The organism is Chryseobacterium sp. MP_3.2 (assembly GCF_035984805.1).
Classification (GTDB): domain Bacteria; phylum Bacteroidota; class Bacteroidia; order Flavobacteriales; family Weeksellaceae; genus Kaistella.
In genome coordinates, this window is the sequence record NZ_JAXCHW010000001.1 from 57,672 (window position 1) to 288,357 (window position 230,686).

The following is a 230,686-nucleotide window of genomic DNA, read 5'->3' on the forward strand; positions in this document are numbered from 1 at the left end:
TCACTTTTTCTAGGATTTCTGATTTTTGCTTCGGTGTTTTCTGCTCAAGAAAAATCAAGTAAATTGGGAGTCTTCACTTCTTTTGATCTTAATGTTGGTTTTGATTTAGGAGATATCATCAGAACGAATCAAGCGAAAGATGAATATGAATTAAGCCAATTGCCGCCCGGAAAGTTCAATTACGGAACAAGCTTATTGGTAGGCGTTCAACCCTTAAATTGGTTTTCTCTGAGTGCAGGATTGCGCTACAGCTACATTGATCCAAACTACCATTTAGTCTACTATAAAATTCAACCCAACTTTTATTTGGGAGATTCTAGTGACCAAGATTTTCTCTATCTTTTTGCAAATGTGGGAAGTAAACTAAATGAAACAGCGGCAGAAAAAGCTTCATTTGTAGGAGTGGGAATTGGGAAAATAGAGCCTTTGAGCAAAAGGTTTGGTCATCAATTTCAAGTGAGTTTAGACAATCAGATTATTAATAGAGAGGGTAATATTTTTATAGGAATTACTTACGGCATCATCTTATTCGGCAATAAAAATCTTTAGCATTATGGAACAGACACGGATCAACAAATATTTATCAGAAGTTGGCTATTGCTCAAGAAGAGAAGCCGATCGACTTTTGGAACAAGGTAGAATCACCATCAATGGCGCGATTCCCGAAATGGGCACAAAAGTTTCCGATTCCGATGAAATCTTTGTGGATGGAATTTCCATTAAAAAAACGGAAGAAGATCACGTCTATATTCTTTTGAACAAGCCAGTTGGAATTGTGTGTACAACCGATACCAAAAGGGAGCGAGATAATATTGTAGAATTTGTAAATCATCCGAAAAGAATTTTTCCCATTGGGCGTTTAGATAAACCAAGTGAAGGTTTAATCATGCTTACTTCAGATGGCGACATCGTAAATAAAATTTTACGCGCCAGAAACAATCATGAGAAAGAATATATTGTACGTGTTGACAGACCCATCACCCCAAAATTCCTCATGCAAATGCGTGGCGGAATTCCAATTTTAGATACCACGACCAATAAATGTGAGGTAGAGCAAATTGATAATTTATCGTTCAGAATTGTTTTGACGCAAGGTCTTAACCGTCAAATCCGAAGAATGTGTGAATTCTGTGGATACGAAGTGAAGAAGCTTAAACGCATCCGAATTATGAATCTTAAACTCGATCTTCCGGTGGGGAAGTGGCGCGATATTACAGAAAATGAGATGAGCGAGCTTCAAAAATTACTCAGTGATTCTGATAAAACTGTGGATTAAAAAATGATTAGAAATTTAACTGTTCATCATATTCGTTAGCAAAATTTCTTCTAAAAAGAAAAAACGGTCTCCTTTCACGGAGACCGTTTCTAATGAAAAAAAATGAATGATTATTTTTTCAAGAATTTTTTATTGGTGAACCCTTTGTCGCTTTCGATGGAAATAAAGTATATTCCACTGGTGAGCTTGCTTACATTAATTTTTAAATCGGGATTAATTTGATTAATGCTCAAATCCATCACTCTGGAACCTGCTGCATTGTAAATTTTAATCGACTTAATTTTTTCACCTTTTGCAGTGGCGACATAAAGATCATGTTGTGCAGGATTTGGATAGATTTTAAATTCAGATTTGTTCGCATTGCTTACACTTAATGCAACTGCACTTTCATACGCGCCAGCAAAAGTTAAAGGCGAAAACCGTGCTCTGTCATCAATATCAAATAAAACATTCGGACGAATTGGAACCAGATAATCTGTCAAATTAGTTGCTGTTGCAGAGATGGATAAATCTCCCGTTGCGATATTGGTAAATGCGGGCGAAAAACTTTTACTGTTTTGGTTGGTTGCCGATATGGTTTGGAAGACACTTAAATCATTGGTGAATTGTTCCGTACCACCAAGTTCCCGACCGATCACTCCAAGATAGCCATTGGTTCCATTTGCAAACAAGATATTGTAATCGCTGCGAAGAAAGCCGCGGTTCGTATTGCCATCAACCAAAGCAAAACTTCTATAAGCCGGGAGTTCTGTTGAAATATTATTTACTACAATATTATTGTAAACATCGCCAGGAAACTTACCGGTAGAACCACCGCTTAAATTGATTCCTCCTGAACTGTAACTCACTGGATTATCTGCAGATAAAATGATGGAATTATTGAGGATTTGCGCCAAACCATTATTCCCACTTTGATTAAAAATCCAAATTCCTGTGATGGTCAAACTTGGATCTGTGGTACTTGCAGTAAAATTGCTTCTCTTTAAATTAGAAATTGAATTGTTCGCAATCAGTGTTTCGTCTCCTAGAAAAGTACTGCTTCTAATACCGAACACAGCCCCGATCGTTCCTTGATATTCTAAATTGTCTATCTTATTGCTGCGAACGATTCCGCTGCAGCTGTCCAAACTAATTCCAGAAGTACTCACAGGCAACGCTGGTGAAGAGAGAAGATTAGAAATAGCAACGATAGAATTATTTTCGATAAGCATATTCCGACCACCCAAAGCATTAATTCCAATAGCTCCAGAACTAAAGTCATGTCCTAACGGTAAGATGGACCCAAAAATAGAATTCGTAATGGCATTATTAAAGTCGGCGTGCGTGATGGCCCCGAAAAAGTTGGCAGAACAACTGAATTGGATTCCCCACGAGGCATTATCAATTTTCACATTATTAATAACGTTATTATTGTTCGCTGCGGCAGGACTTGTTGCATTAGATTTAAAATAAATCCCACGAGATGAGCTGGACGGTCTTACGCCATTCGGTCCTAACTTAATATTGCAATTTTTGATCGTATTATTCTGGCAACCAGCAGTAGCAGTCCCAATAAAACGCATCCCAAATTCTACATCCATTCCAGCTGGACTGATGTCTTCTACGTTAATGCCATCTAAAGTCACATAGCTTAAGGCATTAATTAGAAAAACAGCATCCGTAGAAGTACTGGTTCCTATTCCTTGAAATGTTACTGATCCTGGTGCTGCTGCAATTGTAAGCGGAGAGGTAGAACTCAGACCCGCAATTCCTCCTAAAACAATGTTTTCTTGGTAGACTCCCGGCGCAATATTTAAGATGACGCCACCGGCGCCAACTCCATTACTAGATAAATCGGCAATTGCAGAGGTCAGGGTTGGATAAGTAGATGTTCCACCACCAACAGTAAATGTTCCACTTAGTTGGGCAATGAATAGATTGCTTACAAATACGAAAAGAGCAGAAATAAAGTAATTTTTTGTATGCATAATGTAATTTTTATCAAATATAATTAAAAATACAATGGGTTGCATATAAAAATGAGTTCTACTATCTATAAATATGTTTAGGTTTTAAACAATCCTAATATTTATTGATGTAGACTTTAACATCGTAGGTAAGGTTTTATAGTGGTGTATTTTAGTATTTTTCCTTTAGATAAAGGTACGCTGTTAAGTATTTATTCAGTCTTTTCAGATCTCGCTCCGTGAGTGGCTGAATGAATCTTTTTAAATCCATATTATCTACCAAGTCATTCATTTTTACCGAAACGGCGAGCGGGGATTTCTCGGTTTGCTTTACAAATTCTGTATAATCTTGATCAGGCGGATTCTTTGTGAGGCACTCTATAGCGAAAACAATTTCGTTCGGGAATCCTTCTTTGCATAAAAAATCGCAGGTGATGTCTGGACAATCTTCTATAATGTCATGCAACACGCCGACAATTTTTTCGTCGTAAGTTTTTCCCGCATTCATTACTCGTAAGAGATGTCCAATATAAGGCGCGCCAAATTTATCGGTTTGACCTTTATGCGCTTTCTGGGCTATTTTTATTGCTTTATTGAGGAGTTCGTTTTTAGACATGATTATGGGGCGTTTTTATATACTCTAAATTTAAGTTCAATATTTTATACTGTATAATTTTAGAGCGTTTTTTTATCCACAGTTTTTAAAATTGGCTAAATCTAGATATTTTTCTCTCTGTCAGATTGGTCTCTTCTGCTTTAAAAATTCTCTTGATGCTTTTTTCTGGGCTATTATTTAACTGTTTTCGAACATTAAAAATAGATTGACGTACTAAATCGCTCATTTTCGCAGTTTTCATTGAAGAATATGAAGTGAAAAAATTTAGCCTTTTTTCTTTACAAATTTTTTTTAATTTTACGTATCCTATTTAATACTCATGAATTTATCGCCAGAAGGACAAAAATTATTTAACAAATTAATAGCAGAAATGCTAGAAGATGGCTTTGAGCGCGTGAGTGAAAATACATTTTACAAAAAAATTGGCAGCATGACGGTTTCTCTGGGTGACCATGCGTTAAATATTATGCATCAGGGCAAGTGCTACGGAGTTATATCAGAGCGCGAATTTCTAAAGCTTGCGAATGGTTTTGAACCTATGCTTTTTCAACTAAAATATCTGCTCGCTTTTTCTATGAGACAAGATATGAATCGCATTATGCACTTTCTTTCAAATTGTTTTTGGAATTAAAAAAGGTGCAATTATTTCTCAATCGCGACTAAATATTCTGGATCTTTAATAATATTCACATCAATCACAGCTTCTGCATTGTCTAATAATCTGATACAGTCTGAACTTAAATTTTGAAGGTGAATTTTTTTGCCAGCCGCGCTGTATTTTTTGGTTAAAGTATTCAGTGCTTCTATTGCAGACATATCTGAAACGCGGGATTCTTGAAAATTAATAATGACTTCTTCTGGATCTTCTTCTGGTTTAAATTTCTCCGAAAAAGCCATAACAGAGCCAAAAAACAAAGGTCCATAAATGTCATAATGTTTCACGTCTTGGTCATCGATATGGGTTCTGGCTCGAATTCTTTTTGCACTTTCCCACGCAAAAACAAGCGCAGAGATAATGACTCCAATCAAAACAGCCAAAGCCAAATTATGAAGCAACACCGTAATAATTGCAACCAACACTCCCACAAAAATATCATGCTTCGGCATTTTGGTAATGATTTTAAAACTTGCCCATTCAAAAGTTCCCAAAGCCACCATAATCATTACTCCAACCAGCGCTGCCATTGGTAACTGCCCTATAATGGGTGCGCCAAAAAGGATAATGATTAATATGGTAATTGCGGCAATTATTCCAGAAAGTCGCGCTCTGGAGCCCGCCGATAAATTCACTAAGGTTTGCGCAATCATGGGGCAACCACCCATTCCGAAAAAGAAACCATTTGCAATATTAGAACTTCCTTGTGCAATACATTCGCGGTTCCCATTGCCTTTCGTTCCCGTTATTTCATCTACCAGATTTAAAGTTAAAAGTCCCTCCGTAAGACCTACCGCGGCGAAAATTAAAGAATAGGGGAGAATTATTTTTAAAGCTTCCAGGGTTAATGGAATATTGGGAATGTGGAACGGCGGAAATCCTCCTTCAACAGAAGCAATATCCTGTACCGTTTTCGTATTAATTCCAAAGCTGACAACCAAAGCAAAGACAACAACAATAGCGACCAAAGAGGAGGGGATTTTCTTTGTTATTTTTGGAAATAATACGACGATGGCAATGGTTAAAGCAACTAAACCCACCATAATAAATAAGGTTTCACCCTGCAACCAAGCCAGTTGACCATTAGATATAGATTTAAACTGATCAAGCTGAGACATGAATATAATCACTGCTAAACCGTTGACGAATCCATACATTACAGGTTGCGGAACAAGCCGAATAAATTTGCTGAATTTAAAAAGCCCAATTAAGATTTGTATCACTCCCGCCAATGCCACGGCAGCAAAAACATATTCTAACCCGTTAGAATTCATCAATGCGATTAAAACTACTACTGTAGCTCCAGCGCCACCTGAAACCATTCCAGGGCGACCACCAAAGATGGCTGTAATTAGACCCGCAATAAACGCAGCATACAATCCAACTAAGGGTGGAAATCCAGCCAAAATTGCAAACGAAAGGGATTCTGGGATCATCGTCATGGCCACCGTTAATCCAGCTAAAATTTCATTACGGTAATTTACTTTTTGGTTAAAGTCGAAGAGATTAAGAACTATTTTCATAGGAGTATATTCAGTGCGAATAAAAATTAGACCTTGGTATGATTGTCATTTTTTAATGCTGCAAAAATAACAATTTAAAATGCAGTTGAGTTTTTTCTCTGGATCGAATTGAAAAACTACCTCTTAAAACTTGAGGATTTTGCTGGTTTGTAATGATTTATATGTATTTGTTTGCGCTGATAATTTGGAATTTCATATTAAAAAATTTCTTCTTAAACGCTGCACTGTGTTTATCAAATTATTAACTAAAATCAATAAGTGTTTAATTATTCATAAAACTTTGGGGTAATAATTAGGATAAATTTATCAATTAGTGCGTTATTTATTTTTTTTCTATTTATCTAAATTGTAGCTTTGTTCTACACTTTAAAATATTTATTATGAAAACAAATCTATTTTTTGCAATGCTTTTAGGAAGTTTACTAGGAGCGCAAACGTTCAGCAATGTTGCGTTAACCGCGATACCAGATAATTCTACGGTCGGCAGTCAATCAAATATTCCTGTGGCTCTCGTTCAAACAATTTCGGATGCCTCCAAAGTGACTGTTAATGTTGATCTAACCCATACTTGGTGTGGAGACGTTACCGTGGCGCTCGTTGTTCCGGGATCTACAGGGATTGGTGCAAATGCCTTAATTAAAAGATTAGGAAGTACATCTCCGACCGGTGTTGGGTCCAGTACAAATTTTTTAGCGGGCAATGTTCTTTCTTTTAATTCTTTAGCAACCTCATTAATAGTGCCGCCCCCAGGAACTACGCTAAGTGTGCCCGCAGGGACCTATCTTCCAACTGCGAGTGCGACTTTAAATCCAACTGATTACACGGTAGCAGATTTAAATACCCTCTTTACTAATTTAGCAGTAAATGGAACATGGTCTCTAAAATTATTTGATAGTGCAGCTGGAGATACAGGCAGCCTAAACAATTGGCAAATAGTTTTCAATGCTGGTGCATTTTTGGGTGTTGATACACAAAGTGTTAGCAATCCCGGACTTTCCGTAATGCAAAATCCTTTTCAAGAGACATTGAATTTAAAGGTTAATACCAATGTAAAAGACATAAGATTTGACATCTACTCGATGGACGGAAAAAAAGTATATTCCTACAAACAATCAAGTACAAACAATGGTGAGCTAAAAGTTCCGACCGCGAACTGGAGCCCTGGAATCTATATTCTAAAACCAATGGTAAATGGTCAAACTTTATTGAGCATTAAACTTATTAAAAAATAATTTTTTCATTTTATTTTATTAAGAAGCATTGAAATCTATTTTCAATGCTTTTTTGTGATCGAGTCAAGTAAAAAGTGGTTTTAATATATTTTTTGTATTTTAAAACTCAACTAAGGCGTTGATGCTCCTAATGTAAATAAAATATATGATGACCGAAATCACGAAGCTCCGAAAAATACTTCACCAAAATCCTGAACTATCAGGGAAAGAATTTAAAACGGCAAAAACAATTGCTGCTTACTTAAAAATTCAAAATCCTGATGAATTGCTGGAAAATTTAGGAATTGGAACGGGCATTATCGCGGTGTATCATCCTGAGTTAGAAATAAAAAAAACGGTAATGTTCCGCTGCGAGCTTGATGCTTTGCCCATTCAAGAAATTAATGGTTTTGATTATCGCTCTGCGGTGAACGGCATTTCACATAAATGCGGCCATGATGGGCACATGAGCATCCTCTGCGACTTTGCTAAAAAATTATCTCTTCAGAAATTGAAGCATACCAAAATAATTTTGCTCTTTCAACCTTCAGAGGAAAATGGGGAAGGAGCACTTTCGATATTCAATGACCCACGTTTCAAAACCTTTAAGCCGAATTTTGTTTTTGCCCTGCATAATTTACCCGGTTTTCCTCATCATGAAATTGTGGTGAAAAATAATACTTTCAGTTGTGCCGTTCATTCCATCATTATTAAACTTTTTGGCAGAACCGCTCATGCAGGTGAACCTCACAATGGAGAAAATCCCGCGCTGGCTATTTCGCAGATTATTACAGAATTTAATAAGAAGAATCAACCCGATATTCAAAAGGAAAATTTTACTATTCTGACACCAATTTATTTGAACATGGGGACAGAAGACTACGGCATTTCTGCGGGGTATGGAGAAGTTCACTATACCATTCGAAGGGCTGTAAATTCAGAAATGCGAGCATTGGAAAAGGAATTGGAAGAAGTGGCAAAAACCACAGCACATCAATTCAAATTAAAGGCAGAAGTTTCTTGGACCCAGAGATTCAGCGCAAATGAAAATAATCCAGTCGCAGTTAATTTGGTGAGAGAAGCTGCAAAAAGCTGCAGTTTTATGTTGACGGAGCAAAAGGTTCCCTTTTCCTGGGGCGAAGATTTCGGAGTTTTCACGGAAAATTATCCCGGAGCCATGTTTGGTTTGGGTAGCGGACTTCATACGCCAAATCTCCACAATCCAGATTATGATTGGCCCGATGAAATTACAAAAACCGGAGCCGAAATTTTTTATAAAATAAGCCAATTAATAGATGCACAATAATTCATATTTGGAACTCGATTCCACTTCGTATAAAAATAATATCGACTTTTTACGCAAACACCTTAATAAAGACACCCTTTTTTCCTCGGTGGTCAAGGGAAATGCTTACGGACATTCCATTGAAAAATTGGTAGAAATTGCCTTTGACCAAAAGGTGCGGCATTTCTCTGTTTTTGATAGCAATGAAGCATGGCGCGTTCACCAAGTTACTGGTGGAAAAGCCACTGTTTTAATAATGGGATGGCTAGATAATGAAGAGGATTTACCTTGGATCATCGAAAATGAAATTGAATTTTTTGTCTTTGAAAAGCACAGATTAATCGCCGCAGCACTTATTGCGAAAAAAAGAGGAAAAAAAGCAATTGTCCATATTGAGATAGAAACTGGGATGAACCGGACCGGCTTTAATTCCAGCGAATTGAAATGGGTACAAGAATTTCTACATAAAAATGCAGAATATTTGATGTTTAAAGGACTTTGTACGCACTTTGCGGGAGCAGAAAGTATTGCAAATTATTACCGGATTAAAAAGCAAATTGAGCGTTTTGAAGAAATTTATTCACAGTTTTGCACCAAGAATTTAATACCCATGCAAAGACATGCCGCCTGTTCTGCCGCTGCCATGATGTATCCGGAAACGCAGATGGATATGGTAAGGATTGGAATAATGCAATATGGTTTTTGGCCCAGTCCAGAAGTTTTGGTCAATTACTACAACACGAAAAGGAAAAGAGAAGATCCTTTAAAAAGAGTCATCAGCTGGAAAAGTTCTGTAATGAGTGTAAAGAAAGTGAAACGCGGCGAATTTGTGGGATATGGCACCAGTTTTATGGCAGATGAGAACATGAAAATTGCGTGTGTTCCTGTCGGTTATGCACATGGTTATACTCGCAGTCTGAGTAATATTGGGCGCGTTTTAATTAATGGGGAAAGGTGTGTAGTCATTGGTACCATTAATATGAATATGATGGTCGTTGACGTGACGCTTTTAGAAAATATTAAACGTACGGATGAAGTGGTGCTCATCGGAAATCAGGCCGATAAACAGCTTTCCGTTTCCTCTTTTAGTGAATACGCAAACCTTTTGAACTATGAATTGCTCACCAGACTTTCTGCTGATATTCCCAGAACTATCAAATAAGAAAAGACTTAGAGGATGGTTTAATTTTTGAAGCTTTTGTTAAATGAAAAAAATATTAATAACAGGTGCTGGATCCGGTTTAGGAAAAGGCACCGCAATAGGTTTAGCGAAGAAAGGTCATCACGTAATTGCAGGAGTTCAAGTTTGGGAACAAAAATCTGCCTTGCTGGAAATTATTAAAAAAGAAAAATTAGAAGATCATCTGAAAATTATTAAACTAGATCTTTTCGATGAGATCGACTGTCAACATGCGCAATCTTATGACATTGATATTTTAGTAAACAATGCTGGAATGGGTCATTCTGGACCAGTTGGCGAAATGCCGGTTGGATTGTTAAGAGAAGTGATGGAAACCAATGTATTCTCTACTTTAGAATTCACACAGCCCATCATTAAAAAAATGGTGGAAAAAGGAAAAGGAAAAATTATTTTCGTTTCCTCTGTTGCGGGCTTAACAACATCTCCGTATCTAGGCGCTTACAACGCTTCTAAGCACGCTTTAGAATCGGTGGCTCAAAGTCTTCGTGACGAATTGCATGATTTTGGGGTTCAAGTAGCCACAATTAATCCAGGACCTTTTGAAACTGGATTCAATGACAGAATGTACGATACTTACGAGCAATGGTTTGATGAGGTTGAAACATTTACCACGAAAAAAACCATTGAGAAAACTTCGAAAAAATTGTTGGATAGACAACTGGATCCACAAATTATGATTGATGCCATGGTAGAAATTATTCCGCAAGATGTTCATCAATTTAGAAACGTAGTACCCGAAGAAATGGGGGAAATGTGCCTGAAATACGAGCAAGAACAATACAAATTGAAGAGCAATGAGAAATCAAGTTCGAAATAAATAATTCAACTTTAAAAATAGAAAGAGAGTGGTCAGGTTATTACTCTCTTTTTTTATACAAACTTTGCAATCGGTATCTATTCTTTTAAGTAAATGAGCTTAAAGGCCACACAAGATATCAAACCGATTGTACAAAATTTAAAATTGATATAAAAAAAAGATTTACCGAAACCAAGTTCGATAAATCTCTAACAATATAATATAATAAACTAAGAAAAAGATATTCTTAAAAATTATTTATGATGGTTGAACTTTAAATGATTTCAACTTCTTTGGTTGATTTTACCGCTAAAGTGTAAATCACCAATCCAAATCCAATTTTATTAATTGCATCTGCAATGTTATAAACCACATCTACACTGCCTTTTCCTAAAATTGAAGTATACCATCCATCAGTTCCTAACATATAACCTAAAGGATAAATTGCCCAACCTACCAAAACAAACCAACAGAGCAATTTGTGCGCTTTCAAAACGTCTCCGCCTGCAGCTTTTGCTAATTTTGAAGCATTTCCGAGCCAAATTTCATACACAATTGCAAAGTATGCAACTCCGGAGATGAAGCCCCAAATTGCAGCGTCTTCTTTGAAAATTGTTTCTCCCAAATAGCCTGTAACTAACATTACGAGGGAGAGAACGATCATTCTCCAAAGTAAACTAATTTTTGCACCCGCAACTTTTAAGATGATATAGAATTCAACACACATCAAGGGTACCGTTAAAACCCAGTCAACATACCTGAAAAAAGTAGGTGATTCCTGAAACGTTCCCCAATACTCTTTCATGTAAAAATAATGCACTGCTGCAATAAAAGTAATTAAACCAGAAACCAAAACTGAAGTTCGCCATTTCTTATCAAACTGACTCAATGATAAAAAGAAAAATGCAGATGCTGCCATCATTGCCATGGTTCCCACAAAGAAGGTAAATCCAATGTAATCGTCTGGAAGCATTTTGCTCATTCCAACGGAAAGAAATAATAATTTACTCATAATGTATAATTTTTTGTTGATTCAAATGTACATCAAAAATATATATTTAGTAATAGATTGTACCTATTTATAAAATAAAGTATGTTTTTTTACTAATAATTTAAATTGTATATATTTGTTTTTATAAATCATAAAAAGTTGCTGGAATTCAGTCATTTCATTTCCCCAATAAATTTTTAATTTTGATATAATATTCCCCAACTATTAAATGAAAGAAATTTCCAAAATATCTATCATCGTTAGCTTCGTTGCTTTGTGGATCACCTCTAGATTAGAAAATGATGTTCAAACTATTATTGGTTTTGTCTTTATATTTTCCTTCGGAATATTACATGGTGCTAATGATTTGGTTTTACTTAAAAACCTCAAAGCAAAGAAAAACCGATATTTTAGCTTCTTGACTTTGTATGTAACGGTTGTCTTAATTTCGGCACTCCTATTTTTAACTATTCCCGTGATTGTATTGTTTTTATTCATCGCAATAAGCGCGTATCATTTTGGGGAACAGCATTTTCAAGATTTAGAAGAGTATCGCTGGAAATGGTTAAAATCTCTATTTTATTTCGTTTATGGAAGTTTTATTTTACTGCTCCTCTTTTATTTCCACAGTATTGAAGTTCAAAAAATTATTCGAAGCATCACGTCCTACGATCTTCAATTCTTTGATTCTCCTTTTGCTTTGATTATTTCTGGAACAACGCTTCTTTTTTTCTTTGTTTATAATTTTTTTGCATTGCCCAATGCTAAAAAAACAGTCGGAACAGAACTCATTTATTTAGGTGTATTTGCCATCATTTTCAAACTGGGAAGTTTGATTTGGGGATTTGCTATTTACTTTATATTATGGCATAGCATCCCTTCCTTACATGATCAGATTAAATTTCTTTATGGAAAATATTCCTTTTCCAATTTCAAATTATATTTTACATCAGCATTTTTTTATTGGGCAGTTTCCTTGCTAGGAATAGGAATTTTGTACTTTTTCTTAAGAGAAGAAAAACTGTTTGACGCTGTTTTCTTTTCCTTTATTGCTGCGATCACTTTTCCGCATGCTTTTGTTATTTTGAATATGTTCAAAAAGAAATTTTAGGAATAAGGAACATTCAATCAAAAAACCGTGCAAAGGATTAATTTTTTGCACGGTTCATTTTAAATAGAAATCTATTCTGCTTTATAGACTTAATACGGTTGATCTGGTGCCGTTACCCTAATCATCTTAATATTCACGAATTCTAGCAATCCTTCGATCGCCTGTTCTCTACCATAACCAGAGTTTTTGGTTCCACCAAAAGGCAGTTGCGGCGCAACGCTGGTCGCATGGTTAATGTAGAGCATTCCTGAATCGATTTTCCTAGCAACGTCCACGGCTTTTTTGGTGTCTGTCCCGAAAACTGTTCCTGCCAATCCGAATTCAGTAGCATTGGCAATTGCAATCGCTTCTTCTACGGTATTATATTTGTAAAGCATCATAACTGGCCCGAAAACTTCTTCAAAATACATGTCCATTTCTGCCGTGATATCCGTGATTAAAGTGGGTTCCATAAATGCGCCTTTGCGTTCTATTCTTCTACCACCAAGAACTATCGTTGCTCCTTGTTCAGCTGCTTTCTCAACTTGAGCGATAACGTCCTGTGCTGCTTTTTCTGAGCTTAGGGGACCTAAAGTAGTATCGCTATCCATCGGATTTCCGACTTTAATTTGAGCAAAAGCTTCTTTTGTTTTGTTCAAAAATTCCTCATAAATGGATTCCGCAACCAAAATTCTTTTTGGCGAAGTACAAACCTGACCCGCATTTGCCATTCTTCCCCCCACGGCACTTTGCACCGCTAAGTTGATATCAGCATCATCCAAAACGATAAATGGATCACTTCCACCTAATTCTAAGGTTGATTTTTTAACCACTTTAGCGGCAGCTGTTGCAATACTCGCCCCGGCTGGTTCGCTACCCGTTAAGGTAACGCCTTTAATTTTTGGATTTCCAACAATCGGCTCAATATCTTTACCAGACACATATAAGTTGGTGTAAACGCCATTTGGTAAGCCAGCTTCAGTAAATATGTCCTCCATGATTTGTGCACATTGCGGAACATTTGACGCATGTTTCAGAACCATGGTGTTTCCCGCGGTTATATGAGCAGCAGCGGATCTTGTAATTTGATAGAATGGAAAATTCCAAGGTTGAACACTCAAAATAACACCAATGGGTTCATAACTTAAAAAAGCTTCGCCGTGTGGAACTTTCAGGGGTTTATCTGCTAAAAACTCTTCCGCATTATCTGCATAATATTTAAAAATGGCAGCACAAATTTTAACTTCGCCAATGGCTTGAGCTAAAACTTTACCCATTTCCAAAGTTGCCAATTTTCCTAATTCTTCTTTTTTATCTAAAAGTAACGCCGCAATCTTTGCCATGATTGCTGCGCGATCTTTAACGGGCGTATTTCGCCAGGATTTAAATGCCACATCTGCCTTGTCAATGATCGAAGCGATTTGGTCCTTATTCATTGCTTGGAATTCTTTTACAATTTCGTTATTAAACGGATTTACCGTTTTTATGGAAGAGATTTCTTTGGTACTCATACTTTTTTTTTAGATTCAATAATTTTCAATAACCATTCCAACCAAGCCTAAAAATAGGAGCAATAAACGATTGGTGTCATTTAAAAAAAAAATGAGTACTAATATAGAAGGTGCAATATTTTCGGTTCACTTTCAAGATGGAAAAATCTGATTGTAATATTTTGTTTGATCTGGTTTTACATTGCACTGAAGGTTTTTTAAATCAGGTAACGTTTTTGGAATTTCATAGATTTTTAGGAGCCGAAAAAATCTTACAATTTTCCCATCGGATACTTTTAAATTTTTCTCCAGTTCATTACCTTTTTAATTTAATAATTAATAATATTTAGCGAAAGCAATTCTTTTCCCGCGTTTTCCGAAGTTTCTAAAATAGTGTAGTACATTATATTATTATATTAAGAATTTTCGCGACGTATAACGTCAATCAAAGATTTTTCTCTAATTATTTCTCGGTCAACGCCGTTAATCCCGCCTTAACTCTACCATCCAATATTGGCATATTTTTATCCAGATATCTAATGCCTTCCAGAATTGTTCCGTCTGTAATTACCTTTGCGGTAAGGATTGGCGCTGTGGTATTTTGGGCTTGAATCATACTGGTAAGCGTTGTAATGAGTAAAATAAAAATATTTTTTATGAGAAATTTTAATTTTTAAATAGATTTTGCAGAAAATCAACTTTCTATTTTGTAAGGTTTGAACTGAGGATTGTGAAAAGAAGTTTGAAGAAAATTTAATAAAATCCAAGTCTAAAAAAAACTTGAATTTTATTGATGCTACTATAGGAATTAAGTATTGATTGCTAAAACCCTGTTCATAAAATCGACAATGTCTTGTCCCGAATAATCTGCCATACCTTCCGTAACATGGGCAATATTTCCAGCTTTATCTAGGATCACGGTTGTCGGTAAACTTCCCCGGAAAAACTCCGTCGGGATTTCGCTGGCCGGAAAATAGACCGGTAAATTTAATTTTCTGCTTTCCATAAATTTCGTGGCTTTCGCCTTGTTTCCTTCCGCTTCTAAAATGATAAAAACGACATCAGGATTACCTTTAAATTTATCGTGAAGCTTTTGAATAGAAGGCATTTCCGCGATACAAGGACCACACCAGGTTGCCCAGAAATTAATAAAAACCACTTTGCCTTTCAGATCTTCCAAAGAAATTCTATTTCCTTTTTGATCCTGCATATTCATGATGTAATTTGCAGGTTTTGGAGTTTTTGAGTTTGAAGTTTCAGCATCTATTGAGGTTGGAATTACCTTTAAGTCTGGCTGGAATAATCCTAATTTCATTAAACCTTGATGCATCGTTGCCTTCACTTCGGGCACAAAAACTATGGAGAGAAAAAGACCAATTAAGGCCATATTGAATAATTTTGTCATTACTTTTTTTGTTTGAGTATTCATAAAGATTTTCTTAATTCACATTAAAAATTGCACATTCTGCGGTAGAATGCAAAGTCATCTGATCAAAAAATACTAAACTAAAGAAGTGCGTAATTGCTGGTAGAGAATATACAGCGGAACCGATCTGGCTTTTCGAAAACCAGTTTTGTTGTATGATAAAGGCGAAATCTCTTCAGAAATTTGAAGAACTGATTCCCGATGACCTTCATTTATCACTGCAATTTGCTGAGATTTCTGCGTTTGCGTCAATTGAACATATTGGCAAGACGTCGCAGATTTGGTGGTGTTCGAGGAAAGATTTTGAACGTTGAAAATCTTCTGTGCCGATTGTTTTAATCCACACGGCGAAAAAGCCAAGACCAAAATCAGTACCAGGAAAGTAGATGCTTTTAAAAATATAGATTGTGGAAAAAACCTTTTCATTGCTTCAAAAATACTGTGATTTAAATCACTGTGCCAATTTTTAACAAAGTTTATATTTTACAGTCAAGACATTGATCAACTCAATAATCTTTCAAAAATTTTAAGAGCATGAAAAATAATAAGTTGTTCAGAAAGATTGTCAAGAATACGATGATGCTTTTCCTATTTTCTTTTCATTGAATATATCTTATAAATTTCCAACGCGGCCAACGGTAAAATTCCCAGACCTAAAGCCATCAACCAACCATTTAAATCGGGCATATGTAGTTTGAAAGCGTTCCGAAGTATGGGAATAAAAAGTAAAATCAATTGCAAAAATAATCCCAACAGAATTGCGCCATTTAAAAATTTATTACTAAAAATTTTAAATTGATAAAAAGGTTTTTTAAGATTTCTTAAACCTAAAGAATAAAAAAGCTGCGAACATACTAAAACCAGAAAGGCCAAAGTACGCCCATTTTTTATCACTTCTTCTGGCACATCTTTGTCAAAAGGCGAATAGCCAAGTTCATAGAATCCGTACCAAAAGGCAACAATCGTAATAACACCGATGAGAATTCCGCCTAAAACAACATGAATTCCGGCACCGTGAGAAAAGAAACTGTCACCCGCCTTCCGCGGTTTTTCTTTCATCACTTCTGCATCATCGCCATCCATGCCGAGCGCAATTGCGGGCAGAGAATCGGTGAGTAGATTGATCCACAAAAGTTGGGTTGCGATAAGTGGAGCGGGCCAACCTAAAGAAAGCGTCACAAACATCACGAAGACTTCGCCCAGATTACAGGTTAGGAGGAAAATTACCGATTTTTTAATATTATTAAAAATATTTCTTCCTTGTTCTATGGCGACCACGATGGTTGAAAAATTATCGTCTGTGAGAATCATATCTGCTGCATTTTTAGCGACATCGGTTCCCGTAATTCCCATGGCGACTCCAATATCCGCCACAGTGAGCGAAGGACCATCATTTACGCCGTCGCCAGTCATGGATACAATATTTCCTTTGGACTGCAGTGCTTTCACAATTTGCACTTTGTGCTGTGGCGAAACTCTGGCAAATACCCGATAATTCTCCACATTTTCTAGAAATTGCTTTTCACTTAAGTCATCCAGTTCCGGCCCCGTAATAACTTGTTCCATTTTATCTGCAACCTCCAGGTTTTTTGCGATGGCAAAGGCCGTGTTTTTATGATCTCCGGTAATGATAATTGTTTTGATTCCAGCTTTTTTCGCGAGTTGTATGGCAGGTTTAACTTCCTCTCTTGGGGGATCAATCATTCCAACCAATCCAAGTAAAACCAAGCCTTCCTCCATTTGATCTGAAGAAGTATCGGAATCCGTTATTTTGTAGGCTAAAGCCAAGGTTCGCAAAGCGTTATTTGACATTTTTCGCGCCGCCTCACTGAAATGCTGCTGATCTTCTGCGGTAATAGGACGAACTTCGCCTTTATCCAAAATAAAATCGGCAACCGTCCGCAAACTTCCCAAAGCTCCTTTTGTAAAAACCTTGCAATCCGTTTCCGATTTGATTAAAACCGACATCATTTTGCGATCACTGTCAAAAGGTTTCTCGCCAATTCTTTGATTCTTTTGTACTAAATTATTTCGGTCAATTTCTAAGGTGTCACCCATCATAAGAAGTGCAATTTCAGTTGGATCGCCCGTCGCTTCCTCATTTTCCAGGGTTGCATCGGAACAAAGAATCATTCCTTCGGCCAACATTTGAACTGATTTTGAAATTGAATTTATTTTAATATCATCCAAAGATGCAACACCATCTAGCGTGTAAACTTCGGTAACAGTCATTTTATTTAAGGTTAACGTTCCTGTTTTATCGGAGCAAATAATATTGACGGAGCCTAAAGTTTCTACCGCCGGCAGTTTTCTGATGATCGCATTTTTTTTAGACATCGCAGTAACACCGATGGAAAGAACCACTGCGACGATTGCAGCTAAACCTTCAGGAATGGAAGCCACGGCGAGGGAAACAGAAATTAAAAACATTTCTGCGAGATCTCTTCCCTGAATCCAAGAGATTCCAAAAATAACAATGCAAATTGCGACCGCTACTTTTCCCAACGTTTTGCCGAGTTCGGTCAGTTTTTTTTCTAAAGGTGTTTTCTGATCAACGTGTGTATCCAGAAGATCGGCGATTTTTCCCACTTCGGTATTCATTCCCGTTTCTACTACTACGCCTGAACCTCTTCCTGCTGTAACCACGGTGGACATGAAACACATATTGACCATTTCTGCCAAGGGAACTTTGGGATCAATAAAGGATTCTTCTGCATTTTTTTCGACGGGAAGAGATTCGCCTGTGAGCGAAGATTCTTCAATTTGTAAATTTATGGTTTCGATCAGACGCAAATCTGCCGGAATGACTCTGCCCGCCTCTAAAATCACGAGGTCTCCCGGAACCAATTCTGAACTCTCTATTTCTTTGGTTTGTCCATTTCTTTTTACCAACGCTTTCGGAGAAGACATTTTCAAGAGTGCCGCAATGGCTTTTCCGGCTTTTACTTCCTGAAAGGTTCCAATCCCAGCATTGATCAAAATAACGAGCGTTATAATAACCGAGTCAATATATTCGCCCATGAAAAAGGTAATAATCACAGCGGCAAAAAGAACATAAATGAGCCAATCCTGTAGTTGGGAAAGTACAATCTTATAAATCGGCTTTTTCTTTTTGGCTTGCAGGCGATTAGGTCCAAACTCTTTTATTCGATTTTGGGCTTGTTCTTGGGATAAACCACTGGAGGATTCAATCCCAAATTCTTTTAAAATTTCAGCGACCGATTTTGTAAAATACTTTGTTTTGTTGGTCTCCATTTTTATAGAATAAATTATGCGTGTGTATTACTGCAAATTAGGGTTTTTCTAGGTCAAAACAGAAGAAAGAAGGAACAAGTTTTCCTTATAAAAATCATGTTAAAAATAAGGACTACACGATCATTTTAATGAAGGTCTCTAAAAAAGCGGTCACCAATATTTTTCATCAAACTTATTCCCGATTATTTAAAAAAGATCAGATATTTTTAAACTCTTCTTTTAAAAAATAGCTGTAGGAAAACTATTTTCTTTTTGCTTAATTATCTTTCGATTTGTTGTAACGCTTCAATCATCGCAAGAGCAGCACTTTCACCGGAAAGCATAGCCGCATTGAGTGAGCCGTTTATTAAAGTGTCACCAGCAAGGAAGATTTGATTGGAATATTGCGCTTCAGCGGCGCTAAAACTGTATTTTATATTTTTCAAATCGGGTAGCGCTTGTGGGATTTCATATTGCTTGATCAATCTAATAACTTCAATAATAAAATGTTCTTTCAGTTCAGTCTTTACTTTTTCTACGAGTTCACTTCCTTTTAAATTTTGAGTATCTACTACAGTTACGGATAGTAATTCTTTTCCGCCGTTCTGAGTGGTGCCTAAACTGGTATGATAAAAAATATTATTGATAAGGGTATTTTCCTTTGGCAAAAGTCCGATCAAAGGTTTTGTAATGATACGTTTTTCCGTTTCGAAATAAAGGGTGAAACAGGATTTCCATTGTATGGATTCTTTATTTGAATTAGAAAGCAAACTCGTAGAATCTGTCGCGATAATCGTAAAATCGCTTTCTAAAATATCTCCGTTTTCCAGGATAATTTCTCCATCTTTCACCGAATTCACTTTTGAATTGAAGTTAATTTTTGTCGTTTTTAATTTTTCAGCCAATTGATTCGGAATGGCTTGAATTCCGGCTTTTGGTAAAGCGGCATTTCCTGTTCCGAACATTTTATAAACGAACTCAAACATTCGGCTTGAAGTTTCTAATTGCGTTTCCAGGAATATTCCACTAAAAAAAGGTTTGAAAAACTGTGCAATTACTTGGTCTGAAAAGCCAAAGTCTTTTAAATAGTCTAAAGTAGTTTTTTCCTTCTCTTCAAAAATAGCTGAGATGGTTTTACTCTTTAGTTTTAGATTTAATTGAAGAATTTTTATTTTGTCACGCAAGAGAATAAGATTTGAAAAAATGGTTGGAATTAAAAGTGAAAAATCGCGCAATGGATCGCCGATTTGGTACTCTTTTCCCTCTTTAAAAATCGCGGCACCCGGTAAGAAATTTTGTAATTCTAAAGTTTCATAATCCAAAAACTTTTGAGCCGCTGGATAAGAAGTCAGTAATACCTGAAAACCATGATCTAATTGATAGCCATCAAAAATATCAGTTTTTACTCGACCGCCCACAGAATTTGTAGCTTCAATAATCGTTGGTGAAAAACCCTGATTTTCTAAAGTTTGGGCGGCAATTAGACCGCTCACACCAGCTCCGATAATGTATATTTTTGGTTCTTGTTTTTGCATAGTCTTTTGTCTTCAGCACAAAAATACTCATTATAGTGAGACGAAAGCAGATGAGAAAATCGTGACTCGCTTTGAATCTGACTCAAAATAGAAATTTTTTGATGTATTTCTGTCTTTTTTTAATTTACAAATGCTCTAGAAGTATTGTAACGTTAGGTTTAAAATTTTGAAAAATCTCTAATATCAAAAGTTAGAGAAGAATGTAGCACGGCATTATATTAATTAATCATAGATTGAATGAATTATAAATTTTTAATTAATTGTCAATGTCTATATCATAGATTTTGATATTTCATTGATAATATGATCAGTAGTGGTAAATAAATTCTAGATTTGGAGTTCACAAAAACCTAAATCAATGACAAATTCCGGAGAAAACAAATGCCCAGTTAATCATCAATCGGCTCAAACTGATAATGACTTGAACCAAGGTGAAACTATTCACAGTGAAAATGAAAATACGACAACACAGGCGCCAACTTCTGGCAAATGTCCCATTATTCACGGTTCATTAACGGAGAATTCTAAATCCGTAATGGATTGGTGGCCAACGGCCTTAAATTTAGATATTTTAAGTCAACACGATACCAAAACAAATCCTTTGGATGAAGACTTTAGCTATGAAGAAGAATTCAAAAAATTAGATTTAGAGGCTTTGAAAAGTGACATCAAAGTTTTGCTTTCAGACAGCCAAGATTGGTGGCCTGCAGATTATGGCAGTTATATAGGAATGTTCGTGCGAACGGCGTGGCATCTTGCGGGAACGTACAGATCTGCGGACGGTAGAGGAGGAAGCAATACGGGAAATCAACGATTTGCTCCCTTAAACAGCTGGCCAGATAACGTAAATACAGATAAAGGCAGAAGATTACTTTGGCCTTTAAAGAAAAAATATGGCAATAAAATTTCGTGGGCAGATTTAATTATTCTGGCGGGAACCGTTGCTTATGAAACGGCAGGTCTGAAAACTTTTGGTTTTGGTGGTGGTCGTGCAGAAATTTGGCATCCGGAAAAAGATGTGTATTGGGGAAGCGAAAAAGAATGGTTGGCTGAAACCAAAAACCGATATGATAATGACGATAATCGAGACACGTTAGAAAATCCTTTGGCAGCAGTGCAAATGGGATTAGTTTACGTAAATCCAGAAGGAGTTGATGGAAATCCGGATCCTGTAAAAACGGCGCATGACATTAGAATGACTTTTAAAAGAATGGGAATGAACGATGAGGAAACTTGCGCTCTTACCGCAGGAGGACACACCGTTGGAAAATCGCATGGAAATGGTGATGCGAGTATTTTGGGAGGTGATCCTGAAGAAGCAGATGTTGAAGATCAAGGTTTAGGTTGGAAAAATCCGCAAGGAACTGGAAATGGTGCAAATACCGTGGTGAGTGGAATTGAAGGAGCTTGGACGACTAATCCGACAAGATGGGATAATGAATATTTCTATTTATTACTAGAACACGACTGGAAACTCACTAAAAGTCCAGCTGGAGCAAACCAATACGAACCTGTAGCAATCGCGGAAAAAGATATGCCCGTAGATGCTTTTAATCCAAATATTAAAAGAAATCCGATGATGACCGATGCAGATATGGCAATGAAAATGGATCCTGAATACAGAAAAATTTCAGAAAAGTTTTATGCAGATCCTGCTTACTTTTCAGATGTTTTTGCAAGAGCTTGGTTTAAATTAACGCACCGTGACCTCGGTCCAAAAAGCAGATATTTAGGAAATGATGTTCCTCAGGAAGATTTAATTTGGCAAGATCCAATTCCGCAAAGTAATGTTGAATTAACGGAAACTGAAATCGAAGATTTAAAAAGCATTCTATTAAACAGCGGTCTTTCTCCTGCAGAATTAATTACTACCGCTTGGGACAGCGCAAGAACATATAGAGGTTCTGATTTTAGAGGAGGAGCAAATGGAGCAAGAATCAGACTTTCTCCACAAAATAATTGGGAAGGGAATGAACCTGCGAAACTAGAGAAAGTATTGAATGTTTTAACGGACATTAAAAATAATTCTAGTACCAATATTAGTTTAGCAGATTTAATTATTTTGGGTGGAACTGCCGCTGTGGAAAGCGCTGCAAACAAAGGTGGAGTTCCTATTAAAGTTCCGTTCTTGGGAGGTAGAGGTGATGCAACTGCTGAAATGACCGACGCAGAATCGTTCGAAGATCTTGAACCGATTCACGATGGGTACAGAAATTACCTGAAGAAAGATTATGACGTGAATCCAGAAGAATTGCTTCTTGACAGAACACAGTTGATGGGATTGACAGCACCAGAAATGACCGTTTTAATTGGCGGAATGCGTGTTTTAGGAACCAATTATGGCAGCACCAATCACGGTGTTTTAACGAATCAAGTTGGCGTTTTATCTAATGATTTCTTTGTGAACATCACGGATATGAACAATTCCTGGAAATCTGCCGGAAACAATGTCTATGAAATCAACGACAGAAAAACCGGAGCAACAAAATGGACGGCGACCAAAGTAGATTTGGTATTTGGGTCTAATTCAGTTCTTCGTGCTTATTCAGAAGTTTATGCACAAGATGATAACAAGGAGAAATTTGTAAAAGACTTCGTAAAGACTTGGGTGAAAGTTATGAACTCAGATCGCTACTGTGTTAAATAATTAGTACATTTTAAATAGAAAACGGGCTTTTTGCCCGTTTTTTTTTATGAAGTTTTGGGAAGCAATAATTATATAAAATCAATAATTATGATTGAATGCTGAAAAATCTCTTCAACTTGTGACCAGATTATTTTTCATTTACCTTGTCAAAGTTTTAAACTTTGACAAGGTTTTTCTGTAATCCTGTGAAAGAAAAAATTTTAACGGAAGATGAGAATTTTGAGGTCAAAAGTGCGAGGAACTATGCTGATATAGAAATTCCTTTGAATGTTTTTGTGGTTTTTGAAGGGTTATTGAAGTTGATCTAGTATTGTCACGGATTGTAAATCCGCGACATCGGAAAATATTTATTTATAAATAAGTTTCACAAACTGGTCCAATTCCTTTTATTTTTGAAATTTGATTAGTAAGTTCTCTTCCGCAAATACTGCATTTACCTGATTCCATACCATATGTTAAAATTGCGTTCTTAAGTTTTTCTTCATTTTCTGTGACTCGATAAAATAGTTGAATTACGGGTGTTATGTTTCTATTTACCCCTAGGATACCAATGTTTTCTTCGCAGATAACAAAACCATCTCGTGAAACTTCGAAAAGATTAGTATTTGTAGTTTTATTTTTTATTCTAACCTGATTTTTATATTTGGTTCCATTTTCAATTATAAAACAATATTCAATTTCTTCTGTTTTCCCTTTTATATTTTTTAATTTTAATCTAACTATTGGATTTTCGTTATTTATCTGACGATCTAATGAACTAAAAAGAAGTTTAAAATTCTCGCATTTAAATGGTGTTGATGGCAATGAAAGAATAAAATCAATTATAGGTTTACCGTTTTTTTGCAGTGTTCGCATTGCAATATCATGAGCATCGAAATCGTGTTGTTTGTTGTTTGTGTTGTTTGAATATCTATCAAAAAGATGGGATTTATTTTTTATTCCTTTACAAATATGAAATGCTTGAAAGTCAGTGAACTGACTTTCAAGGGATTTTCCATTTACTTCTATGACCCTTTTTATATTTTCATTACCATAATTATTTTGTAAGGTTTCAATAATTTCATTTTGAAAATAATGTACATTATTAAAATTCTTTGTTAAATTTTCGGTTGTTGTTAAGATAAATACAGTATTTGTATTATTTAAAGTCTTATTATTTATTTGAAGTTTTGGTAAATAATAAATAAAATTAAAAATCTGAAATATTGTAAGGTTGTTTGCTCTTACGATTTTGTTAAATTCTGAATAGGTAATATTTTGTAATTTTTTTAAAAAATTGAATCCTTCAAAAAAAATACTTTTGTTGCTATCAAAATTTATTTCGTAAACAGTACCTTCTGTACTATAATCAAAGTTTGTTTGTTGTTTTAAGCTGTATAATTTTATAGGAAAATCTGGTTGTTGGGCATTTTTAATTTCAACTCTGCGTATAGTATTAGTATTGTCAATATTTAAAATTTCATCCTTAATAGCTTCTATACCATAATTGTTTTCTTTCAAAAACTTTTGTATTTCATATTTATTTAAAATGTTTCGATTAATATTAAACTCGGTATTTTGTTTTAAAATAAAATTAATGATTTTATTGTTATAATTTTTCAATAGTTTTTCAATATCAATGTAATGATAAATAAAACCACTTTTGCTGAAAGTACCAGCAATTCCGATTTCATTTGTTGGAAATAGTCTCCAAGAAAACCATGCAAGTGGATGTAATTCGCCTTTTGGTGAAAAATGTGAAAAACATTTTTCAGAATGATTTATAACGATTTTCTGAATAGCATTAAATTTTATATCGTCACAATTATCTTTGTTGATATTTTCATTAGTTCTCTCTGACAAAAAAACTCGAAAAGTAAAACTATCTCTGGTTTCCGCAGTAATTATTTCTAAAATTTCATTAATGATCATATAAAAATTTTTTACATATTGATAATTATTTCCAATCACTATCCAAACCCAATCCGAAATAAGTTTCTAAATCAGTAACTTCAGTCAAGAATTCATAATCTTCTATAATTGAATTTTCCCAATGAAAAGTTTACATTTTTACGAAAATTCTTTCTTCTAAATTTTTCTTAAATTTTTTAATTTTAACCAAATTTGAAACATTCGTAATCAATTTCTAAATCTTTAGAATCAATTATTAAATATTTTAAAATCTCTTTTTCCAATTTATGATATTCTCAATTAGGGTACCTAATATAAATTTTTTGCAAACTGTTGTACTTCCATATTTACGATCCATAGTTAAATTTTTTTTTCTTTTAAAAATTTATTGAGTTTACTGAGTAAATCTTTAGGATTTTTTAATGCTTCATCTCTTTTCAATTTATAATCCCTGATTTTATCTTCTAGGTCTGTAAAAAAATTGAATCGATCTAAGATAGCATCTACGAATTCAGAATCATTCTCAGAATATTGATTGTTTTCCAAAAGCATTAAATAATTTCCCAAAGCAATGTTTTTATCACCTGTTTCTTCAATACATCTTGCAGTCCAGAAGTATATTTCTTTCACTTCAGTGATGTTATTTTCCATAGCATATACAGCTCCTTGTTGAAAAGTTTGATATGCTTTCTCTATTTTATTTTTCAAAAATAGAACACGACCATATTTCAACAGCATTTCAAATTTTAATTCTTTAGTTTCGCCCTCCTTTTTTATTTGGGATAAACAATCCATCAATGAATTTCCTATTTCATTGAGATCAGATTGGTAAGTTATTTTTTTCATCATCATTTAGTTTAAGAATACAATAATATAACACAATCTAACTTTTAACCAATTTATTTATGTTAAAATTTGTTTAATTTAACAGTTGGGTTTAAAAATTATTAATAGTTTATTTTTTGCTTAATCTTCTTAAAAAAAAGAACGCCCCGATTTCTCAGAGCGTTCAAACCACCTATCAAACTATTTCTAGTAAGATCCTTTTTCCACGAAATGGCTGCAACTTTTTCAGCTAGAAAGCAAAATCGTCTTTATAAATCTAATTTTTTACTTCCTCACAATCCAATTGTCAATTTCTACACCTTTTAATCTTTCAAAATCTTTAGTGTTCTCTGTAACTAATATTAATTTGTTTTCTATTGCAGTTACGCCGATCAGTAAATCAAATTCATCATTCTGCGGTTTTCCAATTTTATTTAAGCGAACTTTTTCTTCTGCATATTTTCTTATCGAACCAAAAATTGGAATGATAACAATTCCTTTCAAAAATAAATCTACTGCACGATGCGATTTTGCTTTATCAGAACTTTTTTCTGCACCAAATCTTAATTCTAAAACCGTAATTTCGGAAATATAGCAGTTTTCTAAACCTTTAGATTTAATAACTTGATCAACCTCAAATTTTCCACGAAGAAAATGGACGCAGATATTGGTGTCTAATAAATATTTCATTAGAAATTAATTTCTTTTTCTCTGAATTTTCTACTCAATTTTAAATCCGAAATTATTTCATCTGAAGATTTTTCGTCGGAAAATGCACCAAAAGATTTGTAGAAATCACTCTCTTTAGATTTGGTCTCTACTTTCAAAGATTTTTTTAATCGTTCAATCAATTCTATTTTACTGGTTGAATTTAAACTTTCGAATAATCTGTAGTAGTTTTCTATAATATTTTTTTCTGTGAAAGTCATCATTGCAAATTTTATATAAATGTATGAAATTTTATAATCTTTATTTTCAATTTTTTATTTGTTTATAATTTTTCAAAGCACAAAAAAAAAGAACGCCCCGATTTCTCAGAGCGTTCAAACCACATATCAAACTATTTCTAGTAAGATCCTTTTTCCACGAAATGGGCTGCAACTTTTTCAGTTAATGCAACTACATTTGGCATATTGGTGTATTTTGTAAATCTGCGTAAACCAGAAAGCATCATGCGCTGTTCGTCGCCTTCTGCAAAGGATACAATTCCTTCTTTCGCGGCGGTAGAAATTGCTTCCACGGCTTTGTAAAGATTTAAACGAGCCATTGAAGCTTGAACCGAATCGGTATCAAAATGTTTTTCTGCTCGTAACACTGCAGATTCTGCCATATAGATCTGGTTCAGGATTTCAGATGCGTTTAAGAGAAGATGCTGGTGTTTTTCGATTTCCATCATGTATTTCTGAAGCGCGGCTCCTGCAACCATTAAGAATACTTTTTTCAAGTTGTGAACAATTGCTTTTTCTTCAGACATATATTCTGAATAATCCGGAGTTTCAAAAGAGGGAATTCCCATCAATTCTTTTCCAATTGCCATGGCTGGTTTCAAGAGATCAAGTTCGCCTTTCATTGTTTTCTTGATCAACATTCCTACGGCAAGAAGTCTATTAATTTCATTCGTTCCTTCATAAATTCTACCGATTCTGGAATCTCTCCAGGCTGCTTCCATGGGTGCATCTTCAGAGAATCCCATTCCACCGTAGATCTGAATTCCTTCATCTGCAATATGTTGGGTTAAATCTGAAACATAAACTTTAAGAATAGAACATTCAACGGCATATTCTGCCAAAGCGTTCAATTCTGCTTCTTCGTGTGTCATTCCACCGGCAACGAATTCCTCAATTTTATCTTCTACATCTTTCGCGGCTCTGTACGCTCCAGATTCTGACACGAAAATTCCAGTGGACATTTCTGCCAATTTTTTACGGATCGCACCGAAACTGGAAATGGAAACATCAAACTGTTTTCTTTCATTTGCATAATTAATAGCTAAAGATGTAATTCTTCTTTGTCCATCAATGTTTGCGGCGGCTAGTTTAATTCGACCTGCATTTAAAGCGTTCAAGGCGATCTTAAAACCATTGTTTCTTTCTCCTAACAAATTTTCCACTGGAATTTTCATATCGTTAAAGAAAACCTGACGCGTAGAAGAGGAGCGAATTCCTAATTTGTGTTCTTCTTCGCCCATAGTGAAACTGCCCGGATCTTCGAGTTCAGACTTATTAAACACAAAGGCGGTGATATTTTTATCATCTTCAATTCTCGCAAAAAGCGTAAAAGTTTCTGCAAATCCTGCATTGGAGATCCACATTTTCTGTCCAGTGATGATCCAGTGTTTTCCGTCTTCCGAAAGAACCGCTTTTGTTTTACCGGAATTGGCATCGGAACCCGCATCTGGTTCGGTCAAACAATAAGCTCCAAATTTCTCACCCGTCGCTAAAGCTGGTAAATATTTTTGTTTTTGCTCTTCCGTTCCGTACAATAGGATAGGAAGCGTTCCAATTCCCGTGTGCGCTCCGTAAGCGGTTGCCAAAGAACCATTGGCTCCAGAAACAATATCACACGCCAACATCGTACTCACGAATCCCATTCCGAGACCGCCATATTCTTCCGGCACCGCGATTCCCAAAGTTCCCAGTTCACCCAATTTACGCATGGTTTCCTGAGTCAATGCGTAATCTTTTTGTTCAAAACGTTCTCTGTTTGGAAGGACTTCTCTTTCCATAAATTCATAAAGAGAATCACGAAGCATTTTTTGTTCTTCTGTCAGTTCTTCCAAACTGTACAGTTCTGCTGCAGGAATATCTTTGATGATGAATTCACCGCCTTTTAGGGTTGTTTTTGTTGTATCGCTCATTGTTTATTAATTTTAAATTTTGTTTAAGACGAATAGATGATAGACGGATAGATAATAGATGTTATATCCTTCATATTATTCTTCATCTTTTTGTCTATTATCTTTTTATCTATTATATCTTAGTCTTTTTCAGTCTTTTAAAGTATTTTGGAAAACCATTGTAGCACGTTGAAATTCTTCAATTTTAGTTTCTAATGAAATAGTAATCTCATCTGGAATATATTTTTTATAGTTTGCTAAAATAAGTTAAGTCTGCAATTCGAAAGATGACCCGAGAGAAATATCTAGAAAGTGACTAAAAGATTTATTTGTTCTACTAGAACCTTCCGCGATATTGGAAGGAATGGATACTGAACATCTGTCCATCTGACTTCTTATTCCATAATTTTCATAAGAAGGGAATGTAATTGTAAGATCTGAAATGTTTTTAGCGATTTCTAAACCCATCTGCCAAATTTTCAATTTCTTGAAATTATGTCTTTTAAATTCACTCATTAATTCAACAATTAAAATCTATTACCTATCCGTCAACCGTCTATCCGTCAACCGTCTATCCGTCTATCCGTCTATCATCTATCCGTCTATTATCTACCCGTCTTTTAAAGCAGTTCAAATATCGAAGCCGCTCCCTGTCCCGTTCCCACACACATAGAAACCATTCCGTATTTCATGTTGCCGCGTTTTTTCATTTCGTCCAAAAGTTGAACGGTTAATTTTGTTCCCGTGCAACCCAAAGGATGTCCAAGTGCAATGGCTCCTCCGTTTACGTTTAAAATATCTGGATTGAGATTCAATTCTTTTTTCAACGCAACGGATTGAGAAGCAAATGCTTCATTCAGTTCGATTAAATCGATGTCTTTTAATTCTAAACCTGCCTGTTTCAAAGCTTTTGGAACTGCGTACATTGGACCCATTCCCATAATTCTTGGTTCTAAACCTGCTGCTGCATAAGCAACCAATCTTGCTTCCGGCTCCAATCCTAATTCTTTCACCATTTCCTCCGACATTACAATTACGAAAGCCGCACCGTCACTCATTTGTGATGAGTTTCCAGCTGTTACACTTCCGCCATTTGCAAAGACCGGACGTAATTTTGCCAAACCTTCTAAACTTGTACCTTTTCTTGGACCTTCATCCACAGCAAAGTCATATTTCTTAGTTTGCATTTTCTGGTTTTCATCCAGATAATTGTATTCAACCGGAATTGAAACGATCTGATCTTTAAATCTTCCAGTTTCATTAGCTTTTAAAGCTTTGTTATGAGAATCGAAGGAAAACGCATCTTGTTCTTCACGAGAAATATTGAACTGTTTCGCCACTTCTTCTGCAGTGTAACCCATTCCCCAGTAATAATCAGGATTGGATTTTGCCATATCACTCTCCGGAACTGGTTTGTAACCACCCATCGGAATATAAGACATGGATTCTGTTCCACCTGCGATAATACAATCAGCCATTCCTGCCTGAATTTTTGCAGAAGCAATCGCAATTGCTTCACTTCCTGAGGCGCAATATCTATTCACCGTAACACCTGGAACTTGATCGGTGTGCAATCCCATTAACGAAATTAAACGCGCCACGTTCAAACCTTGTTCTGCTTCCGGCATTGCGTTTCCAACGATCAGATCGTCGATCCTGTTTTTATCTAATTGCGGCACTGCAGCCATTAATTTTTCGATAACGGTTGCTGCCATGACGTCGGGTCTTGTAAATCTTAAACTACCTTTTGGTGCCTTACCAACGGCGGTTCTGAAACCTTTTATAATATATGCTTGTTTTGACATAATTCTTTATTTTGAAATTAGAAATGAGAAGTTAGAAATTAGATTCTAACTGCTCATTAAATTACTTTTGAATTTATAAATCATCTTTTGAATTTCTGTTAAAATATTTAGCAGAGGCTGAATTTCGTCCTCGCTTTTAAAATTTAAATCAACTAATAAAATTAATTGGGTTTCTAATTCATAGCTAGAACCATTTGCAATTCCTAAAAATTGATTAAATTCTTTAGGATTATTTCTTCCAGCACCTTCTGCAATATTAGAAGGAATAGAAACTGCACACCTTCTAATTTGTGAGATCAAACCAAATTTTTCAGTCGAAGGAATGTTTTCAGTCAATAGATAAATATCTTTAACCAAAACCATCGACTTTTGCCAAATAATTAAATCTCTTAATCTGTGTGTTTTCATCTAACTTCTAGTATCTAATTTCTAACTTCTAATTCCTCAACGGTTTACCTTTAGTTAACATGAACTGAATTCTTTCTAAAGTTTTTCTCTCTCCACAAAGTTGAAGGAAGGTTTCTCTTTCTAAATTCAATAAATATTGCTCAGTAACTACAGTTGGTTCTGAAAGATTTCCACCAACTAAAACATTTGCTAATTTATCTGCGATCAGTTTATCGTGCTCAGAAATATATTTCCCGGTTAACATTTGATCGGTTCCAACGAGGAACATTCCCAATGCATCGCGACCTAAAACCTTTACTTTTTGTTCGATCGGTTGCGTGTAACCGTGTTCCGCTAGACTCAAGGCTAACATTTTTGCAGTCTTGATCTGACGGTTTTTATTGACCACCACGATGTCTTTATGATTTTCTAGAATTCCCATATCGTAGGCTTCGTAAGCAGAAGTCGCTACTTTACCCATCGCAATATTCATAAACATATCACGAAGTCTGTTGTTTTTAACATCATCAGCTTGGAATTCTCGGGAAACTCTCAACGCCATTTCCTTTGTTCCACCACCGCCAGGAATTACACCAACTCCGGTTTCTACCAAACCGATATAGGTTTCTGCTGCTGCAACAACTCGGTCAGCATGCATAGTCATTTCGCAACCACCACCCAAAGTCATTCCGTGTGGAGCAACAATTACGGGAATTGAAGAGTAACGAACGCGCATCATGGATTTCTGGAAATAGGCAATCGCCATATTCAAATCATCCCAATCCTGATCGATTGCCATCATTAAAATCATGGCTAAATTGGCTCCGACAGAGAAATTTGCCCCTTGATTTCCAACTACTAGACCATCATAATCTTTTTCTGCTAAGTCAATGGCTCTGTTCAAACCATCTAAAACTTCACCACCCAAAGAATTCATTTTTGAATGAATCTCAAAATTGATAATTCCATCGCCCAAATCCTGAATTGAGGAACCTGAATTGCTCCAAAGCGTTTTATTTTTTCTGATATTATCGAGGATGATAAAAGATTCCTGACCCGGAATATTATTATAGTTTCCAGAGTTTTTATCGAAGTAGATGCTTTGACCTTCGTCATTTACTTTATAGAAACTTTCTATATTTTTCACCCAGTCAGAAACTTCATATCCGGCGTCTTTTGCCAATTCGATTCCTTTTTGAACTCCCACTGAATCCCAAATTTCGAAGGGTCCATTTTCCCAGCCGAAACCTGCACGCATTGCATCATCGATTTTATAAACTTCATCAGAAATTTCCGGGACTTTGTGAGAAACGTACGCGAACAAAGCGCCTAATGATTTTCTATACAATTCTCCAGCTTTGTCTTTTCCACTAATCAAAACCTTGAAACGTTCGATTGGTTTATCAATCGCTTTAGTTAAAGCAAGGGTAGGGAATTCCGTTTTTCCCTGAAGTTCATATTCCATGGTATCCAAATTCAACCCGTGAATTTCAGATTTACCTTCTGTATTTTTAATTTTTTTGTAAAATCCTTGTTCAGATTTAGATCCCAACCATTTGTTGTCGACCATCTTTTGAACATAATCCGGTAATTTGAAAACGTCATTAAAATCGTTCGCTTCCATCTTACTGTTTCGAACGCCATCCGCAACCATCACCAAAGTATCCAGACCAACAACATCTGCAGTTCTAAAGGTGGCAGATTTCGGTCGGCCGATAATTGGACCGGTTAATTTATCAATATCAGAAACATTTAAGCCTAAACCTTTGATCTCATGCAGCAAATTCATCATGGAGAAAACGCCAACTCTGTTTGCAATAAACGCCGGAGTATCTTTAGCTAACACGGTTGTTTTTCCCAAAAACTTCGCGCCATAATCCATATAGAATTGAATGATCTCCGGATCCGTTTCCGGTGTTGGAATAACTTCTAAAAGCGGTAAATATCTTACTGGATTAAAGAAATGCGTTCCTGCAAAATACTTTTTGAAATCATCGCTTCTTCCTTCGATCAAAAAATGAATTGGAATTCCAGAAGTGTTGGAGGAAACCAAAGTACCAGGTTTTCTAAACTGCTCTATCTTTTCGTAAACCGATTTTTTAATGTCGAGTCTTTCAACAACAACTTCAATAATCCAGTCTGTTTTTTTAATCTTTTCTAAATCGTCATCAAAGTTTCCAACGGAAATTCTTTCCGCGAATTTGGGAGAGTATAAAAGCGCCGGACTTGACTTCTGTAATTTCACAAAGTTTTCAGAAGCGATCCTGTTTCTTACCACTTTATCTTCTTTGGTCAGACCTTTTTTCTGTTCAGCTTCAGTTAATTCGAATGGCACAATATCGAGCAAAAGCACTTGTACACCAATGTTGGCGAAATGTGCCGCGATACCGGAGCCCATAATTCCTGAACCTAAAACCGTAACGTGTTTGATTCTTCTGTTCATATTATTTATTTTTTATTATTTAATTCGTTGGCAATTTTCAAAATGTCCGTCATGACTTCCTTGAAAATTTCCATTTTTTCAGCAGGGATTTTCTCAATTACTTTTTTATTGAAATTTACGACTACCTCTTTAGATAGGTTTCTGCTGTTCAGACCTTTGTCGGTCAGTTTAATAATCACTTCTCTTTTGTCGTTCGGTGTTTTCTCTTTGTAGATGTAGCCATTGTCTTCCAGAAGTTTAATTATTCTGGTTAAAGATGTTGGTTCAATGGCCATTTTGGGCCCCAAATTCGTGCTGCGTGTACCTTCCTTCGGATCAATCTTTAAAAGGGTCAAAGCTTGTACAGCTGTTGCATCGTGGTCCTGCGCTAATTCCGAATACATTTTCGAAACAGCAAGCCAAGTAGATTTCAAAATGAGATCTACATTTTCTACTTTTTCATGAGGAGATTTATTCATATCGATAGTAATAATGTGGTTATGTCAAATATAAAAAATATTATGCATGCATAGTACTTTCAAATAGTTAAATTTAAGTTAATGCTTGAGAGTCAAGGGTTTAAAAAGTATGAAATACATAATACTATGCATGCATAGTATTGCCAAATGACCTTTAAAATAAGGAATTAATGAAGGTTTTGCATCAATTTGGAAATATCCTCAAAAGAAGTGCATTTTTGTTGAAAATTATTTGCAGAAATCACCCAAAAGCCCTCCTTGAATTCAAATTTGTAGACGGAGAGGTTTTTACTGAAGTTTTTTTGCAGAAAAGAATAGAGCATTTCTTTGTGTAAATCCGGCGCACTAATTTGCGGGGGAAAAAATTCTTTATTGATTTTGAAAAGTTGAGGATTCAAAAGTTCATCATGTTTTAGCAAAATATCTTCCGTAATTCCTGCATCCAATTTTCCCTCGTTGATGATCCATATTTTATCTGCAAACTCTTTGGAAAGGCGCCAATCATGAGAAGAGAAGAGAATAAGTTTATGGTGGTCTTTCGCTAAATTTCGAAGTAATTTAAGAATTATAATCTTATTTTCCTCATCCAAATGAGTAGTAGGCTCGTCCAGAATAATCAGTGGTGAATTTTGAGCTAATGCTCTTCCGATAAAGGCTTTTTGTAGATTCCCATCGGATAATTGATTCAAAGGAAAATTTCTATACTGCGTTAGTTTTAAACTTTCAATGATTTCTTCTACATGAATTTTATCGGAAGTGGAGAGTTCAAAATAATACGGATAGTGAATATATTTCCCCAAAGAAATTAAATCAGTTAAAGTGTAGTTCGCCGGAATTGGAGATTTTGAAAATACTACTGCGATTTGCTCTGCAATCTCTTTATTTGAAAGGTTTTTTATGTTTTTATCATTAAGAAAAATTTCGCCCTTTAAAGTTGAAATTTGATGAAGAATACTTTTAATTAAAGTCGTTTTACCGACGCCGTTATTTCCTATTAAGAGACAAATGTCACCTAAATCCAAAGAAGTTTCCACCCCTTCAATTAAAGGAGTTAGGTAACCGATTGTTGTGTTTTTAAGTTGTAGAAACATTTTAATTAGGTCAAATAGGTCTTCACTTGGCTTTTTTTACTTTTCACTTGGTTCTTTTATTATTTAACATCATCGTCAAAATTACCGGAATTCCAAACAAAGAAGTAATCACATTCAAAGGAAACTGCGTAGATTCCGAAATAATGGAGAAAAATTCCATAATTAAAATTCCTAAAAGCATATTTAAGATCCATTGCTGCCACAATTTTGCGGGATTATATAACATTCTGCAGAAATGGGGAACTACAATTCCGATAAATAATATCGGTCCCAAGAAAGCAGTTACAGAAGCTGCCAACAATGAAGAAGCGATGATTATCAGGAATTTCAACAGATTTAAATTCACGCCTAAACTCTTTGCATAAGCCGTTCCCAATGAATTCCCAATTAAAGGTTTGATGGTTTTAAAACTTAAAAATAATCCAACGCCCACAATTATTGCTAAAACAATAATCTGATTCGTAGAGACTTGGTTATTTGCGCCAAAACTCCACAAAATATAATTCTTTAAACTCTGATTTTCCGCATAGAATTGCAGAATAGAAACAACTGCTCCAGCTAAAGCAGAGATTAAAAACCCAAAAATAATAAGGAAAGATTTATCCTGAAATCTTCCTGAAAATGCGAGTAGAACCAACATTAAAAGTATACTTCCACCGATTGCAGAAATACTTAAAAAACTGTTCTGCAAAAATTCAGGTAAAATAAAATCCTGAGAAAAAAATATATAGAAGGCAACACTTAAACTTGCTACAGATGTAATTCCTAAAACCGAAGGTCCAGCCAAAGGATTTTGAAAATATTCCTGCAGCAGAAATCCCGAAGTTGGGATAGAAATTCCTGCGAGAAGCATTACTAAAACACGATTTATCCGAAGTTGAGCAATTTGAGCGTTATCTGAAGAAGAGGAAAAAAAATCTCCGATATTCAAATTTAAAAAACCAATATTCAAATTTACCACCGCGGAAATTATAATCCCGATGATCAATAAAAAAGCAATTATTTTAAAATTTTTAGACATCAAAAAAAAAATCTGGGGCTGATAAAAAAAGAAAACATCTTTTGAGAGATGTTTTCTACGTATTAAAGATGTTATTTTATTTAAAAGAATTTAATTTTTCACCCAACATTTCTTCGCTCATAGAACCTAAGGTTTCGTCTGTTTTATCACCTTTTCGGATAAAGGTAAAAGGAATTGCACCACCATCCCATTGCTTGAAATTCGCGGAAAAAAATTCGGGAGTAAGACTCGCGCCATCTAGTAAAACGATGTGTTCAGAAAGTCCTTGCTCTTCTCCAAATGCCTTCACCTTGGTGTCCCAATCATCTTTACTATCTAAACTGATGAAGGTGAATTTTACGGGCTGACCTTTCACCTCTGCCATTTTTCTTTTAAAATAAGGCATCTCTTTAATACATGGACCGCACCAAGTTGCAAAAAAGTTGTTTACATACAAAGTGTCGTTATTTTGTTTGCCTAAAAGTTGGGAAGCTTGTGCTGCATCAATTTCAATTTTTTTGAAGGGAATTACGGCTGCTTCGCCATCCATTGATTCTGGAACGGTTACTGAATCAGCAGTGATCATATCCATATCTTCGGTTGTTTTGGTTTCTTTATTACACGCAACAAAGATGGAGGCGATCAGTATACTAAAAAGTACTTTTTTCATAATATTTTTGTTATTTTTGAATTCTTAACTATGGAAAATCCCTTATCTAAAGCAAGACCAATAGAATTTCACTGGCTAAAATTAGCGAAAAAGCAAGAACTGACCAAAAGCGTCTTTGCGTTGGAATTTGAAATTCCGCCATTTCTCCAATCACAATTTCAATTTGAAGCCGGGCAATATATTACCTTAAAATATGAATCTAAAGGTGAGCTCTTTCAAAATGATTTTTCTCTTACTTCGGCTCCCTTTGAAAATAAAATTACGCTTGGAATTAAAATAAGCAGTGCAGAAAGTTCTACTTATGACCTTTGTAACACTACCAAAATTGGAGATAAGATGCAAGTTTCTGAACCAAGAGGACGATTTACGGTAGTTTCTAAACCGCACGAATTTCGTACAATTTTGGGATTTGCTGGCGGAATAGGAATTACACCTATTTTGAGTCATTTTAAAGATATTCTACACTCTGAACCTAGAACTAGGCTTTTCCTTTTTTACGGCAATAGGAAATCGGAAGAAATACCCTTCGTAGAAGAACTTAATGCACTGGAAAAAAAATATGGAAACCGTCTTCAAATCTTTTTTTTCTATTCTCAAGAAGTTACAGATGATCACTTATTTCATGGTCGGTTAGACGAAAAAAAAGTTCGCTTAATTATCAATCAGATTTTGCATTTAGATGATACAGATGAAGAAAGCACCATTTGGGATGCAGTGGATGAAGTTCTCATTTGCGGAAAAGGGGAGATGATTAAATCTCTTGCAAATGCTTGCTACAATAATGGCATACCGAAAAAAAATATTCACTTTGAGCTTTTCGAAGAATTTAATGAAGACATCTATCCGGTAGAAAAAGAATTTCCGCTCTTAGAGAATATTGAAGTTGATTTTAAATTATATGGAAATAAATACACTACAGAACTTAAAAACAACAAAGTAAAATTGCTGCAGCAACTTTTGATGGAAGAATTTCCGGTTCCATATTCTTGTAAATCTGGGATCTGCGGAAGTTGCGAGTGTATTCTAGAAGAAGGTGAAGTAGAATTGCTGGAAAATGAATATTTAACTGAAACTGAAGAAAATTCAGGTCGAATTTTGGCTTGCATGTCGGTCATCTTGAGTAAGAAAATTAAGGTTAATTTTGATCTAAATTAAATGTATTGAAAAAAATTCTAGATATATTACGTTCCTTTTTTACTACGGTGGAACTCCTTATTTTGCTAATGATATTGGCAAATATTTGGGTTTTTGCCTTAACAAATGGACGAACTTTTACTAGAATTTCTAAAATTCCACCGCGGGAAACTGCTCTTGTTTTAGGTACTTCTCCGAAAATGAAATCTGGCAAGGCAAATCCTTATTTCACCTCTAGAATGGATGCTACAGCCTTATTGTATCACCATGGGAAAATTAAAAAAATCATCGTCAGTGGAGAAAAAAGCCGTGGCTATGATGAACCTTCTGCTATGAAAAATTATTTGGTGTATCAAGAAGGAGTTCCCGAGAATATAATTACAGAAGATCCAAAAGGTTTTAAAACGCAAGCGAGTATAAACAATTGTAAAGAGGTTTATAAGCAAAATGATGTAATCATCGTTTCTCAGGGCTTTCACAATTTACGGGCACTTTTTTATGCCAGAAATAATGATATGAATGCGTTAGGGTTTGATGCGCAAGACGTTCTTTCTAATCAAAGTTATTACCGCAACCAATCAAGGGAATTTCTGGCGCGCGTTTCTGCCGTAGTTTTTTATGTTTTGGGAATAGAAAAGAAAGGATAAATCGTACTTAAGGAGAATTATTCAAGTGATTCTTCTGAAAACACGTTCAAAATATTATCTTTGTCAAAAGAAAAAAATATGCTCGTTATCGGAATTGCAGGTGGTACTGGCTCAGGAAAAACTACAGTGGTAAACAAAATTTTACAGCAACTTAATGTAGAAGGTGTAAATGTATTGTCACAAGATAATTACTATCATGATAATCAGCATCTTACTTTGTCTGAAAGGGAGGTTTTAAATTATGATCACCCAAAATCGATTGATTTTGATTTAATGATCAAACACGTAAAAGCCTTAAAAAATGGAGAACCCATTGAACAGCCGATCTATTCCTTTGTCACCCATTCTAGAACTGGAGATTTGGTTTCTATTGAGCCGAAAAGTGTGCTGATTGTAGAAGGAATTTTGGTTTTAACCAACTCGGAATTGCTGAAGGAATATGATTTAAAGGTTTTTGTCCATGCCGATTCTGATGAAAGATTAATTAGAAGAATTAGACGAGATACCCAAGAAAGAGGTCGGGATTTGCAGGAAGTCTTGCACCGTTACCAAACTACTTTAAAGCCTATGCATCAAGAGTTTATAGAGCCATCTAAGAATGAAGCAGATTTGATTGTGCCAAATATGAAGCAAAATACGGTTGCTATTGATTTTCTTTCTACAGTGATTAATAACACTTTGAAAAAGACCCATTAGTTGTCATTAATTATATTTGATTCTTCCTAAAAAATATTGAAATGAAAGAACTCATTAAAGAAATTAAGCAAAAATCACCCGCTCTGAAATTTTTGCAGAAATATGTGGTCAACAAATATTTTGTGACGGTTTTTCTATTTTTAATCTGGATGGTTTTTTTCGATAATACGTCATTCTTAGTGGTAAACGAATTAAATGGCGAAATTAATAAATACACAGAGCAACTGGATTATTACAAAAAAGAGTACAAAAAGAATGATGATTTCTACCGAAAACTGATGGACAACAAATCCGAAAAAGAAAAATTCGCGCGCGAGAATTATTTTATGAAAAAGCCTAATGAAGAAATTTTTATTTTGGTGGTGGACTCCTCGAATTTAAAACCCAAACCCGACTAAATTAACGTACACAATTGTAATTAAATGTTTGAAAAAAAAACCCTTCAAGACTGGGAAAATTTAGTTCAAAAGCAGCTCAAAAATGAAAATATTTATGAGATTCTATCTAAAGAAAATTTGGAGGGAATTGTTGTAAAGCCTTATTACGATTCAGTTCCTAAAGCTTTGAACAATCTGCCGAAAGTGGAAGAATCTACGCATCTGGTTTCTCTGTATCATGAAAGTGCGGAAGAAAATGTTTTCGCATTTCTTCTCAATAATAATGTTGAAGATTTGCAGGAGAAGATCATTATCGTGAATGATAAAGACCTGGCGGAACATATTTCAATTGATGATAGCAACCGCTACTTTTCTTTAATTGATGTTTTTTCTGAGAATGATAATGGTACATTGAATGAGCAATTAGCAAAAGAACTATTAGCGAAAAACTTTGAAAGAAATCTTTGCATTGATGTTTCCTTACATCAAAATTCCGGTGCAACAATCATTCACCAATTGGCAATTGTATTAGCAAAAACCAAAGAATTAACGGAGGTATTTGGCGCAGAAATTTTAGATAAGATTGCCATTAAAGTAGCCATTGGCGCAAATTACTTTTTTGAAATTGCTAAAGTTCGTGCGCTAAAATTGGGTTTTAACCAACTTTCTAAAGAGTTTGGCTTAGATGAAATTCCCTTTATTTTTGCGGAAACATCTTTAAGAAATAAATCTAAAAATGATGCTGAGAATAATCTGATTCGTTCTTCCTTAGAATTATCTGCTGCTATGATTGGTGGCGCAGATGCAGTTTTCAGCAATGATTATAAAATAGAAAATTCTAATTCTGTTTCCGAAGAAATTTCATTCAAGCAACAAATCGTTTTGGCATATGAAAGCATCATTAACGTTTTTGATGATGCGGGAAATGGATCATATTATGTAGAGGATTTAACCCAACAATTCGCGGAAAAATCCTGGCAACTTTTTTTAGAAATGGAAGAAAAAGGTGGATATTGTGAATTGTTGAAAACAGGTTATATTCAGCAAAAAATTTACGATGAAGCCATTAAAGAGCAAAACTGGGTTGAAGAAGGAAAAATCAAAATCATCGGCGTGAATCTTTATCCAAAATTAGAGAAAACAAAATCTGTATTAGACTTGTATTCAACTTTTGAAATTAAAAAAGTTCGTTTGGCGGAAATGTTTGAGTAAATTTTTAATAAATTCATTATCAATTCTATATTAAATAAAGAAGTTCAAGAATACATCAATGCAAATCTAACTGTGGATTTGCATTCTTTGTTATTAAAAAAATCGCACTTTGTAGAAGTTTCTATGCAAGATATTGTTCAGCAGATCAAGGGAAAGAAAGTCGCAAAAAAGAAGTTTCCTTACTTGCTCAAAGATGGAATTGTATTTCCTCCAAATTTAAATTTAGAGCAAGCATCTTCGCAAGCTACGGCAGAATTTAAGGCGAAAAATCTAACAGGAAATAGTTTTATTGATTTAACAACCGGCTTTGGAATAGATGCTTACTTTTTATCTAAAAATTTTAAGGAAGTTACCTTAGTAGAACAGAATTCTGAATTGTTCGAAATTGTAAAACACAACTGGAAAATTTTAAGTAGAAATGCGATTTTCCTCAATGATAATTTAGAAGATTTCTTACAATGTAATGAGAAGACCTTTGATTTAATTTATCTTGATCCAGCCAGAAGAGATGAACATAAAAATAAGAAATTCTTGCTGGAAGACTTGTCGCCAAACCTTTTGGAGGTTCAAGATGAATTATTGAAAATTTCGGAGCAGATTATCATCAAACTTTCACCGCTTATCGATATTTCTTACCTGATTTCTACTTTAAAAAATATTGCGGAAATTCAAATAATCGCCATAAGAAATGAAGTGAAAGAATTATTAGTCTTCATCACTTCAAAAAAATGCAACGCGAATACAAACATAACTTGTGTCAATCTTGAAAGTGATGATCTTCCATTCTCTTTTATTTACGGAAATGAAAAATCAGCCGCCTCAGAATTTTCAGAAGTACTTCAATACTTATATATACCAAACAATTCAGTTTTGAAATCGGGAGGATTTAATAGTATTTCTGAGCTTTTCAATGTAAAAAAGTTGCACCCGAATTCTCATTTTTACACGTCTGATTACCTCTTAGAACATTTTCCAGGACGAATTTTAAAAGTGGAAATCATTGACGCAAAACGCGTTAAAAAGGACGAAAAATTCAATATCATATCAAAAAATTATCCTTTAACTCCAGAAGAAATTAAGAAAAAGTATAAAATTTCTGATGGTGGTAATGCGTATTTGATTTTTACGCAAACTAAAAAAGCTAAAGTCATTCTAAGAAGTTATTAGAATTACAGAAAAAACCTTTGCTAAAAATCTTAATATTTCATACTTTTGAGCATTCAAAATTAAAAGGTCCGTAATAATTGTAAAGGAGTTATGAAAAAAATTATTTTAGGTGTAGCAGTAGCAGGTTTAGTTGCAAGTTGTCAAAAAGTTCAACCCGGTGGAAATCTTGGTGTTCTACAGATGGAAGAGGGCGCGCAAAAATACACAGATGATGTAATGAGTGATGAGGCTAGCGCGAAAGTAAGTGCGATGCAAGCTAAAAAATCTACGCCTGCAATGGACTCTGGAGCAGTTTCAATAAAGCCAGAAGTAATGGTAAAAGCAGACAGCACTATGAATGCTTCACCAAAACCATCAGTTTCTGCACCAGCTAAATAATAAGAAAGTTTTCTATTTAATATACAAATGTCTTGCTTCTGCAAGACATTTTTTTTATTTTTACAAGATTCGATTTTAAATAATTTTAATTCAAATAAAATGAAAGAGACTTTAGATTACATACAAGAAAACAAACAGCGCTATGTGGATGAACTTTTTGAATTGCTCAAAATTGCCTCCATTTCCGCAGATCCCGCGTATAAGGATGAAGTGCTAAAATGTGCAGATGCTGTTGCGAAATTTTTAAAAAATGGTGGTGCAGATGATGTAGAAATTTGTGAAACAGCGGGATATCCTATTGTTTTTGGTCAAAAAATTATTGATAAAAAATTACCAACTGTTTTAATGTATGGTCATTATGATGTACAACCACCAGATCCACTAGAGTTGTGGACGAAACCACCTTTCGAACCGTATATCGAAAAAACGGAGCTTCATCCAGAAGGTGCAATCTTCGCCCGAGGTTCTGCCGATGATAAAGGACAGTTTTTTATGCACATCAAAGCATTTGAGGCGATGATGCAAACCAATACTTTACCGTGCAACGTTAAATTTATTTTTGAAGGGGAAGAGGAAGTTGGATCAAAGAGTCTAGAAGCTTTTGTCAAAGAAAACACAGATAAACTTTCTTGTGATGTGATTTTAATTTCAGACACACATATTTATTCCAATGAGCAACCCACGGTAACTACAGGTTTAAGAGGACTGAGTTACGTAGAGGTAGAAGTAGAAGGACCAAACCGAGATTTGCACTCTGGTCTTTATGGTGGCGCTGTTCCTAATCCAATCCACGTACTTTCTCGAATGATTTCTAATTTAATTGATGATAAAGGTCAAATTACGATTGAGGGATTTTATGATAATGTAGAAACTGTTTCCGCAGAAGAACGGGCAGAAATGAACAAATTAAAAGACGATCCAGAACACTTTAAAAAATCGATTGGATTAAGTGGAGTAGAAGGTGAAGATGGCTACACCACTTTAGAAAGAACTTCAATTCGTCCAACTTTAGATTGCAATGGAATTTGGGGAGGTTACACCGGTGAAGGTGCTAAAACCGTGATTCCTTCTAAGGCCTTTGCTAAAATTTCCATGCGATTGGTTCCATATCAAACACCAGAAGAAATCACGGAAAAGTTTACCAAATATTTTGAGAAAATTGCACCTTCAAATGTAAAGGTAAAAGTTACCCCACATCACGGCGGAATGCCTTATGTTCTTCCAAGTGATACTAAGGAATTTGCCGCCGCTAAAACGGCTATGGAAACTGCCTTTGGGAAAGAAGTTTTACCCTACAGAAGTGGAGGGAGTATTCCTATTACAGCAATGTTTGAACAAGTCCTGAAAGCGAAATCTGTATTGATGGGATTTGGTTTAGATTCAGATGCTATTCACTCGCCGAATGAACATTATGGATTATTTAATTTTTATAAGGGAATTGAAAGTATCCCTCTTTTCTTTCAAAATTATTCTAAATAGAAAATTTTCTAAGTAAAAAGAGAGAATAAAAAGTTGATTATCATAGTGATAATCAACTTTTTATTAATTCTGAATGTTATAAACAAATATTTTTATGATGAAAGTAACCTTTACTCTTTTAACAATGGCATTTTTTACTGCTCATTTTAACTTTTAAACTATTTCCTAAAATGTAAATCAAACCACGGTAATTGCCGGCGGTTCTGTGACTTGTAGTGGTGGTAATGCCGCAGATAATTTTATGTCCAAAGCTTTTACTTTGGCTGATTATGCGATTACTTATGATTACAAAATTACCAATATTGCGTTTGGTGTTGAGACTGCAACCGCACCAAACAATGTAAACTTTAATGTTTATAGTTTGATAGGAGTGTATCCAGGTGGATGGAATTTCTACGCTATTGAAAAATGTACAAGTTCCGGTAACTCCTGCTGATGCTTTAAAAATTGTTAATACGGAAACTACATTAACACAAATTATTCCAGCTGGGTCCCAAATCGTTTTAGAAGTTGCGTACAATGGTAATTCTACTTTCGGATTTTACCTAGGAACCAATACAAGTGCGGAAACAAAACCATCTTGCATTAAATCTGCAACCTGCGGTCTAACTACGCCCGTAACTACAGCATCCATTGGGTTTGCTAACTCTAAGTGGGTGATGACGATTACTGGTGAAAATAATTTAGGAGTTACATAAATAATTAACTCAAAAAATCTTCAAGTTTATCCTAATCCAGTTAAAGACGTTTTAAACTTTAGAATGGCTAATAATCTAAAAGTGGAGTCTGTGGAGATTTATGATATGGAGGGTAAGAAAGTAAATACCTCAAATGCAGCAAAAGCTAGTTCCGAATTAAATGTAGCGAATCATCCAAAGGGAACTTACATCCTTAAAGTGAAAGCGAACGATGGGAAGGTGTACATTCAGAAAATTTTAAAAGATTAAATAATTAATTGTAATTTCTAAGAACCTTTCAAGGGGTGCTTTTTTTAATGTGATAGATTATCGAAATGGTCTTTTTCATTTTTTACCATCAGTGGAAATCTCATAATTAATTTACTTTTTTTACCTTTATAGAAATAAAAAATATGAAAGATAAAGTAGCATATATTACAGGTGGCTCGAAAGGAATTGGGTTAGGAATTGCTAAAATTTTGGCAGAAAATGGCATCAGAGTAGCGATTAGTGGACGGGGAAAAGAAGATGTAGATCAAGCCGTAAAATCAATCTCCTCAGATGCATCTAAAGTTTTAGGAATTGTTTCAAATGTTAAAAACTTCGAGGAGGAGGAAAAAGCAGTAGCTGACATTAAGAAACACTTTGGACAGTTGGATTATGTAGTCGCAAATGCAGGATTAGGAGTTTTCAAACCGGTAGATGAACTTTCATTAGAGGATTGGTCTTCTATGATTGACACTAATCTTACGGGATTATTCCACACGATGAAAGCGTCTGTTGCAGAACTGAAAAAATCAGAAGGATATTTTATCTCAATTTCTAGTTTAGCAGGAACTAATTTCTTCGAAAATGGTACGGGTTATAATGCTTCTAAATTTGGAGCCGTAGGTTTCACGCAGGCCGCCATGCTGGATTTACGCAAGTATAATATTAAAGTTTCTACCATAATGCCAGGTTCCGTTTCTACGCATTTCGCGGGTAATGAGCCTTCCGGAAAAGATGCCTGGAAAATTCAACCAGAAGATATCGGGAATTTAGTTTTGGATATGTTCAAAATGAATCCTCGCACTTTGCCCAGTAAAATTGAGATTAGACCTTTAAAACCAAAGGGTTAAATTATGTATGAAATATAAAATTCTTAAATGTACTATGCATGCATAATATATTTTTATTTAACTTAGCAAAAATTAAAACAGTAAATATTAGCACATGAAAATATTAGTTTGTATCAGTAGTGTTCCGGATACTACGTCCAAAATTAATTTTACAGCAGATAAATCTGCATTTGAAAAAAACGGAATTCAGTGGGTGATTAATCCTTTAGACGAATTTGCGTTAACCAAAGCTGTAAAATTACAAGAATCGCAGGGAGCTACGGTTACCGTAATTAATGTAGGTGAAACTATTACAGAACCGGTGATTAGAAAAGCATTAGCAATTGGTGCAAATGAAGCCATCCGCATAAATGCAGACCCAAAAGATAGTTTTTCTGTAGCCACAGAAATAGCAAATGTTGCAAAAACTGGAGGTTATGATATGATTCTCTGCGGTAAAGAATCCATTGATTATAATGGTTGTGCAGTTCCTGCAATGGTAGCTCAGCTTTTAGATCAACCCTTCGTAAACGCTTGTGTTGGATTGGAAGTAAACGGTGCAGAAGTAAATGCCGTGAGAGAAATTGAAGGTGGTAAAGAGACAATTTCTGTAAAATTACCAGCGGTAATAGCAGGACAGAAAGGCATGGTGGACGAAAAAGATTTGATTATTCCAAATATGAGAGGAATTATGTCTGCACGATCTAAACCATTACATATTGTGGAGCCAGTAGGTGCTGAAGTAAAAGTGGAAGGTGTCTCTTATGATTCCGTTCCAGCCAGAGCTGCAGTTAAAATGGTTTCTCCAGACAATTTGGATGAATTGGTAAGATTACTTCATGAAGAAGCAAAAGTAATTTAAGGTCTGCTGATCATTTAGAATTCACAATTAAAATTTAAAATTTATCAAAATGGCAATATTCGTATATGCAGAAAATATAAACGGAACGTATAAAAAAGCAGCTTTCGAGGCGGTTTCTTATGCAAAATCTGTTGCAGATCAAGCGGGCGACACTGTGACCGCAATTTCTATTAATCCAACTGACTCTTCAGACTTATTATATAAATACGGTGCAACAAACGTAGTGAATGTAAAAGATGAAGGATTGAAAAACTTCAGTGCAAAAGCCTATGCGCAAGCAGTAAATGAAGTAGCAAAAGGAAACACCATTGTATTTCCACACACTACTGATGCGTCCTCTATCGCACCAATGTTAGCGATTATGAATGGATTTTCTTTAATTACCAATGTCTTAGAAGCACCAGAAAACTTAGCTCCTTTTCAAGTAAAAAGAAAAGCATTTTCTGGAAAAGGTTTTATGCATGCAAAAGCTGATGCAGCTGGTGTAATTGTAACAGTTTCTCAAAATGCTTTCGGCGTAAAAGAAAATTCAGTGGCCGGCTCAGAAGAAGTTAAAGAACTTACCATTGCTAATGAAGACACGAAAGTTCTTTCTCATGAACAAAGTTCAGGCAAATTAGATTTGAAAGAAGCTGATGTTGTGGTTTCTGCAGGTCGTGGGATGAAAGGTCCGGAAAACTGGGGAATGATTGAAGATCTTGCAAACACTTTAGGTGCAGCTACAGCCTGTTCCAAACCCGTTTCTGATATCGGATGGAGACCTCACTCCGAACACGTGGGACAGACTGGGAAAGCAATTGCTCCCAATTTGTATGTTGCAATTGGGATTTCTGGCGCTATTCAACATTTAGCTGGTGTTAATTCTTCTAAAACAATTGTTGTAATTAACAGTGATCCAGAAGCACCCTTTTTTAAATCTGCAGATTATGGAGTAGTAGGAGATGCGTTCCAAATTATTCCAGCTTTAAATGAAAAAATAAAAGCAATCAAAGGATAAATTTTATTCTTAAATATTATAAAACGTCGGTAATTACCGACGTTTTTTTGTTTTAGAGATGTAAAATTTATTATTAGGCAAAAAATTTTGTATTTTTACGAGGCGTGAATTTTTAGCGGGTTTTATATGGAAGTATTTCTATGGAACATGGTCGCCTCTTATCAATTGCTATTTGTTGTAATTAGCAGTGTGATTTTTATTTTCATTCGGGACAAAAGTTTCAAGTATTACGCTTTATACAATCTTACTTTAATTATCTATATTCTGAGCAGAAATGATATAATTTATGATGGTTTCGTAGATTATGTCGCACAATTTTTGGGTCCAGATCGGGCACTAATTTTTACTTCGATTCTTTGCTTCTTCGTTCAGGTTTGCTTTTATAATCTTTACGTTATTTTTGTCATGTATTTTTTAGATCTTCACAGGCACACCAAGAAATACTTTGCTACGATTATTAAGTTAGTAAGATTTCTCACCGTTTTCTTTTTTGTCGCAGCCTTCATTTGCTATTATTATCAAAATTCAGATCTATACATCAAACTATTTTCTTTCATTCTTTTACCAAGTTTAATTGCTCTTTTTATCCCAAGTGTCACTCGTGTACTTGAATTTTCCGGTGCTCATAAATATTATCTTATTATAGGCGTATTTATTTTTATCATTTGCGGACTTACCGCATTTGCAGGCAGTAATATTCCTTCTTTGGAGATGAAAAGTCCTATTTCTTATTTCTATTTTGGATTAATTGTAGAAACCATCTTTTTTAGTTTAGGTTTGGCGTACAAGGTGAAAATCATCAATGATGAAAGAGCGAGGATTAGAATCTCTGTGACGCACCATAAATACAAACAGCACATCAGCAAAATTAATGGCTTAATCGAAGGTGAAGAAAAAGAAAAAAACCGCATTGCAGAAGAACTTCATGATGGAATTACGGGTGATTTATCTGCCATTAGGATTAATCTGGAGCGCTTGAAATATGTGGATGATAATCCACAAAATGTAGAAATTATTAATGATGTCATCAGAATCGTAGACAAATCTTGTTTGCATATTAGAGAAATATCTCATAATCTATCTCCACATTCTATTATAAATTATGGGCTTATTGCTTCTATAGAAAAAGTCTGTGCAAGTTTGGAAACATTATATGCTGTTAAATGTACTTTTACTCATGTCGGTGAACCATTAGATACAGAGGCTTCCACCGAAACTCATCTCTATAGAATCGCACAAGAACTTTTAAATAATTTGGTAAAACATTCGCACTCCAAAACTGCACATGTATCCATTTCCTACTTTAAACCATTATTAGAGTTGAAGATAACGGATCATGGAAAAGGTTTTACCTTCGAGAATCTTTCCCGTGGAATTGGCTTTGATAATATAGAATCCAGAGTTAGAATCTTAAATGGAAAATTTTCGAAAGAAGAAACTGAAATTGGTAGCGCTTTTATGATCCGAATTAATACTGACAAAATTCCTGATTTAAAGATGCAATAGGCTTTATATCTTAAAACATTTCAATAATATCCTTAAAAATAAATACGAAATCTAAAAATTCATTTATATTTGTATTTATGGATTACAAACGATTAATCATACGCGGAATTTCTTACAGTCAAACACAATCTGGTGCCTATGCACTTTTGTTAGAAGATGAAGAAACAAACGTAAAATTACCTGTAGTAATAGGGAATTTTGAGGCGCAATCAATTTCCTTAGGACTTGAAAAAGATATTCAGCCGCCTCGTCCGCTTACGCATGATTTGTTTTCAAAATTCGTGACTTCTACTAATTACACGCTTTCTTCCGTCATCATTTACCAGATTGTAGATGGTGTATTTTTCTCCAACATTAATTTTAAAAATAATGCAAACGGCGAAGAACTAATTTTAGATGCCAGAACTTCGGATGCAGTTGCAATGGCAGTTCGTTTTGAAGCCCCTATTTATACCACGCCTCAAGTTTTAAATGAAGCCGGAATTCTTTTAGAATTAAATGATCCAACCAATACGGATGAAAATATTGATGTAGTTTCCATGGAAGGGGATTTACAATCTTTGCCTTTAGAGGATTTGAAAAAACTTTTAGATGATGCTGTAAAAGATGAAGATTTTGATACGGCTTTAGAACTTCAGCACGAAATCAAAAGACGAAATAAGAAAATTGAATAATATATTTTAACCTAAAATGAATTTAAAATTAAAACTAACCGTTTTGTCTTTCCTCCAGTTTTTTGTTTGGGGAGCTTGGTTGATCACAATTGGAGTCTACTGGTTCGGAACAAAACAGTGGGGTGGAGAAGAATTTGGGAAGGTTTTCGCAACCTTAGGAATTGCTTCTATTATCATGCCTGCTTTGACGGGAATTATTGCAGATCGCTGGATTAATGCGGAAAAACTCTTTGGGGTTTTGCACATATTTTACGGAATAACATTGTTCTTTTTGCCGTCCATTACTACGCCAGATAATTTCTTTTGGGTAATGCTTATCGCCATGATGTTCTATATGCCTACTATTTCACTTTCTAATTCTATCGCCTATTACGTGCTGAAGAACAATAATTACGATGTTATAAAAGTTTTTCCACCCATCAGAGTATGGGGAACCATCGGGTTCATCGCAGCCATGTGGATCACTAATCTTACGGATAACAAGGCATCTGGAAATCAATTTTACATTGCGGCAGTAGTTGCAATTATTTTGGGAATTTATTCATTTACATTACCAAAATGCCCACCACAGAATTTAATACCGAAGAACGCAACTCTTGCAGAAAAGTTAGGATTAAACGCATTTTCTTTATTTAAAGATTACAAAATGGCGCTTTTCTTTTTCTTCTCTATGTTCCTTGGAGCAGCATTGCAATTGACCAATATGTACGGTGATACTTTCCTTTCTGACTTTGGAAAAATACCAGAATATGCAGATAGTTTTGTAGTGAAAAGGTCCACCTTAATTATGTCAATTTCCCAAATTTCAGAGACTTTATTTATCCTTGCTATTCCTTTTTTCCTCAGCAGATATGGAATAAAAAATGTGATGCTTATTTCAATGTTTGCATGGGTATTAAGATTTGGATTGTTTGCATATGGTGTTCCCGTTGGCTTTGGTTTAGGACTCATCGTTTTGTCTTGTATCGTTTACGGAATGGCGTTCGATTTCTTTAATATTTCTGGCTCACTCTTCGTAGAAACAACTACAGATTACAAAATACGTTCTTCGGCTCAAGGTTTATTTATGATGATGACCAATGGTTTTGGAGCAATTGCAGGTAGTTTAGTTAGTGGATGGCTCATCCAGAAATATTTTACATTAGAAAATGGAGATAAAATGTGGCAAGAAATCTGGCTCGTTTTCGCGGGTTATGCCTTAGTAGTTGCGCTCCTGTTTGCCGTAATGTTTAAGCATAAACATGATCCAGAGGTCATTACAGAAGTAACGCATTAAGATAAGTTCTTTAAAAATTGAATAAACACACTTCCTCAGGAAGTGTGTTTTTTTTTGTAATTTGGCGTACTTAAAAAATTCTAAAAAAGTTAAAATGAAAGAAGTATTCATCGTAGCAGCAGCCAGAACTCCCATGGGAAGTTTCTTGGGTAGTTTATCCAGTGTTCCTGCTACCAAATTAGGTTCTGTTGCCATAAAAGGAGCATTAGACCAAATCAATTTAGATCCCTCTTTGGTTCAAGAAGTATATATGGGAAATGTTTTACAAGCTGGTGAAGGTCAGGCTCCAGCGCGTCAAGCAGCTTTGGGTGCTGGTTTATCCAATACCGTTCCTTCAACCACCATCAATAAAGTGTGCGCCTCTGGAATGAAAGCAGTGATGATGGCGGCACAAGCCATCAAAGCCGGTGATCAAGATATTATTGTTGCCGGTGGAATGGAAAACATGTCGTCCGTTCCACATTACTATAAAGCCAGAAACGCCACCAAATTAGGTGATGTGAAAATGCAAGACGGAATGGTTCTCGATGGATTGACAGATGTGTACGGAAAAGTTCACATGGGAGTTTGTGCAGAGAAATGTGCAGCAGAAAATGGATTCACCCGAGAAGATCAAGATAATTTTGCCATAGAATCTTACAAAAGATCTGCAAATGCTTGGAAAGAAGGAAGATTTGACAATGAAATTGTTTCTGTAGAAATTCCGCAGAGAAAAGGTGAACCACTTATTTTTAAAGAAGATGAAGAATTTAAAGCCGTAAATTTCGATAGAATTGGAACTTTAGCCACTGTTTTCCAGAAAGAAAATGGAACGGTAACTGCTGCAAATGCGTCAACCCTAAATGATGGTGCTTCTGCTTTAGTATTGATGTCTAAAGAGAAAATGGAAGAATTAGGTTTGAAACCTTTGGCAAAGATAATTTCTTATGCAGATGCTGCCCATGAGCCAGAATGGTTTACTACCGCACCTTCGAAAGCACTACCAATTGCTTTGAAAAAAGCAAACATGGAAATTTCAGACATTGATTATTTTGAATTCAATGAAGCCTTTGCTGTTGTAGGTTTAGCAAATAATAAAATTTTGGGACTAGATGCGGCCAACGTTAATTTGAACGGTGGTGCGGTTTCTTTAGGTCACCCACTTGGAAGCTCGGGCTCCAGAATTATTGTAACGCTCATCAACGTTCTAAAACAAAATAAAGGAAAGTACGGAGCTGCCGCTATTTGTAATGGTGGTGGTGGTGCAAGTGCCATTGTGATAGAAAATATGTAAGCTTTTTTTACTCTAAAAAAGACCATTAAGAATTATTAATGAATTTTCTCATTGATATCTTGATGGTTTTTTTATTTTTGTTCCATTAATTATTTCCAAAATGACCGAAAACGACAATCTGCAGACACCAAATATAAAAAACAATCCGAAAATCATGAAAGCTTGGGCTTTGTATGACTGGGCGAATTCTGTTTACTCTTTGGTCATTACCTCTACTATTTTTCCCATTTATTATTCCATCATCACTACAGCTTCAGAAAAAAGCGAGTATGTAGAAGCAACGGGGCAGTGGATTAAGGTACCCGTAAGAAATATGATTACCATCTTCGGGAAAGAATATCAACCAGATGCAATTTATGGGTATTCTTTAACCATATCTTTTCTTATCGTGGTTTTACTGTCTCCCATTTTATCATCTCTTGCAGATACCATCGGAAATAAGAAATCATTTTTACAGTTTTTCTGTTATTTAGGCGCAACATCTTGTATGGGATTGGCCATGTTTACAGGCATGCAAAACGTTTTTCTTGGCTTACTATTTAGTATTACTGCAAGTGTCGGCTTTTGGGGGAGTTTGGTTTTCTATAATTCCTTTTTACCAGATATTGCAACACCAGATAAACAAGATGCTTTGTCTGCCAAAGGTTATGTTTATGGATATTTAGGATCTGTAGTTTTAGTCGTAATTTGTTTAGTTCTTATCCAGGTTTTTGCCAAAGATGCGGAAGAAGCCAAATTTTACACTCGAATTTCCTTCCTTCTTACTGGAGCTTGGTGGTTTGGGTTTTCTCAGTACACCTTTAAACATTTGCCACAATTTGGAAATGTGAAAGATCAGTTACCAAAAGATTTGGTATTGCTGAATTACAAAAATATATTTTTAAAGCACGAAGAACAAGGTGGAGTTTGGGAGGTAATGAAAGATAACATCAGCTTCTACAAAGATGTTGTGAAAGAAAGTTTCGCCGAGCTTTTCAAGGTGGGAAAAAAACTTTTTGCAGATCGTAATCTGAAGTTTTTTCTTTCCAGCTTTTTCTTTTATAGCGTTGGAATGCAGACGATTTTTCTCATGGCAACTTTATTTGGAAAAAGTGAAATCAATTTAGCACAAGATAAATTGATTATGACTTTGTTATTAATTCAAATCGAAGCCATTATTGGTGCCTTATTTTTCTCTTGGCTTTCCCGAAAAATTGGGAATAAAAATGTGATATCTATTACAATCGTCCTGTGGATGGTCGCATGTTTATCAGCATATTTCCTCAACAAAGAAAATCCTAACGTTCAGATGCAGTTCTATGTAATCGCGGGTATTATCGGTTTGGTGATGGGTGGTTTACAGGCAATGTCCCGTTCCACGTATTCTAAATTATTACCCGAAGATTCCATGGATAACACTACTTTCTTTAGTTTTTATGATGTGTTAGAAAAATTAGCAATTATTTTAGGAACTTTCATCTTTGCAACCATGATTGAAAAGTATAGTAACATGAGATATGCTGCACTTTCCATGACGTTTTTCTTCTTCATTGGTTTAATTCTTATTCGATTTTTGAAGGTAAAAAGCACGAAAGAAGAAGTACCTACTCACTAATTAAGAATTGTTAAATTTCTGGCTTAAAAATTGTTAAAAGAGAAATGTTAACTTTACTTAAAATTCAGTACATTTGCAACTGATAATCAAAGGATTAAATTGAACTATGACCAACCCTTTATTTTACGCAAAAATTCTTTTGTTCGGCGAATATGGTATTATCGAAGATTCTCAGGGTCTTACGGTGCCATATAGTTTTTATAAAGGGGTCTTAAAGTTTTCCGATTTGCAATCAGATTTTGATAAAGAATCCAATTCATCTTTGCTGAAATACGCTTCTTATGTTCATCACTTAGAACTCCCAGAAAAATTTCAATTAGATATTTCCCATTTTGAAAAGGATATAGAAAATGGATTAATTTTCGATTCTAATATTCCTCAAGGATATGGAGTTGGTAGTTCAGGAGCTTTAGTTGCTGCTATTTTCGAACGGTATTCCAAAATCAAATATGTAGCAGAAAAAATTTCGAAAGCGGAATTGATGGAGCTGAAGCAAGTTTTTGGAACTTTGGAAAGTTATTTCCATGGTAAAAGTTCAGGCATGGATCCTTTAATCTGTTATATGAATTTGCCAATTCTTATAGAAAACCGTGATACCATTGACAAAGTTTCCATTCCAGAAAGCCAAGCTGGTAAAGGAGCGATTTTTTTAATTGATTCCGGGTCAACGGGTGAAACTGCACCAATGGTTCAGATTTTCTTCGAAAAAATGAAAACGGAGGGTTTTAGAAAAACATTGAAAGAAGAATTTATTCGTTATAACGATGCTTGTATTGATGCTTTCTTGAAAAAAGATATGAATCCGCTCTTCCGAAACTTAAAAAGTCTTTCAACTTGGGCATTCAAGCATTTTAAACCAATGATTCCCGAAAGCATTTACAAAGCCTGGAAAAAAGGGATTGACAGCAATGCGTATTATTTGAAATTGTGTGGCAGCGGCGGCGGCGGTTATATTTTAGGATTTACTAAAGATTACGCCAAAGCAGAAAAAATGCTTAAAGGCTTTCATAAAGAAGTCATCTACAGATTCTAAAAATATACAGTCCAAACTTTAATATCTCTTATTTTTGGTCGGCTTGTTTTTATGAATAATATTATATTTTACAGAATTTCTCAATTCATCGGTTTCCTTTTGGGAGCCCGTGTTTTCGTTACCCTTCTCCTAACATTTGCCTTATACGTTTCTACTTTTTTTCTTTTTAACAGAGAAGAGAGTTTGCGCAATTTTGTTTTTGATTTTAAAGTACATGGAATTATTTTCTGTACAATTTTGAGTGTTTCGGCCGGCGGAATTATCAATCAATTTTACGATCGAGAAAAAGATGAAGTGACCAAACCTTTCCGCACCAGATTTCAAAAATTTTTGAAACAGCGCTATTTTCTGTATGCTTACATCACCTTAAATTTAATTTCTTTAGGGATTGCCTTTTTGATTTCTCCACGGGTTTTCTTTTTCTTCCTCGTCTACCAATTTATGATTTGGTTTTACAGTCATAAACTAAGCAAAGTTTTAATAATCAACAACTTGTCATTTGTAATCTTAACGCTATATCCATTTTTCGGAATGCTCGTATACTACCGAACCTTGTCTTGGAGAGTTATTTTTATGGCAGTTTTTCTTTTCCTTATTTTATTAATGATCGATGTAGTCAAAGATATCTTAACCCATAAAGCAGACAAGATTTTTGGCTATTCCACTATTCCCAATGAACTTGGTCTTCCAATTACTAGACGAATTATCGTTGGATTGTCGGTTTTATTAATGATTGTTTCCATGTTGATTATAAGTGATGAAGGCATACACCACATTCTCAATTTATATTTTGCAGCAGGATTATTTGTTACTGTCTTTGTAGTTTATCTCGTTCTCAATACCTTTAAAAAAAACAACTTCTTTGCTTTAAATATATTAAGAGTCTGGATTTTTATTGGGATTCTTGCCATGCTTTTGGATGGCATCATGGAAAGATTCTAGGGTCATCTGATAAATTTTCAGATTACAAAATTCTTAAAAATTAGGGTCGGAAAAGATATTCCTCATATTCAATGAATTAGTTTTATCTTTGCAAAAATTTTTTAGACGATGAGCCGAGAAAGAAACAGCAACGACAAACCGAAAAAGACCAAATTTACTCCAACACGGAGTCCAAGACCTGCTCCTTCTCGTACCCCAAAAACTGAAAGTTCCTCTGAACCGAAAGCAGAGAAAAAATTGCGCGAACCGAAATTAATGTCAGAGTTTGAAGCTAAATCCTACGAAAAAACCTTCAACAAAACTGCAGGTAAAAGGATAGGTAAATCCTTTGACACTGCTAAAAAATTCGGCAAGAGCGAGAAGAAAATCGATTATAAAAAACCTTTCAAAGCTTTTGATAAGAATGATGAAGGGGAACGGACACGATCTTTTGTGCAGAAAAGAAGGTTCGATAAATTAGCGAAAGAGACTCCGAAAGAAACAACCCGTTTAAATAAATATATTGCCAACTCTGGAATTTGTTCTCGGAGAGAAGCAGATGAATTAATCACCCAAGGATTGGTTCAAGTGAATGGAGAAGTGATTACAGAAATGGGTCACCAAGTTCATAAAACCGATAAGGTTATTTTTGATGGACAAGGAATTACTCCCGAGAAGCCCGTTTATGTTTTATTAAACAAACCGAAAGGCTATATTTCTACCACGAAAGATGAGAAAGCAAGAAAAACCGTAATGGATTTGGTTGCGAATGCGTCTCCTTATCGCGTATTTCCCGTGGGTAGATTAGACCGCTCTACAACTGGGGTGATCCTTTTGACCAATGATGGTTTGATGACGAAAAAATTGACGCATCCTTCATTTACCATGAAGAAAATTTATCACGTTACATTAGACCGTAAATTAGATAGAGCAGATCTTAATGCCATTGCAGAAGGCGTTCGTTTAGAAGAAGGAATCGCAGAAGTTGATAGTATTTCTTATATTGAAGGTAAGCCAAAAAATGAAGTTGGAATAGAAATTCACATCGGATGGAATAGAGTAGTGCGTAGAATTTTCCAAAGATTAGGCTACGAAGTTGAATTATTGGATCGTGTGATGTTTGCCGGTTTAACAAAGAAAAATATTAAAAGAGGACATTGGAGAATTTTAACAGACTTGGAAGTTAACAATCTGAAGATGCTTTAAATTTTTTATAATAAAATACAAAACCCTTTTTGCTTGTGCAGAAAGGGTTTTTATTTGTTTGTTGGTGCTGTGCTTGGAAACCTTATTTCAACGCGGAAAGATGCAATTCACGCGTAGCTTTTTTCATATCACCAAAGGAAATGTCATCACCGTTTAGGAAAATTAAATATCGGTTTTCCCCCTACCATTTAAGTTTTTGAGGTTAGATAGCGTCCCTTATTATTTTCTGTAATAATCGCTTTATTACCATTGATTTCGGCCGTTTTTTCATATCCTGTTTCTGTGGTTTTCTCTTTACTCATATTCAAACGTATCATTAGAATAGAAATTTCGGGGCTACCGGTTTCACCCGCATCGTCTATTATTTCTACTTTAATGCTTTTCTTATCATTATCCCTGTATTAGGCTTCGCGCGTTAACACAGCAAGCATGGAGTTATCTCCCACAGAGAATTCTGGTCTTTTTAAACCCAATAGCTCTTCGGTAAAATGTCTTTCAAATCATCGTTTGTAAGCGGGGTAAGTTGCATTATGTTTCTATATTTTTAGAAATCCTTCTGCAGAAAATGTCGTTTTGCTGCAATTTTTTACGCTAGAAACTACTTCAGATTAGCCACCTAATTTTTCTGCGTCTTTGTTTCGGACTTGGAACAGCTGAATAGGCGTAAGTGGGACTGCACCCAAGATTAATTTTTTAATGGCATTTCTTCTTAAATTTAGTCAATAGTCGAGCTTTTTTCAATAGGTGAAAATCAGTAAATAAAAAAACTCTTCAAAAAATTTGAAGAGTTTCTGGATTATCATTGAGAAAAATAAGCTAATTAAAGTGCATTAACAATTACATTTAAAGTTTCAGATGGTCGCATAGCGCTGTCCGTTTTCATAAAATTCGGTTGAAAATAGCCTCCGATAGCTTGAGACTTTCCTTGAGAACCAATGAGTTCTGCATTAATTTTCTCCTCGTTTTCAATCATTGATTGGGCAACTGGCGAAAACTTCTCCGCCATTTCAGCGTTTCTGTTTTGTTTAGCCAAAGCTTCTGCCCAATACATCGCTAAATAGAAGTGCGATCCTCTATTATCAATAGAACCAATTTTTCTTGAAGGTGACTTATCATTCGCCAAGAATTTTTCATTGGCTACATCCAATGCATCCGCCAAGATTTGTGCTTTTTCATTATGCTGAGTTTGCGCCAAATGCTCCAAACTTGCTTGTAAAGCCATAAATTCTCCTAAAGAATCCCAACGCAAATAACCTTCTTCAATAAACTGTTCAATATGCTTGGGTGCAGATCCTCCAGCTCCTGTTTCGAATAATCCACCTCCATTCATCAGTGGCACAATGGATAGCATTTTAGCAGAAGTTCCCAATTCTAAAATGGGAAACAAATCAGTAAGATAATCTCGTAAAACATTACCAGAAACCGAGATGGTATCTAAACCTTGTCTTATTCTATCTAAAGTGAAATGCATGGCGTCTTCAACATTCATTATTTGAATATCTAATCCACTAATATCATAATCTTTTAAATATTTTTCTACTTTTTTAATCATTTCACGGTCATGCGCTCGCTTCTCATCTAACCAGAAAATAGCTGGAGTATCAGATAATCTAGCTCTGTTTACTGCTAATTTTACCCAATCTTGAATCGGTGCGTCTTTCGTTTGACACATTCTAAAAATATCTCCTTGCTCTACATCTTGTTCCATAAAAACCTTTCCGTTAGCATCAGAAACCTTTACTGTTCCTTCTGCACTCATTTGAAAGGTCTTATCATGAGAACCGTATTCTTCAGCTTTTTGCGCCATCAAACCAACATTTGGTACAGAACCCATTGTAGTTGGATCCAGTGCGCCGTGTTTTTTCATATCCTCAATGGTGGCCTGGTAAAAACCTGCATAATTACGATCTGGAATCATCGCCAAAGTATCTTCTTCTTGTCCTGCAGTATTCCACATTTTACCACCACCTCTAATTAAAGCAGCCATAGAAGCATCTACAATAATATCAGAAGGTACGTGGAAATTAGTAATTCCTTTCTCAGAATTAACCATTGCAACGGCTGGTCCGTTCTCTATTGCGTTTTGTATCGCAGCTGTAATTTCTTCTTCCTGAGGATTTCCGGAGATTTTATCAAACAAATCTTGCAATCCACTATTTGGATTTACGTCTAATTCATTAAATATTTCTGCATATTTTTCGAACACTTCTTTAAAATAAACCTGAACCATCGCCCCGAAGATGATAGGATCAGATACTTTCATCATGGTTGCTTTCAAGTGACCTGATAAAAGAATATTTTCGGATTTTGCTTCTGCAATTGCTTTTGCTACAAACGTTTTTAAGGCTGAAAGACTCATGATAGATGAGTCAATGATTTCACCGGCTTTTAAAGGTGCTAAACCTTTCAATTCTTTTACGGAGCCATCTTGCCCGAAGAATTCGATTTTAAATTGCGAGTCGTTTTCTACCGTTACTGATTTCTCCGTTCCGTAAAAATCACCTTCCGTCATATTAATGACGTTGGTCTTAGAATCAGCGCTCCATGTTCCCATTTTGTGTGGGTTAGCTTTTGCGTAATTTTTAACGGCTTTTGGCGCGCGTCTGTCAGAATTACCTTCTCTTAGAACAGGGTTTACCGCACTACCCAAAACTTTTGCATAACGTGATTTTATTACTTTTTCCTCTTCATTTTTTGGTTCAGAGGGATAATTAGGAACCGCAAAACCATTATGTTGAAGTTCGGCAATCGCTTGATCCAGTTGGGGAGCAGATGCAGAAATATTGGGTAATTTAATGATGTTGGTATCAGATTTTGTGGCCATCAATCCTAGTTCAGCCAAGGCATCCTCTACTTTTTGGTCCTCATTTAAAAAATCTGGGAAGTTTGCTAAAATTCTATTGGCCAAAGAAATATCTTTTGGAATGATATCAATGTCAGCAGTTTTCGAGAAGGCTTTAACTATTGGTAGAAATGAATGGGTAGCCAGCATGGGCGCTTCATCTGTTAAAGTGTAAATGATTTTGGAATTTTCTGACATTATCAATTTATTATTTTGTGTAAAATTTTAAGAAGCACAAATTTAAGGAAATTTTAAATTTTTTCGGCTAAACGCCTTAAGATTTTATGATTCACCTTTTCTAGCAGAATAAATGATGTGGTCTAAAATTTATTTTGAGTTTATATCATGCCTTTATTCTATCCAGGTCCTTCAATTATATTTAGAAATTTCAATTCATTATTTAGTTTTTCTATTTGAATATTTTACTTCTAATTATAAAAATTTTATCCATTTTTTAAAGGATAATCAGGATGGAGAGTGATGATTTAAGATTAATTTAACCTTTTGTAACAGCTACTTTTACTTCAAAATCCCTATTTTTGAAAAACTTAAATTATTAAAATTATGTCACATATTACTTTACATGGCGGTGCTGTAAATACCGTAGGATCATTGCCAGAAGTTGGAAGCACCGTGAAAGACTTTAACTTAATCAATGTAGATTTAAAATCAAAAACCACGGAAAATTTTTCCGGCAAGAAAATGATTTTTAATATTTTCCCCAGCATAGATACAGGAATCTGTGCGGCTTCTGCCAGAAGATTTAATGAAGAAGCTTCAAGCTTAGATAATACGGTAGTTCTTAATGTTTCCCGCGACTTGCCTTTTGCTTTAAGCCGTTTTTGTGCTGCGGAAGGGTTAGAAAATGTAGAGACTTTATCAGATTTCCGTGGAAGTTTCGGAGAAGATTATGGAGTAACCATGACTGATTCTGCGATGGAAGGTTTATTAAGCCGTGCTGTAATTGTCACGGATGAAAACGGAAAAGTTTTGTACACAGAACAAGTTTCAGAAATTGCACAAGAACCAGATTATGAAAAAGCGCTGTATGCCCTTAAATAAGTAGTCTCAAAAAATTTAAAAAAATGCCTGGATAGAATATAAAAATCTATCGAGGTTTTTTTTTGTTCAATTCAATTCAAGTAGCAATCTTTTAAGATGTTCCTCCCATCTGGCAACCGTCAGTTTACGCAGCATTAAAATTTAATTCTTATTTTTGAGATAGCCTTTAACACAAAAAAATGATCAAATGGAAAATCAAGAAAATAATCTTGCCGTGTGGTTTGAAAATCTACGTGGAAGACATGGACCGAGTCACCAAATTTTATAAAGAAGTTTTACAAGTAAACCTTCGTGATATGGCAGATCCCCAACGATCCTTCAGTATCGATGAAAGCATTCCCCAGCATAGGTGATAGTTTTGGTGCTTCTGGAGCCTTGGTGAAAATGGACGGCATGAAAAGTGGCGGAAACGGCACGCTTATTTATTTCAGTTGTCTAGATTGCGCAATGGAAGAGGATAGAGTTGTGAAAGCAGGAGGAAGCATATTTCAATACAAAATGTCTCTTGGAGATTATGGTTTTTGTTCAATTATGACCGATACAGAAGGCAATAATATTGGACTTCATTCTCTAAAATAAACATGATAAATTCCCCTAAACTTGGGATTCTCTTATATTATCCTTAGATTTAGACAAAGCAAAAACTATGGAACCCATTAGAATAGAAATTACAATATTAAAACCGAGACAACAAGTTTGGGAATATATGCATAATCCAAAACACATTACCAAATGGAATTTTGCACAAGATAATTGGCACTGCCCAAAAGCAGAAAATGATTTTGTAGTAGGTGGAAAAATGAATGTGCGCATGCAAGCAAAAGACCGCAGTTATGGCTTTGATTTTATTGCAACTTACGAAGAAATCATTCCTTTCGAAAAAATTGTGTACCGAACAGAAAGCAATAGGAAGGTAGAAATTTTGGTAGAAGAGATTGACCCTAATACGACGAAAGTAATAGAAATCATCGAACCTGAAATGAAAACTTCTCGGCAAATGCAGCGTGATGACTGGTATGCGATTTTAAACAACTTTCACAAATACGTGGAGAATAACTAGAAAAACCTTTAGAAAGAATAGCTTAAATTTTTGAAAATGAAAACACTTAATTATGAAATCGAAATTAATGCTCCTATTGAAAAAGTTTGGGAGATGCTGTGGAATCAGGAAAAGTATGCTGAATGGACCCAGTTTTTCGGTTCGGGTTCCGTGATGAAATCGGACTGGGAAATTAATGGCAAAACATATTTTCTGGATAAAAACGGAGATGGAATGGTTTCTACCATTAAAACTTTAAACCCACCATTTGAAGTAGTTTTCAGTCATTTAGGAAAAATAGAAAATGGAGTAGAAGATATCGCAAGTAGTGCCGTAGAAGAATGGAGTGGTGCTGAAGAGAAATATTTTTTACGTTATGTGGATCAAAACCGCACGCATATTCAAGCTATCGTTCACACCATGCACCAATATGAAGACCACATGACCATTGGTTTTAGAAAAGGTTTCGATCTTTTGAAAGAAAATGCGGAACAAATTTAAACCTATAATTACGTCGATATTATTATAAAACGGAACGACTTATTCTTTCCGTTTTTTCTTGCAGAAATTTTAAAATTCTTACTTTTGTTTTTCGCAGTGATCAATGAAGAACTACTATTACTTTCTCGGAATTCTGGAAAATGCTTCCGAAGAAGACATTAAGAAAGCTTACCGAAAACTTTCCCTTAAATACCATCCCGACAAAAATCCAAATGATGATTTTTTCGAAAATCGCTTTCGGGAAATTCAGGAAGCTTATGATATCTTAGGTGACAAAGAAAAGCGACGCATTTATGATGAGAATTTAGGTCATCAGCAAAGAAGCTACCGACCCGCCTCTCCGCCGTCCGTTAAAACATTTTCTGCCAATAAAATCCGGGCGAAAAAGGGTGATGAAGTCATTATTAATTGGCAAACCTTCAATGCGGATGTGGTGAAAATTATGCCTTTCGGCCTGGAAAAAGGCTATGGCGAAAGAACCTTTAAAATCAATGATTTTAAAGATGGTAAATTTCAAATTTTACTCCATGCTACCAATTCTTTACTAAATAAAACCATTGTCCGCGGAATTACAATCACCGAAACATTTGAAAATGAGCGGGAAAAATTTCGGGAAGCAGCCGAGGAAATTTTCAAACCTACGCGAGCAACATCCCTGCATCCAAGCAACCAGTCCCGTAAACTTAAAATCGTTTTGGCAATTTTGTTTATGCTCATCGCTATTTTATTGCTCTACAAGAATTTTTCTTCCTAGAAGATTTCTAACATCGTGATTAAATATCATTTAGAAATATTTAGTAACAATAAATACTCGCATTAAATGTCGAAAATTTTGCCCTTAATCTATTCCATCTATTGTGCTAAAATGCTTTTTACCTGATATTTATCAATTGTCTGTTAGACAAAAATTTGTATTTTTACGAACCTTATTTCGAAATAAAATCTACAGTAAAATATGAATACCACACAATTTGTAAACCGTCACATTTCTATGAACGAAGCCGATAAAGAGGCGATGTTAGAAAGAATTGGCGTTTCAAGTATTGATGAATTGATTAATCAGGCAATTCCAAAGAAAATTCGTCTAGAAAAAGATTTAAACATTTCGGCGCCCCTTTCGGAGCAAGAAATGTTATCTCATTCCAAAGAATTGGGTGCTAAAAATATTGAATTTGATAATTATATCGGATTTGGATATCACAGTACGCTTTTGCCAAGTCCCATCCAAAGAAATATTTTAGAAAATCCCTCTTGGTATACCGCTTATACGCCGTATCAAGCAGAAATTGCACAAGGTAGATTAGAAGCTTTGTTGAATTTTCAAACCGTAGTTTGTGATTTAACAGGTTTTAGATTGGCAAATGCTTCCTTGCTGGATGAATCAACTGCCGCTGCAGAAGCGATGCACATGTTTTTTGAAAGCCGAACTAAAAATCAGAAAAAAGGTGGGTCCATCAAGTTTTTCGTTTCAGATTTGGTTTTGCCGCAGACCATTGCAGTTTTAAAAACAAAAGCTGAAGGTTTAGGAATTGATATTATTATTGGGAACTATAAAAACCATCAATTCAACGATTCTTACTTTGGTATTTTGTTGCAATATCCTGGCAAAAATGGAATCATCATCGATTACACTGCAAATATAGCGTATTATAAAGAGCATGATTTGCAAGTAGTTGTTGCCTGCGATCCTTTGGCATTAGTCAAACTAAAATCTCCTGCAGATATGGGTGCAGATTGCGCCGTGGGAACTACGCAACGATTTGGAATCCCAATGGGTTATGGCGGTCCCCATGCAGCATTTTTCGCGTGTAAAGAAGAATATAAAAGAGATATTCCAGGTAGAATTATCGGGGTTTCTCAAGATGCTTATGGAAAACGCGCTTTGCGAATGGCATTGCAAACCAGAGAGCAACATATTAAAAGAGAAAAAGCGACGTCCAATATTTGCACGGCTCAAGTTCTTTTAGCCGTAATGGCAGGAATGTACGCGGTTTATCACGGTCCACAAGGTTTAAATTATATTGCAGATCAAATTCACTTTAAAGCCAATGCTTTGCATGATGGATTAAAGACTTTGGGTTATGATTTGGTTGAAGAAGCTATTTTTGATACCGTAAAATTCCGCATTCATGAAGATGATAAAAATTCTTTGATGCGCTTAATGCGGGACCGCAGAATTAACCTGAACTATTTCTCTGAGGGAATTGTAAGTATTTCTGTGAATGAAGCTTCTACGATGGATAAACTGCAATGTTTATTTGAAGCGTTCGCACAGTTTAAGGACAAGCAGAGTTTTAAATTAGTGGTAAAAGAGGAAGTTCACATTCCAGCAGAATCGCTAAGAACTGATCTGATTTTGCAAGACGAAGTTTTCAACCGTTATCATACAGAAACGGAATTGATGCGATATATCAAGCGCTTAGAAAGAAAAGATTTGTCTCTAACGCATTCTATGATTTCTTTGGGATCTTGTACTATGAAATTAAATGCTGCCACGCAAATGCTGCCGCTTTCCTGGTCCGAGTGGGGAAATGTTCATCCTTTTGTTCCAACAGAGCAAGCCGGAGGTTACCAAATTTTAATTAAAGAATTAGAAAAAGACTTGGCAGAAATTACAGGATTTGCCGGAACTTCGTTGCAGCCAAATTCTGGTGCGCAAGGCGAATACGCAGGTTTAATGGTTATTCGTCAATATCATAAATCACGTGGCGAAGGTCATCGGAATATTGCTTTGATTCCACAATCTGCGCATGGAACAAATCCGGCGTCTGCCGTAATTGCAGGAATGAAAGTGGTAGTTGTAAAAAATCTTGAAAATGGAGAAATTGATTTTGAAGATTTAAAGGCGAAAGCAGAGCAGCACAGTGAAAACCTATCTGCCGCTATGATAACCTATCCTTCTACGTATGGTTTATTCGATGAAAATATTAAAGAAATTACCCAATTAATTCATGATCACGGCGGACAAGTTTACTTGGATGGCGCGAATATGAATGCGCAAGTTGGCTACACGAGTCCTGGGAATGTAGGTGCAGATGTTTGTCACTTAAACTTGCATAAAACGTTTGCTATTCCTCACGGTGGCGGTGGACCAGGAGTTGGGCCAATCTGCGTTGCAGCACATTTAGTTCCTTTCTTACCCTCAAATCCAAATATTAAAATCGGTGGAAAAGAAGCGATTGACGCTATTTCCGGCGCACCTTATGGCTCCAGTTTGGTGTTAAATATTTCTTACGCCTACATTAAAATGTTAGGAACAAATGGATTGATGAAAGCGACCGCGCATGCTATTTTAAATGCCAATTATTTGAAAGTAGTTTTAGGAGAGCATTTTCCTATTCTCTATGCCAATAAAAATAATAGAGTAGCGCATGAATGTATCGTTGATTTCCGTCAGTTTAAATCCTTAGGAATTGAGGTTGCAGATGTGGCGAAAAGATTGATGGATTATGGATTCCACGCACCAACGGTAAGTTTTCCGGTTGCCGGAACCATGATGATTGAACCTACAGAATCTGAAAGCAAAAGGGAATTAGATCGATTTGCAGAAGCCTTGATTTCCATTAAAACAGAAATTGATGAAATCGCAAATGGAGATGCAGATGAAAAAGATAATGTATTGAAAAATGCACCACATACGGAGCAGATCGTCATTTCTGATTCTTGGGACAGACCGTACAGCCGAGAAAAAGCAGCTTATCCATTAGATTGGGTTCGTGAGCATAAGTTTTTCGCGACTGTTTCCAGAGTTGATGAAGCCTATGGAGATAGAAATTTAATCTGTACGTGTGCTCCGATTGAAAGTTATATGGATTAATAAAAATTCCATAAAAATAAAATTCCTGATCATTATGGTCAGGAATTTTTTTTGAAAGGTTATTACTTTGGTGAAATTATTTTTATGAAAACGAAATTAAGGAAAATAGGAAATTCTTCAGGTGATTTTAAGCAAACGCGTTTTGGAAGAGGTAAATATAGAACCAAAAGACGAATTGGAAATTGTGGTAAAAGAGGGCAAAATTTTAATTCAGAAAGTTACTGAGGTAACAAACAATTGGACAGAGCAATTTTTAAAAGCAGGTTCATTGCAGGATGAAACAATGGAGATGACTTTTTCTAACAAATTTGAGGAAGAAGGATGGACGTGGTAAAAAGATTTGAGATTTATTTTGTAGAATTTGATCCCAAAAAAGGATCAGAAATTAGCAAAAGACCTGGAGTTATTATCTCCCCAGATGAAATGAATAATGCCTTAAATACTGTAATCATCGCACCGCTAACTTCGACTTTGAAAAATTATCCTTCGCCCGTGAACTGTGTGGTAAAAAATACAAAAGGGCAAATTGCTTTAGATCGACTGCGCTGCGTGGATAAATCAAGACTTAAAAATAAGTTAGCGAACCTCTCAGAAATAGAACAGATAGAAGTTGTAAAAGTTTTAGAAAAAATATTTTCAAAATAATTCTCACCTAATTACTCATTACATATTGAAAATTCTCACATCCCAAAAGTCACCGTATATTTTTTATCCAGTTTCCACTTTCCCTCTAGAAATTCTGCGGAAAAAGTACCATCACCCGTTGGATCAGAAAAATCGGTAAAATAAACTTCAGGATAATTTTTGTAGGTGTTCATTTTGCTGTATTTCCCCGGAAAAAATAAATCTAAAACATCCTCTTTAATAGGCGCTTTTTCGGAAGTGTTGTAGAGTAAAACCTTCAAATTTTTCGGATTAATGGATTGAAAGTAGGTACAATCTGTTAAAACTTCTGTAAAAGAATAATGCATATTTTTCGCAGGTTGATCCACTACATTTTCATACATAGAAGTAAATTTTGAACTTTCTGATCTGTATTTCGGATTGTGATCTTTAAAATCAGAAATTCCGTCTCCATCTGTATCAGTTGCGTTTGGATTTAGTCCAAGAAATTCTTCAAATAAATCATTGAAACCATCTTGGTCACGGTCTTTTCTCAGGTCACTTAAATCGATAGAAAATGCCACGTTTTCTTTGATGACTTTATATTTCGGTAACATTGGAATTCGGGAAAGTCGCTGCACATCAACCAAAGTTCCATTCATCGCAAACTTACTATTTTCTAGAAATTTTTGATTTTTCCCATAAAAATTCTCTAAATAAACATTTTGCGTTAAGCCTAAAAAATAAGGTTTGTAATTATTATTAATTTTCTCCACGATCCAAAGTCCATATTTATTTTTTGCTAAAGCAAAATTTCCTTCTTGCGAGAGGTAATTAAATTCTGGCAAGGCAGCAATCCAGTTTTTAAAAGTACTTTGATAATCTGCGGAAGCAAAATATTCTTTTTCCGTTGCTTTTAGAGTTGCAGTTTCCTTTTTATCGTAATTAAATTTTTTAAAATCTTTTATCTCCGTCATTTGAATGTGTCTCGGGAGATTTTTTACTATTTCTTCAGATGTTGGCAACGAATTGATTTCTGGCGTTTCATCGTAATTTACACCGCTGTTTAAAATAAAACATTGTTCTTCTGCGCTCTTTTTTGCAGCATTTTCATCGGTAGATTTTTTATTGCAGGAAAATAGAAGGAAGGGCAGAAATAATAAATACACTTTCATAACCAAAAATTTTTATTCTTTAAATTTAAGGCTTATTTTTGGCTTCCTATTATGATTTTAAACACGCTTTTCACCAATCAGCGAACCGGAAAAAATCCTGCAACTTCCGCCTCAAGAACAGATTTTCAACGGGATTTTGACCGAATTATTTTTTCAGCAGCGTTCCGGCGTTTGCAAAATAAAACACAAGTTTTTCCCCTTCCGGGAAGTGTTTTCGTGCATAACCGATTAACGCATTCCTTGGAAGTTTCTTCTGTAGGACGAAGTTTGGGAAGTGTCATCGGTGAATTTATTTTTAAAAATTTCGAAAATGAGTTGGATGAAAATGCGCAGAATTTTTATCAGCATAATCTGCATAATGTCATTGCTGCAGCGTGTTTGTGTCATGATGTGGGAAATCCTGCGTTCGGACATTCCGGTGAAGATGCCATTGCGAGTTATTTCGAAAAAAATGAAAACGATTTAAAGCCAAAATTCTCCGAAAAAGAATGGGCAGATCTCGTCAATTTTGAGGGAAATGCTAATGCCATTCGGGTTTTAACGCATCAACAAAAAGGAAAAGATGAAGGTGGAACTCAACTGACATATTCTACTTTAGCGAGTATTGCAAAATATCCGTGTGAAGCCGTAGCAAAGAAAAAAGGAGTGATTCACCGGAAAAAATTTGGGTTTTTTCAAAATGAAAAAGAAACTTTTCTGGATATTGCAAAATCCGTCAACATGATTCCGGAAAGTACGGAACCGACCATTTTCAAAAGACATCCTTTTGTTTGGTTAGTAGAGGCTGCAGATGATATTTGCTACAATATCATCGATATGGAAGATGCGCACCGATTGGGAATTGTGTCCACTTCGGATTGCGAGAATCTTTTTTTTGAACTCATTAAATCAGAAAATCAAAATACAAAAAGGGTAGAAGAGAAACTGGCGATTTTGACTAATTCCAACGAAAGAATATCTTACCTGCGCGCGAAAGTCATCAATGCTTTGATCAACAAATCCATCGAAATTTATCAGCAGAATTTTAATTTGATTTTAGAGGGAAATCTGGATCGCGCACTTTTGGATATTTATAAATCGGAGAATAAATCGTTGCAGGAAATTGAAAGTTTTTCCATCGAGAAAATTTATGGTCACAAAGCCGTGGTAGAAATAGAAAACGCAGGTTACAATGTGATGAATGAATTGCTCGATCATTTTATTCCACCTATTTTAAAGGAAAAATCTACGCATAAATCCTATGATAAAATGGCTTTGAAATTATTGCCGAATCAATTTTTGTATGAAGACGGAACGGATTATCAGAAAGTATTAGGCGTAATCGATTTTGTGTCGGGAATGACAGATAATTTCGCGACGGATCTTTACCGAAAAATTAAAGGTATTGATATTGGAATGACGATGTAAATTTCAAATTGAAACAATCTGAGTGGTGTTAATTTGCCATCCTGCTTTAGTTTTTTCGCACTGAAATGTCGCACTTCCTGAGTGATGATACTTGCGGATTTCAAATTCATGACTATTTAATTTTTTAAATAAAGAAAAATCAGAATAATTAAATTGATTTCCCACAGAAAAATTATTTTTTTTCAAATATTTTTCATCTAAGATCAAAGTTTTTTCAGAGATGGGATTGATGCGTTTAAAATAAGGGCAATCATTAAAATAGACCGAAAAAACGAAAGGTTTTGAATTGATTTCGTCTTTATTTTTTATTCTCAATTTTTGTATTTCCTCAGTTGTAATTGTTTTATTATAAAAATCAATTTCTGAACATAGAATTTCATATAAAGAAGTGAAGTCTGATTTTTCTGATTTGTATAATGGATTTGTATCTTCAAAATCATTGATTCCGTCTCCATCACTATCTTTTGAATTTGGATTTAAGCTAATGTAATTTTCGAACAAATCATTATAACCATCATTGTCACTGTCATTTTTTATCGTCTCTAAATTTATTTTCAGCAGTAAATTATCTTTTACGGCTTCATATTTTGGACCAGAAAGTAATTGAATTTCTTGTTCGACTTGCCGAATAAAAGCACACTCAACTTGAAGTTTGCCATTGATTATTAATGGAAATTTTTCTGAATTTTTTACATGAATATATTTGTCTGTAGCGATTCCTAAAAAATAAGGTCTTTCAACTTTATTGATATACTCAATTAGCCAATATCCAAAATCGTTTTGAGCTAAATAATAATCGATATTTTGATAATTAAATTTTCTTAAATATTGAAATTCGTTCGGAGATAGCAAGTTTTTTACATCGGGGAAAGAATAAGTATAACCTGAATAATTCGGGTCAAATGCTGTCGGATTTTTAATTTCTTCAAATTCCAGATTAGGATATTTTACTTCTAATATTACTTTTTGATCAACAGCTTTGAAATCTGTGTATGTATTTTTTTCTTCTTTAAAATTGAAGCATTTATCATTGCCAAAATCAGCATCTGGTTTTTTTTCACAAGAAAAAATTAGAAACAACGGAGTTAAGTATAAAACAAATTTCATTTAGAATATTTCCTTTAAAAATAGAAAAATTTATCCTATCTTTAGGTCAAATCAGAAAAAATAACTCTGATTAAATTATTAATATTTAAAATTTAAATTATGGCATTTTTAGGAGTAATCATCTTTTTCGGATTGATTGTATTATTCGCATCTTTTTTTACGGTAAATCAGGCAACTGCAGCGATTGTAGAACGTTTGGGAAAATTTTTGGTGGTTCGTCAATCTGGACTTCACTTGAAAATTCCATTTATCGATAAAGTAGCGAAACGAATGAATTTAAGAATTCAGCAGTTGGACGTAATTATTGACACTAAAACGTTGGATAACGTATTTATCAGAATGAAAGTTTCGGTGCAGTATCAAGTAATTGCAACACAAGTTGCAGATTCTTTTTACCGTTTGGAAAATCCAGAAAATCAAATTACCTCTTATGTGTTTGATGTGGTACGTGCAGAAGTTCCAAAGTTAAAACTGGATGACGTTTTTGTTCGTAAAGATGATGTGGCAATTGCCGTAAAAGGAGAACTTCAGGAAGCGATGCAAAGTTATGGTTATGATATCATCAAAGCTTTGGTGACGGACATTGATCCAGACGAGCAGGTAAAACATGCAATGAATCGTATTAATGCAGCAGAACGTGAAAAAACTGCGGCTGAATACGAATCTGAAGCGCAAAAAATTAGAATTGTTGCGGTTGCAAAAGCAGAAGCAGAATCTAAAAAATTACAAGGTCAAGGTATTGCAGATCAGCGACGAGAAATTGCCGCTGGTTTGGTAGAATCGGTAAAAATGCTGAACGAAGCGAATATTAACGCACAGGAAGCTTCAGCTCTAATCGTAGTAACACAGCATTATGACACACTTCAAGCGATTGGTTCCAGCAATAAAAGCAGTTTGGTTTTATTACCAAATTCGCCTAATGCAGCCAATTCAATGTTGAATGATTTGATGGTTTCCATGGCAGCAACTCAAAAAATGGATGATGTAAAATAATATTTTGCGTTTGAATAAAGCAAAAACCAACTTTTCGGAGTTGGTTTTTTTTGTCTGAATTTTCCGATTTACCCCGATGATGTGCGAAGTTTTGATATATTTACCAAAAAAATATCACAATGAAAAAATTACTACTATCTTTTTTATTCCTTGGTTTGATGGGGATTTCTAATGCACAAGATGTTGCAGAGCCAGAATTCATCGGGGAATGTTTGCTGATCAAGAATGATCAAGCAGCTGTTCCATTAGAAAAACAATTAGCACAAAACAGAACTGTAGCATCTACTGGACTAATTTTATCTGGAATCGGGAAAGTAAGAAGCCAATTGCAAATAGACGGCTTCACCTCATCCACGAAAGTTGGAGCAGCAGATGATGTAAAAATTATTATTAGAAATATTGATAATATGACAGATCCAATGTCGATTATTAAAATTTTTAAATTTGAAGTAAAGAAAAAATATAGAAGAGCGGAATTGGCTTCTATTAGTAGTTTCGGATCGGGAAAAAGTAATAATCTGGATTATATTTTATTTAGTGGAAAAAAATTTGGAACAAGTTCATATATTTTGAAACTATCTAACCCTTTAAGTCCAGGTGAATACGGAATTACTATTTCTAATCCAAACGCTTTAGATGAAAAGCAGACTGTAGTTTCCTCCTTTTCCGTGGAATAAATTTTAATCACTATGTAAACTATTAAACCAGCTTCGAAAAGTTGGTTTTTTGTTTGAATGCTTAAATAATTAAGAAGAAATCATATGAAAATTTAGATCATTAGAGGAAAATGGAATACGCCACCAACTTATAAGAACGCCCTTGAAAAAATTGCGGAAGCGGTAAACAAAGCCATCGAAGTAGAAAAAAATATTTTTAAATAATCCCATTTGAAACACAGAAAAGCCCGAATTAATCGGGCTTTTTTTATGCTTTAAATTTTGTTTTCCCCGTCAGTAATTCGAAAAACATTTTGAAATCCGCAAGCAAACTCCAGAAAGGATATTTGAAAGTTGCCGGTCGATTCTTTTCGAAAACGGCGTGACTGAAAAACGCGAATCCATATCCAAACAGAGGAACGTACCAAAGAAATCTTTCTTTCTCTGATTTGACGACGTAAAAAATGACCAAGAACATGAGTAAAGTTCCCACAAAATGGAAAATCCTCGTCCAGATATTTTGATGTTCTGTCAAATAATATTTGTAAAATTCATCGAAGGTTTTAATTCTTTCGGACATTTGATTTAGTTTAAATCTTCGTTGAAATTTTTATTTAATTTGCTATGTCTGTACCCATATGCAAAATAAATCACCATACCAATTGCGAACCACACCAAGAACCAGAACCAGTTGTTATGCGTCATTCCCGTTAATAAATAAAGACAAGAACTTAATCCCATTAATGGAATAAGTGATAAATTTTTCACAAAAGCTAATACAACCAAAACCATGTTTATCAAAAGAAAAAAGAACATAGAAAGATGAAATTCGCCATCTTTAGGATCATTCCAATTCATCAAATTATGGAAAAATTCGGGTTGCCAAAAGTAGAAGAAAGCCAGACCACCTAAGAATATCACGGGGAAAATAATTTTCGCGTTGATGTAGGGCAAATGAAATCTTCCGGGTAATTTTTCTTTAGCGGGTAAGAGCAAAACTCCACCGCAAACCAGCACAAATGCGAAGATGGTTCCGATACTCGTAAAGTCTAGAATGAAAGATTTATCGGTGAATAAAATAGGAACACCCACTACAATTCCCGTTACGATTGTCGCGTAGGATGGCGTTTTATGTTTTGGGTGAATGGTCATGAATTTCTTCGGCATCAGTCCATCTCTACTCATGGCATACCAAATTCTGGGTTGTCCCATTTGAAAAACGAGTAGAACAGTGGTGATGGCAATAATCGCCACGAAGGAAACAGTAAGTTCCATCCAGGCAATATTGGCATTGGATTCTTCGAAAATAAAAGCGAGCGGATCTCCCACTCCTTCAAATTTTCTGTAATCCACCATTCCTGTTAAAACCAATGTGAGAATAATATAGATTACGGTACATAAAACCAAGGATATAAGCATTCCACGCGGTAAATTTCTCTGCGGATCTTTTGTTTCTTCGGATAAAACGCTCAAGGCATCAAAGCCGATATACGCGAAAAAGACGCCCGAAACTGCAGCCATTACCCCCGCAAAACCATTGGGCATGAAAGAAGAAACTTGAGTTACCGGATTGATTGGCGTCCAATTATCCGTATTTACAAAGGCAAATCCAACCAAAATAATCAAAACGATTACGGCTAATTTCATCAATACCAAAGCATTGTTGAAATTTTTGCTTTCCCGAACTCCTCTGTAAACCAACCATGTAATTAAACCATTTATAACCAAAGCAGGAATATCTAAAATGATTTTTAAATTTCCGAGGAGGGGTGCGTTTTTCCAAGCATTCACCAATTCCATGTTTTGTGAATTTCCGAGAAATGCCTTTTTAGCTTCGGGGTAACTTGTACTCAAGAATTCTGGAATAAATATTCCGATTCTTCCCATAAAACTGGTAAAATAATCACTCCAGGAAAAGGCAACGTAAATATTTCCAAAGGAATATTCCATAATTAAAGCCCACCCAATAATCCACGCCATTAATTCGCCAAAACTTGCGTAAGCATAAGTATAAGCTGAACCTGCGGTGGGAATTCTACTCGCGAATTCGGCATAACAAAGGGCCGTAAAACCACAAGCAAATCCACAAATGATATAGAGAATAATAACGCCTGGTCCGCCACGAAAAACGGCCTCGCCTAAACTGCTAAAACTCCCTGCGCCAATAATTGCAGCAATTCCAAAAAATACAATATCCCAAACGCCTAAAACACGTGCTAAGCCTGATGAATGATCGTCTTTACTGTAGTTTTTTCTTCGGAAAAGTTGGTTCATAGTTTCGTTGATTTTCACAAATGTAAAAGAAAAATTTAGAAAACTGATTTTTTTTTAAATTTCGAATACTAAAATGCTTAAAATGTCGCTTGAAATTAAAACCTTAATTTTGCTGTAAATTTTTATAGAATGCGGAAGTTTTATGCTCTGGTTGTGCTTTTTTGGATTATTCTAAATCCTGCACAATCGATCAGTTTGTTTAATCCAGCGGATAATTCAGTTTATCCGTCGCAGCTGTATTTCTGCCCGGGAGAAACTTTTAATTTAAAAGTTGATGCTGTAGCAACTTCTACTGGCGATTATTCAATTACGAGAGGTTCAGCTGCTGCTTTTCCATTAGGAGCTGGTTCAACTCCTATAGTTTTTCCATTTACGGGTAAAGACAAGTTCAGTGATTCCTTTAATATTGGTTTTAATTTCAGTTTCTATGGCAAAACCTACAGTAAAGTGGTTGCAGGTAGCAATGGCAGATTGGTTTTCACCAATGATCCACTGCTAGAATCGCTTCGAGACAATACCATATTTGTTGACCGAACTTTTAGTGGAATAGCGGGCTATAATACCTACTCACAATTACCTTCTGGTGATTATAACAGAATTTACAAAATTGCAGATCCGCAACAACTTAATTTTTCAAGTATATTTTTTGGATACACCGATTTAATTCCTGCTTCCCAAAACAGCAGTGTAACTTACTCCTATAAAAACGTGATGGTAGGAACATCTAATGCCTTACTAGTTTCTTATCAAAATCAGATTCGGACCAATGGTCTAGGTGGTATTTCAGGAACGTCTTATGTCAGTAATATTTTGATGGTTGAAGATGGCCGAATTATTATTTACGTCAATAACAAAACTGAAGATAACTACAATGCAATTTTGGGATTACAAAATGAAGATGCGTCTAAGTTTAAAGTACCCCCACATTCTAATACCATTTATAACTATAACAATGGACCTTGGAAAAGTGAAGGTGTAGCTTGGATTTTCACCCCCAATCAAAATTTAACGCCAAAATTTAAATGGATTAGAAATGGGACGCAACTCGCAGAGACGACCAACACCCTCAATAATTTTGCGCCTAATGATTCTGATGTCTTAAAAGTTGAAGTCACGTATTTAGATTCAAGTGGAATTCAAGTAGGAGCGGTGGTTTCTGATCAGGTGACTTTTAACAAGGTTAAAACTCCTGTAATCTCTAAGCAAGTTGACAATTGCCAAGTTATTCTTAAAATTGATAATGCTTCTTACGATCCACTCCTAAAATATGAATGGTATCAAGTAGGGAATCCCGCAATTAAAAGTACAGCTCAAGAACTCTATTTAAGCAGAGTAACAGACGCACCTGGAAGATTCTTTGTTAAAGTAAAGAAACCAGATGAAAGTTCTTGTGCAATTGGTTCTACTAGCAATGAATTAGAATATTTAAAAGAAAAATTGCCAGCACCATTAAATTTTAATCCTGCAGTGGTCTGTGATAATTCTACAATTCCAGCGGCTACCAAAGTGGTTAATCTGTACCAACTTATTTACCCGAAATATGACCCAGCTTCAGGTTTAGAAAAATATAATGTTTATTTTTACGAAGGATCTGCAAATACATTGGTTACCAATCCAGAAAATTACGTGGTTAATGCAAATCAGATCGCTAATTTAAGCTTTGCCGTCAAAGATGAAAATGACAACTTATCTTGTATCACAGGAGGTTCACCGGTTTATTTTATTTCCGTTACGGATAAAATCAATTTAACTACGTGCTCAAATCAGCCAACTTATGATTTGAAAACTACTTTTGAGCAGCAATTTCCGGCTTATTATATTTTCACTTACACTTATTCTGACGGAACTTCGGCCGGGAATGGCAGTGCTGTAGATGTTACTAAAACAGTCAATATTAAAACGACTTTTTTGGGTGCATCTTGTTCCACTACTACCAAAGTGACATTTACACCCGGAGCAAATATTTCGGTGCCACAAATCCCGGTGCAGGAGAGATGTGCAGGTGCAGATAATAATGCGAATCGATTTGACTTTAATTACCTCAAATCAATCCTTGATCCTGCAAATCAATATGATGTGAAGTTTTTTAATAAAAGTGATAATTCGGAAATCATCGTTTCTTCTGGTCCCGGACCAAATCTGAATGTTGCAGGATATTTTTGGACTTCAATTATTGGCGATTATCTTGTTTATGCAAAATTAATCAGCAAAATTAATCCCACGTGTTTTTCAAACTCAAACGATATTGTTCTACGAGTTTATCGAAAACCTAATATTATTGCCCAAAATCCTGTAACACTAAAGAATTGTCAGGGAAACTCAATCTTTAATTTAACAAAGGATGTAGCTGCTCTTACAGACGCGCAACCTCCCGTGAATGTGGTGTTAGAATATTATTCTTCTAATGGAACGCTTTTGACACCGAGTCAAATCACCAATTATGATTCGAACCTCTTAGGTCAAAATCCTTACATTAAAGTTGTATACAATACCACTTGTAGCGATATCGTCAATTTTGATTTAGGTTTTTATCCAAAGCCAGCTGCAACTACCAGTCAGATTTTGATTTGCGCCGAAACTTCATATTCGCTTCAAAATTTTCAAAATGCAGTGGTTACGAATTCAGCACAGTACACTTTTACAGACTTAAATGGAAATGCACTTCCGGCAAATTTTGACGTGACGAGTTTGCCAAAAACCGTTCAATTTTTGGTAAAAGACAAAACCACTTTATGCAACTCTGATCCGCAATCGGTTACTTTTGTAAAAGGTGGAAATTCAATTTTACTCCAAAATGAAATTAATTACTCTATTTGCGATACCGATTTTGATGGGAAAACATCTTTCAATCTCGATTCTCAGAAATCAGATTTTTCGTCAGATCCTAATGCGGTATTTGAATATTTTAAAGAAGCAGCTTTTACGCAAACCATTTCTCCGATTTATTCTAATGAAATACCTTTTGCACAAACGATTTATATTAGAATTACAGCGCCTAATTTCTGCCCTTCCTCAGCAAAGATTAATCTGATTGCTAATACTCCTACAAAATCTTCAACACTTAGTGAAACCTATTTTATTTGTTATGGCGAAACCATCACTATTGACGCAGGATCGGAAAACACGAGTTGGCAGTGGAGTACGGGTGAAACTACGCAAACAGTGAATTTCTCGGTTGCAGGACATTATTCCGTGTTATTAACTAACAATTTAGGATGTTCGTACACGCATAATTTTACAGTATCAGCAGAAAATCAACCTATTATTGAAGTTATTAATCAGACTAATAATTCGATTGAAGTTATTGCAAATGGAGGAGTAAAACCTTATCGTTATTATTTTAATGGAATTCCCCAGAGCTCTAATATTTTAAATAATCCCGCAGAATCATCTTATGAGATTCAAGTGGAATCTGCAACCGGATGTTTTGGTCCGCCGAAGACCATTTACTTTATCAAGATCAACAATGCATTTACTCCTAATGCGGATGGAATTAATGATACTTGGAAAATTGAGAATCTGGATCAAATGGAAAATGTTTCAATTATGATCGTTGATCGCAATGGTGCAAAAGTTTTTGAGTCGAAAAACGCTAGCAACACAGAATGGGATGGTAAACAATTAGGAAGATCGCTGCCAACTTCTGCCTATTGGTATGTGGTAACTTGGTATGACCCGGTAACGCAAAAATCTGAACAGCGCCAAGGATGGATCCTCTTAAAAAATAGAAATTAGAATTTTCTGCGTCCTAAATCTAGATTCTAGATTCTTGAATCTCGGATCTTGGATCTTGAATTCATCTTGCAAAACATTTACAGCAGATTTCCGTCAGGAATTTAAGACTTATCCACATTTCCACAACCTACAAAAAAACTTGTATAAGCAATAACTTTTCTTTATTTTCGTTGATTAAATGTGGAAAAGCGCTATTAAAGCTTTACGTTCTGACAGCGCTCATCTGGTTCCTAAAAACACTCCGAAAATCAGGATTAAATGAATTCAAAAAAAATCTTAATCGCAACTGCGTTTTTCTATTTCGGCTTATCCGAGGCTCAACAATCTAAATTTTTTAGCGACCGTGAAAATTACCGTTTCAACCTCGCTGAAAATCTCTACCAAAATAAAATTTACAACGCTTCTCAATTTGAATATGCGCGACAGTATTTCTACAATGAAAATCTTTCCAATTCAAAAAAAGAAGCAGCTCAATTTTTTGATAACGTCATCGGCGTTATTTTACGAAAAAATCATGCAGAAGAAGGATTAGATGCCTTCATTAAAGAATATCCAAACTCGGCTTATTTCGCACAGGCAAATTTACCGTTGGCCGATTTTTATCTGACTCAAAAAGATTTCGATAAAGCCTTGGAAACTTTGAAAAACGTGAATCAGTACCAACTTTCCAAAGAAGAAAATACACAGTACATCATGAAACTTGGTTATGCCAAGTTTATGACCGGTGATTCTCAAGGAGCGATAGAAGCTTTGGAAGAAGCGTTTAAATCAACAGAAGGATCTGACAAGAATGACATTGCTTACATGTTAGGACATTTGTATTATGCAGATGGTCAAAATGATGAAGCCTTTGTGTTTTTTGATCAAATTAAGGACAATGAAAAATATTCACGCGTCGTAAAACCGTATTATGTGCAATTGTACTTTAATGAAAAAGACTATGATAAAGCAATTGTAGAAGGGAATGATTTGCTTAATGAAAATATTTCTGCAGATTACAAAGCGGAAGTTCATAAAATGATTGGAGAAAGTTATTTCATGAAAGGCGACTACAATTCGGCTTATCCACATCTAAAGATTTACTTAGACAGCAAAGAAAACCCTTCAGAAAGTGATTTGTACGAGATGGGATTTGTGTCCGCGAATCTTCAGAAATATGATGAAGCCGTTTCTTATTACAATCAATTATTGAACAGCAACTCGGCGACTTCTCAAAATGCGTATTATCAATTAGGAAACGCTTATTTAGAAGTGGGCAAAAAGCAAGAAGCGCTTTCTGCATTTCGCTCTTCTTACCAAATGACGTACGATCCAAAAGTGCAGCAGTTGGCGCATTTGCAATATGCTAAATTAAGTTACGAACTGGGAAATCCTTTTGAATCGGCGTCAAATGTTATTCAAAGTTACATTTCAAAATATCCAAACAGTCCTGATACGAAAGAAATGAAATCACTTTTGGTGAAATCTTATTTGTATTCTGGGGACTATAAAGGGACTTTGGCGGCCATTGATAAAATGCCGAACTCCACTCCAGAAACGGATAAGGTAGTCCAAGAAGTTTCTTATTTATTAGGAACGGAAGAGTTTAATAAAGGCAATTTAGATGCTGCAGAGAGTTATTTTCTGCGAGGTTTAGAATTTAATATCAACAAGGAATTCAATACAAGAGCGACTTATTGGTTAGCGCAAACCTATTACCAGAAAGGGAATTATCAATCTGCGATCACGCGTTTTGAAAAATTAAAGAGCGAAAGTTTTCCCGAAAAGCAGCAACTTCATTATGATTTGGGTTATGCTTACTTTAAATTAAAGAAATTCGACAAAGCCAAGGAAAATTTCATGGCTTATTTGAAAGATCCAAAACTGGAATTTAAAAATGATGCAGAACTTCGTTTGGCAGATACCTATTATGCAAATAATGAATTGAACGAAGCTATTGCAATTTATGATAAAGCAGAAAGTGCAGATGATTATACGATGTTTCAAAAAGCCATGGCTTTAGGATTCAAAGGGGATACCGTTGCAAAAATTTCTGAGTTAAAAAAATTGCTTTCGCAATATAAAAATTCGGAATATTTTGATGATTCACAATATGAAATTGGAACCGCATATGCGGCGAATGACGATTTCACCAATTCCAATGACTATTTTAATCAAGTTATTAAAACCAGTAGTGACAAGGATTTGGTAGCGAACGCCCAAATTTATCGAGCCCAAAATTACATCGACCAGAATGATGATACCAGAGCGTTATCGGAATTAAAATCTCTGGGTAATCAATATAAAAATACCGCATTTGCAAGTAAAATTGTGCAGGCAGCGAGACCGATTTATGTGAAAAATAATGACATCGCAGGATATCAAAGTTTTGCGCAAAGTTTAGGCGTTCGAATTGATGCCTCAGAAATTGATGAAATTAACATCAACCGCGCTAGAACTTTCTACGCTTCTAAGGATTATAAAAATGCGATTCCACTTTTTGAAAAATATTTAACTCAAAATCCTACAGGCGAAGGTTTATATCAAGCACAATATGAATTGGGTGAAAGTTATTTCCAAACGCAAAATTCTACAAAAGCATTATTGGTTTTACAAGAAGTTGCGCAGGTTCAGAATGATTACCAAGAAGATGCTCAAACGCGCATTACCCAAATTTACTTAGCACAAAATAATACGAATGAGGCGAAAAAATATTTAGTTTCCCTCTCCAACTCCACAAATGCGAACGTGAAAAACTTTGCCAATGTAGAATTGATGAAAATTTACGCAGACGAAAAAGATTTTAGAAAAGCTGAAACTTTAGCAGATTTAGTTTTGCAAAATCCCAAAAATTCTACGTCAGTCAATGAGTTAGCGAAAGTGATAAAAGCCAGAAGTTTAATGAACAATGGTAAAGATGCGGAAGCGAAAAATTCATACACTGCCTTAGAAAAATCTTCTAATACAGAAGTTGCCGCGGAATCTTTGTACGCCAAAGCTTTTTATCAAAACAAAGGAAAGGCCTTTAAATCCTCTAATGAAACCATTTTCAAATTGGCTAATAATTATGCTTCTGAAGAATATTGGGGCGCTAAATCTTTGGTTTTAATGGTTAGAAATTACATTGGTTTGAAAGATAATTACCAAGCGAGTTATACGGCTGATCAAATTATTGCTAATTATGGTGATTTCCCAGAAATTGTAACAGAAGCAAAGGAATTAAAAAAGCAAATTAAAAAGTAAATCCAGAAAGCGACGAAGTCGCGAAATATTGGTAGAAAAATATTGTAATTCCACAAGAAGCGACGAAGTCGCGAAATGTTGGTCTAAAAAATTAAATTAATGAACAAAAGATTTCAAATATTATCCCTATTGTTTTTAGGATTTTCTCAAGTGGTATTCTCCCAAATCAAGGAAGAAAAATTGATTTTGGACCGACAGCGGGAACCGGAAGTCAAAAAAATAGAGAAGAAAAAAACGTCCATCGAAGCAGAGAAAAATTATCCGCCAGAGGAGAAATCTGCCAATCCTCCAACGTATAATATTACGAATGTTCCGGCATCTTCAGATTTCAAAACCTCTTTAATCCAAGGTGAAGATATTTCTCCAAAATTTGATGCCGAATATCAAAACAACTATTTCCAATTGGGAATGGGGAATTATGGAAAAATCCTTGCGGACGGAAATATTTCTACGAAATTAGACAGTGGAATGGAAGTAGGTGGTGATGTTCATTTTCTATCTACCACAGGATTGAGAAAGGTGTATAACTGGGATTCTCAACAAAATTCCGGGAACGCAGGTGTTTATCTAAATTCATACGGTGAAAAAGGAAAATTGAGTGTAAATGCTGATTATGGTTTGAATGATTATAACTATTACGGGATTTACGCCATCACTCCACGTTCAAATAATGTTGATTTAAATCAAAGAACTAACCGTATCAAAGTAAATGGATACTATGATTTTTACGCGAATGAATTTTTGAATGATGTTCGGGTGAAATCCTCTTTCCTAACAGATAAATTTAATGCGCAGGAAAATCAAGCTGAAGTATTATTCAACTTATCGAAGCATGGTGTAGAATTGCCAGCTTTAAATGATGTAAAGTTTAATGCGGACTTGGGCTTGAATTTAGAAACCGTTAATACAGATTTCGAATTACGGAATCAAAATTCTTCGCAATATTTAAATGGGACAGTTTCTCCGAAATTAACTTTTTTCAAGGGAAATTCCTACTTAATGATTGGCTCTGATTTTTCTTTTCTTAACTCCAAAACCAGAAGTTTAGCCAGAGGTGATGATTTCATTCTGGATCAGGAAGAAAAATCCAACAAAACCTACTGGTTTCCTAAAGCAGAATTGCAATTTGCAGCCGCTAATGAATTTAAGTTTTATGCAGGAATCACAGGAGGATTAAAATTAAATTCTTACGCTAATTTATTGGAAGAGAATCCTTACTTGCTTTCTGATCAAGAATTACGCGCGACAGAAACCAAGTATAAATTTTATTTTGGTTTACGCGGAGATATTGACCAAAACATCAAGTATGATTTTAGTGCAGGATTTGGGAAAATGAATAATATTCTATTCTTCCAGGCGAATGATTTATTTACTGCCACGGTGGACTACAATAGACCAGCTTATGATTTTGCCAATACCTTTTCTTCCGTTTATGATAATGGAACAGTGAGTGAAGCGAAAGCAAGTATTCAATATTTTCCTTTGGCAAATTTAGCGCTTGATGCCGAAGTTAATTTTGAAAAATACAATTTGGACAATTATGAGAATATTTTCTATAAACCTTTGGTTAAAGCCAGTATTGGTGGAAAGTACGCCATGTTAGATAAAAAGCTAAAATTAGGTGCGAAAGCTATTTTTGCAACGGATCAAACCACCAATTCATTTCAGATAAATAATGACGGCATCAATCCTGATGTTTATATTTCTTCGGAGAACAGAAATGACAAAGTAGGCGGATTTGCTGATTTAAATTTGTCTGCAGAGTACCAAGTTCACAAAAATTTCAGTATTTTCGCACTCGGAAATAATTTACTCAATACACCGTATCAAACTTTCAAAGGGTATAAAGTTTTGGGAGCACAGATTTTGGGAGGAGTGAAGATTTCTTTTTAAAGAGTAAACGAGTAATGAGTGGAGGAATAATTGGGTTGGGAGTTTTTGTGTACGAGTAATTCCCAAACTTAAAAACTTAACCACGCAAAAACTCAACTACTGAATTAAAAATGGCTGCGTAGTTCAACTGGATAGAATTTCGGATTTCGGCTCCGAAGGTTACAGGTTCGAACCCTGTCGCGGTCACAAAAGAAACGGCAAAACTTATCTAAGTTTTGCCGTTTTTAATTTCAATTAAATCTCCTAATCGATTTAATCTTCTATATATAATGAATGTGTTTTTAAAAAATTTGAAGCAATTAATTATTGGTAACTGCCAATTTCACTTCAATATTATTTCTCGTAGCATTAGAATAAGGACAAACTTGATGAGCTTGCTCCGTTAATTTCTGCGCCTCTTCCAAAGAAACTCCTGGAACATTTACATCCAATTCAACTGCTAAGCCGAAACCGCCGTTTTCAATTTGACCAATGCTTACTTTTGCGGTTACCATAGTTTCACCAGTCTCCATTTTTGATCTCTTAATAACCAAATTTAATGCGCTATCAAAACATGCAGCATAACCCGCTGCGAAAAGCATTTCTGGGTTGGTATGTTTATCACTTGCTCCGCCCAAGGCTTCTGGAGTTCTCACGTCCAATTCCAAAATTTCATTTTCACTTTTAATATGTCCGTCGCGCCCGCCTTTTGCAATAACGCTAGTTGTATACAATGTTTTCATTTCTATTGTTTTTCTATTATTTTCATTAATTTAGTTACGGTCTCCTTCATTTCAAGCAGGTCATCTTCTGATAAGTTAAGCATCTCCTGCATTTTTCCAGGGATGATGCAAGCTTTACTCTGCAGCTGATTGCCTTCTTCCGTCAAAAAGATTTCTACCACTCTTTCATCTTCTTTCTTTCGGTGTCTAACGATGAGTGATTTTGCTTCTAATCTCTTTAGTAATGGCGTCAATGTGCCGCTATCCAAATATAATTTTTCTCCTATTTGATTCACGGTTAATCTTTCATATTCCCAAAGTACCATCATCACCAAATATTGAGAATAGGTAATATCAAGTTCCTCCAGAAAAGGACGATACATTCCGGTTATTTCTTTCGCGATGACGTAAAATGGAAAGCAAAGTTGATTTCCTAATTTGGGGGTTTCTTGATTGTCCATGATTTGGAATTCTAGAGGATTAATTTTACTTTTTTATGATGAATTCTTCCATTGGAATTCTCACTTTTTTCATGTGTGCCAAGTAATCTTTTTCAGCATCTCGATAACCAAGATAGAGGAGTGTAACACTTCTTAATCCCAATTCTTTTAATCCTAACATTTCATCTACTACTTCATTGCTAAATCCTTCTGCAGGGGTGCTGTCAATTTTTAATTCCGCAGCTTGAGCCATGGCTAAACCTAGAGCGATGTACGTTTGTCTGGCAGTATGTGCAAAATGCTCTTCTTTTCTTTGCCCATTGTACAAATCTTTAATTTGGTCCGTGTAACCGCTAAACCTTCCTCTAGGCAAATCTCTAACATCGGTATGATGATCGTACACTTTATCGATTTTCGCGTCAGAATAGCTGTCCCATGCAGCAAAAACCAATACTTGGGAGCAATCTTTCATAACTTCTGGATTTAACGCACCTTGTACCATTTTTTCTTTTAATTCCTGATTTTCTACTACAACTACACGGAATGGCTGTAAACCAGATGAAGTAGGAGCTAATCTTGCCGCCTCTAAAATTTGATTAAGGTCTTCTTGAGATACTTTCTTTTTGGCATCATAAGCTTTTACTGCATGTCTCCATTTTAAATTTTCTATTAATGACATCTGTATTATTTTTAATTGTTCTTATTTACAGGTGCAAAGATAGGAAACAATTATATTGTGTGCAATATAATTGTGAGAGTTTTTTAGAGGCGATTTTTATTTCATCTATTTTAATAAAAATTTTCCTTTTAAATTTTATTCCAATATAATCTAACAAAAAAAGGTCTTTTCGCCCGAAATAATTCTGCGGATAGTATTAAATTTGAACAACACAAAAACGATGAAAAAAATTTCCCTCCTTCTGATGGCTCTCTGGGTCTTTCAGAGCTACGCTCAAGTATCTATTAATCTCGACCAAACCTTTGGTAATTCTGGTCATTTTAGTTATCAAATACCTCCAAATCAAATTATTACACAAAGTAAAATGATTTTGCTTTCTGGTAATTCTCTCCTGCAGATTATTCAAACTACAGAAACAGATTACATTTTAAAGGTAAAACCAAATGGAACTTTAGATGAAAATTTTGGAACCAATGGTCTTTTGGATTTAGGCGTGAACAATTATGTCAACGCGCTGATGCAAGGAAAAAAGTTGATCGTTTACTTTGGTCCAAAAAGTTCAGGACTAAATTCCTATGAAGATTCTAAAATTGTAAGATATACAGAAAATGGAATCATAGATACTTCATTTGGAAATAATGGAGTATTAGAAGAAATTACAGAAAGCATCAATCCACAAGCGTTAAGTGTTTTAGTTCTAGCTGATCAAAGTCTCGTTGTAACTAATTCGACAGAAGTTAACCCGAAGAAATATACCAAAAATGGTGTTTTAGACGTGTCTCACGGAAATAATGGACAAATTAATTACAATTATCATTATCCGATCGGACAGTTTCAAAATGGGAAAATAGCAACTTGTAATATTAATTCGCTTGCTTCCTCCATTTTTTCCTTTTATCATCTCAACTTTCCCGGTGCTAACTCTGTTTTAGATTTAAACGCTAAAGTTTGCCATCAATACAATGGTGTTCCATTGCAGAATAAGTCCAATATCTCCACTAAAATAACAAAAGACGGTATGGTTTATTCACTTTTCGAATATAAAAATTATTCTTTACCTGATTTTAGCCGCTTAATTGTTCTAAAATCTGAAGATTTAGATTCTAATTTTAATATGCAGGGATTTGTAACGTCTGACGATAATGAGCAGTTTTTAGATGCTGGATATGCTAATAACGTATTTTTCATTTTAAATCAAAAATCGACTCAAATTGCCATGAACGCCTATTCCTCAGCGGGCTCGCCTTTGATAATTAATAACAATAGAGATTATAAACTTACAGGCGGAAAACAAATAGAGGTTGCTGGCGATTTTATTTATATCAGTTCAATTTCTGCAGGTAGTGCTCAAAATTTATCTCAGATTAATATTGAAAAATTTATCATGCTCAATGAAAAACTTGCTGTCTCTAATGATTTGTATGAGAAACCTTCTGTAGAAAATCCTGTTAAAGATATTTTAAATTTTGCCAATACAATAAATGCAGAAAGTTTTCAAATTTATAGCGTAGAGGGCAAAATAGTTCTAACCTCAAAAAGTTTTGTTGGCAACAATATGTCACAACTTCCAAAAGGTAATTACCTACTTACAATCAGGATGAAAAATGGTGAAAACCTTTCTAAGAAAATAATTAAGAAGTAGTTGTGCTCATAAAATTAGCAAAGAAAAACCGCCTCAAATGGGGCGGTTTTGATATTAAAAAAGATTTTCTTATCCCATTTTTTTAGCATCTGCAACAAACTGCGCTAAACCTTTATCCGTCAATGGGTGATTTAATAAATTAAGAATCGAATCCAATGGTGAAGTGATTACATCTGCACCAATTTTCGCACAGTTAATAATATGCATTGGGGAACGAATCGAGGCTGCTAAAATTTCTGTGTCAAACATATAATTATCAAATATAATTCTGATTTCTTCAATTAAGTTCATTCCGTCTACAGAAATATCATCTAGTCTTCCTAAAAAGGGAGAAACATAATTTGCACCAGCTTTTGCCGCTAATAAGGCTTGTCCTGCAGAAAAAATTAAAGTACAGTTGGTTTTAACTCCTTTGTTTGAAAAATACTTTAACGCTTTGATTCCGTCTTTAATCATTGGGATTTTTACCACAATATTTGGGTGAATTGCTGCCAATTCATCACCTTCTTTGATCATTTCTTCATACGTGGTACTTAGAACTTCCGCAGAAATATCTCCGTCCACGATTTCGCAAATATTCTTGTAATGGTTCATTACAGCATCTTTTCCGCTAATTCCTTCCTTAGCCATTAAGGATGGATTGGTTGTAACTCCATCCAAAATTCCTAAATCCTGAGCTTCTTTAATTTGCTCCAGATTAGCCGTGTCGATAAAAAATTTCATATTACTTTTTGTTTTCGCAAAGGTAAGATTTTCGGGTACAATGGGAAAATGATTTCAATTTAAAATCAGTAATTATCTTGTGGCGAGTTTCTCTTCAATCACTGCTAAAGCGGATTTTACATCACGCATTTTTTCCATGGAATCTGCATCGATTTCGATATCAAAAACTTCTTCCACATCCAAAATAACATCGACTAAATTAGCGGAATTGATGTTTAAATCATTGATAAAGTCTGTGTTTTCATTAAGGTGATCTAGAGCTTCTTCATTTTTTACGTAAGGTCTTACGATTTCTTTTAATTTTAAGATGATGCTTGATTTCTCCATTGATAGGTGCTTTCTGAATATTAAATTATTATTTCAAATTTACTGAATAGTAATTGATATTGCGACATGTAATAAAAAAAACCGAGATATTTCCCGGTTTGTTATTTTAGAGTCTCTAAATAGGTTACACAAATTTAACTGGACTTGTTGCAGCTTGTAATTTCTTTGCCACATCTTTAACTTTAAGTGCAGAATTATAAACTTCAGATTTCGCTCTTAAAGCAACTTTAGTTTTTAAGTAATCTAAATTTTGAGCTTCAACAATAGTTACATCATCAAATTCATAAGTATGTTCTACAGAATGATGAGCGAAAATTTCTTTTGCAATTGCGAGTTGTTGTTCATTATCGATTGAAACACTCGCAATCAATTTATTGGTTTCGTTAGTGTTTATCTGCGGTGTTCTTTCACCAAATAACTTTTCCCAAAAATTTTGTTCCTTATTTGGAGCTTTATTAAGATAAATGATGTAATCTTGAATCCTAAAACCATTCAATTCTAAATCCGCAGCTAAATTTTTTGCTTCTTTCTGTGTTGGAAATAATCCAATAATTATTGTTGTCATATCTGAAATTTTTTATCTTATTTGATGGTGCAAATATACCAATAAAAGATAGATTTGTTACTAATATTTAAAACATTAACATAATTTTGATAAATATCATAGATTATTTTATTAATCTCATAATAAAAAAATTAATTTTTATATTTTTTGAAGATAATACATCCATTCACGTCTCCAAACCCGAAGCTCACTTTCGCCGCGATATCAATTTCTTTTTCAATTAATTCATATGGGATACAATCAGTATCAATAATAGACGCGATTTCTGGATTCAGATCTTCGCAATTGATATTAGGTGCGATATAATTTTCAGACAGTTGCAGAACAGTTGCAACACATTCAATACTGGCGGCAGCAGAAAGGCAATGGCCCGTTAAAGATTTTAAAGAATTAATGTAAGGAAATTCTTTGCCTGAAAGGTTTAAAACGCATGATAAATTTTGAATTTCGGTGGCATCTTTTGAAGTTGCAGTTAGATGTCCGCTGATATAATCAATTTCATTTGCCTCAATTCCAGCATCTAGAATTGCATCTTTTACACATTTCTGAACGGCAGTAGAATTTGGAGCCGTCATACTTCCGCCGCCGCGTTGACCGCCACTGTTGAGATTTCCGCCTAAAATTTCACAATAAATTTTTGCGTTTCGCGCCAACGCAGATTCCAGATCTTCGATGACCAAAGCTCCGGCGCCGCTTCCGGGAACAAACCCCGCTGCAGAAGCACTCATCGGACGAGAAGCTTTTTCTGGATGATGATTTGATTTGTAATTACAAACTTTAATCGCATCAAAACCTGCCCATATGTAAGGTCCAGAATCACTTGTGCTTCCGGCTAAAATACGTTTTGCTTTTCCGGCTTTTATTCGGTCAAAAGCCATTAAGATGCTTTCCGTTCCAGTCGTACAGGCAGATGAATTAGTGGTCACTTGATTTCCCAAACCTAATTTGCCGCCTAAATAAGCACTGATTCCACTATTCATGGTTTGGGAAACGGCGGTACTTCCTAACCTTCGGGTTTGAAGCGCATCAATTTTATAAATACTTTCCCGAAATTTTTCAATTCCCGAAGTTCCGGCACCGAAAATTGTACCGCTTTCCCAATCTGGATTTTCATCTGCTGCAACCTCTAAACCTGCATCTTTCCAGGCATCTAAACCTGCAATAACGCCGTACATAATTCCGGTAGAATTGAAATTTCGTAATTCTAAATCGGTAAAATATTTATGTAATTTTTCATCATCAATGGGCGGAGTTCCAGAAACCTGACAAGAAAATTGTAAGTCGGCTAATTGCTGATCAAACTTAATTCCAGAGCGACCTTCCTTTAAAGCAGAACGAAAATTTTCTAAGCCAACTCCGTTTGGTGCAACGACTCCTAAACCGGTGATGACCACTCTTTTTTCCATTTTAATTGACTTTAATAATTCCTGCAATTATTCCTTCACAAACGATTTCGGATTCTTCGTTCAGCATCTTGACTTTGCATTTTAATTTATTAAATCTAAAGTATATTTTCTCAGAAATCACGGTGACTTGTTCACCTGGAAAAACTGGTTTTAAGAATTCAATATCTGTTGAAGTTAAACCAATCTGACTTTCTTCAGTCAAATCATTTCCAACCAGAAAAATTCCTAAACAAACCAATCCAATTTGAGCCATAGTCTCAGTGAGAATTACGCCTGGAGTAATTGGGTTATTTTTAAAATGACCTTTATAAAAATCAAGATCTTTTTTAAAAGTGAAAGTCCCAGTTACGCCATTTTCATCAATGCTTACCAAGTCATCCACGAATAAAAATGGAGTAGAATAGGGTAGTTTTTCTAAAATTTCATTTGAATTCATTAATTTGTTTTCGCTTGTGTGAAGATGCGAAAAAATTAGATATCTTACGTTTGATCAGGTCAATTTTATTAAAATATTCCGATAAACTTTAACAAAACGTTATTATATCAAATATTAATAAATAGTATGACTACCGTTAAATTTGTCATTAAATAGAGATTATATGAAACTTTTAGAAAAATACACTTCAAAAAATTTAAAATTAGAAAATAGGATTGTAATGGCGCCGATGACAAGAAGTCGCGCAGATAATGAGGAACACATCGCAAACGATCTGATACAAAACTACTATGCACAAAGAGCAACTGCCGGTTTAATTATAACGTAAGGCGTAAATGTGAGTAAAGATTCGGTTGGATACATTAATGTTCCTGGAATTTATACCCAAAAGCAAACTGAATCCTGGAAAAATGTAACTACCGCTGTGCACGTAAATGGTGGAAAAATCTTTGCGCAATTATGGCACGTTGGTCGCGTTTCGCATCCAGATTTTCACGATGGGAAACTTCCTTTGGCACCTTCGGCAGTAAATCCAGATACACAATCCTATACCTACAACGGATTTAAAGATACGGTTACTCCACAGCAAATGACGGTTGAAGACATTAAACAAACCGTGAAAGACTTTGTCAATGCTGCAGAAAATGCGATGAAAGCCGGTTTCGATGGTATAGAAATTCATGGTGCGAACGGTTATTTATTTCAGCAGTTTTTTGCCTTATGTTCTAATAAAAGAAATGATAAATATGGTGGATCAATAGAAAATAGAGGTCGGTTTTTATTCGAAGTTTTAAATGCAGTTGGAGAAAAAGTGCCATTTTCTAAAATTGGTTTGCGCCTTTCCCCAGATTGCGACGGTCTTTTCGGGATGAAGAAAGATGATGAAACAACAGAAATGTTTGAATATTTGGTTAACAAATTAAATGACTATGATTTGTCTTATTTGCACTTCAGTGGTTTTGCGGGAAAAGACGACGATCCTTTGAAAACGGTGCTGGAAACTGCGGAACATTACCGAAAGATTTACAACGGAACTTTTATGATCAACGGCGGGTTTACAAAAGAAACGGCCAATAAAGCACTCGAGCATGATCTTGCAGATCTGATTTCATTTGGGGTGCCATTTATTGGAAATCCGGATCTGGTGCAGCGTTTTGCGGTCGATGCTCCATTAAACGAAGCTGATCAAGATACTTTTTACACGCCGGGAGCAAAAGGATACACTGATTATCATACTTTAAAGTAATCAAATTAACGTGTAAAAAGTTTTCAGAATATATTAAAGATTTTAGAAAATAGTAAAAGATTGGCTCAATTGAGCTGATCTTTTTTTAACACTTTAACTTAAATGTTCGCCACCATCCACGGGAATTACACAACCATTGATCCAGGAAGCTTCATCCTGACATAATAAACTAACCACATTTGCGACATCTTCTGGTGTTGTTAATTTCTTGAACGGATTGCGTTTTTTCGTGTGTTCTTTTATTTCTTCACTGCCCGGAATCATTTGCAAAGATCTTGTATCAGTAACTCCTGCCTGAATACAATTTGATCTCAAACCAAATGGTGCAAATTCTAACGCGATGTTTCGAGAAATGGCTTCTAAAGCGGCTTTTGCCGCGGAAACTGCGCCGTAATTATTGATAGGTTTTGTGCTGCCTTCACTTGTAAACGCGAGGATTCTGGCGTCTTCTGTAAATAATCTTTCATTAAAAACCAATTTTGTCCAGTCGTATAAACTAATTGCCATGGCGTGAAGGGTAATTGCGAAATCGTTGGTCGATAAACTTTCATTTTCCAAGCCAGTCATCGGTTTCAAATTTCCTTTCGCGATGCTGTGTAAAAGACATCGGATTTTTCCTTCTGTACCTAAAATATTTTTTAATTCTGCCAAAATATCCTGTTGATGTTGAATATTTAAAGCATCTTTATTTAAACTTAAAAATTGAACTTCTTGAGTTTTAATCAATGAGAATTCTTGATTAATGGTTTCCATTTCTGAACGGGAATTCCGATGAATAATACAAATATTCATTCCTTCCGAAGCTAATTTTTTAGCAGAAGCTAAACCTAATCCTGAACTTCCGCCCAAAATCACCGTCCAGTAATTTGTATTTTCAAATCTTCTTACCATTGCAGTAAAACTCTTTGCGCAGAAAAACCAGGACCGAAACTGAGCATTAAACCTTTCTCGCCTTTCTGCGGTTTTTGATTCATGATTTCTTCTAAAACGTAGAGCACGGTTGCACTCGACATATTTCCGTACATTCTCAAAACTTCTTTTGTAACGTCTATATTTTTGCCCAAATCAGAAAATAATGCTTCAACCATTTGGACAATTTTTTTTCCACCCGGATGAAAAATAAGATAATCAATATCTTTTATTTCTAAATTTTGCTTGGCTAAAAATGGATGTAAAATATCCGGAAAATGTTGCGCAATCGTATCCGGAACCTCAATATCTAAAATCATTTGCAGCCCGGAGTTGGTTAATTTAAAACCCATCATGTGTTCGTTATTATAAAAATGATACATTTCCTCAGCTAAAATTTCTGGACCTTCCGCATTTTCCTCGGAAGAAAGAAGAACACAAGCTGCACCGTCGCCAAAAATTGCAGCACTCACAATATTTGCCATGGAAAAATCTTCCAATTGAAAAGTCGCGGTTGGACTTTCAACCGCAATTACGGCGGCACGTTTGCCCGGATTTGCCTGAAGGAAATTTTTCGCGTAAATAATTCCGGAAACTCCAGCAGCACAACCCATTTCTGTAACGGGCAATCGAACGATATCCTGGCGTAAATTTAATTTATTGATCAGATAAGCATCGAGCGAGGGAATCATAATTCCAGTGCAACTTACGGTGATAATATAATCCAGAGATTGTGGATCCCAATTGGCTTTTTTTAAAGATTTTTCTAGAACCTTTTCCCCTAATAAAACGACTTCACGAGCGTAAATATCGTTTTTATTTTCGAACGAAGTAGCGGTGAAAACTTCAATCGGATCCATAATGGAATACCGTTCATCGACTGCGGCTCCTTCAAAAATCTTTTTGACTTTTCGTACAAAACGGCTGTCCTGATCGACGAGCCATTGATCTAAAAATGGTAAAACTTCAGAAGTTTTTCGGGAATACTTTGGCAATTGCTTGGCAACTTCAACTATTTTTACACTCATTAACTGTATAGTTTTTACCACAAAGTCACAAAAGATCTATCGAAAATTTTACAGTAAAAAAGATCACATAAGTTGAAAATCTTTAGATTTTTATTTTCTATTGTGGTCTTTACTAGCAATTTTCATATACTTTTTGCACATTACTTTTGTGACTTTGTGGTTTTAAATTTTTCTTTTTGTTTACTATTTATTTTTCTATAATCCACTGGTAGCGGAATGCCCATTTCCATTTGATACTATAATTTTTAAAACCTAAATCTTTTGAAAATTTTTCTAAATCTTCTCTTTTAAAACCTCTTAAAATAGAAATTAAACCATCATTTGCAGTCATTTCTTTTAATCGGAAGAGGAAAATAATGACCTGAAAAAGTCGGTACGCTATTTTGCTTCTCTGCAAATCATTAACCACGATTCCTTTTTTGACGAGATTAAAAATAACTTTCATGATTTTAATAATTTCGTCCTCTTTAAAGTGATGTAAAGTAAGCGTTATCAAAGCAATATCAATATTATATTTTGAGAAATCGTACAAAAAAATATCTTCTGCTAAATAGGTAATGTTATCAAATTCCGTGGAACATTTTTCAGCGTGACGAATCGTGGCTTCATTGGCATCGATTCCAATTAAGTTAAATTTCAGATTGTTTTGTGTTCCATATTTTGATAACATTCTAAGCATATCGCCACTTCCGCACCCAAAATCGATGATGGTAATCAATTGATCATTCGGAAAATCTTTGATTAATTTTTTTAAGCCATCTAAAGTCACGGAATTTCCACCGAGCAATTGATTAATCCGAGCAATGTCATCTAAAGCTGTGACCAAACCTTCATTATCCATGGAAAAATCGTCCATCGATTCTTCTAAATCTGTTCTATAAGTCGTATCTAAAGCCATTAATTTTGAGTCATATTTATCTCTTTTCCATGAGTTTTTCTAATGATAACGGGAAGTAAAAATGGAAGGTATGTAATTAAACTGGTTAAAATTTCGGATAATTTTGAGTGTTCAAATGTACTTCCTAAAATTCTTCCATACCATAATCTTCGTTTGAAATTCTTATTCCAGTTTAGAGTATATTTTTGTTCCATTTGTTCACGTGAAATATTCGCATTTAAAAATTCAATTGCTTGTTCTGAAGCCAATTTCGCGCTGTGAATTGCCATTGCCATTCCATTTCCGCATAACGGATGAATTAATCCGGCAGTATCGCCCATCATTAAAATGTGATCTTCTACATTCTTTTTTTTCTCAAAACAAATTTGACTGATGGTCAACGGTTTTTCAAAGACAGTTGTAGAATTTTCTAAAATATTTTTTAAATGAGGATTTTGAGCAAAGACTTTTCCCTGAAATTCTTCAATATTTTTAAATTTCTTGAAAGATTTAAAATTAGTTAAGTAACAGATATTGAGCAAATTATTTTCCACCTTAGAAACGCCGCAGTAACCGCCTTTGAAATTATGTAGTCCCACAACTTTTTCATCAAATTCACCTTGGTAATGGGATTTTACACCCAACCACGGAGATTTTTTCTCAATAAAATTTCGCTTCATTTTCACATCTAAATTGGATCTTTTTCCAAATCCACCCAAAACTACTTTTGAGGTCAATATTTTTCCAGAAGCCAAATGAATTTCAAAAGAATCATCTTTAAAAATGACTTCATTTACCTGATCTTCGAGAATTTCACAATTCTGGGAAAGCGCTTTCTCATAAAGGAATTCATCTAAAGTATATCTGCTAATTCCAAAACCGCCGAGCGGAAGTCGGGTCTCAATCGTTCGTCCAGATTCGGAGGAAAATTGTAAGGTAGAAATGTGAGTTGGATTTAATGATTCAATTTCAACATCCAGCCAAGCAAAATAAGGAAGGACTTCATTGGAAATATATTCGCCGCAGACTTTATGTTTTGGATAAGAATTCTTCTCAATAACAACGACTTTACAACCCAGTTTCGTGAGGTGTATTGCGCTTATTAAACCTGCTAAACCACCGCCAATAATGATGACTTCGGTATCGCAATTAGAATCCTTCAACTTTTTTTGTTAAAAATACAAAAACTTTTGACCACGAAAGGGACAAAAGTTTGATGGTTTAAAAAGTTTTCATAAAAGCCTTAAGTTTCATTCAATTTTTTTCCATTTCTGCTTTTCCATTATAACTTTTATCGCATCATAAAATTTTAGAAGACCCAAAGAACCTTTCTCACCATAGTCATAAACCGTTTTTGACTTTCCGCTATCATATACTATTTTAATTTCTCTGGCAGGACAATCAGAACAATTAATGGCGTATCTGTCTTTTAAGTTTTTAAAATCAAGATTATTTAAGTACAATGCTAGATTTTCAAAATCCAGCTTATTATTTCCTAGATATTTTCCGTCTAGTTTCTTGTACAATTTTGAATTTAAAATGATCGAATCTCTTTTTAATGACAATGTGTAATAAATTCCAGGAGCATAACCACCAAACTGAGTGAAAGTGATTTTCGAAACATTATTATTACTTCTTATTTTTACAAATTCTGTAAGTTGATTATTTTTAACCATTAAGGTGTCAAACTTTAAGATATTATTTTTATCCATAAATTCCGCTTTGAAATTTAGTAATTTGATTAAATTCTGACCTTTGTAATTTATTATTTTTGCTGAAAAAATATTGTAAACCCTTTTTTTTCCTGCATTTAAAATCCTATATCCAGTTGGACTGCTCAGTAAGATTACACAATTTTTAGAATGCTCATCAACAAAAGGTTTCATAACAACTTGATTTAAAGTGTCTTTTTCATATTCTAAGTTTACTAAATAATCTTGTTTTTCATCACCATTTAAATCGGCTTTAAAAATTGATTGTGGATTTTCTTTCGTAATTATTTTTTTGAAAGATTTTATGGAGTCAATGAAATCTTCACCATATATAAAATTTGATCGCAATTGAAGAGAATTGTAATTTTCATCACTATGAATAATTTCTAAGATTTCCTTATCAGTTAGATCGTTTTTTGTACAAGATAAACTTAGGAATAGAACAAAAAATAGAAAAATGTATTTCATACTTTAAATTTTAGAAAAAGAAAGATACAATTTATTGCAAAATAAAAAACCTCGCGTTTCCGCAAGGTTCAACTATATTCAAATGTGATGTGTTCTAATTAACATATTATCAAATCAACAAATCATCAAATTAGATTTTCTCATTCTTAATTTCCTCCACAATCTCTGGATTCAAAAGCGTAGAAGTATCCCCGAAATTAGCAAAATCACCTTCCGCAATTTTACGTAAAATACGACGCATGATTTTCCCAGAACGGGTTTTTGGCAAGGCAGAAACAAACTGAATTTTATCCAACTTCGCGATTGGTCCAATCGTATCGGAAATCACATTGTTGATCTCTTTTCTCAAATTATCTTTGTCGCGTTCTTCGCCGCTGTCTTTTAAAATTACATATCCGTAAAGCGCGCTTCCTTTCACATCGTGCGGATAACCAACAATTGCAGATTCCGCAACGGCTGGATGAAGATTGATGCTGTCTTCAATGGGTGCAGTTCCCAAATTATGCCCCGAAACAATGATCACATCATCAACTCGACCCGTAATTCTATAATACCCAACTTCATCCCGCAAAGCGCCGTCTCCAGTGAAATATTTCCCTGGAAAAGCGGTGAAATACGTTTCTTTATATCTTTGATGATCGCCCCAAATTGTTCGGGCAATTCCCGGCCATGGAAAACGGATGCATAAATTTCCATCCACTTGATTTCCTGTGATCTCATTGCGTTTATCATCCATCAAAACAGGCTGAATTCCTGGTAAAGGCAAAGTTGCATAAGTCGGTTTTGTAGGAGTAATGAACGGAAGTGGAGAAATTAAAATTCCACCTGTTTCAGTTTGCCACCAAGTATCAACTATCGGACATTTTTTCTTGCCAACATGATCATTATACCAATGCCAAGCTTCATCATTAATAGGTTCTCCCACAGAACCAATCACTCTTAAACTCGATAGATCATGTTTTTCAACCCATTCGTAAGATTCTTTCGCAAGCGAACGAATTGCAGTTGGAGCCGTGTAAAACTGCGTGATTTTATGTTTTTCAATGACTTCCCAAAAACGATCCGGTTCTGGATAAGTCGGGATTCCTTCAAAAATTACCGTCGTAGCGCCATTTGCAAGCGGTCCGTACAAAATGTAGGAATGTCCCGTAATCCACCCAATATCTGCGGTGCACCAATAAATATCGTTCTCTTTATAATTGAAAACATTTTTGAAAGTATAAGCCGTGAAAACCATGTAACCTGCAGTGGTATGCAACATTCCTTTCGGTTTTCCCGTCGAGCCGGAAGTGTACAAAATAAACAATGGATCTTCCGCATCCATGATCACGGAAATAAAATCAGAAGGTGCTTTGTCAAAAAGTGGAGCGAGCCAAAGATCCCGTCCTTCCTTCATTTTCACTTCGCTGCCCGTTCTTTTTACGACTAAAACTTTCTCAACAGTCGGGCATTTTACTACGGCTTCATCTATAATTCCCTTCAGATCAATGGATTTTGTACCGCGGAAACTCCCATCCGAACAAACGATCATTTTCGCACCGCAATCATTGACTCTAGATTCTACCGCTTGTGCAGAAAATCCTGCAAAAATTACGGAATGAACCGCGCCCAAACGCGCACAAGCCAACATCGTCACGGCTAATTCAGGGATCATGGGCAAATAAATACAAACCCGATCGCCTTTTTCCACGCCTTGATCACGAAGTACATTTGCCATCTTGCAAACACGATCGCGCAGTTCGCGGTAAGAAATATGTTGCGCTGCTTCATTCGGATCATTGGGTTCAAAAATAATGGCAGTTTTATCGCCGCGTTCGTTTAAATGACGATCGATACAGTTTTTCGTAATGTTGAGTTTAGCATTTTTGAACCACTCAATTTTCGCTTCCTGCATATCGTAAGCAACTACTTTGGACCATCTTTGATACCACACAAAATTCTCATCGGCTATTTTATCCCAGAATTTTTTCGGGTTTTTAATCGATTTTTTGTACTGTTTGAAATAGTCTGGCAAATCGTCTATCACGTAATTTTTCATATTCTATTTATTTTATTTTCTATTATTTTTTGGAGCGGGAACCTGCTTTCCACTGCAATCTTTTTTTTCAAAAAAGGATTTCCGTTGCAATCAGGGCTAGTTAAAATTCGTTTTTTTTAGATTTTTGTTTATTTAAAATTCCAGTTAATGAACTGATTGATGTCTAACCTTAATTCATCTTTGATGAATCTTAATTTTCCTTAATTCCTTCATTTTCTTTAATGGTTAATTTTTTGAGATTAAACCTTTAAAAAATCTCAACATAATTTTATAAGTACTTCATTTTATACTCATTCATTTTCAGCTGCAGTTCCTCAACAATACTTTCATCATCAATCGTTGCAGGCATTTGATACTCTTTTCCATCCAACATGGTTCTGATGAGTTTTCTTAAAATTTTCCCAGATCTGGTTTTCGGCAAGCGATTTACAACCAAAGCATTTTTCATACTCGCAACCGCCCCGATTTTTTCCCGGATCAGCTGTACGATTTCTTTCTCTAAAGTTTTCTCCTCAATTTTCGAACCCGATTTTAAAACTGCAATCGCAAACGGAACCTGGCCTTTCAAATCATCATCAATCCCGACTACGCAACATTCTGCAACTTCTTTGTGAGCAGCCACAACTTCTTCCATTTCTGCAGTAGAAAGTCGATGACCCGCAACGTTGATCACGTCATCAACTCTTCCGGTTACGAATACATAACCATCTTCATCTTTAATTGCGCCGTCTCCAGAAAAATAATAGCCCGGGAATCTGGTTAAATATCCAAACTTAAAACGTTCCGGATCGCCCCAAATTCCCATCATCGCTCCTGGCGCCAAAGGAAGTTTGATGACCAAATAACCTTCGTGATGCGCTTCTAATTCATACCCTTCTTCACTGAAAATTTTAATGTCATAACCGGGAATTGGTTTTCCGGCGGAAGCTCGTTTAATTTTTACGTTTTCAATTCCGGGCATTAATCCCAACATTGGCCAACCTGATTCGGTTTGCCACCAATGATCGATTGCAGGAACGCCTACTAATTCATCATACCAATCGAGTGTTGCAACATCGCATCTTTCGCCTGCTAAAAATTGGGTTCTTAAAGAAGATAAATCATAATTTTTCACCAATTTTCCGTCTGGATCTTCTTTTTTAATGGCTCTAATTGCAGTTGGTGCGGTAAACATTATGGCCACTTTATGTTCTTCGATGACGCGCCAAAAAGTTCCCGCATCTGGAGTTCCGATTGGTTTTCCTTCAAAAATTACGGTCGTATTTCTGTTGATCAATGGACCATAAACCGAATAACTGTGCCCAACTGCCCAACCAATATCCGAAGCTGCCCAGAAAGTTTCGCCTTCTTTTGCGCCATAAATATTCTGCATGGAAAATTTCATCGCGACAGCGTGACCGCCATTATCGCGGACAACGCCTTTTGGTTTTCCCGTGGTTCCAGAAGTGTACAAAATATACAATGGATGCGTAGATTTTAGCGAAACACAATCTGCAGGTTCGGATTCTGTCATCAATTTTTCAAAATCGACCAATGACGAATCGTTTTTAAAATCAACGCGATTTCCTAACAATTTTCGATCAAAAGCTATGATATGTTCAGGTTTGTATTCTGCGAGTGAAATGGCTTCTTTCACAAAAGGCAAATACGGAATTCTGCGGGAAACTTCCATTCCAGAACTTGCGGTAATAATTGCTTTCGGATTGCAGTCATCAATTCTAATCGCTAATTCTTGTGGGGCAAATCCACCAAAAACTACGGAATGCGTGACACCTAATCTTGCACAAGCCAACATTGCAAAGACCGATTCGGGAATCATGGGCATATAAATAACGGCAGTGTCGCCTTTTTCTAAACCTAATTTTTTCAGTCCGCCCGCAAATTTTGAAACGTATTCTAAAACTTGACTGTAAGTGTATTTTATGATTCTGTTCGTTACGGGAGAATCGTAAATAATAGCAACCTGATCGCCAAATCCGTCGTTCACATGTTTATCTAGTGAGAGAAAACATGTATTTAATTCTCCGCCTTCAAACCAAGTTGGGTAATTTATTCCATCGTCGGTTAATATTTTGGTCGGTTTTTTAAACCATTCAATTTGCTCAGCCTGTTCTGCCCAAAATTTTTCTTTTTGCGCGATACTTTCTTTAAACATTTCATTTGCTTTCATCATTATTTATTTTTAGGTTCGAGGTTCGAGGTTCGAGGTTCAAGTTTCGGGATTCGAGGTATGAGATGCGAGGTTCAAGTTTTGAAATTCAAGAGTTAGAATTTATTAACTGAATTTTTTCTTGTTACTCATTGCTCATTACCGATTACTTATCATTTAAAAGTTCTTCCACACGTTCTGTTAATTTTTTAATAGAGTAGGGTTTTGTGATATAATCATCGGCACCCAGATCCAACCCTTTTTTAATATCGGCTTCTCCTGTTTTTGCAGAGAGAAAAATTACTTTTGTTTTTGCTAAGTTTTTATTTTTTTTGATTTCAGCAAGTGTGGTGTAACCGTCAATATTTGGCATCATGATATCCAACAGGATGACATCTGGAACTTCTGTTTTCAAAAGTTCCAATACTTCGGAACCGTCTCGTGCAATAAATACTTCATAACCTGCTTTCTTAAAAGCATATTCCAAAGTCATGATTATTTTATGTTCATCGTCTGCGATTAATATTTTTTTCATATTTCTTTTATATTTTGATCATCTGCATTTTGTACAGATTCGTTGTTTGTAATAGGCAAAAAAATCTCAAACGTTACCCCAATTTCTTTATTTTTCACTTCAATGTCGCCGCCATGTGCGATCATTATTTTCTTGCAGATCGCTAAGCCAAGTCCGCTTCCTGCTGGCTTTTGAAGGTTTTGATTTTTGGACTGATAGAATTTTTCAAAAATGAACTCTAAATCTTCAGTTGGAATAATTTTACCCGTATTGAAGATGGAAATTTTCAACTGGTTTTCCTGATGCTGAAATTTGGTTTGAATCATTCCTTGCTCATTGGTGAACTTCAAAGCGTTTCCTAAAATATTTTGAAAAACCTGAATCATTCTTGGCTCATCATACTCGAAAATCTTCTCTTCTAAAAGATTGACTTCGGAATGGTGCAAACTTCTTTGTTCAAAAAGATGAAGCAAAGGTTTAATTGATTTATGAAAAGTTTGAATGATATTATTTTCTTGAATATTTAAAGGAATAGTACCGGTTTCCAGTTTATCCAAATAAAGAATATCGTTAATAATTTCACTTAATCGATCTGATTCTGAAATGATGTTTTCCAGGAAATCTTTCTTTAATTCTGCCGGCATTTCTTCATCATCCAAAAGAATTTCGCTCGTTGCACGAATGGCGGTAAGCGGCGTGCGAAGTTCATGCGCCACGCTGTCGAGGAAATCATCTTTCTGTTTGTCTTTTACAATGAGATTTTTATTGGCATTTTGCAGATCATCAGAAAGTTTCAGTAACTGCGAAGATTGTTCACTCAACTGTTTATTGATGGAAATATTCTCTTTTGATTCTTCTAAAATTTTCAAAACTTCGGGAAGCGAAATCTTATCTTCTTTTGTTACACTTTCAATTAAAATTTTTGCAGAAGCGGTTCCGATTCTTCCACTTAAAAGGTTTTCTGAAAACTTAATGAAACGGGAATCTGCGGTATCGCTATCATTGGTGATTTTATATTTTAAATTAAAGATTTTCAGGGCTTGTTCTGTCTTTTTCTCTCCGAGAAATTTTACCAAAATCTTTTGGATATCAGAAACGTTTGCGATTCCTTTCCATATGTAAGCGTTCTCGTGATTTTGAATATAATCATTGATGTCAACATATAATTCGGCATAATTTCTCTCGCGATAATTAGATGCGGTATTGGTAGAAATTAAGCTAAACAAAAGTCCATTAGCCAAAATACTCCAAAAGAAGATCTGTGCTATTGGCGATAAATAGGGAATATTAAAAAAGTTTAAAAAATTACTATTGTAAAAACTGCTTTGCTGAAATCTTTCAGAAAAACTTGGTAAAACCAATCCAAGATAGCAAATGATAATTCCGACTACAATCCCGGCGACTGCTCCGAAATAATTGCCGCGACGCCAGAAAATTGCTCCGAAGAATGAAGGCGCTAACTGTGCAATCAAAACAAAAGAAACCAAGCCAATACTGAATAAACTTTTACCCACCATTAAATATTTATAAAAAATAAATCCTGTGATAATCAATATGAAAATACTGATTTTCCGAATGTTTACAATGATTTTGGTATTGTCAACATCTGAATTGATTTTAAATTTATCTAACCAGCCATAAGGGATAATGATGTTATTTGAAAGCATAATCGAAAGTGAAATACTCGAAATAATAATCATCGAAATACAAGCGCTTAAACCTCCGAAGAAAACCATCGCGGCAATTGCGGTATTTCCAAATTTTTGTGGAATGAGAATAGAGTAGAGTTCAGGATTTACATCTTGACCGAAAAATAAAATCTTTCCGCCCCACGCAATTGGAAAGACGAAGAAATTGAAAATTAAAAGATATAAAGGGAATAACCAAATCGCAGTTTTAATATGTTTCTCCTTTCTGTTTTCAATAATTGCCGTGTGAAATTGTCTAGGCAAAAGGAAAATAGCGGACATTGAAAGCATCGACATTAAGAACCAATTGAATCCACCTTCTAAACCATTGAACGTATTTTTTGAGGCAAAGTCTGGTAGCTTTTCAGCTTGTTTGTAGATATCTTCGAATCCATTAAAAACGCCATAAACTACAAATATTCCAAGGATGACAAAGAAGATGAGTTTCAAGAAACTTTCAACTGCAACTGCAGAAATAATTCCTAATCTTTTTTCAGAAGCATCCACATATTTCGTTCCATAATAAGAAGAAAATAAGGCAATGATTATAACAACATACGTTGCCGAATCGTAGAGGATGTTGGAAGAATTATGGGTTTCTGTCAGTAAATGAAATGTTTCTGAAATCGCTTTAATCTGTAAACTGATGTATGGAATGATCGCAAACATACAAACCAACGCAATCAGAGCACTCAATGATCTACTGTTGCCATATCTTAATGAGATAAAATCTGCAATACTACTGATTTTGTTGACTCTCGAAATCCGGATGATTTTTGTATTGATATAAATCCAGGAAGGGATAATAATAATGGGGCCGATGTAGATCGCCATATATTCCAACCCTTGATTTGCGGCGACACCAATACTTCCGTAATACGTCCAAGCGGAACAATAAACAGCCAATGACAACGCGTAAACGTAAGGATTGTTCACCCAAAAGCTGCTTCTCTTCTTCTCTGCGAAATAGGCAACGAAGAACAGAAGTCCCAAATAGATGACGACCAATGCGAAAAGCAAATAACTATTCATTGTACTTTTTAAAGATGATGAAGGAACTGATGGAAGAGGCTGCCCAAACAAAAAAAATATAAACGTAAATGATCGGTAAGCCAAAGAATTTTTGAGAACTATTGAATAAAAGCAGAACCGGCGCATTGAATAAAATAAACAATGCAATACTTAAAATAACCAGTTTTTGTTGATGCTTTTTTTTCATTTTTAAATTAAATATAAAAACAACGGGAAACGAATTTCCCGCTATTTTTAATTCTAAATCTGTGACTACATATTTTTGTCTGCGAATTCTCCCTTAAAGGAATACCAACCGAAAATTCCTAAACCACCCACGATAATCGGCATCAGTACGGTGAGAATAATCCAGCCGAAAACATTGTCTTCCTGCTTCTCAGACATAATTTTAGGGATTCCGAAAACTGTTAAACCGTAGTAGGCCACTACCAACGCTAAAAGCATCCAGACTACTCCTAATATTTTTTTTACTTGATCCATTTTTTTGTTTTTTAAAGTTAATGAAATTTGAAAGATGATGTGTTAAACTACGGGATTTTCTGCCGGTACTTCTTCTACCAATTCATCCTCATCTAAACTTTTGTTTCTTGTTTTTAAATAAAGGGTTCCGATGACTAAACAGACTCCCGCGACGACGATTGGATACCATAATCCTTCGAGATACCATTCGGAATGGCCGGCATCTTTTCCAGAGACGACGAGATAAGTCGCAACTGCAGGAAGTAATCCTCCAAACACCCCATTACCAATATGGTAAGGCAATGACATTGAGGTGTAACGAATTTTCAGTGGGAACATTTCTACCAGGAATGCTGCAATCGGTCCATAAACCATGGTGACAAAAACAACTTGGATGAAAACTAGGGCAATGAGTAACCATCTGGTATCCGGATTCACCGTAATCGCTTCCTTGATAAGCGCTCCTTGCGGTTTTCCCTCGATCATGATAGGTCCAGTTGCTGCCCAATGAATGATACTATCTCTTTTCATCAAAGTTCCGTCCGTAAACACTTTTTCCTGGTGGTAAGTAATCATACTATCCGCTGGGATTTTTGCGTGAACTTTTACGGTTCTCTTTTCCGTTAAACCATTTTTCGCAATGACTTTGCTCTCAATGTTTACAGAGTTATACATGGTTTTATAGATTGGTCGGTAAGCGATAATCGCAAGCAACATCCCAATCATCATAATTGGTTTTCTTCCTACTTTATCAGATAGCCATCCGAAAAGGACGAATAGTGGTGTAGCAACAAAAAGTGCTAAAGCCATCATGGTATCTACTTGTGCAGATTCAATATTCATTACTTTCTGCATAAAACTCATGGCATAAAATTGCCCGGTGTACCAGATAACTCCCTGTCCCATTACGGCTCCAAATAAAGCCAGCAATACAAATTTGAAATTAAATTTATTTCCGAAACTTTCTTTCAAAGGATTTGTTGAAGTTTTACCTTCTTTTTTCGCTTTGGCAAACAAAGGGGATTCTGCCATATTCCGACGGATGACATAAGAAACACCAACCATTAAAATTGAAATCCAGAACGGAATTCTCCAACCCCAACTGTCAAATTCTTCTGGTGAGAGTGAAGTTTTGGTGACTAAAATTACAATCAATGAGATAAATAATCCTGAGGTTGCCGTCGTTTGAATCCAGGAGGTCCAATATCCTCTTCGATGAGGTTGCGAATATTCGGCGACGTAAGTTGCGGCACCTCCATATTCTCCACCTAAAGCCAAACCTTGTAAAAGTCTTAAGATTAAAACCAAAACCGGTGCAGCGTATCCAATTGTTTCATATTCTGGTACACAACCGATTAAGAAGGTTGAGAATCCCATGATCAGAAGGGTTACCAGGAAGGTGTATTTCCGACCGATGATATCTCCCAATCTCCCGAAGAATAAAGCACCAAACGGACGTACCACGAATCCCGCAGCAAAAGTTGCCAAGGTAGATAAGAACGCTGCAGTTGGATTATCTGCCGGGAAAAATTTGGTCGCTAAAACAACCGCTAAACTTCCGAAAATGTAGAAGTCATACCACTCAATCAAAGTTCCGAGAGAAGAGGCCATAATGACTCCCCAAATCGTTTTGTTTTTCTTTTTCTCCGCAACGTAAGCATCATGCTCCAATTGGGATGTAAATTTTTTGGCCATAATTTATTTGTTTTTGTTTTTTAAAAATTATTTAGGTCGATCAGAAAATCTTTAATTAAAATGAATACATCACTTTTACCATTGCGCGCAGGTTGCCAACATCTTTTATATTGTTTTGGGCTTTGGCTTCGGTATTTATATCACCCCATTTTGCAGCGGTATATTCGATTTCCGGAGAAACGTTGAATTTATTTTGTTTAAAATCAACTCTTGCAGAAGCACGCCATAAATCATTAATAATTCTTGGTCCAGATGCACCGCGGACATACAGATTTTTATATCCTGTATCCACACCATTATTTTTGGAATAACCAAAGAATAGTCCTGGAGCCACTTTTGGATTTGCACTTGCCACATCAATCCATGCAGAAGTTGTTTTGGTTGGCTGATAAGATTCCTGTCCGTTTGACTCAGTATAACCAGCAAAACCTCCGAGCATAACTAAGTGATACATGTTTCCGCCCGTAATTCCATAAAGTTTAGTGATAATTTTTTCATTGGCATATTTAAAATATCCAAAGTACATATCAGAGTTTACCGTTTCAGTAGATACTAAGCCAGCAGATTCGATCACCGGTTTTAAGGATTGGTATTCTGCACCAATTCCTGTCGTAACCGTTTTTGTTTTGTATTGTAATTGTCCGTGGAAAGTCGGAATCGAAGAATTAAAAGTCGCGCTGTTAACAGAAGCACCCGCCGCATTAGCAGTTTGAAATTCCCGATCTTTGTAGGCAACAATGCTTAGCGTTAAGTCTGGAGTAATTTTTTGTGCTACCTTAATTTGACCAGCCCAACCGAAAGGGTTGAACATGATTCCAGAATTAAAATTAGCAACACCAGGGAAAACATCAAGGATGACCGTGGGATACCAAGTTTGACCAAATGTCACCGAAGTTTTTGGCCAGCTTAATGTTGCAGTAGCATGGCGCAATCTCAGTAAACCCATACTTCCACTTCCAGATGCAGTTTTATTGAGCTCAGTGTTTCCAAAAAAATCAGCCTCTATATTTCCGCTTGCTTTTGCGCCCCAAACATCTGGACCTTTAAACCTAATTCCAACTCTGGAAGTGATTGCTAAAAAGTTGCTTCCTCCTGCCGCGTTGATGTCTTTTCCATTTGCATCTCGTTTTTCATCAAGTGGAAAAAGGTTGAGTTGAAATTCCCGAGAGTACGCAGATTGTCTGCTGTCAAAATTATATTCCGTGCGAACCCAACCATAGAAACTTGCATCCCATTCTTTTGGTTTGGCTTTTTCTGCCTCCAATGTTTCGATTCTTTTTAGAAGATCTTCATTAGAGGGAGTTTCCTGCGCCACTAATAGATTTGAAAAACAAAGAGAAGAAACGATTCCTAACAAAACAATTGATTTCTTCATAAATTAATAAGTTTTAGTTTGTTTTTTTGTTGAAACGAAATTGAAACTAAAAATTTGATTGAAGAAATTTAATATATATCGGTGTAATGAATATAGTTGCTCGTAAATTGTATTAAAATAAGATGAAAATAGTTGCTTTTATTTCTTAAATCTTTCCCATTTAATCATCATGTATTTATCGCCAAACTCTGTGATAACCAATCCTGAACCTTTCAAGTTCTCTTCCTTTGACATGTATTCAATTAGTTCAGTTTGTTTGAAGACTTTGTAAACTGGATGAAAATCAGAATGTGGCGGACGAGTAATATTGTATTTCTTGATCCAGGAACTGACCGTATTGTGCGATACACCAATAATTCTTTCAATCTCACGATAGCTCAAACCTTCCAAATAAAGCTGAAGCGCTTTCGTAACTACATAATCATCAATCTGTTTCCCTAGTTTTTTTACCGTGAAATAGTAGTTGCAGTCTTTACATAAAAACCGTTGACGATCTTTAATGATACCACTTTTAATGATATTTTTCTCGTTGCATTTTGGACAGGAATTTGGCATAACTATATCTTTTTAGCAAATATATATTAAATTAGCAATATTGTTGATTTAAATGACTAATATTTTAAAGCTATCTTATTGAAAGCGAAATGTAATTACAGAAAACCCTAATTCATTTCAAAATTCTGAAATGATTTTAGCAGTTATAATATCCTTAAATTCTGAATTGCTTGGTTTAAAAATCTTCTTAAATAAATTTAAACAGTTATTAATTATTGTTTAATTTGTCTATTAAAGATTGTTTATCCTAAATTTGCCCCTTTAAAAGTTATAAATACATGAAAATAGAAGTTTCTTCAGATAAACATTTGAAATACGCAGAAGAAATACAACTGGAAATTGCAGAGTAACTGCTTTCGGTGCGTGCAGAAAGAACGGTTCAGGCGCGAAAGTCATGCATTGTTTGCCAGTTCGTAGAAATGTGGAGTTTAGCGACGAAGTGATGGATAGCGAAAATTCGATCATTTATCAATAGGCGAAAAACAGAATTTTTTCAGCACAAACCGTTTTCAGTAAAATTTTAGATGAAATGTCTTTATCAAATTAAATGATGGTTAAGCAGAAATTATTTGTTGTTAAAATCGGCGGAACTTTAATTGATAATGAAGATCTAACAAAATTTCTTCAAGAATTTGCGAACATAAAAACATTTAAAATCCCGGTTCATGGTGGCGGAAACCTGGATTCAGAGTTAGCAGTGAAACTGAATGTTACTCAGCAGATGACGGATGGTGGAAGAATTACTGATCAAGAAACTTTGAATATTGTGACCATGGTTTATGCTGGAAAAATCAATAAAAATATCGTGACAAAACTTCAAAGTTTTCATTGTAATGCGATTGGGTTTTCAGGTGCAGATGGGAATTTGATTAAAAGCGAAAAACGTTTGATTATAACTATTGACTACGGTTTTGTAGGTGATGTTGATCCGAAAAGTGTGAATATTGATTTGCTTCAAAACTTTTTAGAACTGCAATTAACTCCAGTTTTTTCTGCGACTACGCATAATCAAAATGGCGTTTTGCTGAATACCAATGCAGATTCTATCGCCTCAGTTTTAGCGCAAGCTTTAGCTCGTAATTATAACGTAGAACTTTTATATTGCTTTGGTAAAGAGGGAATTTTGAAAGATGTTATTGATTCGAATCTTTGATAAGGACACGGGATCAATCGCAATATGAGCAATAAAATGCAGAAAGCAAATTGAATAAAGGAATTTTACCCAAACTCGAAAATGCTTTTTTAACCAAAGAAAATCAAGTCCAAAAGGTGGTTTTACTCCACGAAAACAAGCTACAGAATCAAATAAATGTCAAAATGAAGGAACTGAAATTAAAATATAGCCCAGAAGCATTATTATCGAACGCTACAGAATTACTGAAAAAAATTATCGCGAAACCATCTTTGAGTACAGACGAGTATAATGTGTCATTGGTCATCGAAGGTTTTTTCCATCGGCACCAAATCCGACCGAGCGTTTGAAAAATAATATTTGGGCAGTGAATCAATTTTTTGATGAATCAAAACCTTCGATTGTTTTGAATACGCATCACGACACGGTAAAACTGAATAAAACCTTCACTATTGATCCTTTTATTCCTATCGAGAAAGACGGAAAGATTTACGGTTTGGGCAGCAATGATGCCGGCGCTTCTTTGGTTTCTATGGTTCAGGTTTTTCTACATTTTTACGAAGCAGAAAACTTGTTTCACAATTAAATTATCGCTTTAACTGCAGAAGAAGAAATTTCTGGCAATAACGGAATTGATTTGCTTTTTCCGCAACTTCTAAATGTCGAACTGATGATTGTTAGTGAACCAACCCAAATGAATTTAGCCATCGCAGAAAAAGGATTATTGATTATCGATGGTGAACTGGTAGGAGCTGCGTCGCACGCTGCACATCCCAATGAATATAATGCAATTGCGAAATGCATGGTGGATTTACAGCACATTTTGAACTTTATATTTCCAAAGGTTTCGCCGTGTTTGGGTGAAGTGAAAGTTACACTTTCCGTTATCAATGCTGGAAGGCAACATAACGTGGTTCCAGAAAAATGCAATTTTACTTTAGATGTTCGGGTGACCGATGAATACAGCAATAAGGAAGTTTTTGAAATCATTCAGTCCGAAATGAAATCGAAATTAAATGCGCGGTCTTTCAGATTAAATTCTTCCAGAATTAATGAAAAACATCCGATTGTAAAAGCAGGTTTAGAAATCGGCAGAACAATTTACGGTTCTCCGACGTCTTCAGATCAGGCCTTGATTTCGTGCACTTCAATAAAAATTGGCCCTGGAGACAGCACAAGATCTCATACCGCCAACGAATTTATTTACATTAATGAAATAAAAAAATAGGAATAGAAATCTATATTAAAATTTTAAAAAAAAATATTATAAACCTGTTTTTTCACTGCTTACAATTGGACAGCCACGAAGTGGCGAAATGTAACAACATAGGGTGAAGGCCTATGAAAAATGGAAATAAATATTATCAAGCCACGAAGTGGCGAAATATAATTGCATAATGTGGAACGTTATCAAAAAGAAATAATGAAAAAAATTTGGCAAAAAGATAAATCTCTAACCGACCAGTTGGTCAATCAATTTACCGTTGGAAAAGATTTAGATTTCGATGATGGTTGGCGAAATATGATGTTTTGGGTTCCATCGCACATTGTAAAATGTTGGCAGAAGTAGGTTTAATTTCTAATAAAGAATTGCTGAAACTACAAACTATTTTAAATAAAATTTTAGAAAGCATCGTAAATAATACTTTCGAAATCGATTCTGAAGCAGAAGATATTCACTCTCAAACAGAATCTGTTTTAATTGAAAAATTAGGTTCAACTGGAAAAAAAATTTATACTGCCCGTTCAAGAAACGATCAGGTTTTATTGGATATTAAATTATATTTATTAGATGAAATTCGTGAAATTGGGGAATTAACGGATTCTCTATTTACCCTTCTAATTCGTCTTGCAGATCAGCATAAAAATTTTTTATTGCCTGGCTATGCCCATTTTCAAATTGCGATGCCGTAGTCTTTTGGATTATGGTTTGGCGCTTATGCTGAAGACTTGGTTGATGATGCAGAACTGCTTGTGTCGGTCAAAAATATCATCAATAAGAATGCACTGGAATCTGCCGCCGGTTACGGATCTTCCTTTCCAATTAATCTGGAAAGTACCACCTATCATTTAAATTTTAAAACTTTAAATTATAATTCCGTTTACGCTCAAATGACCCGTGGAAAGTCCGAGAAATTATTGGCTTTTTCGATGTCTGTTTTGGCTGGAACATTAAGTCGATTTTCGTATGCTGTGTGTTTGTATTTAAATCAGAATTTTGATTTCATTACTTTTCCAAAAGAATTTACCACTGGAAGCAGTATTATGCCACACAAGAAAAATCCAGATATTTTTGAATTGGTAAGGGCGCGTTGCAACCGAATTCAGTCTTTGCCGAATGAACTGATTTTGCTCACCAATAATTTGCCTTCTGGCTATCATCGGGATATGAAGTTGACCAAGGAAATCCTTTTTCCAGCAATAGATTCTTTAAAAGAGTGTCTGCAAATTTTAATTTACACTTTACCGAATATCGAAGTGAAAGAAGGAATTTTAGAAGATGAAAATTACAAATACCTTTTCAGCGTAGAAAAAACAAATGAAGAAGTGAAAAAGGGCAATTCATTTCGGGATGCTTACATTAAAGTCGGAAATGATATTGAAAATAATGAATTTGAATATGATACAAAAGATTTTAACCACAGTCATCAGCGAGGTATTGGCAATTTGTGTTTAGAAGAAATTACGCATCAAATCCATAAAATTTCTAGTAAATTGCTGGCTTAATCGATTTTAAATTTAGTGGTCTTTTTTACCTCATGTAAAGCAATCGAACTGTGATATTGCCAAATATTTGGCGAGTTACCGATGACATTAACAGCGAAGTCGTTGTAAGAGTTAATGTCCTTTGCGATAATTTTCAACATATAATCATATTCTCCAGAAAGACTGATAATTTCTTGTACTTCATCAAAATTTTTGATGTGAGATTCAAAATCTTCCAAAGTCAATTGAGATTGTTCTTTTAAACGGATGTTACAATAAACAATAATGTTTAGGCCCAATTTTTCTCGATTAAGGATGGCTACATATTTCTCGATAATATTTTGTCTCTCCAATTGTTTGATGCGCTCATAAGTAGGGGTGAAGGTGAGTCCAATTTTCTCCGAAACATCTTTCACCGATATGGTGGAGTCTTCTTGTAGCAAACTGAGAATCATTCGGTCTTTGGCATCCATAAATATTTGATTTAAACAAAACTATTAAAAATTATGAGATAAACGGCCTATTATAGGACAATTCTTTTAATTGTTGAAAAAACCATTTTCAGATTTCAGAAAAAATGATATCTTTGCACCTAATGAAAAGAACATTTCCATTAGACGATTTACATAAAGGCAGCAATGCCGATATTCACGATATTTATTAACACAACGAAGTCATTTTGACTTCGTTTTTTTTTGACTCAAAAACTAAAATTATGCTAAAAACCTCTGATTTATCCGTAGAAAAAATTGACAAATTACTCTTAGAAGCTGAAGAGTTTTCCAAGGGAAAAGTCTCTAGAGCGAAAGATGATATTTATGTTTCCAACCTTTTTTTCGAAGACAGCACCCGAACAAAAACGAGTTTTGATGTGGCCGAAAGAAGATTAGGACTAAAAGTAGTTCCCTTTGATGTCACGGCAAGTTCTGTGAACAAAGGAGAGACCCTTTATGACACGGTGAAAACCATGAAAAGTTTGGGTATTGATTTATGCGTAATCCGTCATAAACAAGAAAAATTTTATGATGAATTCAAAGGAATCGATATCGCTATAATTAACGGTGGCGACGGAACAGGAAATCACCCGTCCCAAAATATTCTAGATTTGATGACGATAAAGCAAGAATTCGGAGATTTTAAAGGGCTGAAAGTTGGGATTGTAGGTGACGTAAAGCATAGTCGCGTAGCAAATTCAAACGCTGAAGTTTTAAGAAAACTAGGCGCTAAAGTTTATTTCTCGGGTCCAGAACAATGGTTTGACGAGGGAACTATCATTAACGGAACTTATTTATCAATCGATAATTTAATTAAAGAAGTTGATGTCTTGATGTTGTTGAGAATTCAATATGAAAGACATGAAAGTGATGAACAGTTAAAACTTTCTCCAGAGAAATATCACCGCAAATTTGGTTTGACCAAAGAACGTGAAAAAGCGATGAAAAAAGAGGCGATTATTATGCATCCAGCGCCGATTAACAGAGGAGTTGAGATTGATGATGAATTAGTAGAATGCAAACGTTCTCGCATTTTTAAACAAATGGAAAACGGCGTATTCGCTAGGATGGCCATTTTGAAAACAGCTTTAGAGACAAAAGGATTTGAATTCGAGTAATGAAAGGAATTAAGAATTAACAATCAAGAACCAAGAACCGAGAATCAAGAGAAAAAGATGGAAAGATTATACATTAAAATCTAGAATCTTGAATCTATTAATAGTAAAAATGAAAAAGAAATTAATATTAGAATCTGGTGAAGTGTTTCATGGAAAAGGTTTCGGAGCCGAGCAGGACATTGAAGGCGAAGTCGTTTTCAATACGGGAATGACTGGCTATCAGGAATTGATATCCGATCCTTCCTATTGCGGACAAATCGTTTGTATGACCTATCCGCTCATCGGAAATTACGGAATTAATCGCGACGATTACGAAAGCATTGAACCGGCTATTAAAGGTTTAATTGTAAAAGAAGTGTGTGATTTTCCGTCCAACTTTCGAACTCAAATGGATCTGGATGAATTTTTTCAAAAACGAAATCTTTCCGGAATCTCTGGAATTGATACTAGAAGATTAACCAGAGTTCTTCGAAATTCAGGCGTCGTAAAAGGAAAAATAGTCAGTGAAGATGCTGATGAAATTAACGTGATTACAGCTTTAAAAGCGAGTGTTTTAGCTAGGGACCAAGTTGCTCACGTTTCTACAAAAACATCTTATGCAAATCCAGGAAGAGGTTTGAAAGTAGTCCTGGTTGATTACGGGTCTAAACTCGGAATTTTACGCGAACTCGCTCAGAGAGATTGCGATGTCATCGTGGTTTCGCAAGATACGACAGCGGAGGAAATTTTATTGATTAATCCCGATGGTGTCATGCTTTCCAACGGTCCAGGTGATCCGGAAGATGTAAAAGGTGCCATCGAAATGATTCAGAAGCTTTTAGGTAAAATCCCAATTTTTGGAATTTGTTTAGGACACCAGTTGATTGCTTTGGCAGGTGGTGCAAAAACCTTTAAGCTGAAATTTGGACATCGCGGTGGAAATCATCCTGTTTTAGATTTGAAAAAAAATAAAGTCGCAATAACTTCTCAAAATCACGGTTACGCTGTTGACCAGGAGTCTTTACATAATACTGATTTAGAGGAAACGCATATCGCTTTGAATGACCGAACTAATGAAGGTTTGAAACATAAAATTCATCCTTGTTTCTCGGTGCAATATCACCCGGAAGCAAGCCCAGGTCCAGAAGATGCGAATTATCTGTTTGATGAATTTATCGAAATGATGGAAAGTTTTATCTCTAAAAAATTATTAAATTAAAAATGGCAAAAAGAGTAGACATAAAAACAATATTAGTGATAGGAAGTGGTCCCATTATCATCGGACAAGCCGCAGAATTTGATTACGCCGGAACTCAGGCTTGCTTGTCTTTGAGAGAAGAAGGTTACAAAGTAATCCTCATCAATTCAAATCCTGCAACGATTATGACCGATGTGGAGATTGCCGATAAAGTATATATAGAACCGATTTCTTTGGAATTCGTAAGTCATATTATCCGCAAAGAAAGACCAGATGCGCTTTTGCCAACTTTGGGTGGACAAACCGGCTTAAATATGGCCGTAGAATTAGAAAATTCAGGAATTCTGGAAGAATGTAAAGTGGAAGTTCTAGGAACCAAACTTTCAGCCATTAATCAAGCGGAAGACCGGGATTTATTCCGAAACTTAATGCACGAATTAAATGAACCTGTACCAGATTCTGATATTGTAAATGATGTAGAAGGCGCTTTGAAATTCGCAGAAAAAATTGGATTCCCTTTAATCGTTCGTCCCGCTTTTACGATGGGTGGAACTGGTGGTGGAATTGCGCATTCTGTAGAAGAATTAAAAGAAATCACCAGTTTTGGTTTAAAATACAGTCCGGTTCGTCAATGTTTGGTAGAAAGATCCATCGCTGGATACAAGGAAATAGAATACGAAGTGATGCGCGACAAAAACGACAACGCGATTGTTGTTTGTAATATGGAAAACATCGATCCGGTCGGAATTCATACAGGAGATTCTATTGTAGTTGCACCTTCGCAAACACTTTCTGATAGAGAATATCAAATGTTGCGAAACTCTTCCTTAAAGATTATTCGCGCTTTAGGAATTGAAGGTGGTTGTAATGTTCAGTTAGCTTTAGATCCGCATTCTTTCAATTATTATATTATCGAAGTAAATCCGAGAGTCTCTCGTTCATCAGCTTTGGCGAGTAAAGCAACCGGTTATCCAATTGCGAAAATTGCGGCGAAAATCGCGGTAGGTTTAACTTTAGATGAAATCATGAATCCCGTAACTGGAAAAACGTACGCGTGTTTTGAACCTGCCTTAGATTATGTGGTGACAAAATTTCCACGTTTTCCTTTTGATAAATTTGAAACTGCAGATCGACGTCTTTCCACTCAAATGAAAGCAACCGGTGAAGTCATGGCAATCGGAAGAAACTTCGAGGAATCTTTGCAGAAAGCAATTCGTTCTTTAGAGACAGGCTTAAGACATATTGGTTTAAAAACTAAAGACGCTGCAGCCTTAACCGACGAGGAAATTGAAAGAAGAATCAGAGTTTGTGATGATGAGCGATTATTCATTATTGGTGACGCTTTGAGACGTGGTTACGACTGGGAAAAAATTGCTGAATGGAGTAAAATCGATAAATTTTTCATCTGGAAAATTAAAAAACTCATCGATTTTGAAAAAATTATTGCTGAAAATAAATTCGATAAAGAAACTTTACTCGAAGCCAAGAAATTAGGATTTTCAGACCTAAGTATCGCTACATTATGGAATTCCACTCAGAAAGAAATTTTTGAATTCCGGAAGAATAATGGTGTGATGCCGGTTTATAAAATGGTCGATACTTGCGCTGCAGAATTTGAAAGTGAAACCCCGTATTTCTATGGAACTTACGAAGAAGAGAATGAAAGTATTCCATCCGACAAAGAAAAAATCATCGTTTTGGGTTCTGGTCCGATTCGAATTGGTCAAGGTGTAGAATTCGATTATGCCACCGTTCATTCGGTTTGGGCGATTAAAGAAATGGGGTATGAATCGATTATCATTAACAACAATCCAGAAACCGTTTCTACAGATTTCTCGATTTCCGATAAATTATATTTCGAACCCTTAACGGAGGAAGATGTAATGAATATCATCGAACTTGAAAAACCAAAAGGCGTTGTAGTACAGTTTGGCGGACAAACCGCTATTAATTTAGCCGATAAATTAGCTGCTCATGGCGTTCAAATTTTAGGAACTTCACTCGAAGATTTAGACCGTGCTGAAAATAGAAATAAATTTGAATCCGCTCTTCAAGAAATGGGAATTCCGCAACCGTTAGGAAAAACCTGTTTTACGAAAGAAGAAGCTTTGGTAATCGCTACGGAAATTGGTTATCCGGTGTTGGTTCGTCCAAGTTATGTTTTGGGTGGAAGAGCCATGGAAATTGTTTATGATGATTTAGAACTTGCTCATTATATGACGAATGCGGTGAAAGAAAACTCCGAACATCCAATTTTGATCGATCGCTATTTAACCGGAAAAGAGGTGGAAGTTGATGCCATTTGCGATGGAGAAACCGTGGTGATTCCAGGAATAATGGAACATATCGAAAGAGCTGGAGTTCACTCCGGAGATTCCATTGCAGTTTATCCGCCCCAAAATATTACTCCGGAACAGATTGCAACTTTAGTTGATTACACCGAAAGATTAGCGAAAGGTTTGAACGTAATCGGTTTGATGAATATTCAATATGTCCTTTTTGAAGGCGGAGTTTTTGTGATTGAAGTTAATCCGAGATCGAGCAGAACTGTGCCATTCTTATCAAAAATTACCGAAATTCCGATGGCAAATTTAGCCACAAAAGTAATCCTCGGACAAAAATTAAAAGATTTAGGGTATAAAAACGGTTTAGCGCCAGTAAAAGATGGAGTTTTCGTAAAAGTTCCGGTCTTCTCTTTTTCAAAATTAACCAGAGTTGATATTTCGCTCGGACCAGAGATGAAATCAACAGGAGAAGTAATGGGGAAAGATTCGACGCTCGAAAAGGCCTTATATAAAGGTTTAATTGGTGCCGGAAGAAAAATGCCTTTGCATGGTGCAATTCTCTTCACGGTTGCCGATAAACATAAGCCTGAAGCTTGCGAATTAGCCAGAAGATTTCAGGAAATTGGTTTTAAAATTTGGGCGACCGAAGGAACTGCCAATTATTTTGAAGAACACGGAGTTCGCACCAAAATCGGATATAAAATTGAAGAAAATCCAGAAATTAACTTGATTGATTTAATTCAAACTGGAAAAGTTCAATACATCGTAAATACCATGACCAAAGGAAAACAATCCGAAAGAGACGGTTTCCAAATCCGGAGAACTTCGGTAGAAAATGGAGTTCCGTGTTTAACTTCTATGGATACCGTAGAAGCGATTTTAAAAGTCATTGAAAGTATGAGTTTTAAAATGGAGCCGATGTAATTTCAAATTTGTCAAAAACTTAATAAAGATAGAAACCTTCAATGCTTTTAAAAGTGTGAAGGTTTTTTTTATGTTTAATTTTGCCACTTAATTTAAACCATATCAAAAAATGAGTTTCCTTACCGCAGAATGGAATAATTTAGCCATGATCAATTACGTAGTCGATCCAAAAATTCTGGAAAAATATGTTCCGGCTGGAACTGAACTCGATTTTTTTGAGGGAAAATGTTACGTCAGTTTTATTGGGTTTCTCTTCGAAAACGTAAAAGTTTTAGGATTAAAAATTCCGTTTCATACTGATTTTGAAGAAGTTAATTTGAGGTTTTATGTAAGACGATTGGAAAATGGAACCTGGAAAAGAGGTGCCGTTTTCATCAGCGAAATCGTGCCCAAATTTTCCATTTCATTTGTCGCAAATACTTTCTACAATGAGCATTATGAGACATTTCCGATGAAACATACTTTAAAAGTCAAGGACAATTCCCGGGAATTCCTTTACCAATGGAAAGTAGACAATACTTGGAATAGCATTCATGTAGAAACCCAGAAAAATCCTACTGTAATTGAAGTGGGTTCTGAAGCCGAATTTATCACGGAACATTATTTCGGCTATAACAAAGTGAGCGAAACTGAAACGATCGAATATCAGGTGACGCATCCAAGATGGCACCAGTATGAAGTGATCAAAAATAATTCTACGATTGATTTTGAAGCTGTTTACGGAAAGGAATTCGCTTTCATTAAAGCCTTAGAGCCAACTTCTGTTTTCTTGGCAGTTGGGTCCAAAATAAGCATTGAGGAAAAACGTAAAATTAAGGTGTGATCAAAGAAACTCAACTTTAAAAACGAATGGTATTTTCTTAGTTTCTATTGCCAGCAAAAATTATAATTTTTATCTTGTACTAAATTATTTAAATGGATTTTTGGGAGCGCCGCATTTATTACCTTCAACTTTTAGCGGAACATTTACTTCTTTCCTTAGGTTCACTATTGGCCGTTACTTTTCTTGGAATTTCGCTCGGTATTTTTGTTTTTTACTCTTCCAAAAGCCGAAAAATTATTCTTCCGCTCATCAATTTTCTCTACACGATTCCGTCGATTGCGATGTTTGGTTTGCTAATTCCGCTCGTGGGAATTGGATTAAAAAACGCCTTGATTGTTTTAATTATTTACGGCTTACTTCCTATTGTTAGAAGCACTTACAGCGGTTTAAAAGAAGTTCCGGCACAACTGGTAGAAGCGGCTCAAGGTTTAGGCTCTACGAAATTTCAGGTTTTCAGAAATATTTATTTTCCGCTGGCTTTACCTTCTATATTATCAGGTTTAAGAATTACCGTGGTAATGATTGTCGCTTTAACCGGTTTAGCAGCTTTGATTGGTGCAGGTGGACTTGGACAGGCAATTTTTCGGGGTTTAAATACGATGAATACTGAATTAATTGTCACAGGTTCGCTCGGAATTTCCCTATTTGCCATTTTGGGAGATCAATGGTTGGGACAATTCGAAAGAGACGAAAGTTTGCTTCGGGTTATTTCTAAAAACGGCACAAAGCGTCAGAAAAATAGAATTATATTTCCGACTGTTATTGTTTTCATGTTCTCGATCGCAGCACTATTTTACCTAAATCCTTTAAGTTCGAATAAGAGTAAAACAATTGTAGTCGCTTCAAAACCCACGAGTGAACAGTTTATTTTAGGCGAAATTATTTCACAAACGATCGAAAATAATACAGATATCAAGGTTATTCGGAAATTTGGAATCGGTGGCGGAACCACCAATATTCATCCCGCAATGCTCTCCAAAGATTTAGATGTTTACGTCGAATATACGGGCACAGCGTGGCTTAATGTTTTAAAGAAAGACTTGCCTCAAAAGCAACTCATTAATTTCGAGGAATTAAATAAAACCTATGAAAACCAATTCAAATTAAAATGGCTCGGACTTTTAGGTTTCAATAATACGTACGGATTAGCGATCAGTAAAAGTGATGCAGAAAAACAAAATATCCTGTCTTATTCCGAACTTGCAGTGAAAAGTGGAGACTTTACATTTGGGGCAGAATTCGATTTTTTTGAAAGAAGTGATGCTTTTCCCGGCTTGAAGAAAACGTATCCTTTTCAATTCAAAAATTTAGAGGAAATGGATATTAATCTTCGGTACAAAGCTTTTGAAGAAGGCAAAATCAATGCGGTAGATGTTTTCACTACTGATGCACAGATCAAAAATTTGAACCTGAAAGTTTTAAAAGACGATAAAAATTACTTCCCTAATTATGAAGCGGGAATTGTCATTCGTCAAGAAATATTAGAAAAACATCCAGCAGTAGAAAAGCTGTTATTGCAATTACAGGGAAATATATCCACAGAGAAAATGCAGGAACTTAATTATCAAGTAGAAATCGAGAATAAAAGTCCCGCAGAAGTTGCGAAGAATTTTATTAATAATTTAAGGAATTAAAATGAAGGAAACGAGCATCATTTCTGTGGAGCATATTTATTTTAATTATGGAACCCAAACTATTTTTCAGGATTTTTCAACAGATTTTGAAAGGGGAAGTTTCACCTGCATTTTAGGAGAAAGCGGAAGTGGAAAATCAACTTTACTGCGAATCATCAACGGTTTGATTCTTCCTCAAAAAGGATTGGTTAAAATTGATCAGGAAATTTTAGCTAAGGAAAATTTAATTCAGAACAGATTAGAAATGGGTTACGTTCTGCAGGGAAATTCGTTATTTCCGCATCTTACGGTTTACCAGAATATGATTTACTGCCTGAAAATATTAAAAAAACCTGACGCTTTTTGCAAAGAGAAAATTACCGAACTCCTCCCATTAGTTGGACTGAAAGAAGATCTACTTCAAAAATTTCCAGATGAAATAAGTGGCGGTCAAAAACAAAGAGTAGGAATAATTCGTGCTCTTGCACACAATCCGAAAATAGTTTTAATGGATGAACCTTTTTCCGCTTTGGATAGTGAAACGCGGCATAAACTTCAAATTCTCGTAAAAAATATTCATCAAAAACTGGAAACGACGTTTGTCATGGTAACGCATTCTAAAGAAGAAGCTGAAATTTTGGGAACGAAAATTTTACCGTTATAAATTTTAATCTTATAATTCAAAATATTCAGCTAATTTTCCCTTTAGTTGAAATAATTCCTATTACAGTTCCTCGTAGGATAATATAATACATGCCGCATAAATAATCTATTTTTTATGGAGATAATTTAAATTTATTACGTAATTCTTAAAGTTTGTTAAAGTTTTTTAAGATTGCAGTAAGTGGCATTTTTATTGTGTCATCCTTCGCAACCTTAAAATATAATATTAACTTAATAATTTAAATTATGGAAAATTCCACAAACTACAGACCAGATTACAGAAACGATTATGTTTCTAAAGTTTTCAGATCAAGAGAAGACGCAGATAATGCGTTTAACCATTTATCAGAAAGAGGATACTCGAAAGATGATATTAATGTAATGATGTCTGATGATACAAGAGACCGACATTTCACAAACAATGATAATCATGATTCTGCACTTGGAGATAAAGTAGCTGACAATGCAGCAACAGGATCTTTGATTGGTGGTGGTGTTGGTGCAGTTGTAGGCGCTATTGCGGCAATCGGATCAAATGTTTTATTGCCAGGTTTAGGATTAATTATCGCAGGACCTTTAGCTGCAGGACTTGCTGGAGCTGGAGCTGGAGCTGCAACAGGTGGATTGATTGGAGCATTAACTGGAATGGGTGTGCCAGAAGAAGAAGCCACAAGATATAGAGACGACATTAAAGATGGTGGGATTTACATGGGATTCAAACCAAGACATGAGCAAGATGCACGCGATACCTACGATAGATGGTATACAAACGACTCAAGAAATCTATAGAATTAATTTCTCGCAAAAAAATCCGTCTCGTAATTTTACAAGACGGATTTTTTTATTTTTAGTGTAAAGGAATTTAAATCGTTCCCATCACGTACATTTCTTCCATCGTAGGGGTTGGATTTCCTCCCGCTTTTTCCAGTGTAATCGCGAAGGCTTGTGCATTTTCAACGGACTTCATTTCTTGGAAACCAGCATCTTTATCAGTGCTGTACATTCCCATATCTACGGGTTTACCTTCTACAATTGCCCAGAGTTGATATTGCTTTCCGGTAGGAGCTGCCGGTAAATTTTTCATTTCTAAAAATACCCTTTTTGAGGTATGCCAATAAACATCTGCTAACAAATCAGGATGATTTTCTACTCCTTTCAATTCAATTTTTGCTGAATTTTTCATGAGGTTATTCATTTCTTCTAAAGACGAAACTTTTGCTGACAGCGTTGTGTTATTTTGTGCAATGGTATCAAGTTGCTGATTTTTAGAATTCACTTCGTATCCTAAATATCCCAAACCAAAAAGAAGCGCAACAGAAGCTGCCATCATCCAGGTCGGAATTGCCGTACTAATTTTCGCAGGGATTTCTTTTTTAACCATCGGAATTATTTTCCCCGAGGTTTCTAAATTTGAATTGAAATCTAATTTTTTTAGCAATTCAGCTTTGATATGAGACGGAGGTTGAATAGCAGTTTTAGTTGCCAGTTCTTCTAAAATTAATTGATATTCTGCTACTGCAGTTTGTACTTCAGAATTATTTTGCATTACACACTCCAGAATAGAAGACTCCTCTTGAGAAATATTTCCCAAAACGTAGTTTTCTATAACTCCTGATGATATGTAAGTTTTAATATCCACTTTTATTTAAGTAAAAAAAATAATATAACAAATTGAAAATCTCTTAAAACAGTTTTTAGTTCTAATAAAGCTGCTCTTGTTCTTGTTTTTACGGTTCCCAAAGGAATTCCTAACTCTTCTGCAATCTCTTCTTGAGTAAATCCTCCGAAATAAGCTTTGTTGATTAAAATGCTGTAATCAGCTTTCAAAGAATTCACCAAATTCTCTACTTCTTTAAACTCATGTTTCTGTTCTGTAGAGAGAGACTTGTTATCATCTACGAAGTCTGGAATGCTTTGGTTTTGTAAATCGTTTTGAAAAGATTTTGATTTTAGCCGATCGATGGCAGAATTTCTAGCAATATTCAGCATCCAGGTATAAAGGGCCCCTTTTTTTGGATCGTAAGAAGTAATGGAATTCCAGATTTTCACAAAGGTATCCTGTAAAACTTCATTGGCTTCCTCTTCATATTTCACTATACGAAAAATCACCCCATAGAATGCAGGTGAATAATTATCATATAAATAGTTAAATCCCTTTTGATCCCTACTTAAAAGTAAGGAAACAAGTTGTTCCGTAGAAAGGGATGCTTTTTTCATGAAATTCAGATGGGCAAATATAAAATAATAATTCAAATGAAAATCCAATTTCTTGTCCTACTCGTAAATTAATTTTAAAAGAATACGATTATGAATGCTATTATAAAATTTTCAACTTTTGTGATGATAGGCGCTGCAATGTCTAGTACAGGTTTTGCACAAAAAGTTCAAATGGTAAATGGAAAAAAGAAAATTAATCCTTATTACTCCCGAACCAATACGCAAAAAATAACAGTTCCTAATTCCAGTTGGAAAAAAGTGCTAAACTCAAATTTGTATGCTGTGGCTCGCCAAAATCAAACCGAAGCAGCTTTTACTGGCAAGTATAATAACTTCGAGGGAAAAGGAACATATTACTGTGGTTCCTGTGGAAATCCTTTATTCCGCTCCGATGCAAAATTTGCTACAACTTGTGGATGGCCAAGTTTTTTTGAAACGATACGTTCAAAATCAGTGATGTATAAAAGAGATGATTCTTACAATATGGTGAGAACTGAAGTACTTTGTGGCAGATGCGAAGGCCACTTAGGACATCTTTTCGATGACGGTCCGAAACCAACGAAAAAAAGATATTGTATGAATTCTATCGCTATGGAATTTGAACCGTTAAAAAAATCATAAAATCAATCTAAACAAAATTAGTCCTCGTATATCATTGCAGCACAAATTTATAAATCAACATTAAATTATTATTATTATGAACTACTTAAAAATGACCGCCGTAGCATTCGCACTCACTTTAACAGTGGCAATGACTACGCAATCTTGCTCATCTACCATGATGAATCAGGATAATACAGTAATGGTTGGAGGTGCAGCAATGTATCCAACTAAGAATATCGTAGAAAATGCGGTGAATTCAAAAGATCATACCACTTTAGTTGCTGCTGTGAAAGCTGCAGGATTGGTAGAAACTTTACAAAGTGCAGGACCATTCACGGTTTTCGCACCAACCAATGCAGCCTTTGGCAAATTGCCTGCAGGAACAGTAGGAACTTTGGTAATGCCAGAAAACAAAGCGACGCTTACAAACATTTTAACTTATCACGTGGTACCAGGAAGAATTTCCTCTGCAGATTTGTCTAAATGGATAATGAAAAATAACGGAATGTACATGGCTAAAACCGTTCAAGGAGAGGAATTAACTTTCTGGATGAAAGGAAAAGACATGTATGTTAAAGATACAAAAGGTAACTCTGCACGGATTACAATTGCAGATGTAAACCAGTCAAATGGCGTGATTCATGTGATCGACACAGTTTTGATGCCATAGTTTCATAGTTTTATTTTTAAGGGAGTCACCTAAATTTCGGTTTAGGTGACTTTTTTTGTTATTGCAGACGGCTAACTCTATTGCTTTTTTCCTAACTTTAGCAAAATCAAATTATTTATGAAAAAATTACTTCTTAGTACTATGCTAGCTTTTTCGGTAACCGCATATTCGCAATGGTCAACTCCTACACCAAGTCCACAGCAGAAAATTGAGCAACAATTCTCCTTGTCTAAAATAACGGTTGATTACGGAAGACCGGGCGTAAAAGGACGTAAAATCTTTGGTGATTTGGTTCCTTTCAATAAAGTTTGGCGCGCTGGAGCTAATGGCGCAACTAAAATTACCTTTGGTCAAAATGTAAACTTTGGGGGAAAAATGGTGACCGCTGGATCTTACGCTTTATTCGTGATGCCAATGGAAAAAGAGTGGAAAATTATGTTGAATAAAGATGCAAATCAATGGGGTGCATATGCCTACGATGAAAAATTAAATGTGGCAGAGATTTCCGTACCTGTTCAAAAATTAAATGATAAACAGGAGTATTTGGAAATTTCATTCAATCCAATTGATGATCATACCACACATTTGGTGATTACCTGGGATATAACGCAAGTGAAGGTTCCGATAACAGAAGCAAAACCCGAAGCAGTTTTAAAAATCATTGATAAGCTAAATGATATTAAGAAAATTGAGAAAGATGCAGCTAAAAAATAAATTCAAAGTGAACTTCGGTTCACTTTTTTTTTAACTTCAAATATTGATTTGCAATTTTTTCCATGTACACCAAAGAATTATTTCTTTAAATTTTCATCAATTATCAATTATCAATCATCAATAATCAATCATCTTCCAGTAAAGCGGTCTTAAATCTATTAAAAAATACTTGTCAATTTTTCGGTTGCCCAAATAATCCTCAGAAAGTATTTTTGCTTTAAATTTACAACATGCAACTTTCCTCAGAATTAATGTATCAAGCCTCCTTCGAAAAAAATACTGACTTTGAAGGTGTTTTTTGGATGGGTGTAAAAACAACTGGAATATTTTGTCGGCCCACTTGTACTGCGAGAAAACCTAAGAAAGAAAACGTAGAATTCTTTTTTACCTCAAAAGCTGCAATTTTAAAAGGATATCGGCCATGCAAAGTTTGCAAACCCTTAGAAATTCCGGATGAAACTCCAAAAAATATTCAGAAAATTTTAGAAGAACTTCGGTTAGATCCAACTTTAAAATTAAAGGATTTCGATCTGGAAAAACGTGGCTTAGAACCGGCAACAGTCAGAAGATGGTTCCAGAAAAATCATGGCATGACTTTTCAAGCGTTTCAAAGAATGTTTCGGTTGAACACAGCTTTTAAAAAAATTCAACAGGGAGATAACATTATGGAAACCGCTTATGAGAGTGGATTCGAGAGTTTAAGCGGCTTTAATGAAAGTTTCAAAAATATTTTTGGAGTTTCCCCGAAAAATTCAAAAACGCAGAACATTATTGACTTAAAAAGAATAGAAACGCCCATCGGAACAATGTATGCAGCTGCGACTGTAGCTGGAATTTGTATGCTGGAATTTACTGATCGAAAAATGCTGGGAACCGAATTCAAAGATCTTGCGAAATCCTTAAACGCAACCATAATTCACGGTGAGAATACTCATTTTAAAATTTTAGAAAAAGAGTTAAAAGAATATTTTAAAGGAGAAAGACGGGACTTTAGTGTTCCACTTTCACCCGTAGGAACTGAATTTCAAAAATCCGTCTGGAAAATTTTAATGAAAATTCCCTATGGCGAAACTTGGAATTATAAAAAGCAATCAGAAGTCTTGGGTGATGTAAAAAAAGTACGAGCCGTGGCAAATGCGAATGGAATGAACAAAATTTCTATCTTAATTCCTTGTCATCGGGTCATTGGAAGCAATGGCACTTTGACGGGTTATGGCGGCGGAGTTTGGCGCAAACAGAAATTGCTGGAATTAGAAAAAACCATTCTTTTATAGGTCCAAATATCCTTTTTAATTTTTAAATAAGTACAAACTTACAACCAATATCAAAGCAATGAATTTCAGCATACAGCCGGTTTTAGAAAATGACATTATCAGTTTAATTCCCTTAGAAAAACATGATTTTGAAGAATTGTTCGACGTTGCCTCAGATCCGAAAGTTTGGGAACAACATCCTAATAAAGAGCGATATAAAAGAGAGGTGTTTGAAAATTTCTTTCAAGGCGCAATGGAAAGCAAGGGTGCTTTTCTAATTATTGACAAAGAAACCGAGGAAGCTTTAGGAAGCACGCGATTTTACGATTACAATAAAGATGACAGCAGTATTTTAATCGGATATACCTTTTACGGCACAAAATCCTGGGGTAAAAATATCAATGCAAGTGCGAAGAAATTAATGTTGGATTACATTTTTCAATTTGTAGACAAGGTTATTTTTCATGTTGGGAAAGATAATCTGCGTTCCGTAACGGCCATGACGAAACTCGGAGCAGAAAATTTGGGCGAAGAGGAAGTTGCCTATTTTGGAGAAGATTCAAAAATGAATATCATGTTTCAAATCAAAAAAGAAAATTGGAAATGATCATATGTTCAAATTAATTTTATTATAACTGTCGAAATATGATTAGAAAAGGAACAAAAGTTAAGTGGAAATGGGGTAGTGGAACGGGTGAAGGAAAAGTTATAGAAACTTTTCAAGAAGAAATTACAAAAATTCTTAAAGGTTCCAAAATCACCAGAAAAGGAGAAAAGGGAAACAAAGCTTTGCTCATTGAACAAGAAGATGGAGATCAAGTTTTAAAGCTGGAAAGTGAAGTTGAAAAAGCCTAGGAAAATTGAAAAATCCAGAAAACATTAAGAACTCGCATCTCAAATTTGCCGAAGAGCGCGGTTCCGATAAAACGTACTGTCCCTCAGAAGTTGCACGGAAATTATTTCCAGACAATTGGCGGGAAATGATGGAAATGGTCCGCGAAATTGGTGATGAATTAGTCAGAGAAGGACAATTGGAAATTCTCCAAAAAGGAGTTGTGCATGAGAGAGTTTCAACTGGATTAAAGGGTCCAATTCGATTTCGGAAAAAGTAGCTAAGTTTTGGAACATTAATCCACTAACTTTTGAATTAGATTAATGGCTCTCGTCCATTTTGCAAATATTTCAAGGGGTTTTGGGTAGGCCGGGATATCAAATTCCCACGGAATTAAAACGGCGATATCATTTTGATCCCGCAATTCTGGAATCCATTTTCGTATATAATCTTGCGCTTTGTATTTATTGGATTGATGCACAGGATTGGTGTAATAAATCTCAAAAGCCTGCACGTGCCAATTCATCCAATTTGCACTTACATCATAATCGATGAGCCGACTTTCAAAATAAGCAGCGCCCCAAGTCCAATCAATTTTTAAATCGTGCACAAAATAACTGGCGCAATTTACCCTACCGCGATTACTCATGTAACCCGTTGCATTCAGCTGCCGCATGTGTGCATCTACAAAGGGAATTCCGGTAGTTCCAGTGCACCATCTTTCGAATTTTTCTGGATCATTTTTAAAATCTACTGCCTTATTTTTATATCCTTTCGTCTTAAAGATTTCATCGCCAAATTTCATTCCTTTAAAGGTGAAATAGTCTCGCCAAACCAACTCAAAAATAAGCCACCATGTACTTTGGTTTTTAGTAATTAATTTTTCATATTCCTTCACTACCGCATAAATTTCCCGTGGAGAAATACATCCTAAAGCCAGGTAGGGTGAAAATTTTGAACTGTAATCCAAACCTTCAGATTTATTTCTGGTCCAGCGATAACCCGTTAAAAGCTGAGATTTAAAAGTGTAGTATTGCAACCGTTCAAGCGCTAAGTTTTCTCCACCTGCTAAAAAAGGAGAGGCAGAATCATATTCCTTCTTATTAAAGCCATAAATTTTGCAGGAGGGAAATTTTGTACTTTTCGCGTCAGGGAAAGATTTTAAAATTTTTGGAGTAGGAAAAGGTGGTCGAGGTTCTGCTTCTTTCCCTGCAGGAATGCGATATGCCTTACTCGTCAAGGGAATATTTGGAATATCAAATGGAATATCATTTTTGTGATAAAGCGTTTTGCCCCAGAAAAAATGAAAATTTAAAGCAGGTAAAATGGTTTGAATTTCTGCAATTAAGTCGAGCTCTTCACTTGCGTATTCTTCTTCCGCATACAGATCTGTAATTGCGTATTTTTGAACAATTTCTGGTAGATTTTGCAAAGCAGATTCTTGTCCGATAATTAAATGACCGCCCGCATTGTTTAAATTTTTTTGAAGGTCAATAACAGCCTGTTCCAAAAATTTAAAGCGATTGAAATCTGCTTTTCTAAATCCCAACTCTAATTTCTCAAAGTTTTTTTTCTCTAAACAAAAGCAGAAAACGAGCTCATCACACTCCCTGATTGCCGTTTGAAGTGCTTCATTGTCATGAAGTCTCAAATCGTTTTTAAACCAAACTAAGCCTCTTTTCATGCCAAAAATATTACGAAAGTTTTATTTGATGTTTTTTAGAATGTTGAACACAGAACTATTAAAATTGTGAAAACATCAAAGATAATTATTAAGGATTATCTGATAACGAATGAACCGAATCGAGCGGCGATGAATTGATATGAGATACTTTAGATGGTTCGAATTAAAAGTAATCTATTTCCCAAAACAGTCCTGGAAAATTTCTGCGCCATAGTAAAATACGAAAAGCCAGGCAATTCCTTTTACGGTAAAAAAGATGAGGCCGCCAATTCCCACGCGCTTGAACCATTTTTTCAGTTTCGAGTTTTCATTTTCTATTTGGTTGTTTTCCATGAATGATTTTTCGCAAAAATAAGGCTTTTATCTAAAATGTTTTAGTTTAAATTCTTCTACAATTCTCCTATTCTGAATTAAATGAAACAAACAAAAATCAAGATTTAAGGCTTAAAATTTTTCATACCTGAGCAATTTTACTACCTTTAAGCTCAATTCAAAATAAAAATATGTCCCATACAACTCAGGATTTTGGAATAGAAAAATCCCTTTCTAATTTAGGAATTTCAGCAAATAATAAAGGCGTTTCCTCCGGTGGAAAATATTTTGCCAATGGTGATTTGGTAGAAAGCTACTCCCCAACAGATGGTGAATTAATTGGTAAAGTGACGAGTGCAAATGCAGATGATTATGCTAAAATAATTGAAACTGCAAGAAATGCATTTAAGGAATTTCGCCAAATTCCAGCCCCAAAACGCGGTGAATTGGTTCGTCAATTCGGACTTAAATTACGTGAAAATAAGGATGATTTAGGCAAATTGGTTTCCTACGAAATGGGAAAATCACTTCAAGAAGGTTTAGGAGAAGTTCAGGAAATGATAGATATCTGCGATTTTGCTGTCGGTTTATCACGTCAACTTCACGGTTACACGATGCATTCCGAAAGACCTGGGCATAGAATGTACGAACAATATCATCCGCTCGGAATTGTAGGAATTATTTCAGCTTTCAATTTTCCGGTTGCTGTTTGGGCTTGGAATACCGCATTAGCATGGGTTTGCGGAAATGTCACCATTTGGAAACCTTCAGAAAAAGCGCCGCTTTGTGCCATCGCTTGTCAGAATATAATCAACGAGGTTTTGGCAGAAAACAATTTACCAGAAGGAATTTCGACCATGATTGTAGGAGATCATAAAATTGGAGATTTGTTGGTGAATGATAAAAATGTATCCCTAATTTCTTTCACTGGTTCTACCAAAGTAGGTAGGTTAGTGGGGACAAACGTGGCGAAAAGATTTGGGAAATCTATTCTGGAATTAGGTGGAAATAATGCCATTATTTTTACAGAAAACGCAGATTTAAATATGTCGATTATCGGAGCTGTGTTTGGAGCAGTAGGAACTGCAGGACAAAGATGTACTTCTACAAGACGTTTAATAATTCACGAATCTATTTTTGAAGAAGTGAAAAACCGTTTGGTAAAAGCATATGAACAAATAAAAATAGGAAATCCTTTAGATGAAAATAATCACGTAGGACCTTTAATCGATAAACAAGCCGTTCAACAATATTTGGATTCCATTGAAAAATGTAAAAAAGAAGGTGGAAACTTCGTGGTAGAAGGTGGCGTCTTGGAAGGTGAAAATTATGAATCGGGATGTTATGTAAAACCATGCATCGCGGAAGTTGAAAATTCTTTCGAAATTGTGCAGCATGAAACTTTTGCACCGATTCTTTATATTATGAAGTACAAAACTTTAGAAGAAGCAATCGCAATGCAGAATGATGTACCCCAAGGTTTAAGTTCCGCGATTATGACGACTGATATGCGACAAGCAGAATTATTTTTATCTCAGAATGGATCAGATTGTGGAATCGCCAATGTGAACATTGGGACTTCGGGTGCAGAAATAGGTGGCGCTTTTGGCGGTGAGAAAGAAACTGGCGGTGGTAGAGAATCCGGCTCTGATGTTTGGAAATATTACATGAGAAGACAAACCAATACCATCAATTATACAGACAGTTTGCCTTTAGCACAGGGAATTAAATTCGATTTGTAAATTAATAAAAAATTGGGCAGCAATCTCTGCTCCCCATCCTGTTTTTCTTAAGATTTAAGAAATATAGAAAAGAGCTCCACTTAGGTCACACTTTAGAATAGAACTAAAATAAAATTTGGTGATAAGAAATTATCGATAACGTTTGAAAAATAAAAGAAATATGAATGACGCAATTGCATCACATCCAATCCCAACCAATGAAGTGAAACAAACGCTCGGCAGACACATGCTTGCTGATGGTTTTGATTTCGTAATGGATTTTGATAAATCTCAAGGCTCCTGGATCCATGATCGGGTGACGGGAAAAAAATTCTTGGATATGTTCTCTATGTTTGGCTCTGCCTCCATTGGATATAATCATCCTTATTTAATGGAAAGGTCTGAATGGCTTGGAAGAATGGCGGTGAATAAACCTACTTTGGCTGATGTGTATTCCCAAGAATTTGCAGATTTCATGAAGGTTTTTGAAAGAGTAGCAATTCCAAAGGAATTACAATATTGCTTTTTTATAGAAGGCGGAACCATGGGAGTTGAAAATGCAATGAAAGCTTGTTTCGACTGGAAAACGCGTAAGAACTTTGAAAAAGGTCTTAATCTAGAAGCTGGAATATGTATTCATTTCAAACAGGCATTTCATGGAAGAAGCGGATATACCTTAAGTTTGACCAATACTTCAGATCCAAGAAAATACCAATATTTCCCAAAGTTTGATTGGCCAAGAATTGTTAATCCGTATTTACATTTCCCAATTACTGATGAAAATTTAGCAGAAACCATCAAGCATGAAAATCTTGCGCTTCTAAATATTACCGAAGCAATTATTTCTAATCCAAATGAGGTGGCTTGTATTATCATTGAACCCATTCAGGCTGAAGGTGGCGATAATCATTTCCGAGATGAGTTTTTTACAGGTCTGCGAAAAATTTGCGATGAGCACGAGGTTTTACTCATTTTTGATGAAGTGCAAACTGGAATGGGACTGACTGGAAAAATGTGGGCCTTTGAACATTTCACTGCAAGACCAGATATTATTTCCTTCGGAAAAAAAGCACAAGTTTGTGGCGTTTTAGCCAATAAGGAAAAATTTGACGAGATTCCCCAAAATGTATTCCGAGAAAGCTCCAGAATAAATTCTACATTCGGTGGAAACTTTATAGATATCCTTCGTTTTCAATTAATTATGGAAGTGATTGAGCAAGAAAATTTGGTAGAAAATGCAAGGATAGTAGGAGAGTATTTGGTAGAAGGTTTACAAAAATTAGCAGATGAATTCCCCGCAACAATTTCTAATGCAAGAGGTCGCGGTTTAATGGCTGCTATTGATTTGCCAAGTGGTGCACAAAGAGACCATTTAAGAGAAATACTTTACGATGATGGTCTGATAATTTTATCATGTGGCGAGCAATCCATCCGTTTCAGACCGCATTTGAATGTGACCAAAGAGGAAATTCAAATTGCTCTGGATAAAATTGCCAGCAATATTTCTAAATTATAACATTTTAAAATTGTCAAATTTTTTTAGACTTTACGTGGCTTTGTATATCTTATAACTAAGTAATCCAGTGCTATTGTGATTAACATATTGATACCTAGATTTGTGTATATAGTTTAATTTTACTACTTTACAGTCTGAAAAGAATAATGATTATGGCAAGAGAAACGAGAGTATCTGTATTTGAAAGCGAAAAAAACACTGAAATTCAATTACTAAGATCAAAATTAGAAACACAGAACATTCAAACATTTTTAAATGACAAATACATGTCATTTACAACGACACCCACTGCAAGTATAATAAAACTGATGGTAAATTTGCAGGATGAACAGAAAGCTTTTTCAATTATAGACGCTTATCTACAAGAAACAGAATTAACTTTTAGTAACCATAAAAATTAATTTTATTATTTTAAATTTTAAATTTTAAATTTTACATTTTACAATGATCGAAGTCTTTTTTAAAAAAGATTTCGATTTTTTTTTGCCTGCTAATATTATCTATATACTCGCCGTAAACTTTAATAATTTGTAGAAAGGTAAAATTCTACGCTAGAGTTTATCTTTCATCATCTTTATAAATACAGAAGGTTTTAAATCAAATTTTCGTCGGAAATTATCAGAAAAATTTTCCGCGCTACTGAATCCTGCTTTGCAGGCCAATTCTTTTACATCCATATTCAAATATTTCACATCATTTTTTAACCGGTCAATGATAAATTCCAACCGAAGATCATTAATGTAAAGTGTGAAATTTTTTCCTTTGTAAGTGTTGATTATTTTTGAAAAATAGGTAGAATTGGTTCCTAAATCTTCACTCAGCATTTTTTGTGAAATCTGGGTATCCAGAAATTTATTCTCATTTTCAAAAATTTCTAGTTGGCGCAATATATTCTCCACAAAAATCGGATTTAGACCAGGGATTTTATTAAAAAATTCATAATCAGTTATTTGATTTTCCTCATAATCATTGGTTTGTTCTTGCGTATTGACCAATTTAACGGCACTAGTATTTTGTTGCGCCAAAATTTCTTCGAATCGCTTTTTATAATTTTGTTTTTCTCGCTGGATACGAAGGCTGAAAAAGGAAAAGCCGATTAATAAGATGGAAATGAGCGAAACAAAGACAACTTGTTGCGTCTTAACTGTTCCTTCAATCCTATTCTTTTCTGATATTAATTTTTTGGTATCGTATTCTTTTACAATACGTTGATAGAGATACTTGTAATTTTTCTCGTAGGATCTATCTAGAAACATCAATTTATTAATATACTCTAACTGCTTTTTGGTGTCCCCTTTAGAATTGTAATATTTAATAAGAATTTCATAAGCAGCCCGAAACTGAGGATCAAGTTTTTTAGTCTTGTTGTAATGCTTATCAATCTCTTCTAAATACTTTACTGCTAAATTTCTTTTTCCAGTATACCAGTATGAAAGGCCCAAATAGTAGACTTCTGTATTGTGATGCCACTGGTCGTTGTATAGTTTAATGGCTTCGGAAAATTTTGATATTGCAGTTGCGTAATCTTTGGAATAGTATGCATTGGTTCCTTCAGAAGAAATGAAATAGGGGACATATTGATCAAGCTTATTTTTTTCCAAATAGGTGAAAGCTTCCTTTAGTAATTCTTTATTTTCTTTGAATTTCCCCAATTTGGTATTGGAATCAATAAGACTCATCAATGAATATATATAATAAACCTGGTAATTTTTCCCTAAAGAAGTTTTGTTTTCTAAATTATCTTTAAAAAATTTCAGACAAATTAAAAGTTCTTTATTCGCATCTTCATACTGACCGAGATAAATTTTATTCTGAGCAATATAATAGATGGTTTTATTTAAAATATAGTCATTCCCAAATTCTTGCGATAGTTTATTAGCCACCAAAATATCATCAAGCGCTTTTTGATAATATTCCTCTGTCATATTAATATTACCTCTATTAAGATAAGCATCTAAAAGGATCTTTTTATCGGAGGATTTATTTCCTGTAATAAGTGCACTGTCTGCGTATTTAATATTATCTGGAAACTTACTACTTATACTTGCATATCGAAAAGCATAAAATAATGCCTCGTTATTTTTTTCTTTTTTGGATTTTTTAATGTAGAAATGAATCAATTCCCACATTTTTTCTGGATTATTATTGTAATCGTCTATCCTTTTTTCAATCTCTACATAACTTAAATTTGAATTAATTACATTTTGAGCATTAATTATGGAAGAAATTTGGAGGAAAAAGAGAAATAAAAACGCGTAAAGATATTTCAACAGCATAGGACCTTAATAATATGATTACTAGTTAATTAAATAGTATTTAAGTTACATTTTTACAATATTAGTGTAATTTTTTTTAAAAAACGACCAATATTTTACAATAATCGTGTAATTTTTTATAAAGTAACGGTCTTTTTTTTTGCTTTGTAAGCGCTACCTACAATACATTTGTAAAAATAAAACGAATGAAAAAGTTAGCACTTATCGCCGCCGTAGTTTTTACTACCCTTACAATACAATCTTGCAGACAAACTGAAGACGTATTATCTCCAGAAGAAATTATGACACTACAAAGAGTTCAAAATTCATCTGACAATATATTAAAAAATGCTGACCCCGTAAATACTGGAGCAACTAATACTTCATCACTTGTTGATGGCGAAATTGTTCCCCCACCAAAAAAGTAACCCCCTAAACTAAATATTTTTTTTTCATCATTTGTGTTGGTTCTTTCGCGATTTGTTCGCGAAAGAACTTTTTTATACCAGTACGTTAATTCCGAGCAAAGTATGCTTTCCTAATTTTTCTTAAATTCGTATCTTTGTAAAATACCCCTTTTGTTATGCAAGACACCTATATTCAAGCTCAAGAAATTTCATTTCAAGACTTTAAAAATAATATTTTAGAAGATTATCGACTTGGTAGAATTTCCCGCGAAATGTCCTATTTAGGACGAAGAGAAGTTCTAACCGGCAAGGCGAAATTCGGCATTTTCGGTGATGGAAAAGAATTACCGCAATTAGCGATGGCCAAAGTTTTCAAAAATGGCGATTTCCGCTCTGGTTATTATAGAGATCAAACTTTTGCTTTGGCAATAGATGCGGTTACAGTATCTAGTTTTTTTGCACAGCTTTATGCTGATACCAATATTGAACGTGAACCAGCTTCAGCCGGAAGACAAATGAATGGTCACTATGCTACACGAAGTTTAAACGAAGATGGAAGTTGGAAAGATTTAATGAATCAAAAAAACATTTCTTCTGATATTTCCCCAACTGCGGGTCAAATGCCGCGTTTACTAGGATTAGCTTTAGCCTCAAAGGTATATAAAAGCGTGAAGTTTGAGGGTTCAGAAAAATTTTCTCATAATGGGAATGAGGTTGCTTTTGGCACCATTGGAGATGCTTCCACCGCAGAAGGTCATTTTTGGGAAACCTTAAATGCTGCATGCGCGCTCCAAGTTCCTATGATCACTTCTATTTGGGATGATGGTTATGGAATATCTGTTCCTACCCAGAACCAACGTGCGAAAGCAGATATCGCTGAAATGTTATCTGGTTTCCAAAGAAATGAAGGAGAAAACCAAGGTTGCGAAATTATTCAAGTTAAAGCTTGGGATTATCCTGCACTTTTGGATGCCTACGCAAAAGCAGAACATTTTGCCCGAACAGAAAGTGTTCCCGTTGTTGTTCATGTTATTGAAGTTACTCAACCGCAAGGTCACTCAACATCTGGTTCACATGAACGGTACAAAAATGAAGAACGCCTGAAATGGGAAGGTGAATATGATGGGCTTTTAAAATTTAGAGAATGGATTTTAAACTATTCAATAGAAATTGAAGAATCAGAACAGCAGTTAGCAACTTTAGAAGAATTAGAAATTATAGAGGCGGAAGCGAAAAAGTTTGTAAAAGAAGGTCAGAAAAAAGCTTGGGAAAATTATCAGCAAACACTTAAAGATTTAAAGGAAAGCATTTTACCTTTAATTGAAGCCTTAAATTCTGATAACAAAGATGTTGCAACAGAATTAGAGCACTATGGAAAAGTTGTTTCTGTGGCGAAAAAAGATATTTTTCATCTAATAAGAAGGTCTTTGTTTGTTACGAGAGCAAGTCAAAGTATAGCGCGACAAAATCTTCAGGCAAAGTTTGAAGAATTCTTTGCCTTTGAAAAAGAGAATTATTCCTCTCATTTATATTCCCAGTCAGAATGGAAAGCGACCAACGTTAAAGATGTTCCACCCATTTATTCAGATTCCTCAGAAATTGTGGATGGTAGAGTTGTGGTGCGAAACAATTTCGATAAAATATTTGAAAAATATCCCGAGACTTTAATTTTTGGGGAGGATGCTGGAAATATTGGTGATGTAAATCAAGGTTTAGAAGGTCTTCAAGAAAAATATGGCGATTTAAGAATTGCAGATACAGGTATTCGGGAAGCTACAATTCTTGGTCAGGGAATCGGAATGGCAATGCGTGGTTTGAGACCGATTGCGGAAATTCAATATTTAGATTATATTTTATATTGTTTACAGGGAATGAGCGATGATTTGGCGACGGTTCAGTATCGTACAAGAGGAGGACAAAAAGCGCCCTTAATCATCCGAACTCGAGGCCACAGATTAGAAGGAATTTGGCATTCTGGTTCACCCATGGCAGGGATTCTTAACCTATCGAAAGGAATTTTAGTATTGGTTCCGCGAGATTTAACCAAAGCCGCCGGATTTTATAATACCATGTTGCAGGCAGATGAGCCCGCGCTAATTATAGAATGTCTTAATGGCTACAGACTTAAAGAAAAGCAACCAGATAATATTGGTGAATTTACGGTTCCTGTTGGTCAAGTGGAAGTAACCAAAGAAGGTGCAGACGTGACCTTAGTGACCTACGGTTCCACATGGAGATTGGTGATGGAAGCTGCACAAGAATTAGAAAAAGTGGGTATTTCTTCAGAAGTAATAGATATTCAATCTTTAATTCCATTTGATTTAAGCCACGATATTTCCAAAAGTATTCAAAAAACAAATCGACTCGTTATTATTGATGAAGATGTAGAAGGTGGCGCCACGGCATTTATTCTTCAGCAAATTTTAGAAAAACAGAAAGCATTTAGATATTTAGATTCAGATCCATTGACCATCGCGGCAGAAAATCACAGACCACCATACGGAAGTGATGGAGATTATTTCAGCAAACCAAGCGTTGACGATATGGTAGAAAAAGTTTATGGTATGTTTACAGAGTCAAATCCGCAGAAATTTCCGAAGATTTAAAACAAAAATTTTAAGTAAATCATAATCGATTTTTTTAAAAAAACATCAATAGGAACGGGATTAAGCCCGCTTTCTTTTTTTTAATAGCGGAATTGGCTTTATCCAAAACTTAATTTCGGACGTGTATGCACTAACCTTTAAAAACAAATGAAATGAAAATTTCACAATAAACTTTCAGTAAGTATTGAAAGTTCAATAATTTCTGTTATCTTTGATATAGAATTATAAATAACCACAATGAAACTCGACGAAGCCAAAGAAAAATACATCCAAACCTGGGGAACATTTGCAACCAATTGGGGCATCAACCGTACCATGGCACAAGTTCACGCTCTACTGTTGGCAAGTGGGAAAGCGCTTTCGACCGATGAAGTGATGGAGCAATTAAAGATTTCTAGAGGAAATGCCAATACAAATCTTCGCGCCTTGATGGATTGGGGAATCGTAAAGAAAGAATTGGTGAAAGGGGAGCGGAAAGAATACTTTCTGGCCGATAAAGATGTCTGGTTTCTTTTCAAGCAGATTACCAAAGAAAGGAGAAAAAGAGAAATCGAACCGATTATTACATTTTTGTCCGAATTGAAAGAGATAGAAGACAACGATACGGAAGAAGCTAAGGATTTTATTAAACTTATGGATGATTTTGGAAATGTAACCAATAAAATTAATAACATTATGGACTTGGCAATCAAGAGTGATGAGCATTGGCTCGTTGGGAAGATTACGAATCTTTTAAAATAGTAAGAAGGGGAGAAATTCCTTTTTTATTTCCAAAATAGTTTCATTAATTACTGAAAGTATAAAAATTACAAAATGTATAATATTTTATCCTACTTCCTTTATTTCTCCTTCACGATTCCAGTAATCGTTTTCGTTGGATGGAAATGTTTTAAGATTGGAAAAGTTTATTTGCTGGATGTTCTTAAAGATGATGAAATATGCAACTCCGTCAACAAACTTTTGCTCCTAGGTTATTATCTCTTCAATGTTGGTTATATCGCTATTTCCATTTCAAATTGGGGAAAAACAGATACTTACTACCAATTGGTGGAGGTTGTTTCTACAAAAATTGCCCTCATTTTAATCATCATTTCTCTTCTTCATTATGTGAATATTGCAATGCTCTACTTTTTAAGAAATCAAATAATATCAACCTTTAAATAATTTTATCATGAATGCAACGTACAACCTTTCCGCCTACGCAATTTATTTACCAGTAGTAATCACATTGACCATTGTTGTATCTGAACTGCTTTTTAAAAATGCAAAAATATTTATGAGGGATATTTTTCATCAAAAAGAAGAAATTGCCATGGCTACCAACTCACTTTTTAAAATTGGATTTTATCTTTTAAACATTGGTTTTGCTCTCAAAATTATTGAATTCTACCAAATTACCACCCAGGAAAATTTAATTGTTGGCGTTAGTGAAAAAATTGGTGGTTTCTCCATTTATTTGGGAATTATAATGCTACTCAATCTATTGCTTTTTATGAAAGGCCGCAAAAATTCTTCTCAAAAATCACTCGTAAAATTAAATACAAATGAAAACGCTCCTCTTTAACCTCGTCATGATGATACTATTCAAAAATAAAGACCGAGACAAATCTCAATTTTTAAATTTATAGTGATGAAACGTAAAATTTTAAAAACAGAATTAATTTTGCAGATCATATTTATTTTTGCCTGCCTCATTTGGTTTATACTAATAGGAATGCACGAAAATGAATTTTATATCTTTTTTTATATTTTTCCACTACTTGCTGCAACTAATTTTTTAGGATTTTTTGTCAGAATCTTTACGGTAAGAAGTAACTGGATGGCTTATTATTTTCTGGCGGTTCTCATCTATTTGCCCACTTTGTTTTTACTGTCACTTATGGTCGCGAGTTCTACTTCTGCATTTTATAAAATTTATTTCTATGGTGGCAGTTTATCCATCAGCTTATTTTATACCATCACAGGATTTTTTATCATTCAAGATGAAAGTGCAATTCTAAAATAATACTACATCTTCCAGATTAATATTAGAGTTTTTTAATTAAAAGTAAAACCGGTTTTTTCCTTCCTTAAAAATTTACATTTCGCATAATAAATTTCCTGAATCCAGTTGTAAAATGATTTAGCACTCTTTTTGCTTAACCCTTACAAATCCTAAACAATGAAAAAATTATTTCTAATTCCGGCAGTAGCATTATTCCTACTCTCTTGCGAAAAGTCGATTTCCGAAAACGCAAAAACTGTGAATGATAGCCATCAAACATCCGAAAACAAAAATGAAATGGTTGCTTTAATGGATAAGATAGCGGATAAAATGCACGCTCCCAAAACAAGTGGAAATAATGACACTGATTTTTCAAACATGATGATTGAACACCACAATGGTGCGGTAGAAATGTCAGAATTACTCCTGAATAAAGGAAAAGATCCAGAACTGCAAACTTTTGCTCAGAAAGTGATTGATGCCCAAACGCAAGAAATTAATTTGATGGAAAAATTTCAAAATGAAACTGAAAAATCCGCAGATTCTCAAGATTTCCAACAAGCTTTAAATCAGTCCATGGCTGCCATGATGAACAAAGAAATTAAGATTTACAATGACTCTGACAAAGATTATGCGGCGCAAATGATTCCTCATCACCAAAGCGCAGTAGAAATGGCTAAAGCTTATTTAAAATTTGGAAAAAATCCCCAACTTCTAAAGCTTAGTGAAGATATCATTCGGGCACAAAACACAGAGATTGCCGAACTTCAAAACTGGTTAGCAAAAAAATAAATCATTCAAAATAAAAAGTCCGTCTGAAAATTCTCAGCGAACAAACTCAATACATAAAAAAAGCCGCCTCATTTCGAGACGGCTTTTTCATAATTGACATTTTGAATACCTTAGAATCCTAATCCTAAAGAAAAACCTTTTGCCATATTCGGATAATTCGAAACCGCTGTTGCAGCTCCAGTCGTAGTATTTACCGTGTAAATTTTGGTTTGCATTCCAACTGTTGCCAATAAATACGCTCTGTTACTCGTACTTCCAATATCAAAACCATTCGCATTGGTAATATTGATTCCTAATGCTCCTCTCTCCACTAAATTTCCGTTATTCGGTGGACTTTGCAAATATAATTTATCAGTATCATGATCGACCACAAAAAGTGAAGTGGTGGTAGTTCCCGCGAAACTATCAGAATAAGCAGCGCCACTTAAAGTTGGTGTTCCGGGATTAATACTTCCGTCTGTTGCGGAAATAGTTCCATCAATAGGGTTTAAACGAAGATTTTGACCAGTATTACTCACCACTCGGATCCTATCAACGGTTGGATTAAAATCAAAGCCGAAATCTGTTCCTATTAAAAGGGTCGGTAATTGCGTTCCAACAACTGTTGCAGCACCATTACCAAGATTTAAAGTATAAATTCTGCTGCTGCTTCCGAGCGCATACAATTGTCCATTCAAAGGTCTAAAATCAATACCTAAAATATTTTCTCCAGCCTGTAATCCTGTAATGGCTTTCGTTACGACCGCTGGGTTGTTTGGATTAAATATTTGCAAAGCGTTCGCATCATTAATTGCGTATGCTACAGCTTCTGTAGGAATTGCCAAGTCTATGATTTTTTCTGCCAAGGCATTAATTTTGGTAGCCTTACCATTCATTAAATCTACAAGATATAAATTGTTTGCGGTTCCTGACCTTGCCGCTAATAGCGCAGATTGATCATCAAAACTAATATCAAATGCTGCCTGACCTGTAATTGTAATTCCTAAATTACCAACTTCTACCAAAGTTCCATTATTGGGTGGATCTTGTTTGAATAATTTATTGTTCGTAACATCGATATCAAAAAGAGTGGTAGTTGACGCTCCTGATTTGCTGTTGGTGTAAGCAACTCCATTGATGGCAGAGGTCGTTGCGATGCTTCCATCGGTTGCAGCCACAAGACCATTCTCAGGATTTAAACGAATATTTTGTCCTGTATTAGTTACCAATCTGATTCGATCAACGGTCGGGTTAAAGTCTATAGAAGCAATAGCTCCAGAAATTGCTGGTGTAAATGCAGTTCCAATAGCACGTGCAGTTGCATGGGTGGTATTGATAACATAAAATTTACTCGCATTCGTTACTGCGTATAATTCTCCAGTTGCAGGACGAAAATCAATACTCATTAATTTTTCTCCGCTTCCTAAACCAGTCACTGGTTTTTTAGACATAAAAGTATTGGGGGTTTTTGCATTGAAAGCCACCAATTCATTGGTGCCCGTTAATCCGTAAACCATCAAATCTGGACCAGCAACTTGCGTTTCGGTCATCATATCCATATCTAATCGGTCATCATTTTCGCAAGACGAATTGGAAAACATCACTACGGAAGCAAGGCAGATTTTGAATAAATTTTTCATAAAGTTTAATTTTAATTGTTAAATACATTTACGATAAGAATCAAAGCGTAGTTTTCATTGCAAAAAAGAAGCGAGAAAAATTTTTATTCACTTAATATTTAGACTTTAAATGTTTGAAATAATTAGTAAAAATGAATTAGTTTTCGGGATACGATAAAGCGCTGGTTACCTTTTAAAATTAAATTCATTCCAAAATTAATAGGAATTTTTCCGTAAATTCGCATCAAATTTTTAAAGAATGAATTACGATATCATTGTCATTGGGAGTGGACCTGGAGGTTATGTTACAGCAATCAGAGCTGCGCAATTAGGTTTCAAAACTGCCATTATAGAAAAAGAAAGTTTAGGTGGAATTTGCTTAAACTGGGGTTGTATTCCCACGAAAGCATTGTTGAAATCTGCCCACGTTTTTAAATATTTACAACAAGCCGAACAATACGGTCTTAATAAAGTAGAAAATCCTGGTTTCGATTTTTCAAAAGTAATCCAGAGAAGTAGAGGAGTTGCCACCAAAATGAGTGGTGGAATCGCTTTCTTGATGAAGAAAAATAAAATCGACGTTATTATGGGAACTGCAACTTTGCAAAAAGGCAAAAAAGTTTCTGTAACTGATAAAGAAGGAAAAGCAACTGAACATTCCGCAGAACATATTGTTATCGCAACTGGCGCTCGTTCCAGAGAATTGCCAAACATTCCGCAAGATGGAGTAAAAGTCATCGGATACCGTCAAGCAATGACACTTCCTGAGCAACCAAAATCCATGATTGTTGTGGGTTCCGGTGCCATCGGAATTGAGTTCGCAGATTTTTACAATACGATGGGAACCAAAGTAACCGTAGTAGAATTCATGCCCGTTATTTTGCCAGTTGAAGATGAAGATACTTCAAAACATATGGAGAAATCTTTGAAAAAATCTGGGATTGAAATTATGACCAATGCTTCCGTAGAATCTGTGGATACTTCTGGTAACGGCGTAAAAGCAACCGTGAAAACTGCAACTGGAAACATTACTTTGGAAGCAGATATTTTACTTTCCGCTGTTGGAATTGCTTCCAATGTTGAAGGACAAGGTTTCGAAGAAGTGGGAATTCAGACGGAGAAAGGAAAAGTTTTGGTGAACGAATGGTATGAAACTTCTGTTCCAGGATATTATGCGATTGGTGATATTTTAAATACTCAAGCTTTAGCACACGTTGCGTCCGCAGAAGGAATTACTTGTGTCGAAAAAATCAAAGGACTTCACGTAGAAAAAATTGATTACGGTAATATTCCGGGTTGTACATATGCTCATCCAGAAGTGGCGTCTGTTGGTTTAACCGAGAAGCAGGCGAAGGAACAAGGCTACGAATTGAAAGTAGGAAAATTCCCTTTCTCAGCTTCCGGAAAAGCTACGGCAAACGGTGATACCGATGGTTTCATCAAAGTTATTTTTGATGCAAAATACGGAGAATGGCTCGGTTGTCACATGGTCGGAGACGGCGTTACAGATATGATTGCAGAAGCAGTTGTGGCGCGTAAATTAGAAACCACCGGTCACGAAGTTTTAAAATCAATCCATCCGCATCCCACCATTTCAGAGGCTGTGATGGAAGCAGTTGCCGCCGCTTATGGCGAAGTGATTCACATTTAAAATAATTAAAATATCGACATCGAAAACTCCAGCGATTTGCTGGAGTTTTTTATTTGGGCAACTTGATCCGCCTGGAATTTATACTGAGCATGTCGAAGTACTCCCGCTTTTTTGTTCCACTGCGTTCCACAAAAAGAGCTCCGTTCAAGCCGGGCTGTAAAGAAGATTTTTAATTAATATCCGTAATATTTAAAGAACTTAACGTATATTTAAGATTAATCTTTGAGAAAATTTTGAAAAAGTAAAAACTGAAATATGTTACAATTAGGGAAATTAAAACAATTAGCGTTTGATGAATTAAGTCAAATTTTCGATCTTGAAAAAAGCGATTTTCGATTAGAAGAATATTTTTACGAAAAAGCAACCAATACTTATAAAATAATTGTTTCATTTTTAGTTAAAAATGAAAATATAAACACAGGATCTTTAGCACAATTATCTTTGGGTTTCTCCAAGTTCGAAAGAATATATAAAGAAGTTGTAATCGATGAAGAAGGGATTGTTATTAAGTTTTCTATCTACAATCCTTAGAGATGATACTAATTGATACAAATGCGTTTATAATTCTGGTTTTGGGTTTAATGGACAAGAAACTAATAAATAAACATAAGAGGACAAGTATTTATGACATTTCTGATTTTGAGAATTTAGTTAAAATAATCGGAAAGGATTTTTCAAAAGTGATTGTACTTCCAAATATTTGGACAGAAGTTGATAACTTACTAAATAATTTTACTGGAAACTATAAATTTAAGTATTATCTAATACTTAAAGAACTTTTACAAAAAACATCAGAAAAGTATTTTGAAACTAAGAATTTAGAAAATGATTACAATTTGCAACATATTGGAATCACAGATTCTGTCATTTTAGAAGTTGCTAAGAATTGTGATTTCATTATAACTGGAGACTCAAAATTAGCAGATTTAGCACTTGCAAACGGAATTCATGTTTATGATTTGATTGCTTTAAAAAATCAACGATTAATTTAAAATATATTTAAAATAATCCGAAATGAAGCGGATTTCAAATCCGTGTCTATTAATCAGCAATTTGGCTTTCAATAGTTTAACTTCAAAATCAAAAATGTAAAATCAACATTTGGTACATTTGTGTAAACTAAAAACACAATATCATGAGATTCTTCGATTTTCGTTGTCCCCCGATTTTGAAACAATTATTTAGCAATACGCCAATCTTAATCCCATGCCGTAAAGTGTCTGTTCTTAATCTTTTTTTGCCAACACTTTAACCTACCTAAAGAAGATTTCCACTCAAGCCGGGTTGCAAACTGCAATATTTTAACATTTACAATCATCGTTAAAAATTATCACCAACAATACTATGCAAGCCATGTTTTTATATATTTTTGAATAGATTAATTAAACATTAAAATATCGATTATGAATTTAGTAAAAACATTAAGCGCATTTTTAGTAGTAGGAGCAATTGCTACATCTTGCGAAAAAAAGGAAGTAGAAACAACAGACATGAGCGCTAGCACGGAAGCAGCGATGGATTCTACAGCAATGGATTCCCCCGCGGTAGTTAATTCTCCAAACATTGTAGGAGTAGCTTCAGGAAATGCTGATTTCTCTACTTTGGTTTCCGCAGTACAGGCAGCTGGATTAGTTGAAACGTTAAGCGGAGCTGGTCCATTCACCGTTTTTGCACCAACCAATGCGGCATTTGATAAACTTCCTGCTGGAACGGTAGAAGGTTTGTTGAAACCAGAAAGTTTGGATAAACTGAAATCAGTTTTAACATACCACGTAGTATCTGGAAAATTTGATGCTGCAGCAGTAACTGATGCAATTAACAAAGGAAACGGAAAATATACAGTAAATACTGTAAACGGTGGAGCGATTGATTTAAGTTTAAAAGACGGTAAAGTGATGCTAACAGACGCAAATGGCGGAATGTCAACTGTAGTTATGGCAGATGTACCGGCTTCTAATGGAGTCATTCATGCAATTGACACGGTGGTGATGCCTAAATAAGGCTCTAAAAAAATATGTAAAAAACCGTTGTAGCAATACAGCGGTTTTTTTTGTAAAATACCTCTTGCTTTCTTTTTTAATAAAAAATAAATGACTTCTTTGAAAACAATGTGGAGCAGATTTATTGCGATATTCTATACATCAACACAATAAACTCTACTATTCTAAAGCTTAAGGGGAAATATTTATGTGAATTATGATCATTACCCCTCAAAAGCTTTATAAAATTTCACTTTCCTTTTGTAACTTCGATCGCGAAGAATTATATAATAAAAACCCGCGCGACCCTTCTTTCAAGCTTAAAGAAATGAGAACCGCCTAAATACATTGACTAAAAATGAAGATACAAAACGAACACCTTACGAAAGGATTTATCTTAGCTGGAATGATGAATATCTTAGGCGTCTTAACTTTTTCCCGAATTTTTACCAATGATATTATTCCTGAATTTGACAGCCAAGCAATGTCCAATTTTGGATTATTAATGATTGTCCTTTGGGGTTTTGTATTTATCGCGGTGTCCAAAAGTTTTCACCATTTAAAATGGCTCATCGCAGTATTTACGCTTGAGAAATTGATCTACGCAACGCATTGGACAAATTGGATGGCGAATAATAATCTATCCGAAGTATATGAAAAAGATACAATGGCTGGAATATATTACACGATTTATGGCATAAACGATTGGGTCTTTTTCTTTTTCTTTTTATTTGTTTTCATCCGTTTAGTACGTAAAAAAAATTAACATTGGACTTTCTTTTAAGCTAATTACTTTTCAAATTTTAATGGAAATTGGAATTGCGTACATTGGATACTTAGGTTCAATTTAGACTTTCGGAATTCAAGTACGCGGAATGTATTGGCTTTGGAAACTGAAGCAAAGAAAAAACGAAGCTGAACAAAAGACATCATCATAACTAAAAGTTGTGGTGTTTCTGTATCCTGAAAATTATTATCTTAACATCAAATTATTACCAATGAAAATGAAATATTTATTTCCCGCTTTGCTGATCTCTGGAACAGCTTTGTTTGCCCAAAGTAAAAGCGAAAATGTAGTTCCTAATGAGAATTTAATAACGGAAAATATTCCGGCTATTCCAAAAAGTTTAAACAACAAAATCAAGAAATACTCCGAAAGTAGGGGGGCCAACTTTACCGCAATTCATCCAAACGGAAAGGAATTGATAATGGTGACCAGATTTGCCTCGACCAATCAGTTGCACCATCTTTCCAAAGCTTTGGGGAATAGAAAACAGATTACATTTTTTGATGAACCTGTTAATTCTGCGGACTATGAACCTAAAAAAGGGGAATATTTGGTCTACTCCAAAGATATTGGCGGAAATGAATTTGGCCAGCTTTTCAAATTAGATTTAAAAAGCATGGAATCTACGCTCTTAACGGATGGTGGAAGATCTCAAAACGGTGGAATGCGTTGGAAGAAAGACGGTTCTGGATTTTATTTTTCATCTACGAAAAGAAATGGCGGAGACCGCGATATTTTTTTCATGAATCCTTTAAAACCAAACGAAACCAAATTAGTTTTGGAGCTGAAAGGTGGCGGTTGGGGAATCAATGATATTTCTGCAGATGGCAGTAAACTCATCATTGGCGAATATGTTTCTGCAAATGAATCATTTTTATATATGTTTGATGTTATCACGAAAAAACTGGAACCCATCACCGATCGAAATGAAAAACAAGTGGTACAAGGTGGCGCAAAATTCTCCAAAAATGCAGATGAAATCTGGTACGTAACCGATCGTGATAATGAATTTGCCCGCTTGGCTTCTATGAATTTGAAAACGAAGAAAATCTCTTATTTTACTTCAGATATTCCGTGGGAAATTGAAGATTATAGCTTATCCAAAGATCAATCTAAAATTGCATTTACTACCAATGAAAGTGGTTTAATCAAATTGTATTTAATGGATACTTCAAGCAAAAAATATTCAGAAATAAAAGGGTTGCCGGTTGGCTTAATTAACAACATTGAATTTTCGGACGATGGCAAATCGCTTTTCTTCTCTCAATCTACCTTCGATTCTTCCTCTGATATTTACCGCATGGATGTCACCACAAAAAACATTGAAAGATGGACCGACAGTGAACAGGGAGAAATGCAGAAAAGTCAGATGGCACAACCAAAATTAATCGAATGGACCAGCTTTGACAAAATGAAAATTAGTGGATTTTATTATCCCGCAGCAAAATCATTTACAGGAAAACGTCCAGTTTTAATTAATATTCATGGTGGTCCAGAAGGTCAATCCATGGCGTCTTCATTGGGTTCTGGAAATTATTATACGAATGAAATGGGAGTTGCTCTCATCTATCCAAACGTTCGTGGATCTTCAGGTTTTGGTAAAACGTACATTGCAAGTGACAATGGTTTTAACCGAATGAATTCTGTAAAAGACATTGATGCATTGCTCGATTGGATTGCCAAACAACCAGAATTAGACAAGGATCGAATTATGATTATGGGTGGAAGTTACGGCGGATTTATGACTTTGGCGACTGCCTATGAATATGCAGATCGAATCAGATGTTCTGTAGATATCGTAGGAATTTCTGACTTTAATACTTTTTTGAAAAACACGGAAGAATACAGACGTGATTTAAGAAGAGCAGAATATGGGGATGAACGCGATCCAAAAATGAGTGCCTTTTTTACTAAAATTGCACCTCTGAACAATACGGATAAAATTAAAAAACCCATGTTCATTATTCAGGGAACCAACGATCCGCGAGTTCCCGTAACGGAAGCGATCCAAATGCGTGATAAATTGAAAGCGCAAGGAAATACGGTGTGGTATTTAGAAGCGAAAAATGAAGGACACGGTTTCCGCAAGAAAGAAAATGTAGATTATCAACGATTGGCAGTGATAAAATTTATGCAGGAATTTTTGCTGAATTAATAGAAAATTAAATAATTGATTAGAAGAAACCACAGAATTTGTCTGTGGTTTCTTACTTTTGACCCTTATGAACAGAAACGGAAAATATGATCTGGGTTTGGTGCTTTCTGGAGGCGGCACAAAAGGTGTGGCACATGCCGGAGTTTTAAAATTTTTGGCAGAAAAAGAAATCAAAGCTGATGTTTTGGCGTGTTGCAGTGCAGGTTCCATTGTTGGCGCTTTGCATGGAATTGGAAAATCTGGGGAAGAAATTTTAGATTTTTTTAAATCCGTATACTTTTTTAACTGGCGCCATTTTACCTTTAACAAGCCAGGTTTGGTGTCGTCCGTTATTTTCTCTAATTATCTTTCACCAATTTTTAAAGACATGACTTTGGAGGAATTGGATATTAATTTGAAAATAATCGCGACCGAATTGGTTTCGGGGGAACAAAGAATTTTTGAAGGAAAAGATAAAATTGTAGATGCTGTGATTGCCTCCTGTTCCATTCCCGGGATTACGGTTCCCTATATCGTAGGAAATGAAATGTTTAGCGATGGTGGCGTTCTCAATAATTTCCCCGCAGATATTATTCATCAGGATTGTAAAAGATTGATTGGCATTTATGTTTCGCCCCCACAAGATGTAGTTATTGATGATTTAAACACCATTAAAGCCATAACCACGCGCGCTTACGAGCTTATGTCTCATCGTACAGAAATTTATAAATTTTCTTATTGTGACTGGATTATCACCTCCAAAAAATTGTCGAGTTATGGCACATTTGAAAGGAAAGCAAATCGCCTAGAAGAAATTTTTGAAATCGGTTATTTGGCGGCAAAAGATTCTTATGAAAGTTTTACGGTCTAAAAAAGATAATTCCAATAAACTAAAATTGCCACACAAATTGCTCCAAATGTCATCAACAAAACTGCACCAGCAGCAATGTCTTTGATGATTTTTATGCGTTCATCAAACTCAGGTTGAATGAAATCACAGATTTTTTCGATGGCGGTATTCAGAACTTCCAGACTTAAAACCGCAAAACTCACGATTAAAATTAAGGCTGCATCGGTCGCATTTAATTTCAAAAATACAATTAAACAAACGTTGACCAACAAACCTATAATTTCGACTTGAAAATTACGCTCAGATTTGAGCATCCAAAGCGCGCCACTTAAAGAATTTAAAAAACTTTTATAAAAAGGAGGTTTTCTCATTACCAATTTTTATCGATCATATAAATGAGTTGGCCCATTGCAACGGCACCTAAAATTAATTCACGGCGATTTACTTTATCAAAGGTATCTTCTTCCGAATGATGAATGTCAAAATACCGCTGAGAATCTGGAATTAAAGCCGCCAATGGCACTTCTAAAGGTTGCATGGGTTCAATGTCTGTTCCTGCGTGCTGGCTATCGAAATTATGGATTCCGTACGGCTCAAAAAGATTTTTCCAGGATTGGATTTGCTTTCTTTTATCTGAATTCATGACCAAACCAAAACCTCTTGGCGTAAATCCACCACCATCGCTTTCAATGGCAAACAGATGGTTTTCTTTATTTTTTCTGATATTTTCTGCGTATTTATTTCCCCCTTTCACACCGTTTTCTTCATTGGCAAAACAAACCACACGTATCGTATGATTGTTCTTCAAGCCTAATTTTTTGAACGCTCTTAAAACTTCGATACTCTGTACAATTCCAGCACCGTCATCAGATGATCCATCGCCCACGTCCCAAGTATCCAAATGTCCACCAACAACAATTACATTTTTATCTTTATTTCCCGTAATTTCTCCAATCACGGTATGCGAAAGAATTTCTCCTTTCATGGTACAATTAGAATTAATTTTTGCGAAAACTTTTTGTGTTTTTAGCATTGCTTCTAATTCGTCGGCACTTTTTGGTCCAATGGCTACAGCGGCAATTTTGAAGGTGTCATCTTCGTCATATTTCATCATTCCAGTGTGCGGAACATCATCAAAAGAGGAAGATAGAGAGCGAATAATCACGGCTTTTGCGCCACGTTTTCCAGCCCAAGAGGCGGAACTTCTGCGGTACTTACTGGCATCGCCATACGCTTGACCCGTATTGATAAACTTTTGATTGAAGGCATAATTGAAAAATATGATTTTGCCATTTACCGAAGCATCTGGAAGTTGATCAAACTCCTCTTTGGTTTTAACAATTACGATTTGCGCTTCTATATCTTTTCCTTTCGTTCCCTCAGAATTTCCTAAAGAGAGCATTTTCAAAGATTTCCATTGTCCACTTTTATCTTTGATTTGAAGGGATTCTTTTCCGCGTTCCCAAACTGGAACCATCACTTCTTCTTTCCAAACTTTATCTGCGCCTGCTTCTTTTAATTTATAAACCGCCCAATCCACTGATTTTTCATAAGCTTTAGAACCACTTAATCGGTTGCCAATATTGAGGGAAAGATCACGCAAATTTTCATAAGCGGTACTATTCACCAACATTTCATCTGAAATCTTTTTGAACTGTATTGAATCTTGGAAATTTTGAGAAAATAAAATTCCGCCCAAAAAGAGCGGAAGTATTTTAAGAATTGAGTTTTTCATAGAACTTTAATTGAAGAACTCAAATGTAAAAAATATAAATTAGAAAAGATCATTTATCGATCAATAATCAGCCTCCATTTCTTACGTGAAACATTCTTATTTCATATCATACATAATTAATGCGGTGACTAACTTTGGTTCTATGTAGGTGCATTTCGGCGGCATGACCACTTTATGGTCAGAGACTTTTATCAAGTCATTAAAACTCACCGGGTAAATTCCAAATCCTACTTTGAAATTTCTGGAATCCACTTTTTCTTTGATGTCTTTAATTCCTTCAACACTTGATGTGCCTTTGATATAAGTGATTTTATCCGTTGTCTTTGGATCCTGAATGTCCAGAATATTTTTAATGATATATTCTTCCAAAAGGTAATGATCCAAGTCATTAATGGAAGAAAGTTGTTTTCTTAAATCGTGTTTAACGTGCAGGGAATAAAATTTTCCACCCAAGTACATTGAAATATGAAATTTTTGAGAAGGGTAATAAGGCGTTTCACCTTTTTCATGAATAAGGAAATTTTCTTCGATTTTCTCTAAAAATTCTGCTTCCGAATAGCCATTCAATTCTTTCAACAATCGATTGTAATCATGAATTTTAATAGACTGATTTGAGACGATAAAACTGAAAACAAAGTTATACGGTTCTATTCCAGTGTGCTTTTTATTCTTCTCCTGAACATTTTTAGCGTTTAACGCAGTAGAGCCAATTCTGTGGTGACCATCTGCAATGTAGAAGGAATCAATTTGTTCCAAAACCTCTTTAAATTGCTGCATTTTTAAGCGATTGTCAATGCGCCACACTTTATGTCGCGTTCCTAAATCATCCAAATAATTTAAGATGGGAACATTTTTTTCTTCGTGGTTCATCATGAGTTCCACTTTAGTATTCGCGGCGTAAGTTAAAAGAACGGGCTCCGCCTGGATATTTACTTTTTCCAGATAATAGGCAAGCTTTTCTTTCTTCTGCGTGATGGTGGATTCGTGCTTTTTAATCTTTCCATTTCGGAAATCCTCTACACTCACCAATCCTAAAAGTCCTCTGAAGATGGTCTTATTGGGCAGAAATTGCTCATATAGATAGTATGATGAATTGTCTTGAAGCAACTTTTTATCATCAAGCAACTCTTCAAAATTGGTTCTGATTTTCCTTAAATTTCGGTCCAGATCCTTAGATTTACTCACCACATACGGCTTGATCATCTGTATATAGGACGAATCCTGCTGCGATTTTTTATTGATTTCCTCCTGGGAAAAATTATCTAAAGGGTGCGTGGGAAAAATTTCAACGTAGTCTTCACTTGGTCGAATGCCCCGAAAAGGTTTGAAGATTGGCATCTTTTATTCTATAATTTCTTTTTAATATCTATAATCTGCTGAGCTAATTCTATTCCGATTTTCTCTTGCGCATCCTTCGTATTGCCACCTAAATGCGGTGAAAGTGAAAGATTTGGATTCATTAACAAAGGCAATTCTGGATTAGGCTCACTTTCAAAAACATCTAATGCTGCACCAGCAATTTTACCAGAATCAATAAATTTTAAGAGTTCTACTTCATTTAGAACGCCGCCTCTTGCGGTGTTTACTACAAAAACTCCGTCTTTCATTTTTTCGAATTGAGGAGTATTTAAAATATAGGCTGCACCTTTCGGTGTGTTAATGCTTAAGAAATCGGCATCTCTTAAAAGCTCTTCCATATTTTGGGTTGAAGAGATTTCAAAATCAACAGTCTGCCCATCGAAAAAACTCAAAGTAACAGTTTCTGTTTTCGGATTTCGGGTCAAGACTTTAACCGTCATTCCAAGAGAAATTCCAATTTCTACAACTTCTTTCCCAATGCCGCCAAACCCAATTACGCCAAGATTTTTTCCTTTCAATTCTACTGCATTTTCAAAAGATTTTTTCATTGCAGAGAAACGAGTGTCACCTTCCAAAGGCATCAAACGATTGGATTCATGGAGAAATCTTGCCAAAGAAAAGAAATGCGCAAATACCATTTCTGCAACTGATCTCGAGGATGCATGCGGCGTGTTGATCACGTAAAGTCCTTTTTCGATGGCATATTCCACATCAATATTATCCATTCCGATTCCGCCGCGACCCACTATTTTTAAACTTGGACAGGCATCGATTAAAGTTGCCCGAACTTTTGTAGAGCTCCGGACCAACAAAACATCAACTTGATTTTCGTTGATAAAATTGGGCAATTGATCTTGGGAAACTTTTGCATCCAATAATTCGATTCCGGCTTCTTCTAAGGCTTTTTTTCCTCCTTCAGAAATTCCGTCGTTCGCTAAAACTTTCATACTTCCTTTTTGCTATTATTTTTTAAACTCCTTAGAATTTTATTTGATATTTTTCATTACATCTACCAAAACTTGTACGCTCTCAATAGGTAAAGCATTGTACATGCTTGCTCTGTAACCGCCTAAACTTCGGTGACCATTGAGTCCGTTAATTCCGGCCGCTTTCCAGGCATTGTCAAATTCTTCTTTTTTGGAATCATCTAACAATTTAAAGGAAGCATTCATATTGGAGCGATCTTCTTTCGCGCAGAAACATTCGAATAAAGGATTTCTGTCAATTTCATCGTAGAGCAATTTTGCTTTCGCCTCATTCTTAACTTCTGCAGCTTCTATTCCGCCATTATTTTCTAAATGCTGAAGCGTTAAGAGCGTTGCATACACAGGAAAAACCGGGGGAGTATTAAACATAGATTCTTTAGAAATATGTTGAGCATAATCAAGATAAGAGGGAATATCTCGTCCAGTATTTCCTAAAATGCTTTTTTTAACCACTACCATTGTAACTCCGGCAGGGCCCATATTTTTTTGCGCACCGGCGTAAATCACATCAAATTGCGTGAAGTCAATCACTCTGGAAAAAATATCAGAACTCATATCACAAACCATCAAAGTATCCACTTCTGGAAAAGATTTCATTTGCGTTCCAAAAATGGTGTTGTTTGAGGTACAATGAAAATAATCATACTCACTACCAACCTTATAATCTTTCGGGATAAAAGAGTAGTTGTCTTCTTTTGAAGAGCCCACTACATCTACCGTTCCTATTTTTTTTGCTTCTTTAATTGCACCTGCAGCCCAAGTTCCCGTATCTAAATAAGCAGCTTTTCCATTCTCGGCTTTCATTAAATTGAAAGGTGCCATCAGGAATTGTAAACTTGCACCACCGCCTACATAAAAAACCTCATAATCATCTCCTAGCTTCATCAATCTTTTTACGATTGCTCGTGCTTCATCCATAACCGGCACAAAATCCTTGCTACGGTGAGAAATTTCTAAGAGTGAAAGCCCAATGCCATTGAAATCTAAAATAGCTTCCGCTGATTTTTGAAAAACCTCTTGAGGCAAAATACAAGGTCCCGCGCTAAAGTTGTGCTTTTTAATCATTTTTAAAATTTTATAAATTCTTTAAAACTCATTTGGATACTCATTTGGATACTGATTTTGGATAAAAAAATGCCCACAAGGAGTGAGCAAAGTTTTATTCTCCGTGAAGAAAAGCTTTTTTCTCCAGCAGGCTTTCCTCCGATTCTACATGTTCTTCATCTGGAATACAGCAATCTACAGGGCAAACTGCCGCACACTGAGGTTCCTCGTGGAATCCCATGCATTCCGTACATTTATCGGTGACAATAAAATAAATATCATCACTAACCGGTTCTTGTGGTGCGTCTGCATCTACGGTGAGTCCGGAACTCATTACCACTTTGCCTTTCAGCGCAGTTCCATCTGAGGCTTTCCAATCAACCGCTCCTTCATAAATTGCGTTATTAGGACATTCTGGTTCACAGGCGCCACAATTTATACATTCATCTGTTATTCTGATAGCCATTGCTACTTTATTTTTTAAATTTGCACAAATTTACTAAAATTCCGCCAAATTTCCATACAATGAACAGAGAAAAACAGATTTCAGGACTTGCTAAACTGGGTATTTACATTGCTCAATTTTTAGAAACAAAACCGGAGAATTATGATGAAAAGCAGGAAATTTTTAATGCATTGTTGCGAAAATCGGAAATTGAGAATACTTGGTTTACGCAGGATAATCAAAAATTTGCGCTTAAACAATGGGCTGCACTTTTAACGCCCGCTCATTTAAATGAGTGGTTAAAGGATTATGAAACCTCTTCCGAATCAAAAAGGGTAGGTTTAATTCTGGCTGGAAACATTCCTATGGTCGGTTTTCATGATGTTATTTCTGTGGTTCTAAGTAATCATATTCCTGTCATTAAACTTTCATCCAAAGACAAGCGTATTTTACCATTTCTTTTGGAAATGTGGAATGACTTATCTGAGGGAAATGTGACCTATGATTTTGTGGAAAGATTGCAGAATTTCGAGGCGGTAATTGCAACCGGAAGCAATAACACAGCGCGCTACTTAGAATATTATTTTAAAGATCATACGAGCATCATTCGAAAAAACAGAACTTCGGTAGCCGTTTTAAAAGGTGATGAAACGCAGGAAGAGTTGGAATTACTGGCAGAAGATATTTTTCGGTATTTTGGTTTAGGGTGTAGAAATGTGACGCGCCTTTTCATTCCGGAAGATTTTCTGATTGACCGTCTTTTCGAAAGTTTTATAAATTACAAAGACATCATCAATCATAATAAGTACGCCAACAATTACGAATATAACCGGGCAATTTATTTATTGAATGCAGAGAGGTTTTGGGATAATAATTTTGTGATGTTAAAGGAAAGTGAAGAGCTGTTTTCTCCACTTTCTGTGCTAAATTTTTCTCGCTACAATGCCTTGCAAGAAGTAGGAGATTTTATCCAAAATAATGGGGAAAATATTCAGGCCATTGTTGCAAAGGATGAATTGGGCTTAGATTCAATTCCGCTGGGGTCCGCACAAAATCCTGGTTTAGGAACATATGCAGATAAAGTAAACACGATGGAATTTTTGGAAATTATTTAAAGTGACTCTTTCTAAATTGAGTACTCAAGTAATTTTTACTAAAAACCATTTAACAAGTTATTATAAAGAACTTTAGGGATTTAATGTAAAGTTCTTTTTATGTGTAGTACATAGTTTTTCCAAATGAACTATTAACACTTACGATTTTGGATCAACGCAATTTTCGATAAAAATAGAGAACTAGATTATAGATTAATTTTCAAGGGATTCAGAAGCGTTGTAAAAACCATAACGTTTTCTCCAAATTTTTTCTCCACAATTTCTGTGATGTTTTTTAATTCAATTTGGCGGAAATCTTCCCGTTTTTCTTCATCCTGAAATACAAGAAGCAAGTTCGTGTTTTTTCCTTCCATAATCATTTCACTATCAACCTCAGATAAGATGTATTTTTCTACTTCAAATAAATTATCTACCAATTGCGGAAGATCATTTTCTACAAAAAGATCCCACTTATGATTTTCGCTTTCTACGGTGTGAAAGGTGATGCTGATAACACTCATTTTGTTTAACTTTATTTATGATTTTTAGCCTCTAATAAGGCGCTAAATTCGGTAAAAATTTCGTAAATTAGCCCGTTCTTAAAATTAGAATTGAGAGAATATTCAGGCAAAATTTTAAGTGCCTGATTTTCATTTTATTAAAAAAGATTTATGCATACAGAAGGAGAAAGGTTAATTCCTATCAACATTGTTGATGAAATGAAATCCTCTTACATTGATTATTCTATGTCGGTAATTGTTTCCAGAGCTTTACCAGATGTAAGAGATGGCTTGAAGCCAGTCCACAGAAGAGTTCTTTATGGAATGTACGGGTTGAATGTTTTTTCAAACAGAAAACATTTAAAGTCTGCCAGAATTGTGGGAGATGTACTCGGTAAATATCACCCACATGGTGATACTTCCGTTTATGATGCCATGGTGAGAATGGCTCAGCCTTGGAGCTTGCGTTATCAGCAAGTAGATGGGCAGGGTAACTTTGGGTCTATGGATGGTGATCCGCCTGCAGCAATGCGTTATACGGAAGCCAGATTAAGAAAAATTTCCGATGAAATCTTAGCGGATTTAGATAAAGATACCGTGGATTTTCAAAATAACTTTGATGATTCCATGACCGAGCCGACCGTAATGCCAACCAAAATCCCTAACCTTTTGGTGAATGGTGCTTCTGGTATTGCAGTGGGAATGGCGACCAATATGGCGCCGCACAACCTTTCTGAAAGTATTGATGCGATTGTTGCTTACATTGAGAATAAAGAAATCACCATTGATGAATTGATGAAGCATATCATTGCTCCAGATTTTCCTACTGGTGGAATTATTTATGGATATGATGGGGTTAGAGATGCATTTCATACCGGCCGTGGTAGAATTGTTCTTCGTGCTAAAGTAGGTTTCGAAGAAATTGGAAATAGAAACGCAATTATCGTTACAGAAGTTCCTTACCAAGTGAACAAAGCTGAAATGATTGCAAGAACAGCAGAATTGGTAAAAGACGATAAAATTCCGGGAATCTATGAAATCCGTGATGAATCTGATAGAACCGGACTTCGCGTTGTTTATGAATTGAAGCATGATGCTATTCCAAATGTGGTGTTGAACATGCTTTACAAATACACTTCACTTCAAACCTCTTTCAGTGTAAATAACATTGCATTGGTCAAAGGAAGACCTATTCAATTGAACGTGAAAGACATTATTCATCATTTTGTGGATCACAGACATGAAGTGATTGTCCGCAGAACTGAATATGACTTAAGAAAAGCCAAAGAAAGAGCGCACATTTTAGAAGGTTTCATGAAAGTGATTGGAACCCAAGATGATTTGGATAAAGCCATTGCGATCATTCGTCATAGTGCCAATCCTGCCGCTGCAAAAGAAGGTTTAATTCAAGAATTTGATCTTTCAGATATTCAAGCTCAAGCCATCTTAGATTTAAGATTGGCGAGATTAACCGGAATGGAGCTGGATAAAATCCGCGCCGAGTACGAAGAAATCATGACCATGATCAAGGATTTAGAAGATATCCTTTCTAATGAGCCAAGAAGGTATTCCATCATCAAAGAAGAGATGCTAGAGATGAAGGAAAAATATGGAGATGAAAGACGTTCTGTAATTGATTATTCTGGTGGAGAAATGTCCATAGAAGATTTAATTCCAGATGAAAAAGTAGTTTTAACGATTTCTCACGCAGGGTATATTAAAAGAACTTCGCTTTCAGAATACAAAATTCAAAGTAGAGGTGGCGTTGGTAATCGTGCGGCAACAACCAGAGATGAAGATTTCTTGGAATATATCGTAGCGGCAACCAATCACCAATACATGTTGTTCTTCACAGAAAAAGGAAAATGTTTCTGGTTAAGGGTATTTGAAATTCCTGAAGGTTCTAAAACAGCCAAAGGAAGAGCGGTACAAAACCTAATTAACATTGAACCAGATGATAAGATCAAAGCTTACATCCGAACTGATGATTTGAAAAATACAGAATACATCAACCAAATGAATGTAGTGATGGTTACGAAAAATGGTACCATCAAGAAAACATCTTTAGAAGCATATTCCAGACCGAGAACCAATGGTGTAAATGCCATTGAAATTAGAGATAATGACCAATTATTAGGCGCAAGATTAACGAACGGAACTTCTCACATTATGATTGCGACCAAAAACGGGAAATGTATCCGTTTCCCAGAAGAAAAAGCCAGAGCTGTGGGTCGTGGATCCATCGGAGTTCGTGGAATTTCTTTAGAAAAAGGAGATGAAGCAATTGGAATGATTGTTGTGAACGACTTAGAAAATGACACCGTTTTGGTAGTTTCCGAAAGAGGTTATGGTAAAAGAACTGCTGTTCTAGATTACCGGGAAACCAATCGTGGTGGTAAAGGAGTAATCACTTTAAACGTGACGGAAAAAACAGGAAACCTCATTGCTATTCAATCGGTAACAGATGAAGATGGTTTAATGATCATTAATAAATCTGGTGTAGCCATTAGAATGGGAATGGATGAAATGCGCGTGATGGGTAGAAATACTCAAGGTGTAAAAGTAATCAACTTGAAGAAAAATGATGAAATTGCTGCCATTGCCAAAGTTGAAATGGATAGTGATGTTGCAGAAGTCATAGAAGAAGGAGAAGAAAGTACGGAGGTGAATACAGCTCCAGATTCCAACAATCCAGAATTCAGTGAAGTTCCTTTAACAGGAGACAATGCCATTAGTAATTTAGGTGATCCAGAAGTTTTGAGAAAAATTGAAGAAGAGGAAAAAGAGAATAATTCTGGCGAAACTCCAGAGAGTTCAGAAGAAAAGTCCGAAGATTAATTAGAACAATTTTAAATTTAAATATAATGAAAAAAATATTTTTAAGCGTAGCAATGCTTTCAGTTGCTTTCGTGTTTGCACAGAAAAAGGAAATTTCCGCAGCCGTAAAAGCAATTGATGCCAAAGATATGAGCACTGCAAACACTCAGTTAGCCGCTGCAGAAGCTGCAATGGGTAATAAAACATATCTTTTGGAACCATCCGTATTGGAGCAGTATTATTATGTAAAAGGTTTAAGCCTTTTGAAATCCGGAAAAACAGCAGAAGGAGCAACTTACCTTGCTAAAATTTCGGAGTTAGGAAAATCCAAAATTTATTCCGGTAAAGACAGCTCGAAAAATAAAGTATATTATGTAGGAGAAGAAGCCATGAAAGCTTCTGGAGTTGAAGGTTTGAAACAAGAATCCTATACACCAACTTTAGTTGCAAAATTAGGCGCAGAAATTAGTCCGATTTCCGAAGCTTCAAGCAAAGTTGCAACAGATGCTTTTAATGCTAAAAACTATGCGGTTGCAGCACCTAAATTTCGAGAAGTATATGATTTGTTGAAAGCCGCCGGACAAGACAATAAGCTATTTTTATATTATTCTGGTTTAAGTTACGCGCAAGCTGACAAGAAAAAAGAAGCGATTGAAATTTATAATATGCTGATTGATTCTGGTTACACGGGCGTAGAAACCACTTACACCGCGGTAAATAAAAAAACCAAAGCCGTAGAAAACTTGGACAAAGGAACATGGGACCTTGCAAAAAAAATGGGTGCAGCCTCAGAGTATGAAACTTTCAAAAATGAAGTAACCCCAACTAAAGAACCAGAATTTTTTGAAACCAATGCCGCTTTGCTTCTAGACTCAGATCGAAATGAAGAAGCTTTAAACCTTATTGAAAAAGGAGTCAAGAAATTTCCTACTAATGCCAAACTGCAGGAATTGCAAGGAAAAGCTTATTTAAAAACAGGTAAAATGGATGAGTTTGTGACCAACTTAAGAGCACAAATCGCAAAAAATCCTAACGATGCAATCAATTTTTATAATTTAGGAGTAATGCTGAGCAAAGATCCTTCTAAAACAAATGAAAGTATTGCAGCCTTTAAAAAGTCAGTAGAATTGAAACCCGATTATGCTGATGCTTGGCAAAATCTTGCTTATGTAACAATGGGTGATGACAGTAAATCAATTGATGATTGGAATGCAGCTAAAAAAGCAGGAAAAACAGAATTAGCAAATAAAATTATCAATGATAGAAGAGAGCGTTTAGCAGCATCATTGCCGTACGCAGAGAAATGGTATGAAGCAAATCCAAAAAGTTTAGATGCAGTTACGCTTCTAAAAGGCCTCTACCAATCTACGAGAAATGAAGTAAAGCAAAAAGAATTTAAAGCCAAAGAAGAAGCGATGAAATCCGCGATGAAATAAGCTTAAAATTTTAAATAATAAAAAGTATATCAAATTAATTTTTGATATACTTTTTTTTTAAAGGTAATGGCCGAACTTTAATAAAATTTTAGGACTCATACTTTTATAAATTCTCATTTTCTTCGTAAATTCACGTCAAATTATTTAATATGACTTCATCAGAAAAAATAGGAGCCCTTCGTCATAAAATGGCTGAACATAAAATCAATGCTTTCATCATCTATTCCGCAGATCCACACATGAGCGAATATTTACCCGAAGAGTGGCAAGAAAGAACTTGGCTTTCTGGGTTTACAGGATCCGCCGGATTTGTAGTAATCACACAAGAAAAAGCAGGATTATGGACAGACGGACGGTATTTTGTGCAGGCTCCCATTGAACTGAAAGATTCTGGAATAGTCTTATTTAAAGAAGGAATGGAGGAAACTCCCAATTATATCGATTGGATTATTTCTGAAATCCCAGAAAATGGAACTGTGGCCGTCAATGCCATAGCAACCTCTCACGCGAACTGGGAATTATTAACGGAAAAATTAGGTGCGAAAAATAGACTAGTGGTGGATTTGCCTTTGCTAAAAAATATTTGGACAGAGCGCTCCCCGAATGCTGTGAAAAATCCAATTTTCGTGCAGCCTGTAGAAAGAGCTGGAAAATCGGTGAACGATAAATTAGCTGCGATCCGTGGGAAAATGGAAGAGGCGGAAGCAACCGTTCACATCATTTCCAGTTTAGACGATGTTGCCTGGACACTGAATTTAAGAGGCAGCGATGTGCAATCCAATCCCGTGTTTTTAGGATACATAATTTTATCAAAGACTGACGCAAAACTTTTTGTGGATTTAGAAAAATTAGATGCTGATTCGCGAGCTCAAATGCAGAAATCTGGCGTTGAAATTCTACCCTACGAAGAATTCTACAACGAATTAAAAAACTTTAAAACCGAAAAAGTATTGATTTCTCCGAATGGAAATCAATCCATGTTTGAAGCTTTAAAAGAAAATAACACCTTCATAAAAGCTGCCGTTCCGGGTAACTTAATGAAAGCCATCAAGAATAAAACGGAACTCGAAGGTTTCCGAATTGTCATGCAACGAGATGGACTAGCCATGGTGAAATTCCTCTATTGGTTGACTCATCAAGCCGGACAAGAACCTTTAAATGAATATACGATCGGCCAAAAATTACGCGGTTTCCGGGCCGAAGGAAAAAATTTCGTGGGCGAAAGTTTTGGAAGTATTGTCGGGTACAAAGAAAACGGCGCCATCATGCACTATTCTGCGAAAAGTGAAGGCAGCAAAGAAGTCACGAATCAAGATACCATTTTGGTCGATTCTGGCGGACAATATTTAGAAGGAACTACCGATATTACGCGAACTTTTGCGCTGGGAACGGCTTCAACAGAATTTAAAGAAGATTGCACTTTGGCACTAAAAGGCATGATTCAATTATCAATGGTGAAATTTCCAAAAGGAACGCGTGGTGTTCAATTGGACGCATTTGCAAGAATGGCGCTTTGGAAAGAAGCGAAAGATTACAACCACGGAACCGGTCATGGCGTAGGAAGTTTCATGAATGTTCATGAAGGACCGCAAAATATTCGAAAAGATATGAATATGCAGGAACTCATTCCGGGAATGGTTTTATCCAACGAGCCCGGCTTTTACTACGAAAATCATTACGGAATTCGCCACGAAAATCTGATTGCCGTAACTGAAAAAGAAACCACTGATTTTGGAACGTTCTATGAATTTGAAACGTTGACCATTTGTCCTTTTGATAGAAACGTCATCGCCACAGAATTGTTAACAGAGCCAGAAAAAGAATGGCTGAATAAATACCATGATTGGTGCAAAGAAAAATTGGAAAATGATTTAGACGGCGAGGTGAAAAGCTGGTTCCTGGATCAGGTAAAACCCCTTTAAAGAACGAAAGTGTAGCGAAATCTACACTTTTTTTTATGCCTTTTTTCTGTTTCAAAATGTTTTCGAAAAATCAGAGATTATGAATAGTTTGTTTGAAAGCAAAAGAGAATCGCTATGAAAAAATATCAGCTGCAACGCGATACGTATTCGTATGCGCATTAACAATCGTTTTAATTTCTGGCGAATATCCACCGCCCATGCTGCATTGCACCGGAATTTGAAATTTTGCACAGTTGGAAAACACAATTTGGTCGCGCTTTTTACAGCCTTCTAAACTACAACTCAAATTTCCCAATTTATCCGACTCTAAAATATCCACACCACTCAGATAAAAAATAAAATCAGGTTTTTCTTGATGGATTAATTTTGGAACCCATTTTTCAATTAAACCTAAATATTCAGCATCTCCAGTTCCCGTTTCTAATGGAATATCGAGACTGGAATTTTCTTTTTTAAAAGGATAATTGGTCTTTCCGTGAACCGAAAAAGTAAAAACTTTCGGATTATTTTCAAAAATTTCTGCCGTTCCATTTCCTTGATGCACATCTAAATCAACAATTAAAATCTTCGTGGCTAATTTTTTGGTGAGCAAATCTACGGCCCCAATTGCCTGATCATTTAGCATGCAAAAACCTTCGCCGCGATTGGTAAAGGCGTGATGAGTTCCTCCCGCAATATTGAAAGCAATACCTGTTTCTAAGGCTGTTTCGCACCCTGTAATAGTTCCTTGCGTAATTCGAAATTCACGCTCAATCAGTTTCGTAGAAAGAGGGAAGCCAATTTTCCGAACCGCTTTCGGGTCCAACGTTAAATTGAGTAATTGGTCAACGTATTCTTTGGAATGAACCGCATAAACGCTTTCTAAGTCCGCAATTTCTGGTGCAAAAAAATCATCTTCTTCTGCAATTCCTTCCAAAATTAATTGTTGAGGAAGCAACTCATATTTCAACATTGGAAACTTGTGACCTGCTGGAAGTGGATGTTTATAAATAGGATGAAAAGCGATTGGAAGCATGAATTTTACAGTCGTTAAAAGTTTCTAAGGATGAATAATTATTTCCCCAATTCATACAGATACTTGATGATTGCCAATCTGGAATCCGATCGTAAATCATTACTATCCGTAATTATTGGATAAATTTTAACAATGTCAGGATTGTCTTTAGTTAAAAACGCCATATTCGCTTCTCCGCCCGTCATTAAAAAATCCGAAAGACCAACATGATAGGTTTTACTGGGATCAATAGCGTTTGCCTGTAAAGTCCAGATTTTTGCTTCAGGAAGATATTTTACTGCGGACGAATATTGGAGAAATCCACCGGAACCCACATTATTTCTCCCAGCTTCCAAAACTTTAATGAGCAGACTTCCTTTCATATCCACTTCCATAATGGAGCCTCCGTACGGCAATGTCCGAATGATGTCATATTCTGTAATGGGCATTTGCAGCAAGTCATCAACTCGAATAGAACCTGAATTCAAAAGCACAACATCTGCAAGAGGAACAGCTTTTTCCATGGCAGAAATAATAACGCGTGTCAAATTGGTTTGCCCACTTCTGATTGCGGCTTCTCTGCCATCCAAAGGCTCCCCTCGATCCCGAATGATGCGTTGGGCATTAAATCCTAAAGCTTGATAATTCTTTTCCCCAATATCCATCCATTTTTTTACTACCAAAGCCGTTTCTGCATCTTGCACGATGGATTCGTCAATCATGCGAAGTTCTGGTAAAACGGAAGTTTTTTTATTATTTTTATCGATGGTCAAATAATTTACATAAGCTGATTTCGCATTGGCGTGCGCTTTTGTTATGAAAACATTTCCTACTTTTTTAAACTGCATGTCATGTTCATGACCGCCCATAATTAAATCTAAATCTGGCAATCTCGCAGCTAAAATACTGTCTTCTTTCACCTCCAAATGTGTAATGGCAATTACCGCATCGCAAGTTTCTTTCAAAGTAGCGTATAATTTTTCCGCCGCCGCAAAGTGATCGGTGTAACTTACATATTGCACTTTGTTAAAAGGAAGCGTTAAACCCATAATTCCAATTTTAGCCTGCGTTCCATCTTCATCTTGAACCTCTAAAATATAAGATTCTGGAAAATTTTCTTTCCCGCTCGAAGTAGATTTTGCGAAAGGTGCAACGCCTGATTTTGTTTGATGAAAAGTATTGGAAGCAATCCAGGTAAAAGAAGATTCATCAATCCGCTTTTGCAACTCTTCTTCCTTAATATCAAATTCATGATTGCCAAAAACCGCGAAATCCAAACCTGCAGCATTCAAAGATTCCACCATTTGCTTCCCCCGAATTCTTTTGCCTTCATGCTTTAAACTATTGTACACAGAGGGACTTAAAAAATCTCCCGCCATGACCATAAAGGTATTTGGATTTTTTGCGAGTTCATTTTTCTTTAAACTTGCAACTCTTGCAACGCCGCCCACTTTTCCACCTTGCATGGGTGCAATTTCATACACGTCATTCACTTGAACAAAAGTTACTTTTATTTTGCCATCATCACCAATAGCAGCAGAACTTGGCAGCGTTTTACAAGACGAAATAAAAAGCAACGCGGAGAATCCTAAAAAGGAAAATTGATTTTTCATGGTAGAAAGTTTTAGGTTACAATTGTATGATAAAAGGTCTACTTAAAATGACATTGCGTTTAAAATTTCAAAATTTTAAGGCTTCTTCGAATATTTTAAATTACTTTTTTCAAGCACGCTTCAATCATTGCTACGGCTTCATCAATGTTTTCCTGCTTCGTTCGGAAAGCCAAAACAGCGGTTCTAATGACAAAGCGGTTTCCTATTATTGATGAACTTAAAAATACGGTTCCATCTGCATGAATCTCATCCATTAACAGTTTATTTTTTTCATCAGCATCCTTTTCAAAAGGATACCAAAAATAACTGATGGATAAATCTGGTTCTGGTCCCACTTGAAATCCTAATTCTACCAATTTATTTCTAAAATAATGAACCAATAGTAATTTCTCTTCGAGACACGCCACAATCGGTTCTACACCATGAAACTGCAGGGGCAACCACATTCTAAGTCCGCGGAAATGCTTCGTTAGTTCTGGGGAAAGATTTGCCGGACTTTTTAGCATTTTATCGATGGAAATATCTTGCATGTAATTCGCCGTGTAGTAGTTGGAATGCAAAACCGCCTCGCTGTCTTTCACCAAAACGGCTCCAATTCCATAGGGTAGAAATAGACCTTTGTGCGGATCTACAATCAGCGAATTTGCTTTTTCGATGCCTTTAAACAAATCTTTTTTAGAAGTCATGATGAAAAATCCGCCATACGCTGCATCCACATGAAACCACATTTTAAAATTTTCTGCGATGTCTGCAATTTCATCTAAAGGATCGATGGTTCCTGTATCAGTGGTTCCAGCTGTTGCCACAATCATAAAAGGGTGAAGTCCTGCTGAAATATCTTCTTGAATCAAATCTTTTAGTACATCCGTTCGCATTTTATGTTGAGCATCCATAGAAACTTGGCGAATAACCACATCTTCCAACCCAATAATTCGCAAAGCTTTTTGCGTAGAATGATGAACCTGCTCACTTAAATACACCACGTTTTTCGGAATCAATTCATTCTTCACTTTATGGTGATCTCTGGCTGCCGTAAAAGCAATCAAAGTAGAAATAGATCCGCCAGAAGACAAGCAACCGACTGCATTTTCTGGAAAAGAAAACACTTTTTTTAGCCAATTCACCACTTCATTTTCAATAGTTGCGGCACCCGGTGAGGCGTAATGCACACTTGCAAAAGGATTGGTCACAGCGGCAATAAAATCTCCCAGCGCAGAAGTGAAAACACCACCACCCGGAATATATCCTAAATGTTTTCCAGAGGAAGCGTTAATGCCTTTTTCTACCACTTCTTTTTGGTACAAATCTAAAAGCGCGGGCAAAGATCTTTTCTCATTGGTAATTTCCAAAGAATACGATTCTTCTTTATTAAAAGCTTTCGTAGAATCGAGGTTGCCGATGAATTGGTTCGCGTAATTGGTCACCGTTTCCATCATTTCTGTGCGCTCGGCTTCTGGAGTTTCCAGCTCTTGGCTTAGAAGTTTTAGTTCATTAAGTCGGATAACAATATCTTCAGTATTCATTTTTCTTTCCGTTACATCGTTTTTAGGTATTTTAAAAATCTGCTATTTCCAAAGTCTTCCAAGGAAATCTAAGGCGTTCTGACTGCTGATTTTTTCCATTTGATCTTGTCCGAATTTCTCCTCAAAAATTGTATTGATCTTTGGATATTTGCTAGCATTGTCATGTTCGGCAAAGTAGAAAGGAATTCTGGATTTATCGGGCATATCTTTCGTATAGAAATAATCAGCGCCGTAAGAAATCGCATTTTCCGCACCGAGAGATAAACCGTGCGCAACATGCTCTTCTAAAGCTTCTACATGATCTGGATTAACAAAGGCCCGCACAAAATTTAGTCCTATTAAACCTTGCTGATGAATGATTTCTTTGGTCACATCATCGGGTAAATTTCTTTTGTGGTCATAAACCGGACGGTAATTAGAATGACTCGCCAAAATGGGAACCTGAATATTTTCTTTTGAGATGTAATTTAAAATATCATAAGCCAAAGCATCACTTGTATGAGAAAAATCGATGGCAATATTCCTTTGATGTAAATAATCGATGAGTGCTTTTCCGTCATTTTTTAATCCGGCTTCTGCAAAATTTCCACCTCCAAAACGGTTTTCTGCATGGTGCGTAAAACTGATGTAAAGAATATTTCCTACATTCTCAATGATCGTTTCTAAGTTTTTAAACCCTTCTTTCAAGTCCATATTTTCATCACAAAACGCCGCGCCGCTTTCTACAGCTGCAAGCATTCCGATGTTTTCATTATTACTAAAGGTTGAAAGGTGCTTTTTTTCGAACCGAAATAACTCATTGTCTGTCAAATTCAAATCTCGGAAAATTTCGCTTTGCTTTAAGCCATATTCGTGACTTTTCGCTTCTGTGGGCGCGAAAATCGCCATGACTTGAAGTTTTACATTCCCCGCTTTTAAATCTTGTACGGAGCATCCGATATTATCGGTGTCGTAAATGGTGGTATTAGGTCGGGTGAGATAGCTGAGTAAATCGCAGTGAAGATCAATAACGGGTTGAGACATTTTTCTGAATTTTATTTTATTTATGCGCTTTCCAAAAAGAAATTGGAGCACGCTTTCAAGCCACTAAAATACGAATTTAAGCCTATTTAAAAAGACCGCGAAATCTACAAACTTCAATTAGTCGTATATTTCAAAAAATAAAACATTGATACGATTTATCCTCCTTCTTATCCTCTTTATCTTTTCCCTTGTTAATTTCTTTCCAGTTCCCAGCCAAAGCACTTGGTATGTGGGAATTGCAATTCCAGAATTTCCCTGGATTTTTATGCTCGTTTCCTTGGGATTATTTATTTGGACATGGTTTTCTAAAAAATTACGAACAATTTCTTTAATCTTAAGTGGTGTTACATTTTTCATTTTGGCTTCCCCAATTGTTCGCGCTTATACGATTGGAAATACTTTAGCAGAAGATTTAGAAAATTCTTTTGGAGTAAAAGATTCAGACATGACGGGTTTTCATCAGGAAAAACCCTTTAGTTTTCTTCAAATGTTTACGGGAAATGGCGCGAAAGATATTCCCTTCGAAACCTATCAGTATGCGAATAACGGTGGAGTGGCTTTAGATTTAAACTTTACGCCATCTGCAATTCCGGGCGTTCGTCCGTGTTTGATTGTGGTTCATGGCGGTTCCTGGAAACAGGGTGATAATAGCGAAATCGCTGCAGCCAATAATTATTTCGCGAATGCAGGATATCAAGTTGCGACCATCAATTATCGTTTAGCACCCGACCATCCGAGTCCGGCTCAACAGGAAGATTTACATTCCGCCTTTAAATGGCTAAGAAAAAATTCAACAAAATTAAAAATTGACACTACCAATTTCGTCATGATGGGCAGATCGGCGGGAGCTTCCATTATTTTGACGATGGGTTATACGGGAAATGAAAATGGCGTGAAAGGAATTGCGGCTTTTTATGGCGCCATCAACATGCCCTGGAGTTATAAAAATCCCGACAATCCTTTGATTATGGACTCTCGACAGGTGCAAAGGGATTTTCTCGGTGGTACTCCAGAGGAAGTTCCAGAAAGATATATCGCAGAATCTCCTTTATTTCACGTGACTCCAGATTCGCCGCCAACCTTGTTGGCACACGGCATCAATGATGCTCATGTTTGGCATATTCAAAGTGAAGCCATGCGGAATGAGTTGAAAAGAAATAATGTGAAAACTTATTTGCTGACCATTCCTTGGGGAACGCATGGATTTGAGTACAATTTAAATGGTCCGGCTGGACAATTATCGATGTATGCTGTGGAGCGGTTTTTTAAGTCGGTGACGCAAATGAAGGAGTAATGAATGTAAAAGTTTTTTAGTTTTTTTTTCAAATGATAGATGAAGAGATATAGTCAGGAGATCTGAAATCGGCTATTGTTAATTTTTTTCAATTCTCGGAATGCAGTAGGAAGTTATTTTTTGAATTTCGTTTTTTTTATTGAATTCGTAGAGGTCACAGGCAGAAATAAAAGAAACTGATTTACCATTTTTAAAAAATTCTGCAGTTCCATTTACCGCTACCTTTTTATCCTCTCCGATAATATTCAGTGTTTCAAATTTTGTAATTACGGTTTTAAAGTACGAAGCAACTTGCTCACAGTTTTGACCGATTGCTTTTTTTCCACTGAAAGTATTTTCTTCCATAATGGTCCAGACCGCATCTTCTGCGATAAAGTTGAGTACAGTTTCAAATTCGCCGTTTGAAAACGCCCTTGCTTTTTCTTTATTAGTCATAGTTTAGTGTTTTTTATTTAATAAGAATTTTGTCGTTCAGAACGGAATTTTGCAAAGCGAAATGAAGTGAGGATCTCAACTTCTAATTTTCTTAACGCTTCCATTTCTGATGCCGTATTGAAATTCATTTTCAAATTTTCAAATTAGCACATTTTCAAATTGCCAAATTTCCGAATTAACACATTTTCAAATTGCCACATTATCACATCAACCCATCAATCCATCGTCAATAAAATCTTCCCAATATGTTCGCTGCTTTCCATCAATCGGTGGGCATCGGCGGCTTCTGCGAGCGGAAAGGTTTTGTAAATAATAGGATGGATTTCTTTGGAATCAAACATCGGCCAGATATTTTTTTCCACGTCTTTGGCGATCTGGGTTTTTACTTCGGCGGTTTGGGGTTTTAGAAAACTTCCTGTCACCGTGAGATTCTTTGCCATAATGGTGCGCAGATTAATATTGACGTCCATGCTTTTCATGCCGTTGATGTAAATAAGGCGGCCTTTTTTATTCAGGATCTCGAGATTCTTCTGGGTGTAATCTCCACCGACCATGTCTAAAATGACATCAATTTTCTCATCTTTTAGGACTTCTTCAAAAGCTTCTTTTTTGTAGTTGATGACTTTGTCCACGCCCATTTTTTGGAGGAAATCGATCTTGTCATCAGTTCCGGCGGTGGTGTAGGTTTTGCAGCCCCACGCTTTTGCCATTTGCAAACCCATGGTTCCAATGCCGCTGGTTCCGCCATGGATCAATACTATTTCACCCGGTTGAAGTTTGCCCAAATGAAAGACGTTGAACCAAACCGTAAAAACCGTTTCTGGAATTGCCGCCGCGTCCGTCAAACTGATTCCTTCGGGAATGGGAAGACAGTGCGCACTATCGACCGCCACATATTCGGCATAACCACCATCTGAAATGAGTGCGCAAACTTTGTCGCCCACTTTTTTATCTTTTACGGCTGAACCGATTTCTGTGAGTTCGCCCGAAACTTCTAAGCCGGGAATTAAAGTGTTTGGCGAACCTTTGCCATAAGTGTTTGTGTTTTTTCGCGTGATAATATCGCTGCGATTGACTCCGGCGGCTTTTACTTTAATCAAAACTTGGTTTTCTGTCGGTGTTGGTTTTGGAGTTTCCTGTAATTGTAAAACTTCTGGTCCGCCGGATTTTGTGATGTGGATTGCGCGCATTGCTTTTTCTTAGATAATTTTAAAGATAAAAAAATTTGAACACATTATCATTATCAAAATCTCTTCATTTTTCGATATGTAAGTTAAATAAAATTTAAAATAATTGATTGGCTGCTAACTTTAGTAGGTTGCAAAAATTTTGTTTTAAACCTATTTTTGTATACTAAAATTAGCAATATGCGTACAAAATCAATTATTTCTTTAAAGTTTGGAGAAAGGGTTCGAGAACTTAGGATTTCTAAGGGTTTGTCCCAAGAACAGTTAGCACATATTGCGGACGTTCATAGAACTTATATAGGAATGATTGAAAGAGCGGAAAAAAATATTACACTTTTAAATATTGAAAAAATTGCAATTGCACTAGAAACAAGTATTCCAAAAATATTAACATTTTAATATGAGCATCAAGAAAGCAGATAAATCAATAAAATTTTATCAAAATGATGAATGGAATAATTGGACAGCAAAATCGAGTAGAGTGCCTTTTGAAACTTCAAAAAGAGCCGTTGGTGATGGAGAGGAAAAGTTAGCTGCAGAATATAATGTAGTTCCATTAGGACAAAACTCTGGCTATGATTTGGAGATATTAGGTGAAAAGTGGGAAGTAAAAAAACTTGATTCTGATAGTAGTTTCCGATTAGGTGTTGAAATTAGTACCTCTTATAATTTCATTATCGGTGCCGTAATTAAAATCGTAGAAGTAGTGCTTTATTTAAAAGATCATCTGCTTGATTCAGAAATAGACCAGCAAATTAAACTTTGTATAGATAAGATAGAAGATAATAGTGGTAGATCTACTATATCGCTTTTGGATGGTTTAAGAAAGAACGAAGTTTCACATTCTAATTTGATCAAAGCAAATGATATAATTGAAATTTTGAAGAAATTTATTATTAAAGATAAAAAAACGATATCATTACATTCGTCAATTACAGGAAAAAAAAACGAATATGATTTATTAGATGCTTTCAGAATTTTGACCATAGAAAAAGTGCCCGTAGAAGAAAAATTAAAGATATTAGGTGGAATTGAAATATACAGTCATTTGAATGTTCTAAGTATGATTTCAGATGAAATTCAAATATTTGATGAAGCAAATTTGCAAGAGAAATTAAATCAGATTGTACGTGGAGTGTTTCATAATTATAAATTAATACTAGTTCATAAGGATAAAGGTTATAAACCAATTAGCAATTTGGAAAGTATAATCTGTAACAGAATTACAAGCGGTTCGCCTAGATGTAAAATTGTGGAAATTGCAAAAATTACCAAGAAAAAAAATTAATAAATCGTATAAGTCTACGGTATAATTATTCCTCTTATAATAAATTTATTTAAAATTAAATGCAAGTTGATTTTCGACTTTTACGCTTAGTCTACCATCTTCAAAATCTTTTAGAATTTTTCCTAAATGATAAGCAAAATCAACTGCTACTGCATTACCGATTTGTCTGAATTGTGAACTTGTAGAACCGAAGAATTCAAAATTATCAGGAAAAGATTGTATTCTTGCAGTTTCTCTAACCGTAAATCGTCGTTCGCAATTTGGATGAACAGCAATAACTGGACCTCCTGTTCCTCCGCCTCTACCAACCATTGTTGGCCCCGGCTTATTCCAAGACAACTTACGATTTCCCATATAACCATTAATTTTAACTTTATGTTTGGTTCCGTAATGATTTTTAACTTTTGAAGCTTCAATAGAGTCGGGATCAGGTAAATCACTGATTGTTTCCTTCAAAGTTTTTTGATGTGGTAGTTTATCCCCAATTTTATCACTATTTGTTTTTGGAGGGGGAAAATTATCAAATAATTCTCTTCGTTTAGATTTGTCAATTTCTTTAGAAATACCCAGAAATATTACTCTTTTCCTTCCTTGAGGAACACCATAATCTGCAGCATTCAATTTATATTTATGAACTTCATAACCTAACTTACCTTCATCAACGCCAATTTCTGAAAACTCTTTCATTATTTGATTAACAACTTCACCTTTTCCAAGACTTAATATTCCAGGAACATTTTCTGCTAAAAAATATTTTGGATTAGTTTCATTTAAGAGTCTTACAATTTGAAGATAGAGTTCATTTCTTTCATCCTTTACATCTCTATATTGATTTGCGACCGAAAAACCTTGACATGGAAAACCACCAGTTAAAATATCGTAATTAGGCAATTCTTCTCCTTTCAACTCTTTTACATCTTTTAAAAGTAATTTATGATCAAAATTATTATCGTAAGTAACCTTACAATCTTTATCAAAATCTGTTGCTAATACGATTTTATGCCCTGCTTTAACAAGTCCTAAATCTAAACCTCCGCAACCCGCAAATAAAGAAACTACTTTCATAATGATATGCTACTTTTAGTATGCAAATATACGAACAAATTTATAAATATGCAAAATCAAAATCTAATTATATAAAAATCAATTTTTCAAATATTAACATTGTACTAAAGTTAAAATAAAGTTAATATAATATTACAACTTCAAAAACAAATCATCCCCTTCAACCTAGCCCCGATGGGAACGGCATCCCCGCCGCGGCGGGATACAGCGGAAAACGGGTACAATCTTCGAACAAAGTGAAATCGTGGTGCTCCTATCCCGATAGCTATCGGGACAGGAATAATTCCGTAATTTTGGGGCATGAATCAAGATACTATTTGTGCAATCGCCACGGCAAACGGAGTTGGAGCTATTGGAATTATAAGAATTTCTGGTAACGAGGCTTTTCAAATTGCAGCCAAAATTTTTGAAGGTAAGAATCTGGAGGAGGTGAAAACGCACACCATTCACTATGGGTATATCGTTGACGGAAAGAACCAAGAGCCAAGAGCCAAGAATCAAGAGGAAAGAGAAAAGATAATAGATAATAGACAAGAGATAGCAGAAATTCAGAATGAAACATTATTTGAAGCTGGAGAAACTATCAACCATCAACCGTCAACTGTCAACCAAACGGAAGTGATCGATGAAGTGATGGTTTCCGTATTTCACGCGCCGAAAACTTTTACGGCAGAAGATTCTGTGGAAATATCTTTTCACGGATCGCCGCATATTGCCAGGAAAATTCTGGAAGTTTTAGTGAAAAACGGGGCGCGACTGGCGAAAGCCGGGGAATTTACGATGCGTGCTTTTATGAACGGCAGAATTGATCTGGCGCAGGCGGAATCGATTGCTGATTTGATCGCGTCGGAAAATGAGGCGTCGCGGAAAGTGGCATTGAATCAGTTGAAAGGCGGAATTACAAATGAGATCTCAATTTTAAGAAATGACTTGCTGAATTTTACGTCGCTGATTGAACTGGAACTGGATTTCGGGGAAGAGGATGTGGAATTTGCGGACCGTACCGCCATGAATAAATTGCTGCTCAACCTGCGACAAAAACTGAGTGCTTTGATTGAGAGTTTCCAATACGGAAACGCACTGAAAAATGGAGTAGAAGTCGCCATTATCGGGAAACCGAACGCCGGAAAATCGACGCTTCTAAATGCTTTGCTGAAAGAGGAAAGAGCCATTGTTTCTGAAATTGCAGGCACCACGCGTGACACGATTGAGGAAGTGATCCATTTGAAAGGAACGGCTTTTCGGTTTGTGGATACGGCGGGACTTCGGGAAACGACGGACATCATTGAGAAAATTGGCGTAACGAAAGCGAAGGAGAAAATTGCCTCGGCGAAAGTGCTGTTGTATCTCTACGATGAGCAGGATTCTACGACGGAAGAAGTGATCGCTTTTGTGAAGGAATTCCACCGTGAGGATCTGAAAATTGTGTTGGTTCATAATAAAGTGGATCTCACCAACGAAGAAACTCCAAACGAATTTGATTCGACTTTAAAGCTGGAATTGTTTCCGGATTATGGTGAGGAGTTACTGAGGATTTCCGCTAAAGACAAAACGGGAATTGAAGCCGTGAAAACGGTTTTGCTTGATTACGTGGAGAATTTGAAAGATCAGGAAAGCAATGTGATTATTACGAATCAAAGACATTTTGATGCGTTGCAGAAATCGCTGCAATCTGTTCTTCAGGTGGAGGAAGCGGTGAGTTCTGGGATTCACACCGAATTGTTGGCGTATGAGTTGAGAAATGCATTGGAGCAGTTGGGGGAGATTTCCGGGGAGTTTACGAATGATGAGGTTTTGGGGAATATATTTTCAAAATTCTGTATTGGGAAATAAATACACATTTCCTTCAGCACTCGATACAGTCATGTTTGGAATGTTATATTTCTTTATATTTGAATTTAAATTAACAAATGATGACGACTGATTTCCAACAATTTTTTCAATCTGTTTTTGAACCAGAATTGCTTCAGGAAATTAATATTACAGGCTTTCAAAAAGAATTTATGGAAGGAGATATCATAATTGATATCGCCGAAAACGTGAAATTTATGCCACTACTTGTTTCTGGTATCATAAAAATTTTGAGAGAAGATGACGATGGCAATGAATTATTACTTTACTTTTTAGAGAAAGGCAATACTTGCGCCATGACTCTTACCTGCTGCATCGGGAATGCACAAAGTGAAATCAGAGCTATCGCAGAAACAGAGGTTTGTTTAATTATGATTCCAGTCCAGAAAATGGATGAATGGATGGCAAAATATAAAACCTGGCGGGCTTTTGTTTTACAAAGTTATCAGAATCGCTTTATGGAGGTTTTAGATACGGTAGATAGTATCGCTTTTTTAAATATGGATAAGCGTTTGCTAAAATATTTAGCAAATAAAGTTAAAATATCCAATACCAATATTATTGAAAGTACCCATCAACAAATTGCGGATGATTTAAATACATCTCGCGTCGTAATTTCCCGCTTGCTGAAAACATTGGAAAAACAAAAGCAGGTTGAATTAAATAGAAATAGTATAAAATACCTACTGCATTAAACTTCCTTGTGTAACAATAGTTGCGGTTTACTAGAATCTCATCATCTAATTTTGCAAAAAATAAATGAATATGGATTTGGTAATCGTTTTCGGATATTTCGGCGCTTTAATCATTGGTGTAATTTTAGGATTAATTGGTGGTGGTGGCTCCATACTTACGGTTCCTGTTTTCGTATACCTTCTCGGCATAGAACCTGTTACAGCCACAGCGTATTCGCTTTTTGTAGTAGGAAGTGTTTCATTGATTGGCGCGGGAAAAAATGTACAGAAAGGCTTAGTAGATTACAAAACAGCTTTTACCTTTGCCGTTCCGGCAGTCATTTCTGTCTTCACCATCAGGAAATTCATCGTTCCTCTTATTCCAGAAGTCATTTTTAGTGTAGGAGATTTTGCCGTGACGAAAAATATCGCAATAATGTTATTTTTTGCAATTTTAATGCTAATCGCTTCTGTATCAATGATAAAAAGTAATATTGGTTCTCTAAAAGATAATGAAGATAGCGCACAAAATAAAAAATTAAAATTATCAATTCTCGGGCTTTTAACAGGATTAATTACAGGTATTGTAGGTGCAGGTGGCGGCTTTATCATTATACCCATTCTTGTTTTAATGGCGGGATTACCTATGAAAAAAGCAGTAGGAACTTCACTTTTCATTATCGCAATCAATTCATTGTTGGGGTTTTTAGGAGATGTAGGTGAAGTTTTAATAGACTGGAAATTTTTACTATCATTTTCTGCTATTGCTATTATTGGTATATTTATGGGGATTTATTTAACCCAATTGATGGACGGAAAAAAATTAAAGAAGAGTTTTGGTTGGTTCGTCTTAATAAGGGCGCTTACATTTTAAGCAAAGAACTATTATTATAAATGGTCACTTTTAAAACTCAGTTAGGTATCAAAAGTTACAGGTAAAGAAAAAATACTTTTTTAATTTTGCTATAAGTATAAGTTATGAATATTAAACAATTTGAATACAAACCATTATCCCATTATTCTTACGCCATCATAAGCGAAGGAAAAATGGCCGTAATAGATCCGGAAAGAGATCCACAACAATATTACGATTTTGCAAAAGCCAATAACGCAGATATAGTTGCTGTTTTTGAAACACATCCGCATGCGGATTTTGTGAGCTCTCATTTGCAAATCCACAAGGAGACGGGCGCAAAAATATACATCAGTAAAAAGTTGGGCGCAGAATATCCTCACGAAACCTTCGACGAAGGAAACAGTTTGACTTTAGGGAAGATTCAAATATCCCCACTTAACACACCCGGACATTCGCCAGACAGCATCACAATCGTTGCAAAATATAAAGAAGAAATTGCACTTTTTACCGGCGACACTTTATTTATAGGGGATGTTGGCCGACCAGATCTGCGGGAAAAAGCAGGGAATATTACGGCGGAAAGAGAAGAATTAGCAGAGATGATGTTTGAGACCGTCACCCAGAAGTTTACAGATTTACCTAACGAAGCAATCATATTTCCAGCTCACGGCGCAGGATCCTTGTGTGGGAAAAATTTAAGCGACGCAGCAACCAGCACTTTGGGCGATGAAAGAAAACATAATTGGGCTTTCAAGAAACAATCTAGGGAAGAATTCATGGAAACCATTTTAGACGGCCAACCCATCATTCCGGCTTATTTTGTTTTTAATGTAGATATTAACAAAGGAGGTGCAAAAAATGTAAAGGATTCACTTGCAAATATTCCTTTTAACGAAAATTCAAGTGTAGAAGGTTTAATAGTAGATGTAAGAGCGGAAGAAAAGTTCAAGAATGGACATTTAAAAGGCAGTATTAATATCCAGGCGAGTACAGATACGCAGAAATTCGAAACTTGGTTGGGCACCATTATTAAACCTGAAGAAAAATTCACTTTGGTGGTAGATTCCAAAGAAGATAAAGTGCAGATGCTGAACCGGATTGCAAAAATCGGGTATGAAACCATGGTAAAAGAAGTTATTACTTTACCAAAAGAAAATCTAAACACTACTGAAAAACTGGATTTAGAAGACTTTAAAAATCATCCGGAAAATTATACCATTGTAGATATTCGCAACCAAACGGAAACAAACGAGGGTAAATTTTTCAAGAATGCTTTGACGCATCCTCTAAGTGATCTAAGAGATACAGCCACTCAAATCCCGACAGATAAACCGATTGTGGTACATTGTGCAGGCGGTTACAGAAGTGCTGCGGGAAGTAGTATTCTGCAAAATAAGTTACCCGGCGCAACGGTCTTTGATCTGGGTGACGACGTGGAAAATTTTAAATAGTTATTTTGATGTTTTTAAAAAATAAAACCGGATTTCACTAAAATTCCGGTTTTATTGTACTAAATTTTCTCAAACCAATCTAAAACTATCAATTTTTGAAGGACTGAAGTTGGGATTTTTTTGAAGATAATTTTTAAGAGCTTCAATGGTTTTTACTTCGCATTTTTGACGGTTTTTTCCATATTTTTTGGCAACTCCCTGCGTAGTAATGAAACTTACTTTATACGTTTTTTCGGCATCAAGATGAGAATTTCCGAAATATATTTCCTGAATGCGGTGTCCTTTTGGATTTTCAATTCGCATATTGATCTGCAAACCAAAAACACGTTTCACATAACCGCCCATTTGCTTCAGTGGATCCGAACAAAAAGTACGCTCCAGATTTTCTTCCAGCATTATTTTAATCTCATTTCCTGTCAATTCAACGGTTGAAACTGGCGGATCCATCGGAGCCATATTATAAAGATCATTTTCTGTAATATTACCTTCGGGAATTGGGGCGCCGTAACGCCATCCATTAGAAAAAGCAATTTCAGTTTTGGTTTCGTGAGCAATTGCGCGAAGCAGAAGATTATCCATCTTTGAATTTAAAGCATCATATCTGTGCAAAATTTCATCAGTTTTGCCAACCACATTTGTTGCAATTTCTTGATAAGGTTGCAGCGCATTTCTGACTATTTTTTCTATTTCCTCATTTTTAGGTAAAGATTCATCTACTTTTACCAATTCGAAATCACATTTCTGAATTTGTTTATTCTGAATTTCTAAACTAAAATTCCCAATGAAAGCACCATGACATCCACATTGAACAATTCTTGCACCGTTGACAATGATGGGTTCATAAATCCTGTTGTGTGTATGTGAACTTAAACAAATATCAATTCCGTTAATTTTTTTTAAAAGATCAATATCTTGCGGAAATCCGTTGTGCGAGAGTAGGATAATGATGTCTGCACCTCTTTGTTTCAATTCTGAAATATATTTTGGCAATTCCTCCTCGCCGGAAGTAAATTTTAAACCTTTGCTCATTTTTTCAGGCATCACCTTATCCACGATCATAGCGCAAATCCCAATGACTCCAATTTTTACATCTCCTTGGTCAAATATTTGAGTAGGCTGAAAAAAGAGGCTGTTATCTTCTTGATAGACGTTGCAGCCTAACACCGGAAAATTAAAATTCTCACTGATTGCTTTCAATTTTTTAGGCCCATAAGCAAAATCCCAATGTCCCACCAAAGCATCCAATTTCATTGTATTTAAAATAGGAATCAGCAGTTTTCCTTCAGAATCTATCACAGGTTTTGTGCCGTGCAAAGTATCTCCACCATCAAATAAGAGCGTGTGCGGATTTTCTCTACGAATTTTTTCCGCATATCCTGCGATAGAAGTATAGCCACCGACCGTTTCAATATATTCGCCAGTTTTGTTGTAAAAAAGTTCAGGATGTGGCCCTAGATAGCCGTGTATATCATTGATGAACAATATATTTAATTTCATATTCTTTAAATTTAATTAAAAAAGGCAAATAAATTTTGTAAAAGTATTTGCCTTTAAACAAATATTATTTCAAACTTTCAAGAAATTTTTTAATTTCCGGATCACTGTAATCCGCCATTCCTTTGTGCGTAAGCGCTAAATTTCCTTTGGCATCAATTATATAAGTAGTCGGAATTGCTGAACTTTGGTACATTGCCGGAAGTTCACCCGCTAAAGTATAGATGGGTAAATCATAACCTTTTTTGTCATCAAACTGCTTTGCTTTTTCAAAATCATCATCCAAAGAAAGCATCACAAATTCGACATCTTCACCCATGTCCTCATGTAATTTATCAATGCTTGGCATCTCCGCGATACACGGCGGACACCAGGTTGCCCAAAAATTCATAAAAATAACTTTACCTTTTAAATCTTCTAATGTTACTATTTTACCGTTTCTATCCATCAATTTTAAAGATAAGTCTGCTGGATTTTCGGCGGCGATTGCTGCGGAATTTGAATTTTCAGAATTTCGCTCCGATGTTATTTCTTCCACATTCGGATTCAATAATCCAGTTGCGAGCATTCCACGTTGCGCAAAGCCCATAATATCTTTGTAATAGCCTGTGGTGTATAAAACTATTGCTATAACAGCATAAATAGCAAACTTGATCCAAGCTTTTTGTGAAGTATTTTCTTTATTTTCTATTTTATTATTCATTGTAATTGCTTTTGTACTTTCCATTGATTCTATTTTTAAAATTAATCGGCGATTTATAAACTTAAACTTTTGTATCCTTTATTTTGAAGCTGAAAATTATGTAGTATTCCATTCTCCACCGTTTTTATTTCCTTTGGAATTTTTGTTTTATCGATTTTAAATTTGTTGAGTGAAAAGCCACAAGCAACTATTTTTACACCAGATTTTTCGGCTTTTTCTACGAAATCTTTCATTTTTTCGGGATCGGTAATGTCGCCAATTCCCTTTCCGCAGATAATAACTTGAAAGTCGCCAAATAGATTTCCTTGTTCTTTTTTAAGTGCCTGCGCAGTGATGATGATCGGTTGAAGTTGCTGCACATTTTTGGTGAGTACAACATAATTTGTTTTATTCATAGTAGTATTTTGAGCGTTTAATTTTGAGGTTACAAATAAACTTATGATTAACAGAAGTGCATTAATGAGTATTTTTTTCATTTTGAATTATTTAATTGTGAGTTGATGTCGTTTATTACAAAGAATAACAGTGTGCCAAGAATGGCGATGTTTTTAAATAGAGGTCCAAGCGTAGTGATTTGTCCCACTTGTACCGTGAGTGTGATGGGAATTAGAATGGAAATTAAGATGATCGCCATTAATTTTGTTTTTTTGCCTAAAAGAAAAAGCAAACCCGCCACAAGCATTACAAGTCCTGATGCAATGATGAGCCAATGAGGTTCGCCAAATAAGTAGGCAATCCCTTTAAAATTCGCATTCTCAATCTTTTTCACCGTTTTTTCCAATTGAAATAGGTGGGTTGAGCCAGCGACTATAAATATCCCGCTTACTAAAATCCGCAAAAGATGGATAGAACGACGATTAATAGAAATAGTAGTAGTCATTTTATGATTGTTAAATTAAAGATTGTTTTTTTCGTCTATGCTGCAAAAGCATATTGCTAACACTATAGATATAGATGAAAGAATTAAAAAAAATGCTTAATGATGAAATATTGCTAGGTAAAGCGGGGAGGCCTCTTCAAAGAATCAAAAAAGGAATTTTTTGATGTGGGTAGATTAAAAGAAAATCGAGTGATTGAAATTTCCGCTTTTGCAGGATTCCAATTAAATGTTTGAAATAAATAGGTAGAATGACATTGACTCGTAATGGTAAAAACTTTTAAATCTGATGGAATTTTAGAAGCGATATTTGTAGTGCCATCTTCATTTATCTTCAGATTTTTCTTTTTACAATCCTGTTTTATAAAGGTGATTTTATCGCTATGAAAAACCACATTTAACCCATGAGCATCTACAGCAAGAAACTTCGCTATAAAAATAAAGAATAAAAATAATGCTATGTAGGATTTACTTTTCACAATGGACGCAAAAATAGGTAATGGATTTTAATTGTGTGTAACTTTTGTTACAGAGAGTAGAAATGGATGTGGATCCAGCATTAATTAAAATGATAGTAAAATCTATGATGGTATCGGAAGGGTGATCGGACATGAACTGACGCCTACTTTTGATGACCAAGGTACTCAATATGATAAAGAAGGCAATGTGAAAGATTGGTGGACGAAAGACGATTATACGCAGTTTAAATCAAGAATACAGCAAGTTATTAACCAGTATGATCAATTTACAGCTTTAGACAATTTACCTATTAATGGCGCTATGACGGTGGGAGAGAATACCGCCGATATTGCTGGAATCGCAGTAGCCTATGATGCTTTCAAAACGACAAAAGAAGGGCAGAGCACTACAAAAATTGATGGTTTAACCCCAGATCAAAGATTCTTTCATTCTGTGGCAAAAATATGGAAAGTGAAGATGAAGGATGAATTTTTACGCTTGTGGATTAAAACCAATCCGCATTCCCCACCAAGTTGGAGAGTTAATGGGCCACTCATGAACAGCATACCTTTTTATAATGCATTTGATGTTCAGGATGGCGATCAAATGTTTTTACCAGAAAAGGATCGGATAACGATTTGGTAAATGTTTAGGGCGGGAGTAAAGTAGCGCAACTTTAAAATATTTGTTTAACTGCAGTATTTTTTTAAAGTAAATTTAAGAATTACTGGAAAATATTGATAACGAGGATGCGTACTTTCAATGACCATTTTCAATAGTCTCAAAACCATTCATTTTTAAGTGCTTTTTCAAATGGCGTAAACTCAACTCAAAATACTATTTCTGAAATAGTTTTTAGCTGTTGCTTCGCAAAATAACTTGCCCTATATTGAACTTCATTTTATAGCATAATAACTACCTTACTAAATATGACAGCTACGGACTTAAAATACGATTATATCATTGCCGGTTCTGGGTGTGCCGGGTTGAGTTTACTTTACCGACTGCTTCTTGATCCGGTTTTACAATCTAAAAAAATCCTGGTTATCGATCGGGTTCAGAAAAATGAAAACGATCGAACCTGGTGTTTTTGGGAGGAGGGGAAAGGTCTCTTTGAATCAGTGGTCACTCATGAATGGAAATCTTTGATCTTTAAAAATTCTGACTTTACACGCCAATTTGAGTTGGAAAAGTATCGCTACAAAATGATACAGGGAAAAGATTTTTATGAGTTCGTCCTCTCGTATGCTGCCAGTTTTGAAAATGTGACTTTTAAAAATGAAAATATAAAAGGAATTACTTCAGACCAAATTGAGGCTACCGTAGAAACGGCGGAGAATAGGTACCAATCTGAATATTTATTCAATTCAACCTCTCTTTTTAATCCGAAGATTACCGAGGAAAATTCATTGCTTCAACATTTTACGGGTTGGGTGATTAAGACGAAAGAAGACACTTTCGATGCAAAGGTTGGGACGTTAATGGACTTTACCTTAGATCAAAAACATGGCGCCACCTTCATGTATGTTTTGCCAACGAGCTCCACGGAGGCTTTGGTAGAGTACACCTTATTCAGTAAAAGTGTTTTGCCAAAAGAAGAATATCAAACGGCTTTGAGGCATTATATTAAAAATAATCTCAAAATCTCGGATTACGAAATTACCCATACCGAGTTTGGAATCATACCAATGTCTCTTGCAAAGTTTGAAAGGAATAGCGATGTTTTTAATCGCATCATCAACATTGGAACAGCGGGCGGTTACACCAAAGCAAGTAGTGGCTATACTTTTCAGTTTGTGCAGAAAAATACGGCGCAAATTGTAGAAAATTTAGTGCAGCAAAAAAATCCTAATCCAGAAAAATCGTTTGATGATAAGCGATACGAGTGGTATGACCGAACCTTACTGGAAGTTATTCTGTCTGGAAAAATGGAAGGGAAAGAAATTTTTTCAACGATGTTTTCAAAACGCTCGCCCGAAGATATTTTAAAATTTCTAGGTAATGAAAGTACGATCTGGGATGATCTTAAAATAGTAACCGCGCTACCCATTGTGCCTTTCATGAGGGCTGGCTTAAAGCAACTCTAAAAATCCTGAACTTATTTTATAATAGCGATTATTTTTTCTCCTATCCATTTTATAAAGGAAATATGAAACAATTAGTCAATGTTCGCATCGGATTTAGGAGTAACAGTCTGATCAAATCATAAAATAGATAAAATAAAAAAGCTAGCTTCGAAGTTTTTTATCTAATTTACTAAATCACTTTTAGGTCTACTGCAGAAAGTAGTTTGGGAGATTGATCATCTTCGAAAGAAACGAGATTTCCTTTTTTAAGCATCTCTGTTGCATTATTGCTCTCGAAAAATATATTTTCTTTCGTTTTTGTCATTAATAAATTTGTATCTCTCTTGACTGAAAAAAGTATGGGTGCCATCATTAAAGCCTCTTAATTTTAACACTCCATTGCAAAAATAAAACGCGTTTCTTCTTCATTTGAAGTAAACGATAAATTTGCACCATGGGCTTTTGCAATTTGGTCTGCAATGTAAAGGCCTAAACCTAATCCGTTTTTGCTCGGACGATTGCCTTCTCTTTTGAAGGGTGTAAAAAGAATGGCCTGCAATGATTCAGGAATGGGTTCACCATCATTGGCCACAGAAAGTTCTAATTTATTTGTTTCATTACTAGCCGTAAAAGATACCGGCGATTGGGGATTACCGTGCGTTAAAGCGTTTGCTAAAAGATTGGAGGCGAGCTGTGCAATTCTGTCGGCATCGCAATGGATTGGCTCAGGCAAAGCAATGTCTACAGTAATTTTCCGATCTGGGAACAAGAATTTCAATTCTTCCACCACGTGCTCAAGTACAGGTTTCAGATCAATCTCCCGCGGTGAGATCACGATTCCTTCGCCCAGTCGCGTGCGCGCAAAATCCATCACATTCCCGATCAACTCATTCATTCGATAACTGCTTCGCTTTAAAATTTGAAGCAATTTTTTTTGTCTCTCATCTTTGATTGAACGTTCCAAAAGACCTACAGTCATGCTAATTGCTCCGAGTGGATTCCGCAGGTCATGACCCAAAACGGCAATCAGTTGTTCTCTTAGGATTACATTTTCACGTTCGGCTTCAAGCTCCTTTTCCGCCCTACTTTTTCCATGCTGCAGATTCTGTTCAAACTGAACCCGATCCGAAGCTTCTACAAGTGTATAGTAAATCAGTTTTAATCCGTCTTCCTTTGAAGCAGATTCTTTAGCATTGATCAATATCTTAAGTCTTTTACCTGCTGCACCATTTAATTCTACAAGGATCTCTTCAAAATAGCCCTGCATTTTTAGAAGGGGTGAAAGATGGGTTTCAAAATAAATTTTACTTCCTATAGACAGAATGTCGGAAATCTTTTTGCTTTTTATTTCCTCAGGTGAAATTCCTAACCAGGCAGACACGCGTTTGTTGCTTCGAATAATTCTGTTTTTCTCGTCAGCGATGAGGAAACCAGAGAATGATTCCTCAAAAAATTGATTCGCTTCCTGCTCTAGAAAACCCTTCTGTTCTGGTAAATCCGGCATCATGAGAGAAATGCTTTCATGGCTGTTATCGTTTCTTCTGGTGCACTGAGATTGGGGCAATGTCCGGTTGCTTTCATCAAAACAAATTGACTTTTCTTAATTTTTTCGTGCATGTACATGCCCACTTCTTCGGGGGCGATGACATCTTCGGAACACTGTAAAATCAGCGTAGGAATACCAACTTCGGGAAGAAGCGCTCTTTTGTCTGAAAAGAAAGTTGTTCTTGCAAACTCTTTCGCAATCTCGGGATTGCTTCGGCAAAAACTGTTGGACAATTCTTCTGCTAATTCTCCACGTTCTGGATTTGCCATAATCACCGGAGCCATGGTCATAGACCAACCCAAATGGTTATTGTCCAGGGAATCCATCAGTTCAGTGATTTGCTCTTTTGTAAATCCACCCACATAATCATCCTCGTTGATATAGGACGGCGAGGGACTTACCATAATTAATGATTTAAAAAGACCTGGTTTTTGCAAGGAGGCAATCATTCCAATAATTGAACTTACCGAATGACCTACAAAAATGACGTCTTTCAATTCCATTTCTCCGCACATTTCCACGATATCTTCCGCATATCCTTCCAATTGTGAATACTTTTCTGAGGAGTACGCCGATAAATCAGAATTTCCCGCACCCACATGATCGAATAAAACAACTTTATAATCCTCTTCGAAAGCAGGAGCAACAAAACGCCACATGTTTTGATCACACCCAAATCCATGTGCAAATACCATCACTTGCGTTCCGTTTCCTTTGCTAATAACGTTGTTTCGTTGAATCACATTCATAATGCATAATTATTACAGAAAATTAAATTTAAAGAGTGCAAGATAATTAATAAATAATAAGTAGTCGTTATTTTCCACAATCAAACTTAGGAGATGTATTGGGGAAAAGGATTAATTTTGAATGCGTAAAAAGAGATTTTATAAAAATTGTATTTTATTAAATGAATTTCTGAATAGTGTTGCCGACGAAACTTTAGGAAAATTTGTCGAAAGAGTGGCAAATAGTTTAAAGCGATTTGAAGTTATTCAAGTTATTGAAAATTTGAATTCTGAAATTTAATGGAGACTTTTTTTAACTGTTAGGAAATATTATTTCTGAATTTCTATCGCTAAATATGCGCATCTTTATTACGAATTTTAATTCTAAAAAAATGGAAAATAAGCATGCACTTCTCGCCGTCGTGAACAATCTTCAAATTGGCGAAACTGGCCTTGAAAAATCTACCGAGTACCATTTTGAAAATTTGGTCTCTTTCCTCAATGATCTTATCCTCAATGATTTCAATCGTTTACTAAGCATTCTTTACCGGATGGACATTTCGGAAGATAGACTGAAGCGAAAATTAGCTGAGAATAAAGAAAGCCGCATATCCTCTGCAGAATTGATCGCGCATCTTATGATAGACCGAGAAAAAGAGAAAATCATTTCTCGCGAAAAACATAAAAGACCTTAGTATTATCTTTTTCCTTTCTAAAATCGCTACTTATTTTATGTTAAAAAATTTCTCATTAAAACGTTTTAAGATATTTACTTAATTTTAAATGTCTTGATGGACCGTATCTTTATCAATATTTTTTTAAGTTTTACATTAAAAAATACGGAAAATGAAAATTTCGCTCCTAATATCCGCGCTTGTAACCGCAGTACTACTTATTATTCCAATTTATTTTACCATGGCAAAAACTGAAACCCAACCTTACAAGGTGCTTAAAAAAGAAAAAGATTTTGAAATCCGATTCTATCCTTCCGCTACAATGGCAACCGTTTCCCTGGATGCAAAATCCTACAAAGAATTATCCTCTTCGGGATTTAAAAAATTGGCCTCCTTTATTTTTGGCGGTAACCAATCCAATAAAAGTATTGCGATGACGTCGCCAGTTCATATGGATATTAATAATTTCAAGTCAACCATGAGTTTTGTAATGCCTTCAGAATATAATAAAGATAATCTGCCAAAACCCAATAATTCTGAAATCAAGATTGAGAATTCAGCAGAAGAATATGTGGCTGCGATTCAGTTTGGAGGTTATGCAAATGATGCCGACCTTAAAAAGTATGCTGAGAAATTGGAAGACGCCCTGAAAGCCAACAAAATTGAATATTTGGGGAACTTTCGCTTTTTAGGTTACAGCGCGCCGTATCAATTGTTGAATAGGAGAAATGAAATTATTGTAAAAATCCAATGGAAATAAAATTCAGTTTTAATTAATGCAGTTCTGAATCGCGCATCGTATAACTTAGATTTAAGGCAAAAAAAAAGCTTCTAATGAAGCTTTTTATCTAGTTTACTTAACCACTTTAATGTCTACTGCAGATAGTCCTTTGGGAGACTTTTCCACTTCGAAGGAAACGCGATTTCCTTTTTTAATCATCTCTGTCGCATTATTGCTGTGGAAGAATATATTTTCTTTGCTTTTTTCCTCAGTAATAAATCCGTACCCTTTTTCACTGAAAAAAGTAACGGTACCTTGTTTGATCACTTCTTCCGCTTCAATTGGAGCTGCGCCTAGCTGAATACTGTTTAAATCAATGACGTTTTTATTATTAGCGTCAGGTGGAGTACTGGTAAATTGACCGTTTGCATCTACATACATAATCATGTCATCCAGACTTTTGCCTTTGTCATTGCTGTCTTTGCGCTCTTCTCGGCGAGCTGCTTTTTCTTTTTGCTTCGCAAGTTTTTTCTTAAAGTTTTCTTTTTTGGAGAAAGAATCCGCCATATATATTGTTTGTTTTTTGATTGTCTGATAAGGTACAAAAATTATCTAATGCAAAGCAAAAATAATTACCGAAAATTGCATGTCCGTCGTTCAGTTTAATTTTTGAATTCGTTAATGCACGTGCCAAAATTAAGCTTTTATTAAATTATTTCCAAAAGTTTCTAGTGACGCAATTTATTATTTTACCTTTTCAAACAAGAATAGTTTCCCACCTGTAAAGGCGTATCTCTGCATTAAATTCCCTTCCAAAACCATCGTTTTACTCGTTACGTCGATGATAGAAACGTAATTGCTGGAATTGTATTTAAAATAATTTTCTTTCTCTTTTGTTTGGGGATTTTTTCCAAACTCGTATTTGTATTTGATCCAGTCCTCTTCATCGGATTCGCAATAAATGGGTTTAAATTTACTTCTCTTGGATTTAAATTCAATCAGATCCGAACCTTCCGCACATTCAGTCTTAAAATTATTTTCCGGATTTTGATCCTGAGAAAACTGCTCAAAAGTTCCGTTGTAAACCCCCACTACTTTCCAGGTACCATTCAGTCGGTCTTCATCAATTTTTCCTTCCGCTTTTTTTACGGCCCAACTCACGCCTTTTACCGTTCCTTTCACCACAGAATATCCAAGTTTAGCCGTTGTGGTCACCACTTTTGCCACGGTAGAAACTACACAGGAGGTGAGCAAAAAACTCGTAAGAATTATAAGTCCAATTTTATCCACTCTCATTGCAAACGTATTTATTTTAAGTGCAATTTACACTAAATGTTTTTGTTCCAACTTTGGCAATTTGAATTCGCCTCTACCGCTCTTTATTTTATTTGAATTAGCGTCTAACAAATTTTTGATAAAAGAAATTAAGCCAAAAATCTCCAGATCTGCGCCACTAGAAAGCAAACAATTAAACCATAAAGTACGGGTAACATCGTCGCCACGAAAGTCCACTTTTTACTGTTGGTTTCTTTATAAATGGTATAAATTGTAGTACTACAAGGATTGTGAAGCAAACTGAACAACATTAAATTCACTGCTGTTAAAGTTGTCCAACCACCTGCACGCAAGAGATTAGCAATTTCCGACTCGCTTCCTTCAAACATTACTCCAGCTCCAGCGCCTACAGCAGCATCACCGATCGTTAAAGTGGTTAACATGAGTATCGTAGGAATTACAATTTCGTTGGCCGGAATTGCTACGATGTATGCCAATAATATAACGCCGTTTAATCCGATAAACATTCCAAAAGGATCTAATCCCTGAATTACCCAAATCGCAATACTTTGATTACCAATCATCATATTGGAAATCAGCCAGATTATTGCTCCGGCTGGAGCTGCAAAAACCACCGCTCGCCACAAAACAATGAGCGTTCTGTCTATTAATGAAGTGTAAATTGTTTGCAAAACATTTGGCGGTCTGTAGGGTGGAAGTTCTAGGGTGAAAAATGAAGATTCACCTTTTAATAAAGTTCTGGACAACAGCCAAGAAGTGAAAAATGTGAAGGCAATTCCTAAAATTGCAATACCAATAACCGCCAACATAGAAACTGTTCCAGCCCATTTACTCGGTACCAAAACACCTAAAAATATGGTGGCAATAATAATTTGCGTGGGCCATCTTCCATTACAAAGGGAAAAATTATTGGTAATAATCGCAATCAATTTTTCTCTAGGACTATTAATAATTCTAGTGGCTACCACGCCCGCTGCATTACATCCAAATCCCATACTCATGGTAAGTGCCTGTTTTCCATGCGCTCCAGCTTTTTTAAACATTCGGTCTAAATTAAAAGCCACTCTGGGTAAATAACCAAAATCTTCCAGCAAAGTAAAGAGCGGAAAAAATATAGCCATTGGAGGCAACATTACCGCAACAACCCACGCAGTTGCAAGATAAACACCGTCAACTAAAAAACCACTTAACCACCAAGGAAAACTCAAATTTTCTGCCCCGGTTTTAAGGAAAGGATGTAATTGATCCAAAAGTAAACTGGCCAATAGTTGAGAAGGATAGTTAGAGCCTATAATTGTTACCCAAAGCACCGCTCCAAGCATTAAAAACATAATTGGGAAGCCCCAAATGCGGTGCGTCACCACATTGTCAATAGCTCGATCAATACGGAAAGATTGTTTAGTTTGATCAGAGGAGACGGAACCTTTTACCAATTTAGCGGCTTTGGCATAAATACTTTCTACCAAATCATTCTGATAATCATCTCCCAATTTATTTCGATAGAATTCCGCCTTTTTAAGTATCGGGTTTAAATTGTCGGTATTTATTTCAGAAGACAATCTATTTTCTTGAAAAGCTTTGATAATGCTTTCATCTTCTTCTAACAATCGGATAGCAATCCAATTTGAATTTTGAAGTTGAGGATCAAGTGATAGAAGCAGATTTTCTATTTCCGAAATCGCTTTTCCACTTTCATCTGATAATTGTAGCAATTTTTTCGGATGTGTTTCAAAACTTCCTTCTGCAACTTTTTTAATTGCGGACAATAATTCTGGAATTCCTTCTTTGCTTCTCGCACTTGTTTGCACCACGGGAATTCCTAGATCTTTTGATAATGTTCGAACATCGATAGTGATGTTATGTCGGCGCGCTTCATCCATTAAATTAAGACAAAGCACCACGTTATTCGTAATTTCTAAAATCTGTAAAACCAAACTTAGATTTCGTTGTAATCTACTTGCATCAACTACCACAACCGTAACATCTGGCTGTCCGAAAAGCACAAAATCTCTCGCCACTTCTTCATCTTCAGAAGTTGATAATAATGAATACGTCCCGGGCAGATCTACGATTTTATATTTTTGATCTTGGTAAGAAAAATTTCCTTCAGCGCGCACAACTGTTTTTCCGGGCCAATTTCCCGTATGTTGTTTTAACCCAGTTAAAGCGTTGAAAACCGTACTTTTTCCTGTGTTTGGATTACCGGCTAAAGCGATGGTGTAATCAGAATTACCCACAGAAATACCCATCTTTTTTAATTCTGTGGACGGGTTTAGTTCGCAAGTATCGCAAGCAGTTTTTACGCTCATATATCTTTTTTAACTTCTATTAAAACTTTTACGGCGTCTTCATTCCGAAGCGAAATTAGGGTATCGTGAATATTATAAGCAATTGGATTTCCCAGTGGACTAATATTTTGTACGCTAATTTCGGATCCTCGAACAAAACCTAGATCAAGGAGTCTTTGTCTAACTTCTCGTCCACAATCTTTTGCCAATCCTGTAATGAGACCAATCTGCCCTTTTTGCAGAATTCCCAAGTTTTCCGTTTCGTTTATCATTTGTAAGACGTTGAATAGTTTTGAACAGCTAATTTACAAAATTAGACTGGACTAACAATGCGAAAAGATTTGAATTGGTGGACGTTGTGGTAAAAATTATGAAATATTAGTCGGCAAATTTGTTTAAAATCTAGTTTAGAACCTACTTTTTAAATTCGTTATTTTAACAATTTCTCACTCGCATCCATACTATTTAATACATAAAAGGATACTGATATGTACGAAAATGTAATTCATTAAATTTTAAATAAAAAAAATATTCCTGAGTGCGGAATATTTAATTTGTTTATACGTGTAAAAATAATTTATTTCAGCAAAGGAAGGAATTTTCAATTGTTTAAAATAATATTTTTTCAACTCACCAGTTTTCTGATGTCTTCTAATTCTTCATTCTTTAAATTAAGATAAACTGTATGGTGGAAAGTGTTGATTTTTTTCAAATACATTAAAAGATTGTTTTTCTCTTTTTCATTGAGTTTCCCCGACATAATTTTCGAAACAACCGTAATATCTTTCATGGTTTCAAAAAAGACTTCCTTTCCTTTTGGTGTTACTGCCACACGAACGCTTCTTTTGTCTTCAGCATCTGGTTTTTCAGAAATTAAACCATTTTTCACAAGGCGTTTTATAATTTCAATTCCGGATTGTTTTTCGTGCGCATTTTTTTCAATCAACTGCGTTTTCGTCAAGGAATCGTAATCCATTAAGCGAAACAAATAGGTGAAATCATCATTTACCAAATCTGTGTTTTTCTCCAAGGCTTTTTTGATCAAATGTTTAGAATAACGTCCCAACATAATAACTTGTTTGGCGATTTCATTTTCTAAATCGTAGACCTTTAAATCGTATTTATCTGATAGATTCGTTGGATTTTCTTTTCCGTAAGATCGCTCGTTCAGGAAATTTTGAAAATCCTCAACTTTTGCGGTACTTTTATAACTAGTGCTTTCTTCGAAGTTTTTAAACTCTTTTAGTATATCAATCAGTAATTCTAAGTTCATAATGATAATTCTTAAATGCAAAGTAACAAAAAATCTTTCTAATTTATTTAATCTAGTACAATTTTGTATTAAATATTATTTCTACTTTTAAATCTATTCTTTTGAAATTATTGTCCATTTAATAGGAGTTTAAAGCCTTATACCTATGATTTCTTTAATTTTATTCATGAAATGTTTTGCGCAGTCTTAGTAATCTGTGTAAAAGTTTAGCATAAAAATTGTTTTAAAAACTCAACTTAATATTAACAAAAATTTAAATTATGGGACAAGCACAATCTCCACAAAAAGATTTAAGTGGTCAAGAGGCCATCGAAACAATTAAGAAATTAACTGAAAAAGCAGGTACATGTTTCTTCGTTACCAATATTGGAAAAAATCCGCACAGTATTCCCATGGCTCTACAAGAAGTGGATGAGGAAGGAACACTTTGGTTTATCAGCTCTTCAGAAAGCACACACAATCAAAACATTGCGAAAGACAATACGGTTCAACTTTATTTTCTAAACAATGGATCGTACGAATATGTTTTTATTCAAGGTCAAGCGCACGTTTCGAAAGACAAAGCATTGATTGAAGAATATTATACCGCATTTGCCAATGCTTGGTTTGATGGAAAAGATGATCCTAGGATAACCGTAATTGGTGTAAAACCAGACGATGGATATTACTATGAAACCAAAGATAATAAAGTATTCGCCATGGCAAAAATGGCTTTTGCTGCAGTAACGGGAGCGAAAATTGAAGATGGTGGAGTAGAAGGTGGATTATCAATTTAGATAAAAACCCAGTTCTTTCAACGCAAAAATTTGCTACAAATAATAGCAATGATCAACTTGAAGTGTTAAATTTTAATACTATTTTTGATCGTTGCTATTTAACATAATAATGAATATAGACCGACTTCAGGAAAAATTAGAAATCCTAGCTGATGCAGCAAAATATGATGTTTCCTGCTCCTCCAGCGGAGGAAATAGGAAGAATAAAAATGGAGGTTTGGGAAATAGCCATGCGTCAGGAATCTGCCATTCTTATACAGAAGACGGTAGGTGTGTTTCTCTTCTAAAAATTCTCTTGACCAATCATTGCATTTATGATTGTGCTTATTGTGTTTCCCGCAAATCAAATGACATTAAGCGTGCTGCATTTACGGTGGAAGAGGTCGTAGATTTGACCATCAATTTTTACAGAAGAAATTTTATCGAAGGTTTGTTTCTGAGTTCTGGAATTTTTACAGACTCAGACACTACTATGGAACGTCTGGTTCGAGTAGCAAAAAAACTTCGAACAGAGCATAAATTTAATGGTTATATTCATTTAAAATCTATTCCTGGATCAAGTGATGAAATCATGAGAGAAGCTGGTTTATACGCAGACCGACTTTCTGTAAATCTAGAAATTCCGACAGAAAAAGGTCTTAAACTTTTAGCTCCGGATAAATCTCATTCCGAGATGATTAAGCCCATGACCTATGTGAAAAATGAACTTATTCTATATAAAGAGGAAAGAAAAATTTTTAAGAAAGTTCCAAAGTTCGCTCCAGCGGGACAGTCTACTCAAATGATTGTTGGCGCCACCGACGAAACGGATTTAAAGATTATAAAAGTAGCAGATCACTTCTATCAAAATTTTAACATGAAACGCGTCTATTATTCAGGCTATGTTCCCATGTTAGAGGATTCCAGGTTGCCCTCTATTCATTCCCAAGTTCCCATGTTGCGGGAAAATCGATTGTATCAAGCAGATTGGCTCATGCGTTTCTATGGTTTTCAAGCAGATGAAATTTTAGATAAAAGCAATCCTTTTTTAGATCTGGAAGTAGATCCAAAATTAGCTTGGGCTCTACGGCATTTAGATCAATTCCCCATCAATGTAAATTCGGCAAGTAAAGAAATGATTCTGCGAATCCCTGGAGTTGGGACCAAGTCTGTAAGAAAAATATTGATGGCCAGGAAATTTCAAAAGTTAACTTTAGAGCATTTGGTCAAAATCGGTGTTGCTATCAATCGTGCAAAATATTTTATTGAATTTGAATCGCATAATGTCTTCAGCAATTTAATTGATCACCAAAATTTGCGAAAAATCATTCTCAATTCTACCAAATCCAAATTTCAATCTCCCTTTTCGGAGCAACTCACTTTATTTTAATGACGACTCTAATTTACGATGGTAGTTTTGAGGGATTGATGACGGCAATTTTCGAGGTTATTGAATATCGTTTTAAAGAAGTAGAGATTATAAGTCAAGCAAATTATACCGTAGAAAATATCTTTGCGCAGCTTCATGAAGTTCAGACCAATCCTGACAAAGCGCAGCGCGTTTTGAAAAAACTAGAAGACAATATTGGGAAAAAATCGGTTTCTCAGCTCTTGATGGTTTATTTATCAGAAGGTGAAAATTTGGAAAATTTAATTTTTAGTGCCGTAAAATATTCTCTTGCTAAGCCAAATCAAAATATTCTTAATGATTTTGCCCATAACGACATGATGGAGATTGCGAAAGTTTGTAAATCAGTGGGCAGAGAAATTCACCGGATGAATGCATTTGTTCGCTTTGAGAAATTGCAAGACGACTTTTACTTTTCCAAAGTTGAACCTGATTTTAATGTGTTACCGCTTATTTTTAACCATTTTAAAGCAAGATACCAAGATCAGAAATGGATGATCTTTGATTTAAAAAGACATTACGGAATATTTTCAGATCAAGAAACTTCAGACTTCTTTTATCCTTCTGAAGTTGATAAAAGTAAATTCATCAAGATTGAAAATCTTTTGCATGAGGAAGAATTAAAATATCAGAAATTGTGGAAACGTTATTTTATCAAAACAAATATTCCGGAGCGAAAAAATATAAAATTGCATGTAAAGTCTTTACCAAAAAGATATTGGAAATATTTAACGGAAAAATATTGAAATTCTCTATTCTCAATTCTAAGTATTTCATCCATATATATCTCCTCAAACTAGGACGATAAAAAATGATTTTATCTGAATTAAAATTGGTATAAAAAATGCTTTCAAACAGAAGGAAAAATTCTGCGTCACTGCTATTATTATAAGACTTTAAACAAAATATTTTAAATTTTGAATCTTATCAAATTTACCAACAAAGGCATTTATTGCATCCCCGGAAAATTCTATTTAGATCCTTGGTTGCCCGTTGATTTAGCGGTGATTTCTCATGGTCATGGTGATCATGCAAAGTGGGGGATGAAAAAATATTTGTGCCATCACTTCACAAAACCCATTTTACAAATTAGAATTGGGCCAGATATCGAAATTCAAAGTTTGGGTTACAATGAATCAATCAACATCAATGGCGTGAAAGTGAGTTTTCATCCCGCAGGACACATTGTGGGTTCTTGCCAAATCAGAATGGAGTACAAAGGTTTTGTCACTGTTTTTTCTGGCGATTACAAAGTTCAGGATGATGGTATATCTACACCTTTTGAACTGGTACAATGCAATGAATTTATCACAGAAAGTACATTCGGTTTGCCCATTTACAATTGGTTGACACCGCAGCAATATTCGGATCAAATGGGTGCCTGGGTTGAAAGCAATAAAAATCAGGGTAAAACGTCGGTTTTTATTGGATATTCTTTAGGCAAAGCGCAGCGAATTATGAAGTCAGTGGAAGGATACGGCAAAATATATGTTCACAGTTCCATTGGCAGATTGAATGAAGCAATTGAAAGTGTAGGCGTAAAGCTTCCAGAGTATGAAATTGTTAATTTCACGGAAGACATTAAGAAAATCAATCAGGAAATTGTTATCGTTCCTCCCGCATTATTAGACAGCAATATGATTCGAAAAATTCCGAACCGTGCCACTGGAATATGCTCTGGTTGGATGCAGGTTCGCGGTTCCCGTAGATGGCGTTCTGCAGATGCAGGATTTGCAATTTCTGATCACGCGGATTGGACCGGTTTATTAGATACAGTAAAAGCAACGGGAGCTGAACAAGTTCATGTAACCCATGGTCAAATTGCAGTTTTTACAAAATATTTAAATGAAATCGGAATTAAAGCCGACGAAGTAACAACGAAGTTTGGATCTGATGAAGAGGAGAAAGAAGAGGATTAATTTGATGTGATGATTCACAAAATTTAAAATTTTCACTAATTATTTACCTAAAAAAAAATAGTAAACACTTTAAACCACAAACCTTCAACTTTTTGCCATGAAACATTTTGCAGAATTAATCGCCTCCGTTGAAAGCAGTAATAAAACGACCGCTAAAGTAGATGCAATGGTTCATTATCTACAAGTTGCAGAGGAGAAAGACAAATTGTGGTTTTTAGCTTTATTTACGGGCAAACGTCCGAAACGTCCCATTAATACAAATTTTTTAAGAAGTTGGGCTTTAGAAATTACGGGTTTGCCGGAATGGCTTTTTTTAGAAAGTTACAGCGCGGTCGGAGATATCGGGGAAACCCTTTCTTTGGTTTTGCCGAGACCGGAAAATATCATTGAAAAATCTCTGAATCTATGGATGAGCGAACTTTTAGCATTAAAAGAAAAATCCGATGAAGAAAAGAAAGCCTATGTCTTAGAAAGTTGGAATGGCTTAGATTACACAGAGCGTTTCATCTTCAATAAATTAATCGGTGGAAGTTTTCGAATTGGTGTCTCCAAAAAATTATTAATAAATGCTTTATCAAAATATTCTGGGATTGAAACGAGCCAGCTCATGCATTCCATCATGGGAAAATGGACGGTTGAAGAGGCCAATTTTCAAGAATTAATAGAAGGCACGAACATCAATCCAGATAATTCTAAACCCTATCCCTTTTGTCTGGCTTATCCTTTAGAAAAAACCTCAGAAGAATTAGGCGATTTGGAAGAATGGCAAGCAGAATACAAATGGGACGGAATCCGTGGACAATTTATACGGCGAAATGATGAAGTTTTTATTTGGTCAAGAGGCGAAGAATTGGTGAATGCACAGTTCCCTGAATTGGTTGCAGCCCTGCAAGAAATGGAAGGAAACTTTGTTTTAGATGGAGAAATTCTCGCGGTAAAATTGGGGGAAGTTTTGAATTTTAATGAGCTTCAAAAACGCTTGAACCGAAAAACAATTTCTGCAAAAATGATGAAAGACATTCCAATACAAGCTTTTGTGTATGATCTTTTAGAATTTGAAGCAGAAGATTTTCGGGCAAAACCATTGGTGGAAAGGCGTTTGAAACTCGAAGAAATGCTAGACCAATCAGAAGGAAATCATTTCAAACTTCCAGAAATAGTGGTAGCAAAATCTTGGGAAGATTTAGCACAAGTTCGTTTAGAATCTCGGCATAATAACAGCGAAGGTTTGATGCTCAAGCAGAAAAATTCACTCTATCATTCTGGAAGAAAAAAAGGCGATTGGTGGAAATGGAAAGTAGATCCTTTGACCATTGACGCAGTTTTAATTTATGCGCAAAAAGGAAGCGGAAGAAGATCTGGATTTTACACCGATTATACATTTGCCGTCAAAAAAGAAGATCAATTGGTCACCATTGCGAAAGCCTATTCAGGATTAACAGATAAAGAAATTATGGAAGTCAGCCGATTTGTAACCAAGAATTCTTTAGAAAAATTTGGTCCAGTGCGAACCGTAAAAGCCGAATTGGTTTTTGAAATTGCTTTTGAAGGAATAGGTTTTAGCAATCGGCATAAAAGTGGAGTAGCGCTGCGTTTTCCCCGAATAGTAAGATGGAGGCGCGACAAAAAAGTGGAAGAAATTGACGACATCGAAGAAGTAAAAAAACTGATTACTTAGATTTTGAAAACATAGATGTTTATAACACTATATTTTTATAATTTTAAATTATTGATAGGAACGGGCTTTAACCCGTTTATTTAAATCAAAAATGAATTGGCTTTAGCCAAAACTTAATGAGCATAGATTTTCAAGAAACACCAGGATTACAAGTCATTAAAAATTGGATGGCGGAAAAAGACTTTTCTCCTTTCAATTTTCAGCTGGAAACCTGGGAAAAATATTACAAAAATTATAGCGGAATGGTGGTCGCACCCACAGGTTTTGGGAAAACCTATTCTGTGTTTTTAGCGGTGGTAACAGACTTCTTAAACTTTCCAGAAAATTATGGTGATGGCTTAAAGTTAATTTGGATAACACCGTTGCGTGCTTTGGCAAAAGATATTGCAAAAGCGATGAGAGAAGCCATCGATGAGATTGGTTTAGACTGGACCGTCGGTGTTAGAAATGGTGATACGCCCCTGAAGGAACGCGCTTCGCAGACTAAAAAAATGCCCGATATTTTAATTGTTACGCCCGAAAGTCTGCACTTGCTTCTCGCCCAAAAAAATCACCTTCGTTTTTTTAAAAATTTAAAATGTATTGCCGTAGATGAATGGCATGAATTGCTTGGGGGCAAAAGAGGCGTGATGACGGAACTTGCTTTGTCTCGTTTAACTTTTTATCAAAAGAAAGTAAAAGTCTGGGGAATTACCGCTACGATTGGAAATTTGGATGAAGCAATGCACGTATTAATTCCTTCCTCCGCGAAAAAAACAAAAGTTGTTGCAAAGGAAAAGAAGAAAATTGAAATTATTGCCGTTCTGCCCGATGAAGTAGAAATTTTACCGTGGGCCGGACATTTAGGAAATAAATTGGCCGATAAAGTGGTTCCTATTATTTTGGAAAGTAAAACAACTTTGGTATTTACTAACACGCGAAGTCAGGCGGAAATGTGGTATCAAATCTTGCTGCAACAACATCCAGATTTTGCGGGTCAAATCGCAATTCATCACAGTTCCATCGATAAAGATTTAAGAATTTGGATTGAAGAAAATTTAAGTTCAGGATATTTAAAAGTTGTAGTCTCCACCTCCTCGTTGGATTTAGGAGTTGATTTTAAACCCGTCGATACGGTGATTCAAATCGGTTCCAGCAAAGGTGTTGCACGGTTTCTGCAGCGAGCGGGTAGAAGTGGACATTCACCCTTTGAAACCTCCAAAATATTTTTTGTTCCCACGCATTCATTAGAATTAATTGAAGTGGCAGCTTTGAAAGAAGCGGTGAAACAAAAAGTCGTGGAACCTAGAGTTCCGATGGTTATGACGTTCGATGCTTTAGTGCAATTCATGATTACTTTGGCGGTGGGCGACGGATTTAAAGAAGCAGAACTCTATAAACAAATTAAAAACACCAACGCTTACCAAGACATTACTGAAGAAGAATGGACGCAATTGTTACAGTTCATCACCATCGGTGGTGGCGCTTTTAAAAATTATGAAGAATTCCACAAAGTCGTTATTGAAAAAGGGATCTATAAAGTTACGAGTCGAAGAATTGCCATGCTTCACCGCATGAATATTGGCGTTATTGTGAGTGATGCGATGCTGAAAGTTAAATTTTTAGGTGGCGGTTATGTAGGAATGATTGAGGAATATTTTATCACCAAAATGAAAAAGGATGATAAATTTATTTTGGCTGGACGGGTTTTAGAGGTTTCGCATATTAAAGAAATGACGGTTTTTGTGCGCAACTCGAAAGGAAAGGCTATGGTTCCAAGTTATCTCGGCGGTCGATTACCTTTGAGTTCCTATCTTGGAAAGTTTTTGAGAATGAAATTGTCCGATTCTTTAGATGCAAAATCATCAGAAAAAGAATTGCGGTTTTTACATCCACTTCTTGCCAGTCAAAATCAATTTTCTCATATTCCGAAAGAAGATGAATTCTTGGTAGAACTCATTAAAACTCGGGATGGTTTTCACCTTTTTATGTATCCGTTTGAAGGGCGATTAATTCATGAAGTGATGGCTGCTTTAATCGCATTTAGAATTTCTAAAATTACTCCGATTTCCTTTTCAATGGCCATGAATGATTATGGTTTTGAATTGTTAAGTTCAACAGAAATCCCGTTGACAGAAGAGAATTTGAAGATAATTTTAAGCAAAGAAAATTTAATAAGAGACGTTTTAAGCAGCATCAATGCTACAGAAATGGCAAGAAGAAAGTTCAGAGACATTGCCGTAATTTCTGGCTTAGTCATTCAAACCTATCCGGGACAGCAGAAAAATAATAAAAGTTTACAATCTTCCGCGGGATTAATTTTTAATGTTTTGGAAGATTATGATTCTCAAAATTTATTATTGAAGCAGGCGTATGCAGAAGTTTTCAATCAGCAAATTGATGAAGCGCGATTAAAGGAAGCTTTCCAAAGGATTGACCAATCAAAAATTATCCTGAAATTTGCAAACAATTTCACGCCGCTCAGTTTTCCTATCAAAGTGGACAGTTTAAGGCAATCTTTGACGAGCGAAGATTTAAGCGCGAGAATTAGAAGAATGCAGGAAGAAGCCATGAAGAAAGGAAAAAAGCTTTTTCGCTAAGCTACAATCCAGCATTTTAAATTAATACAAAACTAAAAATTGAAAGGATAAAATCTTTCATAAATCATCAATGAATACGTCCGAATTATCCTCAAAGACCCTTGTAGAAAAAGAGTTTTCACTCCACAACCATTTATTTATTTTAACCAACCAACGCGTTATTTTTTGGCCAAAAGAAAACACCCTTATTCTTTCTGATTTGCATGTAGGAAAAGCCGCCCATTTTCGGAAAAGCGGCATTGCAATTCCGTCTGAAGTTTTAATGGATGATTTGCAAAAGCTGGAAGATTTGATTCTGCATTACAAAGCCCAAAAAATAATCATAGTCGGAGATTTATTTCACGCCGGATACAATTCTGACTTAGACTTATTCAAGAAATGGCGCACCAAATTTTCAGAAAAGTTCATCTTAATTACAGGAAATCATGACCGTTTAAGTTGCAACGTATTTGAAGAGTTAGGAATAGAATGTGTGAAAGATCTTTTGATCGTCGATGAAATTAATTTCGTGCACGATCCGAAAAATAGCGCGAAAGATTGTTACTGCATTTCCGGTCACATTCATCCGGGATTTTTATTACGAACTAAAAATGAAAGTGTAAAATTACCTTGTTATGCAGTTTCTGATCATCAAATCGTGTTGCCTGCTTTCAGTAAATTTACAGGATTGGATACCAAAACGCTGAGCAAAGATTATCGGAATATCGTTTTTACGGAGGGCACTATTTTTGAAGTGTAGGTGAAAATAGTAAAAATGAAAAACTTAAAAAAACTAATTCTTCCCGTTTCATTGGGAGTTGTGGCACTATTCTTCTTCAGTTCATGCGCAGTAGGTATTCCAAAAGGAGTGACAGCAGTTCAAGATTTTCAATCAGAAAAATACTTGGGTAAATGGTATGAAATGGCAAGATTTGACTTTCGTTTTGAAAAAAATTTAGATAATGTGACCGCGGAATACACGAAGAAAGATGTTAATTCCTTCAAGGTGGTGAATAAAGGTCATGACTATGTAAAAAATGAATGGAAAGAATCTGTGGGTGAAGCTAGATTTGTAAACTCTCCGAATGAAGGCAGATTAAAGGTGTCTTTCTTTAAACCAATTTGGGCAGGATATAATGTCATTGAAATTGACGAAGATTATAAGTACGCCTTGATTGCGGGGAATAATTTAGATTATTTGTGGATTCTTTCTCGCGAGAAAACCATTCCAGACTCCTACAAACAAAAATATTTAGAAAAAGCAAAATCTTTAGGATTTGATACGAGTAAATTAATCTGGGTAAAACACGATTAATACAATTTTTTTTGTCAAAATATAAACACCCGATGCATTTCTACATCGGGTGTTTATATTTATTTTTTTGATAAGATTAAAATTCAAAGATAAATCCAAAATAAGGAATCGGCATGTTGTTATCTTGACCGCCAACTTCTAAAAGGTACTTTTGATCTTCTGGGGAAGCATTAGGATTTTGAATCACACCATTTCCGTCACCATCACGCTGCAAATTAACAACAGGAAGATTACTCGCAGTTTTTGATCCATAAATATTAATAACATCCATATAAGCGGTGAATTGCCATTTGCTGAAGACCCATTTCTTTTCTGCACGCACATCTAATTGATGCGCCACATTTCCACGAAGTGAATTTAATTGGGCAAAATCTTGAAGTGGTCCATTATTAATATTCCAGATTGGAACAGAAGAACTTCTCGCCAAATCATACGGCGTTTCTGGCAAACCTGACTGCAGTCTAAATCTTGCGCTGAAATTCCAATTTTTCTTTAAAACTTTTCCGGCACTTACGGATAAAATATGTCTGGAATCCCAGCTTGAAGGTAATAAATTACCAGCTCCATCGCTAAACATTGAATATCCAAAAGTGTAGGCAACAATTCCGTAGAAGTCATTCAAAGTTCTCTTTTGCGCTAACAATTCCAATCCATAAGTTTCGCCAAAACCTCTGGAATCCAAAGGCTCACTACCAACCACGCCGAAATCTGCACCGATATTGGCTAAAGAGATTTGGTTGCGCAAAGAGAAAGGGTAGTTCTTATATTTTTTATAATAACCTTCCATGGTAATTCTCAGATTGTCTTTTCCATTGTATTCTAAACCACCCACATAGTGAGTATTTTGAATGTATTTTAAAGTTCTTTGATTGACTAAATTGTTATCTAATCGTAAACCTAAAGCCGTGTAGGCTGGAAGTTGGTGGTATATTCCGGTATTGAAATTAAGGGCCCATCGATCCGCAAATTTATAGTTGAGGGAAAATCTTGGGGAAAATTGATCTAAAGGATTCTGCATATTTTCAGCATAATCAGAAGCATCAAATCGGGTCCCGAAAGATAAATTTAATTTATTGTCAAAGAACTTTCGGGAACTTTGAACATAGAAACCGTATTGAAAAACATTCAGTGAAGAGGCAATTTGATCAAAATTAATTCCTGATTGAAACACCGCTTTGATCGTAGAGTTATTCGTGTATTTCGCATAGTTGAAATTGGTTCCCGCACTGAAAACGAAATCTCCCAACATAAAATTTCGGTCGATTCTTATTTTATTTTCACCTTCTTGAGAGTTATAATCAAAGAGTAAATTTTCGGGAGTTTCAATATTCCTATAATATTTGATGGCCTGATTGTCCAGCATATTTCGGCTAATCGTAAAAAGCCAGTTTCCATTATCTACCAAATGTCGGTATCCGGCACCAAGCGTATAATTCCACTGTGGCGCAATGGGTAATCGATCGATCAAGGTTTGATTTGCCAAGGTTTCTTTCGCTTCTGTATTGAATTTAAAACTATCCAGCGCGCCAAGTCCTAAGAAATAAAGTTCATCACCACTTTTATATTTTTTAGAAACTTTAAAGGTAGTGTCGTAATAACTGGGTAAAAAAGGAAGACCAATAGCTTTGAAAAGTATTTGCAAAGTTGATTTACGCACAGAGAATAATCCCGACCAGGATTGATCTTTAGAAAGTGGACCATCTACCATAATTTGCAAATCATCTAAACCAACAATTGCTTTGTAACCTAATTTATCTTTTCGGGCCTCTTTTAAATTAAATTCAAACAACGAGGAGAGGGCAGAATTTCTTTTTGCAGGAAAAGCGCCACTGTAAAAATCAACATCCTTTAAAAAATCCACGGTGATAATTCCACGAGGTCCACCAGATGCACCCTGGGTCTGAAAGTGATTAATGATGGGAACTTCAATTCCATCGATGTAAAATTTGTTTTCTGCAGAACTTCCACCTCTGATGAACAAATCATTTCTAAAAGTTGCTGTACTCCCAACACCAGGAAAACTTAAGATGGCACGAGAAACATCTCTGTTTGAACCGGCACTTTTCTGAATTTCTTCACTCGTCACATTACGTAAAGAAACGGGACTTTCTGCCGTTGTTTTGTAAGTTTTTCTTGTAATTACAACTTCCTGAATTGAAGTAGTTTCTGCTTTGGTTAATCCCACAGAAAAAGTAAGATTTTGGTTGGGAACTACATCAATATCATATAAGTAAGAAGTATTGTAATTCTCTGCAGCTATTTCAAAAGTATAAGATCCAGAAGGAATATTGGTGAGCTGAACCATTCCATTTCCAGTTAATGTATCTGCTCTTTTTTGAATGGTAACTCTGGCTTCTAAAGGTTTTTTACTAAACTCATCATAGACGCTAATATTGATGGAACCAACCTGCCCATTAGCAATAAAGGAAAGACAAATAAAAAGAAAAGAGACATAATTTTTCATACACGAAATTTAGGTAGTAGAAAATGAAATCGTTTATATTAAGAGGATTGAAGTCCAAAAATACGGAAAGTAGGAGATGTTTAAGCTTAAAAAAGAAGATACACCTTTTAAAATAAAAGATGTATCCTCAACCTAAAAACACATTTCAAACTATGGTAATAAAACTTTGTCTATTGCATGAATAATTCCATTTGAACATTGAACATCTGATGCAATAACGTTAGATATTCTATTTTTTGCGTAAGTGATTTTCACACCGCCTGTAATAATTTTAAATGTTCCACTTTATAAGGTAATTAAATTCAAATTGTTAGTAATATCAGTAGAAGCTACGTTCGCACCAGCAACTACGTGATATTTCAAGGCATTCTCTAAAGTCGCTTGTGAAACTGCTCCTAAATTAGCCAATCCCAATTCCGCAAGTAATGAATTAAAAGCTGCGTTAGATGGAGCAAAAACTGTGAACTCTCCAGTTTGGTTAAGCGTTGGAGACAATCCAGCTCTATCTAAAGCGGCTTTCAAGTTAAACAAATCAGCATCTGCAGAAGCTAATGCATAGATTGTTTTTGGTTGCTCTACTATTGTATCATCGCCCTTGCAGGAGATTGAAAATACGCCAGCCGATAGCAGCAGTAGCATAGATTTTAATAGGAGCGTCATAATATAATAAATTTGTGTTCTGCAATAATAGAACAAAAACTTTATAAGTTCCAAATAATAGTATGTTAATTTTCTATTAAAATATCATTTATTTTCTTATTAATTGATTATCAGTTTATTAAAGATACGCTCTCTGTTGTATTTCGACAATTTTAATAAGTTTTTTGATTAAACATTTCCATTTTTGATATTTTCTACCATCTAAAGCTTCTCATTTTCTAAAATCTTCATAATGATTGTTTCTTCTTTGGTGAGACCTGTTTTACCGTCGTTTATTTCTATAGCATCCAATTCTTCCATGTATTTAGTGATGGAATTGTTTTCGTAAAGATTAATAACAAGAGGGTGCACGTAGTATTTTCTGCAGACCGCCTTTGTATTTCCCAATTCGCTGGCTACCATTTTTAATGCTTCATTAACTTTTAATTTATAGTCCTTGTCATTCTCTGATGCTCCAATTTCTTTAAAAGCAATAAGGGCATTAACAGTTCCCGACCAGGTTCGGAAATCTTTTGCGGTAAAATCATCACCGCTTATTTCTTTAATATAGTCATTCACCATTCCAGATTCTATGGCGTGTCTTTTACCATCTTGATCATAATATTGAAATAATTCTTTGCCGGGAATATCTTTACAGTTTTGCACAGCTTTCGCCAGCTTTGCATTTTTCATATCAATATCATGATAAACCCCTTTTTTCCCTTTGAAAGAAAAATGAATTTTTTTACCGGAAATATCTACATGTTTGTCTTTTAAAGTAGTAAGGCCAAAAGAACCGTATAACTTTTCATATATATTATTTCCGATTCTAATGTTGGTCCGTTCCATTAAACTCACAACTATGGCCAAAACCTTCCTTTTTTCTAAAGTCTTTAAAGCTAAGTCTTGTTCTAATGCTAAGCGAATCTTAGGCAATACATAGCCAAACTGCAACATTCTATAAAATTTAGTATGATTGCGTAACTTGTTCCACAGCGTGTGGTATCTGTATTGTTTACGGTGTTTAGCATCTAGTCCTGTTGCTTGCAAATGGCCATTTTCTAAAGCGCAAATCCATACATTTTCCCAAGCTGGTGGAATTGCCAATTGATTAATTCTGGTAATCTCATCGTTGCTCTTAATCTTTTCAGATCCCTTGAAATAGGCAAATTTCTTACCCGATTTTTTTCGCGTAATTCCGTCGAACTCGTTATCTGAGGTGTAAATTAATTTTACCGCTTTGGCAGATTTTACTGGATCCTTCATGATTTTCAAAATCTTAGCAGGAGTTAAGGAAGCGATAGGGTCTTTTTCAGCAGTGTTCATTTTATAAAAAGTTTTTTGTCAATCGATGGTGCTATGTTCTACCAAATAAGGTTAAAAAAAACCGGAAATAAAAAACAAAATGTTCCTTATTTCCGGCTGCTAATTTTTATCTAATCGATAATTTGATTAAGGGTTATGAATTATTTCTTTCCGCGTGCAAACAGCCATAGAATTAAGGAAATAACTCCCACTATAAGAATTACGGCCCACCACATTCCGGCTTTAAATATCGTTCCAATCGCATCACAACTCGTTAAAGTCATCATGGCAAAAACTGCTAAACTGAGTAAACTGAACTTTTTCATAATAGTTGATTTTAAGTTATATTTTAATGTTGTTTTATATTCTGTGGTGATCAGGTCTCCATTCATCGACGGATTTTTTAATGTCGTCTCCTGAAAGATTCTGCGTCAAGGCTTTGTTTAGTAATAATATAAATTGCTCATCATAAGCAAAACGAAGTGCCGCTAATTGACTGAAATCTAGTTTTTCTTCCACTTCATCGGATCTTTTCCCGAAGATTTCAAAATACCGTTGTTTAAATTCTAATCTCAAAATACGGTCTTGGTTTCCCAATGCATAATGTTGCCGAAGCATAATTGATACAAAAAGAATAAGGAAAATAACCACTGAAAATAAAATCCAAATGAGTTGATTAGACGCATCTGCAAAAGATTTATAAATCCCGAAAATTAAAAGTATTAATAAAAGGGGCAATAAAACGAAATGATGTGGCGGATAAAATTTCCTGTGATTTTTATAATTTTGGTTATTCATAAAAATTGATTATCAAATATTCCACCAAAATAACTTATGGTTGCCGAAAGATGACTTTCATAGATGAATTCGAAAACATTACTAAACTGATAGTAAATCAAGCGCTTTCATCATATCAAAACCTTTTTCTAAAACTGGTTTAAATAAATCCCCCTTTTTTTTAACGCGTTCTAAAGCATTCTCAATGTTAAAATCAGTTATTTTTAAACCGATTTTTAATTCTGTCCACTCAAGCGGCATGGAAACGGGTGCTCCGCTTTTTGGACGTACACTGTAAACACTCGCCAGGGTTTGTCGACGGCGATTTTGAAGATAATCCAGGTAAATTTTATTCTTATCTCTTTTTAGAAGAGCTCTTTCCAGTGTGGTGATTTCTGGCAATTTTTTTTCTACCATCTGCATTATTAAATGCCCAAAATCTTTTACTTGGTCAAAAGTATATTGAGCTCCAGTGGGTATGTAAATATGAATGCCCGTACTTCCTGAAGTTTTACAAAAGCCTTTAATCTTACCTTTATCCAAAACTTTCTTTGTGGCTTTAGCGGTTTCAATGACATCATCAAAAGAATTATTTTCAGAAGGATCTAAATCTAAAACCAAATAATCTGGGAAATCAGCCGTTTCTGCGCGGCTCGTCCAAACATTAAAGTCAATACAACCTAAATTGTTCAGATAAGCCATGGCGGCGCGGTCATTGCATAAAATATAATTGATGTTTTTATCGGAAGATTCAGAAAAAACGTGCTGCGTTTCAATCCAATCTGGCGTTTCTTCTCCAGCATCTTTTTGGTAAAAACTTAGACCATTTATTCCATTTGGGAACCGATTCATGGATTGCGGACGGTTTTTTAGATGCGGTAAAATGTACGTCGCCATTTTTTGGTAATATTCAATTACATCACCTTTTGAGAGACCCTCTTTTGGAAAGTAAATTTTATTTTGATTGGTTAATTTCACCTCCTGCTTACCCAGCTTTTCTACTTTATCATTATCACCAAGTTTAATTGTTTTTTCTTTTTTCTGCTCCGTTTCTTCAACTAAATTTTCTCTTTCATCTTGTAAATCTTTTATACTAAGGTCTTCACGTAACCTCAAAAAAACAGGATGCCGAAAAATGTGGTCTTTCGTTATTTCCGTAAATTTTATTTCTGCAATGAGTTCTGGTTTTAGCCAAGTTGCCTTTCCGTTCGTTTTCGGCACCACTTTAAAGGGCGATTCATCAATAATTAAGGGTTGAAAATGCTTATGTAAATTATTTAGGATTTTATCGCTGAACCCCGTTCCTGCATGTCCAGAAAACACCAATTCATCCTTTAGAAATGTACCCAAGATTAAAGAGCCAAATTTTGTTCTGCCGCCTTTTGGGTCGGTATATCCACAAATAAGAACATCTTGTGTTTGCAATCTTTTGATCTTCAACCAATCCCCACTTCGATTTCCTTCTTCATAAGTCGAGTCTATTTTTTTTGCCATCATTCCTTCCAATTCCATTTGTTCAATGACTTCGAAAAAATCTTTCCCCTTTTCGAGGACGTGATCATGGTATTTTATTAAATCTGTTTCTTTCAGCGCATCCTTTAATAATTCTTTTCGCTGCAAATAGGATAAATTTTGAGTGGAATGACCATTGAGCCAAAGCAAGTCGAAAACTTGATAAAGCACAATCACATTTTCTTGATCTGACTTATTTTGAAGCCACTGAAAATTGGGTTTTCCCGCATCGTCATACGCCACAAGTTCACCATCCAATACCATTTCATGATCCTGTAATTTCAAGGAGTTGACAATTTTTTTGAAGCTATCGGAGAAAGAAAGACCATTTCGGGAATACAGCTGAATCTCATTTCGCAAATCCGCAACCGCTCTGTAACCATCCCATTTAATTTCGAAAGCCCAATTTTGATCATCAAAAGATTCCTTTCCAATTTCTGAAAGCATGGGTTTAATGAATTTTTTTAATTTCTTCGCGCCAGAAAGGGAAGGCGAGTAATGGTGATAAGATTTTACTTCATCGGTAGAAGTTCCATTTTTCTTACTTCTTTTTTGTTCTAAAAGTGCCGTTACCTTTGAATCAGAATCTGTGTTTTCTTCTGCATCATAAAATTCTGTGGCGAAGCCATCTTTGTGTTTAATGAGCAACCAGGCATTTCCCTCTTTAGAATTTTTAATTTTGACCAAGGCAAATTCACCCTGCAATTTTTTTCCTTTTAAAACTATTTTGAGAGAATCACTTGCGAGTTCTTCCACCATGACCTCATTGTCACTTTTGCCCTTTTGTTTTGATATCGGTTCATAAATTCCTTCGTCCCAAATTTCCACTTCACCTGCACCGTAATTTCCTTTCGGAATGGTTCCTTCAAAAGATCGATAATCAAAAGGATGATCTTCTACCATCATGGCCAAACGTTTATCTTCCGGATTTAAAGAGGGTCCTTTCGGCACGGCCCAACTTTTTAAAACACCCTCCATTTCTAAGCGAAAATCATAATGCAGCCGACTAGCTGCATGGCGCTGAATGACGAATTTTAATTTGCCGTTCGTTATTTTCAGTTTTCCTTCGGGTTCGCTTGTTTCCTTAAAGTCCCGCTTTTTATGATAATCTTCTAAAGACATTTTAATTTTATTTTAAGGATGAAATTTAACTGGCTTTTACTTTTCCTTTTTGCAAGCTGGCTTTTAATTGCGCCATTAAATCCGTTGCCTTGGACGTTTTTTCTTCTTTTGTTTCAATTTTTTTGGTTTTTCCTTTGGCCTTCGCTTTAATAATTTTCAGCAGGTCATCATTGTAAGTATTTTTAAACTTTTTGGGATCAAAGGTGGTGGCAAGTTGCTTAATAAGAGATTCTGCCATAGAAAGTTCCTCCTTACTCGGTTTTTTTCCACTCGGCAATTTTAAATCTTCGAAGGAGCGAATTTCTTCTGGATAGCGCATTCTATTTACCATCAAAATCTTATCTTCGTAAGGTCTCACTAAACAAAGAATTTCTTTTTCTCGCAAAATAAAAGTTCCAATCCCTGCCATCTTTGTTTTTAGGAGGGAATTCAGCAAAAGTTTGTAAGCTTCTTCGCCGTTCTTTTGAGGTTCCAAAAAGTATGAACTTTCAAAGTAAGTACTGTCGATTTCTTTAATATCTACGAATTGCTTGATGCGTAGTATTTTGGATTTTTCTGGACTTACCTGATCAAAATCTTCGTCGGTTAAAACCACATACTTGTCTTTTAATTTGTAACCTTTTACAATTTCTGCCCATTTCACTTCTTTTCCCGTCTTCGCATTAACCCTTTTAAAATTAATGTTTTCCAAATCATTTTTATCCAGCATGTCTAAATCCAAATTACTTTCTCCCGTGGCAGAATATAATTTAATGGGAATGTTCACCAAACCAAAACCTATTGCACCGTTCCAAATTGCCCGCATAATTTTTTATTTTAGCCAAGATGGCCATCAAAAACTCTTCCATTTCATTTATGCAACTTTTATAACATTGATAAGCATATAGCGATAAATTTATCAAAAACATTGAATGAAAGCAAATTTAATGTACTAAAATAGAAGAAGAAGTAACCGTACTTTTATCAGATGGCAAAAAAGTTGCATAGCAGATGGCATGCTTCAAAAAATATTACTTCTCCTTATTTCCAGTTTTTTTCTTAATTTTAATGCACAGTCCAAAACCGATCTCATATTGGGAGATTGGATGGCTACCGATAACAGTGTTTTGGTAAGTGTATTTGAAGACGGAAATGATTACAATGCGAAAGTTCTGTGGTTTGATAAAAATTTAGGAAGCGGAAAACCTATTCACGAACGGCGAGATCATGCGAATCCAAATCCTAAATTGAGAAATAGGAAAATAATTGGGATGGAAATTTTACATGGATTACAGTATAATGCAAAAAACTATTCTTGGGAACATGGGAAAATTTATGATGGATCCAGTGGACGAACATGGGATTCTTCTGTCACCGTAGAAAAAGACGGCACTTTAAAGGTTCGTGGATATTGGAAATTTAAATGGATTGGGAAAACCATGAGTTTTAGAAAATATAAACCTTAAAATAAACTAAACAACCTTAAAATTAAATTATGAATCTTATTATTAAACTTTTGGTAACCGCTGTCGTTGCTTACTTTCTTTCTTATATTCTAACAGGTATTCGCTTTGATGGTTTTACTTCCGCGATCATTTTCGCGATCGTTCTGGGATTACTTAACTTAATTGTAACACCAATTTTAAAAATTTTGGGATTGCCTTTAACTATTATTACGCTTGGACTTTTCTCCCTCGTAATCAATGCTATTGTGATACTGATTGCAGAATCTGCCATTTCTGGAATGACGGTAGATAGCTTTTGGTGGGCATTTATTTTCAGTATGGCCCTATCTTTAATTACCTCTTTACTCAATGGAATTTTCACCTCCAAAGATTAAAAAATTTTACTATAAATGAGATTCGGCTTTTAATATTTAAAGGCTGATTTTTTTTAAAATGACCTTTTGAAATTTTTCTGTAGTACGTTATTTTAAAAATTCCCTGCAGCTACTCCTATAATTCTCCCGATAATTATCAATATATTTACCCTCAAACATGAAAATATCTTATGAAAATTAAATATTTGCTTTTGGCAATAACTGCAACAACCTTCATGAAAGCACAAGAAGTAATGACTCCAGAAAAATTGTGGACGCTTAATAAAATAGGCGTTTCTGCCGTTTCTCCGGATCAAAGTTCATTAATTTACAGCATCGGAAAAACAGATTTGAAAACCGAAAAAAATAACAAGAAAAATTATTTCTTCTCTGTAAAAAATGCTCAGGCTACAGCACTTGATTTAGGAAAAAAATCACTCATACAGTGGGATGAAAATGGCTTATATGCACAGGAAGATGGAAAAATTTACTTATCCAAAGATGCGGGAAAAACCTGGACAGAATTCTACACCATAGGCGAAGTTGACAATATCGTAATCTCTCCAGATGGTAAAAAATTTGCTTTCAGTAAAGAAGCGCTCGTGGAAAAAGCAATGGCAAAAGACAAGTATGCCGATACTCCAAAATCAAGCGCTTACATCTATACCGATCTCAATCATCGCCATTGGGATTATTTTAATGAGGGAAAATACAATCACGTTTTTGTAGGCAATATATCTGATGCAGTAGATCAAGCCAAAGATTTGTTAGAAGGAAAAGCTTGGGATTCTCCCCAGCGACCTTTCGGTGGTGCTGAAGATTTTATCTGGGCTCCAGATTCCTCCAAACTGCTTTACGTTACGAAGCCGATGAGCGGCATGGAATACGCCCAATCCACAAACACAGATATTTTCGCGTACGATATAAATTCTGGGGAAACCAAAAATCTTACAAAAAGCAATAAAGGATATGATGTAAACCCGAAATTCTCTCCAGATGGTAAATTCCTTTCTTGGCAATCCATGGAAGCGGATAGTTTCGAAGCGGATAAAAATGATTTAAAAATCATGGATTGGAAATCAGGAAACGTCATGAATCTTACTAAAAATTGGGATGAAAGCGTAACGGGAGCAACCTTTTGGGCAAAGGATTCCAAAATGATTTATTTTACGGCGGCATTTCGCGGGACACAACAATTATTTTCCTTAAATCCGAAAACCTCAAAAGTTTCACAGATTACAAAAGGTGATTTTGATGTGAACGATATTTTTGCTCAAGACAAAAATTCCCTCTTAGTTGCGAGAACAGATATGAATCACAATGCGGATTTATACACGGTGGATCTTAAAAAAAGCTCCATGACGCAAGTGACCGAAGTTAATAAAGAGAATTACTCCAAAATAATACCGTCTAAAACAGAACTTAAAATGGTGAAAACCACCGATGGAAAGGAAATGGGAGTTTGGTTTATCTATCCACCGAACTTTGATCCCGCTAAAAAATATGCAACATTACTTTATTGCCAAGGTGGACCACAATCTGCGCTCACGCAATTTTTCAGCACACGATGGAATTTCGCTTTGATGGCGGCAAATGATTACATTATTGTTGCACCAAACAGACGTGGGATGCCGGGTTGGGGGACAAAATGGAATGAAGACATCTCCAAAGATTGGGGTGGACAGGTAATGAAGGATTATCTATCTGCTGCGGATTACGCTAAGACTTTGCCATATGTCGATTCTGAAAGAATTGGCGCAGTGGGTGCAAGTTATGGTGGATACAGCGTTTTTATGTTGGCGGGAATTCATGAAAATAGATTTAAAACTTTTATCGCGCATGATGGTTTATTTGATATGAAATCTTGGTACTTAACCACAGAGGAATTATTTTTTGCAAACTGGGATTTAGGTGGAACACCTTATGATATTCCAACTCCAAAATCTTATACAGAGTTCAACCCTTCTAATTACGTGAATAAATGGAACAAACCGATGATGATTATTCAAGGTGGAATTGATTACCGAGTTCCTTATGAACAAGGTCAAGAAGCTTTTCAAGCCGCGAAATTGAAAGGATTGAAATCTAAATTCCTTTATTTCCCAAATGAAAACCACTGGGTTTTAAAACCTCAAAATGGGTTGGTTTGGCAAAGAGAATTTTTTGCATGGTTGAAAGAAACCTTATAAAACATAGAAGTCCAGGTTAATCTGGACTTTTTTAATTTATATTATGAAGAGAATTTCCTCCTTTCCGCTGATTATTTCTAAAGATGCTAAAGGTCTTATTTTAGGTTCAGTTCCGGGCATTAAATCTGTAGATATGCATGAGTATTACAATCATCCTCAAAACAAATTTTGGAAATTCTTTTTGAATTATTTGAAGAAAATTATAACAACAAATTATGCGGAAAAAGTAGAATTTGTCCATCGAAATTTAATGGAGGTTTGGAATGTCATTGATTCTTGTGAGAGAAACGGAAGTTTAGACACAGAAATCAGAAACGAAAATCACCATGATATTTTACAATTTTTAGTGGGGTATCCGTCGATAGAAGTAATTTTTTGCAATGGGCAGAAATCTTTCAAAACCTTACAAAAAATTCTGCCAAAAGATTTTCATCTTCTTGTCAACGTTTTGCCCTCAAGTAGTCCGGCATATACTATTTCATTTGAAAAGAAACTGAAAGACTGGACAAACATTAAAAGTTATTTTAGTTATCCTGAAAAATTAGATGAGAAATATTTTACAAAAAAAAAGGAAACCTACCTTATGTAGATTTCCTTTTTAAGTTTTAAAAATTTGAAAATTATAATTGCGCCTTCACTTTAAATCCTGCATTCAGTTTCATTGTGATTTGATCCGCAGTTACCGTACTGGACTGAATTTCAAAAATGATTGAATTTTGACTGGTTCGGAAATATTCCAAAACTTCTCCATCATCCGTGCTGAACGTAATGGTAGTCGGACTTGTATTATTATATGCGGTTGCGATCAGTCGTTCTGGTTGATTGGGTGCTTTAATGTAGATTCTTGCATTTTTAATCACATCCAACCGAGTTCCCAATTGAGAATTCACATAATCTAAAGTCAAAGTATTCAATTTTACTGATTTTAAATTATTGATAGAAAAGTTCGGATTATTCTCCTTGATTTTCGCGTCCAAGTCAATATTCATAGGTATTTCCGGTGTTCTGGTATAAGTGGTGGTACTTATACTTGCAAACGGAACTTGAAAAGTATTGCTAAATGGCACATCAAAGGGAGGTAACACATCAAGAACCGTATTGATAATATCTCTACAACTCGTCGTAAATGTCAGGACAAAAATTGTAAACAGAAATGATAATTTTTTCATTGTAATAAATTTTAATTTTTTTTAAGCCTTGCATTTATCATTCCAAGTTTGATAATTATCAAAAGTATTCTATTTTTGATTGGTTTTACTTAAACTGCCCATTTACTTGACTTTGCCTTTTCAATGTCGTATATTTGCACTCCGAAAATTTTGAATTTTTGGAGTAATTTTTAAACCGTAATTTAAAAACAATGAAAACATCTGAATTTAATTTTCACTTACCAGAAGAACTTTTGGCAGAATATCCAAGTGAACACAGAGACGAAGCAAAACTGATGGTATTGGATCGCAAGACCCAAACCATAGAACATAAATTATTCAAAGACGTAGTTGATTATTTTGATGAAAAAGATTTATTCATCTTTAATAATACGAAAGTTTTCCCGGCAAGATTGTACGGAAACAAAGAAAAGACAGGCGCCAAAATTGAAGTTTTTCTTTTAAGAGAATTAGACAAGGAAACCAGAGTTTGGGATGTTTTAGTTGATCCAGCAAGAAAAATTAGAATTGGTAACAAATTATTTTTCACCGAAGACGAGGCGTTAGTTGCTGAAGTAATTGATAATACGACCTCCAGAGGAAGAACACTTCGATTTTTATATGATGGTTCTTATGAAGAGTTCCGCACGAAATTGAAAGAACTGGGAGAAACACCACTTCCAAAATATATTAAAAGAGAAGTAGAAGCTTCTGATGCAGAACGTTATCAAACAATTTATGCTAAGCATGAAGGTGCTGTAGCGGCTCCAACTGCAGGATTGCACTTTTCTCGACATTTGATGAAAAGATTGGAAATTAAAGGAATTGACTTCGCGGAAGTAACTCTACATGTGGGTCTTGGAACATTTAATCCGATTGAAGTTGAAGATTTGAGTAAACACAAAATGGAGTCGGAAGAAGCCATTATTGATCAAAAAAATGCTGACATCATTAACAAAGCTGTAGCTGAACAAAGAAGAGTTTGCGCAGTTGGTACAACCACCATGAGAGCGATTGAGACTTCAGTTTCTTCAAACAGAAAAATTGGACCTTATCACGGTTGGACAAATAAATTTATTTTCCCTCCACATGATTTCGGTGTTGCTAATTGTATGATCACTAATTTCCATACGCCTAAATCAACATTAATGATGATGGTTGCAGCATTTTCTGGAAAAGATTTCCTGATGCAAGCTTATGAAGAAGCCGTGAAGAATGAGTACAAATTTTACTCTTACGGTGACGCAATGTTGATCATTTAAGACCAAAGAAAAAAGGGAAAAGAGCCAAGTGAAAAGTTGGCTCTTTAACTTAATAAGGAGTTATTGTCTTTAACAAATCTATATTTTTGATATGAAAAACAACGATTAATTAGAGCGAACTTTTTAGTTTTTACGTAAACTACCAACTGATCCTGAATGCCGATTGATCCGGGACCAACTTGGAAAATCATCGACTTCTCTAGGTGCAAATTATGAAGAATCGCAAGCTGGTTCATCAAGAGCAGATTTTAAGAATAAAGTAAAAATTTCTTTACGGGAAACTCGAGAATCAAATTATTGGTTGAGAGTTATTAAAGCTTTGGAAGATATTCAAGAGGATGAATTAGATAGGCTTTTGCGAGAAAGCACAGAATTAAAAAATATATTCGGAGCTATTATCAATAAAACCAAATTATAAATTTTTGTTTGGGAAAAACTAAATCAATAAATCACAAAGAATGAGATTGAAAAATTTTTATCTTTTTACTTTTTACTTGGCTCTTACACAATGAAGGACATCCGCACATTAACACTCGAGCAGCTCCAAGAATATTTTATTTCCTTGGGAGAAAAACCTTTCCGCGCGAAGCAGGTTTATGAATGGTTGTGGAGTAAAAATTTGCACTCCATCGAGGAGATGACCAATCTTTCAAAAGAGTTAAGAGATAAAATTTCCCAAGAATATATCATCAATCCAATTTCCGTAGATCAACTTCAAAAATCAACAGATGGAACCATTAAGAACGGTGTAAAATTACACGATGGTCTTCTGGTAGAATCTGTTTTAATCCCAACTGAAACACGCACCACAGCCTGCGTTTCCTCTCAAGTTGGATGTTCACTAAACTGCGAATTTTGTGCTACTGCGCGTTTGAAAAGGATGCGGAATTTAGAAGTTGCAGAAATTGTAGATCAAGTCGCCTTGATTGATCGCCAAAGTAAACTGTATTTCGACCGACCCCTTTCCAATATTGTTTTTATGGGAATGGGTGAACCCATGATGAACTACAAAAATGTAGTAGAATCCATAAGGAAAATATCAGACCCTAAAGGTTTAGGAATGTCGCCACGGAGAATTACCGTTTCCACTTCTGGTATTCCAAAGATGATCAAGATGCTTGCAGATGAAGATTTGCGCGTGAAGCTGGCTTTGTCTTTACATTCCGCCATCGAAAAGAAGAGAAATGAGATTATGCCTTTTTCCGATAAATTCCCTTTAACGGATATTATGGATTCCCTGAAATACTGGTATGAAAAAACGGGAAACATTGTCACATTTGAATATTGCGTTTGGAAAGATATTAATGATCAAGACGAAGATATTCAAGCCCTAATCCGGTTTTGTAAACAAATCCCGAGTAAGGTTAATTTGATACAGTATAATCCAATCGGCGACGGAAAATATGACCGATGTAATAAAGCAGCTGAAGAAAATTACGTCCGTCAATTGGAAAAAGCTGGAATTACAGTGTTGATAAGAAGAAGCCGGGGTGGTGATATAGATGCAGCCTGCGGACAACTCGCAAATAAAAGCAGTGAGTAATGTTCTCACACATCGGAAAATCCAGAACTCCCAAACATAATCTTGAAATAGCATCCTTACTTTCCTTCGTTGCAGGTTTGGTAAATGTAGTGGGCTTTTTTTCTGTTCAAAAATTAACAACTAATGTGACGGGTCATTTTGCTTTTTTTGTAGACGAAATTTTTAAACTCAATTTTATCCTAGCCTTTCATATTTCTCTTTATGTCTTTTTCTTTTTTTTGGGCGCATTTTTTGCAAACTTTATGGTGGAAACTTACTCCAGAATTAGGGAAACCCAAATCTACATACTTCCAATAATCACCGAAGCAGCCATCCTTGGAACAATCGCATTTGCGGGAACTTATTTAATGAGAGAGCATGCGGATGTTATTGCTTTTAGCTTGCTCTTCGCTATGGGAATGCAGAATTCTTTAGTTACCAGCATTTCAAAATCTATTGTTCGAACGACCCATTTAACAGGGCTATTCACCGATATGGGAATTGAGTTTTCCCAGCTCTTTTTCTACAAAGATAAAAGTCATAAAGGCAGGTTGATTAAATCCATTAAACTAAGGTTAACAATCATCTTCATGTTTTTTCTGGGCGGTTTATCTGGCGGAATCCTGTTCTCTAATTTCGGTATTAAGTCTCTGATTGTCGGCTCTTTTATTTTGATTGGAGGCTTACTCTATGATTTTCTTAAAATTAAATTTTTACTTTTAAAACGAAACAGAAGATGAAAAAAATCACTCTATTTTTCTTCCTAAGTTTTTACCTCAATTTTTCTGCGCAGCAAAATTATTCCTGGTTAAAACTTAATAAACATCAAGTGATGATTCTGGGAGATTCTTTAAAGGAAAATTCAGGTCTTGATTTTTTTCAGGATCGATTGTATACTCTTAATGATAGTGGGAATAGCTCCGATATTTTTGAAATTGAGCGGAAAACAGGCAAGATTAAAAAGATCTTAAAAACTAATTTTGTTAATATTGATTGGGAAGCCATTGCTTCGGATTCGTCCAACCTCTATATTGGTGATTTCGGTAATAATGCTGGAACACGAAAAAATTTAGCGGTATATAAAATCCCAATTCAAGATTCGCTTCAAGTGAAGTCTGCCACTAAAATACCGTTTTATTATCCAGAACAAAAAACTTTTGAACCAAAGAATTTAAATACTGATTTTGACGCTGAAGCGATGATTTACCTTAATGGAAAAATACATATTTTCACCAAGGAATGGTCTTCAAAATCTACAACACATTATACCATCAAAACCGAATCAACTGAATCTCAAGCAGCAGAAAAAATTGAAACTATTCCGCTTGATTATGTAGTTACAGATGCCGCGTATTTTAATAAAAAATTATATTTGGTCGGGTATACCAAAAAAACGGAAGTTTTCATGACCGTTTTTGACGAATCAGCACCGGGAATTTTCTTTGGTAAAAAGCCACGCCGATTTTATCTTGGAAGTGCACTTTCTGTCGGGCAAATTGAAGGAATCGCCGTTGATGAAGAAGGTCTATTTATTTCTGGTGAACAGTTTACTTCACCTTTTGGAAAAGTGAAGCCACGATTTTATTTCGTTCCTGCTCATCAATTGAAATAAAAGGTCCTATTATTCAATATTTCACCAACTTTAGGTTTATAATAATTATATTTGTCTTCCTCTAAATTTTAAGCTAAATCTGTGGCGAACATCGTAGAAGAAATTAAAAAACCCATTAATCAGGAGATGAAACTTTTTGAACAAAAGTTTTATGAATCCATGCGAAGTAACGTTGCACTTTTAGATAAAGTTACGCAGTTCATTGTGACTACAAAAGGAAAGCAAATGCGTCCTATGTTTGTGTTTCTCTGCGCTAAGTTAGTTGGTGAGGTGAAAGAAAAAACCTTCCGAGGTGCTTCTATGATTGAGTTAATTCATACCGCAACGTTGGTTCATGATGATGTGGTAGATGAAAGTTTTAAGCGTCGCAATTTCTTCTCCATCAATGCATTATGGAAGAATAAAATTGCAGTTTTGGTGGGAGATTATCTTTTGTCTAAAGCCGTTTTACTTTCCACGGATCACAAAGATTATGATTTGTTGGCCGTAATTTCCCGTACAATTCGCGAAATGGCGGAAGGTGAATTGTTGCAACTGGAAAAAGCCCGAAAACTTGATATTACGGAAGAAATTTATTACGAAATTATCCGACAAAAAACAGCGACATTAGTTGCGGCGTGTTGTGAAATCGGCGTTTTATCCAACGATGCAAATGAGGAAACTGCTTTGAAAATGAAAGAATTCGGGACTTTAACAGGAATGGCATTTCAGATTAAAGATGATCTTTTTGATTACCTAACTTCAAATATTATAGGGAAACCAGTTGGGATTGACATTAAAGAAAAAAAAATGACTTTGCCACTGATTTACGCCTTGAGAAATGCAAACTCCAAAGATCAAAAGTATTATTTCAATACCATAAAGCGCTATAATACGGATACAGATCGCGTGAAGGAACTCGTGGAATTTGTTAAAACTTCTGGTGGATTAGATTATGCAATCAAAATTATGAAAGAGTATCAAGCCAAGGCAAAAACTATTCTAAATGATTTCCCAGATTCTGAAGCGAAAACTTCTCTGCATCTCATGCTAGATTATGTTATTGAAAGGAAATATTAAGCGATTCAATAATTACTTTAACGTACAAAATTAAACATCTGGGGAAAACTGGATTTTTTTTATTTTATTATTCTGCTAAACAGTCAATTTTTTTTTTAAATTTTTAAAACGGCAAGGATCAGATGTTAAACTCTGTTAAATCTTACTAATAACTGATTATTGGTATGTTTTCTGTATAAAAAATTAGAATAACATTAAAAAATAGTACAATGGAAAACGACAAAGTAGTAAGCGTTCTTAATGAATTATTAACTAAAAATTATGATGCGGAAGCTGGATATAAAGAGGTTGCAGACAAAATTGGGCACACTTCTTTAAAATCTTATTTTCAAGATCAAGCGCAAAATAGATATGATTTCGGTCATGAAATCAAAGCAAACATCTCTAAATACGGCGGTGAGCCCGATAAAGGAACAAGTATTACTGGAGATTTACACAGAACATGGATTTCCATTAGAGATGCCTTTAGCAATGGAGATGAAGCGATCTATAGTGAGGCAGTTCGTGGTGAGGAAGCATTCTCTGAAGAGTATGGAGAAGTTTTAAACGATGAAGTTTTACCACAAGATATAAAAGACATGGTAAGAAACCAGAAACATTCTGTAGACAAAGCTTTAGCATCACTAAAAACGATGGAAGGTTTTAATTCTTAATTATTGACTTCTAAAAGTTAAAGATGGCTTTCTTAATTGAAAGCCATCTTTTTTTTGCTCAAATTATTCCTTAAAATATATAAAACCAAAAAAAGCAGGAAATTATTCCTGCTTTTAGTCTCGCCTCAATTTTTCATCGGAAAGATTAGTGGTAATTGTAATTATCTTTTAATCGATGATTTAAATCTCATCATCACCCCGTCATTCATCAATAATTCTAACTTTCCGTCTGTAGTAAATCTATAATTATCAATTTTTTTCATTGTTTCCAAAAATACTGCTTCACCATCTCCACAATATCTCATGGTTGTAACGCCCGGTATTGCGAATGAAATCATTTTGCCATTTGTGGTATATGTTGTGCTGTAACCGTTGCAACCTGTAGTTCCACTAACTTTTTTTAATTCCTCATTAAATCTGATTTCAGGTTTATCATCTGGAAATAAACCTGCGAAAGTAATTCTTGGACCAGTAACATATTCTAGTTCCCAAGCATTGTTAGCTAATTTACCTTTTTCGCCAGGCGTTAGCGTGGAACAAGAGACCAAAACTATGGAGATCAAAGCGATTAATAATAAGGTGTGTTTTTTCACAATGATTTTTTTTAGGTTTAAAAATTATTTCAATAACCAGAATGAAGAATGATAATCACCATTTTCAATTCTGAAACCTGTCCATTGCAATTAGTGTGCTACCACCCTCAAAAAGATATTTTCTCTCTTATAATAAAGGTAAATGTAAAAAGAAGTATCCTTTGTTAATCGATTATAAGATCATATTGATCCAGAAGACCTTGAAGGGCAGTTGAAGAAAATCTGGTTTTTTTTAAACTATTTTCTTGCGGATCCAATGAGTAGTTAAATGCAGTTCGGAAATCAGCTTTGTCTAGAATACAATTCTTAAATATTGACTGAGAAAGATCACAATAATCAAATATAACCGAAGTCAAATTACTTTCAGAAAAATCAATTTCCTGCAAAACGCAATTTTTGAAAGTTGATTTTTTAATATTCATCTGAAAAAAGTTAGAATGGCTTAGCTGACAGTTTTCAAAAAGGAAGGAGAGCCCAAAATCATTACAATTCTCAAATTGCAAACCCATCATTTTGCATTCCTTAAAGATTACATTCCGAAAAGCTGTTCCGTGCAGAAGTGCTAAACTTAGATTGCATTCCTGAAACTCACATTCGATAAACTTAAAATCTGATAGATTCCCGCTTGAGAAATCGCAACTGGTAAAGGTGCAGATTTCAAATTCTCCCTTTTCCAAAGGAGTTTTTTTTAGATCGATTCTTTCAAATTTCTGATCTTGATGATGCATATTAAAAAAATATTTTAATGAAAATCACATCGATCTTTAATCTTCTAATTCTGCTTTCCAGCGGTTTTCTCGCCACAATTTCTGTTCTTCTTTCGTTAAAAAAGACCAGGCAATAATACGGCTGGATTTATTTCCAGTACCGATGGGAATTGTTTTTACCTGAATGGCTTCCATCATACTTAATGATTTATAGATGCCTTTCAAGTTAGATTTTTTAGAAACCATGGTAGAAAACCAATAGCAGTTTTTAGAAAACATGCGGCTTTCTTCAATCATATTGTGAATAAATGTATGTTCACCGCCTTCGCAAACCAATTCGCTGCTAATTCCGCCAAAATTTAGTTCTGGAGTTTTAATTTTTTTCTTCGAAAGACTTTGCACTTTTCGGTGCGTTCCTTTCTTCGCCTCTTCCGTAGAAGAATGAAAAGGTGGATTGCACATTGTAAAATCAAACTGGTCATCGGAATTAATTATTCCTTCAAAAACGGATTTTGAATCTTCTTGGATTTTCAAGTTGATCTTATTTTCTAATTCGGGATTAGACGACACAATTTTCTGAGCGGCTTCCAATGATTCTGAATTAATGTCGGACCCTACAAAATTCCAATCATACTCTACAATTCCCAAAATAGGGTAGATACAGTTTGCTCCAACGCCAATATCCAATCCTGTAATTTTGTTTCCAGTTGGAACAGTACCAAAATTACTTTGAGACAATAAATCTGCGATATAATGAAGGTAATCTGCTCTGCCTGGAATGGGCGGAACCAAATTATCTTCGGGAAAATCCCAGTTTTTAATCCCGTAATAGTGACTGAGCAAAGCTTTATTCAAAAATTTCACCGCAAGAGGATTTGCAAAATCAACGGAATCTTCACCACTTTTACTTGGCGCAATGTATTCTCCTAATTCTGGTACTGCAATAAGCAAAGCTTCCAGATCATAGCGGTCGCGATTTTTGTTTCTGGGATGAAGTCTAACTTTTTCTTGGATATTTTTTTCAGTGGACATGTCTTTTTGGATTGCTTGGATGGAACAAATGAAGAGAAAAATTTGTAATGTATTGAGTTAAAAACGCAGGATACAACAATTTCCTTTTTCTGTAGGTGCAAAGATAATTAAATATGGCGCTTTCTACCTTTAGTTATCACAAACTTCTAGCAATCCCCAAATACTTTTGTAGAGCTTATTTCACTTCCCACTTAATTTGTACCGTTCCTGCGTTTTTCCTGTTCCCCGCATCCGCTAAACCATTGCAACATTAAAAAACGAAAAATCTAATTTCTAGAAATGCATATCTAAAATTTTTATCTAAATTTTAAAAGTTGCTATTGAGAAATTCGGGTGCATAATTAGGGAATCTCTACTGATTGATTTTTTAGCGAAAAATTTTTTAAAAAACTTTGTCATTATGACCATTGAAGCAGTAGATTTGAATGACATAAAATTATTTAAAAAAAACTCTAGTTGTAATTTAACATTGAGTTAACATAGAAGCGGAATGCTTAAACGATTTTTGTAAATTCTAAAAGCTAATAAAAAAAATGGAGCAAATTTATATTATAATGCTTATTGCATTAGGTGCATTGGCAATTATAGATTTAATGGTTGGGGTGAGTAATGACGCCGTTAACTTTTTAAATTCTGCGATCGGGTCCAAAGCGATCTCATTTAAAATTACCATGATCGTTGCTAGTTTTGGTGTTCTTATTGGCGCCATGTTTTCTAGCGGAATGATGGAAATTGCCCGAAGTGGTATTTTTGTTCCGAGCATGTTCAGCTTTGAAGATGTGATGATCATCTTTTTAGCAGTGATGATCGCTGATATTTTGCTGCTGGATGTTTTTAATTCCCTGGGATTGCCTACTTCTACTACGGTTTCAATTATTTTTGAGTTATTGGGCGCTGCAGTTTGTTTAGCACTTTATAAAATAGTGACTTCAGATGATAGTTTAGATAATTTAAGCTTGTATATTAATACCAAAAAAGCCACCATAATAGTCTATAGTATCTTACTTTCTGTATTTCTGTCTTTCTCTATTGGCGGTATCGTACAATATATTTCACGACTTATTTTCACCTTTCATTTTGAAAAAAAGCTTAAGTATTTTGGGGCTGTTTTCGGTGGAGTTGCAATTACGGCAATCACATTTTTTATATTAATTAAGGGGTTAAAAGGAGTTTCCTTTATTTCCAAAGAACAATTCGCCTGGATTGATGAGCATCAATTTTTGATCTTGGGCGTCAATTTTATATTTTTTCTTTTGCTTTCTCAACTGTTGATCAGTTATTTTAAGGTCAACATTTTAAAGGTAATTATTTTAATCGGCACCTTTGCATTGGCACTTGCTTTTGCAGGAAATGATCTGGTTAACTTTATCGGGGTGCCCATTGCCGCATTTAATTCCTACCAAATATTTCATGGAAGTGGGGTTTCAGGCGATGTATTTATGATGGGCGAATTGGCAAATGAGGACATTGTAGCACCATTTTATTTTCTACTAATGGCAGGTGTAATAATGGTGATTACGCTCTGGACCTCCAAAAAAGCTAAAAGCGTAATAGAAACTGAGTTAAATTTGTCGAGACAAGGCGATGGTTTAGAAAAATTTTCACCAAATACAATTTCTCGAGTTATTGTTCGATTTGGTGTCTACATAGGCGATGGAATCAATTATTTCTTACCAAAAAAATTGCAAATAAAAATTGACAGACGATTCATCAACATACCGAAATCTACAAAAAAAACTCTAGATGAACCCGCTTTTGATATGGTGAGAGCTTCAGTTAATTTGATGGTCGCAAGTATTCTGATAGCGATCGGTACTTCCATGAAATTGCCGTTATCTACCACTTATGTTACGTTTATGGTTGCCATGGGAACTTCCTTTGCGGACCGAGCTTGGGACAGAGAAAGTGCTGTTTACAGAATAGCAGGTGTTTTTAAAGTGATTGGTGGTTGGTTTTTTACCGCTATCATTGCTTTTTTGCTGGCTTTAGTAATCGCCTATATTCTAAAAATTGGCGAAGTGTTTGCCTTTGTAGGCCTCTTACTTTTACTGGCCATCATGTTATATAAAAGCGCTAGAAAACACAAGCAAAAAGCAGCAACTATTGCGAAAACAAAAAGTTTGCGAAAAGAGGATATCGGGACGGTAAATGAGATGATCAAAGAAAGTTCCGCGCAAATTTCTACCGTTTTCAATAAAACCAGTGCTTTGTACACTGCTCTGATAGACAATATAAGCTCTTATGATTTAGCCAAATTAAAAGAGAACAAAAAAGATCAAAAGAACTTAGAAAAAGAAGTTGATGAATTAAAAAGCAACGTCTTTTATTTCATTAAAAATCTAGATGATAATTCGGTTGAGGCCAGTAAATTCTACATTTTAATTTTGGGCTATTTGCAAGACATGGTACAATCCATTGATTTTATTACCAGCAACAGCCATTCGCATGTTAATAATAATCATAAGCCTCTAAAATTCAATCAAATTAGAGATCTTAAAACGATTGATACGCAATTGCAGCAGTTGTTGCTTCTGCTGGAAGATAGTTTTAAAACTGAAGATTTTTATAAAATTGACCAAATTTTAAATGAAAAGGAAGTGGTTTTAGCTACTGTTTCTGAGTTAATTACGAAGCAGATCATCAGAATTAGAACTACGGAAACCAGTCCGAAAAACAGCAAGTTCTATCTTTCTTTATTGCTGGAAACCAATGATTTGGTGAAATCAATTATGAACTTATTGGAATTATTTAAGGAATTTAATAAGTTCAATAAAAACTAGAAACCTTAACAAAGGATTGGGGAGTTTAGCAATGAATTAAAGTTTGGTCTTCATTCGGGTTCTTATCTTCACCAATTCATACCAGATTACAGATATAAATCCTGTTCCAATACTGATACCTAATTGCAAGAAAGTTGGTGTTTTAAACTGGAAAAAACTTGCCAAAGCCGGAACGAATAACAGCAAACCGGTAATGAGAACGGTAATGGAAATAATGAGCGGAACCAAATTGTTTTTGTATCTCAAAGTGGTGAAAATAGAGTAGTAGAAGGATCTGTTAACCAATGTTAAAAAAATATTAGCCGAAATTAAAACCGCAAATACCATGCTTCTTGTTTGGTCTTCATCAAATCCTTTTAAGACGGAATACTGATAAATAAACAAAGTCCCGGCGGTAATTACCAATCCCTGAATAATGCTTGTTGTCAATTCTTTCCAGTTGAAAAAAGTTGTGGTAAAAGGACGCGGTTTTTGCAAAAGCGTATTTTTTTCCATGGGTTCATTTTCAAAAATGATGGAACAGGTAGGACCCATGATCAATTCTAGAAAAATAATATGGACTGGCGAAAGAATATTGGGATAGATCCACGCAAAAACCAAAGGAATAAAAACAGTGAGAATAATCGGAATGTGAATGGAAATAATATACTGAATGGCTTTTTTCAGATTCGTATAAATTTTTCTCCCAACCGCCACTGCATCTACCATTTTGGATAGATCATCTTCTAATAAAATTAAGGAGGCTGCCTGTTTCGCAATTTCGGTGCCTTTTTTTCCCATGGCAATTCCAATATGGGCAGCTTTCAAGGCAGGACCGTCATTTACGCCATCTCCCGTCATGGCTACGATCTGATTGTTGGCTTTTAAAGCGTTGATGATTCTTAATTTCGCATCAGGAAACATGCGGGTAAAAATATTGGTTTCCATGACCTTTTCTTTCAGTTCAGCATCAGAAAGCTTCATTAATTCTTGTCCCGTTAAACTGTGTTCAGATCCTTTAAAGGAAATTTGTTTTGCAATCGCTCTGGTTGTTTCTGCATTGTCTCCTGTGATGATTTTAACGGAAATTCCGGCATTATAGAAATTATTTAAAACACTTTCAATATTTTTTTTCGGAGGATCGTAAAAGGCAACAATTCCTAAAAACTTAAATTGAAATTTCTGTTGCGTTGCGGGAAAATCACTTCCTAAAAAATCACTTTCACCGACACCTAAAACGCGGTAACCTTCTGCAGTAATCGTTTTTATGGCTTGCTCAATTTCCTGCTTTTCTACCGTTGTTAAATGAGAAACATTCATTAAAGCTTCAGGCGCTCCTTTCGCAGCAATGATTCTTTTACCAGAAGAATCTTCGAAAATATGCGTCATCATTGGTGGTTTTCCCCCCAAAGGATACTCATGAATCATTTTAAAACTTAAACGCTCATCTTGACTCATTATATTGGTATAAGCTCGGTGCAAAGCAATTTCCATAGGGTCAAAAGGAATCGGTTCACTTCCCCACATCGCGGTTTCCAGCAAATATTTTTCTGCGTCATCAGGATTTTCTGGAGTTGCAATTTTTTTAGAGGTAAAGGAATAGATTTTTGCCAGACTCATTTTATTTTCTGTGATGGTGCCGGTTTTATCCGTACAAATTACCGTGGCAGAACCCAATGTTTCCACTGTTTTCATTTGTTTCACTACGATTCCCATTTTCATCAGTCGCCACGCTCCAATCGCCATAAAAGTTGCAAAAGCCATCGGAATTTCTTCCGGCAAAATACTCATTGCCAAAGTAAGTGCCTTAAGCAAACTGTCTAATAAATCGTAGGAATTAAAATAATTAAGAGCCCAAACAATTACAAAAACTATTGCGCCTGCAAAAACGAGTTTTTTTACAAAATTGCTGATCTGCAATTCCAGCGGCGTTTTTTCTTCTTTAATGCTTTCCAGGCTTTTTCCAATTTTTCCTAACCGCGTTTCGTTGCCTATTTTCGTCACCGTAGCGATCGCTAAACCACTTGCAACCGTGGTTCCTTTAAAAATAAGAGGATCTTCTGATGATTGATCTTTAAAAACAGGAAAAGATTCTCCGGTTAAAATGGATTCATTTACGGAGAAATCATTGGAATGAATAATGGATCCATCTGCGGTGATGGCGGTTCCTTCTTCCACAATTAAACAATCTCCCACTACCAAATTTTCGCTTTCGATTTCTTCGGTTTCGCCATTCCGGATCACTTTGCATTGGGGTTGACTTAAAGTTTTAAGTTTTTCCAACGCGTTTCTACTTCTGGAATCTTGAAATAATGAAAGTGCGGAAACAACGATTATTGCGGAGGAAAGAAAAATGGCATCACCAATTTGACCACTAACGAAATAGATCGATGCAGCAACAAAAAGAAGAAGAACCATTGGTTCTTTCGCCAAACTTTTCACCGCCTCCAAAACTCCATTTTCTTTTTTGTAGTTGAGGGTATTTTTTCCAAATTTTTCCCGGGAAAGAATAACTTCTTCCTTTGTGAGGCCTTTTATATTGAAATTATGCTCAGTCATTTTTAAGGATTATTTTGATGGAGTAGAAGTTGCAAATTTTACAATTTTTCTCCCGCCTTCAACTTTAAATATTCTCCAACGAGAATGGAAGCCGGAAAAAAAATCTCCTCTTCGCTGGTTGCATGTTGAGAAACCTCATTTTCAAAGATGCTGATTGCAGGTAGATTTTCTTTTTTCGAAGCTTGTTTTAGCTCTTCAATATAGGCTTTGATCAGTTGGTGTTCTGCACTCATTTGATCCATAACTGTTTAGCAAAAAGAGGAAAATCAACCAGATCCATTTCAAGGTTGATGGGTAGCCACTTTCGAAAGCTTGCAGATATTGAAAAAAAAATATTTGAAATTTATCTATTCTAAATTAATAATTTTAATTTAATAATTTTAATTTAATATTGTTAAAAAAAAACCATGATTGTTGCTACTTTTCGAAGTTTTTTAAACAAAAAACATTATCGGCATTTAATATATACTACTTTTATTGTGCTTTTAATAGGCGTGCTTGGATTTAGATTTCTGGAAAAATGGCGATGGATTGATTGCATCAACTATGCAGTTTCTACCATGGTCACCACAGGAAATGCAAGTGTACAACCCGTAACTGATCTCGGGAAAATCTTTAATATTTTTTATATGTTTATCAGCGTAGTTCTCATTTTATTTTTTGTGAATACGATTCAAAGGCATTTTCAGGATCAGCGACAAAGCTTTCAGGTAAAACATCTGCGCCACAAAAAATTAGCGCAAAAACATGTAGATGAATCTCTCAATAGAGAAATTTAAAATAATTTTCAATATAAAAATATGGTAAAGGATTTTACATCATCGATTTTTTAAATAAGTATTGCTCACCTTGGATGAGAATGTTTTCTTAACTTTGAAATCAATCTTCTAATTTCCTTATATATCACGATGGAAAATTTTTTCCTTTATATTCTTATCTTTTTCCTGATTCTGCTTCTTCGCTATTTTGCGACGGCAGGATTTTTTTATGCCTACTATTTTCGTGTAAAAAACAATAAAACTTCTAAAAAAATATTAAGCGATAGACCTTTGAAAAAAGCTCAAGTGAAAAAAGAAATATATTGGAGCGTGGTTTCTTCAGCAATTTTTGCCTTTTTCGGAGCCATCTTATATTTTCTCTGGTTAAATGGAAAAACAGCAATTTATACAGATCCTTTTGAATACGGATTGTGGTATTTGCCGCTAAGTTTAATAGTCGTTTTGCTTATTCATGAAACCTATTATTACTGGCTTCATCGGCTAATGCATGTTCCAAAAGTTTATAAGATTGTTCACAAAGTTCATCATCAAAGTCTCAGTACTACACCTTGGACGGCCTTTTCATTTCATCCGTGGGAGAGTGTTTTGGAAGCTTTGATTCTGCCGATTATACTTCTGATCATTCCACTTAATATTTATGTGCTTTTAATTTACTTAATATTCATGACGTTTAGTAGCGTGGTGAATCATCTGGATATAGAAATTTATCCCCTTTGGTTTAGAAAAAGTACTTTCGGAAAACTTTGGATAGATGCTACACACCATCATTATCACCATAAAGAATTTACGACCAATTACGGATTGTACTTTACTTTTTGGGATAAATTAATGGGCACTGAAAGTAGCAAGATGGAAAAGTAAAATAGTGCTTTTTTCTAAATAACTCTTTATCATTTTCGGAAATATCTCATCAGAATCAGCAATTCCCCAAAACTGTGGTTATCTTTGTAAAAAAATAAACATGTCCAGACTGATCTCCGATTTAGGTATTATAAAAAAACTTCAGAAAGCTTTAACCGATTTAGAAATTACCGTTGCCACTGATATTCAGCAGCAAGTTGTTCCTTTGATTTTAGAGGAAACTGTAGATGTTATTGCCTTGGCAAAAACGGGAACAGGTAAAACAGCGGCTTTTGGACTGCCGCTTCTGCAATTAGCAGATCCAGAAGATGAAAATATTCAGACGGTAATTCTGGCTCCAACCCGAGAATTGAGCACCCAAATTTTTAATAATCTTAAAGAGTTTTCAAAATATATCCCGGAAGTTTCAGTCGTTTTGTTAACTGGTGGTAGTACAACGAAATCTCAAATTGAAGAATTAAAATCGGCTACACAGATTATCGTTGCAACTCCAGGACGTTTTTTGGATCTTTTAGAAAAGGATGTTTTTAGTTTAAAAGCTGTTAAACATTTGGTTCTAGATGAAGCAGATGAAATGTTTCAAGCCTTAAAAGAGGATCTGATGCCAATTCTAAAAGCGATGCCTAAAGAGCGCAGAACATTTTTATTCAGTGCAACAATGCCGGGAGAATTAAAAGATATTGTGCATAATTACATGTCGAAAAATGCGGTTTCTCTTCAATCCGGAATGGTGAATATTGGACATGAAGGCATAGATCATCAATATCTAGTAGTAGAACCTATAGAAAAGTTAGATGTGCTTTTGCATTTTTTAAATACTCAGGAAGGGGGAAGAGGAATTATTTTCTGTAAAACAAAAGCAGCAGTAAATAAACTCGCAAAAAATTTAGCGATCAGAAAAATTTCCTCGGGAGCTTTGCACGGTAGTTTGACGCAAGGAATTAGAGATCGAATAATGGAG

At 35.3% G+C, this 230,686-nt stretch carries 212 protein-coding genes, 1 tRNA gene and 6 pseudogenes (2 of these 219 only partly in view); 121 read left to right on the forward strand and 98 right to left on the reverse strand.

The features are described from left to right. Together RCH13_RS00270 and rluF are read left to right on the forward strand one after the other, a co-directional pair. On the forward strand, nucleotides 1-549 hold the 3' portion of the coding sequence (locus tag RCH13_RS00270) for a hypothetical protein (protein ID WP_326985207.1). The gene continues 9 nt to the left of window position 1, outside the view; 549 of the gene's 558 nt are visible here — the last part of the coding sequence; the start codon falls outside the window, past its left edge; its stop codon occupies nucleotides 547-549. 4 nt (nucleotides 550-553) lie between these two features. Continuing rightward, nucleotides 554-1,276: a 23S rRNA pseudouridine(2604) synthase RluF gene (rluF, locus tag RCH13_RS00275; protein WP_326985208.1), complete on the forward strand. Its 723-nt coding sequence runs from the start codon at nucleotides 554-556 to the stop codon at nucleotides 1,274-1,276. A 110-nt stretch (nucleotides 1,277-1,386) separates the two neighbouring features. Here the strand turns inward: rluF and RCH13_RS00280 are convergent, their stop codons facing one another. From RCH13_RS00280 to RCH13_RS00290, 3 genes are all read right to left on the reverse strand, one after another. Further along, nucleotides 1,387-3,243, reverse strand: a complete 1,857-nt coding sequence (locus RCH13_RS00280; protein ID WP_326985209.1) for a T9SS type A sorting domain-containing protein — start codon at nucleotides 3,241-3,243, stop codon at nucleotides 1,387-1,389. 151 nt (nucleotides 3,244-3,394) lie between these two features. Then, nucleotides 3,395-3,838: a phosphohydrolase gene (locus tag RCH13_RS00285; RefSeq protein ID WP_326985210.1), complete on the reverse strand. Its 444-nt coding sequence runs from the start codon at nucleotides 3,836-3,838 to the stop codon at nucleotides 3,395-3,397. Between the two features lie 85 nt (nucleotides 3,839-3,923). Continuing rightward, nucleotides 3,924-4,064 carry a hypothetical protein gene (locus RCH13_RS00290; protein ID WP_326985211.1) on the reverse strand — a complete coding sequence of 47 codons (141 nt, stop codon included), beginning with the start codon at nucleotides 4,062-4,064 and terminating at the stop codon, nucleotides 3,924-3,926. A gap of 93 nt (nucleotides 4,065-4,157) precedes the next feature. On the opposite strand from RCH13_RS00290, the gene RCH13_RS00295 reads away from it, so the two are divergent. Next, complete coding sequence (locus RCH13_RS00295; protein WP_326985212.1) at nucleotides 4,158-4,469, forward strand: hypothetical protein; 312 nt, start codon at nucleotides 4,158-4,160, stop codon at nucleotides 4,467-4,469. Nucleotides 4,470-4,480: 11 nt separating this feature from the next. On the opposite strand, the gene RCH13_RS00300 is transcribed toward RCH13_RS00295, so the two are convergent. Continuing rightward, nucleotides 4,481-6,016, reverse strand: coding sequence for a SulP family inorganic anion transporter (locus tag RCH13_RS00300; protein ID WP_326985213.1), 1,536 nt, complete (start codon nucleotides 6,014-6,016; stop codon nucleotides 4,481-4,483). Nucleotides 6,017-6,396: 380 nt separating this feature from the next. Between RCH13_RS00300 and RCH13_RS00305 the strand changes: the two genes are divergently transcribed. The 4 genes from RCH13_RS00305 (at nucleotide 6,397) to RCH13_RS00320 (ending at nucleotide 10,530) form a co-directional block, all read left to right on the forward strand. Further along, nucleotides 6,397-7,248, forward strand: coding sequence for a proprotein convertase P-domain-containing protein (locus RCH13_RS00305; protein WP_326985214.1), 852 nt, complete (start codon nucleotides 6,397-6,399; stop codon nucleotides 7,246-7,248). A 145-nt stretch (nucleotides 7,249-7,393) separates the two neighbouring features. Then, a complete protein-coding gene (locus RCH13_RS00310) occupies nucleotides 7,394-8,533 on the forward strand; it encodes an amidohydrolase (protein WP_326985215.1) in 1,140 nt (379 codons plus the stop codon). Beyond that, nucleotides 8,523-9,674 (forward strand): alanine racemase, encoded by a 1,152-nt coding sequence (alr, locus tag RCH13_RS00315; protein ID WP_326985216.1) that lies wholly within the window; start codon nucleotides 8,523-8,525, stop codon nucleotides 9,672-9,674. The genes RCH13_RS00310 and alr overlap by 11 nt, the downstream gene beginning before the upstream one ends. 43 nt (nucleotides 9,675-9,717) lie before the next feature. Then, nucleotides 9,718-10,530 carry an SDR family oxidoreductase gene (locus RCH13_RS00320; protein ID WP_326985217.1) on the forward strand — a complete coding sequence of 271 codons (813 nt, stop codon included), beginning with the start codon at nucleotides 9,718-9,720 and terminating at the stop codon, nucleotides 10,528-10,530. A 253-nt stretch (nucleotides 10,531-10,783) separates the two neighbouring features. On the opposite strand, the gene RCH13_RS00325 is transcribed toward RCH13_RS00320, so the two are convergent. Continuing rightward, nucleotides 10,784-11,521: a bacteriorhodopsin-like gene (locus RCH13_RS00325; protein WP_326985218.1), complete on the reverse strand. Its 738-nt coding sequence runs from the start codon at nucleotides 11,519-11,521 to the stop codon at nucleotides 10,784-10,786. 208 nt (nucleotides 11,522-11,729) lie between these two features. Here RCH13_RS00325 and RCH13_RS00330 point away from each other — a divergent pair, with 208 nt between their 5' ends. Beyond that, on the forward strand, nucleotides 11,730-12,611 hold the full coding sequence (locus RCH13_RS00330) for a Brp/Blh family beta-carotene 15,15'-dioxygenase (RefSeq protein WP_326985219.1): 882 nt from the start codon (nucleotides 11,730-11,732) through the stop codon (nucleotides 12,609-12,611). 89 nt (nucleotides 12,612-12,700) lie between these two features. On the opposite strand, the gene RCH13_RS00335 is transcribed toward RCH13_RS00330, so the two are convergent. The 6 genes from RCH13_RS00335 to RCH13_RS00360 all read right to left on the reverse strand — a co-directional run bounded on the left by RCH13_RS00335 (nucleotide 12,701) and on the right by RCH13_RS00360 (nucleotide 20,275). Next, nucleotides 12,701-14,101 (reverse strand): NAD-dependent succinate-semialdehyde dehydrogenase, encoded by a 1,401-nt coding sequence (locus tag RCH13_RS00335; RefSeq protein ID WP_326985220.1) that lies wholly within the window; start codon nucleotides 14,099-14,101, stop codon nucleotides 12,701-12,703. 442 nt (nucleotides 14,102-14,543) lie between these two features. Next, entirely contained in the window at nucleotides 14,544-14,696 is a 153-nt protein-coding gene (locus RCH13_RS00340) for a hypothetical protein (protein ID WP_326985221.1), read from the reverse strand. 192 nt (nucleotides 14,697-14,888) lie between these two features. Continuing rightward, complete coding sequence (locus tag RCH13_RS00345) at nucleotides 14,889-15,485, reverse strand: TlpA family protein disulfide reductase (RefSeq protein WP_326985222.1); 597 nt, start codon at nucleotides 15,483-15,485, stop codon at nucleotides 14,889-14,891. Between the two features lie 96 nt (nucleotides 15,486-15,581). Next, complete coding sequence (locus RCH13_RS00350; RefSeq protein WP_326985223.1) at nucleotides 15,582-15,932, reverse strand: hypothetical protein; 351 nt, start codon at nucleotides 15,930-15,932, stop codon at nucleotides 15,582-15,584. A 162-nt stretch (nucleotides 15,933-16,094) separates the two neighbouring features. Further along, on the reverse strand, nucleotides 16,095-18,761 hold the full coding sequence (locus tag RCH13_RS00355) for a cation-translocating P-type ATPase (protein ID WP_326985224.1): 2,667 nt from the start codon (nucleotides 18,759-18,761) through the stop codon (nucleotides 16,095-16,097). Nucleotides 18,762-19,021: 260 nt separating this feature from the next. Further along, nucleotides 19,022-20,275 carry an NAD(P)/FAD-dependent oxidoreductase gene (locus RCH13_RS00360; RefSeq protein ID WP_326985225.1) on the reverse strand — a complete coding sequence of 418 codons (1,254 nt, stop codon included), beginning with the start codon at nucleotides 20,273-20,275 and terminating at the stop codon, nucleotides 19,022-19,024. Nucleotides 20,276-20,633: 358 nt separating this feature from the next. Here RCH13_RS00360 and katG point away from each other — a divergent pair, with 358 nt between their 5' ends. Then, on the forward strand, nucleotides 20,634-22,922 hold the full coding sequence (gene katG / locus RCH13_RS00365) for a catalase/peroxidase HPI (RefSeq protein WP_326985226.1): 2,289 nt from the start codon (nucleotides 20,634-20,636) through the stop codon (nucleotides 22,920-22,922). Nucleotides 22,923-23,273: 351 nt separating this feature from the next. Here katG and RCH13_RS00370 read toward each other — a convergent pair whose 3' ends face one another. The 13 genes from RCH13_RS00370 to RCH13_RS00430 form a co-directional block, all read right to left on the reverse strand. Next, the gene (locus tag RCH13_RS00370; RefSeq protein WP_326985227.1) at nucleotides 23,274-24,833 is read right to left on the reverse strand and encodes a DUF6011 domain-containing protein; all 1,560 of its coding nucleotides are present in this window, start codon (nucleotides 24,831-24,833) and stop codon (nucleotides 23,274-23,276) included. A gap of 339 nt (nucleotides 24,834-25,172) precedes the next feature. Next, entirely contained in the window at nucleotides 25,173-25,658 is a 486-nt protein-coding gene (locus RCH13_RS00375) for a hypothetical protein (protein ID WP_326985228.1), read from the reverse strand. A 264-nt stretch (nucleotides 25,659-25,922) separates the two neighbouring features. Beyond that, a complete protein-coding gene (locus tag RCH13_RS00380; protein WP_326985229.1) occupies nucleotides 25,923-26,327 on the reverse strand; it encodes a PIN domain-containing protein in 405 nt (134 codons plus the stop codon). Then, a complete protein-coding gene (locus RCH13_RS00385; RefSeq protein ID WP_326985230.1) occupies nucleotides 26,327-26,569 on the reverse strand; it encodes a hypothetical protein in 243 nt (80 codons plus the stop codon). The genes RCH13_RS00380 and RCH13_RS00385 overlap by 1 nt, the downstream gene beginning before the upstream one ends. 134 nt (nucleotides 26,570-26,703) lie before the next feature. Continuing rightward, nucleotides 26,704-28,494, reverse strand: a complete 1,791-nt coding sequence (locus tag RCH13_RS00390) for an acyl-CoA dehydrogenase family protein (protein WP_326985231.1) — start codon at nucleotides 28,492-28,494, stop codon at nucleotides 26,704-26,706. A 246-nt stretch (nucleotides 28,495-28,740) separates the two neighbouring features. Then, nucleotides 28,741-28,989, reverse strand: coding sequence for a four helix bundle protein (locus RCH13_RS00395; RefSeq protein ID WP_326985232.1), 249 nt, complete (start codon nucleotides 28,987-28,989; stop codon nucleotides 28,741-28,743). Between the two features lie 104 nt (nucleotides 28,990-29,093). After that, nucleotides 29,094-30,278, reverse strand: a complete 1,185-nt coding sequence (locus RCH13_RS00400; protein ID WP_326985233.1) for an acetyl-CoA C-acyltransferase — start codon at nucleotides 30,276-30,278, stop codon at nucleotides 29,094-29,096. 45 nt (nucleotides 30,279-30,323) lie between these two features. Next, entirely contained in the window at nucleotides 30,324-30,686 is a 363-nt protein-coding gene (locus RCH13_RS00405) for a four helix bundle protein (protein ID WP_326985234.1), read from the reverse strand. Between the two features lie 28 nt (nucleotides 30,687-30,714). Then, the gene (locus tag RCH13_RS00410; protein ID WP_326985235.1) at nucleotides 30,715-33,108 is read right to left on the reverse strand and encodes a 3-hydroxyacyl-CoA dehydrogenase/enoyl-CoA hydratase family protein; all 2,394 of its coding nucleotides are present in this window, start codon (nucleotides 33,106-33,108) and stop codon (nucleotides 30,715-30,717) included. Nucleotides 33,109-33,113: 5 nt separating this feature from the next. Then, entirely contained in the window at nucleotides 33,114-33,566 is a 453-nt protein-coding gene (locus RCH13_RS00415) for a MarR family winged helix-turn-helix transcriptional regulator (protein WP_326985236.1), read from the reverse strand. 167 nt (nucleotides 33,567-33,733) lie between these two features. Continuing rightward, complete coding sequence (locus RCH13_RS00420; protein WP_326985237.1) at nucleotides 33,734-34,657, reverse strand: ABC transporter ATP-binding protein; 924 nt, start codon at nucleotides 34,655-34,657, stop codon at nucleotides 33,734-33,736. A gap of 43 nt (nucleotides 34,658-34,700) precedes the next feature. Continuing rightward, nucleotides 34,701-35,678, reverse strand: coding sequence for an iron ABC transporter permease (locus RCH13_RS00425; RefSeq protein ID WP_326985238.1), 978 nt, complete (start codon nucleotides 35,676-35,678; stop codon nucleotides 34,701-34,703). Between the two features lie 76 nt (nucleotides 35,679-35,754). Next, nucleotides 35,755-36,327: a TlpA family protein disulfide reductase gene (locus RCH13_RS00430; protein WP_326985239.1), complete on the reverse strand. Its 573-nt coding sequence runs from the start codon at nucleotides 36,325-36,327 to the stop codon at nucleotides 35,755-35,757. Nucleotides 36,328-36,357: 30 nt separating this feature from the next. Between RCH13_RS00430 and RCH13_RS00435 the strand changes: the two genes are divergently transcribed. The 22 genes from RCH13_RS00435 (at nucleotide 36,358) to RCH13_RS00540 (ending at nucleotide 56,533) form a co-directional block, all read left to right on the forward strand. Next, nucleotides 36,358-37,482, forward strand: coding sequence for a ferredoxin--NADP reductase (locus tag RCH13_RS00435; protein ID WP_326985240.1), 1,125 nt, complete (start codon nucleotides 36,358-36,360; stop codon nucleotides 37,480-37,482). A gap of 68 nt (nucleotides 37,483-37,550) precedes the next feature. Beyond that, nucleotides 37,551-38,108: a SanA/YdcF family protein gene (locus RCH13_RS00440; protein ID WP_326985951.1), complete on the forward strand. Its 558-nt coding sequence runs from the start codon at nucleotides 37,551-37,553 to the stop codon at nucleotides 38,106-38,108. After that, complete coding sequence (gene udk, locus RCH13_RS00445; protein WP_326985952.1) at nucleotides 38,109-38,804, forward strand: uridine kinase; 696 nt, start codon at nucleotides 38,109-38,111, stop codon at nucleotides 38,802-38,804. Nucleotides 38,805-38,845: 41 nt separating this feature from the next. After that, complete coding sequence (locus RCH13_RS00450) at nucleotides 38,846-39,202, forward strand: FtsB family cell division protein (RefSeq protein ID WP_326985241.1); 357 nt, start codon at nucleotides 38,846-38,848, stop codon at nucleotides 39,200-39,202. Between the two features lie 24 nt (nucleotides 39,203-39,226). Beyond that, nucleotides 39,227-40,393 (forward strand): methylmalonyl-CoA mutase family protein, encoded by a 1,167-nt coding sequence (locus RCH13_RS00455; protein WP_326985242.1) that lies wholly within the window; start codon nucleotides 39,227-39,229, stop codon nucleotides 40,391-40,393. 18 nt (nucleotides 40,394-40,411) lie between these two features. Next, on the forward strand, nucleotides 40,412-41,560 hold the full coding sequence (locus RCH13_RS00460) for a class I SAM-dependent methyltransferase (RefSeq protein WP_442784611.1): 1,149 nt from the start codon (nucleotides 40,412-40,414) through the stop codon (nucleotides 41,558-41,560). Nucleotides 41,561-41,650: 90 nt separating this feature from the next. Next, a complete protein-coding gene (locus tag RCH13_RS00465; RefSeq protein ID WP_326985244.1) occupies nucleotides 41,651-41,938 on the forward strand; it encodes a hypothetical protein in 288 nt (95 codons plus the stop codon). A gap of 99 nt (nucleotides 41,939-42,037) precedes the next feature. Continuing rightward, entirely contained in the window at nucleotides 42,038-43,417 is a 1,380-nt protein-coding gene (locus RCH13_RS00470; protein WP_326985245.1) for a dipeptidase, read from the forward strand. 241 nt (nucleotides 43,418-43,658) lie between these two features. Beyond that, entirely contained in the window at nucleotides 43,659-43,853 is a 195-nt protein-coding gene (locus RCH13_RS00475; RefSeq protein WP_326985246.1) for a hypothetical protein, read from the forward strand. Continuing rightward, nucleotides 43,819-44,115 carry a hypothetical protein gene (locus RCH13_RS00480; protein ID WP_326985247.1) on the forward strand — a complete coding sequence of 99 codons (297 nt, stop codon included), beginning with the start codon at nucleotides 43,819-43,821 and terminating at the stop codon, nucleotides 44,113-44,115. The genes RCH13_RS00475 and RCH13_RS00480 overlap by 35 nt, the downstream gene beginning before the upstream one ends. Before the next feature lie 3 nt (nucleotides 44,116-44,118). Then, on the forward strand, nucleotides 44,119-44,364 hold the full coding sequence (locus tag RCH13_RS00485) for a T9SS type A sorting domain-containing protein (RefSeq protein ID WP_326985953.1): 246 nt from the start codon (nucleotides 44,119-44,121) through the stop codon (nucleotides 44,362-44,364). Nucleotides 44,365-44,507: 143 nt separating this feature from the next. Then, nucleotides 44,508-45,212, forward strand: coding sequence for an SDR family oxidoreductase (locus RCH13_RS00490; protein WP_326985248.1), 705 nt, complete (start codon nucleotides 44,508-44,510; stop codon nucleotides 45,210-45,212). 94 nt (nucleotides 45,213-45,306) lie between these two features. Continuing rightward, nucleotides 45,307-46,053 (forward strand): electron transfer flavoprotein subunit beta/FixA family protein, encoded by a 747-nt coding sequence (locus tag RCH13_RS00495; protein WP_326985249.1) that lies wholly within the window; start codon nucleotides 45,307-45,309, stop codon nucleotides 46,051-46,053. A gap of 49 nt (nucleotides 46,054-46,102) precedes the next feature. Then, entirely contained in the window at nucleotides 46,103-47,050 is a 948-nt protein-coding gene (locus tag RCH13_RS00500) for an electron transfer flavoprotein subunit alpha/FixB family protein (RefSeq protein ID WP_326985250.1), read from the forward strand. 126 nt (nucleotides 47,051-47,176) lie between these two features. Further along, nucleotides 47,177-48,556, forward strand: coding sequence for a sensor histidine kinase (locus RCH13_RS00505; protein ID WP_326985251.1), 1,380 nt, complete (start codon nucleotides 47,177-47,179; stop codon nucleotides 48,554-48,556). A gap of 77 nt (nucleotides 48,557-48,633) precedes the next feature. After that, on the forward strand, nucleotides 48,634-49,230 hold the full coding sequence (locus RCH13_RS00510) for a bifunctional nuclease family protein (RefSeq protein ID WP_326985252.1): 597 nt from the start codon (nucleotides 48,634-48,636) through the stop codon (nucleotides 49,228-49,230). 16 nt (nucleotides 49,231-49,246) lie between these two features. Beyond that, a complete protein-coding gene (locus RCH13_RS00515) occupies nucleotides 49,247-50,506 on the forward strand; it encodes a nucleoside permease (protein ID WP_326985253.1) in 1,260 nt (419 codons plus the stop codon). Nucleotides 50,507-50,600: 94 nt separating this feature from the next. Beyond that, complete coding sequence (locus RCH13_RS00520; RefSeq protein ID WP_326985254.1) at nucleotides 50,601-51,779, forward strand: acetyl-CoA C-acyltransferase; 1,179 nt, start codon at nucleotides 50,601-50,603, stop codon at nucleotides 51,777-51,779. A gap of 100 nt (nucleotides 51,780-51,879) precedes the next feature. Beyond that, on the forward strand, nucleotides 51,880-53,373 hold the full coding sequence (locus tag RCH13_RS00525; protein ID WP_326985255.1) for an MFS transporter: 1,494 nt from the start codon (nucleotides 51,880-51,882) through the stop codon (nucleotides 53,371-53,373). A 106-nt stretch (nucleotides 53,374-53,479) separates the two neighbouring features. Beyond that, nucleotides 53,480-54,406 (forward strand): mevalonate kinase family protein, encoded by a 927-nt coding sequence (locus tag RCH13_RS00530; protein ID WP_326985256.1) that lies wholly within the window; start codon nucleotides 53,480-53,482, stop codon nucleotides 54,404-54,406. Between the two features lie 51 nt (nucleotides 54,407-54,457). After that, on the forward strand, nucleotides 54,458-55,348 hold the full coding sequence (locus RCH13_RS00535) for a UbiA family prenyltransferase (RefSeq protein WP_326985257.1): 891 nt from the start codon (nucleotides 54,458-54,460) through the stop codon (nucleotides 55,346-55,348). Between the two features lie 255 nt (nucleotides 55,349-55,603). Next, nucleotides 55,604-56,533 carry a pseudouridine synthase gene (locus RCH13_RS00540; RefSeq protein WP_442784612.1) on the forward strand — a complete coding sequence of 310 codons (930 nt, stop codon included), beginning with the start codon at nucleotides 55,604-55,606 and terminating at the stop codon, nucleotides 56,531-56,533. Nucleotides 56,534-56,721: 188 nt separating this feature from the next. Here the strand turns inward: RCH13_RS00540 and RCH13_RS00545 are convergent, their stop codons facing one another. Then, the gene (locus RCH13_RS00545) at nucleotides 56,722-56,850 is read right to left on the reverse strand and encodes a hypothetical protein (RefSeq protein ID WP_326985259.1); all 129 of its coding nucleotides are present in this window, start codon (nucleotides 56,848-56,850) and stop codon (nucleotides 56,722-56,724) included. 503 nt (nucleotides 56,851-57,353) lie between these two features. After that, complete coding sequence (locus RCH13_RS00550; RefSeq protein WP_326985260.1) at nucleotides 57,354-59,573, reverse strand: NADP-dependent isocitrate dehydrogenase; 2,220 nt, start codon at nucleotides 59,571-59,573, stop codon at nucleotides 57,354-57,356. A 366-nt stretch (nucleotides 59,574-59,939) separates the two neighbouring features. Between RCH13_RS00550 and tpx the strand changes: the two genes are divergently transcribed. The 8 genes from tpx to RCH13_RS00590 all read left to right on the forward strand — a co-directional run bounded on the left by tpx (nucleotide 59,940) and on the right by RCH13_RS00590 (nucleotide 66,439). Continuing rightward, nucleotides 59,940-60,437, forward strand: a complete 498-nt coding sequence (gene tpx / locus RCH13_RS00555; RefSeq protein WP_326985261.1) for a thiol peroxidase — start codon at nucleotides 59,940-59,942, stop codon at nucleotides 60,435-60,437. A 291-nt stretch (nucleotides 60,438-60,728) separates the two neighbouring features. After that, a complete protein-coding gene (locus tag RCH13_RS00560; RefSeq protein WP_326985262.1) occupies nucleotides 60,729-61,016 on the forward strand; it encodes a VOC family protein in 288 nt (95 codons plus the stop codon). Between the two features lie 67 nt (nucleotides 61,017-61,083). Next, the gene (locus RCH13_RS00565) at nucleotides 61,084-61,497 is read left to right on the forward strand and encodes an SRPBCC domain-containing protein (RefSeq protein ID WP_326985263.1); all 414 of its coding nucleotides are present in this window, start codon (nucleotides 61,084-61,086) and stop codon (nucleotides 61,495-61,497) included. 36 nt (nucleotides 61,498-61,533) lie between these two features. Further along, complete coding sequence (locus RCH13_RS00570) at nucleotides 61,534-61,977, forward strand: SRPBCC family protein (RefSeq protein ID WP_326985264.1); 444 nt, start codon at nucleotides 61,534-61,536, stop codon at nucleotides 61,975-61,977. 103 nt (nucleotides 61,978-62,080) lie between these two features. Then, complete coding sequence (locus RCH13_RS00575; protein WP_326985265.1) at nucleotides 62,081-62,731, forward strand: J domain-containing protein; 651 nt, start codon at nucleotides 62,081-62,083, stop codon at nucleotides 62,729-62,731. Between the two features lie 201 nt (nucleotides 62,732-62,932). Then, entirely contained in the window at nucleotides 62,933-65,794 is a 2,862-nt protein-coding gene (gene gcvP / locus RCH13_RS00580) for an aminomethyl-transferring glycine dehydrogenase (RefSeq protein WP_326985266.1), read from the forward strand. A 121-nt stretch (nucleotides 65,795-65,915) separates the two neighbouring features. Next, the gene (locus RCH13_RS00585; protein WP_326985267.1) at nucleotides 65,916-66,128 is read left to right on the forward strand and encodes an AbrB/MazE/SpoVT family DNA-binding domain-containing protein; all 213 of its coding nucleotides are present in this window, start codon (nucleotides 65,916-65,918) and stop codon (nucleotides 66,126-66,128) included. Continuing rightward, nucleotides 66,116-66,439, forward strand: a complete 324-nt coding sequence (locus tag RCH13_RS00590; protein WP_326985268.1) for a type II toxin-antitoxin system PemK/MazF family toxin — start codon at nucleotides 66,116-66,118, stop codon at nucleotides 66,437-66,439. The genes RCH13_RS00585 and RCH13_RS00590 overlap by 13 nt, the downstream gene beginning before the upstream one ends. 35 nt (nucleotides 66,440-66,474) lie before the next feature. Here the strand turns inward: RCH13_RS00590 and RCH13_RS00595 are convergent, their stop codons facing one another. Then, nucleotides 66,475-67,572 (reverse strand): hypothetical protein, encoded by a 1,098-nt coding sequence (locus RCH13_RS00595; RefSeq protein WP_326985269.1) that lies wholly within the window; start codon nucleotides 67,570-67,572, stop codon nucleotides 66,475-66,477. Between the two features lie 51 nt (nucleotides 67,573-67,623). Between RCH13_RS00595 and dgt the strand changes: the two genes are divergently transcribed. Next, nucleotides 67,624-68,979: a dGTP triphosphohydrolase gene (dgt, locus tag RCH13_RS00600; protein ID WP_326985270.1), complete on the forward strand. Its 1,356-nt coding sequence runs from the start codon at nucleotides 67,624-67,626 to the stop codon at nucleotides 68,977-68,979. Between the two features lie 3 nt (nucleotides 68,980-68,982). Here the strand turns inward: dgt and RCH13_RS00605 are convergent, their stop codons facing one another. Next, entirely contained in the window at nucleotides 68,983-70,086 is a 1,104-nt protein-coding gene (locus RCH13_RS00605) for a hypothetical protein (RefSeq protein ID WP_326985271.1), read from the reverse strand. Nucleotides 70,087-70,185: 99 nt separating this feature from the next. Between RCH13_RS00605 and RCH13_RS00610 the strand changes: the two genes are divergently transcribed. Both RCH13_RS00610 and RCH13_RS00615 read left to right on the forward strand, forming a co-directional pair. Beyond that, nucleotides 70,186-71,079: an SPFH domain-containing protein gene (locus RCH13_RS00610; protein WP_326985272.1), complete on the forward strand. Its 894-nt coding sequence runs from the start codon at nucleotides 70,186-70,188 to the stop codon at nucleotides 71,077-71,079. A gap of 119 nt (nucleotides 71,080-71,198) precedes the next feature. Continuing rightward, nucleotides 71,199-71,756 carry a hypothetical protein gene (locus RCH13_RS00615; RefSeq protein ID WP_326985273.1) on the forward strand — a complete coding sequence of 186 codons (558 nt, stop codon included), beginning with the start codon at nucleotides 71,199-71,201 and terminating at the stop codon, nucleotides 71,754-71,756. A 247-nt stretch (nucleotides 71,757-72,003) separates the two neighbouring features. On the opposite strand, the gene RCH13_RS00620 is transcribed toward RCH13_RS00615, so the two are convergent. Together RCH13_RS00620 and RCH13_RS00625 are read right to left on the reverse strand one after the other, a co-directional pair. After that, the gene (locus tag RCH13_RS00620; protein ID WP_326985274.1) at nucleotides 72,004-72,315 is read right to left on the reverse strand and encodes a DUF962 domain-containing protein; all 312 of its coding nucleotides are present in this window, start codon (nucleotides 72,313-72,315) and stop codon (nucleotides 72,004-72,006) included. A 5-nt stretch (nucleotides 72,316-72,320) separates the two neighbouring features. Then, the gene (locus RCH13_RS00625) at nucleotides 72,321-74,009 is read right to left on the reverse strand and encodes an APC family permease (RefSeq protein WP_326985275.1); all 1,689 of its coding nucleotides are present in this window, start codon (nucleotides 74,007-74,009) and stop codon (nucleotides 72,321-72,323) included. A gap of 129 nt (nucleotides 74,010-74,138) precedes the next feature. Here RCH13_RS00625 and RCH13_RS00630 point away from each other — a divergent pair, with 129 nt between their 5' ends. The 4 genes from RCH13_RS00630 (at nucleotide 74,139) to RCH13_RS00645 (ending at nucleotide 83,045) form a co-directional block, all read left to right on the forward strand. Then, a complete protein-coding gene (locus RCH13_RS00630) occupies nucleotides 74,139-77,744 on the forward strand; it encodes a gliding motility-associated C-terminal domain-containing protein (protein WP_326985276.1) in 3,606 nt (1,201 codons plus the stop codon). A 258-nt stretch (nucleotides 77,745-78,002) separates the two neighbouring features. Beyond that, nucleotides 78,003-80,966, forward strand: a complete 2,964-nt coding sequence (locus tag RCH13_RS00635) for a tetratricopeptide repeat protein (protein WP_326985277.1) — start codon at nucleotides 78,003-78,005, stop codon at nucleotides 80,964-80,966. A gap of 99 nt (nucleotides 80,967-81,065) precedes the next feature. Beyond that, nucleotides 81,066-82,859: a TonB-dependent receptor gene (locus RCH13_RS00640; protein WP_326985278.1), complete on the forward strand. Its 1,794-nt coding sequence runs from the start codon at nucleotides 81,066-81,068 to the stop codon at nucleotides 82,857-82,859. 112 nt (nucleotides 82,860-82,971) lie between these two features. Beyond that, nucleotides 82,972-83,045, forward strand: a tRNA-Arg gene (locus RCH13_RS00645). A gap of 113 nt (nucleotides 83,046-83,158) precedes the next feature. On the opposite strand, the gene RCH13_RS00650 is transcribed toward RCH13_RS00645, so the two are convergent. Genes RCH13_RS00650 through RCH13_RS00660 form a run of 3 tightly spaced genes read right to left on the reverse strand, consistent with a single transcriptional unit; the run spans nucleotide 83,159 to nucleotide 84,679 of the window. Beyond that, nucleotides 83,159-83,581, reverse strand: coding sequence for an organic hydroperoxide resistance protein (locus RCH13_RS00650; protein WP_326985279.1), 423 nt, complete (start codon nucleotides 83,579-83,581; stop codon nucleotides 83,159-83,161). Between the two features lie 2 nt (nucleotides 83,582-83,583). After that, a complete protein-coding gene (locus RCH13_RS00655) occupies nucleotides 83,584-84,021 on the reverse strand; it encodes a MarR family winged helix-turn-helix transcriptional regulator (protein WP_326985280.1) in 438 nt (145 codons plus the stop codon). A gap of 25 nt (nucleotides 84,022-84,046) precedes the next feature. Then, nucleotides 84,047-84,679, reverse strand: coding sequence for an NAD(P)H-dependent oxidoreductase (locus RCH13_RS00660; protein WP_326985281.1), 633 nt, complete (start codon nucleotides 84,677-84,679; stop codon nucleotides 84,047-84,049). Between the two features lie 220 nt (nucleotides 84,680-84,899). Between RCH13_RS00660 and RCH13_RS00665 the strand changes: the two genes are divergently transcribed. Continuing rightward, a complete protein-coding gene (locus RCH13_RS00665; protein WP_326985282.1) occupies nucleotides 84,900-86,321 on the forward strand; it encodes a T9SS type A sorting domain-containing protein in 1,422 nt (473 codons plus the stop codon). Between the two features lie 69 nt (nucleotides 86,322-86,390). On the opposite strand, the gene fsa is transcribed toward RCH13_RS00665, so the two are convergent. The 5 genes from fsa to RCH13_RS00690 form a co-directional block, all read right to left on the reverse strand. Continuing rightward, nucleotides 86,391-87,044 carry a fructose-6-phosphate aldolase gene (gene fsa / locus RCH13_RS00670; RefSeq protein WP_326985283.1) on the reverse strand — a complete coding sequence of 218 codons (654 nt, stop codon included), beginning with the start codon at nucleotides 87,042-87,044 and terminating at the stop codon, nucleotides 86,391-86,393. A 72-nt stretch (nucleotides 87,045-87,116) separates the two neighbouring features. After that, nucleotides 87,117-87,371 (reverse strand): acyl carrier protein, encoded by a 255-nt coding sequence (locus RCH13_RS00675; protein ID WP_326985284.1) that lies wholly within the window; start codon nucleotides 87,369-87,371, stop codon nucleotides 87,117-87,119. Nucleotides 87,372-87,495: 124 nt separating this feature from the next. After that, the gene (locus RCH13_RS00680) at nucleotides 87,496-87,936 is read right to left on the reverse strand and encodes a hypothetical protein (RefSeq protein ID WP_326985285.1); all 441 of its coding nucleotides are present in this window, start codon (nucleotides 87,934-87,936) and stop codon (nucleotides 87,496-87,498) included. Nucleotides 87,937-88,067: 131 nt separating this feature from the next. After that, nucleotides 88,068-89,342 (reverse strand): beta-ketoacyl-[acyl-carrier-protein] synthase family protein, encoded by a 1,275-nt coding sequence (locus RCH13_RS00685; protein ID WP_326985286.1) that lies wholly within the window; start codon nucleotides 89,340-89,342, stop codon nucleotides 88,068-88,070. A 1-nt stretch (nucleotide 89,343) separates the two neighbouring features. Beyond that, a complete protein-coding gene (locus tag RCH13_RS00690; RefSeq protein ID WP_326985287.1) occupies nucleotides 89,344-89,778 on the reverse strand; it encodes a 3-hydroxyacyl-ACP dehydratase FabZ family protein in 435 nt (144 codons plus the stop codon). A gap of 163 nt (nucleotides 89,779-89,941) precedes the next feature. On the opposite strand from RCH13_RS00690, the pseudogene RCH13_RS00695 reads away from it, so the two are divergent. Continuing rightward, nucleotides 89,942-91,024 (forward strand): annotated as a pseudogene (locus RCH13_RS00695) (alkene reductase). Nucleotides 91,025-91,117: 93 nt separating this feature from the next. Here the strand turns inward: RCH13_RS00695 and RCH13_RS00700 are convergent. The 14 genes from RCH13_RS00700 to RCH13_RS00765 all read right to left on the reverse strand — a co-directional run bounded on the left by RCH13_RS00700 (nucleotide 91,118) and on the right by RCH13_RS00765 (nucleotide 107,523). Then, nucleotides 91,118-91,915, reverse strand: coding sequence for an SDR family oxidoreductase (locus RCH13_RS00700; protein ID WP_326985288.1), 798 nt, complete (start codon nucleotides 91,913-91,915; stop codon nucleotides 91,118-91,120). Beyond that, the gene (locus tag RCH13_RS00705) at nucleotides 91,909-92,961 is read right to left on the reverse strand and encodes a type III polyketide synthase (protein WP_326985289.1); all 1,053 of its coding nucleotides are present in this window, start codon (nucleotides 92,959-92,961) and stop codon (nucleotides 91,909-91,911) included. Before RCH13_RS00705 ends, RCH13_RS00700 begins: the two co-directional genes overlap by 7 nt. 187 nt (nucleotides 92,962-93,148) lie before the next feature. Beyond that, a complete protein-coding gene (locus tag RCH13_RS00710) occupies nucleotides 93,149-93,859 on the reverse strand; it encodes a methyltransferase domain-containing protein (protein ID WP_326985290.1) in 711 nt (236 codons plus the stop codon). Beyond that, nucleotides 93,859-95,001, reverse strand: a complete 1,143-nt coding sequence (locus tag RCH13_RS00715) for an NAD(P)/FAD-dependent oxidoreductase (protein ID WP_326985291.1) — start codon at nucleotides 94,999-95,001, stop codon at nucleotides 93,859-93,861. The genes RCH13_RS00710 and RCH13_RS00715 overlap by 1 nt, the downstream gene beginning before the upstream one ends. Before the next feature lie 87 nt (nucleotides 95,002-95,088). Beyond that, nucleotides 95,089-96,018 carry a DUF6438 domain-containing protein gene (locus tag RCH13_RS00720; RefSeq protein WP_326985292.1) on the reverse strand — a complete coding sequence of 310 codons (930 nt, stop codon included), beginning with the start codon at nucleotides 96,016-96,018 and terminating at the stop codon, nucleotides 95,089-95,091. Nucleotides 96,019-96,148: 130 nt separating this feature from the next. After that, nucleotides 96,149-98,056: an acetate--CoA ligase gene (acs, locus tag RCH13_RS00725; RefSeq protein ID WP_326985293.1), complete on the reverse strand. Its 1,908-nt coding sequence runs from the start codon at nucleotides 98,054-98,056 to the stop codon at nucleotides 96,149-96,151. Between the two features lie 268 nt (nucleotides 98,057-98,324). Beyond that, on the reverse strand, nucleotides 98,325-100,226 hold the full coding sequence (locus RCH13_RS00730; protein WP_326985954.1) for an AMP-binding protein: 1,902 nt from the start codon (nucleotides 100,224-100,226) through the stop codon (nucleotides 98,325-98,327). Between the two features lie 145 nt (nucleotides 100,227-100,371). After that, nucleotides 100,372-100,740 (reverse strand): response regulator transcription factor, encoded by a 369-nt coding sequence (locus RCH13_RS00735; RefSeq protein WP_326985294.1) that lies wholly within the window; start codon nucleotides 100,738-100,740, stop codon nucleotides 100,372-100,374. After that, nucleotides 100,737-103,439, reverse strand: coding sequence for an ATP-binding protein (locus tag RCH13_RS00740; RefSeq protein WP_326985295.1), 2,703 nt, complete (start codon nucleotides 103,437-103,439; stop codon nucleotides 100,737-100,739). The genes RCH13_RS00735 and RCH13_RS00740 overlap by 4 nt, the downstream gene beginning before the upstream one ends. Further along, entirely contained in the window at nucleotides 103,432-103,626 is a 195-nt protein-coding gene (locus tag RCH13_RS00745; protein ID WP_326985296.1) for a hypothetical protein, read from the reverse strand. The genes RCH13_RS00740 and RCH13_RS00745 overlap by 8 nt, the downstream gene beginning before the upstream one ends. A 65-nt stretch (nucleotides 103,627-103,691) precedes the next feature. Next, on the reverse strand, nucleotides 103,692-103,919 hold the full coding sequence (locus RCH13_RS00750) for a DUF6814 family protein (RefSeq protein ID WP_326985297.1): 228 nt from the start codon (nucleotides 103,917-103,919) through the stop codon (nucleotides 103,692-103,694). Nucleotides 103,920-103,961: 42 nt separating this feature from the next. Next, complete coding sequence (locus RCH13_RS00755; protein ID WP_326985298.1) at nucleotides 103,962-105,593, reverse strand: MFS transporter; 1,632 nt, start codon at nucleotides 105,591-105,593, stop codon at nucleotides 103,962-103,964. Between the two features lie 55 nt (nucleotides 105,594-105,648). Continuing rightward, nucleotides 105,649-106,968 carry a hypothetical protein gene (locus RCH13_RS00760; protein WP_326985299.1) on the reverse strand — a complete coding sequence of 440 codons (1,320 nt, stop codon included), beginning with the start codon at nucleotides 106,966-106,968 and terminating at the stop codon, nucleotides 105,649-105,651. 138 nt (nucleotides 106,969-107,106) lie between these two features. Then, entirely contained in the window at nucleotides 107,107-107,523 is a 417-nt protein-coding gene (locus RCH13_RS00765; RefSeq protein ID WP_326985300.1) for an IS1/IS1595 family N-terminal zinc-binding domain-containing protein, read from the reverse strand. Nucleotides 107,524-107,836: 313 nt separating this feature from the next. Between RCH13_RS00765 and RCH13_RS00770 the strand changes: the two genes are divergently transcribed. The 4 genes and pseudogenes from RCH13_RS00770 (at nucleotide 107,837) to argH (ending at nucleotide 111,382) form a co-directional block, all read left to right on the forward strand. After that, complete coding sequence (locus tag RCH13_RS00770; RefSeq protein ID WP_442784613.1) at nucleotides 107,837-107,998, forward strand: hypothetical protein; 162 nt, start codon at nucleotides 107,837-107,839, stop codon at nucleotides 107,996-107,998. 72 nt (nucleotides 107,999-108,070) lie between these two features. After that, the gene (locus RCH13_RS00775) at nucleotides 108,071-108,676 is read left to right on the forward strand and encodes an acetylglutamate kinase (protein ID WP_326985301.1); all 606 of its coding nucleotides are present in this window, start codon (nucleotides 108,071-108,073) and stop codon (nucleotides 108,674-108,676) included. 164 nt (nucleotides 108,677-108,840) lie between these two features. Further along, nucleotides 108,841-109,990: pseudogene (locus RCH13_RS00780) on the forward strand (M20 family metallo-hydrolase). 88 nt (nucleotides 109,991-110,078) lie between these two features. Continuing rightward, nucleotides 110,079-111,382: pseudogene (argH, locus tag RCH13_RS00785) on the forward strand (argininosuccinate lyase). Here the strand turns inward: argH and RCH13_RS00790 are convergent. Then, nucleotides 111,379-111,834: an Lrp/AsnC family transcriptional regulator gene (locus RCH13_RS00790; protein WP_326985302.1), complete on the reverse strand. Its 456-nt coding sequence runs from the start codon at nucleotides 111,832-111,834 to the stop codon at nucleotides 111,379-111,381. The pseudogene argH and the gene RCH13_RS00790 overlap by 4 nt on opposite strands. A gap of 242 nt (nucleotides 111,835-112,076) precedes the next feature. Between RCH13_RS00790 and RCH13_RS00795 the strand changes: the two genes are divergently transcribed. From RCH13_RS00795 to RCH13_RS00825, 7 genes are all read left to right on the forward strand, one after another. Then, nucleotides 112,077-112,973 carry an aspartate carbamoyltransferase catalytic subunit gene (locus tag RCH13_RS00795; RefSeq protein WP_326985303.1) on the forward strand — a complete coding sequence of 299 codons (897 nt, stop codon included), beginning with the start codon at nucleotides 112,077-112,079 and terminating at the stop codon, nucleotides 112,971-112,973. 109 nt (nucleotides 112,974-113,082) lie between these two features. Next, on the forward strand, nucleotides 113,083-114,171 hold the full coding sequence (locus tag RCH13_RS00800) for a carbamoyl phosphate synthase small subunit (RefSeq protein WP_326985304.1): 1,089 nt from the start codon (nucleotides 113,083-113,085) through the stop codon (nucleotides 114,169-114,171). 2 nt (nucleotides 114,172-114,173) lie between these two features. Continuing rightward, nucleotides 114,174-117,359: a carbamoyl-phosphate synthase large subunit gene (gene carB, locus RCH13_RS00805; protein WP_326985305.1), complete on the forward strand. Its 3,186-nt coding sequence runs from the start codon at nucleotides 114,174-114,176 to the stop codon at nucleotides 117,357-117,359. A 109-nt stretch (nucleotides 117,360-117,468) separates the two neighbouring features. Then, the gene (locus tag RCH13_RS00810; RefSeq protein WP_326985306.1) at nucleotides 117,469-118,182 is read left to right on the forward strand and encodes a YqjF family protein; all 714 of its coding nucleotides are present in this window, start codon (nucleotides 117,469-117,471) and stop codon (nucleotides 118,180-118,182) included. A gap of 92 nt (nucleotides 118,183-118,274) precedes the next feature. Further along, nucleotides 118,275-119,816: an ABC transporter permease/substrate-binding protein gene (locus RCH13_RS00815; protein ID WP_326985307.1), complete on the forward strand. Its 1,542-nt coding sequence runs from the start codon at nucleotides 118,275-118,277 to the stop codon at nucleotides 119,814-119,816. A 1-nt stretch (nucleotide 119,817) separates the two neighbouring features. Next, on the forward strand, nucleotides 119,818-120,459 hold the full coding sequence (locus tag RCH13_RS00820; protein WP_326985308.1) for an ABC transporter ATP-binding protein: 642 nt from the start codon (nucleotides 119,818-119,820) through the stop codon (nucleotides 120,457-120,459). Between the two features lie 245 nt (nucleotides 120,460-120,704). Further along, nucleotides 120,705-121,247, forward strand: coding sequence for a hypothetical protein (locus RCH13_RS00825; RefSeq protein ID WP_326985309.1), 543 nt, complete (start codon nucleotides 120,705-120,707; stop codon nucleotides 121,245-121,247). Nucleotides 121,248-121,320: 73 nt separating this feature from the next. Here RCH13_RS00825 and RCH13_RS00830 read toward each other — a convergent pair whose 3' ends face one another. Together RCH13_RS00830 and RCH13_RS00835 are read right to left on the reverse strand one after the other, a co-directional pair. Then, entirely contained in the window at nucleotides 121,321-122,097 is a 777-nt protein-coding gene (locus RCH13_RS00830; protein WP_326985310.1) for an anti-sigma factor, read from the reverse strand. Nucleotides 122,098-122,099: 2 nt separating this feature from the next. Beyond that, a complete protein-coding gene (locus RCH13_RS00835) occupies nucleotides 122,100-122,675 on the reverse strand; it encodes an RNA polymerase sigma factor (RefSeq protein WP_326985311.1) in 576 nt (191 codons plus the stop codon). A gap of 138 nt (nucleotides 122,676-122,813) precedes the next feature. On the opposite strand from RCH13_RS00835, the gene msrB reads away from it, so the two are divergent. The 7 genes from msrB (at nucleotide 122,814) to RCH13_RS00870 (ending at nucleotide 127,027) form a co-directional block, all read left to right on the forward strand. Continuing rightward, nucleotides 122,814-123,296 (forward strand): peptide-methionine (R)-S-oxide reductase MsrB, encoded by a 483-nt coding sequence (gene msrB / locus RCH13_RS00840; protein ID WP_326985955.1) that lies wholly within the window; start codon nucleotides 122,814-122,816, stop codon nucleotides 123,294-123,296. 76 nt (nucleotides 123,297-123,372) lie between these two features. Continuing rightward, nucleotides 123,373-123,948 carry a fasciclin domain-containing protein gene (locus tag RCH13_RS00845; RefSeq protein WP_442784605.1) on the forward strand — a complete coding sequence of 192 codons (576 nt, stop codon included), beginning with the start codon at nucleotides 123,373-123,375 and terminating at the stop codon, nucleotides 123,946-123,948. 117 nt (nucleotides 123,949-124,065) lie between these two features. Continuing rightward, complete coding sequence (locus tag RCH13_RS00850) at nucleotides 124,066-124,662, forward strand: DUF2911 domain-containing protein (protein WP_326985312.1); 597 nt, start codon at nucleotides 124,066-124,068, stop codon at nucleotides 124,660-124,662. Nucleotides 124,663-124,892: 230 nt separating this feature from the next. Then, nucleotides 124,893-125,936 (forward strand): bifunctional transcriptional activator/DNA repair enzyme AdaA, encoded by a 1,044-nt coding sequence (locus RCH13_RS00855; protein ID WP_326985313.1) that lies wholly within the window; start codon nucleotides 124,893-124,895, stop codon nucleotides 125,934-125,936. 58 nt (nucleotides 125,937-125,994) lie between these two features. Continuing rightward, nucleotides 125,995-126,522, forward strand: a complete 528-nt coding sequence (locus RCH13_RS00860; protein WP_326985314.1) for a GNAT family N-acetyltransferase — start codon at nucleotides 125,995-125,997, stop codon at nucleotides 126,520-126,522. Between the two features lie 38 nt (nucleotides 126,523-126,560). Then, on the forward strand, nucleotides 126,561-126,770 hold the full coding sequence (locus RCH13_RS00865; RefSeq protein WP_326985315.1) for a DUF2945 domain-containing protein: 210 nt from the start codon (nucleotides 126,561-126,563) through the stop codon (nucleotides 126,768-126,770). Between the two features lie 5 nt (nucleotides 126,771-126,775). Then, entirely contained in the window at nucleotides 126,776-127,027 is a 252-nt protein-coding gene (locus RCH13_RS00870; protein ID WP_326985316.1) for a DUF3253 domain-containing protein, read from the forward strand. Between the two features lie 15 nt (nucleotides 127,028-127,042). On the opposite strand, the gene RCH13_RS00875 is transcribed toward RCH13_RS00870, so the two are convergent. Both RCH13_RS00875 and RCH13_RS00880 read right to left on the reverse strand, forming a co-directional pair. Beyond that, on the reverse strand, nucleotides 127,043-128,431 hold the full coding sequence (locus RCH13_RS00875) for a DASH family cryptochrome (RefSeq protein ID WP_326985317.1): 1,389 nt from the start codon (nucleotides 128,429-128,431) through the stop codon (nucleotides 127,043-127,045). 174 nt (nucleotides 128,432-128,605) lie between these two features. After that, nucleotides 128,606-128,764, reverse strand: a complete 159-nt coding sequence (locus RCH13_RS00880) for a hypothetical protein (RefSeq protein WP_326985318.1) — start codon at nucleotides 128,762-128,764, stop codon at nucleotides 128,606-128,608. Nucleotides 128,765-128,934: 170 nt separating this feature from the next. On the opposite strand from RCH13_RS00880, the gene amaB reads away from it, so the two are divergent. The 3 genes from amaB (at nucleotide 128,935) to RCH13_RS00895 (ending at nucleotide 132,381) form a co-directional block, all read left to right on the forward strand. Next, nucleotides 128,935-130,485, forward strand: coding sequence for an L-piperidine-6-carboxylate dehydrogenase (gene amaB / locus RCH13_RS00885; RefSeq protein ID WP_326985319.1), 1,551 nt, complete (start codon nucleotides 128,935-128,937; stop codon nucleotides 130,483-130,485). 160 nt (nucleotides 130,486-130,645) lie between these two features. Then, nucleotides 130,646-131,980, forward strand: coding sequence for an L-lysine 6-transaminase (lat, locus tag RCH13_RS00890; protein WP_326985320.1), 1,335 nt, complete (start codon nucleotides 130,646-130,648; stop codon nucleotides 131,978-131,980). 152 nt (nucleotides 131,981-132,132) lie between these two features. Then, the gene (locus RCH13_RS00895) at nucleotides 132,133-132,381 is read left to right on the forward strand and encodes a DUF2007 domain-containing protein (RefSeq protein WP_326985321.1); all 249 of its coding nucleotides are present in this window, start codon (nucleotides 132,133-132,135) and stop codon (nucleotides 132,379-132,381) included. Nucleotides 132,382-132,531: 150 nt separating this feature from the next. Here RCH13_RS00895 and RCH13_RS00900 read toward each other — a convergent pair whose 3' ends face one another. Beyond that, on the reverse strand, nucleotides 132,532-134,256 hold the full coding sequence (locus RCH13_RS00900) for an AraC family transcriptional regulator (RefSeq protein WP_326985322.1): 1,725 nt from the start codon (nucleotides 134,254-134,256) through the stop codon (nucleotides 132,532-132,534). A gap of 185 nt (nucleotides 134,257-134,441) precedes the next feature. Between RCH13_RS00900 and RCH13_RS00905 the strand changes: the two genes are divergently transcribed. The 7 genes from RCH13_RS00905 (at nucleotide 134,442) to RCH13_RS00935 (ending at nucleotide 140,024) form a co-directional block, all read left to right on the forward strand. Continuing rightward, nucleotides 134,442-134,663: a hypothetical protein gene (locus RCH13_RS00905; protein WP_326985323.1), complete on the forward strand. Its 222-nt coding sequence runs from the start codon at nucleotides 134,442-134,444 to the stop codon at nucleotides 134,661-134,663. Nucleotides 134,664-134,818: 155 nt separating this feature from the next. Further along, on the forward strand, nucleotides 134,819-137,248 hold the full coding sequence (locus RCH13_RS00910) for an alpha-ketoacid dehydrogenase subunit alpha/beta (RefSeq protein WP_326985324.1): 2,430 nt from the start codon (nucleotides 134,819-134,821) through the stop codon (nucleotides 137,246-137,248). A 237-nt stretch (nucleotides 137,249-137,485) separates the two neighbouring features. Further along, a complete protein-coding gene (locus RCH13_RS00915; protein WP_326985325.1) occupies nucleotides 137,486-137,989 on the forward strand; it encodes a GbsR/MarR family transcriptional regulator in 504 nt (167 codons plus the stop codon). Between the two features lie 72 nt (nucleotides 137,990-138,061). Continuing rightward, complete coding sequence (locus tag RCH13_RS00920; RefSeq protein WP_326985326.1) at nucleotides 138,062-138,412, forward strand: hypothetical protein; 351 nt, start codon at nucleotides 138,062-138,064, stop codon at nucleotides 138,410-138,412. A 7-nt stretch (nucleotides 138,413-138,419) separates the two neighbouring features. Beyond that, a complete protein-coding gene (locus RCH13_RS00925; protein ID WP_326985327.1) occupies nucleotides 138,420-138,812 on the forward strand; it encodes a hypothetical protein in 393 nt (130 codons plus the stop codon). A 66-nt stretch (nucleotides 138,813-138,878) separates the two neighbouring features. Beyond that, nucleotides 138,879-139,253 (forward strand): hypothetical protein, encoded by a 375-nt coding sequence (locus RCH13_RS00930; protein WP_326985328.1) that lies wholly within the window; start codon nucleotides 138,879-138,881, stop codon nucleotides 139,251-139,253. A gap of 156 nt (nucleotides 139,254-139,409) precedes the next feature. Then, nucleotides 139,410-140,024, forward strand: a complete 615-nt coding sequence (locus RCH13_RS00935; protein ID WP_326985329.1) for a DUF305 domain-containing protein — start codon at nucleotides 139,410-139,412, stop codon at nucleotides 140,022-140,024. Between the two features lie 110 nt (nucleotides 140,025-140,134). Here RCH13_RS00935 and RCH13_RS00940 read toward each other — a convergent pair whose 3' ends face one another. Further along, the gene (locus RCH13_RS00940) at nucleotides 140,135-141,643 is read right to left on the reverse strand and encodes a DUF4394 domain-containing protein (protein WP_326985330.1); all 1,509 of its coding nucleotides are present in this window, start codon (nucleotides 141,641-141,643) and stop codon (nucleotides 140,135-140,137) included. Between the two features lie 238 nt (nucleotides 141,644-141,881). Here RCH13_RS00940 and lpdA point away from each other — a divergent pair, with 238 nt between their 5' ends. From lpdA to RCH13_RS00975, 7 genes are all read left to right on the forward strand, one after another. Beyond that, a complete protein-coding gene (gene lpdA, locus RCH13_RS00945; RefSeq protein WP_326985331.1) occupies nucleotides 141,882-143,273 on the forward strand; it encodes a dihydrolipoyl dehydrogenase in 1,392 nt (463 codons plus the stop codon). 255 nt (nucleotides 143,274-143,528) lie between these two features. Continuing rightward, nucleotides 143,529-143,804, forward strand: a complete 276-nt coding sequence (locus RCH13_RS00950; protein WP_326985332.1) for a hypothetical protein — start codon at nucleotides 143,529-143,531, stop codon at nucleotides 143,802-143,804. A gap of 2 nt (nucleotides 143,805-143,806) precedes the next feature. Next, nucleotides 143,807-144,265 carry a hypothetical protein gene (locus RCH13_RS00955; protein ID WP_326985333.1) on the forward strand — a complete coding sequence of 153 codons (459 nt, stop codon included), beginning with the start codon at nucleotides 143,807-143,809 and terminating at the stop codon, nucleotides 144,263-144,265. A gap of 411 nt (nucleotides 144,266-144,676) precedes the next feature. Next, nucleotides 144,677-145,273 carry a fasciclin domain-containing protein gene (locus RCH13_RS00960; protein WP_326985334.1) on the forward strand — a complete coding sequence of 199 codons (597 nt, stop codon included), beginning with the start codon at nucleotides 144,677-144,679 and terminating at the stop codon, nucleotides 145,271-145,273. A gap of 337 nt (nucleotides 145,274-145,610) precedes the next feature. After that, nucleotides 145,611-146,018, forward strand: coding sequence for a hypothetical protein (locus RCH13_RS00965; protein ID WP_326985335.1), 408 nt, complete (start codon nucleotides 145,611-145,613; stop codon nucleotides 146,016-146,018). 238 nt (nucleotides 146,019-146,256) lie between these two features. Beyond that, nucleotides 146,257-148,194 carry a S9 family peptidase gene (locus RCH13_RS00970; protein ID WP_326985336.1) on the forward strand — a complete coding sequence of 646 codons (1,938 nt, stop codon included), beginning with the start codon at nucleotides 146,257-146,259 and terminating at the stop codon, nucleotides 148,192-148,194. A 67-nt stretch (nucleotides 148,195-148,261) separates the two neighbouring features. After that, on the forward strand, nucleotides 148,262-149,044 hold the full coding sequence (locus tag RCH13_RS00975; protein WP_326985337.1) for a patatin-like phospholipase family protein: 783 nt from the start codon (nucleotides 148,262-148,264) through the stop codon (nucleotides 149,042-149,044). Here RCH13_RS00975 and RCH13_RS00980 read toward each other — a convergent pair. From RCH13_RS00980 to RCH13_RS01005, 6 genes are all read right to left on the reverse strand, one after another. Further along, a complete protein-coding gene (locus RCH13_RS00980; protein ID WP_326985338.1) occupies nucleotides 149,041-149,394 on the reverse strand; it encodes a diacylglycerol kinase in 354 nt (117 codons plus the stop codon). The two genes, RCH13_RS00975 and RCH13_RS00980, sit on opposite strands and share 4 nt — an antisense overlap. Further along, entirely contained in the window at nucleotides 149,394-150,758 is a 1,365-nt protein-coding gene (locus tag RCH13_RS00985) for a M20/M25/M40 family metallo-hydrolase (RefSeq protein ID WP_326985339.1), read from the reverse strand. The genes RCH13_RS00980 and RCH13_RS00985 overlap by 1 nt, the downstream gene beginning before the upstream one ends. A 96-nt stretch (nucleotides 150,759-150,854) precedes the next feature. Beyond that, on the reverse strand, nucleotides 150,855-152,096 hold the full coding sequence (locus tag RCH13_RS00990; protein ID WP_326985340.1) for a DUF1015 domain-containing protein: 1,242 nt from the start codon (nucleotides 152,094-152,096) through the stop codon (nucleotides 150,855-150,857). 8 nt (nucleotides 152,097-152,104) lie between these two features. After that, nucleotides 152,105-153,064, reverse strand: coding sequence for a D-2-hydroxyacid dehydrogenase (locus RCH13_RS00995; RefSeq protein ID WP_326985341.1), 960 nt, complete (start codon nucleotides 153,062-153,064; stop codon nucleotides 152,105-152,107). 39 nt (nucleotides 153,065-153,103) lie between these two features. Then, entirely contained in the window at nucleotides 153,104-154,168 is a 1,065-nt protein-coding gene (gene serC, locus RCH13_RS01000; protein ID WP_326985342.1) for a 3-phosphoserine/phosphohydroxythreonine transaminase, read from the reverse strand. A gap of 94 nt (nucleotides 154,169-154,262) precedes the next feature. After that, nucleotides 154,263-154,613, reverse strand: coding sequence for a 4Fe-4S binding protein (locus RCH13_RS01005; RefSeq protein ID WP_326985343.1), 351 nt, complete (start codon nucleotides 154,611-154,613; stop codon nucleotides 154,263-154,265). 59 nt (nucleotides 154,614-154,672) lie between these two features. Here RCH13_RS01005 and RCH13_RS01010 point away from each other — a divergent pair, with 59 nt between their 5' ends. After that, nucleotides 154,673-155,707, forward strand: a complete 1,035-nt coding sequence (locus RCH13_RS01010) for an acyl-CoA reductase (RefSeq protein WP_326985344.1) — start codon at nucleotides 154,673-154,675, stop codon at nucleotides 155,705-155,707. 185 nt (nucleotides 155,708-155,892) lie between these two features. Here RCH13_RS01010 and RCH13_RS01015 read toward each other — a convergent pair whose 3' ends face one another. Beyond that, entirely contained in the window at nucleotides 155,893-156,207 is a 315-nt protein-coding gene (locus tag RCH13_RS01015) for a DUF4286 family protein (RefSeq protein WP_326985345.1), read from the reverse strand. Nucleotides 156,208-156,357: 150 nt separating this feature from the next. On the opposite strand from RCH13_RS01015, the gene gyrA reads away from it, so the two are divergent. From gyrA to RCH13_RS01030, 3 genes are all read left to right on the forward strand, one after another. Further along, nucleotides 156,358-159,024 carry a DNA gyrase subunit A gene (gyrA, locus tag RCH13_RS01020; protein WP_326985346.1) on the forward strand — a complete coding sequence of 889 codons (2,667 nt, stop codon included), beginning with the start codon at nucleotides 156,358-156,360 and terminating at the stop codon, nucleotides 159,022-159,024. 26 nt (nucleotides 159,025-159,050) lie between these two features. After that, nucleotides 159,051-160,439, forward strand: a complete 1,389-nt coding sequence (locus tag RCH13_RS01025) for a tetratricopeptide repeat protein (RefSeq protein WP_326985347.1) — start codon at nucleotides 159,051-159,053, stop codon at nucleotides 160,437-160,439. A gap of 149 nt (nucleotides 160,440-160,588) precedes the next feature. After that, on the forward strand, nucleotides 160,589-162,361 hold the full coding sequence (locus RCH13_RS01030; protein ID WP_326985348.1) for an aminopeptidase P family protein: 1,773 nt from the start codon (nucleotides 160,589-160,591) through the stop codon (nucleotides 162,359-162,361). 112 nt (nucleotides 162,362-162,473) lie between these two features. Here the strand turns inward: RCH13_RS01030 and RCH13_RS01035 are convergent, their stop codons facing one another. The 4 genes from RCH13_RS01035 to RCH13_RS01050 form a co-directional block, all read right to left on the reverse strand. Beyond that, nucleotides 162,474-163,376, reverse strand: coding sequence for a histone deacetylase family protein (locus RCH13_RS01035; RefSeq protein WP_326985349.1), 903 nt, complete (start codon nucleotides 163,374-163,376; stop codon nucleotides 162,474-162,476). A 38-nt stretch (nucleotides 163,377-163,414) separates the two neighbouring features. After that, the gene (locus RCH13_RS01040) at nucleotides 163,415-164,968 is read right to left on the reverse strand and encodes a bifunctional metallophosphatase/5'-nucleotidase (RefSeq protein ID WP_326985350.1); all 1,554 of its coding nucleotides are present in this window, start codon (nucleotides 164,966-164,968) and stop codon (nucleotides 163,415-163,417) included. 95 nt (nucleotides 164,969-165,063) lie between these two features. Further along, nucleotides 165,064-166,491 carry a pyridoxal phosphate-dependent decarboxylase family protein gene (locus RCH13_RS01045; RefSeq protein ID WP_326985351.1) on the reverse strand — a complete coding sequence of 476 codons (1,428 nt, stop codon included), beginning with the start codon at nucleotides 166,489-166,491 and terminating at the stop codon, nucleotides 165,064-165,066. A gap of 42 nt (nucleotides 166,492-166,533) precedes the next feature. Next, nucleotides 166,534-167,514, reverse strand: coding sequence for a dipeptidase (locus tag RCH13_RS01050; RefSeq protein ID WP_326985352.1), 981 nt, complete (start codon nucleotides 167,512-167,514; stop codon nucleotides 166,534-166,536). A gap of 145 nt (nucleotides 167,515-167,659) precedes the next feature. Between RCH13_RS01050 and RCH13_RS01055 the strand changes: the two genes are divergently transcribed. After that, nucleotides 167,660-168,808 carry an alpha/beta hydrolase gene (locus tag RCH13_RS01055; RefSeq protein WP_326985353.1) on the forward strand — a complete coding sequence of 383 codons (1,149 nt, stop codon included), beginning with the start codon at nucleotides 167,660-167,662 and terminating at the stop codon, nucleotides 168,806-168,808. A gap of 78 nt (nucleotides 168,809-168,886) precedes the next feature. Here RCH13_RS01055 and RCH13_RS01060 read toward each other — a convergent pair whose 3' ends face one another. After that, nucleotides 168,887-169,243: a nuclear transport factor 2 family protein gene (locus RCH13_RS01060; RefSeq protein ID WP_326985354.1), complete on the reverse strand. Its 357-nt coding sequence runs from the start codon at nucleotides 169,241-169,243 to the stop codon at nucleotides 168,887-168,889. Between the two features lie 215 nt (nucleotides 169,244-169,458). Further along, on the reverse strand, nucleotides 169,459-170,433 hold the full coding sequence (locus tag RCH13_RS01065) for an NAD(P)H-quinone oxidoreductase (RefSeq protein WP_326985355.1): 975 nt from the start codon (nucleotides 170,431-170,433) through the stop codon (nucleotides 169,459-169,461). Nucleotides 170,434-170,610: 177 nt separating this feature from the next. Here RCH13_RS01065 and RCH13_RS01070 point away from each other — a divergent pair, with 177 nt between their 5' ends. Both RCH13_RS01070 and RCH13_RS01075 read left to right on the forward strand, forming a co-directional pair. Continuing rightward, nucleotides 170,611-170,829, forward strand: a complete 219-nt coding sequence (locus RCH13_RS01070; RefSeq protein ID WP_326985356.1) for a helix-turn-helix domain-containing protein — start codon at nucleotides 170,611-170,613, stop codon at nucleotides 170,827-170,829. Between the two features lies 1 nt (nucleotide 170,830). Then, on the forward strand, nucleotides 170,831-171,718 hold the full coding sequence (locus RCH13_RS01075) for a hypothetical protein (RefSeq protein WP_326985357.1): 888 nt from the start codon (nucleotides 170,831-170,833) through the stop codon (nucleotides 171,716-171,718). Nucleotides 171,719-171,763: 45 nt separating this feature from the next. Here the strand turns inward: RCH13_RS01075 and RCH13_RS01080 are convergent, their stop codons facing one another. Beyond that, nucleotides 171,764-172,783: a DNA cytosine methyltransferase gene (locus RCH13_RS01080; RefSeq protein WP_326985358.1), complete on the reverse strand. Its 1,020-nt coding sequence runs from the start codon at nucleotides 172,781-172,783 to the stop codon at nucleotides 171,764-171,766. Between the two features lie 300 nt (nucleotides 172,784-173,083). Here RCH13_RS01080 and mnmE point away from each other — a divergent pair, with 300 nt between their 5' ends. The 4 genes and pseudogenes from mnmE to RCH13_RS01100 all read left to right on the forward strand — a co-directional run bounded on the left by mnmE (nucleotide 173,084) and on the right by RCH13_RS01100 (nucleotide 177,615). Further along, a complete protein-coding gene (gene mnmE / locus RCH13_RS01085) occupies nucleotides 173,084-174,616 on the forward strand; it encodes a tRNA uridine-5-carboxymethylaminomethyl(34) synthesis GTPase MnmE (RefSeq protein ID WP_326985359.1) in 1,533 nt (510 codons plus the stop codon). A 170-nt stretch (nucleotides 174,617-174,786) separates the two neighbouring features. Continuing rightward, complete coding sequence (locus RCH13_RS01090; RefSeq protein WP_442784606.1) at nucleotides 174,787-175,329, forward strand: Crp/Fnr family transcriptional regulator; 543 nt, start codon at nucleotides 174,787-174,789, stop codon at nucleotides 175,327-175,329. 70 nt (nucleotides 175,330-175,399) lie between these two features. Further along, a pseudogene (locus tag RCH13_RS01095) lies at nucleotides 175,400-176,202 on the forward strand (sulfite exporter TauE/SafE family protein). 84 nt (nucleotides 176,203-176,286) lie between these two features. After that, complete coding sequence (locus tag RCH13_RS01100) at nucleotides 176,287-177,615, forward strand: MBL fold metallo-hydrolase (protein WP_326985361.1); 1,329 nt, start codon at nucleotides 176,287-176,289, stop codon at nucleotides 177,613-177,615. Nucleotides 177,616-177,684: 69 nt separating this feature from the next. Here RCH13_RS01100 and RCH13_RS01105 read toward each other — a convergent pair whose 3' ends face one another. The 4 genes from RCH13_RS01105 to RCH13_RS01120 form a co-directional block, all read right to left on the reverse strand. After that, nucleotides 177,685-179,112 (reverse strand): bifunctional metallophosphatase/5'-nucleotidase, encoded by a 1,428-nt coding sequence (locus RCH13_RS01105; RefSeq protein ID WP_326985362.1) that lies wholly within the window; start codon nucleotides 179,110-179,112, stop codon nucleotides 177,685-177,687. Nucleotides 179,113-179,176: 64 nt separating this feature from the next. Then, nucleotides 179,177-179,836 (reverse strand): TlpA family protein disulfide reductase, encoded by a 660-nt coding sequence (locus RCH13_RS01110; protein ID WP_326985363.1) that lies wholly within the window; start codon nucleotides 179,834-179,836, stop codon nucleotides 179,177-179,179. A 29-nt stretch (nucleotides 179,837-179,865) separates the two neighbouring features. After that, the gene (locus RCH13_RS01115; RefSeq protein WP_326985364.1) at nucleotides 179,866-180,288 is read right to left on the reverse strand and encodes a DsrE family protein; all 423 of its coding nucleotides are present in this window, start codon (nucleotides 180,286-180,288) and stop codon (nucleotides 179,866-179,868) included. Next, nucleotides 180,285-180,692: a DoxX family membrane protein gene (locus tag RCH13_RS01120; protein ID WP_326985365.1), complete on the reverse strand. Its 408-nt coding sequence runs from the start codon at nucleotides 180,690-180,692 to the stop codon at nucleotides 180,285-180,287. Before RCH13_RS01120 ends, RCH13_RS01115 begins: the two co-directional genes overlap by 4 nt. Nucleotides 180,693-181,280: 588 nt before the next feature. Here RCH13_RS01120 and RCH13_RS01125 point away from each other — a divergent pair. Both RCH13_RS01125 and RCH13_RS01130 read left to right on the forward strand, forming a co-directional pair. Further along, a complete protein-coding gene (locus RCH13_RS01125; RefSeq protein WP_326985958.1) occupies nucleotides 181,281-181,793 on the forward strand; it encodes a M13-type metalloendopeptidase in 513 nt (170 codons plus the stop codon). A 284-nt stretch (nucleotides 181,794-182,077) separates the two neighbouring features. Further along, on the forward strand, nucleotides 182,078-183,235 hold the full coding sequence (locus tag RCH13_RS01130; protein ID WP_326985366.1) for a lycopene cyclase family protein: 1,158 nt from the start codon (nucleotides 182,078-182,080) through the stop codon (nucleotides 183,233-183,235). A gap of 169 nt (nucleotides 183,236-183,404) precedes the next feature. On the opposite strand, the gene RCH13_RS01135 is transcribed toward RCH13_RS01130, so the two are convergent. From RCH13_RS01135 to RCH13_RS01145, 3 genes are all read right to left on the reverse strand, one after another. Then, nucleotides 183,405-183,539, reverse strand: a complete 135-nt coding sequence (locus tag RCH13_RS01135; RefSeq protein ID WP_326985367.1) for a hypothetical protein — start codon at nucleotides 183,537-183,539, stop codon at nucleotides 183,405-183,407. A 63-nt stretch (nucleotides 183,540-183,602) separates the two neighbouring features. Continuing rightward, nucleotides 183,603-184,721, reverse strand: coding sequence for a PAS domain-containing sensor histidine kinase (locus RCH13_RS01140; protein ID WP_326985368.1), 1,119 nt, complete (start codon nucleotides 184,719-184,721; stop codon nucleotides 183,603-183,605). Beyond that, on the reverse strand, nucleotides 184,718-185,509 hold the full coding sequence (locus RCH13_RS01145) for an alpha/beta fold hydrolase (protein ID WP_326985369.1): 792 nt from the start codon (nucleotides 185,507-185,509) through the stop codon (nucleotides 184,718-184,720). The genes RCH13_RS01140 and RCH13_RS01145 overlap by 4 nt, the downstream gene beginning before the upstream one ends. A 371-nt stretch (nucleotides 185,510-185,880) precedes the next feature. On the opposite strand from RCH13_RS01145, the gene RCH13_RS01150 reads away from it, so the two are divergent. Both RCH13_RS01150 and RCH13_RS01155 read left to right on the forward strand, forming a co-directional pair. Beyond that, nucleotides 185,881-186,183, forward strand: a complete 303-nt coding sequence (locus RCH13_RS01150) for a hypothetical protein (RefSeq protein ID WP_326985370.1) — start codon at nucleotides 185,881-185,883, stop codon at nucleotides 186,181-186,183. Nucleotides 186,184-186,334: 151 nt separating this feature from the next. Further along, a complete protein-coding gene (locus RCH13_RS01155; protein WP_326985371.1) occupies nucleotides 186,335-186,922 on the forward strand; it encodes an SOUL family heme-binding protein in 588 nt (195 codons plus the stop codon). Nucleotides 186,923-187,015: 93 nt separating this feature from the next. Here RCH13_RS01155 and RCH13_RS01160 read toward each other — a convergent pair whose 3' ends face one another. The 5 genes from RCH13_RS01160 to RCH13_RS01180 form a co-directional block, all read right to left on the reverse strand. Continuing rightward, entirely contained in the window at nucleotides 187,016-187,450 is a 435-nt protein-coding gene (locus tag RCH13_RS01160) for a cold-shock protein (protein ID WP_326985372.1), read from the reverse strand. A 177-nt stretch (nucleotides 187,451-187,627) separates the two neighbouring features. Next, nucleotides 187,628-188,179: a hypothetical protein gene (locus tag RCH13_RS01165; RefSeq protein ID WP_326985373.1), complete on the reverse strand. Its 552-nt coding sequence runs from the start codon at nucleotides 188,177-188,179 to the stop codon at nucleotides 187,628-187,630. A 128-nt stretch (nucleotides 188,180-188,307) separates the two neighbouring features. Next, nucleotides 188,308-190,488: a ferrous iron transport protein B gene (feoB, locus tag RCH13_RS01170; RefSeq protein ID WP_326985374.1), complete on the reverse strand. Its 2,181-nt coding sequence runs from the start codon at nucleotides 190,486-190,488 to the stop codon at nucleotides 188,308-188,310. Beyond that, nucleotides 190,485-190,739: a FeoA family protein gene (locus RCH13_RS01175; RefSeq protein WP_326985375.1), complete on the reverse strand. Its 255-nt coding sequence runs from the start codon at nucleotides 190,737-190,739 to the stop codon at nucleotides 190,485-190,487. The genes feoB and RCH13_RS01175 overlap by 4 nt, the downstream gene beginning before the upstream one ends. 353 nt (nucleotides 190,740-191,092) lie before the next feature. Beyond that, nucleotides 191,093-191,740 carry a MarR family winged helix-turn-helix transcriptional regulator gene (locus RCH13_RS01180; RefSeq protein ID WP_326985376.1) on the reverse strand — a complete coding sequence of 216 codons (648 nt, stop codon included), beginning with the start codon at nucleotides 191,738-191,740 and terminating at the stop codon, nucleotides 191,093-191,095. Nucleotides 191,741-192,000: 260 nt separating this feature from the next. Here RCH13_RS01180 and RCH13_RS01185 point away from each other — a divergent pair, with 260 nt between their 5' ends. The 8 genes from RCH13_RS01185 to RCH13_RS01220 all read left to right on the forward strand — a co-directional run bounded on the left by RCH13_RS01185 (nucleotide 192,001) and on the right by RCH13_RS01220 (nucleotide 201,373). Next, nucleotides 192,001-192,516 (forward strand): pyridoxamine 5'-phosphate oxidase family protein, encoded by a 516-nt coding sequence (locus tag RCH13_RS01185; RefSeq protein WP_326985377.1) that lies wholly within the window; start codon nucleotides 192,001-192,003, stop codon nucleotides 192,514-192,516. Between the two features lie 109 nt (nucleotides 192,517-192,625). Next, the gene (locus RCH13_RS01190; RefSeq protein ID WP_326985378.1) at nucleotides 192,626-193,885 is read left to right on the forward strand and encodes a putative DNA modification/repair radical SAM protein; all 1,260 of its coding nucleotides are present in this window, start codon (nucleotides 192,626-192,628) and stop codon (nucleotides 193,883-193,885) included. Further along, nucleotides 193,885-194,649, forward strand: a complete 765-nt coding sequence (locus tag RCH13_RS01195; RefSeq protein ID WP_326985379.1) for a TIGR03915 family putative DNA repair protein — start codon at nucleotides 193,885-193,887, stop codon at nucleotides 194,647-194,649. Before RCH13_RS01190 ends, RCH13_RS01195 begins: the two co-directional genes overlap by 1 nt. Before the next feature lie 171 nt (nucleotides 194,650-194,820). Next, on the forward strand, nucleotides 194,821-195,822 hold the full coding sequence (locus RCH13_RS01200) for a ligase-associated DNA damage response exonuclease (RefSeq protein WP_326985380.1): 1,002 nt from the start codon (nucleotides 194,821-194,823) through the stop codon (nucleotides 195,820-195,822). A gap of 97 nt (nucleotides 195,823-195,919) precedes the next feature. Next, nucleotides 195,920-197,500 carry an ATP-dependent DNA ligase gene (locus RCH13_RS01205; RefSeq protein WP_326985381.1) on the forward strand — a complete coding sequence of 527 codons (1,581 nt, stop codon included), beginning with the start codon at nucleotides 195,920-195,922 and terminating at the stop codon, nucleotides 197,498-197,500. A gap of 116 nt (nucleotides 197,501-197,616) precedes the next feature. Then, nucleotides 197,617-200,079, forward strand: coding sequence for a ligase-associated DNA damage response DEXH box helicase (locus RCH13_RS01210; protein ID WP_326985382.1), 2,463 nt, complete (start codon nucleotides 197,617-197,619; stop codon nucleotides 200,077-200,079). A gap of 70 nt (nucleotides 200,080-200,149) precedes the next feature. Continuing rightward, nucleotides 200,150-200,818: a ligase-associated DNA damage response endonuclease PdeM gene (gene pdeM, locus RCH13_RS01215; protein ID WP_326985383.1), complete on the forward strand. Its 669-nt coding sequence runs from the start codon at nucleotides 200,150-200,152 to the stop codon at nucleotides 200,816-200,818. 15 nt (nucleotides 200,819-200,833) lie between these two features. Next, on the forward strand, nucleotides 200,834-201,373 hold the full coding sequence (locus tag RCH13_RS01220) for a lipocalin family protein (protein ID WP_326985384.1): 540 nt from the start codon (nucleotides 200,834-200,836) through the stop codon (nucleotides 201,371-201,373). Nucleotides 201,374-201,449: 76 nt separating this feature from the next. Here RCH13_RS01220 and RCH13_RS01225 read toward each other — a convergent pair whose 3' ends face one another. The 7 genes and pseudogenes from RCH13_RS01225 to ku all read right to left on the reverse strand — a co-directional run bounded on the left by RCH13_RS01225 (nucleotide 201,450) and on the right by ku (nucleotide 209,997). After that, nucleotides 201,450-203,837, reverse strand: coding sequence for a TonB-dependent receptor plug domain-containing protein (locus tag RCH13_RS01225; protein ID WP_326985385.1), 2,388 nt, complete (start codon nucleotides 203,835-203,837; stop codon nucleotides 201,450-201,452). Nucleotides 203,838-203,987: 150 nt separating this feature from the next. Further along, nucleotides 203,988-204,497 (reverse strand): annotated as a pseudogene (locus tag RCH13_RS01230) (fasciclin domain-containing protein). Nucleotides 204,498-204,698: 201 nt separating this feature from the next. Next, on the reverse strand, nucleotides 204,699-205,802 hold the full coding sequence (locus RCH13_RS01235; RefSeq protein WP_326985386.1) for a DNA topoisomerase IB: 1,104 nt from the start codon (nucleotides 205,800-205,802) through the stop codon (nucleotides 204,699-204,701). Between the two features lie 140 nt (nucleotides 205,803-205,942). Next, a complete protein-coding gene (locus RCH13_RS01240; RefSeq protein WP_326985387.1) occupies nucleotides 205,943-206,107 on the reverse strand; it encodes a phosphatidate cytidylyltransferase in 165 nt (54 codons plus the stop codon). Nucleotides 206,108-206,141: 34 nt separating this feature from the next. Next, nucleotides 206,142-206,579, reverse strand: a complete 438-nt coding sequence (locus RCH13_RS01245) for a DUF6526 family protein (protein WP_326985388.1) — start codon at nucleotides 206,577-206,579, stop codon at nucleotides 206,142-206,144. Between the two features lie 81 nt (nucleotides 206,580-206,660). After that, entirely contained in the window at nucleotides 206,661-209,192 is a 2,532-nt protein-coding gene (gene ligD / locus RCH13_RS01250) for a DNA ligase D (protein WP_326985389.1), read from the reverse strand. Nucleotides 209,193-209,217: 25 nt separating this feature from the next. Beyond that, nucleotides 209,218-209,997, reverse strand: coding sequence for a non-homologous end joining protein Ku (gene ku, locus RCH13_RS01255; protein ID WP_326985390.1), 780 nt, complete (start codon nucleotides 209,995-209,997; stop codon nucleotides 209,218-209,220). 190 nt (nucleotides 209,998-210,187) lie between these two features. On the opposite strand from ku, the gene RCH13_RS01260 reads away from it, so the two are divergent. The 4 genes from RCH13_RS01260 to RCH13_RS01275 all read left to right on the forward strand — a co-directional run bounded on the left by RCH13_RS01260 (nucleotide 210,188) and on the right by RCH13_RS01275 (nucleotide 213,768). Beyond that, entirely contained in the window at nucleotides 210,188-210,637 is a 450-nt protein-coding gene (locus RCH13_RS01260) for a DUF2147 domain-containing protein (protein WP_326985391.1), read from the forward strand. 29 nt (nucleotides 210,638-210,666) lie between these two features. After that, nucleotides 210,667-211,011, forward strand: a complete 345-nt coding sequence (locus tag RCH13_RS01265) for a phage holin family protein (protein ID WP_326985392.1) — start codon at nucleotides 210,667-210,669, stop codon at nucleotides 211,009-211,011. A 170-nt stretch (nucleotides 211,012-211,181) separates the two neighbouring features. Then, on the forward strand, nucleotides 211,182-213,179 hold the full coding sequence (locus RCH13_RS01270) for a S9 family peptidase (protein ID WP_326985393.1): 1,998 nt from the start codon (nucleotides 211,182-211,184) through the stop codon (nucleotides 213,177-213,179). 43 nt (nucleotides 213,180-213,222) lie between these two features. Next, nucleotides 213,223-213,768 (forward strand): DNA-deoxyinosine glycosylase, encoded by a 546-nt coding sequence (locus RCH13_RS01275; RefSeq protein WP_326985394.1) that lies wholly within the window; start codon nucleotides 213,223-213,225, stop codon nucleotides 213,766-213,768. A 31-nt stretch (nucleotides 213,769-213,799) separates the two neighbouring features. Here RCH13_RS01275 and RCH13_RS01280 read toward each other — a convergent pair whose 3' ends face one another. After that, nucleotides 213,800-214,348: a hypothetical protein gene (locus RCH13_RS01280; protein ID WP_326985395.1), complete on the reverse strand. Its 549-nt coding sequence runs from the start codon at nucleotides 214,346-214,348 to the stop codon at nucleotides 213,800-213,802. Between the two features lie 191 nt (nucleotides 214,349-214,539). Here RCH13_RS01280 and queA point away from each other — a divergent pair, with 191 nt between their 5' ends. The 7 genes and pseudogenes from queA (at nucleotide 214,540) to RCH13_RS01315 (ending at nucleotide 220,435) form a co-directional block, all read left to right on the forward strand. After that, nucleotides 214,540-215,589 carry a tRNA preQ1(34) S-adenosylmethionine ribosyltransferase-isomerase QueA gene (queA, locus tag RCH13_RS01285; protein ID WP_326985396.1) on the forward strand — a complete coding sequence of 350 codons (1,050 nt, stop codon included), beginning with the start codon at nucleotides 214,540-214,542 and terminating at the stop codon, nucleotides 215,587-215,589. A 145-nt stretch (nucleotides 215,590-215,734) separates the two neighbouring features. After that, nucleotides 215,735-216,007 (forward strand): annotated as a pseudogene (locus RCH13_RS01290) (four helix bundle protein); the annotation flags it as partial. Nucleotides 216,008-216,097: 90 nt separating this feature from the next. Further along, nucleotides 216,098-217,132 carry a 23S rRNA (adenine(2503)-C(2))-methyltransferase RlmN gene (gene rlmN / locus RCH13_RS01295; RefSeq protein ID WP_326985397.1) on the forward strand — a complete coding sequence of 345 codons (1,035 nt, stop codon included), beginning with the start codon at nucleotides 216,098-216,100 and terminating at the stop codon, nucleotides 217,130-217,132. Beyond that, nucleotides 217,132-217,851 (forward strand): YoaK family protein, encoded by a 720-nt coding sequence (locus RCH13_RS01300; protein ID WP_326985398.1) that lies wholly within the window; start codon nucleotides 217,132-217,134, stop codon nucleotides 217,849-217,851. The genes rlmN and RCH13_RS01300 overlap by 1 nt, the downstream gene beginning before the upstream one ends. Next, a complete protein-coding gene (locus RCH13_RS01305; protein ID WP_326985399.1) occupies nucleotides 217,848-218,723 on the forward strand; it encodes a hypothetical protein in 876 nt (291 codons plus the stop codon). The genes RCH13_RS01300 and RCH13_RS01305 overlap by 4 nt, the downstream gene beginning before the upstream one ends. 81 nt (nucleotides 218,724-218,804) lie before the next feature. Then, on the forward strand, nucleotides 218,805-219,782 hold the full coding sequence (locus tag RCH13_RS01310) for a polyprenyl synthetase family protein (protein WP_326985400.1): 978 nt from the start codon (nucleotides 218,805-218,807) through the stop codon (nucleotides 219,780-219,782). A 209-nt stretch (nucleotides 219,783-219,991) separates the two neighbouring features. Beyond that, entirely contained in the window at nucleotides 219,992-220,435 is a 444-nt protein-coding gene (locus RCH13_RS01315) for a ferritin-like domain-containing protein (protein WP_326985401.1), read from the forward strand. Between the two features lie 161 nt (nucleotides 220,436-220,596). Here the strand turns inward: RCH13_RS01315 and RCH13_RS01320 are convergent, their stop codons facing one another. The 3 genes from RCH13_RS01320 to rlmF form a co-directional block, all read right to left on the reverse strand. Continuing rightward, a complete protein-coding gene (locus RCH13_RS01320) occupies nucleotides 220,597-221,028 on the reverse strand; it encodes an META domain-containing protein (protein WP_326985402.1) in 432 nt (143 codons plus the stop codon). A 164-nt stretch (nucleotides 221,029-221,192) separates the two neighbouring features. After that, nucleotides 221,193-221,756, reverse strand: coding sequence for a pentapeptide repeat-containing protein (locus RCH13_RS01325; RefSeq protein WP_326985403.1), 564 nt, complete (start codon nucleotides 221,754-221,756; stop codon nucleotides 221,193-221,195). 36 nt (nucleotides 221,757-221,792) lie between these two features. Then, complete coding sequence (rlmF, locus tag RCH13_RS01330) at nucleotides 221,793-222,767, reverse strand: 23S rRNA (adenine(1618)-N(6))-methyltransferase RlmF (protein ID WP_326985404.1); 975 nt, start codon at nucleotides 222,765-222,767, stop codon at nucleotides 221,793-221,795. 533 nt (nucleotides 222,768-223,300) lie between these two features. Between rlmF and RCH13_RS01335 the strand changes: the two genes are divergently transcribed. Continuing rightward, nucleotides 223,301-225,547 (forward strand): inorganic phosphate transporter, encoded by a 2,247-nt coding sequence (locus RCH13_RS01335; protein ID WP_326985405.1) that lies wholly within the window; start codon nucleotides 223,301-223,303, stop codon nucleotides 225,545-225,547. A 36-nt stretch (nucleotides 225,548-225,583) separates the two neighbouring features. On the opposite strand, the gene RCH13_RS01340 is transcribed toward RCH13_RS01335, so the two are convergent. Further along, nucleotides 225,584-228,085, reverse strand: a complete 2,502-nt coding sequence (locus RCH13_RS01340; RefSeq protein WP_326985406.1) for a cation-translocating P-type ATPase — start codon at nucleotides 228,083-228,085, stop codon at nucleotides 225,584-225,586. Nucleotides 228,086-228,123: 38 nt separating this feature from the next. Then, the gene (locus tag RCH13_RS01345; RefSeq protein ID WP_326985407.1) at nucleotides 228,124-228,318 is read right to left on the reverse strand and encodes a hypothetical protein; all 195 of its coding nucleotides are present in this window, start codon (nucleotides 228,316-228,318) and stop codon (nucleotides 228,124-228,126) included. Between the two features lie 174 nt (nucleotides 228,319-228,492). On the opposite strand from RCH13_RS01345, the gene RCH13_RS01350 reads away from it, so the two are divergent. From RCH13_RS01350 to RCH13_RS01360, 3 genes are all read left to right on the forward strand, one after another. Continuing rightward, on the forward strand, nucleotides 228,493-228,864 hold the full coding sequence (locus RCH13_RS01350; RefSeq protein ID WP_326985408.1) for a potassium channel family protein: 372 nt from the start codon (nucleotides 228,493-228,495) through the stop codon (nucleotides 228,862-228,864). A 285-nt stretch (nucleotides 228,865-229,149) separates the two neighbouring features. Then, nucleotides 229,150-229,725, forward strand: a complete 576-nt coding sequence (locus RCH13_RS01355) for a sterol desaturase family protein (RefSeq protein WP_326985409.1) — start codon at nucleotides 229,150-229,152, stop codon at nucleotides 229,723-229,725. 100 nt (nucleotides 229,726-229,825) lie between these two features. Continuing rightward, nucleotides 229,826-230,686, forward strand: partial view of a DEAD/DEAH box helicase gene (locus tag RCH13_RS01360; protein ID WP_326985410.1) — the 5' portion only. Its footprint extends 441 nt past the window's final position; 861 of the gene's 1,302 nt are visible here — the first part of the coding sequence; the start codon lies at nucleotides 229,826-229,828; its stop codon lies beyond the right edge, outside the window.

Bases quoted from the DNA above. Each gene is read 5' to 3' on its own strand.
- rluF (WP_326985208.1), top strand. From the start codon at position 554: ATGGAACAGACACGGATCAACAAATATTTATCAGAAGTTGGCTATTGC.
- RCH13_RS00280 (WP_326985209.1), bottom strand. From the start codon at position 3,243: ATGCATACAAAAAATTACTTTATTTCTGCTCTTTTCGTATTTGTAAGC.
- RCH13_RS00285 (WP_326985210.1), bottom strand. From the start codon at position 3,838: ATGTCTAAAAACGAACTCCTCAATAAAGCAATAAAAATAGCCCAGAAA.
- RCH13_RS00290 (WP_326985211.1), bottom strand. From the start codon at position 4,064: ATGAGCGATTTAGTACGTCAATCTATTTTTAATGTTCGAAAACAGTTA.
- RCH13_RS00295 (WP_326985212.1), top strand. From the start codon at position 4,158: ATGAATTTATCGCCAGAAGGACAAAAATTATTTAACAAATTAATAGCA.
- RCH13_RS00300 (WP_326985213.1), bottom strand. From the start codon at position 6,016: ATGAAAATAGTTCTTAATCTCTTCGACTTTAACCAAAAAGTAAATTAC.
- RCH13_RS00305 (WP_326985214.1), top strand. From the start codon at position 6,397: ATGAAAACAAATCTATTTTTTGCAATGCTTTTAGGAAGTTTACTAGGA.
- RCH13_RS00310 (WP_326985215.1), top strand. From the start codon at position 7,394: ATGATGACCGAAATCACGAAGCTCCGAAAAATACTTCACCAAAATCCT.
- alr (WP_326985216.1), top strand. From the start codon at position 8,523: ATGCACAATAATTCATATTTGGAACTCGATTCCACTTCGTATAAAAAT.
- RCH13_RS00320 (WP_326985217.1), top strand. From the start codon at position 9,718: ATGAAAAAAATATTAATAACAGGTGCTGGATCCGGTTTAGGAAAAGGC.
- RCH13_RS00325 (WP_326985218.1), bottom strand. From the start codon at position 11,521: ATGAGTAAATTATTATTTCTTTCCGTTGGAATGAGCAAAATGCTTCCA.
- RCH13_RS00330 (WP_326985219.1), top strand. From the start codon at position 11,730: ATGAAAGAAATTTCCAAAATATCTATCATCGTTAGCTTCGTTGCTTTG.
- RCH13_RS00335 (WP_326985220.1), bottom strand. From the start codon at position 14,101: ATGAGTACCAAAGAAATCTCTTCCATAAAAACGGTAAATCCGTTTAAT.
- RCH13_RS00340 (WP_326985221.1), bottom strand. From the start codon at position 14,696: ATGATTCAAGCCCAAAATACCACAGCGCCAATCCTTACCGCAAAGGTA.
- RCH13_RS00345 (WP_326985222.1), bottom strand. From the start codon at position 15,485: ATGACAAAATTATTCAATATGGCCTTAATTGGTCTTTTTCTCTCCATA.
- RCH13_RS00350 (WP_326985223.1), bottom strand. From the start codon at position 15,932: ATGAAAAGGTTTTTTCCACAATCTATATTTTTAAAAGCATCTACTTTC.
- RCH13_RS00355 (WP_326985224.1), bottom strand. From the start codon at position 18,761: ATGGAGACCAACAAAACAAAGTATTTTACAAAATCGGTCGCTGAAATT.
- RCH13_RS00360 (WP_326985225.1), bottom strand. From the start codon at position 20,275: ATGCAAAAACAAGAACCAAAAATATACATTATCGGAGCTGGTGTGAGC.
- katG (WP_326985226.1), top strand. From the start codon at position 20,634: ATGACAAATTCCGGAGAAAACAAATGCCCAGTTAATCATCAATCGGCT.
- RCH13_RS00370 (WP_326985227.1), bottom strand. From the start codon at position 24,833: ATGATCATTAATGAAATTTTAGAAATAATTACTGCGGAAACCAGAGAT.
- RCH13_RS00375 (WP_326985228.1), bottom strand. From the start codon at position 25,658: ATGAAAAAAATAACTTACCAATCTGATCTCAATGAAATAGGAAATTCA.
- RCH13_RS00380 (WP_326985229.1), bottom strand. From the start codon at position 26,327: ATGAAATATTTATTAGACACCAATATCTGCGTCCATTTTCTTCGTGGA.
- RCH13_RS00385 (WP_326985230.1), bottom strand. From the start codon at position 26,569: ATGATGACTTTCACAGAAAAAAATATTATAGAAAACTACTACAGATTA.
- RCH13_RS00390 (WP_326985231.1), bottom strand. From the start codon at position 28,494: ATGAGCGATACAACAAAAACAACCCTAAAAGGCGGTGAATTCATCATC.
- RCH13_RS00395 (WP_326985232.1), bottom strand. From the start codon at position 28,989: ATGAGTGAATTTAAAAGACATAATTTCAAGAAATTGAAAATTTGGCAG.
- RCH13_RS00400 (WP_326985233.1), bottom strand. From the start codon at position 30,278: ATGTCAAAACAAGCATATATTATAAAAGGTTTCAGAACCGCCGTTGGT.
- RCH13_RS00405 (WP_326985234.1), bottom strand. From the start codon at position 30,686: ATGAAAACACACAGATTAAGAGATTTAATTATTTGGCAAAAGTCGATG.
- RCH13_RS00410 (WP_326985235.1), bottom strand. From the start codon at position 33,108: ATGAACAGAAGAATCAAACACGTTACGGTTTTAGGTTCAGGAATTATG.
- RCH13_RS00415 (WP_326985236.1), bottom strand. From the start codon at position 33,566: ATGAATAAATCTCCTCATGAAAAAGTAGAAAATGTAGATCTCATTTTG.
- RCH13_RS00420 (WP_326985237.1), bottom strand. From the start codon at position 34,657: ATGTTTCTACAACTTAAAAACACAACAATCGGTTACCTAACTCCTTTA.
- RCH13_RS00425 (WP_326985238.1), bottom strand. From the start codon at position 35,678: ATGTCTAAAAATTTTAAAATAATTGCTTTTTTATTGATCATCGGGATT.
- RCH13_RS00430 (WP_326985239.1), bottom strand. From the start codon at position 36,327: ATGAAAAAAGTACTTTTTAGTATACTGATCGCCTCCATCTTTGTTGCG.
- RCH13_RS00435 (WP_326985240.1), top strand. From the start codon at position 36,358: ATGGAAAATCCCTTATCTAAAGCAAGACCAATAGAATTTCACTGGCTA.
- RCH13_RS00440 (WP_326985951.1), top strand. From the start codon at position 37,551: ATGATATTGGCAAATATTTGGGTTTTTGCCTTAACAAATGGACGAACT.
- RCH13_RS00450 (WP_326985241.1), top strand. From the start codon at position 38,846: ATGAAAGAACTCATTAAAGAAATTAAGCAAAAATCACCCGCTCTGAAA.
- RCH13_RS00455 (WP_326985242.1), top strand. From the start codon at position 39,227: ATGTTTGAAAAAAAAACCCTTCAAGACTGGGAAAATTTAGTTCAAAAG.
- RCH13_RS00465 (WP_326985244.1), top strand. From the start codon at position 41,651: ATGAAAAAAATTATTTTAGGTGTAGCAGTAGCAGGTTTAGTTGCAAGT.
- RCH13_RS00470 (WP_326985245.1), top strand. From the start codon at position 42,038: ATGAAAGAGACTTTAGATTACATACAAGAAAACAAACAGCGCTATGTG.
- RCH13_RS00475 (WP_326985246.1), top strand. From the start codon at position 43,659: ATGTCCAAAGCTTTTACTTTGGCTGATTATGCGATTACTTATGATTAC.
- RCH13_RS00490 (WP_326985248.1), top strand. From the start codon at position 44,508: ATGAAAGATAAAGTAGCATATATTACAGGTGGCTCGAAAGGAATTGGG.
- RCH13_RS00495 (WP_326985249.1), top strand. From the start codon at position 45,307: ATGAAAATATTAGTTTGTATCAGTAGTGTTCCGGATACTACGTCCAAA.
- RCH13_RS00500 (WP_326985250.1), top strand. From the start codon at position 46,103: ATGGCAATATTCGTATATGCAGAAAATATAAACGGAACGTATAAAAAA.
- RCH13_RS00505 (WP_326985251.1), top strand. From the start codon at position 47,177: ATGGAAGTATTTCTATGGAACATGGTCGCCTCTTATCAATTGCTATTT.
- RCH13_RS00510 (WP_326985252.1), top strand. From the start codon at position 48,634: ATGGATTACAAACGATTAATCATACGCGGAATTTCTTACAGTCAAACA.
- RCH13_RS00515 (WP_326985253.1), top strand. From the start codon at position 49,247: ATGAATTTAAAATTAAAACTAACCGTTTTGTCTTTCCTCCAGTTTTTT.
- RCH13_RS00520 (WP_326985254.1), top strand. From the start codon at position 50,601: ATGAAAGAAGTATTCATCGTAGCAGCAGCCAGAACTCCCATGGGAAGT.
- RCH13_RS00525 (WP_326985255.1), top strand. From the start codon at position 51,880: ATGACCGAAAACGACAATCTGCAGACACCAAATATAAAAAACAATCCG.
- RCH13_RS00530 (WP_326985256.1), top strand. From the start codon at position 53,480: ATGACCAACCCTTTATTTTACGCAAAAATTCTTTTGTTCGGCGAATAT.
- RCH13_RS00535 (WP_326985257.1), top strand. From the start codon at position 54,458: ATGAATAATATTATATTTTACAGAATTTCTCAATTCATCGGTTTCCTT.
- RCH13_RS00540 (WP_442784612.1), top strand. From the start codon at position 55,604: ATGTCAGAGTTTGAAGCTAAATCCTACGAAAAAACCTTCAACAAAACT.
- RCH13_RS00545 (WP_326985259.1), bottom strand. From the start codon at position 56,850: ATGATACGTTTGAATATGAGTAAAGAGAAAACCACAGAAACAGGATAT.
- RCH13_RS00550 (WP_326985260.1), bottom strand. From the start codon at position 59,573: ATGTCAGAAAATTCCAAAATCATTTACACTTTAACAGATGAAGCGCCC.
- tpx (WP_326985261.1), top strand. From the start codon at position 59,940: ATGTCACATATTACTTTACATGGCGGTGCTGTAAATACCGTAGGATCA.
- RCH13_RS00565 (WP_326985263.1), top strand. From the start codon at position 61,084: ATGGAACCCATTAGAATAGAAATTACAATATTAAAACCGAGACAACAA.
- RCH13_RS00570 (WP_326985264.1), top strand. From the start codon at position 61,534: ATGAAAACACTTAATTATGAAATCGAAATTAATGCTCCTATTGAAAAA.
- RCH13_RS00575 (WP_326985265.1), top strand. From the start codon at position 62,081: ATGAAGAACTACTATTACTTTCTCGGAATTCTGGAAAATGCTTCCGAA.
- gcvP (WP_326985266.1), top strand. From the start codon at position 62,933: ATGAATACCACACAATTTGTAAACCGTCACATTTCTATGAACGAAGCC.
- RCH13_RS00590 (WP_326985268.1), top strand. From the start codon at position 66,116: ATGGACGTGGTAAAAAGATTTGAGATTTATTTTGTAGAATTTGATCCC.
- RCH13_RS00595 (WP_326985269.1), bottom strand. From the start codon at position 67,572: ATGAAAGTGTATTTATTATTTCTGCCCTTCCTTCTATTTTCCTGCAAT.
- dgt (WP_326985270.1), top strand. From the start codon at position 67,624: ATGATTTTAAACACGCTTTTCACCAATCAGCGAACCGGAAAAAATCCT.
- RCH13_RS00605 (WP_326985271.1), bottom strand. From the start codon at position 70,086: ATGAAATTTGTTTTATACTTAACTCCGTTGTTTCTAATTTTTTCTTGT.
- RCH13_RS00610 (WP_326985272.1), top strand. From the start codon at position 70,186: ATGGCATTTTTAGGAGTAATCATCTTTTTCGGATTGATTGTATTATTC.
- RCH13_RS00615 (WP_326985273.1), top strand. From the start codon at position 71,199: ATGAAAAAATTACTACTATCTTTTTTATTCCTTGGTTTGATGGGGATT.
- RCH13_RS00620 (WP_326985274.1), bottom strand. From the start codon at position 72,315: ATGTCCGAAAGAATTAAAACCTTCGATGAATTTTACAAATATTATTTG.
- RCH13_RS00625 (WP_326985275.1), bottom strand. From the start codon at position 74,009: ATGAACCAACTTTTCCGAAGAAAAAACTACAGTAAAGACGATCATTCA.
- RCH13_RS00630 (WP_326985276.1), top strand. From the start codon at position 74,139: ATGCGGAAGTTTTATGCTCTGGTTGTGCTTTTTTGGATTATTCTAAAT.
- RCH13_RS00635 (WP_326985277.1), top strand. From the start codon at position 78,003: ATGAATTCAAAAAAAATCTTAATCGCAACTGCGTTTTTCTATTTCGGC.
- RCH13_RS00640 (WP_326985278.1), top strand. From the start codon at position 81,066: ATGAACAAAAGATTTCAAATATTATCCCTATTGTTTTTAGGATTTTCT.
- RCH13_RS00650 (WP_326985279.1), bottom strand. From the start codon at position 83,581: ATGAAAACATTGTATACAACTAGCGTTATTGCAAAAGGCGGGCGCGAC.
- RCH13_RS00655 (WP_326985280.1), bottom strand. From the start codon at position 84,021: ATGGACAATCAAGAAACCCCCAAATTAGGAAATCAACTTTGCTTTCCA.
- RCH13_RS00660 (WP_326985281.1), bottom strand. From the start codon at position 84,679: ATGTCATTAATAGAAAATTTAAAATGGAGACATGCAGTAAAAGCTTAT.
- RCH13_RS00665 (WP_326985282.1), top strand. From the start codon at position 84,900: ATGAAAAAAATTTCCCTCCTTCTGATGGCTCTCTGGGTCTTTCAGAGC.
- fsa (WP_326985283.1), bottom strand. From the start codon at position 87,044: ATGAAATTTTTTATCGACACGGCTAATCTGGAGCAAATTAAAGAAGCT.
- RCH13_RS00675 (WP_326985284.1), bottom strand. From the start codon at position 87,371: ATGGAGAAATCAAGCATCATCTTAAAATTAAAAGAAATCGTAAGACCT.
- RCH13_RS00680 (WP_326985285.1), bottom strand. From the start codon at position 87,936: ATGACAACAATAATTATTGGATTATTTCCAACACAGAAAGAAGCAAAA.
- RCH13_RS00685 (WP_326985286.1), bottom strand. From the start codon at position 89,342: ATGGAAAAAAGAGTGGTCATCACCGGTTTAGGAGTCGTTGCACCAAAC.
- RCH13_RS00690 (WP_326985287.1), bottom strand. From the start codon at position 89,778: ATGAATTCAAATGAAATTTTAGAAAAACTACCCTATTCTACTCCATTT.
- RCH13_RS00700 (WP_326985288.1), bottom strand. From the start codon at position 91,915: ATGGTAAGAAGATTTGAAAATACAAATTACTGGACGGTGATTTTGGGC.
- RCH13_RS00705 (WP_326985289.1), bottom strand. From the start codon at position 92,961: ATGAGTGTAAAAATAGTTGAAGTTGCCAAGCAATTGCCAAAGTATTCC.
- RCH13_RS00710 (WP_326985290.1), bottom strand. From the start codon at position 93,859: ATGGCTTTAGATACGACTTATAGAACAGATTTAGAAGAATCGATGGAC.
- RCH13_RS00720 (WP_326985292.1), bottom strand. From the start codon at position 96,018: ATGAAATACATTTTTCTATTTTTTGTTCTATTCCTAAGTTTATCTTGT.
- acs (WP_326985293.1), bottom strand. From the start codon at position 98,056: ATGAAAAATTACGTGATAGACGATTTGCCAGACTATTTCAAACAGTAC.
- RCH13_RS00730 (WP_326985954.1), bottom strand. From the start codon at position 100,226: ATGAAAGCAAATGAAATGTTTAAAGAAAGTATCGCGCAAAAAGAAAAA.
- RCH13_RS00735 (WP_326985294.1), bottom strand. From the start codon at position 100,740: ATGAAAAAAATATTAATCGCAGACGATGAACATAAAATAATCATGACT.
- RCH13_RS00740 (WP_326985295.1), bottom strand. From the start codon at position 103,439: ATGAATAGTTATTTGCTTTTCGCATTGGTCGTCATCTATTTGGGACTT.
- RCH13_RS00745 (WP_326985296.1), bottom strand. From the start codon at position 103,626: ATGAAAAAAAAGCATCAACAAAAACTGGTTATTTTAAGTATTGCATTG.
- RCH13_RS00750 (WP_326985297.1), bottom strand. From the start codon at position 103,919: ATGGATCAAGTAAAAAAAATATTAGGAGTAGTCTGGATGCTTTTAGCG.
- RCH13_RS00755 (WP_326985298.1), bottom strand. From the start codon at position 105,593: ATGGCCAAAAAATTTACATCCCAATTGGAGCATGATGCTTACGTTGCG.
- RCH13_RS00760 (WP_326985299.1), bottom strand. From the start codon at position 106,968: ATGAAGAAATCAATTGTTTTGTTAGGAATCGTTTCTTCTCTTTGTTTT.
- RCH13_RS00765 (WP_326985300.1), bottom strand. From the start codon at position 107,523: ATGCCAAATTCCTGTCCAAAATGCAACGAGAAAAATATCATTAAAAGT.
- RCH13_RS00775 (WP_326985301.1), top strand. From the start codon at position 108,071: ATGATGGTTAAGCAGAAATTATTTGTTGTTAAAATCGGCGGAACTTTA.
- RCH13_RS00790 (WP_326985302.1), bottom strand. From the start codon at position 111,834: ATGGATGCCAAAGACCGAATGATTCTCAGTTTGCTACAAGAAGACTCC.
- RCH13_RS00795 (WP_326985303.1), top strand. From the start codon at position 112,077: ATGCTAAAAACCTCTGATTTATCCGTAGAAAAAATTGACAAATTACTC.
- RCH13_RS00800 (WP_326985304.1), top strand. From the start codon at position 113,083: ATGAAAAAGAAATTAATATTAGAATCTGGTGAAGTGTTTCATGGAAAA.
- carB (WP_326985305.1), top strand. From the start codon at position 114,174: ATGGCAAAAAGAGTAGACATAAAAACAATATTAGTGATAGGAAGTGGT.
- RCH13_RS00810 (WP_326985306.1), top strand. From the start codon at position 117,469: ATGAGTTTCCTTACCGCAGAATGGAATAATTTAGCCATGATCAATTAC.
- RCH13_RS00815 (WP_326985307.1), top strand. From the start codon at position 118,275: ATGGATTTTTGGGAGCGCCGCATTTATTACCTTCAACTTTTAGCGGAA.
- RCH13_RS00820 (WP_326985308.1), top strand. From the start codon at position 119,818: ATGAAGGAAACGAGCATCATTTCTGTGGAGCATATTTATTTTAATTAT.
- RCH13_RS00825 (WP_326985309.1), top strand. From the start codon at position 120,705: ATGGAAAATTCCACAAACTACAGACCAGATTACAGAAACGATTATGTT.
- RCH13_RS00835 (WP_326985311.1), bottom strand. From the start codon at position 122,675: ATGAAAAAAGCATCCCTTTCTACGGAACAACTTGTTTCCTTACTTTTA.
- msrB (WP_326985955.1), top strand. From the start codon at position 122,814: ATGTCTAGTACAGGTTTTGCACAAAAAGTTCAAATGGTAAATGGAAAA.
- RCH13_RS00845 (WP_442784605.1), top strand. From the start codon at position 123,373: ATGAACTACTTAAAAATGACCGCCGTAGCATTCGCACTCACTTTAACA.
- RCH13_RS00850 (WP_326985312.1), top strand. From the start codon at position 124,066: ATGAAAAAATTACTTCTTAGTACTATGCTAGCTTTTTCGGTAACCGCA.
- RCH13_RS00855 (WP_326985313.1), top strand. From the start codon at position 124,893: ATGCAACTTTCCTCAGAATTAATGTATCAAGCCTCCTTCGAAAAAAAT.
- RCH13_RS00860 (WP_326985314.1), top strand. From the start codon at position 125,995: ATGAATTTCAGCATACAGCCGGTTTTAGAAAATGACATTATCAGTTTA.
- RCH13_RS00865 (WP_326985315.1), top strand. From the start codon at position 126,561: ATGATTAGAAAAGGAACAAAAGTTAAGTGGAAATGGGGTAGTGGAACG.
- RCH13_RS00875 (WP_326985317.1), bottom strand. From the start codon at position 128,431: ATGAAAAGAGGCTTAGTTTGGTTTAAAAACGATTTGAGACTTCATGAC.
- RCH13_RS00880 (WP_326985318.1), bottom strand. From the start codon at position 128,764: ATGGAAAACAACCAAATAGAAAATGAAAACTCGAAACTGAAAAAATGG.
- amaB (WP_326985319.1), top strand. From the start codon at position 128,935: ATGTCCCATACAACTCAGGATTTTGGAATAGAAAAATCCCTTTCTAAT.
- lat (WP_326985320.1), top strand. From the start codon at position 130,646: ATGAATGACGCAATTGCATCACATCCAATCCCAACCAATGAAGTGAAA.
- RCH13_RS00895 (WP_326985321.1), top strand. From the start codon at position 132,133: ATGGCAAGAGAAACGAGAGTATCTGTATTTGAAAGCGAAAAAAACACT.
- RCH13_RS00900 (WP_326985322.1), bottom strand. From the start codon at position 134,256: ATGCTGTTGAAATATCTTTACGCGTTTTTATTTCTCTTTTTCCTCCAA.
- RCH13_RS00905 (WP_326985323.1), top strand. From the start codon at position 134,442: ATGAAAAAGTTAGCACTTATCGCCGCCGTAGTTTTTACTACCCTTACA.
- RCH13_RS00910 (WP_326985324.1), top strand. From the start codon at position 134,819: ATGCAAGACACCTATATTCAAGCTCAAGAAATTTCATTTCAAGACTTT.
- RCH13_RS00915 (WP_326985325.1), top strand. From the start codon at position 137,486: ATGAAACTCGACGAAGCCAAAGAAAAATACATCCAAACCTGGGGAACA.
- RCH13_RS00920 (WP_326985326.1), top strand. From the start codon at position 138,062: ATGTATAATATTTTATCCTACTTCCTTTATTTCTCCTTCACGATTCCA.
- RCH13_RS00925 (WP_326985327.1), top strand. From the start codon at position 138,420: ATGAATGCAACGTACAACCTTTCCGCCTACGCAATTTATTTACCAGTA.
- RCH13_RS00930 (WP_326985328.1), top strand. From the start codon at position 138,879: ATGAAACGTAAAATTTTAAAAACAGAATTAATTTTGCAGATCATATTT.
- RCH13_RS00935 (WP_326985329.1), top strand. From the start codon at position 139,410: ATGAAAAAATTATTTCTAATTCCGGCAGTAGCATTATTCCTACTCTCT.
- RCH13_RS00940 (WP_326985330.1), bottom strand. From the start codon at position 141,643: ATGAAAAATTTATTCAAAATCTGCCTTGCTTCCGTAGTGATGTTTTCC.
- lpdA (WP_326985331.1), top strand. From the start codon at position 141,882: ATGAATTACGATATCATTGTCATTGGGAGTGGACCTGGAGGTTATGTT.
- RCH13_RS00950 (WP_326985332.1), top strand. From the start codon at position 143,529: ATGTTACAATTAGGGAAATTAAAACAATTAGCGTTTGATGAATTAAGT.
- RCH13_RS00955 (WP_326985333.1), top strand. From the start codon at position 143,807: ATGATACTAATTGATACAAATGCGTTTATAATTCTGGTTTTGGGTTTA.
- RCH13_RS00960 (WP_326985334.1), top strand. From the start codon at position 144,677: ATGAATTTAGTAAAAACATTAAGCGCATTTTTAGTAGTAGGAGCAATT.
- RCH13_RS00965 (WP_326985335.1), top strand. From the start codon at position 145,611: ATGAAGATACAAAACGAACACCTTACGAAAGGATTTATCTTAGCTGGA.
- RCH13_RS00970 (WP_326985336.1), top strand. From the start codon at position 146,257: ATGAAATATTTATTTCCCGCTTTGCTGATCTCTGGAACAGCTTTGTTT.
- RCH13_RS00975 (WP_326985337.1), top strand. From the start codon at position 148,262: ATGAACAGAAACGGAAAATATGATCTGGGTTTGGTGCTTTCTGGAGGC.
- RCH13_RS00980 (WP_326985338.1), bottom strand. From the start codon at position 149,394: ATGAGAAAACCTCCTTTTTATAAAAGTTTTTTAAATTCTTTAAGTGGC.
- RCH13_RS00985 (WP_326985339.1), bottom strand. From the start codon at position 150,758: ATGAAAAACTCAATTCTTAAAATACTTCCGCTCTTTTTGGGCGGAATT.
- RCH13_RS00990 (WP_326985340.1), bottom strand. From the start codon at position 152,096: ATGCCAATCTTCAAACCTTTTCGGGGCATTCGACCAAGTGAAGACTAC.
- RCH13_RS00995 (WP_326985341.1), bottom strand. From the start codon at position 153,064: ATGAAAGTTTTAGCGAACGACGGAATTTCTGAAGGAGGAAAAAAAGCC.
- serC (WP_326985342.1), bottom strand. From the start codon at position 154,168: ATGATTAAAAAGCACAACTTTAGCGCGGGACCTTGTATTTTGCCTCAA.
- RCH13_RS01005 (WP_326985343.1), bottom strand. From the start codon at position 154,613: ATGGCTATCAGAATAACAGATGAATGTATAAATTGTGGCGCCTGTGAA.
- RCH13_RS01010 (WP_326985344.1), top strand. From the start codon at position 154,673: ATGAACAGAGAAAAACAGATTTCAGGACTTGCTAAACTGGGTATTTAC.
- RCH13_RS01015 (WP_326985345.1), bottom strand. From the start codon at position 156,207: ATGAGTGTTATCAGCATCACCTTTCACACCGTAGAAAGCGAAAATCAT.
- gyrA (WP_326985346.1), top strand. From the start codon at position 156,358: ATGCATACAGAAGGAGAAAGGTTAATTCCTATCAACATTGTTGATGAA.
- RCH13_RS01025 (WP_326985347.1), top strand. From the start codon at position 159,051: ATGAAAAAAATATTTTTAAGCGTAGCAATGCTTTCAGTTGCTTTCGTG.
- RCH13_RS01030 (WP_326985348.1), top strand. From the start codon at position 160,589: ATGACTTCATCAGAAAAAATAGGAGCCCTTCGTCATAAAATGGCTGAA.
- RCH13_RS01035 (WP_326985349.1), bottom strand. From the start codon at position 163,376: ATGCTTCCAATCGCTTTTCATCCTATTTATAAACATCCACTTCCAGCA.
- RCH13_RS01040 (WP_326985350.1), bottom strand. From the start codon at position 164,968: ATGAAAAATCAATTTTCCTTTTTAGGATTCTCCGCGTTGCTTTTTATT.
- RCH13_RS01045 (WP_326985351.1), bottom strand. From the start codon at position 166,491: ATGAATACTGAAGATATTGTTATCCGACTTAATGAACTAAAACTTCTA.
- RCH13_RS01050 (WP_326985352.1), bottom strand. From the start codon at position 167,514: ATGTCTCAACCCGTTATTGATCTTCACTGCGATTTACTCAGCTATCTC.
- RCH13_RS01060 (WP_326985354.1), bottom strand. From the start codon at position 169,243: ATGACTAATAAAGAAAAAGCAAGGGCGTTTTCAAACGGCGAATTTGAA.
- RCH13_RS01065 (WP_326985355.1), bottom strand. From the start codon at position 170,433: ATGCGCGCAATCCACATCACAAAATCCGGCGGACCAGAAGTTTTACAA.
- RCH13_RS01070 (WP_326985356.1), top strand. From the start codon at position 170,611: ATGCGTACAAAATCAATTATTTCTTTAAAGTTTGGAGAAAGGGTTCGA.
- RCH13_RS01075 (WP_326985357.1), top strand. From the start codon at position 170,831: ATGAGCATCAAGAAAGCAGATAAATCAATAAAATTTTATCAAAATGAT.
- RCH13_RS01080 (WP_326985358.1), bottom strand. From the start codon at position 172,783: ATGAAAGTAGTTTCTTTATTTGCGGGTTGCGGAGGTTTAGATTTAGGA.
- mnmE (WP_326985359.1), top strand. From the start codon at position 173,084: ATGAATCAAGATACTATTTGTGCAATCGCCACGGCAAACGGAGTTGGA.
- RCH13_RS01090 (WP_442784606.1), top strand. From the start codon at position 174,787: ATGGAAGGAGATATCATAATTGATATCGCCGAAAACGTGAAATTTATG.
- RCH13_RS01100 (WP_326985361.1), top strand. From the start codon at position 176,287: ATGAATATTAAACAATTTGAATACAAACCATTATCCCATTATTCTTAC.
- RCH13_RS01105 (WP_326985362.1), bottom strand. From the start codon at position 179,112: ATGAAATTAAATATATTGTTCATCAATGATATACACGGCTATCTAGGG.
- RCH13_RS01110 (WP_326985363.1), bottom strand. From the start codon at position 179,836: ATGGAAAGTACAAAAGCAATTACAATGAATAATAAAATAGAAAATAAA.
- RCH13_RS01115 (WP_326985364.1), bottom strand. From the start codon at position 180,288: ATGAAAAAAATACTCATTAATGCACTTCTGTTAATCATAAGTTTATTT.
- RCH13_RS01120 (WP_326985365.1), bottom strand. From the start codon at position 180,692: ATGACTACTACTATTTCTATTAATCGTCGTTCTATCCATCTTTTGCGG.
- RCH13_RS01130 (WP_326985366.1), top strand. From the start codon at position 182,078: ATGACAGCTACGGACTTAAAATACGATTATATCATTGCCGGTTCTGGG.
- RCH13_RS01135 (WP_326985367.1), bottom strand. From the start codon at position 183,539: ATGACAAAAACGAAAGAAAATATATTTTTCGAGAGCAATAATGCAACA.
- RCH13_RS01140 (WP_326985368.1), bottom strand. From the start codon at position 184,721: ATGATGCCGGATTTACCAGAACAGAAGGGTTTTCTAGAGCAGGAAGCG.
- RCH13_RS01145 (WP_326985369.1), bottom strand. From the start codon at position 185,509: ATGAATGTGATTCAACGAAACAACGTTATTAGCAAAGGAAACGGAACG.
- RCH13_RS01150 (WP_326985370.1), top strand. From the start codon at position 185,881: ATGGAAAATAAGCATGCACTTCTCGCCGTCGTGAACAATCTTCAAATT.
- RCH13_RS01155 (WP_326985371.1), top strand. From the start codon at position 186,335: ATGAAAATTTCGCTCCTAATATCCGCGCTTGTAACCGCAGTACTACTT.
- RCH13_RS01160 (WP_326985372.1), bottom strand. From the start codon at position 187,450: ATGGCGGATTCTTTCTCCAAAAAAGAAAACTTTAAGAAAAAACTTGCG.
- RCH13_RS01165 (WP_326985373.1), bottom strand. From the start codon at position 188,179: ATGAGAGTGGATAAAATTGGACTTATAATTCTTACGAGTTTTTTGCTC.
- feoB (WP_326985374.1), bottom strand. From the start codon at position 190,488: ATGAGCGTAAAAACTGCTTGCGATACTTGCGAACTAAACCCGTCCACA.
- RCH13_RS01175 (WP_326985375.1), bottom strand. From the start codon at position 190,739: ATGATAAACGAAACGGAAAACTTGGGAATTCTGCAAAAAGGGCAGATT.
- RCH13_RS01180 (WP_326985376.1), bottom strand. From the start codon at position 191,740: ATGAACTTAGAATTACTGATTGATATACTAAAAGAGTTTAAAAACTTC.
- RCH13_RS01185 (WP_326985377.1), top strand. From the start codon at position 192,001: ATGGGACAAGCACAATCTCCACAAAAAGATTTAAGTGGTCAAGAGGCC.
- RCH13_RS01190 (WP_326985378.1), top strand. From the start codon at position 192,626: ATGAATATAGACCGACTTCAGGAAAAATTAGAAATCCTAGCTGATGCA.
- RCH13_RS01195 (WP_326985379.1), top strand. From the start codon at position 193,885: ATGACGACTCTAATTTACGATGGTAGTTTTGAGGGATTGATGACGGCA.
- RCH13_RS01205 (WP_326985381.1), top strand. From the start codon at position 195,920: ATGAAACATTTTGCAGAATTAATCGCCTCCGTTGAAAGCAGTAATAAA.
- RCH13_RS01210 (WP_326985382.1), top strand. From the start codon at position 197,617: ATGAGCATAGATTTTCAAGAAACACCAGGATTACAAGTCATTAAAAAT.
- pdeM (WP_326985383.1), top strand. From the start codon at position 200,150: ATGAATACGTCCGAATTATCCTCAAAGACCCTTGTAGAAAAAGAGTTT.
- RCH13_RS01220 (WP_326985384.1), top strand. From the start codon at position 200,834: ATGAAAAACTTAAAAAAACTAATTCTTCCCGTTTCATTGGGAGTTGTG.
- RCH13_RS01225 (WP_326985385.1), bottom strand. From the start codon at position 203,837: ATGAAAAATTATGTCTCTTTTCTTTTTATTTGTCTTTCCTTTATTGCT.
- RCH13_RS01235 (WP_326985386.1), bottom strand. From the start codon at position 205,802: ATGAACACTGCTGAAAAAGACCCTATCGCTTCCTTAACTCCTGCTAAG.
- RCH13_RS01240 (WP_326985387.1), bottom strand. From the start codon at position 206,107: ATGAAAAAGTTCAGTTTACTCAGTTTAGCAGTTTTTGCCATGATGACT.
- RCH13_RS01245 (WP_326985388.1), bottom strand. From the start codon at position 206,579: ATGAATAACCAAAATTATAAAAATCACAGGAAATTTTATCCGCCACAT.
- ligD (WP_326985389.1), bottom strand. From the start codon at position 209,192: ATGTCTTTAGAAGATTATCATAAAAAGCGGGACTTTAAGGAAACAAGC.
- ku (WP_326985390.1), bottom strand. From the start codon at position 209,997: ATGCGGGCAATTTGGAACGGTGCAATAGGTTTTGGTTTGGTGAACATT.
- RCH13_RS01260 (WP_326985391.1), top strand. From the start codon at position 210,188: ATGCTTCAAAAAATATTACTTCTCCTTATTTCCAGTTTTTTTCTTAAT.
- RCH13_RS01265 (WP_326985392.1), top strand. From the start codon at position 210,667: ATGAATCTTATTATTAAACTTTTGGTAACCGCTGTCGTTGCTTACTTT.
- RCH13_RS01270 (WP_326985393.1), top strand. From the start codon at position 211,182: ATGAAAATTAAATATTTGCTTTTGGCAATAACTGCAACAACCTTCATG.
- RCH13_RS01275 (WP_326985394.1), top strand. From the start codon at position 213,223: ATGAAGAGAATTTCCTCCTTTCCGCTGATTATTTCTAAAGATGCTAAA.
- RCH13_RS01280 (WP_326985395.1), bottom strand. From the start codon at position 214,348: ATGAAAAAATTATCATTTCTGTTTACAATTTTTGTCCTGACATTTACG.
- queA (WP_326985396.1), top strand. From the start codon at position 214,540: ATGAAAACATCTGAATTTAATTTTCACTTACCAGAAGAACTTTTGGCA.
- rlmN (WP_326985397.1), top strand. From the start codon at position 216,098: ATGAAGGACATCCGCACATTAACACTCGAGCAGCTCCAAGAATATTTT.
- RCH13_RS01300 (WP_326985398.1), top strand. From the start codon at position 217,132: ATGTTCTCACACATCGGAAAATCCAGAACTCCCAAACATAATCTTGAA.
- RCH13_RS01305 (WP_326985399.1), top strand. From the start codon at position 217,848: ATGAAAAAAATCACTCTATTTTTCTTCCTAAGTTTTTACCTCAATTTT.
- RCH13_RS01315 (WP_326985401.1), top strand. From the start codon at position 219,992: ATGGAAAACGACAAAGTAGTAAGCGTTCTTAATGAATTATTAACTAAA.
- RCH13_RS01325 (WP_326985403.1), bottom strand. From the start codon at position 221,756: ATGCATCATCAAGATCAGAAATTTGAAAGAATCGATCTAAAAAAAACT.
- rlmF (WP_326985404.1), bottom strand. From the start codon at position 222,767: ATGTCCACTGAAAAAAATATCCAAGAAAAAGTTAGACTTCATCCCAGA.
- RCH13_RS01335 (WP_326985405.1), top strand. From the start codon at position 223,301: ATGGAGCAAATTTATATTATAATGCTTATTGCATTAGGTGCATTGGCA.
- RCH13_RS01340 (WP_326985406.1), bottom strand. From the start codon at position 228,085: ATGACTGAGCATAATTTCAATATAAAAGGCCTCACAAAGGAAGAAGTT.
- RCH13_RS01345 (WP_326985407.1), bottom strand. From the start codon at position 228,318: ATGAGTGCAGAACACCAACTGATCAAAGCCTATATTGAAGAGCTAAAA.
- RCH13_RS01350 (WP_326985408.1), top strand. From the start codon at position 228,493: ATGATTGTTGCTACTTTTCGAAGTTTTTTAAACAAAAAACATTATCGG.